At 44.1% G+C, this 199,485-nt stretch carries 180 protein-coding genes, 1 tRNA gene and 5 pseudogenes (1 of these 186 running past the window's edge); 162 read left to right on the top strand and 24 right to left on the bottom strand.

What is annotated here, in order from left to right:
• Positions 1-136 precede the first annotated feature (136 nt).
• Positions 137-595: a DUF3990 domain-containing protein gene (locus ACTQWB_RS06330; RefSeq protein WP_441500637.1), complete on the top strand. Its 459-nt coding sequence runs from the start codon at positions 137-139 to the stop codon at positions 593-595.
• Positions 596-886: 291 nt separating this feature from the next.
• Here the strand turns inward: ACTQWB_RS06330 and tnpC are convergent, their stop codons facing one another.
• On the bottom strand, positions 887-1,627 hold the full coding sequence (gene tnpC / locus ACTQWB_RS06325; RefSeq protein WP_441500638.1) for an IS66 family transposase: 741 nt from the start codon (positions 1,625-1,627) through the stop codon (positions 887-889).
• Between tnpC and ACTQWB_RS06320 the strand changes: the two genes are divergently transcribed.
• The 3 genes from ACTQWB_RS06320 (at position 1,553) to ACTQWB_RS06310 (ending at position 2,969) form a co-directional block, all read left to right on the top strand.
• Positions 1,553-1,882 carry a hypothetical protein gene (locus ACTQWB_RS06320; protein WP_441500904.1) on the top strand — a complete coding sequence of 110 codons (330 nt, stop codon included), beginning with the start codon at positions 1,553-1,555 and terminating at the stop codon, positions 1,880-1,882. The genes tnpC and ACTQWB_RS06320 overlap by 75 nt on opposite strands.
• 357 nt (positions 1,883-2,239) lie before the next feature.
• A complete protein-coding gene (hxsD, locus tag ACTQWB_RS06315; RefSeq protein WP_441500639.1) occupies positions 2,240-2,497 on the top strand; it encodes a His-Xaa-Ser system protein HxsD in 258 nt (85 codons plus the stop codon).
• Between the two features lie 31 nt (positions 2,498-2,528).
• Positions 2,529-2,969, top strand: coding sequence for a His-Xaa-Ser repeat protein HxsA3 (locus ACTQWB_RS06310; protein ID WP_441500640.1), 441 nt, complete (start codon positions 2,529-2,531; stop codon positions 2,967-2,969).
• Between the two features lie 199 nt (positions 2,970-3,168).
• Here the strand turns inward: ACTQWB_RS06310 and ACTQWB_RS06305 are convergent, their stop codons facing one another.
• The 4 genes from ACTQWB_RS06305 to ACTQWB_RS06290 all read right to left on the bottom strand — a co-directional run bounded on the left by ACTQWB_RS06305 (position 3,169) and on the right by ACTQWB_RS06290 (position 6,602).
• Positions 3,169-3,765, bottom strand: coding sequence for a hypothetical protein (locus tag ACTQWB_RS06305; protein WP_441500641.1), 597 nt, complete (start codon positions 3,763-3,765; stop codon positions 3,169-3,171).
• A 123-nt stretch (positions 3,766-3,888) separates the two neighbouring features.
• Positions 3,889-4,692 (bottom strand): CpsD/CapB family tyrosine-protein kinase, encoded by an 804-nt coding sequence (locus tag ACTQWB_RS06300; protein ID WP_441500642.1) that lies wholly within the window; start codon positions 4,690-4,692, stop codon positions 3,889-3,891.
• On the bottom strand, positions 4,689-5,438 hold the full coding sequence (locus ACTQWB_RS06295; RefSeq protein ID WP_441500643.1) for a YveK family protein: 750 nt from the start codon (positions 5,436-5,438) through the stop codon (positions 4,689-4,691). The genes ACTQWB_RS06300 and ACTQWB_RS06295 overlap by 4 nt, the downstream gene beginning before the upstream one ends.
• A 108-nt stretch (positions 5,439-5,546) precedes the next feature.
• Positions 5,547-6,602 carry an LCP family protein gene (locus ACTQWB_RS06290; protein ID WP_441500644.1) on the bottom strand — a complete coding sequence of 352 codons (1,056 nt, stop codon included), beginning with the start codon at positions 6,600-6,602 and terminating at the stop codon, positions 5,547-5,549.
• Positions 6,603-6,883: 281 nt separating this feature from the next.
• Between ACTQWB_RS06290 and ACTQWB_RS06285 the strand changes: the two genes are divergently transcribed.
• The 3 genes from ACTQWB_RS06285 to ACTQWB_RS06275 all read left to right on the top strand — a co-directional run bounded on the left by ACTQWB_RS06285 (position 6,884) and on the right by ACTQWB_RS06275 (position 11,997).
• Positions 6,884-8,266, top strand: a complete 1,383-nt coding sequence (locus ACTQWB_RS06285) for an exopolysaccharide biosynthesis polyprenyl glycosylphosphotransferase (protein ID WP_441500645.1) — start codon at positions 6,884-6,886, stop codon at positions 8,264-8,266.
• 18 nt (positions 8,267-8,284) lie between these two features.
• Positions 8,285-10,123: a glutamine--fructose-6-phosphate transaminase (isomerizing) gene (gene glmS, locus ACTQWB_RS06280; RefSeq protein WP_441500646.1), complete on the top strand. Its 1,839-nt coding sequence runs from the start codon at positions 8,285-8,287 to the stop codon at positions 10,121-10,123.
• 203 nt (positions 10,124-10,326) lie between these two features.
• Positions 10,327-11,997, top strand: a complete 1,671-nt coding sequence (locus ACTQWB_RS06275; protein ID WP_441500647.1) for a selenocysteine-specific translation elongation factor — start codon at positions 10,327-10,329, stop codon at positions 11,995-11,997.
• A gap of 50 nt (positions 11,998-12,047) precedes the next feature.
• On the opposite strand, the gene ACTQWB_RS06270 is transcribed toward ACTQWB_RS06275, so the two are convergent.
• Positions 12,048-12,144, bottom strand: a tRNA-Sec gene (locus tag ACTQWB_RS06270).
• 238 nt (positions 12,145-12,382) lie between these two features.
• On the opposite strand from ACTQWB_RS06270, the gene plsX reads away from it, so the two are divergent.
• The 13 genes from plsX (at position 12,383) to queA (ending at position 25,919) form a co-directional block, all read left to right on the top strand.
• Positions 12,383-13,429, top strand: a complete 1,047-nt coding sequence (plsX, locus tag ACTQWB_RS06265) for a phosphate acyltransferase PlsX (RefSeq protein WP_441500648.1) — start codon at positions 12,383-12,385, stop codon at positions 13,427-13,429.
• A 176-nt stretch (positions 13,430-13,605) separates the two neighbouring features.
• Complete coding sequence (rnc, locus tag ACTQWB_RS06260) at positions 13,606-14,286, top strand: ribonuclease III (protein WP_441500649.1); 681 nt, start codon at positions 13,606-13,608, stop codon at positions 14,284-14,286.
• 20 nt (positions 14,287-14,306) lie between these two features.
• Positions 14,307-17,867 (top strand): chromosome segregation protein SMC, encoded by a 3,561-nt coding sequence (smc, locus tag ACTQWB_RS06255; RefSeq protein WP_441500650.1) that lies wholly within the window; start codon positions 14,307-14,309, stop codon positions 17,865-17,867.
• 12 nt (positions 17,868-17,879) lie between these two features.
• On the top strand, positions 17,880-18,821 hold the full coding sequence (gene ftsY, locus ACTQWB_RS06250) for a signal recognition particle-docking protein FtsY (protein WP_441500651.1): 942 nt from the start codon (positions 17,880-17,882) through the stop codon (positions 18,819-18,821).
• Positions 18,822-18,863: 42 nt separating this feature from the next.
• A complete protein-coding gene (ilvA, locus tag ACTQWB_RS06245; protein ID WP_441500652.1) occupies positions 18,864-20,075 on the top strand; it encodes a threonine ammonia-lyase in 1,212 nt (403 codons plus the stop codon).
• Between the two features lie 43 nt (positions 20,076-20,118).
• Positions 20,119-21,180 carry a tryptophan--tRNA ligase gene (gene trpS / locus ACTQWB_RS06240; protein ID WP_441500653.1) on the top strand — a complete coding sequence of 354 codons (1,062 nt, stop codon included), beginning with the start codon at positions 20,119-20,121 and terminating at the stop codon, positions 21,178-21,180.
• A gap of 74 nt (positions 21,181-21,254) precedes the next feature.
• Entirely contained in the window at positions 21,255-21,578 is a 324-nt protein-coding gene (gene ylxM / locus ACTQWB_RS06235) for a YlxM family DNA-binding protein (protein WP_441500654.1), read from the top strand.
• Between the two features lie 3 nt (positions 21,579-21,581).
• Positions 21,582-22,934 carry a signal recognition particle protein gene (gene ffh, locus ACTQWB_RS06230; protein WP_441500655.1) on the top strand — a complete coding sequence of 451 codons (1,353 nt, stop codon included), beginning with the start codon at positions 21,582-21,584 and terminating at the stop codon, positions 22,932-22,934.
• A gap of 55 nt (positions 22,935-22,989) precedes the next feature.
• Positions 22,990-23,235 (top strand): 30S ribosomal protein S16, encoded by a 246-nt coding sequence (gene rpsP / locus ACTQWB_RS06225; protein ID WP_117852013.1) that lies wholly within the window; start codon positions 22,990-22,992, stop codon positions 23,233-23,235.
• A gap of 32 nt (positions 23,236-23,267) precedes the next feature.
• Positions 23,268-23,498: a KH domain-containing protein gene (locus tag ACTQWB_RS06220; protein WP_441500656.1), complete on the top strand. Its 231-nt coding sequence runs from the start codon at positions 23,268-23,270 to the stop codon at positions 23,496-23,498.
• A gap of 140 nt (positions 23,499-23,638) precedes the next feature.
• Positions 23,639-24,142, top strand: coding sequence for a ribosome maturation factor RimM (gene rimM / locus ACTQWB_RS06215; RefSeq protein WP_441483391.1), 504 nt, complete (start codon positions 23,639-23,641; stop codon positions 24,140-24,142).
• Positions 24,143-24,907 (top strand): tRNA (guanosine(37)-N1)-methyltransferase TrmD, encoded by a 765-nt coding sequence (trmD, locus tag ACTQWB_RS06210; RefSeq protein ID WP_441500657.1) that lies wholly within the window; start codon positions 24,143-24,145, stop codon positions 24,905-24,907. It abuts the gene before it with no gap.
• Entirely contained in the window at positions 24,894-25,919 is a 1,026-nt protein-coding gene (gene queA / locus ACTQWB_RS06205; protein WP_441500658.1) for a tRNA preQ1(34) S-adenosylmethionine ribosyltransferase-isomerase QueA, read from the top strand. The genes trmD and queA overlap by 14 nt, the downstream gene beginning before the upstream one ends.
• A 90-nt stretch (positions 25,920-26,009) precedes the next feature.
• On the opposite strand, the gene ACTQWB_RS06200 is transcribed toward queA, so the two are convergent.
• From ACTQWB_RS06200 to ACTQWB_RS06190, 3 genes are all read right to left on the bottom strand, one after another.
• Positions 26,010-26,999, bottom strand: a complete 990-nt coding sequence (locus ACTQWB_RS06200; protein ID WP_441500659.1) for a 2-hydroxyacid dehydrogenase — start codon at positions 26,997-26,999, stop codon at positions 26,010-26,012.
• Between the two features lie 480 nt (positions 27,000-27,479).
• Positions 27,480-28,754 (bottom strand): 3-phosphoshikimate 1-carboxyvinyltransferase, encoded by a 1,275-nt coding sequence (aroA, locus tag ACTQWB_RS06195; protein ID WP_441500660.1) that lies wholly within the window; start codon positions 28,752-28,754, stop codon positions 27,480-27,482.
• A 92-nt stretch (positions 28,755-28,846) separates the two neighbouring features.
• Positions 28,847-29,956 carry a prephenate dehydrogenase gene (locus ACTQWB_RS06190; RefSeq protein WP_441500661.1) on the bottom strand — a complete coding sequence of 370 codons (1,110 nt, stop codon included), beginning with the start codon at positions 29,954-29,956 and terminating at the stop codon, positions 28,847-28,849.
• A 209-nt stretch (positions 29,957-30,165) separates the two neighbouring features.
• Here ACTQWB_RS06190 and ACTQWB_RS06185 point away from each other — a divergent pair, with 209 nt between their 5' ends.
• Positions 30,166-32,256, top strand: coding sequence for an elongation factor G (locus tag ACTQWB_RS06185; protein ID WP_441500662.1), 2,091 nt, complete (start codon positions 30,166-30,168; stop codon positions 32,254-32,256).
• A gap of 73 nt (positions 32,257-32,329) precedes the next feature.
• The gene (locus ACTQWB_RS06180; RefSeq protein ID WP_441500663.1) at positions 32,330-33,358 is read left to right on the top strand and encodes a hypothetical protein; all 1,029 of its coding nucleotides are present in this window, start codon (positions 32,330-32,332) and stop codon (positions 33,356-33,358) included.
• Between the two features lie 152 nt (positions 33,359-33,510).
• On the opposite strand, the gene ACTQWB_RS06175 is transcribed toward ACTQWB_RS06180, so the two are convergent.
• Together ACTQWB_RS06175 and ACTQWB_RS06170 are read right to left on the bottom strand one after the other, a co-directional pair.
• Positions 33,511-35,067 carry an ABC-F family ATP-binding cassette domain-containing protein gene (locus tag ACTQWB_RS06175; protein WP_441500664.1) on the bottom strand — a complete coding sequence of 519 codons (1,557 nt, stop codon included), beginning with the start codon at positions 35,065-35,067 and terminating at the stop codon, positions 33,511-33,513.
• A gap of 69 nt (positions 35,068-35,136) precedes the next feature.
• Entirely contained in the window at positions 35,137-36,885 is a 1,749-nt protein-coding gene (locus tag ACTQWB_RS06170) for an Rqc2 family fibronectin-binding protein (protein ID WP_441500665.1), read from the bottom strand.
• A 366-nt stretch (positions 36,886-37,251) separates the two neighbouring features.
• On the opposite strand from ACTQWB_RS06170, the gene ACTQWB_RS06165 reads away from it, so the two are divergent.
• From ACTQWB_RS06165 to ACTQWB_RS06135, 7 genes are all read left to right on the top strand, one after another.
• Entirely contained in the window at positions 37,252-38,130 is an 879-nt protein-coding gene (locus ACTQWB_RS06165) for a YicC/YloC family endoribonuclease (protein WP_441500892.1), read from the top strand.
• A gap of 260 nt (positions 38,131-38,390) precedes the next feature.
• Entirely contained in the window at positions 38,391-38,657 is a 267-nt protein-coding gene (locus ACTQWB_RS06160; RefSeq protein WP_441500666.1) for a DUF370 domain-containing protein, read from the top strand.
• Complete coding sequence (gene gmk, locus ACTQWB_RS06155; RefSeq protein WP_441500667.1) at positions 38,650-39,276, top strand: guanylate kinase; 627 nt, start codon at positions 38,650-38,652, stop codon at positions 39,274-39,276. Before ACTQWB_RS06160 ends, gmk begins: the two co-directional genes overlap by 8 nt.
• A gap of 105 nt (positions 39,277-39,381) precedes the next feature.
• Complete coding sequence (rpoZ, locus tag ACTQWB_RS06150) at positions 39,382-39,726, top strand: DNA-directed RNA polymerase subunit omega (protein ID WP_441500668.1); 345 nt, start codon at positions 39,382-39,384, stop codon at positions 39,724-39,726.
• 1 nt (position 39,727) lies between these two features.
• Positions 39,728-41,065, top strand: coding sequence for a 30S ribosomal protein S12 methylthiotransferase RimO (gene rimO / locus ACTQWB_RS06145; RefSeq protein ID WP_441500669.1), 1,338 nt, complete (start codon positions 39,728-39,730; stop codon positions 41,063-41,065).
• The gene (pgsA, locus tag ACTQWB_RS06140) at positions 41,049-41,588 is read left to right on the top strand and encodes a CDP-diacylglycerol--glycerol-3-phosphate 3-phosphatidyltransferase (RefSeq protein WP_441500670.1); all 540 of its coding nucleotides are present in this window, start codon (positions 41,049-41,051) and stop codon (positions 41,586-41,588) included. Before rimO ends, pgsA begins: the two co-directional genes overlap by 17 nt.
• Positions 41,589-41,686: 98 nt before the next feature.
• Positions 41,687-42,985, top strand: coding sequence for a competence/damage-inducible protein A (locus ACTQWB_RS06135; RefSeq protein WP_441500893.1), 1,299 nt, complete (start codon positions 41,687-41,689; stop codon positions 42,983-42,985).
• Positions 42,986-43,050: 65 nt separating this feature from the next.
• Here ACTQWB_RS06135 and ACTQWB_RS06130 read toward each other — a convergent pair whose 3' ends face one another.
• The 3 genes and pseudogenes from ACTQWB_RS06130 to ACTQWB_RS06120 form a co-directional block, all read right to left on the bottom strand.
• Entirely contained in the window at positions 43,051-43,323 is a 273-nt protein-coding gene (locus tag ACTQWB_RS06130) for a hypothetical protein (protein WP_441500671.1), read from the bottom strand.
• A 24-nt stretch (positions 43,324-43,347) separates the two neighbouring features.
• Positions 43,348-43,713: a hypothetical protein gene (locus tag ACTQWB_RS06125; protein ID WP_441500672.1), complete on the bottom strand. Its 366-nt coding sequence runs from the start codon at positions 43,711-43,713 to the stop codon at positions 43,348-43,350.
• 32 nt (positions 43,714-43,745) lie between these two features.
• Positions 43,746-43,919, bottom strand: a pseudogene (locus ACTQWB_RS06120) (DUF6783 domain-containing protein).
• Between ACTQWB_RS06120 and ACTQWB_RS06115 the strand changes: the two are divergent.
• Together ACTQWB_RS06115 and ACTQWB_RS06110 are read left to right on the top strand one after the other, a co-directional pair.
• A pseudogene (locus ACTQWB_RS06115) lies at positions 43,857-43,991 on the top strand (DUF6783 domain-containing protein); the annotation flags it as partial. The pseudogenes ACTQWB_RS06120 and ACTQWB_RS06115 sit on opposite strands and share 63 nt — an antisense overlap.
• A gap of 13 nt (positions 43,992-44,004) precedes the next feature.
• Positions 44,005-44,175: a hypothetical protein gene (locus ACTQWB_RS06110; protein WP_441500673.1), complete on the top strand. Its 171-nt coding sequence runs from the start codon at positions 44,005-44,007 to the stop codon at positions 44,173-44,175.
• 107 nt (positions 44,176-44,282) lie between these two features.
• Here ACTQWB_RS06110 and ACTQWB_RS06105 read toward each other — a convergent pair whose 3' ends face one another.
• On the bottom strand, positions 44,283-44,567 hold the full coding sequence (locus tag ACTQWB_RS06105) for a hypothetical protein (RefSeq protein ID WP_441500674.1): 285 nt from the start codon (positions 44,565-44,567) through the stop codon (positions 44,283-44,285).
• Between the two features lie 238 nt (positions 44,568-44,805).
• Here ACTQWB_RS06105 and ACTQWB_RS06100 point away from each other — a divergent pair, with 238 nt between their 5' ends.
• From ACTQWB_RS06100 to rpsA, 34 genes and pseudogenes are all read left to right on the top strand, one after another.
• Positions 44,806-46,185: a cell wall hydrolase gene (locus tag ACTQWB_RS06100; protein WP_441500675.1), complete on the top strand. Its 1,380-nt coding sequence runs from the start codon at positions 44,806-44,808 to the stop codon at positions 46,183-46,185.
• 578 nt (positions 46,186-46,763) lie between these two features.
• Positions 46,764-47,993, top strand: coding sequence for a tyrosine--tRNA ligase (tyrS, locus tag ACTQWB_RS06095; protein WP_441500676.1), 1,230 nt, complete (start codon positions 46,764-46,766; stop codon positions 47,991-47,993).
• 185 nt (positions 47,994-48,178) lie between these two features.
• Positions 48,179-50,818: an alanine--tRNA ligase gene (alaS, locus tag ACTQWB_RS06090; protein WP_441500677.1), complete on the top strand. Its 2,640-nt coding sequence runs from the start codon at positions 48,179-48,181 to the stop codon at positions 50,816-50,818.
• A gap of 180 nt (positions 50,819-50,998) precedes the next feature.
• Positions 50,999-51,175 (top strand): 30S ribosomal protein S21, encoded by a 177-nt coding sequence (rpsU, locus tag ACTQWB_RS06085; protein ID WP_004222305.1) that lies wholly within the window; start codon positions 50,999-51,001, stop codon positions 51,173-51,175.
• A gap of 109 nt (positions 51,176-51,284) precedes the next feature.
• Positions 51,285-52,835 carry a cardiolipin synthase gene (cls, locus tag ACTQWB_RS06080; RefSeq protein ID WP_441500678.1) on the top strand — a complete coding sequence of 517 codons (1,551 nt, stop codon included), beginning with the start codon at positions 51,285-51,287 and terminating at the stop codon, positions 52,833-52,835.
• Between the two features lie 120 nt (positions 52,836-52,955).
• Positions 52,956-54,128, top strand: a complete 1,173-nt coding sequence (locus ACTQWB_RS06075) for a serine hydrolase domain-containing protein (protein ID WP_441500679.1) — start codon at positions 52,956-52,958, stop codon at positions 54,126-54,128.
• 109 nt (positions 54,129-54,237) lie between these two features.
• Positions 54,238-55,413: a cysteine desulfurase family protein gene (locus tag ACTQWB_RS06070; RefSeq protein ID WP_441500680.1), complete on the top strand. Its 1,176-nt coding sequence runs from the start codon at positions 54,238-54,240 to the stop codon at positions 55,411-55,413.
• A gap of 65 nt (positions 55,414-55,478) precedes the next feature.
• Positions 55,479-56,564 (top strand): tRNA 2-thiouridine(34) synthase MnmA, encoded by a 1,086-nt coding sequence (mnmA, locus tag ACTQWB_RS06065; RefSeq protein ID WP_441500681.1) that lies wholly within the window; start codon positions 55,479-55,481, stop codon positions 56,562-56,564.
• 226 nt (positions 56,565-56,790) lie between these two features.
• Entirely contained in the window at positions 56,791-58,350 is a 1,560-nt protein-coding gene (locus ACTQWB_RS06060) for a DUF1538 domain-containing protein (RefSeq protein ID WP_441500894.1), read from the top strand.
• 105 nt (positions 58,351-58,455) lie between these two features.
• Positions 58,456-59,148: a P-II family nitrogen regulator gene (locus ACTQWB_RS06055; RefSeq protein ID WP_441500682.1), complete on the top strand. Its 693-nt coding sequence runs from the start codon at positions 58,456-58,458 to the stop codon at positions 59,146-59,148.
• Positions 59,149-59,232: 84 nt separating this feature from the next.
• Complete coding sequence (locus ACTQWB_RS06050; RefSeq protein ID WP_441500683.1) at positions 59,233-59,928, top strand: response regulator transcription factor; 696 nt, start codon at positions 59,233-59,235, stop codon at positions 59,926-59,928.
• On the top strand, positions 59,870-61,615 hold the full coding sequence (locus tag ACTQWB_RS06045) for an ATP-binding protein (protein WP_441500684.1): 1,746 nt from the start codon (positions 59,870-59,872) through the stop codon (positions 61,613-61,615). The genes ACTQWB_RS06050 and ACTQWB_RS06045 overlap by 59 nt, the downstream gene beginning before the upstream one ends.
• Before the next feature lie 76 nt (positions 61,616-61,691).
• Positions 61,692-63,059, top strand: a complete 1,368-nt coding sequence (locus ACTQWB_RS06040; RefSeq protein ID WP_441500685.1) for an MATE family efflux transporter — start codon at positions 61,692-61,694, stop codon at positions 63,057-63,059.
• Between the two features lie 57 nt (positions 63,060-63,116).
• Positions 63,117-63,251: pseudogene (locus ACTQWB_RS06035) on the top strand (hypothetical protein); the annotation flags it as partial.
• A 31-nt stretch (positions 63,252-63,282) separates the two neighbouring features.
• Positions 63,283-63,927 (top strand): hypothetical protein, encoded by a 645-nt coding sequence (locus ACTQWB_RS06030; RefSeq protein ID WP_441500686.1) that lies wholly within the window; start codon positions 63,283-63,285, stop codon positions 63,925-63,927.
• Between the two features lie 129 nt (positions 63,928-64,056).
• Positions 64,057-65,304, top strand: coding sequence for a D-alanyl-D-alanine carboxypeptidase family protein (locus tag ACTQWB_RS06025; protein WP_441500687.1), 1,248 nt, complete (start codon positions 64,057-64,059; stop codon positions 65,302-65,304).
• A gap of 254 nt (positions 65,305-65,558) precedes the next feature.
• Positions 65,559-67,307 carry an ABC transporter ATP-binding protein gene (locus tag ACTQWB_RS06020; protein ID WP_441500688.1) on the top strand — a complete coding sequence of 583 codons (1,749 nt, stop codon included), beginning with the start codon at positions 65,559-65,561 and terminating at the stop codon, positions 67,305-67,307.
• An 82-nt stretch (positions 67,308-67,389) separates the two neighbouring features.
• Complete coding sequence (locus ACTQWB_RS06015; RefSeq protein WP_441500689.1) at positions 67,390-68,418, top strand: molybdopterin-binding protein; 1,029 nt, start codon at positions 67,390-67,392, stop codon at positions 68,416-68,418.
• Positions 68,419-68,463: 45 nt separating this feature from the next.
• Positions 68,464-69,252, top strand: a complete 789-nt coding sequence (locus ACTQWB_RS06010; protein ID WP_441500690.1) for a metallophosphoesterase — start codon at positions 68,464-68,466, stop codon at positions 69,250-69,252.
• A gap of 27 nt (positions 69,253-69,279) precedes the next feature.
• Positions 69,280-69,336, top strand: coding sequence for a hypothetical protein (locus ACTQWB_RS06005; RefSeq protein WP_441500895.1), 57 nt, complete (start codon positions 69,280-69,282; stop codon positions 69,334-69,336).
• Positions 69,337-69,353: 17 nt separating this feature from the next.
• On the top strand, positions 69,354-70,145 hold the full coding sequence (locus ACTQWB_RS06000; protein WP_441500691.1) for a segregation and condensation protein A: 792 nt from the start codon (positions 69,354-69,356) through the stop codon (positions 70,143-70,145).
• A gap of 3 nt (positions 70,146-70,148) precedes the next feature.
• Entirely contained in the window at positions 70,149-70,718 is a 570-nt protein-coding gene (gene scpB, locus ACTQWB_RS05995) for an SMC-Scp complex subunit ScpB (protein WP_441483276.1), read from the top strand.
• Between the two features lie 36 nt (positions 70,719-70,754).
• Positions 70,755-70,898, top strand: a complete 144-nt coding sequence (locus tag ACTQWB_RS05990; RefSeq protein WP_441514603.1) for a DUF6783 domain-containing protein — start codon at positions 70,755-70,757, stop codon at positions 70,896-70,898.
• An 84-nt stretch (positions 70,899-70,982) separates the two neighbouring features.
• A complete protein-coding gene (locus ACTQWB_RS05985) occupies positions 70,983-71,780 on the top strand; it encodes a zinc dependent phospholipase C family protein (RefSeq protein ID WP_441500692.1) in 798 nt (265 codons plus the stop codon).
• A 232-nt stretch (positions 71,781-72,012) separates the two neighbouring features.
• Positions 72,013-73,335 carry a D-alanyl-D-alanine carboxypeptidase family protein gene (locus ACTQWB_RS05980; RefSeq protein WP_441500693.1) on the top strand — a complete coding sequence of 441 codons (1,323 nt, stop codon included), beginning with the start codon at positions 72,013-72,015 and terminating at the stop codon, positions 73,333-73,335.
• Between the two features lie 172 nt (positions 73,336-73,507).
• Positions 73,508-74,944 (top strand): acyl-CoA carboxylase subunit beta, encoded by a 1,437-nt coding sequence (locus ACTQWB_RS05975; protein WP_441500694.1) that lies wholly within the window; start codon positions 73,508-73,510, stop codon positions 74,942-74,944.
• A 14-nt stretch (positions 74,945-74,958) separates the two neighbouring features.
• Entirely contained in the window at positions 74,959-75,687 is a 729-nt protein-coding gene (locus tag ACTQWB_RS05970) for an OadG family transporter subunit (RefSeq protein ID WP_441500695.1), read from the top strand.
• Between the two features lie 18 nt (positions 75,688-75,705).
• A complete protein-coding gene (locus ACTQWB_RS05965) occupies positions 75,706-76,074 on the top strand; it encodes a biotin/lipoyl-binding carrier protein (RefSeq protein WP_441500696.1) in 369 nt (122 codons plus the stop codon).
• Between the two features lie 16 nt (positions 76,075-76,090).
• Positions 76,091-77,239 carry a sodium ion-translocating decarboxylase subunit beta gene (locus ACTQWB_RS05960; RefSeq protein ID WP_173717749.1) on the top strand — a complete coding sequence of 383 codons (1,149 nt, stop codon included), beginning with the start codon at positions 76,091-76,093 and terminating at the stop codon, positions 77,237-77,239.
• A gap of 94 nt (positions 77,240-77,333) precedes the next feature.
• Positions 77,334-78,746 (top strand): oxaloacetate decarboxylase subunit alpha, encoded by a 1,413-nt coding sequence (locus ACTQWB_RS05955; protein WP_441500697.1) that lies wholly within the window; start codon positions 77,334-77,336, stop codon positions 78,744-78,746.
• A gap of 168 nt (positions 78,747-78,914) precedes the next feature.
• Positions 78,915-80,192, top strand: a complete 1,278-nt coding sequence (locus ACTQWB_RS05950; RefSeq protein WP_441500698.1) for an NAD(P)/FAD-dependent oxidoreductase — start codon at positions 78,915-78,917, stop codon at positions 80,190-80,192.
• Between the two features lie 151 nt (positions 80,193-80,343).
• Complete coding sequence (cmk, locus tag ACTQWB_RS05945; protein WP_441500699.1) at positions 80,344-81,012, top strand: (d)CMP kinase; 669 nt, start codon at positions 80,344-80,346, stop codon at positions 81,010-81,012.
• A 3-nt stretch (positions 81,013-81,015) separates the two neighbouring features.
• Entirely contained in the window at positions 81,016-81,885 is an 870-nt protein-coding gene (gene ispH, locus ACTQWB_RS05940) for a 4-hydroxy-3-methylbut-2-enyl diphosphate reductase (protein WP_441500700.1), read from the top strand.
• Complete coding sequence (rpsA, locus tag ACTQWB_RS05935) at positions 81,866-82,945, top strand: 30S ribosomal protein S1 (protein WP_441483266.1); 1,080 nt, start codon at positions 81,866-81,868, stop codon at positions 82,943-82,945. Before ispH ends, rpsA begins: the two co-directional genes overlap by 20 nt.
• A 161-nt stretch (positions 82,946-83,106) precedes the next feature.
• Here the strand turns inward: rpsA and ACTQWB_RS05930 are convergent, their stop codons facing one another.
• Entirely contained in the window at positions 83,107-84,141 is a 1,035-nt protein-coding gene (locus ACTQWB_RS05930; protein WP_441500701.1) for a ribonuclease H-like domain-containing protein, read from the bottom strand.
• A 133-nt stretch (positions 84,142-84,274) separates the two neighbouring features.
• On the opposite strand from ACTQWB_RS05930, the gene ACTQWB_RS05925 reads away from it, so the two are divergent.
• From ACTQWB_RS05925 to ACTQWB_RS05825, 21 genes are all read left to right on the top strand, one after another.
• Positions 84,275-85,165, top strand: coding sequence for a putative ABC transporter permease (locus ACTQWB_RS05925; RefSeq protein WP_441500702.1), 891 nt, complete (start codon positions 84,275-84,277; stop codon positions 85,163-85,165).
• Positions 85,166-85,321: 156 nt separating this feature from the next.
• Positions 85,322-86,641 carry an electron transport complex subunit RsxC gene (gene rsxC / locus ACTQWB_RS05920; RefSeq protein ID WP_441500703.1) on the top strand — a complete coding sequence of 440 codons (1,320 nt, stop codon included), beginning with the start codon at positions 85,322-85,324 and terminating at the stop codon, positions 86,639-86,641.
• A gap of 17 nt (positions 86,642-86,658) precedes the next feature.
• On the top strand, positions 86,659-87,639 hold the full coding sequence (locus tag ACTQWB_RS05915) for an RnfABCDGE type electron transport complex subunit D (RefSeq protein ID WP_441500704.1): 981 nt from the start codon (positions 86,659-86,661) through the stop codon (positions 87,637-87,639).
• Entirely contained in the window at positions 87,636-88,250 is a 615-nt protein-coding gene (locus tag ACTQWB_RS05910; RefSeq protein ID WP_441500705.1) for an RnfABCDGE type electron transport complex subunit G, read from the top strand. The genes ACTQWB_RS05915 and ACTQWB_RS05910 overlap by 4 nt, the downstream gene beginning before the upstream one ends.
• Positions 88,247-88,957, top strand: coding sequence for an electron transport complex subunit RsxE (gene rsxE, locus ACTQWB_RS05905; protein WP_441500706.1), 711 nt, complete (start codon positions 88,247-88,249; stop codon positions 88,955-88,957). Before ACTQWB_RS05910 ends, rsxE begins: the two co-directional genes overlap by 4 nt.
• A 6-nt stretch (positions 88,958-88,963) precedes the next feature.
• Positions 88,964-89,539: an electron transport complex subunit RsxA gene (gene rsxA / locus ACTQWB_RS05900; RefSeq protein WP_173715976.1), complete on the top strand. Its 576-nt coding sequence runs from the start codon at positions 88,964-88,966 to the stop codon at positions 89,537-89,539.
• Positions 89,540-89,551: 12 nt separating this feature from the next.
• Positions 89,552-90,349, top strand: coding sequence for an RnfABCDGE type electron transport complex subunit B (locus ACTQWB_RS05895; protein ID WP_441500707.1), 798 nt, complete (start codon positions 89,552-89,554; stop codon positions 90,347-90,349).
• Between the two features lie 295 nt (positions 90,350-90,644).
• On the top strand, positions 90,645-91,958 hold the full coding sequence (locus tag ACTQWB_RS05890; protein WP_441500708.1) for a putative ABC transporter permease: 1,314 nt from the start codon (positions 90,645-90,647) through the stop codon (positions 91,956-91,958).
• A gap of 273 nt (positions 91,959-92,231) precedes the next feature.
• Positions 92,232-93,794 carry a metallophosphoesterase gene (locus tag ACTQWB_RS05885; RefSeq protein WP_441500709.1) on the top strand — a complete coding sequence of 521 codons (1,563 nt, stop codon included), beginning with the start codon at positions 92,232-92,234 and terminating at the stop codon, positions 93,792-93,794.
• 24 nt (positions 93,795-93,818) lie between these two features.
• Positions 93,819-95,000 (top strand): YibE/F family protein, encoded by a 1,182-nt coding sequence (locus tag ACTQWB_RS05880; RefSeq protein ID WP_441500710.1) that lies wholly within the window; start codon positions 93,819-93,821, stop codon positions 94,998-95,000.
• Between the two features lie 309 nt (positions 95,001-95,309).
• Positions 95,310-95,924, top strand: coding sequence for a Holliday junction branch migration protein RuvA (ruvA, locus tag ACTQWB_RS05875; protein ID WP_441500711.1), 615 nt, complete (start codon positions 95,310-95,312; stop codon positions 95,922-95,924).
• A 39-nt stretch (positions 95,925-95,963) separates the two neighbouring features.
• Positions 95,964-96,971: a Holliday junction branch migration DNA helicase RuvB gene (gene ruvB, locus ACTQWB_RS05870; RefSeq protein WP_441500712.1), complete on the top strand. Its 1,008-nt coding sequence runs from the start codon at positions 95,964-95,966 to the stop codon at positions 96,969-96,971.
• Positions 96,972-97,104: 133 nt separating this feature from the next.
• On the top strand, positions 97,105-97,512 hold the full coding sequence (gene zapA, locus ACTQWB_RS05865) for a cell division protein ZapA (RefSeq protein WP_441500713.1): 408 nt from the start codon (positions 97,105-97,107) through the stop codon (positions 97,510-97,512).
• A gap of 126 nt (positions 97,513-97,638) precedes the next feature.
• Positions 97,639-99,843, top strand: coding sequence for a DUF3656 domain-containing U32 family peptidase (locus ACTQWB_RS05860; protein ID WP_441500714.1), 2,205 nt, complete (start codon positions 97,639-97,641; stop codon positions 99,841-99,843).
• A gap of 6 nt (positions 99,844-99,849) precedes the next feature.
• The gene (locus ACTQWB_RS05855) at positions 99,850-101,223 is read left to right on the top strand and encodes an FtsW/RodA/SpoVE family cell cycle protein (protein WP_441500715.1); all 1,374 of its coding nucleotides are present in this window, start codon (positions 99,850-99,852) and stop codon (positions 101,221-101,223) included.
• A complete protein-coding gene (locus ACTQWB_RS05850; protein WP_441500716.1) occupies positions 101,147-102,643 on the top strand; it encodes a peptidoglycan D,D-transpeptidase FtsI family protein in 1,497 nt (498 codons plus the stop codon). The genes ACTQWB_RS05855 and ACTQWB_RS05850 overlap by 77 nt, the downstream gene beginning before the upstream one ends.
• A 100-nt stretch (positions 102,644-102,743) precedes the next feature.
• Complete coding sequence (locus tag ACTQWB_RS05845) at positions 102,744-103,199, top strand: NUDIX hydrolase (protein ID WP_441500717.1); 456 nt, start codon at positions 102,744-102,746, stop codon at positions 103,197-103,199.
• A 128-nt stretch (positions 103,200-103,327) separates the two neighbouring features.
• Positions 103,328-103,639, top strand: a complete 312-nt coding sequence (locus ACTQWB_RS05840) for a hypothetical protein (RefSeq protein WP_441500718.1) — start codon at positions 103,328-103,330, stop codon at positions 103,637-103,639.
• A gap of 4 nt (positions 103,640-103,643) precedes the next feature.
• Entirely contained in the window at positions 103,644-104,780 is a 1,137-nt protein-coding gene (locus ACTQWB_RS05835) for a hypothetical protein (RefSeq protein WP_441500719.1), read from the top strand.
• Between the two features lie 2 nt (positions 104,781-104,782).
• The gene (locus ACTQWB_RS05830; protein ID WP_441500720.1) at positions 104,783-105,157 is read left to right on the top strand and encodes a GerW family sporulation protein; all 375 of its coding nucleotides are present in this window, start codon (positions 104,783-104,785) and stop codon (positions 105,155-105,157) included.
• Positions 105,158-105,293: 136 nt separating this feature from the next.
• Complete coding sequence (locus ACTQWB_RS05825; RefSeq protein WP_441500721.1) at positions 105,294-105,431, top strand: hypothetical protein; 138 nt, start codon at positions 105,294-105,296, stop codon at positions 105,429-105,431.
• A gap of 157 nt (positions 105,432-105,588) precedes the next feature.
• Here ACTQWB_RS05825 and rpmB read toward each other — a convergent pair whose 3' ends face one another.
• Positions 105,589-105,774, bottom strand: coding sequence for a 50S ribosomal protein L28 (gene rpmB / locus ACTQWB_RS05820; RefSeq protein ID WP_118578056.1), 186 nt, complete (start codon positions 105,772-105,774; stop codon positions 105,589-105,591).
• Positions 105,775-105,987: 213 nt separating this feature from the next.
• On the opposite strand from rpmB, the gene ACTQWB_RS05815 reads away from it, so the two are divergent.
• The 6 genes from ACTQWB_RS05815 to ACTQWB_RS05790 all read left to right on the top strand — a co-directional run bounded on the left by ACTQWB_RS05815 (position 105,988) and on the right by ACTQWB_RS05790 (position 114,248).
• On the top strand, positions 105,988-106,347 hold the full coding sequence (locus ACTQWB_RS05815; protein ID WP_117851829.1) for an Asp23/Gls24 family envelope stress response protein: 360 nt from the start codon (positions 105,988-105,990) through the stop codon (positions 106,345-106,347).
• Between the two features lie 60 nt (positions 106,348-106,407).
• Entirely contained in the window at positions 106,408-108,054 is a 1,647-nt protein-coding gene (locus tag ACTQWB_RS05810) for a DAK2 domain-containing protein (RefSeq protein ID WP_441500897.1), read from the top strand.
• 134 nt (positions 108,055-108,188) lie between these two features.
• Positions 108,189-110,243, top strand: coding sequence for an ATP-dependent DNA helicase RecG (recG, locus tag ACTQWB_RS05805; RefSeq protein WP_441500722.1), 2,055 nt, complete (start codon positions 108,189-108,191; stop codon positions 110,241-110,243).
• A gap of 275 nt (positions 110,244-110,518) precedes the next feature.
• Positions 110,519-111,028, top strand: a complete 510-nt coding sequence (locus tag ACTQWB_RS05800; protein ID WP_441500723.1) for a DUF6465 family protein — start codon at positions 110,519-110,521, stop codon at positions 111,026-111,028.
• A gap of 442 nt (positions 111,029-111,470) precedes the next feature.
• Positions 111,471-112,931, top strand: a complete 1,461-nt coding sequence (gene miaB / locus ACTQWB_RS05795; RefSeq protein ID WP_441500724.1) for a tRNA (N6-isopentenyl adenosine(37)-C2)-methylthiotransferase MiaB — start codon at positions 111,471-111,473, stop codon at positions 112,929-112,931.
• A 228-nt stretch (positions 112,932-113,159) separates the two neighbouring features.
• The gene (locus ACTQWB_RS05790; protein ID WP_441500725.1) at positions 113,160-114,248 is read left to right on the top strand and encodes a GGDEF domain-containing protein; all 1,089 of its coding nucleotides are present in this window, start codon (positions 113,160-113,162) and stop codon (positions 114,246-114,248) included.
• On the opposite strand, the gene ACTQWB_RS05785 is transcribed toward ACTQWB_RS05790, so the two are convergent.
• Positions 114,245-114,307: a hypothetical protein gene (locus ACTQWB_RS05785; protein ID WP_441514605.1), complete on the bottom strand. Its 63-nt coding sequence runs from the start codon at positions 114,305-114,307 to the stop codon at positions 114,245-114,247. The two genes, ACTQWB_RS05790 and ACTQWB_RS05785, sit on opposite strands and share 4 nt — an antisense overlap.
• On the opposite strand from ACTQWB_RS05785, the pseudogene ACTQWB_RS05780 reads away from it, so the two are divergent.
• The 6 genes and pseudogenes from ACTQWB_RS05780 to ACTQWB_RS05755 all read left to right on the top strand — a co-directional run.
• Positions 114,281-114,385, top strand: a pseudogene (locus ACTQWB_RS05780) (DUF6783 domain-containing protein); the annotation flags it as partial. The gene ACTQWB_RS05785 and the pseudogene ACTQWB_RS05780 overlap by 27 nt on opposite strands.
• 196 nt (positions 114,386-114,581) lie before the next feature.
• Positions 114,582-116,123, top strand: coding sequence for a GGDEF domain-containing protein (locus tag ACTQWB_RS05775; RefSeq protein ID WP_441500726.1), 1,542 nt, complete (start codon positions 114,582-114,584; stop codon positions 116,121-116,123).
• A complete protein-coding gene (locus tag ACTQWB_RS05770; protein WP_441500727.1) occupies positions 116,120-119,749 on the top strand; it encodes an ATP-binding protein in 3,630 nt (1,209 codons plus the stop codon). The genes ACTQWB_RS05775 and ACTQWB_RS05770 overlap by 4 nt, the downstream gene beginning before the upstream one ends.
• Positions 119,750-119,855: 106 nt before the next feature.
• A complete protein-coding gene (locus ACTQWB_RS05765; RefSeq protein WP_441500898.1) occupies positions 119,856-121,259 on the top strand; it encodes an MATE family efflux transporter in 1,404 nt (467 codons plus the stop codon).
• Between the two features lie 226 nt (positions 121,260-121,485).
• On the top strand, positions 121,486-123,291 hold the full coding sequence (locus ACTQWB_RS05760) for an ABC transporter ATP-binding protein (protein ID WP_441500899.1): 1,806 nt from the start codon (positions 121,486-121,488) through the stop codon (positions 123,289-123,291).
• Positions 123,292-125,223, top strand: coding sequence for an ABC transporter ATP-binding protein (locus ACTQWB_RS05755; RefSeq protein ID WP_441500728.1), 1,932 nt, complete (start codon positions 123,292-123,294; stop codon positions 125,221-125,223). It abuts the gene before it with no gap.
• Positions 125,224-125,402: 179 nt separating this feature from the next.
• Here the strand turns inward: ACTQWB_RS05755 and ACTQWB_RS05750 are convergent, their stop codons facing one another.
• On the bottom strand, positions 125,403-126,662 hold the full coding sequence (locus ACTQWB_RS05750) for a M56 family metallopeptidase (RefSeq protein WP_441500729.1): 1,260 nt from the start codon (positions 126,660-126,662) through the stop codon (positions 125,403-125,405).
• Positions 126,663-126,675: 13 nt separating this feature from the next.
• Positions 126,676-127,077 (bottom strand): hypothetical protein, encoded by a 402-nt coding sequence (locus tag ACTQWB_RS05745; protein WP_441500730.1) that lies wholly within the window; start codon positions 127,075-127,077, stop codon positions 126,676-126,678.
• A 274-nt stretch (positions 127,078-127,351) separates the two neighbouring features.
• On the opposite strand from ACTQWB_RS05745, the gene ACTQWB_RS05740 reads away from it, so the two are divergent.
• Entirely contained in the window at positions 127,352-128,407 is a 1,056-nt protein-coding gene (locus ACTQWB_RS05740) for a 5'-3' exonuclease (protein WP_441500731.1), read from the top strand.
• Between the two features lie 156 nt (positions 128,408-128,563).
• On the opposite strand, the gene nrdG is transcribed toward ACTQWB_RS05740, so the two are convergent.
• Together nrdG and nrdD are read right to left on the bottom strand one after the other, a co-directional pair.
• On the bottom strand, positions 128,564-129,073 hold the full coding sequence (gene nrdG / locus ACTQWB_RS05735; RefSeq protein WP_441500732.1) for an anaerobic ribonucleoside-triphosphate reductase activating protein: 510 nt from the start codon (positions 129,071-129,073) through the stop codon (positions 128,564-128,566).
• Positions 129,074-129,207: 134 nt separating this feature from the next.
• A complete protein-coding gene (gene nrdD / locus ACTQWB_RS05730) occupies positions 129,208-131,397 on the bottom strand; it encodes an anaerobic ribonucleoside-triphosphate reductase (protein ID WP_441500733.1) in 2,190 nt (729 codons plus the stop codon).
• Between the two features lie 511 nt (positions 131,398-131,908).
• Between nrdD and ACTQWB_RS05725 the strand changes: the two genes are divergently transcribed.
• Positions 131,909-132,166, top strand: coding sequence for a hypothetical protein (locus ACTQWB_RS05725; protein WP_441500734.1), 258 nt, complete (start codon positions 131,909-131,911; stop codon positions 132,164-132,166).
• A 27-nt stretch (positions 132,167-132,193) separates the two neighbouring features.
• Positions 132,194-133,123 carry an AEC family transporter gene (locus ACTQWB_RS05720; protein ID WP_441500735.1) on the top strand — a complete coding sequence of 310 codons (930 nt, stop codon included), beginning with the start codon at positions 132,194-132,196 and terminating at the stop codon, positions 133,121-133,123.
• A 31-nt stretch (positions 133,124-133,154) separates the two neighbouring features.
• Here the strand turns inward: ACTQWB_RS05720 and eutJ are convergent, their stop codons facing one another.
• Positions 133,155-133,994, bottom strand: a complete 840-nt coding sequence (gene eutJ / locus ACTQWB_RS05715; RefSeq protein WP_441500736.1) for an ethanolamine utilization protein EutJ — start codon at positions 133,992-133,994, stop codon at positions 133,155-133,157.
• Between the two features lie 217 nt (positions 133,995-134,211).
• On the opposite strand from eutJ, the gene ACTQWB_RS05710 reads away from it, so the two are divergent.
• The 18 genes and pseudogenes from ACTQWB_RS05710 to ACTQWB_RS05625 all read left to right on the top strand — a co-directional run bounded on the left by ACTQWB_RS05710 (position 134,212) and on the right by ACTQWB_RS05625 (position 153,043).
• A complete protein-coding gene (locus ACTQWB_RS05710) occupies positions 134,212-136,386 on the top strand; it encodes a response regulator (protein ID WP_441500737.1) in 2,175 nt (724 codons plus the stop codon).
• A 148-nt stretch (positions 136,387-136,534) separates the two neighbouring features.
• A complete protein-coding gene (locus tag ACTQWB_RS05705; RefSeq protein ID WP_441500738.1) occupies positions 136,535-136,672 on the top strand; it encodes a hypothetical protein in 138 nt (45 codons plus the stop codon).
• Between the two features lie 50 nt (positions 136,673-136,722).
• Positions 136,723-138,093 (top strand): sensor histidine kinase, encoded by a 1,371-nt coding sequence (locus ACTQWB_RS05700; protein WP_441500739.1) that lies wholly within the window; start codon positions 136,723-136,725, stop codon positions 138,091-138,093.
• A 27-nt stretch (positions 138,094-138,120) separates the two neighbouring features.
• On the top strand, positions 138,121-138,804 hold the full coding sequence (locus ACTQWB_RS05695; RefSeq protein WP_441500900.1) for an ATP-binding response regulator: 684 nt from the start codon (positions 138,121-138,123) through the stop codon (positions 138,802-138,804).
• A gap of 187 nt (positions 138,805-138,991) precedes the next feature.
• Positions 138,992-139,656: pseudogene (locus ACTQWB_RS05690) on the top strand (response regulator transcription factor).
• Positions 139,653-141,086: a HAMP domain-containing sensor histidine kinase gene (locus tag ACTQWB_RS05685; protein WP_441500740.1), complete on the top strand. Its 1,434-nt coding sequence runs from the start codon at positions 139,653-139,655 to the stop codon at positions 141,084-141,086. Before ACTQWB_RS05690 ends, ACTQWB_RS05685 begins: the two are co-directional and overlap by 4 nt.
• 91 nt (positions 141,087-141,177) lie before the next feature.
• Positions 141,178-142,734: a DUF6034 family protein gene (locus ACTQWB_RS05680; protein ID WP_441500741.1), complete on the top strand. Its 1,557-nt coding sequence runs from the start codon at positions 141,178-141,180 to the stop codon at positions 142,732-142,734.
• A 1-nt stretch (position 142,735) separates the two neighbouring features.
• Positions 142,736-143,710, top strand: a complete 975-nt coding sequence (locus ACTQWB_RS05675; RefSeq protein WP_441500742.1) for a hypothetical protein — start codon at positions 142,736-142,738, stop codon at positions 143,708-143,710.
• Positions 143,711-143,745: 35 nt separating this feature from the next.
• Positions 143,746-144,474, top strand: coding sequence for an ABC transporter permease (locus tag ACTQWB_RS05670; RefSeq protein ID WP_441500743.1), 729 nt, complete (start codon positions 143,746-143,748; stop codon positions 144,472-144,474).
• A complete protein-coding gene (locus tag ACTQWB_RS05665; RefSeq protein WP_441500744.1) occupies positions 144,452-145,168 on the top strand; it encodes an ABC transporter ATP-binding protein in 717 nt (238 codons plus the stop codon). Before ACTQWB_RS05670 ends, ACTQWB_RS05665 begins: the two co-directional genes overlap by 23 nt.
• On the top strand, positions 145,165-146,457 hold the full coding sequence (locus ACTQWB_RS05660) for a hypothetical protein (protein WP_441500745.1): 1,293 nt from the start codon (positions 145,165-145,167) through the stop codon (positions 146,455-146,457). The genes ACTQWB_RS05665 and ACTQWB_RS05660 overlap by 4 nt, the downstream gene beginning before the upstream one ends.
• Positions 146,454-147,158, top strand: coding sequence for a hypothetical protein (locus ACTQWB_RS05655; RefSeq protein ID WP_441500746.1), 705 nt, complete (start codon positions 146,454-146,456; stop codon positions 147,156-147,158). The genes ACTQWB_RS05660 and ACTQWB_RS05655 overlap by 4 nt, the downstream gene beginning before the upstream one ends.
• 193 nt (positions 147,159-147,351) lie before the next feature.
• Positions 147,352-148,002: a TetR/AcrR family transcriptional regulator gene (locus ACTQWB_RS05650; protein WP_441500747.1), complete on the top strand. Its 651-nt coding sequence runs from the start codon at positions 147,352-147,354 to the stop codon at positions 148,000-148,002.
• Between the two features lie 66 nt (positions 148,003-148,068).
• Positions 148,069-148,839, top strand: a complete 771-nt coding sequence (locus ACTQWB_RS05645; protein ID WP_441500748.1) for a hypothetical protein — start codon at positions 148,069-148,071, stop codon at positions 148,837-148,839.
• 89 nt (positions 148,840-148,928) lie between these two features.
• Positions 148,929-150,650, top strand: a complete 1,722-nt coding sequence (locus ACTQWB_RS05640) for an MATE family efflux transporter (RefSeq protein ID WP_441500749.1) — start codon at positions 148,929-148,931, stop codon at positions 150,648-150,650.
• 46 nt (positions 150,651-150,696) lie between these two features.
• The gene (locus tag ACTQWB_RS05635; protein ID WP_441500750.1) at positions 150,697-151,368 is read left to right on the top strand and encodes a DUF1638 domain-containing protein; all 672 of its coding nucleotides are present in this window, start codon (positions 150,697-150,699) and stop codon (positions 151,366-151,368) included.
• A 71-nt stretch (positions 151,369-151,439) separates the two neighbouring features.
• Positions 151,440-152,114, top strand: coding sequence for a hypothetical protein (locus tag ACTQWB_RS05630; protein ID WP_441500751.1), 675 nt, complete (start codon positions 151,440-151,442; stop codon positions 152,112-152,114).
• Positions 152,111-153,043, top strand: coding sequence for a DUF1848 domain-containing protein (locus ACTQWB_RS05625; protein WP_441500752.1), 933 nt, complete (start codon positions 152,111-152,113; stop codon positions 153,041-153,043). The genes ACTQWB_RS05630 and ACTQWB_RS05625 overlap by 4 nt, the downstream gene beginning before the upstream one ends.
• A gap of 373 nt (positions 153,044-153,416) precedes the next feature.
• Here the strand turns inward: ACTQWB_RS05625 and ACTQWB_RS05620 are convergent, their stop codons facing one another.
• Positions 153,417-155,576 carry an ATP-binding protein gene (locus ACTQWB_RS05620; RefSeq protein WP_441500753.1) on the bottom strand — a complete coding sequence of 720 codons (2,160 nt, stop codon included), beginning with the start codon at positions 155,574-155,576 and terminating at the stop codon, positions 153,417-153,419.
• A gap of 595 nt (positions 155,577-156,171) precedes the next feature.
• On the opposite strand from ACTQWB_RS05620, the gene ACTQWB_RS05615 reads away from it, so the two are divergent.
• The 43 genes from ACTQWB_RS05615 to ACTQWB_RS05405 form a co-directional block, all read left to right on the top strand.
• Positions 156,172-157,509: a TrkH family potassium uptake protein gene (locus ACTQWB_RS05615; protein WP_441500754.1), complete on the top strand. Its 1,338-nt coding sequence runs from the start codon at positions 156,172-156,174 to the stop codon at positions 157,507-157,509.
• Positions 157,510-157,522: 13 nt separating this feature from the next.
• Positions 157,523-158,170: a potassium channel family protein gene (locus tag ACTQWB_RS05610; RefSeq protein ID WP_441500755.1), complete on the top strand. Its 648-nt coding sequence runs from the start codon at positions 157,523-157,525 to the stop codon at positions 158,168-158,170.
• A 45-nt stretch (positions 158,171-158,215) separates the two neighbouring features.
• On the top strand, positions 158,216-158,494 hold the full coding sequence (locus ACTQWB_RS05605) for a hypothetical protein (protein ID WP_441500756.1): 279 nt from the start codon (positions 158,216-158,218) through the stop codon (positions 158,492-158,494).
• A gap of 72 nt (positions 158,495-158,566) precedes the next feature.
• The gene (locus tag ACTQWB_RS05600; RefSeq protein WP_441500757.1) at positions 158,567-160,540 is read left to right on the top strand and encodes an ATP-binding protein; all 1,974 of its coding nucleotides are present in this window, start codon (positions 158,567-158,569) and stop codon (positions 160,538-160,540) included.
• Positions 160,533-161,234 carry a response regulator gene (locus tag ACTQWB_RS05595; RefSeq protein WP_441500758.1) on the top strand — a complete coding sequence of 234 codons (702 nt, stop codon included), beginning with the start codon at positions 160,533-160,535 and terminating at the stop codon, positions 161,232-161,234. Before ACTQWB_RS05600 ends, ACTQWB_RS05595 begins: the two co-directional genes overlap by 8 nt.
• Positions 161,235-161,693: 459 nt before the next feature.
• Positions 161,694-162,038: a hypothetical protein gene (locus ACTQWB_RS05590; RefSeq protein ID WP_441500759.1), complete on the top strand. Its 345-nt coding sequence runs from the start codon at positions 161,694-161,696 to the stop codon at positions 162,036-162,038.
• Between the two features lie 341 nt (positions 162,039-162,379).
• Complete coding sequence (locus ACTQWB_RS05585; RefSeq protein ID WP_441500760.1) at positions 162,380-162,622, top strand: RDAC family protein; 243 nt, start codon at positions 162,380-162,382, stop codon at positions 162,620-162,622.
• A 48-nt stretch (positions 162,623-162,670) separates the two neighbouring features.
• Positions 162,671-163,147, top strand: coding sequence for a nucleoside deaminase (locus ACTQWB_RS05580; protein WP_441500761.1), 477 nt, complete (start codon positions 162,671-162,673; stop codon positions 163,145-163,147).
• Between the two features lie 49 nt (positions 163,148-163,196).
• A complete protein-coding gene (locus ACTQWB_RS05575) occupies positions 163,197-163,835 on the top strand; it encodes a thymidine kinase (protein WP_441500762.1) in 639 nt (212 codons plus the stop codon).
• The gene (locus tag ACTQWB_RS05570) at positions 163,836-164,246 is read left to right on the top strand and encodes a TIGR04076 family protein (RefSeq protein WP_441500763.1); all 411 of its coding nucleotides are present in this window, start codon (positions 163,836-163,838) and stop codon (positions 164,244-164,246) included.
• A 145-nt stretch (positions 164,247-164,391) separates the two neighbouring features.
• On the top strand, positions 164,392-165,231 hold the full coding sequence (locus ACTQWB_RS05565; RefSeq protein WP_441500764.1) for an alpha/beta hydrolase: 840 nt from the start codon (positions 164,392-164,394) through the stop codon (positions 165,229-165,231).
• A 58-nt stretch (positions 165,232-165,289) separates the two neighbouring features.
• Entirely contained in the window at positions 165,290-166,072 is a 783-nt protein-coding gene (locus ACTQWB_RS05560; protein ID WP_441500765.1) for a PhzF family phenazine biosynthesis protein, read from the top strand.
• Between the two features lie 86 nt (positions 166,073-166,158).
• Complete coding sequence (locus ACTQWB_RS05555) at positions 166,159-166,746, top strand: SOS response-associated peptidase (RefSeq protein WP_441500766.1); 588 nt, start codon at positions 166,159-166,161, stop codon at positions 166,744-166,746.
• 186 nt (positions 166,747-166,932) lie between these two features.
• A complete protein-coding gene (gene dinB / locus ACTQWB_RS05550) occupies positions 166,933-168,228 on the top strand; it encodes a DNA polymerase IV (protein WP_441500767.1) in 1,296 nt (431 codons plus the stop codon).
• A 6-nt stretch (positions 168,229-168,234) separates the two neighbouring features.
• Positions 168,235-168,480, top strand: coding sequence for a hypothetical protein (locus ACTQWB_RS05545; RefSeq protein ID WP_441500768.1), 246 nt, complete (start codon positions 168,235-168,237; stop codon positions 168,478-168,480).
• Positions 168,481-168,628: 148 nt separating this feature from the next.
• A complete protein-coding gene (locus ACTQWB_RS05540) occupies positions 168,629-168,853 on the top strand; it encodes a hypothetical protein (RefSeq protein ID WP_441500769.1) in 225 nt (74 codons plus the stop codon).
• An 815-nt stretch (positions 168,854-169,668) separates the two neighbouring features.
• Positions 169,669-170,076, top strand: a complete 408-nt coding sequence (locus tag ACTQWB_RS05535; protein ID WP_441500770.1) for a DUF4313 domain-containing protein — start codon at positions 169,669-169,671, stop codon at positions 170,074-170,076.
• Positions 170,077-170,156: 80 nt separating this feature from the next.
• Positions 170,157-170,408: a hypothetical protein gene (locus ACTQWB_RS05530; RefSeq protein WP_441500771.1), complete on the top strand. Its 252-nt coding sequence runs from the start codon at positions 170,157-170,159 to the stop codon at positions 170,406-170,408.
• A complete protein-coding gene (locus tag ACTQWB_RS05525; protein WP_441500772.1) occupies positions 170,371-170,778 on the top strand; it encodes a hypothetical protein in 408 nt (135 codons plus the stop codon). Before ACTQWB_RS05530 ends, ACTQWB_RS05525 begins: the two co-directional genes overlap by 38 nt.
• Before the next feature lie 16 nt (positions 170,779-170,794).
• Entirely contained in the window at positions 170,795-171,499 is a 705-nt protein-coding gene (locus ACTQWB_RS05520; RefSeq protein ID WP_441500773.1) for a Cas9 inhibitor AcrIIA9 family protein, read from the top strand.
• A gap of 9 nt (positions 171,500-171,508) precedes the next feature.
• Positions 171,509-172,033: a DUF7666 domain-containing protein gene (locus ACTQWB_RS05515; RefSeq protein WP_441500774.1), complete on the top strand. Its 525-nt coding sequence runs from the start codon at positions 171,509-171,511 to the stop codon at positions 172,031-172,033.
• A gap of 19 nt (positions 172,034-172,052) precedes the next feature.
• Positions 172,053-173,042: a DUF5688 family protein gene (locus ACTQWB_RS05510; RefSeq protein ID WP_441500775.1), complete on the top strand. Its 990-nt coding sequence runs from the start codon at positions 172,053-172,055 to the stop codon at positions 173,040-173,042.
• 60 nt (positions 173,043-173,102) lie between these two features.
• Positions 173,103-174,323 (top strand): hypothetical protein, encoded by a 1,221-nt coding sequence (locus ACTQWB_RS05505; RefSeq protein ID WP_441500776.1) that lies wholly within the window; start codon positions 173,103-173,105, stop codon positions 174,321-174,323.
• Positions 174,274-176,439: a PcfJ domain-containing protein gene (locus ACTQWB_RS05500; protein ID WP_441500777.1), complete on the top strand. Its 2,166-nt coding sequence runs from the start codon at positions 174,274-174,276 to the stop codon at positions 176,437-176,439. Before ACTQWB_RS05505 ends, ACTQWB_RS05500 begins: the two co-directional genes overlap by 50 nt.
• Positions 176,440-176,744: 305 nt before the next feature.
• The gene (locus ACTQWB_RS05495) at positions 176,745-177,317 is read left to right on the top strand and encodes a hypothetical protein (protein WP_441500778.1); all 573 of its coding nucleotides are present in this window, start codon (positions 176,745-176,747) and stop codon (positions 177,315-177,317) included.
• Between the two features lie 571 nt (positions 177,318-177,888).
• Positions 177,889-178,431 carry a hypothetical protein gene (locus ACTQWB_RS05490; protein WP_441500779.1) on the top strand — a complete coding sequence of 181 codons (543 nt, stop codon included), beginning with the start codon at positions 177,889-177,891 and terminating at the stop codon, positions 178,429-178,431.
• Between the two features lie 30 nt (positions 178,432-178,461).
• The gene (locus ACTQWB_RS05485) at positions 178,462-178,659 is read left to right on the top strand and encodes a helix-turn-helix domain-containing protein (RefSeq protein ID WP_441500780.1); all 198 of its coding nucleotides are present in this window, start codon (positions 178,462-178,464) and stop codon (positions 178,657-178,659) included.
• 67 nt (positions 178,660-178,726) lie between these two features.
• A complete protein-coding gene (locus tag ACTQWB_RS05480) occupies positions 178,727-180,025 on the top strand; it encodes a tyrosine-type recombinase/integrase (protein WP_441500781.1) in 1,299 nt (432 codons plus the stop codon).
• A gap of 127 nt (positions 180,026-180,152) precedes the next feature.
• The gene (gene mutS / locus ACTQWB_RS05475) at positions 180,153-182,762 is read left to right on the top strand and encodes a DNA mismatch repair protein MutS (protein WP_441500901.1); all 2,610 of its coding nucleotides are present in this window, start codon (positions 180,153-180,155) and stop codon (positions 182,760-182,762) included.
• Between the two features lie 82 nt (positions 182,763-182,844).
• The gene (gene mutL / locus ACTQWB_RS05470) at positions 182,845-185,049 is read left to right on the top strand and encodes a DNA mismatch repair endonuclease MutL (protein ID WP_441500782.1); all 2,205 of its coding nucleotides are present in this window, start codon (positions 182,845-182,847) and stop codon (positions 185,047-185,049) included.
• Between the two features lie 13 nt (positions 185,050-185,062).
• A complete protein-coding gene (miaA, locus tag ACTQWB_RS05465; RefSeq protein WP_441500783.1) occupies positions 185,063-186,019 on the top strand; it encodes a tRNA (adenosine(37)-N6)-dimethylallyltransferase MiaA in 957 nt (318 codons plus the stop codon).
• A gap of 140 nt (positions 186,020-186,159) precedes the next feature.
• A complete protein-coding gene (locus ACTQWB_RS05460) occupies positions 186,160-187,437 on the top strand; it encodes a methionine gamma-lyase family protein (RefSeq protein WP_441500784.1) in 1,278 nt (425 codons plus the stop codon).
• 19 nt (positions 187,438-187,456) lie between these two features.
• Entirely contained in the window at positions 187,457-188,635 is a 1,179-nt protein-coding gene (locus ACTQWB_RS05455; protein ID WP_441500785.1) for an NAD(P)/FAD-dependent oxidoreductase, read from the top strand.
• Positions 188,636-188,659: 24 nt separating this feature from the next.
• Entirely contained in the window at positions 188,660-190,258 is a 1,599-nt protein-coding gene (locus ACTQWB_RS05450) for an NAD(P)/FAD-dependent oxidoreductase (RefSeq protein ID WP_441500786.1), read from the top strand.
• Between the two features lie 125 nt (positions 190,259-190,383).
• Positions 190,384-191,094 carry a RadC family protein gene (gene radC / locus ACTQWB_RS05445; protein ID WP_441500787.1) on the top strand — a complete coding sequence of 237 codons (711 nt, stop codon included), beginning with the start codon at positions 190,384-190,386 and terminating at the stop codon, positions 191,092-191,094.
• 63 nt (positions 191,095-191,157) lie between these two features.
• Positions 191,158-192,171 carry a rod shape-determining protein gene (locus ACTQWB_RS05440; protein WP_441500788.1) on the top strand — a complete coding sequence of 338 codons (1,014 nt, stop codon included), beginning with the start codon at positions 191,158-191,160 and terminating at the stop codon, positions 192,169-192,171.
• A 62-nt stretch (positions 192,172-192,233) separates the two neighbouring features.
• Positions 192,234-193,142: a rod shape-determining protein MreC gene (mreC, locus tag ACTQWB_RS05435; protein ID WP_441500789.1), complete on the top strand. Its 909-nt coding sequence runs from the start codon at positions 192,234-192,236 to the stop codon at positions 193,140-193,142.
• Positions 193,132-193,659 carry a rod shape-determining protein MreD gene (mreD, locus tag ACTQWB_RS05430; protein ID WP_441500790.1) on the top strand — a complete coding sequence of 176 codons (528 nt, stop codon included), beginning with the start codon at positions 193,132-193,134 and terminating at the stop codon, positions 193,657-193,659. The genes mreC and mreD overlap by 11 nt, the downstream gene beginning before the upstream one ends.
• Positions 193,644-196,541 (top strand): penicillin-binding transpeptidase domain-containing protein, encoded by a 2,898-nt coding sequence (locus ACTQWB_RS05425; RefSeq protein ID WP_441500791.1) that lies wholly within the window; start codon positions 193,644-193,646, stop codon positions 196,539-196,541. The genes mreD and ACTQWB_RS05425 overlap by 16 nt, the downstream gene beginning before the upstream one ends.
• A 125-nt stretch (positions 196,542-196,666) precedes the next feature.
• Positions 196,667-197,449 carry a septum site-determining protein MinD gene (gene minD / locus ACTQWB_RS05420; RefSeq protein WP_441500792.1) on the top strand — a complete coding sequence of 261 codons (783 nt, stop codon included), beginning with the start codon at positions 196,667-196,669 and terminating at the stop codon, positions 197,447-197,449.
• Between the two features lie 69 nt (positions 197,450-197,518).
• The gene (minE, locus tag ACTQWB_RS05415; protein ID WP_441500793.1) at positions 197,519-197,761 is read left to right on the top strand and encodes a cell division topological specificity factor MinE; all 243 of its coding nucleotides are present in this window, start codon (positions 197,519-197,521) and stop codon (positions 197,759-197,761) included.
• Between the two features lie 3 nt (positions 197,762-197,764).
• Positions 197,765-198,925: an FtsW/RodA/SpoVE family cell cycle protein gene (locus tag ACTQWB_RS05410; RefSeq protein ID WP_441500794.1), complete on the top strand. Its 1,161-nt coding sequence runs from the start codon at positions 197,765-197,767 to the stop codon at positions 198,923-198,925.
• Positions 198,925-199,485: the 5' portion of a D-alanyl-D-alanine carboxypeptidase family protein gene (locus tag ACTQWB_RS05405; protein ID WP_441500795.1), read on the top strand. 495 nt of this gene lie beyond the right edge of the window; 561 of the gene's 1,056 nt are visible here — the first part of the coding sequence; the start codon lies at positions 198,925-198,927; its stop codon lies off the right edge, out of view. The genes ACTQWB_RS05410 and ACTQWB_RS05405 overlap by 1 nt, the downstream gene beginning before the upstream one ends.

Raw genomic sequence — 199,485 nt, 5'->3', positions numbered from 1 at the left:
CCTATACCTGAATAATCATCCATGCACTGATGACCGGAAAGCGTGCACTGTATCGGCGGAAGCCATGCACTGAAACGCCGTGCAGTGTGCTCTATCTGGTCGGTATATACAATAGCGAAACGAGGTGAAATCAACTATGGAATTATATCATGCAAGCAAAGAAATTGTCCAATACCCAGAAGTCCGAAAAGCGAAATATACGAAAGATTTTTCCTGGGGCTTTTATTGCACCAATAATATGCAGCAGGCAATACGTTGGGCAAATCGTGGAATTGGTGAACCAATAATTAATTTTTATGAATATGAGCCAAATGATAGTTTAAATATACTGAAATTCCCAGAGATATCAGATGAATGGCTTGATTTTATTGCAAAATGCAGAAGTGGTGCAACTCACAATTATGATATTGTAGAAGGTCCTATGGCGAATGATACGGTTTGGAACTATGTAAACGATTTCCTGGCTGAAAGAATTAACAGAAAACAGTTTTGGGCTTTGGCAGAATTCAAGTATCCGACTCATCTGATTAGTTTCCATACGTTATCTGCCCTTAATTGTTTGAAATTTGTAAAAAGTGAGGTAATTTATGACTGAGAAGGAACGAAAGGAAAGCTGCTGGATTAAACGAAGCTGAAAAAGGTATATAGGCAAAAACATGGGGGAACCGCTATGGATAATATACAGATTCTTCGGGAGTGCTATTCCAGAGTCCTTTAATTACTGTTGTTGGCAGTGGACTATCCGTAAATCCTCAAACATGAGTACTGACCAGCAAAAATCCCCGCATTTTCAGCGGGGATTGAGCGGATTTTATGAAAATGATAAATGCATTAAAAATCAAGATTTTCTGTATTTACTTGGACATTCTTTCTGTACTCTGGGCAATCATGGAAGAAGATCATCAATAAAACTGAGGTCTTTATCCTCCATGTGCTGTGGAATCTCGGTGAGCAGCAGGTTGAAATACTCGAAAGTATTTATCATGTTTGCTTTTGCAGTTTCTACCAGGCTATACAGGATCGCACTTGCTTTTGCCCCGTTAGAAGATTCGATCAGTACAAAGTTTTTGCGGCCAATAGTAAAAGGCCGGATCGCCTGTTCGGCATAGTTGTTATCCATTGGGATATGACCATCAGATAAAAAGACACGAAGGTAATCTTCCTGATTTATGCTGTAAGCAAGAGCTTTGCCGATGGTGCTATTATGGGTCACCTGGGAGTATTTCTGCTTTGCCCATGCGAAATAAGCATCCACTTTTTCTGAAAGAACAAGCTGACGCTGTTTTTTTCGGTCTGATACAGGAAGATCATCAAAGGTATTGCCGATGTGCATGATCTCCGTGATCATGCTGTATGCCTCCTGGGAGATCGAGCCTTTGGCGGTGTCCTGGCCGACAGACTTTATAAATTCAGCAAAAGGTCTTCTGGCATGAACCCAACAGCCGGCAACTTTAAGATCGCGGTGTTCTTTTGCAAGCTTGTGATAGACCTGGTATCCGTCTGTGACTACAGTCCAGGAAAAAGTTTTCGGAAATTCACGGGGATATTCCGAATGACGGGAAGGCTGCCAGTCAAAGAGAACAACAGGATGTGTGCTGCGCAGAGGCCGGTTTCGGTAGACCCACATATAGGTCTTCTTACCGTGATTATGGATTATCAAGTACGTGTTGTTCCTCAAAGTTTTCCATTTTATATATTACTTTATAAAAAATATGGTGATCTTTATAGTATGATGGAAAAATGCATTGAAAAAGGTTTTTCCTCTGTAAAAATAGGAAAACATAGAAAAAATGAATTGAAAAAGGGCTTTAATAATTATAAAAAAATGTCAATAGAAAAAAAGAAGAATTTTTTTAAGATATACTTTAATACAAAGATGTAAATTAATTGAAGTTTAAGATTTATTTATTAACTTCTTTACATTAGAGTTATTTGGATGGATTGCGTAATTTGCTCGTTTCTTATCAAATTGTATTGAATATCAAAAAATCAGACTTCTGAGCCAATAACGCTAGAGAAGGAAATCGGTTGGGTTGAACGAAACTAAGACTGGCCTTTTAACATATACAAACAAAGTAATAAACACCAGAAAGGCGTTTATATGCAATAGCCGGCCAGGACGATATGAAAAATAGAGAAAAAACGTGATTTTATAAAGAAAAAGTATGATTTTTGTCGTTTGTTTTCGTATTATTAATAGTAAATAGCTGAATAATAAAGAACCGAGGTTTTGAAACATATGCTCAAATATGAAATGGACGAGGGTGGAACGATTACATTTAGTGTAAATTGTGAATTATATCCGTTGACAGCAATTTACCGGGCTGCTTATTTGTTTACGGACAGATACTATATTGGCCTTGACCGGAAGGATGAAAATTACATCATATCTTTTTCCGGGAAGAGTCAGACCGCAGATTACAAGGATGTGGGCAAATTCCAGAATGAGTTATTGAACCAGAGCATGCGGGCAGCGATAGGAAAAAAGGAAAATTAAAAAAGGTATATAGCAGAAAGAAGGTGAAGTAATGGATAAAGACAATTTATTTCCGCAGATCAAAAAAGGAATTGAGGATTTTATGAAGGAAGAGGAAGGGAATATTTCCAGATCCAAGGTTGCCATGATTGGTTCCATGATGGTAATTCTGGGAGTTATGCTTGCGGATGGCAATATCTATGCTGCCCATAGATCCCATAGTTCCCACTCTTCCCATAGATCTCACAGCAGCCATAGCTCCCATAGCTCCCATACTTCAGGCTCTCACAGTAGTCATGCGTCCCATTCTTCCGGAAGTCACAGCAGTCATGGTTCCCACTCTTCAGGAAGCCATAGCTCCCATTCTTCTGGAAGCTCCAGTTCAGGAGGCTTTTCTTCCGGGGGAAGTTCGTCGTCTGGCGGAAGCAAGTATACGGTAAGCCTGCCCAAAATGCAGGTTCCACAGGCAACACCTGATATGAATGTGCACTAGTGGGAAATACGAATATACGCCAGTGGGAAATACGAATATGCGCTAGTGGGAAATACGAATATACGCCAGTGAGAAATCCGAATATATGCTAGTGGGAAATACGAATATCCATTAGTGAGAAATATGAATCTCTTATAGTGAGAGAAATAGAAAAACAGCTTCCTGCGTGGTCAGGGAGCTGTTTCATTATACATCAAAATTATTTAACAGTAATCTTGACGAATTTGTTAACTGTCTTGTAGTTCTTAGTTCTGACAGTAACTTTGATCTGATAGGTACCTTTCTTGGTTCCCTTAGCAACTGTGATCTTGCCATTCTTGCTGACTTTGATCTTGGAGTTGTTTGTAGTATAAGTAACCTTAGCACCTTTTCTTGTTGTAGCTTTGATAGTACCGATTGATTTAGCTTTCTTCTTAACAGCCTTCTTGGTTGTGGAGAAGGAATCTTTCTTAAGAGTTACTTTCTGAGCTTTGGATTTGATTGTATAAGTGATTGTCTCTTTGTATCCGGCATATTTTCCTTTACCAGTGATGGTAACTTTGTATTTGCCGGCATTCTTGAAGCCCTGTTTGCTGTAAGTAACTTTGTAGTATTTTTTGTTGATTGTTTTGCCATTGGCATCTTTAACAACAACCTTAGGAGTCTGTTTCTTAGCATTGTAAGTTACAGTCTTCTTAGCAAGAGATGCGTTAAAGGATGTTTTTACAGGTGAATCTGCTGCAAAAACAGTTACGCTCATAAGGAGCATCATTACGGTAGCAAGTACAGTTACCGCAATTTTTTTGAATGATTTCATTGGTAACACCCTCTATTTCTTAATTTAATGTATTTGTAACTGCGATGAACAGTTACATGTATTTAATAAACGGCCTCCCCACGCAGACCAGTTTATCCACAAGAATTACATGGAATAGGATGACTAGTGATGCTTTCTTTTTCTGGAAGAGGAAGCATTGCTTCCGGTAGAAGAGTCTGCTTCCACTTGATTTTCCGCATCGGATTCTTTCTTCTTAGGTTCATAACCATAACCGTAGCCATAGCCGTAACCATATCCATATTTTCCATATCCATAACCGTATCCGCGGCCCTTTACATCTGCGCGGTTTAATACGGTCCCCAGAAGCTTACAGCCGGACTGCTGGATCTCGTAAAGAGACTGCTTGATCAGACTTCGGGGAGTAGTGCCGGCACGTACCACCAGAACAGCGCCATCACACAGGGAAGCGATAAGAGCTCCATCGGAAACACTGCCAAGTGGCGGGGAATCTATAATAACGAAACGATAGTTCTGGGAAAGAGTATCCAGCAGCTCTTTGAAGCGGATATCTTCCAGAAGAGCGGAAGGATTCTCCAGAAGCTGTGTACATGGAACCATGTATCCGTTAGGAATATTGGTGCTGTACACCACATCATCGTATTCTGCCATACCGGAAAGGTAGTGATTCAGACCTAATGTGGTATCATCGTCATAATCCATCTGGAAACGGGTTTTCATAACGGATTTACGAAGATCCACATCTACCAGTACTGTGGGAAAACCTGCTTCGGCCAGCATTTTCCAAAGGTAAGAGGAAATGGTACTTTTACCCTCGTTGGGCTGACAGCTGGTAAGAAGGATCTTGCGGGTATTTTTACCACAGAATTTAATATTGATACGAAGTCGGTTCATAGCTTCGGAAACTGCATAAGGAAGCTCCGGAAGCTGTACATTCAGCTGGTTCATTTCTTACGGCCTCTCTTTCTGCCTCGTCTGCGGTGCTGCTCTTCATCCATGTCTACCACCTGATCACTGTCAGGAATTGTGGTAAGAGGCACCAGGCCAAAATATTTCTCCATGTCATCTGCTGTATGAATGGTGTCATCCATCAGATATTTCACGGTAAAGAATGCTGCGCAGAGAAGGAAGCCAAGCAACGCACCGATCAGAGTGAATTTGGTATAGCTTGGGGCAACCTTATTCTCCGGAAGCTTGGCATGCTGTGCCAGGTTCGGGGCAAGAGTACTCATGGTCTCCGGGAGATAGTCAATGGCTTCTTCCGCCATAGTCTCAGCCAGCTGCTGGGCCATCTGTGGGTCAGTAGAAGTGGCTGTGATCTCCAGAATACGGGTATCGCTTGGGTTATTCAGGGAAAAGGACTTGGCCAGTTCCTCTGAAGTGGTGTCCAGACCTAACCGGTCAATGACACGGTTCAGTACCGGATAGCTGAGCATCAGCTGTTCATAGTCTGCAGTCAGGGAAGTACCAAGGTTCAGGTCACTTAAATTGACAACAGAATCATCTGAAGCTGATACAACATAAAGCTTGGAGGTAGACTCATAAGTAGGTGCGATCAAAAAATAGGAATATGCACCGAAGAGTACGGCACCTGCAAGCAGGCAGACCAGAAGATAGCGCCATTTGTCCAGAAGGGCATAGGCCAGATCCACAAGGTCAATCTCTACCTCGTCGTTTGTGAGTTCTTCGTTCATTTTAGGTCTCCTTAATTTAATATATTTTCTAACAGGAAAATTTTATTTCCCTATAAAAAACGAAATGATATATAAAAAATGATATTTTTCTATAAATCGGTAAATAATTTACTTCTTCTCTTTATAAAAAAGCGAAAGGATCACTTCCTGGAGACTGTCTTCATCAGGCGTGAAGGTCTGCCAGCCGTCTTCGTCAAAGCCGTCGGTTCCGTCGATGGTAAGCTTCTCTTCGTCTGTCTCATCGGAAAGCAGGAGAGCAAGACGGGAAAATTTCTTGGCACTGATGTTGGTGGTCATGTAATCCTCCATGGCGTGGTACAGATCCAGGGGGAAAGTCTTGTCTTCGCTGCATTTCGCCTGGAAGACAGGCTTGAAAGCCTGTTCATACTGGGCCTGGCGGTTCATACGGTTATCATTCAGCCCGTCACCAACGGTCTTACGCTCGCGGATGAAACGCTCGGCGTCCTCACCATGCAGGGTAACGGTCTGTCCCTTGATCAAAGTATCGCTGTCTGGAAAATCATCCTCTACAGTGACTGTCACACCACCTACCATGTCATTAACAATAGTGATGGCTCCCATATTTACCATAGCATAGCCGTCTATCTTATGACCGCCAAGAAGGGTGGAAACAGCATCTACTGTATTATCAGCCCTGGTCTGGTGATCCAGGCTCATGGCATGTGCCAGGGAAATCTGGGCGATATCAGTATCAATGTAGGTGCCGTCATCTTCAAGGCTGCGGATCGGTGTCATGGTATTGCGGTCGATGGTGAGAAGCTTACAGGTATCTGTGCTTCTGTCACGGACCAGTACGATAAGTACGTCACACTGGCCGGTACCGTCGTATTCTTTGATGTCCGTTACCTTGTCCGGAGAATCGATTCCTGCGAAAAGGTAGGTTTCAAGATTTCCCTTCGGTACATAGGTGACACCCTTGTATGTAATGGCATCGGGATCCTCCTGGGTGGAAGAAGTGCCCTGTGTGACGGTGTGATTGCCGGCGGAAGTAAGAACACCGGCTGTCAGTCCAATGCCAAGAACGCCTACAGCTAGTCCGACTGTAAGATATTTGAATTTCTTCTTATTATTATGGTCATGCCTGGTTGTATTGTTATGTCTGGAAGTTCTGTAATGACGCATGATTTCCTTTCTATAGATCATAAATCCCGACTGAATGCCAGATGGAATTTACAAAGAATTTACTGTCGATTAAATAGAATTTGTTAATATGTAAATGCTGCCAGGATCAAAAGATCAGAATCTGTGGCATAGCAATTCTCATAAAATATGTACTGATTTTATCACGCTTTATCTGAATTGGCAACCCGGTCATGTCAAATTTTGTCAAATTCAGGTGACGAAAAAAATCATTTTCCTCTGGGGATTTTTGTGCTATACTTATACAACGTATAGATTTCAGAGTAATTTTACTGGAGGAAAAAATGGAAAATCGCGAACGATATAAGAGACTGATTATGTTTTTGGCGTCAGCAGTGATCGTTACCATTGAGACCTTGCTTTTCGCCTATATCTGGTATAAATTTTATGCCCACAGGGACGTGATCGGCAGACGTTTTGCCAGAGGTAATCAGGTAATTATTGGCCTGTATGTGCTGATGGTCTATTTCTTTTATAAGATTTATGGAGGTTTTAAGGTAGGCTATCTGCGGGTATTTGAGGTGATCTATTCCCAGATATTATCGGTCTGCTGCGTGAATTTTATCACGTATCTGCAGTTATGTCTGATCGGACGCTGGCGCCTTGGTGAGCATCTTTCCCCTATGCTGGCTATGACCGGGATTGACCTGATCATTGTGGTATTATGGGTGGTCGGTATGCGTTTTGTGTATACCAGGCTGTATCCGCCCAGACAGATGCTGATGGTCTATGGAGGACGTGATCCTGGTGACCTTCGGAATAAATTTGAGACAAGGGAAGATAAGTATGCGATCAAAGAGATGGTACCTCTTTCCCTTGGACTGGATGAGATCAAGAAGCGGATTGACGGTTACCGGGCAGTGGTGATCGGGGATATTCCGTCCCATGAGCGTAATGTACTGCTGAAATATTGCTTCGAGAAGGATATCCGGTGTTATTCCATTCCGAAGCTTTCAGATATTATGCTGAGAAATGCAGATGATATCCATCTGTTTGATACCACACTTCTTCTTTCCCGTAATCTGCGGCTGACAGCTGAGCAGCTGTTTTTTAAGAGAGTGGTGGATATTGTGTTTTCCCTTCTGGGACTACTTATTGCATCCCCGTTTATGCTGGTGATCGCGCTGGCAATCAAGCTTTATGATGGAGGCCCTGTTTTTTACAAGCAGCCCCGTCTTACCCGGGATAAGAGAGTCTTCATGATCTTGAAATTCCGGAGCATGAAGATGGATTCCGAAGTAAAAGGGGCGCAGCTGGCGAAGAAAGAGGACGACAGGATCACACCGGTTGGCAGAATCATCCGCCAGATCCATTTTGATGAGCTGCCACAGATTTTTAATATTCTGAAGGGTGATATGTCTCTTGTGGGTCCCAGACCGGAGAGACCGGAGATCGCGGCGATTTACAGTGAGCGCATTCCGGAATTTGATTACCGCCTGAAGGTGAAGGCCGGACTTACCGGTTATGCCCAGGTTTATGGTAAATATAACACGACACCTTATGACAAGCTGAAACTGGATCTCACTTATATTGAGACCTATTCCCTGAGACTGGATATCAAGCTTCTCATGCTTACCTTCAAGATCCTTTTCCAGAAGGAGAATACAGAAGGGGTTGAGTCATGGCAGAAGACTGCAGGCCAGGAGAAGAACGAGGAGAATCACTGAGACTTAGGAGGAGATTTTATGTGTGGAATTGTTGGTTATGTAGGAGATGAGCAGGCAGCACCGATTTTGCTGACAGGTCTTTCCAAGCTGGAGTACCGGGGCTATGATTCAGCAGGTATCGCAGTCCGTAACGAGGAGACAGACAAGATTGCCATTGTAAAGGCAAAGGGACGTCTGAAAACCCTGATCGAGAAGACAGATGGCGGTTCAGCGGTACCGGGTACCTGTGGTATCGGCCATACACGCTGGGCGACCCACGGAGAGCCTTCTGAGACGAATGCGCATCCCCATTGTACAGATGACAAATCAGTTGTCCTTGTCCATAATGGAATTATTGAGAACTATCAGGAGCTGAAGACGAAGCTGCTTCGTTCCGGGTATAATTTTTATTCCCAGACAGATACAGAGGTTGCGGTAAAGCTGGTGGATTACTATTATAAGAAGACAGGGACACCTCTGGAGGCGATTTCCAGGGCTATGCTCCGTATTCGCGGTTCTTATGCCTTTGGCGTTATCTTTAAGGATTATCCGGGCAAATTATTTGCAGCCCGTAAGGACAGCCCGCTGATCATTGGCAAGAAGGAGAATGGAAGCCTGATCGCTTCTGATGTTCCGGCAATCCTGGATCAGACCAGAAAGGTTTATTATATTGGAAACCTTGAGATCGCAGAGCTTTCCCGTGATGAGATCCATTTCTACAACATTGACCGTGAGGAAATCCAGAAAGAGGTTGTGGAGATCCAGTGGGATGCGGCAGCTGCTGAGAAGGGTGGATACGAGCATTTCATGCTGAAAGAGATCCATGAACAGCCGAAAGCAGTCCAGGATACCATCGGTGCTTATGTGAAGGATGGCCATATTGATTTTTCAGAGACCGGCCTTACGGATGAGAAGCTGGCTTCCCTTAAGAGAATTTATATTATTGCCTGCGGTTCTGCTTATCATGTAGGTATGGTTGGCAAGTATGTCATTGAATCCATGGCAAAGATCCCGGTTGAGGTGGATGTGGCTTCTGAGTTCCGTTACCGTGACCCGATCCTTGTGGAGGATTCCATGGTGGTGATCATTTCCCAGTCTGGTGAGACTGCGGACAGTCTGGCTGCCCTTCGTCTTGCCAAGGAGAGAAATGTGCCGGTACTTAGCGTGGTCAATGTGGTTGGCTCCAGCATTGCAAGAGAGAGCGATTATACATTATATACTTATGCAGGCCCTGAGATTTCCGTTGCCACCACCAAGGCTTATAGTACCCAGCTGATCGCTATGTATCTGCTGGCAATCCAGAGTGCATTGGTACAGGGCAGATTAGAGGAGAGCCGTGTAGAGAGTCTTCTTGCCGAGATGGAGACCCTTCCGGATAAGATCAGCCGTGTGCTGGATGACAAGGAGCGTATCCAGTGGTTCGCCAGCAAATACGCCAATGCCCATGATATTTTCTTCATCGGACGTGGAATCGATTATGCCATCAGCATGGAGGGCAGCCTGAAGATGAAGGAGATCAGTTATATTCATTCAGAGGCATATGCTGCCGGTGAGCTGAAGCACGGAACCATCAGCCTTGTGGAGGATGGTACTCTGGTGATCGGTGTGATGACCCAGAAGGATCTGTTTGAGAAAACCCTCAGCAATATGGTCGAGGTCAAGAGCCGTGGAGCCTACCTGATGGGGCTGACCAGCTATGGCAATTACAGCATTGAGGATACTGCTGATTTCTCTGTATATGTTCCGAAGACAGAGAAATACTTTACCACCAGCCTTGCGATCGTACCGCTGCAGCTGATGGGATATTATGTCAGTGTTGCCAAGGGACTGGATGTGGATAAGCCGAGGAACCTGGCGAAATCGGTTACGGTGGAGTAGTTCTTTTACAGAAAAAATCAGATTGTTATTAAAAAGGATAAAAATACAAAGAACAATCAGACATATGCTAAAATAGTTATAAACAAAAAAGGCAACGCGGAGAATTTTCTTCTCCGCGTTGTTTCTATAACCAGAGCATGTTTGTCATATAGGATTTTTTGAGATAACACGAATTTCATACAAGAATGGTGAAACAGAAAGATATGGAAATAAAAAAGTATAGCATTATAGGCACCGCCGGGCACATTGACCATGGTAAAACCTGCCTGGTAAAGGCACTGACAGGTACAGACACGGATCGTCTTGCAGAAGAGAAAAAACGTGGAATCACCATTGAGAATGGTTTCGCGTTTCTAAAGCTTCCAGATGGGACGGAAGCGGGAATCATCGATGTGCCGGGGCATGAAAAGTTCATAAAGAATATGCTGGCAGGTGCGGGCGGAATTGATATTGCCATGCTGGTGATCGCTGCTGACGAGGGTGTCATGCCCCAGACCAGGGAGCATCTGGAGGTTCTTTCCCTTCTTGGTATCAGAAAAGGTGTAGTAGTGGTTACAAAAGGTGACCTGGAGTGGAAAGACGGGCTGGAGAGAGAAATCCGGGAGCTTGTGCGGGGGACCTTTCTGGAAAATGCGGATGTAGTGGTGACCAGTGCGGTGGATAGACAGGGTGTGGAAGAGCTTCGGAATGTGCTTTGGAAGCTGTGTGAGATGGCTGAAGGTAGTATGAGCCAGATGGAAACCAGTATGAATCGGCCGGAACCTGGCAGGAATCAGTCGGAAACCTATCTGAACCATCCAGGATTCCGGCTGCCTATTGATCGTGTATTTTCCTTAAAAGGGTTTGGGACAATTGTAACTGGGACTTTATTAGATGGATGTCTGGAAAATGATTCGGATATTATGCTGTATCCCCGTGGTGAGAAAGTTAAAATCCGTAGCATTCAGGTTCATGGACAGGAAATCATTCAGGCATTTCCAGGACAGCGTGTGGCAGTAAACCTGCCTGGAATCGGGAAGGAAGACATTTCCCGGGGAGAAATCCTGGCAGCAGCTGGAAGCATGGAGAGCACCATGATGGCTGATGTGCGGCTGCACTTGCTACAGACGGCACATCGCGCTTTAAAAAGCGGCAGCCGGGTTCATTTTTATCATGGGGCAGCGGAACTGGTGTGCAAAGTGATTTTGTTTGACCGGGAAGTGCTAAAACCTGGGGAAGAAGCGGTGGTTCAGCTTCGGATGGAGCAGGCGGCAGCCATGAAGGCTGGCGATCATTTTGTGATAAGATTTTATTCACCTGTAGAAACCATAGGTGGAGGCATCATTCTGAATCCAAACGCAGTAAAGCGACGGAGAAAGCAGAAAAAAGCGGGGGGCGATATTGCCAGACAGATACAGCAAGGAAAGCCAGAGAGCAACAATGCCAGACAGACGCAGCAGTGCATGACAGGAAGCGGCACTGATAGGCAGATACAGACAACAAAATCAGAAAATATTGCCGGGCACCCTGTATTTACGCACTTACAGGAACTCTATCTGAAATCCGGTTTTGCGCCGCCTGGTACTGCTGATGTGAAAGCTGCCTTTTCCCGGGAAAAAGACTTTTCCCAGGTGTTTTTTGCCATGGTACGGAGTGGTATTCTTGTACGGTTTGATGAAAAACATTATATGCATTGGGAAAACAGGCAAAAGGCGCTGGATATGGTGCAATTATTATATAAGGAAAAAGGAGTGATCCTGACTGGCGAATTCCGTGATCGTCTGGGAATTTCCCGGAAATGTGCGATCACACTGCTGGAAGGATTTGATAAAGAGCGGATCACCGTGATGGAAAATGGGGTGAGAAAGATCACAAAAGGACAGCTTCCCAGGTGAGTCCTGATGATCTGATGAAGAAGGTGTTATTTAAAAAATGTGCTGTTTTCTGGCGGGAACATATGGGAATCGAACCCATCCGGGACGGGATTAGCGCCCCACACTGGTTTTGAAGACCAGGAGGCACACCGGCACCTATCTGCTCCCAGTGAGAGTATAGCGGAGTTTGCCGGAAGCGTCAAGAGAGTTACGGTTTAACCCTGTTCATAGCAACACGCGACCTTTCCAGGATTGCCTATTGACTTAGCAGGGGCAGATAAAGTAGAATAGACTTATTCGAGTATAATCGGATTTTTACATTATTGAATTGCAGTGCTAAAGCGCACCGCCGGATGTTCATAAGTAATTTTATATGAGACCAGGCGTGCTTTAAAAGGAGAAAAATATGGCAGAGACAGTCAGAGTAGTAGTAGATGCCATGGGCGGGGATAACGCCCCGGCAGAGCCTGTGAAAGCAGCTGTGGAGGCTGTTACCGAGCGTGAGGATATTGTTGTGATCCTTACCGGTAAGCAGGATGTGATCGAGAATGAGCTTGGTAAATTTCAGAATTACCCCAAAGAAAGAATCCAGATAGTGAATGCTACAGAGGTGATCGAGACAGCAGAGCCTCCAGTAGTAGCCATCCGTAAGAAGAAGGATTCTTCCATTGTGGTAGGCCTGAATCTTGTGAAGAAGCAGGAAGCAGAGGCATTTGTTTCCTCCGGAAGCTCAGGCGCCATTTTGGTAGGCGGCCAGGTGATCGTTGGAAGAAGTAAAGGGGTACAGCGTCCTCCGCTTGCACCGTTGATTCCTACAGAGAAAGGTGTTTCCCTTCTGATCGACTGTGGCGCCAATGTAGATGCCAGACCGGATCATCTGGTACAGTTTGCGAAGATGGGCTCCATTTATATGGAAGATGTAGTTGGAATCAAGAATCCACGTGTGGCGATCGTGAATAATGGTGCAGAGGAAGAGAAGGGAAATGCACTGGTGAAGGAGACATTTCCACTTCTGAAAGAGTGTCCGGGGATCAATTTCATCGGAAGCATTGAGGCAAGGGACATTCCGGCAGGTTATGCAGATGTGATCGTCTGCGAGGCATTTGTTGGAAATGTGATCCTGAAGCTTTACGAAGGACTTGGAAGTACCTTTATGAAGATGATCAAGGCAGGACTTATGAAGAACACAAGAAGCAAGGTAGGCGCCCTTCTTGTGAAGCCGGCGATCAAAGAGACCATGAAAGCATTTGATGCAAGTGAATATGGCGGAGCACCTCTTCTGGGACTTAAGGGATTGGTTGTGAAGACACACGGCAGCGCCAAGGCTGTGGAGATCCGTCACGCTATTTTCCAGTGTGTCCAGTTCAGACAGCAGAAGATCAATGAGAAGATTGCTGCACATATGGTGGAAGAGACCCATACATCTGAAGAGATGCACACAGAAAAAGCTTAAAAAAGGTTACGTAAATGGCTTTCATTTATGGTGATGTCTGCGTAAGCAGACATGTCCGTTTAGTAAGAGAAAGAGCCAGAAACAGTAACAAAAGAAGTACTGGCAGACAGAAATTTTCCCGGCAAAGAACTGCCGGAGAGATGTTTGTCTGTCAGAGGGAAGGAAGTTTATTTATTATGGAAAAAAAGTTAAAAGCATTGGAAAAACGGATCGGTTATGAGTTCAAGAATAAGAATCTTCTGATCCTTGCACTGACACACAGCTCCTATGCCAATGAGAAGAAGCTTGGCAAGGCAGGCTGTAATGAGCGTCTGGAATTTCTGGGAGATGCAGTGTTAGAGCTGATCAGCAGTGATTTCCTTTACAAGAAATACACGCAGATTCCGGAGGGAGAGCTGACGAAGAAGAGAGCCAGCCTGGTCTGCGAGCCAAGTCTTGCTTATTGTGCAAGGGATTTTGGACTGCCCCAGTATCTGCTCCTTGGCAAAGGTGAGGACATGACTGGCGGAAGAAACCGCGACTCTATCGTTTCCGATGCAACAGAAGCTTTGCTTGGAGCTATTTATCTGGACGGTGGTTTTGCTAGTGCAAAGGAGTTCGTTCTGAAATTTATCCTGAACGATCTTGAGAATAAGCAGCTCTTTTATGATAGCAAGACCATCCTGCAGGAAATCGTACAGGAGAAGGGCACTCACCTTGTAGAGTACCGTCTGATAAAGGAAGAAGGCCCGGATCACAATAAGAGCTTTACGGTGGATGTCCTTGTCAGCGGTCAGGTAATGGGTACCGGTGTGGGACATACCAAGAAGGCAGCAGAGCAGGAAGCTGCTTACCAGGCAATCCGTAAGATGAAATAATTGGACAAGGATTCGGATATATGTATTTAAAAAATATTGAAGTGCACGGGTTTAAGTCCTTTGCGCAGAAAATCAATTTCGAATTTCATAACGGAATTACCGGAATCGTAGGACCAAATGGAAGTGGAAAAAGTAATGTCGGTGATGCGGTGCGCTGGGTTCTTGGTGAGCAGAGTGCCAAGCAGCTTAGAGGCGGAAATATGCAGGATGTTATTTTTTCCGGTACAGAGACCAGGAAGCCGTTAAGCTTCGCATCTGTTGCCATTACCCTGGATAACAGCGACCATAAGCTGCCGGTAGATTTTAATGAGGTTACTGTAACCAGAAGGCTTTACCGCTCCGGTGAGAGTGAGTATCTGATCAATGGAAGCGCCTGCCGTCTGAAGGACATTAACGAGATGTTCTACGATACAGGTATTGGTAAAGAGGGCTATTCTATCATCGGACAGGGTCAGATCGATAAGATCTTAAGTGGTAAGCCGGAGGAGCGCCGTGAGCTTTTTGACGAGGCAGCCGGAATCGTGAAATTTAAACGTAGAAAGGCTACCACCATCAAGAAGCTGCAGGATGAGCAGGCCAATCTGGTGCGTGTTACCGACATCTTAAGTGAGCTTACCAGACAGTTAGGCCCGTTGGAGCGTCAGTCTGAGACTGCCAGGATCTATCTTGCCAAAAGGGATACCTTAAGGGAACTGGATGTGAACAGCTTCCTTCTGGAGAATGAGGAGACCAGCCGGGAATTAAAAGAGCTGGATGCCAAGAATACCCAGGCCACAGAGGAACTGGAAGAGAATCAGAAGGCTTATGAGCAGACCAAGGTGGAATATGACCGCCTGGAGGAAGAACTGGAGCAGCTGAATTCCCAGATGGACCAGCTTCGTGAGGAGACCCAGAATAAGGCAATCCGCAGACAGCAGCTAGACGGTGAGATCAAGGTGTTAAGAGAGCAGATCTCTGCCGGAGTCCAGAATGAAGAACATTATAAGAGCCGTTTACAGACCATAGAATCCGACTTAAAAGAGCGCCAGGAAGCACTGGAGAGCCAGGAAGCAGAGAAATCCCAGCTTCATGCAGCTCTTCTGGAAGCGAAGAAGCGGCAGAAAGACGAAGAGGATCGTCTTTCAAATATCCAGGCACAGATTGAGGAATGCACCCAGGCTGTGGAGAATGGTAAGAATGAGATCATTGAGCTTCTCAATACCCGTGCTACCACAAGAGGAAAAGCCCAGCGCTTTGACACCATGATGGAGCAGATCGATATCCGTAAAGCCGGGATCAGCCAGAGACAGCTTCATTTGAAAACAGAGGAAGCACAGCAGCAGAGCGAGCTGGAGAAGGCAAAGGAGAAATTCCAGGGAATCACAGCGCTGATCCAGGATATGAATGCTGAGTGCCAGCGCCTGGATAATGAAGTACATAAGATCACAGATGAGTTAAAAAAGCAGAACAGCCAGATGGAAGTTGGACAGAGTGCATATCACCGTGAAGCTTCCAGACTGGAATCGTTGAAGAATATTACCGAGCGTTACGACGGCTATGGGAACAGTATCCGCCGTGTGATGGAGCAGAAGGACCGGGTACCGGGAATCCGCGGTGTTGTAGCGGATCTGATCCAGGTAAATAAGGAATATGAGATCGCCATTGAGACCGCTCTTGGCGGCAGTATCCAGAATATTGTCACAGACAATGAGCAGACAGCCAAGCACATGATCGAATTCCTGAAGAAAAACCGGTTCGGCCGTGCCACGTTCCTTCCTCTTAACAGTATCAATACGAAGAGTGGTTTTACCCAGAGAGAGGCATTAAAGGAGCCAGGCGTGATCGGACTTGCCAGTGAGCTGGTAACCACAGGTGCAGAATATTCCGGGCTGGCGACTTACCTTCTTGGAAGGGTGCTGGTGGTAGACCACATTGATCATGCCATTGCCATCGCGCGCAAATACAGACACAGCCTGCGTATGGTAACCGTAGAGGGAGAATCTTTCAGCCCGGGCGGTTCTATGTCAGGTGGTTCTTTTAAGAATAACAGTAATCTTCTGGGACGCCGCCGTGAGATCGAGGAGCTGGAATCCAGTGTGAAGGCGCTGCGCAAGGACATGGACGATATGCAGAAGGCAATCGATGATAACCGGAGCAAGCGCAACGTTATGCGGGATACCATCGCAGATCTGCAGGAGAAGCTGCGCCAGCAGTATGTTGCCCAGAATACTGCGAAAATGAATATTAACCAGGTAGAAGCCAAGACGAAGGAAATCCAGGCTGGCTATGGGGAAATCCAGAGGGAACAGATGGAGATCCGCCGCCAGGTGGAAGAAGCAAAGGCAGATCATAGTAAGATTGCCGAAGAATTAAAGGCTTCTGAACAGGATGAGAAAGAGCTGGAGACATTTATCCAGAATAAGCAGAAGGAATTAGAAGACTGGAAAGCAGATGAGCAGGAGGTTTCCAGGAAACTGGAGGCCCTTCGTCTGGAAGCAAGTACCGCCCAGCAGAAGGAGAGCTTCGCACAGGAGACTCTTGACCGTCTGAATCATGAGATGGAAGCCCTTCATCAGGAGGAGACAGATATTCACCAGACTCTGGAGCTTGGAGGCGAGGAGAATGAGAGGAAGCGTCAGTCTGTAGAGAATCTGGAGGCTGTGATCACGGCCCTTGCAGAGGATGAGACCAAGGCAAAAGCCCAGATGGAGAGCTGGCAGGCTGTGAAGGATGAGAAAAACAGCAGCCATAAGGCATTCTTTGAGAAGAGAGATGAGCTTTCCGGCCGGATTTCCCTTCTGGATAAAGAGTGTTACCGTTTAAAGAGCCAGATCGAGAAGCTGGAAGAGCACAGGGAATCCCAGATTTCCTATATGTGGAATGAATATGAGATCACCCCGAACAATGCCCTTCAATATAAAAAAGAAGAGCTGAACGATCTGAAAGCAATGAAAAAAGAAATTGCCCAGGTGAAGGATGAAATCCGTAAGCTTGGTAATGTTAATGTAAATGCGATTGAGGAATATAAGGAGATTTCAGAACGTCATGCTTTCCTTTCCGGGCAGTACGAGGATCTGAAGACCGCAGAGGCACAGCTTGAGAATATTATCCAGGAGCTGGATGAGGGAATGCGTAAGCAGTTTGCGGAAAAATTCCAGGATATCCAGCGGGAGTTTGATAAGGCGTTTAAGGAGCTGTTCGGCGGCGGTAAAGGTACGCTGGAGCTTGAAGAGGACGTGGATATCCTGGAGGCAGGAATCCGTATCATTTCCCAGCCGCCAGGCAAAAAGCTTCAGAATATGATGCAGCTTTCCGGTGGTGAGAAAGCGCTGACTGCCATTGCCCTGTTGTTTGCCATCCAGAACCTGAAGCCATCTCCGTTCTGTCTTCTTGATGAGATCGAGGCGGCTCTGGATGATTCCAACGTAGGACGTTTCGCAGGTTATCTCCAGAAGTTGACGAAGAACACCCAATTCATTATAATTACACATAGACGTGGTACCATGAATGCTGCAGACCGGCTTTATGGTATTACCATGCAGGAAAAAGGCGTTTCTACACTGGTTTCCGTTGACCTTGTGGAGAATCAGCTTACGCAGTAAGGAGGAGAGGAAATGGCAGAGGAAAAGAAAGGCTTTTTTAAAAGACTTGTCAGTGGACTGACAAAGACCAGAGATAATATCGTGGCAGGATTTGATTCTCTTTTTACCGGCTATTCTTCAATAGATGATGATTTTTATGAGGAACTGGAAGAAATCCTGATCATGGGTGATATTGGTATCAATGCCACCACATCTATTCTGGAGAAGCTGAAAGAGCAGGTAAAGATCCGTAATATCAAGGATCCTAAGGAGTGCAAGGAGCTTCTGATCGATACCATCAAGGATCAGATGACAGTGGACAGCACAGAATATGAGTTTGAGAACCGCAAATCCGTAATTCTTGTAATCGGTGTCAATGGTGTTGGTAAGACAACTTCCGTGGGTAAGCTTGCAGGCAAACTGAAGGACCAGGGCAAAAAGGTTATCCTTGGAGCAGCAGATACATTCCGTGCGGCAGCAGGGGAGCAGCTGACCCAGTGGGCGAACCGTGCCGGTGTGGAAATCATTGGCGGTCAGGATGGGGCAGACCCGGCGTCCGTTGTCTATGATGCAGTGGCAGCAGCCAAGGCACGTAATGCGGATGTGCTGATCTGCGATACCGCGGGAAGACTTCATAATAAGAAGAATCTTATGGAGGAGCTTCGCAAGATTTACCGCATTCTGGAGAAGGAGTACCCGGAGGCTTATCTGGAGACTCTGGTGGTTCTGGATGGAACCACAGGACAGAATGCACTTGTACAGGCGAGACAGTTTGCTGAGGTGGCAAATGTAACCGGTATCATTCTGACGAAGCTGGATGGTACAGCCAAGGGCGGCATTGCAGTTGCCATCCAGTCTGAGCTTGACATTCCGGTGAAATATATCGGTGTCGGTGAGAGCATTGACGACTTACAGAAATTCGACGCGAATTCTTTCGTAGATGCGCTGTTTGATATCCATCCGGAAGAGAATTGACAAAATGACATTTCAAAAAGAGACAGCAGGAGGAAAATAAAAATGCTTACATTAGAGAGTTTTGAAGAAGCGGCAGAAATAGTTAAGCAGGTGACCCAGGAGACCAAGCTGGTGAAGAGCAGCTATTTCTCTGAACTTACTGGAAATAAGGTTTTCTTCAAACCAGAGAACATGCAGAGAACAGGTGCCTATAAGGTACGTGGAGCTTATTATAAGATCAGCACTCTTTCCGATGAAGAAAGAGGAAAAGGCCTGATCACTGCTTCCGCAGGAAATCATGCACAGGGCGTTGCCTATGCAGCACACAAATACGGTGTGAAAGCGGTAATCGTTATGCCCACCACGACACCTCTTATTAAGGTGGAGCGTACCAAAGGTTACGGCGCAGAAGTAATCCTTCACGGGGATGTATATGACGAGGCATGCGCGTATGCCCTGGAGCTGGCAGAGCAGGAGGGATATAGGTTCATTCATCCATTTGATGACCCGGCAGTTGCCACAGGTCAGGGTACCATTGCCATGGAGATCATCCAGGAGCTTCCGCTTGTAGACTACATTCTGGTTCCAATCGGTGGCGGTGGACTTGCTACAGGTGTTTCCACACTTGCCAAGCTTCTTAATCCTCATATTAAAGTAATCGGTGTTGAGCCTGCTGGGGCTGCCTGCATGAAGGCTTCCCTGGAAAAGGGCGAGGTTGTCACACTTCCTCATGTCAATACCATTGCAGATGGTACTGCAGTACAGACTCCTGGTTCTCATATTTTCCCATATATCCAGGAAAATCTGGATGGAATCATCACTATTGAGGACGACGAGCTGATCGTTGCATTCCTTGACATGGTAGAAAATCACAAGATGATCGTTGAGAACTCCGGTCTTTTGACTGTTGCAGCACTTCGCCACCTTGATTTTAAGAACAAGAAGGTTGTTTCTATCTTAAGCGGTGGAAATATGGATGTTATCACAATGTCTTCTGTAGTACAGCATGGTCTGATCCAACGGGACAGAATCTTCACAGTATCTGTACTGATCCCGGATAAGCCAGGTGAGCTGGTACGTGTTGCTTCTATTATTGCGGAAAAACAGGGCAATGTAATCAAGCTGGATCATAACCAGTTTGTAAGCACCAACCGTAACGCGGCAGTAGAGCTGAAGATCACTTTGGAGGCATTTGGTACCGATCATAAGAATCAGATCGTGAAGGCACTTGAGACTGCAGGCTGCAGACCGAAGGTGATCCGTGCAAGTCTTTAATAAAAAATGATACAGTGTAAATATAAGGAGTAGCAAACAAACTATGAAGAAGGTAATTTTAACAGGAGACCGTCCTACCGGACGTCTTCATGTGGGACATTATGTAGGTTCCTTATCGGAGCGTGTGAAGCTTCAGAATTCTGGAGATTATGATGAGATTTACATTATGATCGCAGATGCCCAGGCCCTGACTGACAATGCAGAGCATCCGGAGAAGGTGCGCCAGAATATCATCCAGGTAGCACTTGACTATCTGGCATGTGGGATTGATCCGGAGAAATCCACCATTTTTATTCAGTCCATGGTTCCAGAGCTTACAGAGCTTACGTTCTATTATATGAATCTGGTTACGGTTGCCCGTGTACAGCGTAACCCTACCGTAAAATCCGAGATCCAGCAGCGTAATTTTGAAGCAAGCATTCCGGTTGGTTTCTTCTGTTACCCGATCAGTCAGGCGGCAGATATCACAGCTTTCCGTGCTACCCAGGTTCCGGTTGGAGAGGATCAGCTTCCGATGCTGGAGCAGTGTAAGGAAATCGTACACAAGTTTAATACCGTATATGGAGAGACTCTTACTGAGCCTGAGATCGTGCTTCCATCTAACAAGGCCTGCCTGCGTCTGCCGGGTATTGATGGCAAGGCGAAAATGAGTAAATCCCTTGGAAACTGTATCTATCTTTCTGATGAGGCAGACGAAGTGAAGAAGAAAGTCATGTCCATGTTTACAGACCCGAATCATCTTCGGGTACAGGACCCTGGAAATGTAGATGGCAATCCGGTATTTATTTACCTGGATGCGTTCTGCAAGCCGGAGTATTTCCCGGAATTCCTTCCGGATTACCAGAATCTGGATGAGTTGAAGGATCATTATAAGAGAGGCGGACTTGGGGATGTTAAGGTAAAGAAGTTCCTGAACAATGTTCTCCAGGCTGAACTTGGCCCGATCCGTGAGCGCCGTAAAATGTGGGAGCAGCGTATTCCGGATGTTTACGATATCTTAAGAGAGGGCAGCAAAGTGGCAGAAGCGAAAGCAGCTGAGACTCTTAAAGATGTGAAGGCATCTATGAGAATCAATTATTTTGATGATGACAGCCTGATCCAGTAAGATGTTTTACTTTGTAAAGAAAAAATACTTGACACAGCTTGCAAAATACGTTATGATACCCAAGGTGATAACGAATGGAAAAGTTTGTAGAACGTACTTTACTCTATGATTTTTACGGAGAGCTTCTTACGAAGAGACAGCAGCAGATCTACGAGAGCGTGGTTCTGGAGGATTATTCTTTAAGTGAGGTTGCAGAGGAACTGAATATCAGCCGTCAGGGCGTGCATGATATGATTAGACGCTGTGACAAGGCATTAGAGGGATATGAAGAGAAGCTGCATTTGGTAGAGAAGTTTGTGAATATCCGGGGACAGGTACGGAAGATACATGAGCTTGCATCCGGATATCACGCTGATGATATAGTGGCAATATCCAATGTTATTTTAGAGGAGTTATAATTCATGGCATTTGAAAGCTTGACAGATAAACTTCAGAATGTATTCAAGAAGCTTAGAAGTAAAGGCCGTCTGACAGAAGAGGATGTTAAGATCGCTCTTAAGGAAGTTAAGATGGCACTCCTTGAAGCGGACGTTAACTTCAGAGTTGTGAAGCAGTTCACAAAGTCTGTACAGGAACGTGCAGTTGGACAGGACGTGATGAACGGACTGAACCCAGGCCAGATGGTCATCAAGATTGTTAATGAAGAGCTGGTTAATCTTATGGGAAGCGAGACTACAGAGCTTCCGATTAAGCAGGGAAATGATCTGACTGTTATCATGATGGCAGGTCTCCAGGGTGCTGGTAAGACGACTACCGCAGCCAAGCTTGCAGGTAAGATCAAATCCAAGGGTAAGAGACCTCTTCTGGTAGCCTGTGATGTATACAGACCGGCAGCGATCACACAGCTGCAGGTAAATGGTGAGAAACAGGGCGTGGAAGTCTTTACCATGGGTGACAAGCAGAGCCCGGTGGACATTGCCAAGGCAGCAGTAGCCCATGCCAAGGCGAATCAGCAGAATGTAGTGATTATTGATACAGCAGGACGTCTTCATGTTGACGAGGACATGATGCAGGAGCTTGCTGATATTAAGTCTAATATTGAGGTGGATGCTACAGTTCTTGTAGTAGACGCCATGACAGGACAGGATGCAGTCAATGTAGCCCAGACCTTTTCAGAGAAGGTTGGAATTGACGGTGTGATCCTGACCAAGATGGATGGTGACACAAGAGGTGGTGCAGCCCTTTCCATCAAAGCCGTGACAGGCAAGCCGATCCTGTATGTAGGTATGGGTGAGAAATTATCCGATCTGGAGCAGTTTTATCCAGAGAGAATGGCATCCCGTATCCTTGGTATGGGAGATGTAATGAGCCTGATCGAGAAAGCTGAGGCAGCTGTTGATCAGGAAGCAGCTCAGGAGATGTCCAAGAAGCTGAAGAAGATGGATTTTGATTTCAATGACTATCTTACCAGCCTTGAGCAGATGAATAAAATGGGCGGTATTTCCAGTATCCTGAATATGCTCCCGGGAATGGGAAGCAAGATGAAGGATGTGGAGAGTATGATCGATGAGAAAGCAATGGACAGAACGAAGTCCATTATCCTTTCCATGACTCCACAGGAGCGCTCCAATCCGGGAATCCTGAATATTTCCCGTAAGAACAGAATTGCTAGAGGTGCTGGTGTGGATGTTGCAGAAGTCAATCGCCTTGTGAAGCAGTTTGAGCAGAGCAAGAAGATGATGAAGCAGATGCCGGGCCTGATGGGCGGCGGCAAAATGGGTGGTAAAAGAGGCGGCTTCAAGCTTCCTTTTTAACATATAATAATCAAATTAAACTAATAAAGAGAAAGTAAATTGGAGGAAAATTAAAATGGCAGTTAAGATCAGATTAAGAAGAATGGGACAGAAGAAAGCACCTTACTATAGAATCGTTGTTGCAGATTCCCGCAGCAAACGTGATGGAAGATGTATCGAAGAGATCGGTACTTATGATCCGAACCAGGAGCCAAGCGTATGCAAGGTTGACGAAGAAGCAGCTAAGAAATGGCTTGCAAACGGTGCTCAGCCTACAGAAGTTGTTGCTAAGATCCTGAAACAGGCCGGAATCGAGAAATAATCGAATTATCTTGCAGGCCAGGGAGGTGTGTAATGAAAGAATTAGTAGAAGTAATTGCAAAATCTCTTGTTGAAAATCCGGATGAAGTAGTCGTTACCGAAACAGAGAAGGACGATGCTGTTGTCGTTGAATTGAAGGTGGGAGCATCTGATATGGGTAAGGTAATCGGTCGCCAGGGCAGAATCGCCAAGGCAATCCGTACCGTAGTGAAAGCGGCTTCTTCCAAAAGCAGCAAAAAAGTGATTGTAGATATTCTGCAATAATAAGCAAGATATATGGCAGGAGCTGTGGAGACATGGCTCCTGTTTTTACTATGAAAGTCCTGTGCGGCAGCCATGAATCCAGCATGCTTGCATGATGGATTTATGGATATCGCACAGGCTAGACTGTAAAGGAGTTTTGAATGGAAGATTTATTGAAGGTTGGAGTAATTACCACTACTCACGGTGTAAGAGGCGAAGTGAAGGTTTTTCCTACCACTGACCCAGAACGGTTCCTGGATCTGGAATATGTGCTTCTGGATGCCGGCAGAGAGATGAAAAAGCTGGAAATCCGGAATGTGAAATTTTTTAAGAATCTTGTGATCCTGAAATTTAACGGGATCGATAATATAAATGATATTGAAATGTACAAAGGAAGAGACCTGTGGGTTCCAAGAGAGGAAGCCCAGGAGCTGGATGAAGATGAATATTACATTGGCGATCTGATCGGTATGGAGGTTGTCCTGGAGGACAATACCCATTTTGGAACTTTGAAGGATGTTATGGAGACAGGTGCCAATGATGTTTACGTGGTAGAGCTTCCGGATCACCAGGAGGTGCTTCTTCCTGCAATCAAGGAATGTATCCTTGATGTGGATCTGGAGGAGAATGTGATGACGGTACATTTGATGAAAGGACTTTTATAAATGAATTTCCATGTTTTGACCCTTTTTCCGGAAATGATCCAGAATGGGATGAACACCAGTATCACAGGACGGGCGATCAATGCCGGGATTCTTTCTGTGGAAGCTGTGAATATCCGGGACTATGCATTTAACAAGCATCAGAAGGTGGATGATTATACTTACGGCGGCGGAGCTGGAATGCTGATGCAGGCAGAGCCGGTTTATCTGGCTTATGAAGCAATTGTCCAAAAAGCGGGGAAACGTCCCCGGGTGGTGTATCTGACCCCTCAGGGACAGGTATTTAATCAGCAGATGGCCCGGGATATGGCGAAAGAAGAAGACCTGGTTTTCCTCTGCGGTCATTATGAGGGAATTGATGAGAGAGTCCTGGAAGAAATCGTTACAGATTATGTGTCAATCGGTGATTATGTGCTCACAGGGGGCGAACTTCCGGCGATGGTCATGATGGATTCTATTTCCAGAATGGTTCCGGGAGTGCTTAGTAATCAGGAATCCGGTGAGACAGAGTCTTTTGCAGGAAATCTGCTGGAATATCCCCAGTATAGCCGGCCGGAAGAATGGCATGGCAAAAAGGTCCCGGAGGTTTTGATGTCCGGTCATCATGCGAATATCGAAAAGTGGCGGAGAGAGCAGTCTATCATTCGTACTGCGAAAAGACGCCCGGATCTGCTGAAAAAGGCGGATCTTACCAATAAAGAATGGAATTTTGTGCGGCAGCTGAAAAAGCAGTGGAAAGAGGAGGAATCCAAAGATGAGAACATCTGATTTTTACTATGAGCTCCCTCAGGAGCTGATTGCCCAGGACCCGCTGGAGGACAGAAGCTCTTCCAGACTTATGCATCTTTCTATGGCAGATGGAAGTATTGAACATCGCCATTTCAGGGATATACTGGACTATTTGAACAAGGGTGATACTCTGGTTATCAATGATACCAAGGTTATCCCGGCAAGACTTTATGGACATAAGGAAGAAACAGGGGCAGTGATCGAGATTCTGCTTCTGAAAAGAAGAGAAAATGATATCTGGGAGTGCTTGGTAAAACCGGGGAAGAAGGCCCGCCCCGGCGCGAAGATCACATTTGGAGACGGCATTTTAAAAGGTGAGATCATTGATGTGGTGGACGAGGGCAACCGTCTGATCCAGTTTCATTATGAGGGTATTTTTGAAGAAATCCTGGATCAGCTGGGCGAAATGCCGCTGCCTCCTTATATCACCCATAAATTAAAGGATAAGAACCGATATCAGACCGTTTATGCCAAGAATGAGGGCTCTGCAGCAGCTCCCACAGCGGGACTTCATTTTACCAAAGAGCTTCTGGAGCAGGTGAAGGCAAAGGGGGTAAATATTGCCCATGTGACTCTTCATGTAGGCCTTGGAACTTTCCGCCCGGTTAAGGTGGATGATGTGGAACAGCACCATATGCATTCGGAATTCTATATTGTGGAAGAAGATCAGGCAAAGCTGATCAATGATACGAAGAAAAATGGCGGACGTGTGATCGCAGTAGGAACCACCAGCTGCCGTACCCTGGAATCTGCCACTGGCGAAGATAGAATCCTGAAGGCTGGAAATGGCTGGACAGAGATTTTTATTTATCCGGGCTATAAGTTCAAAATGATCGATGGCCTGATTACCAATTTCCATCTGCCAGAGTCTACCTTAGTGATGCTGGTATCGGCACTTGCTGGAAAAGAGAATATTATGCATGCCTATGAAGTGGCAGTGCAGGAGAGATATCGATTTTTTTCCTTTGGGGATGCTATGCTGATTTTATAAATAAGGTGTAAAAAAATATTGCTCTATGCAAAGAAAAAAGACTGGCTTTCGCGCGTTATAAAAAACATGCGCGAAAGCCAGTTTTTGCTTTTATGACAGAACCTCATTTCTCAGTTCTTCTCCATTCATATATGCCCGTGCATTCTCCATGGTTGTCTCGGCAATGTTCGTGAGGGCTTCTTCTGTAAAGAATCCCTGGTGGGAAGTCATGGTTACGTTCGGGAAGGAGAGAAGACGCTGGATCAGGGAAGTCTGCATGATGCTTTCAGACAGATCCTCGAATACATAGTCGGATTCTTCCTCGTAAACATCCAGGCCAACGGCAAAGAACTTGTGGTCGCGGATACCGGAAATCAGATCCTCTGTTTTGATCAGACCGCCGCGGGAGGTGTTTACCAGAATAACTCCATCCTTCATCTGTGCAATGGTTTTTTCATTAATGATATGTTTCGTCTCGTCAGTGAGCGGGCAGTGCAGACTGATCAGATCGCTGGTGGCAAGCAGTTCGTCGAGAGAAACATATTCCAGGAAATCCAGGCTTTTATTCGGGAAAAGATCATATGCGATAACACGCATGCCGAAGCCCTTGCAGATCCGCGCCATTGCCTGGCCGATTTTACCGGTACCGATGATTCCGGCTGTTTTCTTATAGAGATTCACACCCATAAGACCGTTCAAGGTGAAGTTGTTCTCACGGCATTTGATGTAAGCCTTGTGTGTGTGGCGGTTGGCGGTAAGGGCAAGTGCCATTGCATGTTCAGCAACCGCCTCCGGGGAGTAGCCTGGTACGCGGAGAACTTTGATTCCGTATTTTTGTGCGGTTTTCAGATCTACGTTGTTATAACCTGCGCAGCGCATGAGAATCAACTTCACGCCCTGCTGATGAAGTTCTTCAATAACCTTAGAGCCAAGATCTGCATTTACGAATGCACAGATGGCTTCGTATCCTTTTGCAAGGGAAGCGGTCTCTTCATGAATATTGGCCTCAATAAATTTAATCTCAATACCTGGAAATTCAGGCAGAAGCTTGTCAAAAAACTGTTCGTCATAATTTTTTGTTCCGTAAAATAAAATCTTCATAATTTCTGGCTCCTTTCCTGTATCAGCCGCTCTTTTGTCTGGGCTGATCTCTTTTGCTTTATTCGTATTTATGATTTAGTGTTGCTCAACTTACAGGCAGATTATACGTTATTTCCCAGAAGAAAAAAAGAGGAAAAGGAAAAGTTTTTTAACTTTGGTAAATACGTTAAAAAAATATCAAACTACAACAGAAAAATAAAGCGAATAATAAAATAAAAATGAACAAAAAGAAATATAATGTTAAAAATGCAAAAATAGAGAAACAAGAAACAAGAAAAATAGTGCATAATTAATAAAAACAGAGAAAAGAAATTGACTATTATTTAACATATAGAAGACGAAATAACAAGTGAACCAGAATGGAAAAAATAGAATAAGAAGATAAAACAAAAGAGAAAAAGAAGAAATATAAAACCAAAAAGCCAGGAACTAAACAGAAGCTGTAAATACTTATCTTAATTCCTGGCTTTTTAGTTCCTGTTATTCCCCTAATCTATACAGATCTTCATAAAATTCAGGATAAGAAATCCTCACGCAGTCTCCGTCTTTGATAAAGAGTGGGCCGTCGCAGAGCAGACCTGCAACTGCAAAAGACATAGCGATACGGTGATCCAGATGTGGGTCAATGGTAGCTCCATGAAGCGGCCTGCCGCCATATATGATCATGCCGTCATCAGTAGGGGTGATATCGGCACCCATGCGGGAAAGGTTTTCGGCCATGACCAGAATGCGGTCGGATTCTTTTACTTTCAGCTCTTTTGCATCCTTGATCACAGTGGTGCCCTCTGCAAAAGCAGCCATAATAGCAATCATCGGGATTTCATCAATAAGTGTAGGAACGATTTCACCTCCTACAGTTGTGCCATGGAGAGAACTGGTGCGGATCAGAAGATCGGCAGTAGGTTCTCCATCCATGTTTGTGTTCAGCATGGTAATGTCAGCTCCCATATCCTTGCAGACGCGGAGCAGTCCGTCTCTTGTAGGATTAATGCCTACGTTTTTCAGAAGAATCTCACTTCCTGGAACAAGCAGACCGGCAGCAATGAAATAAGCAGCGGAAGAAATATCCCCAGGTACAGTAATTTCCCTTGCAAAAAGGGAAGGCTCTGGAAGGATGGAAGCGGTGGTTCCCTCAGAGGTTACCTTTGCGCCGAAATAGTTCAGCATGATCTCAGTATGATTCCTGGAAAGAACCGGCTCTGTGACGCTGGTAATATCATCAGCATACATTCCGGCCAGAAGTACGCAGGATTTTACCTGTGCGGAGGCAACCGGGGAATCATAGTGGATGCCCTTCAGCGGATGTCCGGCAATCCGCAAGGGGACGCAGTTGTTCCCCTTTATACTGGTAATATCAGCGCCCATAGAAAGAAGGGGAGTCATGATCCGCTTCATGGGACGGCTCTGGATAGAGTCGTCACCTGTAAGTTCTGATACAAAATCCTGTCCTGCAAGAATTCCGGAAATCAGGCGGGTAGTGGTACCGCTGTTTCCCACATCCAGAATATCTGTGGGAGGCAAAAGCCCGTGAAGTCCTTTTCCATGAACCAGGATTTCTCCTTTATGATTTTCAATTTCGATGCCCATTTTGCGAAAACAGGAGATGGTGGAAAGGCAGTCAGCTCCTTCCAGAAAATGGGTGATCTTAGTGGTTCCCTTGGCAAGGGAACCAAACATGACGGCACGATGGGAGATGGATTTATCCCCCGGTACGGTGACTTCGCCGTGGAGATTGGTAAGTTTTTTAATTTCCATAGTAATTAGTCCTATAATCAATAATTGTTGTTGAATAGCTGTAGCTTCGTTGCATACGTCAGGGTGCATTCTGAAAAATATTCCCGTTAGAATTAACGTTCATATACTATATAATTACGTTTCTTAAGAAGCGCAATGCCCCGCTCCATAGCATCCTGCTCGTAAAATTCAATCTTCAGAACACCCTGTTCGAATTCACGGTTGTGAATGATCCCGATGTTCTTAATACTGATTTTATCCATGGCAAGAATGGTTGCGATAGTGGCAATTCCACCGGCCTCATCGGCAATATCCAGATAAAGTACATATGCTTTACGGATAGGGCCGTTATCAACAACGTCAATGGAGTCACGGTAATCCCTGGAGCTTGCAAACATCTGGTAAATGGCATCTGCCTCCTTGCCGTCAGTAGCGCAGTTGTCTACCGAACAGCGGATCTGGATCAGCATGCGGATATAATCGTCAAGGACATTGGAGATATTCTCATGGTTTTCCATGCAGATCTGCTGCCACATAACAGGGGAAGAAGAGGCGATTCTGGTAATATCGCGGAAACCGCCTGCTGCGATAGTCTTCATGTATTCTGCGTCATTATCCAGTGTTTTTACCAGGTTTACAAGGGCAGAGGCGATAATGTGTGGCAGATGGCTGACCCCTGCTGTGATGAAATCGTGTTCCTCCGCAGTCAGGACCATAGGAATGGCCCCAAGGGAGCTGACCAGCTCTGTGAAATCTGAAATATATTCCAGACCCACTTCTCCGCCTGGCGTAAGAATATAGTAAGCATTTTCCAGGATGCGCTCATTGGAATGGTTAAATCCGGTCTTCTCAGAACCTGCCATAGGGTGACCACCGATAAAGCAGTCTGTCATGCCAAGCTCTTCCACCTTCTGGTGGATGATTCCCTTTACACTTCCTACATCTGTAATGATACAGCCTGGCTGACGGATTTCTTTCAGATAAGAAAGACATTCCAGATTGATCTCTACCGGAGCGCATAAAAATACATAATCGCAGGAGCCGAAACGGGGATCCTTCATTTCCTCACAGACTCCATCTATAATGCCGCTGCTGATCGCAGATGCAAGTGCATCCTTGCTGCGGTTGTAGGCCAGAATATGGTAGTCCGGATGGTATTTCCGGATTGCTTTGGCAATAGAACCACCGATCAGACCGAGACCGATAAAACCGATTGTCTTCATAATATATTGTGTTTCCTTTCCTTCGTTAAAGTGAAAAACTGTCTTCTGCTATTGTACGAGATTCCTTGCAAATTGTCAATTCCTACAGAAATGACAAAATAATCTAAACTTTTTTGAAAAAATACCGTCAAAATCCCAGAAAATACTTGAAATTCTTCTGAATATTTAGTAAAATATGAACATATCAGACAAACAGGGAGGTATTACATATGGACGTTTTTAGAACTGACCGAATCAGAAATGTAGTCCTATTAGGTCACGGTGGGGCTGGAAAGACAACTCTGGCAGAAGCAATGGCATATCTTGCAGGCTTGACCAACCGTTTAGGTCGTGTAGAAGATGGCAACACTGTCAGTGATTATGATAAAGAAGAAATCAAACGACATTTCTCCATCACCACATCTCTGATTCCGGTTCCGTGGCAGAAGAACAAGGTAAACATTCTGGACACTCCCGGATATTTTGACTTCGTAGGAGAAGTTGAGGAAGCTGTCAGCGCTGCAGACGCAGCAATCATCGTAGTATCAGGTAAGGCCGGTGTACAGGTTGGTACACAGAAGGCATGGAATCTCTGCGAGAAGTATAAACTTCCGCGTATGATCTTTGTTACCGATATGGACGTGGACGATGTTAGTTACCGTAAGGTAGTAGACCAGCTTACCGAACTCTATGGCAAGAAGATTGCCCCGCTGCATTTCCCAATCCGTGAAGATGGCAAGTTTGTGGGATATGTAAACGTTGTGAAGCAGGCCGGAAGAAAATATATCGACAAGGGACAGAAGGAAGAGTGCGAGATTCCTTCCTATCTGGATGAATACCTTGAGAAATACCATGATATCCTGATGGAATCTGTAGCAGAGACCAGTGAGGAATTCATGGATCGTTACTTTGAGGGAGATGAGTTCTCCGTAACAGAAGTTTCCGCAGCACTTGCTACCAATGTACAGGATGCAAGTATTGTTCCGGTATGCATGGGATCCCCGATCAATCTTCGCGGCGTATCCAACCTTCTGGATGACATCTGCGGATATTTCCCAAGCCCGGATAAGCGTTCCTGCAACGGTATTTCCCAGAAGACCAATGAGATTTTTGAAGCAAATTATGACTTCGCCAAAGCGAAATCTGCATATGTATGGAAATCCATCGTGGATCCATTCCTTGGCAAATATTCCCTGATCAAGGTTTGCTCCGGTGTTATCAAATCAGACGATACCCTTCTCAATGTTGAGAAAGGCACAGAAGAGCGTCTGAACAAATTATATGTTCTCCAGGGCTCCAAGCCAATCGAGGTTCCAGAGCTTCACGCAGGCGATATCGGCGCCATTGCCAAATTAGCCAGCGTACAGACAGGTGACAGCCTTGCAACTAAGGCAAATCCGGTTCTTTATCCGAAGGCAATCCTTTCCACACCTTATACCTATAAGAGATTTAAGGCTGTGAATAAGGGCGATGAGGATAAAATTTCCCAGGCTCTTGCCAAGATTGCAAGCGAAGATAAGACAATCCGCATTGAGAATGACGGTGCTAACCGCCAAAGCCTTATTTATGGTATGGGCGACCAGCATCTTGATGTGATCGTCAGCATGCTGAAAGAGCGTTATAAAGTGGATGTAGAGCTTTCCAAACCGAAGGTTCCGTTCCGTGAGACCATCCGTAAGAACTCTGATGTGGAAGGGAAACATAAGAAACAGTCCGGTGGACATGGACAGTATGGACATGTTAAGATGCGCTTTGAGCCGTCTGGCGACATGGAGACTCCATATGTATTTGAGCAGGTTGTTGTTGGCGGTGCAGTTCCGAAGAACTACTTCCCGGCAGTTGAGAAGGGACTTCAGGAATGCGTCCAGAAGGGACCTCTTGCCGCATATCCGGTAGTTGGTGTGAAAGCAACTCTCTATGATGGCTCCTACCATCCGGTAGATTCTTCTGAGATGGCATTTAAGATGGCAACGATCCTCGCATTCAAGAAGGGCTTCATGGATGCTTCCCCTGTACTGTTAGAGCCGATCGTTTCCATGAAGGTCACTGTTCCGGATAAATATACCGGTGACGTTATGGGTGATCTGAATAAGCGTCGTGGCCGTGTTCTTGGTATGAATCCGGATCACAACGGCAATACCATCATCGAAGCCGATGTTCCGCAGCTTGAAATCTATGGATATTCCACAGATCTTCGTTCCATGACTGGTGGAAGTGGTGACTTCTCCTATGAATTTGCCCGCTATGAGCAGGCTCCTGGAGATATCCAGCAGAAAGAGATCGAAGCACGCGCAAGTAAGGTTGACGCTGCTGACGAATAAGTAGTATAATAAGGGGCGGAGAATTTCCAGAGAGGAGTTCTCCGCCTGTATTTTATATAAAGGGAGGAGAAAAATGAACAGAAAAAGCATCAAAAAAATCATGCTGTTTTTACTTGCTTTTATGCTGGTATTTCCGGTGTATTCTTTTGGAAAAGCAGAGCAGGTTCAGGCAGCAGCCTTAAAGGCACCGAAGCTTGTAAGCGCTGTACGTGTGAATAAGAGTGTGAAATTCACCTGGAAAAAGAGCAGCGGCGCATCTGGCTATTATGTTTACCGTAAGACTGGCAGCGGCTCCTGGAAGAAGCTTGCCACAGTGAAAGGCGGTTCCAAGACTTCTTATACTGATAAGAAGGTAGTAAGCGGAACGACTTATTCTTACACAGTTAGAGCCTATAAGGGAAAGAAAACAAGCTCTTATAACAAAACAGGAAAGAAGATTCTCTACAAGGTTCCAGCTGCTAAGCCGGCTCCTGCCAAGGCAACTATTGAAAACACCACCTCTGCTTATACCATTGAGACAGATGTGAACCTTTCCGGTTCCGGTACCGGCTATCATGCGAAACTGGTTGCTGTCACACCGACTTCTGCCATCAGTTTTGGTATCCAGTATGATGCCTATGCAAGAGCTCCATACACAGGCAAGACCATGTTTATGATCGAGAATATACGAAGCAACAATCCGGGCGGTCAGGATTACTACTGGGTAAAAGAAGGCGCCAGAAAGAAAACCTATCATCTGATGCTTGCAGTTGAGAAAAATGGAACCTGCAAGTGCTATATTGATGGCAAGCTTGTAAAATCAGTAAAGAATAAAAATCTTGCCAATACTACCCTTGCTCTTCGTGTAGAAGGATCTGCCAGAAAGAAAGGGGATTCTGTAAATGCAGTATTCAGCAACATTAAGCTGAAAGATCACACCTATTCTGCAGATAAGGTATGGGGAACGCATGCATTCCTTACCAATAAGGGAATGAAAGCTGATGTATCTGGCTTCTCTACTGTTGGAAGGATTGCAATCAAGGGTACTGTTAAAGGCATTTCAAGCAGTCAGGACTGGGATAGTGCTTATGATAAAGTATCTGGAATTATCCAGTTTACCTAAAGTTTTTCACATCTAAAGGAAAATAAAAACAGCATTTCGACAGGAAGAAATATAAAATTTCCTGTTGAAATGCTGTTTTTGCATATCCAGATATAGTATCTCACATTTAGCAGATGTTATCTGGAAAAATGCAGAATTCCTTTAGACCAGTATTACAGGATCTTCGTAGTCCACTTACTGCAGTCCCATACCTGTGAAACCACATCCTGGTAAAAGTCCGGTTCATGGCAGATGAGAAGTACGCTGCCCCTGTATTCTTTCAGGGCTTCCTTCAGGGCGTCTTTGGCATCCACATCCAGATGGTTGGTAGGCTCGTCCAAAAGAAGAACATTGGTCTCTTTATTGACAAGCTTACAGAGACGGACCTTTGCCTGTTCGCCACCGCTGAGTACGCGGACCTGGCTCTCGATGTGCTTGGTGGTAAGTCCGCATTTGGCAAGAGCAGAGCGGACTTCATACTGGGTATAGGATGGGAATTCTGCCCAGATCTCGTCAATACAGGTGGTTTTGTTATCCCCTTTTACCTCCTGTTCGAAATATCCGATCTGCAGGTTATCACCCAGTTCACGGGTACCTTTCAGTGCTGGGATCAGGCCGAGAATGCTTTTTAGCAAAGTGGTTTTTCCAATTCCATTGGCACCTACAAGGGCGATTTTCTGGCCTCTTTCCATGGAAAGAGTAAGAGGGCGGGAGAGGGGTTCGTCATAGCCGATCACCAGATCCTTGGTCTCGAAAATATATTTGCCAGGAGTGCGTCCCTGCTTGAAATGAAATTCCGGTTTCGGCTTCTCGGCAGCCAGTTCGATCACATCCATTTTGTCCAGCTTCTTCTGGCGGGACATAGCCATATTTCGGGTGGAAACACGGGCCTTGTTTCTGGCAACGAAATCCTTCAGTTCACTGATTTCCTGCTGCTGGCGGCGGTAAGCGGCTTCCAGCTGTGCCTTTTTTACTTCATAAACCTCCTGGAAATGATCGTAGTTTCCTACATAACGGTTTAATTCCTGGTTTTCCATATGGTAAACAATATTGATCACATCATTGAGAAATGGAATGTCATGGGAAATGAGTATAAAGGCATTCTCGTACTCCGTAAGATAACGCTTCAGCCATGCAATGTGTTCTTCGTCCAGATAGTTGGTAGGCTCGTCCAGAAGAAGAATGTCAGGCTTCTCCAGAAGAAGCTTGGCAAGAAGTACTTTGGTACGCTGACCGCCGCTTAAATCTGTGACATCGCGGTCAAGTCCCAGGTCAAGAAGTCCAAGTGCCCGGGCTACTTCCTCTACCTTGGAATCAATGACATAGAAATCGTGCATGGTCAGAGTATCCTGGATGGTTCCAAGCTCTTCCATGAGGGCTTCCATTTCTTCCGGGGAAGCTTCCCCAAGGGAATCGCAGATGGTGTTCATCCGTTCTTCCAGCTGGAAAAGCCAGGAAAATGCGGATTTCAGTACATCGCGGATGGTCATGCCCTCAGAGAGGACAGAATGCTGGTCCAGATAGCCTACCCGGACATTTTTCGCCCACTGGATCTTGCCCTCATCTGGCATTAATTTGTCAGTTACAATATTGAAGAAGGTGGATTTTCCTTCTCCGTTGGCGCCTACCAGGCCGATGTGTTCTCCTTTTAGAAGGCGGAAGGACACGTCATGGAAAATGGCTCTGTCACCAAAGCCGTGGGTAAGGTGTTCAACGTTTAAAATACTCATAGGTAACTCCTGTTCTTAGTATAAAATGGATTCTGATTATTTCTGTCTTTGGCTGTTGGAAGCGTGGGATTATGATAACTGCTGGATTCCGGCAATATCCGGTGATGCCATCAGGGAGTAGTTGGTGTAATAAACTACAAAACCAGGCTTGGCTCCGGCGGGCTTTTTTACATTCTTTTTCTGGAGATAATCGATCTCAACCTTTGGTGCGGTGCGGCCCTTGGAATAATACGCTGCCAGGCTTCCTGCCTCTTCAAAGGTGCGGTCCGGAAGAGTACCGTCTTTGGTTTTGACTACAACGTGTGAGCCCGGCATTTTCTTCGCGTGGAACCACCAGTCATTACCAGTGGCGAATTTGAAGGTCAGTTCATCGTTCTGGTAATTGTTTTTTCCGACATAAATGTCATAGCCATCGCTGGAAATGTAATGGAAGGGCTTGGATTTCATCTGCATTTTGGCACCTTTTTTGTTCCCATAGTGGCGCTTTATGTAGCCGTATTCCATTAACTCCTCTTTGATCTGGGAAAGGTCACTCTCTTCTGCAGCAATGTCCAGGGCATTGGAAATGGATTCCAGATGCTCGATCTCACTTGTGGTATCTGCGATCTGAACTTCCAGAGCTTCCTGGGTACGCTTCAGCTTGCCGTAACGGTCAAAGTATTTCTTGGAATTTTCCTGTGGGGTGAGAGTCGGGTCAAGTGGAATGGTAATCTCTTCCCCATTATAATAGTTCACGGCTTTGAAAGACTTGCAGCCTTCCTCCAGACCGTAGCCATAAGTATTGATCAGCTCTCCGTAAATCTTATATTTGTCTTTTTTCCCGGTATCCTTCATCTGTTTTTGCTGAAGGCTCAGCTTCTTGCGGTTGCGGTCAAGGGCAGTCTGGACGATCTTACGCAGGTCAGCAGACTTCTGGCGGATCCTGGTGATCACATCACGGGAGGCATAGTAGGTTTCCAGCATTTCGGACACAGAGTCAAAGGTCTGGCTGGTGAAGCCTTCCCCGTACTGGGTAAAAGGAAGAACCCCGTATTCAACCGGTTCATCCCCTTTGAAAATGATCGCAGGGGTAAATTCTTCTTTACGGATCTGTTCCATAATATTGGAAAACTCGGTGTAGAGACGCTCCTGGGATGGCGTATCAAGAGCCTTCGCGTCATCATTTCCATCAATCGCTGCACGGTAGCAGATCTCCTGGGCCATCACAGGGCTAAGACCGGTGAGAGTCTGATAAAGTGCCTTGGAAACAGCGTTGGAACTGCCGCAGACTTTTTCCATAAAAGCTTCTCTGGATATAGTAAGCGGATCCAGTTTATCCTGGGTGTGAGGGATGAAGTAAGGACGTCCGGGGAGAACCTCGCGGACGGAGCTTACGTTACAGGATACGTGCTTGATGCTGTCCAGAATCATACCGGTATCATCACAGAAAATAATATTGCTGTGCTTGCCCATCAGCTCCATGATCAGAACCTTGTGGCATACGTCACCCAGCTCATTCAGATGCTCCAGCTCAAATTCCACTACTCGTTCCAGTCCTGGCTGGCGGATCTCGGTGATCCTGGCGCTTCCGATATGCTTGCGCAGAAGCATACAGAAATTGGGAGCAGTTAAAGGACTGATCCTGTTTTTGCCTGTGAAATAGATAAGAGGAAGGGAAGCACTGGCAGAGAGAAGCAGACGCTTCTGGCCGCCGGCACCCTTTGCCGTGATCAGCAGCTCGTCATTCTCCGGCTGTGCGATCTTGTTGATACGGCCGCCGGTGAGATTTTTATTTAATTCAGAAACCATTGCAGCAATGGTGATTCCGTCAAAAGCCATGAAAAAGACTCCTTTCAATTAGAGGAATTATTATGATACCAGGGTCAAAAGGTCAGAAAGCTGTTCGTGCTTGCACGATAAAGCTTTTGACCTTGGGACCCGCCAAACATGAGGAAGTAGCGATTTACGCAGTAAATCAGCGGATTCCGAATGTTTGAAGGATTGTGGGAGCAGCGTAGCTGCGGAACAATCCGTGGTATCTAATATTATAACAGTAAAAAAAGGATTTGACTAGGGTTTTAGAATGAACTATAATAAATCTGTATGCGTAGATGTACTGTCACAAGGAGCTTTATGCAGATGTGCAATCTGATGAGAGACCAGAGAGTGGCAGTATCCGGAATAAAAATACAGAAAGAGATTACTATGATAAAAAGCATGACCGGCTTTGGAAGAGCCGAAGTGATCACAAAAGAACGGAAGATCACTGTTGAATTAAAATCCGTCAATCACAGATATCTGGATCTGAGCATTAAGATGCCAAGGAAGCTCAGCTTCCTGGAAGGGGCTATCCGGAATCTTATGAAGACATATATGCAGCGCGGTAAGGTGGATGTATTTATCACCTATGAGGACTACACCTTAAGCTGCGGAGCGTTAAAGTATAATAAAGAGCTTGCCGGGGAGTATCTTGCCTATATCCGCCAGATGGCAGAGGAGTTCGGGATTGAGAATGATGTGAAGGCAGGGGCACTTTCCCGTTATCCGGAGGTGCTGACCATGGAAGAGCAGTCTGTGGACGAAGAGGCGTTGTGGGCTGTCCTGGAGGGACCCCTTCGTGAGGCCTGTGAGAAATTTGCCCAGACCCGTGCAAGAGAGGGCGAGCACCTTAAGAATGATCTGATCGCCAAGCTGGATGCCCTTGATGAGAAGGTATGCCAGGTGGAGGCACGTTCCCCGGAGGTTGTGGACGCTTACAGGGAGAAGCTTGAGACAAAGGTGCATGAGCTTCTTGAGGACTCCCAGATCGAGGAATCCCGTATTGCAGCCGAGGTGATCCTGTTTTCTGATAAGATCTGCAATGATGAGGAGACCGTACGCCTTCACAGTCATATCCAGGGAATGAAGAAGATGCTGGAGGAGAAAGAGGAAATTGGCCGCAAGCTTGACTTTATGGCGCAGGAGATGAACCGGGAAGCCAATACGATCCTGTCCAAGTCCAATGACCTGGTGATTTCTAATATTGCAATCGATCTGAAAACCGAGATCGAGAAGATCCGCGAGCAGGTCCAGAACGTGGAGTAATCCAGTGGATTCCAGATGACAGGAGAATTGCAGGAACTGTGAAGCAGTGAAGTAATCTGTTTCTGTTCACTGGTAGTATTCCGCGAGGTGTTTTTTGTGACCAAAGGTCACAGAAAACCCGAGACTTGTGGCGCGAAATCATGCGAAGGCATGATTTCTGTGCATCGCGAAGCGTGTTGCTGTGAACGGAGTGAACAGTAACAGTAATCTGTGGTTACGGTGCGCCTGCGTACTTTCTATATTGACAGAAGGGTGAAAACATGGCAAAATTAATCAATATCGGATTCGGCAATGTGGTGAATTCCCAGAAAATCGTAGCTGTGGTAAACCCGGATGCCGCACCGGTGAAACGAATGGTTCAGAGTGTAAAGGGATCCAATTCCCTTGTGGACGCTACACAGGGAAGGAAGACAAAATCCGTAATCGTCACATCAGACGACATTCTGATCTTATCTGCGATCCAGCCGGACACCATTGCCCGCAGATTTGCAGAAGTTTTGGAAAATAAGGGAGAGGACCATGAGTAGAGGAGTTTTGGTAGTTGTTTCCGGTTTTTCCGGGGCAGGGAAAGGTACCATTATGAAGAGCCTGATGGCGAAGTACGACAATTATGCGTTGTCGGTATCCGCTACCACCAGAGACCCCAGACCAGGGGAAGAGGACGGAAGAGAGTATTTTTTCCGTACGAAAGAAGAGTTTGAGCAGATGATCCGTGAGGATCAGCTGATTGAATATGCCCAGTATGTGGAGAATTACTACGGCACACCGAAGGCATATGTAGAAGAGCAGCTTTCCATGGGACGTGATGTGATCCTGGAGATTGAGATCCAGGGGGCACGTAAGATCAAGAAGAAATTCCCGGAGGCAGTACTTGTGTTTGTAACTGCGCCATCTATGGAGGAGCTGAAAGGGCGTCTTGTAGGAAGAGGCACTGAGACGGCAGAGGTGATCCACCAGCGTCTTGCAAGAGCTGCCAAGGAGGCAGAAGGTGTTGATGAATATGATTACCTTCTGGTGAATGACCAGCTTGATGAGGCGGTAGACAGACTTCACGATATCATCCAGAGCGAGCATTTCGCGATGAAGCGTAATCTTGATTTTATCCATGAGATCCAGACACAGGCAGCAGGCTTTGTACAGGAATAATCTAAGAAATATGGATTTACGGCTATATGTGCAGAAAACACCGAATAACTGTAAATCTTTATAAAAAATATAACAATCATAACAATTTTTGAAAGGAGTATCTATATGATCCATCCATCATATTCAGAGTTAATCGAAGCAATCAATACAAATAATGAGGACGACGATGAGAGCATGGTGCTCAACAGCCGTTATTCCCTGATCCTTGCAACCAGCAAGCGTGCACGCCAGCTGATCGGTGGTGCGAAACCGTTAGCTGATAATGTAAAAGGTAAGAAACCTCTTTCTATCGCCATTGACGAATTATATCATGGCAAGGTAAAAATCCTTCCAGGTAAGCATGAGGAAGAAGATCTGGCAGAGATCGCAGGCCATACAGCAGAGGAAGCTGTTGCAGAAGAGACAGCTGCTGTAACAGAGGGTACTGAATCTGGGGAGAGTGCAGAATAATATGAAATTACTGTTCATTTCCCTTGGATGTGATAAGAATCTGGTAGATTCTGAGGAAATGCTTGGAATGCTTGCCGCAGACGGCCATCAGATCGTTGATGATGAAGATGAGGCTGAAGTGATCATTGTCAATACCTGTTGCTTTATTGGCGATGCCAAAGAGGAAAGTGTGAATACCATCCTCGAGATGGCAGAGAAGAAAAAGGCAGGCACCTGTAAGGTGCTGATCGTTACCGGCTGTATGGCACAGCGTTACAAGAAAGAGATTTCAGAGGAAATACCGGAAGTGGATGCCATTCTTGGTACAACCTCTTACGGCGATATCATTCAGGCTGTTAAGGAGGCAGAGGCCGGCAGACATTTCGAAGAATATAAGAGCATTGATTACCTTCCGGACATTTCCGGCAAGCGTATGCTGACCACAGGTGGACATTTTGCTTATCTGAAAATCGCAGAGGGCTGTGACAAGCACTGCACTTATTGTATTATCCCGAAGCTCCGCGGTAGCTACAGAAGTGTTCCTATGGAACAGCTTGTGAAAGAGGCCAAGTCTCTGGCTGAGCAGGGCGTAAAGGAGCTGATCCTGGTTGCCCAGGAGACGACTCTGTATGGGAAGGATTTATATGGTAAGAAATCTCTCCATGTCCTTCTGAAAGAGCTTTGTAAGATCAAAGGAATCCGCTGGATCCGTATTTTATACTGCTATCCGGAAGAGATTTATGATGAACTGATCCAGACCATGAAGGAAGAGAAGAAGATCTGCCATTACCTGGATCTTCCGATCCAGCATGCAAGTGACCGTGTGCTGAAGCGTATGGGACGCCGTACCACCAAGCAGGAGCTGGTGGATATTATCGGTAAGCTGCGCCGGGAGATTCCGGATATTTTCCTTAGAACCAGTCTGATCAGTGGTTTCCCGGGGGAGACCCAGGAAGACCATGAAGAACTGATGGAGTTTGTGGATGAGATCGAATTTGACCGTCTTGGGGTTTTCCCATATTCTGCTGAGGAGGACACTCCTGCAGCGACTATGGAGAATCAGATCCCTGAGGAAGTCAAAGAAGCCAGAAGAGACGAGATCATGGAGCTCCAGCAGGAGATTTCCCTTGAGAAGGGTGAAAGCCGTGTAGGTCAGGTACTGACCGTTATGATCGAGGGTAAGGTATCCGGTGAAAGTGCGTATATCGGACGTACTTATGGGGATGCACCTAAGGTAGACGGATATATTTTTGTACAGACCGGGGAGCTTCTCATGACCGGAGATTTTGCGAGAGTCCGGGTGACCGGTGCTCTGGAGTACGATTTGATAGGAGAGCTGGAAGATGAATACACCGAATAAACTGACTGTTGCCAGAATGATCATGGTACCGTTTTTTGTATTGTTTAGTCTGACCAGCTGGGGTGGCGATGCCAACCGCTATATCTGCCTTGCGATTTTTGTTGTGGCAAGTCTGACAGATATGCTTGACGGTCATCTGGCCCGTAAGAATAACCTGGTTACCAATTTTGGCAAATTTATGGATCCCCTTGCTGACAAGCTGCTTGTGTGCTCTGCACTGATCTGTATGATCGAGCTTGACCGCCTGCCGGCATGGATTGTTATCATTATCATTGCAAGAGAATTTATTATCAGTGGTTTCAGACTGATCGCTGCCGAGAATGGCGTGGTGATTGCAGCAAACTACTGGGGGAAATTTAAAACAGTATCCCAGATGATCATGATCATTCTTCTGATCCTGAACTTCGGGGGCTTCTTTGAGATCCTGACAGAGGTTTTCGTATGGCTGTCACTGGCTCTGACTGTGATTTCCCTGATCACTTATATTGTTCAGAATAAGAGTGTGATTTCCATGCAGGAATAAATAACAGGATGCGTGGAGCTGATAACATCGGACATGGCTGTTTTAGTCATGTCCGTTTTGCAAAGAGAGAAATTAAAGACCAGAAAAGAGGTATAGAAATGATAGCAGAGCTTGTAGCTGTAGGAACAGAGATCCTTCTTGGCAATATTGTAAATACCAACAGCGCATATCTTTCTGAAAAATGTGCCCAGCTTGGACTTTCTGTTTATTATGAGACTGTAGTAGGGGATAATCATGACAGGATGAAGGCGGTTATTGCTTCCGCACTTGACAGATCGGATGTGGTGATTCTTACAGGAGGTCTTGGACCGACGGAGGACGACCTAACCAAGGAAGTGTGCGCAGAAGTGATGGAACTGCCTCTTTCGGAGGATGCACATTCCAGGAAGCGCATAGAGCGTTACATGAAGGAATACAAGAAAAATCATCCGGACAGACGGGTGACCTCCAATAATTATAAACAGGCACAGGTGCCGGAGGGGGCAATTGTGCTCGACAATCATAACGGGACTGCCCCGGGGCTGATCCTGGAGAAAAATGGTAAGACTGCCATCCTTCTTCCCGGACCGCCAAATGAACTGATTCCCATGTTTGAGGAGTCTGTTTTTCCTTATCTTCGCAAGAAACAGCCGGAGATCATCTGCTCCCAGGTGGTGAAGATCTGTGGAATCGGGGAGAGCCAGGTGGCAGCAGACATTCAGGATATGATCGAAGCACAGACCAATCCTACACTTGCTCCTTATGCAAAAACAGGAGAAGTTCATCTTCGGATCACTGCCAAGGGTGAGACAGAAAAAGAGTGTAAAAAGCTGATAAAGCCTGTAGTAAAGGAACTTCAAAACCGTTTCGGTAAAAATGTGTTTGCCCTGAATGTGGAGAAAACATTGGAAGAATCTGTAGTAGATCTGTTGAAAGAAAAAGAGCTTACACTGGCGCTTGCAGAATCCTGTACAGGTGGTGCCATTGCAGCGCGTATTGTGAATGTTCCAGGAGCTTCCCAGGTGTTTTCCCATGGTTTTGTGACCTATAGCAATCGTGCGAAGAGAGAATGTCTGGGGGTTAAGAAATCTACCTTGAAGACAGAAGGTGCGGTCTCAGCAAAGTGTGCAAAACAGATGGCGAAAGGTGGCTGCGCTGCGGCTGGTGCGGATATCTGTCTTTCCATTACGGGACTTGCAGGACCGGATGGGGGAACGAAGGAGACTCCGGTAGGTACTGTATTTATGGGCTGCTGTTACAATGGCCAGACCATCACAAGAGAGTATCATTTCTCTGGAAACCGTGCCAAGATCCGTCAGCAGGCTGTAGCCAGTGCGCTGGTGCTGCTTCGTGAGTGCATGATGGAAGAGAATATGGAGACTGTTGAAAACGAAAGGGACTTTTGCACAAAAGTGTGAGCCCTTCTAGTATGAATGAATAGGACAGGCCCTGCCAATGGTGGCGGGGCCTGTTTACGCTTGTGCTATCGCATCATTTTCATCAGATTTACCACTTTGTCGAGCTTTGCCCGTTCCTGGGGACTTTTTCCCATTTTCAGAACTTCTATGATGGTATTGATTTCATTGTTATTGAAGTTCAAACCTGCATTTTTGCCCTGGGAAGCTGCATTCATAATAAAAGGAAGCAGGTCTGCAGGAGATTTTCCGGCTCCCTGCTGGGCCATTTGCTGAAGCATGTCGAGTTTGCTGCGGTCCATACCTGCAAGCTTGGGATTATCCTGCCAGTTGTTTTCCATATGAAATCACTCCTTTCTGATTTGTTATTGGCGCTCCTCCTCACAATTATCCGCAGGAGAAGGCTCATTCATTATTTTCATCATTTCTATGACGGTCATCAGATTGGTGATCTGATCCAATTGTTTTCTTGTATTTCCAAAGCAGTAACGGCGCAGGTCATTTAACATATCAAGAGGAGCAGGAGAAACAGCGGCAGCCTGTATCTGCATGGAATTTGTCTGACTCTGGAAAAGGGCGACCGTATTGGAAAGCTCTTTTGCTTTTGCAAACACGGATAGGAATTGCTGCTGCCTCGGTGGAAAATAGGGGATAAGGGCTTTTAACAGCTGCCCCTGGTCAGTTGCCACCATCTGATCCAGGGTAGTCTGGGCAATATATTCTGGTTCCATAAGAATCCCTTTTTAAACTTATGTTTTTATTATTAAAATATGACGGGGTTCTGCTCTTTGACATATTCTATATTAGAGCCTGTTTGAAAAATCATTCCTGCAATCTGTACGCCCCATTTTGCAGTATATTTTGCCCTCTTTCAGTCGACGTAGCCCGCTACGCCTCCCTCAATCGGACAAAATCTCCCACAAATTGTGACGCACATCTTGCAGAAAGCCTTTTCCAAACATGCTCTAGAGCCTGCTTGAAAAAGTATTCCTGTATTGGGATTGTCTAAGTGGAGGGATGTTATGGGTGGAAATAATGAAAAGCTGATCATAGATGGAAATGCAGTTTATGAGTTGGATATGGAATGTGTCAGGAGAAAGAAACGGGAACAGGAAGCGAAAAATGCGAAATGGAAAATAGAAGGTGCAGAAGGAAATATTACAACAGATGGGCAAAAACAGGAGAATACCTGAAAAGAGAATATCTGGTGAAACTAAGAACGGGACAGGGAAATATTCCACTGTCCCGAAACTGTAGGAAAAAGCCTGTTATTGCAGGCTTTTTCCTGTGTGGAGCTACATCAGCATCCGCAGCCGTTTCCCCATCCACCGCAGAGCAGCAGAAGGATGATAATGATCCAGCAGCAGTCCCCGTTTCCATTACCACAGCCGTTATTACAGCCGATGCCGTTGCCGCCGCATGCGCAAAGGAGAATGATGATCCAGAGAATGTTGCATCCGCAGGAGCCGTTTCCAAAGGAAAGCCCGCAGCCATTGTCACATCCACATCCATTGTTGCATCCGCAATTACCGCATCCGGATCTTTCCTCACCGCATCCACAGTTTGTAGCAGCTAAGTCACTCATGCTGTTACCTCCAGAAAATGTTTACAGTTCATCATATGGAGGGGACAGGACTGGTGTTACAAAGCTGTTGACAGAAAAGGGCAATTTCGTTATAATAAATGAAAATGTAATACTTTTGTAATCTTTGAAACCGTTTTGACATATATTTGACGAAATAGGGCTGGATTTAATGACTGGCCGCCAGATAACTGTTTATTGTTAAGGGCAGTGTTTCATTCAGCTAAGAAAGGGAAAAGGTATGAACAGAGAAAAGAGAAGAAGCAGCAGAAGTTTTGCACTTATATTGCTTGTCCTTTTGACGCTATTGCTTGCACCGGCGATGACGAAAGAGGTTCAGGCGGCGAAGGCCGGGTTTAAGACCATAAATGGCAAGACCTATTACATAACCTCCAGCGGAGCTAAGAAAAAGGGCTGGCTGACCTTAAACGGTAAGAAATATTATTTTAATACCAAGACAGGCGTCCAGCTTAAAGGCTGGCAGAAAGACAGTAAGGGGAAAAATATCCGCTATTTTACCAAAGGAAAGGGAGTAATGGTGACCGGCTTTTTGAAAAGCGGCAGTGTCACCAGATATTTCAAGCCCTCCACTGGTAAACTGGTACGCGGCTGGCTGACCCTAAACGGTAAGAAATATTATTTTACCAGTGGCTCAGGAGCTATGGTAAAGGGCTGGCTTAAGAACAGCAAAGGTGAGAAACGCTACTTTAAGAGCAATGGTGTTATGCTGACTGGCTGGTTTACGGACTCCAAGAAGAATACCCGCTACTTTAATCCAAGTACGGGTTATATGTATACGGGACTTAAGACAATTGACGGTAGCATCTATTACTTTTCAAAGAGCAGCGGTGCCCGTTACCAGAAGGGCTTCGGAACAGTTGGAACGAAAAAATACTATTTCAGTCCCACAGATGGTAAAGCCCAGACAGGCTGGCTGAAGCTGGGAGATAAGAGCTATTATTTTAACACCAGTGGTGTTATGTATATGAATACCACAGCGACCATTGGAGGCAAGGTATACACCTTTGATGCCAATGGCGTTGCTACAGAAAAACAGAGTAGTAATACTGGCAGTAATAACAGCAGCAGTACTGTTTTCACCTGGTATGATGCGAAACATGCACGTAATTATACCATTATGAATCAGTTTAAGACCCATCCGGGTATTGCCGATGGAAGCAAATCAGATCTTGATATTCTGGCAGCTATGTGTGAGGCGGAAGCAGGAGACCAGGGAATCCCGGGGATGAAGGCAGTTGCGCTTTGCATTCTGAACCGTACTCTGGACAGCGGTTTCCCGTCCAGTGTCCGTTATGTGGTTTATGAGGGAAATACGAAATTTGCACAGTATTCAGTGGTAACAAATGGTTCTCTTCAGAAGCGCCTCAACGGAGTGTTTGAAGACAGAACAAGTGCATATACCGCTGCACAGCAGGCACTTGACAGCTTTAATGCCTATGTTGCCAATGGAACGCCCCGTACAGTCAGTGGTATGAAAACAAAGGACTTCAAATATAAGTATTTTATGATGACTTCCGCATTCTGGAATCAGTCACTAAACTTTAAAAAGGTTGTGTATGAGACTTATAAAGATCATACGTTCTTTGTGGACTGGGTATGATAAAAGCATGGCCTTGAAGTTTTTATCCTTTTGTGTGAAGGGAATAAATAACGGTACTTTATTACAGTAAGTTGTTAAAGAATAAAGGCAAATTCCTTGACAAAAACAGGATGCCTTTGTATACTTGCAAGTATTAAATGAGAAAGGCTTTGAAGGGAACAAGTAGCCTTGGGAAGAGCGTACAGAGAGTTGCCGGGTGGTGAGAGGCGCATGCAGGAACCAGGTGGATTGCCAGAGCATGCTTGAAAAGGTACTTTTCAGGACATGTGGAAATAGGAATCTATTGTGAATACATCCCGGAGCTTTACACCGAACGATAGTTGGGTTGCACCTTGCGATGCCAGATATTCAGTAGGCTGTAACGGAGTGGCATACGTTATCATGCTGGGGTGATCGTTCTGATCAGAATCTGGAAGCGCCTTCTGGTGTGAAGGAGTTTAACAGAATTGTCACTTACCGAGGCAGGAAGTGCGAGCTTTCTGTGAATTTAGGTGGTATCGCGGGACCCGGTTCTCGTCCTAAAGGGACAGTAGAACCGGGCTTTTTATATTGATAAAATTTACAGGAGGAATTAAAAAATGACAGTTTGGGAAGAACTGAAAGCCAGAGGCCTGATCGCCCAGGTAACAGACGAAGATGAGATCAAAGAGATGGTAAATAATGGAAAGGCTACTTTCTATATTGGATTTGACCCTACTGCAGACAGTCTTCATGTAGGACACTTTATGGCTCTTTGCCTGATGAAGCGTCTCCAGATGGCAGGTAACAGACCGATCGCCCTTCTTGGCGGAGGTACCGGTATGATCGGTGACCCATCCGGAAGAACCGACATGCGTCAGATGCTGACCAAAGAGACCATCCAGCACAATATTGACTGCTTCAAGAAACAGATGGAGCGTTTCATTGACTTTTCCGATGGAAAAGCACTTATGGTAAACAATGCAGAATGGCTGATGAACTTAAATTATGTAGAGCTTTTACGTGAAGTTGGAGCACACTTCTCTGTTAACCGTATGCTTACCGCTGAATGCTACAAGCAGCGTATGGAAAGAGGCTTAAGCTTTCTGGAATTTAACTATATGATCATGCAGAGTTACGATTTCTACATGCTGTACCAGAAATACGGCTGTAACATGCAGTTCGGAGGAGATGACCAGTGGAGCAACATGCTTGGTGGTACGGAGCTGATCCGTCGTAAGCTTGGCAAAGACGCCTACGCTATGACAATCACCCTTCTTCTGAACTCTGAAGGTAAGAAAATGGGTAAAACACAGTCTGGTGCAGTCTGGCTTGATCCGAATAAGACATCTCCATTCGATTTCTATCAGTATTGGAGAAATGTAGATGATGCAGATGTTATCAAATGTATGAAGCTTCTTACTTTCCTTCCGCTTGAGGAAATCCAGGAGATGGAGAAATGGGAAGGAAGCCAGCTGAACAAGGCGAAAGAAATCCTTGCATTCCAGCTTACCGAGCTTGTTCACGGAACAGAGGAAGCTAAGAAAGCAGAAGCCGGCGCAAAGGCACTTTTTGCAGGTGGAGCTGACACAGAGCACATGCCTGCTACAGAGCTTGCAGCAGAAGATTTTGACGAAGAGGGAAATATCGACCTGATCAGCCTTCTTGTAAAATCTGCTCTTGTAACAACCCGTTCCGAGGGAAGAAGAGCTATTGAGCAGGGCGGTGTTTCTGTGGATGGTGAGAAAGTGACAGATATTAAGCATGTACTTTCCAAAGATGCTCTTACAGGTGACGGCGTCGTCCTGAAGAGAGGAAAGAAGAAATTCAATAAGGTATTTGTAAAATAAGACTATAAAAGGGGACCAAGGTTAAAGCAATTCACGATGGAGTGAAAAGGCAGCGGCCTTGGTCTCTGAACCCATAACAGTGAAAAAATATTTTGACCGTAATAAAGATATATGATATCATATAAACCATGCAAGCATTCCAATAAGAGGAATGCACTTCTTTATTGCGTAGGAGGAGAATTGAAATGAAGAAATACGGAGTAAACGAGCTTCGAAAAATGTTTCTGGATTTCATGGAGAGCAAGGGACATCTTGTTCTGAAAAGCTTTCCATTGGTTCCACAGGGCGATAAAAGTGTCCTGCTGATCAATGCAGGAATGACACCACTGAAACCATATTTTACAGGAGCAGAGAAGCCGCCTCGTACAAGAGTCAGCACCTGTCAGAAATGTATCCGTACAGGTGATATTGAGAATGTAGGTAAGACAGCACGTCATGGTACTTTCTTTGAGATGCTTGGAAACTTCTCTTTTGGAGACTATTTCAAGACAGAAGCGATCCACTGGTCCTGGGAATTCCTGACGGAGGTAGTAGGCCTGGATCCGAACCGCCTTTATCCTTCTGTATATCTGGAGGATGATGAGGCTTTTGACATCTGGAACAAAGAAATTGGAATTCCTGCTGAGCGTATTTTTAAATTTGGCAAAGAGGATAACTTCTGGGAGCATGGCGCAGGTCCTTGCGGTCCATGTTCAGAGATTTACTATGACCGTGGGGGAAAATATGGCTGCGGCAAACCAGGCTGTACAGTAGGCTGTGACTGCGACCGCTATATGGAAGTATGGAACAACGTATTTACCCAGTTTGAGAATGACGGTAACGGCAATTACACCACACTGAAACAGAAGAACATTGATACTGGTATGGGACTTGAGCGTCTGGCAGTTGTTGTTCAGGATGTAGATTCTATTTTTGACGTAGATACCATCTGCTCTCTTCGTAACCTGGTAAGTAAGATTTCCGGCAAGGAGTATGGCGTACATCATGAGGATGACGTTTCCATCCGTCTGATCACAGATCATATCCGTTCCGCTACATTTATGATCTCTGACGGTATCATGCCTACCAATGAGGGCCGTGGATATGTTCTACGTCGTCTGATCCGCCGTGCAGCAAGACATGGAAGACTTCTTGGAATCCAGGGCAATTTCCTTGCAACCTTAAGTGCTGAGGTAATTGACGGTTCTAAGGACGGATATCCGGAGCTGGAAGAGAAGAAAGAATTTATCTTTAATGTTCTTACAAATGAGGAGAACCAGTTCGGTAAGACCATCGACCAGGGACTTCGTATCCTTTCCGATATGGAAGAGGCGATGAATGCAGCTGGTGAGAAAACTCTTTCCGGTGAAAATGCATTTAAGTTATATGATACTTACGGATTCCCTCTTGACCTGACCAAGGAGATCCTTGAGGAGAAGGGTTACGAGATCGATGAAGAAGGCTTTAAGGCTGCTATGGATGAGCAGAGAGAAAAAGCACGTTCTTCCCGTGAAGTAACCAACTATATGGGAGCTGACGCTACTGTATATGATCAGATCGATACTTCTGTTACTACAGAATTCGTAGGATATGATCACCTTTCCTTTGAGTCACCGGTTACAGTTCTCACCACAGAGGACGAGCTGGTAGATTCCCTGATGGAAGGCCAGAAGGGTACCATTTTCGTTGAGAAAACTCCATTCTATGCGACCATGGGTGGACAGGTTGGAGATACTGGTGTGATTGAGACTGCAAATGGGAAATTTGTAGTAGAAGATACCATCAAGCTTCGCGGCGGTAAGTTCGGCCATGTAGGACATATGGAGTCCGGTATGATTTCCAAGGGCGAGACTGTTTCCCTGAAGGTAAATACAGCAGCAAGAAAAGATATCGAGAAGAATCACAGTGCTACACATCTTCTTCAGAAAGCCCTGAAGGAAGTTCTTGGATCCCATGTTGAGCAGAAGGGTTCCCTTGTTACAGCAGACAGACTTCGTTTTGACTTTGCCCACTTTACAGCCATGACCGCTGAAGAGATCGAGAAAGCAGAGCAGATCGTAAATGAGCAGATCCAGGCAGCACTTGATGTTCATACCGATATTATGGATGTTGAGGAAGCTAAGAAATCCGGCGCTATGGCACTGTTCGGCGAGAAATATTCCCAGAAGGTACGTGTGGTATCCATGGGCGACTTCTCCAAGGAGCTTTGTGGTGGTACCCATGTTGCAAACACAAGCTCCATCATGTTATTCAAGATCGTTTCTGAGTCTGGTATTGCAGCAGGTGTCCGTCGTATTGAGGCACTGACAGGAAATGGTGTTCTGGAATACTATAAGAAACAGGAAGCACTTCTTCACGAAGCATCCAAGGCTTTGAAGGCAAATCCTTCTGAGATCGTTGAGAAGATCACACACCTTCAGGGTGAGGTGAAGGCTCTTGCAAGCGAGAACGAGTCTCTGAAGAGCAAACTGGCTCAGGGTGCTCTTGGTGATGTTATGAACCAGGTAGTAGAAGTGAAGGGTGTGAAACTCCTTGCTGCCAAGGTGGAAGGTGTTGACATGAACGGACTTCGTGATCTTGGTGACCAGCTGAAGGAGAAGCTTGGCGAGGGCGTTGTTGTCCTTGTTGCAGTAAATGAGGGCAAGGTAAACCTTCTTGCAATGGCTACTGATTCTGCACAGAAAGCAGGAGCACATGCAGGTAACCTGATCAAGGCTGTGGCTGCTATCGTTGGCGGTGGCGGCGGTGGACGCCCGAACATGGCTCAGGCCGGCGGCAAGAATCCGGAAAAGGCTGGCGAAGCAATTGAAGCAGTAGCCGGAATCTTAGAAGGACAGCTTCATTAATTGTGTGAAAAACATATAGAAAGCCCCTCTTAAAATTCGTCAAAATTTTTTGTAAAATTAAACCAAAAGTTGTTGACGAACCCAGAGGGTATGATATATAATAATGTTCGTGCAAGAAAAATACCCAGACAGTTGTATTTTAGCACAATCTACAACTGGAGGGAGGTTAGGTGTGAGTCTATGTCAAACGTTATCGTAAAAGAAAACGAGACTTTAGATAGCGCTCTTCGCAGATTCAAGAGAAGCTGTGCAAAAGCAGGTATCCAGCAGGAAATCCGCAAAAGAGAGCATTACGAGAAACCAAGCGTTCGTCGTAAGAAAAAATCTGAAGCCGCAAGAAAACGTAAATATAATTAATTGTGCGCAAAAATCCCTGGCTGCATTCAGTCAGGGATTTTTAAATCCAGCGAAAATGTTTCGAGTATTTGGTTTGACCGGTGTATGAAGGAGAGGAAAAGAAAAACCTATGATGATTTTGAAAAAAATAGCCAAGCTTCTGTTTAACCGGGTTTTTTATGTGTTATTTGCAATGGCGATTCAGCTTGGCTGGCTGTTGACCATTTTTTTCAGGCTTGCAGGATATTCCAGATATATGTCTATGATCCTGGATGTTATCAGTATCCTGGTTGTTTTGAAAATCGTAAACCGAAAGATAAATCCCTCGTATAAGCTGGCGTGGACAATGCTGATCCTGTGTATGCCAATTTTTGGTCTTGTATTGTACCTGGTGTTCGGACGTTCCAGAATCGCCACTTACATGCAGGAGCGTTTTAATGAAATGCTGGAGAAGTCCAGCAATCTGTTACAGACAGATCCTGAAATACATGAACGGCTGGAGACGGAGGATGAGTCTGCGTGTAACCAGTCGGATTATATATATCGCAATGCTGGTTATCCCATTCATGGAAATACCACAGCAGAATATTTTCAGGTGGGAGATGACATGTTCCCTGTTCTGGTGAGAGAATTGGAGCAGGCACAGCATTATATTTTTATTGAATATTTTATTATCCATGATGGGGTTATGTGGAGAACCATTCTGGATATTCTGGAGAAGAAAGTTAAGGAAGGGGTGGATGTCCGGCTGATTTATGATGATATGGGCTGCCTTACCACACTTCCTCATAAATATTACGAAACAATGAGAGAGAAAGGAATCAAATGCCAGGTGTTTAATCCGTTCCGGCCGATTCTGAACATTATTCAGAATAACCGTGATCACCGGAAATTCTGTATCATCGATGGTTATGTAGGCTTTACTGGTGGTGTAAATCTGGCAGATGAGTATATCAACCAGAAGGAGCGTTTCGGTCACTGGAAGGATACAGCCGTCATGCTGAAAGGTGAGGCTGTCTGGAATATGACGGCCATGTTCCTTCATATGTGGAATGTGATTACCAACAACCGGCAGGATAACAGTCTTGAGGAATATCTTCCCCATGTATGGCATCCGGAGACCTTTGAGGGTGATGGATATATACAGCCCTTCTGCGATTCTCCTCTTGATAATGAGACTGTAGGAGAGAATGTTTATCTGAATATTATCAACCGGGCGAAAAAATATGTATATATTTGTACTCCTTATCTTGTTATTGACAACGAGATGATGACGGCTCTTTGCCTTGCCGCAAAAAGCGGCGTGGATGTGCGTCTGATGACGCCGGGCATTCCGGATAAAAAGCTGGTATTTCTTCTTACCCAGTCCTATTATGAGCAGCTGCTTGAAGCAGGTGTAAAAATATACGAATACCAGCCAGGCTTTTTACACGCCAAGTCTTTTGTATGCGATGATGAGATCGGTGTTGTAGGAACCATTAATCTGGATTACAGAAGCCTGTACCTTCATTTTGAGGATGGAGTATGGATTTACCGGAATAAAGTAATTTATGATATTAAAGAGGATTTCACAGATACTCTGGAATATTGTAATCCGGTATCTCTGGAATTCTGCCGCGGAAGAAATATTGCAGTGCGGGCAATGCAGAGCATTCTCAGGCTGTTTGCCCCCATGTTGTAAATTTGCTCCAAAATGGAAATATGGGCGCTGCATTGACCTACCGATAGTTTTTTATAAAATATTTCTGTCTATACAGATGGAACAATGGGCTTTTTTACAGAATGAATCAGGAGGCCAGACATGAGAGAGGAGACAAAGAAACAGCTTCAGAGGATGATGGACCAGGCAGTAAAGGAGAATCAGATTGCCGGTATGAACATGATGGTGGTAAAGGACGGCCAGGAGGAGATGTATCTCCAGTGCGGTTATGCGGACAAGGCAAATGGGAAAACTATTGAGAGAGATACCATGTTCCGGCTTTTTTCCATGACAAAGCCCATTACAGCAGCGGCAGCCATGATCTTGTTTGAGAGAGGTGTTATTGACCTGGCAGATCCGGTGTCCAGATATATTCCGGGATTTGCAGACCAGGTGGTGTCTGTCCCAGGCGGACTTGCACCGGTATGGCATAATGTGACGGTGTATCATCTGCTGTCTATGACCAGTGGTCTGACATACGGCGGGAACAGCAGTGTTACAGAATATGCCATTGGGAATGTGCTGGAAGAGGTTCACGAACGTCTGGATACGGATCATCCGATGACTACGCTGGAGTTTGCTGACAAGATTGGCAGATGTCCATTAGAATTTCAGCCAGGCGACCGCTGGAAATATGGCGTGTCCGCGGATATTCTGGCAGCTGTGGTTGAGAAAGCCTCCGGGATGAAATATGGTGAATTTCTTAATAAAGAGCTTTTTGAGCCTTTGGGAATGAAAGATACAGGTTTCTATGTCCCAAGCGGGAAACTGGGCAGATTGGCAGTAACTTATGAGCAGACTGCTGGTGAAATGAAAGAATTCCGGGATAACAGTCTGGGAATCCGCTTGTCAATGGATGTTCCACCGGCCTATGAAGCTGGTGGTGCAGGCCTGGTTTCAACGATTGATGATTATTCCAGATTTGCGTCAATGCTTTTAAACAAAGGCAATTTCCAGGGCAGACAGATCCTTAAGCCTGCCACAGTGGAATATATGACTACCCATAAACTGATGCCATGCCAACAGGAATGGTTTGACAAATGGTGGGAGATGAATGGATTTTCCTATGGAAATCTGATGCGTGTGATGACAGATCCATGGAAGGCACCTTTTGCGGCATGTGAGGGAGAGTATGGCTGGGACGGCTGGCTTGGCTGTTATTTTGCCAACCTGCCAGAGCAGAATATGACCATTCTTATGATGCTGCAGAAGAAGGATGCGGGGACATTTGATCTGACAAGGAAACTGAGAAATGTACTGCTTCTTGGGAATTGACAGGAATGCTTTGCAGAAAGTGTTTTATAGTGTTCTGAAAGAGAGATTCCAGTGTGTTGTGCGGGAGTCTTTTGGAAAGCAACAGCAGTGAAAGAGGATTTAGAGCTTTATGACAAGAATATATGCAGACAATGCAGCAACCACGAAAATAAGTCCTGTAGCCATAGAAGCCATGGTTTCGGCCATGGAAAATACCTATGGGAACCCTTCCAGCCTTCACAAGACCGGTATGGAAGCAAATGATGCCATGCAGACCGCAAGGGAACAGATCGCAAGATGTCTTGGCTGTACACCGAAGGAGATATTTTTTACATCCGGTGGAACAGAATCGGATAACCAGGCAATCATATCAGCCGCTATGCTTGGGGCGAAGCAGAATAAGAAGCATATTATTTCTACTGCGTTCGAGCATCATGCGGTGCTTCATACATTAAGAAGGTTAAAAGACCAGGGCTTTGAGGTTCAGCTTCTGGATGTGGGAACAGAGGGGAACATTACTGCATCCCAGGTGGAGGCTGCCATTCGCCCGGACACTTGTCTTGTTACGGCTATGTTTGCCAATAATGAGATTGGTTCCATTCTTCCAATTGCAGAAATCGGCGCGGTATGCCGTGCGCGTGGAGTTCTTTTTCACACGGACGCGGTGCAGGCAGCTGGTCATATCCCGGTAAATGTAAAAAAGCAGAATATTGATCTGTTATCACTTTCTGCCCATAAATTTCACGGCCCCAAGGGAATCGGGGCGTTATATGTAAAAAGAGGAATTGAACTTACTGCCCTTATGGAGGGCGGCGGACAGGAACGCGGAAAACGTCCGGGCACAGAGAATGTTCCTGCAATTATGGGAATGGCAGCTGCGCTGAAAGAAGAGTGCGCTTTAATGGAAGAGAATGCTGCCAGGGTTACCGCCATGCGGGATCGCCTGATACAGGGACTTTCCCGGATTCCTTATAGTATCTTAAATGGCCCTGGGGCAGATCGGCTTCCGGGAAATGTAAATTTCTGCTTTGAAGGCGTATCCGGTGAAAGTCTCCTTCTCCTTCTGGACAGCAGGGGAATTTGCGCCTCCTCCGGTTCCGCCTGTGCCTCTGGCGCACTTGATCCAAGCCATGTTCTTTTAGCTCTCGGTCTCACCCCGGAAATCGCCCAGGGATCCCTCCGGATCAGCCTTGACACCTCCAACACCGAGGAAGAAATTGATTACATGCTGGAAGTAATCCCCCAGGTGGTAGAACATCTCCGTGCAATGTCTGATGATTGGCAGAAACAACATTGCGAAGATTGAAAGAATCGTGTATGATACAAGATATGACTTTTAGAATAGTTTTTCAATTTTTATGAGGTATAGATATGGAATCAGACAACATGAAAAAAGCATTGATCGCCATGAGCGGCGGCGTAGATTCTTCAGTAGCCGCTTACCTGATGAAAGAACATGGATATGACTGCATTGGTGTCACCATGAAGCTTTTCCAGAACGAAGATGCAGGGGTGAGCCGTAAGAAAAGCTGCTGCTCCCTGGATGATGTGGAAGATGCCAGAAGTGTGGCACACAATCTGGGAATTCCTTATTATGTATTTAACTTTACCGCAGATTTTAAGAAACAGGTTATGGACCGCTTTGTAGCCGCCTATGAAAACGGCGCTACCCCCAACCCCTGTATCGACTGCAACCGTTATCTGAAATTTGATAGTCTCTATCACCGCGCAGAAGAGCTAGGCTGTCATTATGTAGTAACTGGCCACTATGCCAGAATCGAACAGCGGGAAGATGGCAGATACCTTCTGAAAAAAGCAGCAGACCCTGCGAAGGATCAGAGTTACGTCCTCTATTCCCTTACTCAGGAACAACTGGCACACACCATGTTCCCACTTGGAGACATGAACAAACATCAGACCCGTATGATTGCCGACCAGCAGAACTTCTATAACGCTGACAAGCCAGACAGCCAGGACATCTGTTTTGTCCCGGATGGAGACTATGCTGGATTTATCCGCCGTTTTACCGGAAAAGACTATCCGGCAGGCGATTTCACAGACAAAGATGGAAATGTACTTGGCCAGCATAAAGGAATCATCGGCTACACCGTAGGTCAGCGAAAAGGCCTGGGCATTGCAGCAGGCAGGCCAGTCTATGTTACCAAGATCTGCCCTGCAGAGAATCGCGTGATCCTTGGAGATAATGAGGATCTGTTCCACCGGGAACTGGATGTGGAAGACTTTAACTTCATCGCTTTCGACACTCCTCCTGCGGAATTCCGCGCCAAAGCAAAAGTCCGCTACCGTCAGAAGGAGCAGTGGGCCACTGTGAAAGTCACCGGAGAACGAAGCGTACACATCACCTTCGACGAGCCCCAGCGCGCCATTACCAAGGGTCAGGCAGCTGTACTTTATGATGGAGATGTAGTTATCGGCGGCGGTGTGATCGTAGGATGAGAATGTAATATAACAGTCAGGAAACCAATATAATGTTCCTGGCTGTTTTTGTGTTTACAAAAAGTTAAGAATATATCTTCATTTTATAGATGACTATCTCCCTGTGAAAATGTTACAATAATCCATATCAGGCAGCGAAGCTAGGGCAACTACAGTGAAATTTTCAGAAACGGAGGTATATGTGGAAAAAAGAAAATTAATCAGAGAACTTCAATCCCACCAGACCATCTTAAAAGAAAAAGCCCAGGAAAAAGCCAGAGAATCCATCAGTGCAGTGCTCCCCATAGTGCTGATCGTACTGATACTAGGTTTTTCCGTGGCAGCCTTATCTCCCGGCATTCTGGTGGAATTCCTGGTAGGATCGGTACTTGTGATCATGGGGATGATTTTCTTCTCCATGGGCGCGGAACTATCCATGACCCCAATGGGAGAACATGTGGGAGGCAGCATGCTTCGCACGAAGAAATTAGGATTTATTGTAATCATCGGCTTTATTCTAGGATTCATTATCACAATATCTGAACCGGATCTGCAAGTTCTTGCAGAACAGGTTTCTTCTGTGCCCAATCTGGTGCTGATCTTATCAGTGGCACTTGGCGTTGGCACATTTCTTGTTGTGGCATTACTGCGCATCCTTTTTGGAATTGCGCTGCCGCCATTATTATTCGGCTTTTACATTTTTGTTTTTATATTGGCTATGCTTGTTCCGGAAAATTTTCTGGCAGTGGCATTTGACTCTGGAGGCGTAACTACAGGCCCAATGACAGTCCCCTTTATTATGGCGTTGGGCTTTGGTATTTCTGCTATCCGTAACGATAAACACGCTGGAGATGACAGCTTCGGTCTTGTTGCCCTGTGTTCCATCGGCCCTATTCTGGCAGTCCTGATCCTGGGACTTTTGTATCACACAGAGGGTAGCTTCACTCTGGAAGTGGTTTCCGAAGTGGAAAACTCCATAGAACTGGGAAAATTATTTGTTGTTGCACTACCGAAATATTTCAAAGAGATCGCAGTGTCCCTTTTCCCGATTGTAGCATTCTTTGGAATATTTCAAATTGTTTCACTAAAACTGAATAAAACTATGCTGATTAAAATCTGCATCGGTTTATTTTATACATATATAGGCCTTGTGTTGTTCCTTACCGGCGCAAATGTAGGATTTATTCCCGCCGGAAATTACCTTGGAATGGTGCTTGGGAATCTTTCCTACAACTGGATCCTGGTGCCCCTTGGAATGATGATCGGTTATTTTATCGTAAAAGCAGAGCCGGCAGTGTACGTGCTGATGAAGCAGGTAGAAGAGCTGACTGACGGAGCCATTTCCGGGAAATCTATTCAGACCAGTCTGTCTGTGGGAGTGGCAGTTTCTGTTGGAATATCCATGCTCCGGGTGCTGACTGGAATCTCTATTTTGTATTTCCTGGTGCCTGGCTATGTCATTGCTTTGATTCTCAGTTTGTTTGTGCCGAAAATCTTTACCGCCATTGCATTTGACTCCGGCGGTGTAGCCTCCGGACCTATGACGGCCACCTTTCTCCTTCCTCTGGCGCAGGGGGCATGTGAAGCTGTGGGCGGAAATATTGTGACAGATGCCTTCGGAGTGGTGGCGATGGTTGCCATGACACCACTTATTACCTTGCAGGTGCTGGGCTTGGTTTATCGGGTAAAAGGCGGCGAACTTGGAGGCAAGGAGAAGAAGTTTTCTGCTGATAAAATGCCAGTGGAAACCATTTCGGTGGTGGAAATGTTTGAAGAACTGGGAGATGCAGAAATTATTGAATTATAAAGAGTAAGGCAGAAATGAAATTGTGATGCACAACTTGCCAAAAGAGCGGTGAAACTCTGGGAGGATTATGAACAGGAACGAACTTTATAAAGAAAGGAATCATCTATGAGCGAATTATACATGATGGTTACCATCACCAACCGAAAATACATGCCTAAATTTGCAGCACTTTACTGGGAAAATCAGATAGAAGTAGGAACGGTTTCCCTTGGTATGGGAACGGCATCAAGCTCCATCCTTGACTATATGGGTCTGGAAGATGACGAGAAAAGCATCTGCTTTCACTTTGTGACAGCATCCACCTGGAAAAAGGTGAAAAAAGGTTTGCAGAACCAGCTGCGGATCGACGTACCCGGAACCGGGATCGTATTTACCATCCCCATGAGCAGCATTGGCGGCAAGCGAGAACTGGGATTTCTCATTCAGGGACAGGAGTTTGTAAGAGAGGAGGAAAGCACATTGAAAGAGACAAAGCATGAACTGATCGTGGCAATTGCCAATTATGGATATAACACCCAGGTGATGAAAGCCGCAGAAGAGGGCGGCGCAACCGGAGGAACCGTTCTTCACGGAAAGGGCGTAGGAATGAAACGCGCCCAGCAGTTTCTTGGGGTATCCCTGGTTTCAGAAAAAGAAGTGATCTTCATCGTGGCGAAAGCAGAGCAGAAAAATGCCATCATGACAGCCATCATGGAAAAAGCCGGTCTCACCTCCAAAGCCGGAACCATCGTATTCTCTCTCCCCGTAACCAGCACCGCTGGACTGCGGATCCTGGAAGATGAGGAAGAAAATTCATAATCTTCATATAAACTCCACATAGACATGTTATACTGCAAGTAAAAATACGGCTTTTATGAAAAACGCCAGATATGGGGAGAAAAAATGGGTTTTATTTTTATAGTAGAAGACGAATTTGATATACAGGAATTGTTGAAAAATTATCTGGAAGAAGCAGGATACCAGGTGCTTTGCGCCTCTGACGGGGTGGATGCCATCAATCTATATGAGAGGAAAAAAGAGAAGATTGATCTGGTTCTTCTGGACGTGATGCTGCCTAAGATCGATGGCTTTGGGGTGTTGGAACTGATCCGGAAATCCTCGTTGGTGCCGGTGATCATGCTTACCGCCTTGGATGATGAGTCCTACCAGATAAAAGGGTACGATTTACAGGTTGATGAGTATGTGACGAAACCTTTTTCCACGCAGGTACTGCTGCGGAAAATAGGGGCAGTGTTGCGGCGCAGTGGGAAATATTCATCAGATAAGAAGAACCCTGAGATATTACAGTATGGAAATTTGAAGCTGGATCCTTCGGGTTATCAGGTGTGGGAGTCGGAGCGAAAAGTGGAGCTTACCCAAAAAGAGTTTGAACTTTTGAGGGAGTTCCTTTTTAATCAGGGACGTGTACTAACCAGAAATCAGCTTCTGGATGCCGTGTGGGGCGCTGACTATTTCGGAGAAGATCGGATTGTGGACACTCACATTAAGAATCTTCGAAAAAAGCTGGCAGGAGATTACATTGATACCATCAGAGGGGTGGGATATCGCATTGATAAAATACATAAAAAGCAGGATTAGTGTAAAAATATTTCTTTTGACCATGGTGATCCTTATGGCTGTCTCCGGGATTTCCTATGGTTTTGTGGTTGCTTTTATGCCACGCAGCTATTCCGATTCACTGAACCGGACACTGGCTGCAAGGACGAAGCAGCTGGCAGAATCTTTGTCCGGATATACTTTGGAAAATGCATTATCTGTTATGGAAGAATTTAGCAGTGCGAATCAGTCCAGAGTGGTTCTTCTTGATGAAAATGGTGGAATCGTCAGAGAGTGGAATGGGCTTGAAGACGCGCCGATGATAACTTCAGTGATGGAAGGAAGCAGTGCATCAGAAAACGATGAAAACTGGACAGGGGAGCAGGAGAATGACTGGAGCAGTTCTACGAAAGCCAACATAGATGAATTGGCAGCAGAGAGTGTGGCAATAGAAGGGACTGTAACTTCTCAGGTTGATAGCAGTGAAGGAACTGTAGAAGAATCTGCCAGTACAATAGAAACTACGGAAGCAGACAATGTCCAGACAGAAGAGGGTGTTTCCATGGTGGAGCAGATGGAACAGCAGGCTATGGGGCATTATGAGGTTGATTTTAAAGGAACAGATCATAAATATACCCTTTTTGTGTTTGGCTCTACCCAGCTTGTGAATCAGGCAGTGGAAGCGTTGGGGCAGATCCTTCCGTGGATGCTGATTACTGTTTTTGTGGTTTCTTTGCTGATTGCTCTTTTTTATTCCAGATATTTGTCGAAGCCGGTGCGGGAGCTGGGTGTGGCTTCTGATAAAATGGCGAATCTGGATTTTTCTGTGCGTACGGATATGAAACGCACAGATGAACTTGGAGTTTTATCAAGAAGCCTTGATACATTGGCGGAAAACCTGGGGCAGGCTTTGTCCGGACTTCGGGAAGCTAATGCCAAATTAAGAGATGAAATGGAACAGGAGCGGGGACTGGAACAGCGGCGTATGGAGTTTTTTTCAGCAGCGTCCCATGAGCTGAAAACTCCTGTGACCATACTAAAAGGGCAGATTGAAGGCATGGAGCAGAATGTGGGAGTCTACAAAGACCGGGATAAATATCTTTCCCGGGCAAGAAAAGTGACGGTCACTTTGCAGAATATGGTTCAGGAAATCCTGATGATTTACAGAATGGAATTTTGCGGTTTTTCATTAAAGAAAAAAGAGATGGACCTGGCAGAACTGGTGAGGCTTCAGCTGGCAGACCTGAACGAGCTTTTTGAGCAGAAAAATATGGAGTTGGAAATCTCCCTGCCAGAGAAGTGTCTTTGCATGGCAGATCCCGGACTGATGGAGATCGTAGTCCGGAATATTCTGGTAAATGCAGTGCGGTATTCACCTGCTGAAGAGAGAATAAGTGTGAAATTATCCAAGGATTATAATGCGGATTTTTCCACATCTAACTCTTTTCTAGAAGAAATTTCAGAGTGCCAAAATTCGAGAGAAACGAAAAGTATGGATGATACAGAGAAGATACTCCTGGAAGTAGAAAACACAGGCGTGCACATAAACGAACAGGACCTTCCCCGTCTGTTTGACGCCTTTTACCGCGTAGATTCCTCCCGAAACCGTAAAAACGGCGGTAGTGGTCTGGGGCTTTATATTGTACGGGAAATTCTGGAACAGCATGGGGCAGGGTATAAAATGGAAAATACGGAGAAGGGAGTCCTTTTTCGGATGAAATTGATATAAGCAGGAAAAAACAATGGAATTATTGGCTGATTGGTGTTATAATTGCGGAAGATTTTTGGGTAGAAGGTGAAAGAAAATGTCAACATCCATGACAAAAGGAAATCCGCTGAAGCTGATGCTCCAGTTTGCATTTCCACTGCTGATTGGGAATCTTCTTCAGCAGACTTATAACATTATTGACGCAGCGATTGTAGGGCAGATCCTTGGGGCGAAGGCGCTTGCAAGTGTAGGGGCAAGCAGCAGTATCCAGTTTCTGGTATTGGGTTTTTGTATGGGAAGCTGTACTGGGTTTGGTGTGCCGGTGGCGAAATACTTTGGCGCTGGCAAGATAGACCAGATGAAAAACTATGTGTTTAACGGTGCGCTTCTCACAGCAGGGATTGCCGTGATCCTGACTACGGCCTGCTCTGTTTTTTGCCCGCAGATTCTGCATATGCTTTCTGTACCGGAAGATATTTATGCCAATGCTTACGCATATCTGCTGATCATTTTCCTGGGTATGCCCTTTACCTTATTGTACAATTATCTGTCCAGTATTTTACGATCCGTTGGAGACAGCCGGACCCCGTTTATGTTTTTGGCGCTGTCTGCGATCCTGAATATTTTCCTGGATCTGTTCTGTATTGTGGTGCTGAAATGGGGCTGCGCAGGTGCTGCTATTGCTACCATCACAGCGCAGGCAGTCAGCGGAATTTTGTGCCTTATTTTTATTGCGAAGAGGATGAACCTTCTTTGGCTTTCCAAGGCTCATCGGGTGGCAAATAAAAATGCAGCCAGCGAGCTTCTTATGATGGGAATTCCTACAGGACTCCAGTTCTCTATTACAGCTATCGGCAGTATGGTAATGCAGTCTGCCAATAACGGGCTTGGAAGTGTGTATGTTTCAGGATTTACAGCGGGAATGAAGATCAAGCAGTTTACTATGTGTCCTTTTGATGCCATCGGCACTGCAGTTTCCGTATTCTGCAGCCAGAATCTTGGGGCAAAACAGCCGGATCGTATCCGCAAGGGCCTGAAACAGGGAATGGCGGTTGCTGTGGCATATGGTGTTTTTGCGGGATCGATCCTGATCTTTGCGGGAAGACCATTATCTATGATTTTCGTAAGCAAGGGCTCCCAAGATGTGCTGGATGCGTCTGCAAAATATCTGCGCTGTATGGGATATTTCTACTGGACGCTTGGTATTTTGAATGTATCCCGTATGGTAACCCAGGGTCTTGGTTTTTCCACAAGAGCCGTATTTTCCGGTGTGACAGAAATGATCGCCCGTACCATTGTCAGCCTGGGATTTGTAGGCACCTTTGGATTTACGGCAATCTGTTTCGCAGATCAGACAGCCTGGGTGACTGCAAGCCTTTATATTGCACCGACTTGCTTCTACTGTATTAAGAAGGCAACCAGAATGATTATGGCGGACGAAAAGATTGTGCAGAATACGGTATAAGAATACTAGAGCAAGTTTCCAACGTGCTCTGGAGCCTGCCCTTAAAATCATTCCTGCAATCTGCACGCCTCACTTTGCGGTGTGTTTCACCCGAATTTGGTTTTCGTGGCCCAGAGTTGTTTAACTATAAACTCCACAAAAATCACAAATAACTTACATATAGAACACAAGAAAATGCTCTATTCTTCTTAATGTAATCAAAAAGAAGAAAGGAGCATTTTTTATGAAAACAATGCAGAAAAACAAAGGGTTGAAAGTAAACGGAAAAGGGCTGGCACTGGGAATCTGTGCAGCAATTCTGGGAACTGTTGGTGTGGCAGGTATACCGCAGGCAGTAGTATGGGCGTATGCAGAGAGTTATACGGATGCAGACGGAAAGAGTGTGACGAAAGTTTTTCAAAATGGGGACACAGATACTGTGACTGATGAGATGGATGAAGTGACAGCAGTTGAAGCAGGAAATGATGCAGAATCTACTAAAGAATCAGCTACAGAGGATTTTTCCGTAACTGTTGTGCAGGATGGACAGAATCCAGATGATAAGGCGGATATAGAGATTGCGCAGGATTCGGCTGCAGACCAGGTTGGTTATATGGCGGACGGGAATAGTTATATTTATAATGCGCTAGGGCTGGAATATGATGAAGAGCAGAAAGCCTGGATGTGGAAAGGAAAACCAGTTTATGCGATCTGGTTTGGAGATGCGGGATTGACTATTTATGGAGATGTAAAGCCGGAAGGTGAGAATTGTCTGCATATTACATGGGAAAGCGGGGATGGAACTGCTACATTTAAGGTGCAGGAGATGACGAAGGAAGAATTGCAGAATGCGTATGATGAAAATGGGGACGGGACTTATTGGAAATAGTGGGAGACTGTGGTTTCCAGGACGCGCTTTCACAATGTATATCCACCGCTTTTTCGTGTAAGATAAGAGGAATAAAATAGGGACACAGGTTTTACAATAGAATAGAACTTATTTTTGAGGAGACATCCTATGCTTGGAAAGGCAATAAGAAAGGTGGTTTTACCCATTTTGCTTGCCGCCCTCATGGTGGGGGCTGGCTGTCGGATTACATATGGGGAAGAACAGGAGAAAAGGACAGAGGATAATACAAGTGGCAATACAGCTGCGCCCGTGGTGGAGCAGGAGCCAGCGGCTACAGATGATACTCTTGTGCAGGCACCTTCTGCTCTTTTAATGGAAGCCAGTACAGGCACTGTAATTTACGAAAAGGATCCGGATACCAGGCGAAGCCCAGCGAGTATTACGAAGATTATGACGTTAATCTTGATTTTTGATGCGTTGGAGAATGGTACACTGAAAATGGATGACATTGTAACCACCAGCGCCTACGCGAAATCTATGGGTGGCTCCCAGGTGTTTTTGGAAGAAGGGGAAACCCAGGACGTGGAGACGATGATCAAGTGCATTGTGATCGCCTCTGGAAATGATGCCAGTGTAGCAATGGCAGAGCATATTGGAGGCAGCGAGCAGGAGTTCGTGCGGCAGATGAATGAACGGGCAGCTGGCCTTGGAATGAAAAATACCCATTTTGTGGACTGCTGCGGACTGACAGACTCCACGGATCACTATACAACAGCCCGTGACATTGCCCTCATGAGCAGGGAACTGCTCACAAAATATCCGAAGATCCTGGAATATTCCTCTATCTGGATGGAAAATATCACCCATGTAACCAGACAAGGTTCCAAAGAGTTTGGATTAACGAACACCAACAAGCTTCTTCGCAGCTACGATGGCTGTGTAGGATTAAAAACAGGAAGTACCAGTCTGGCAAAGTACTGCGTATCTGCTGTGGCGTCTCGAAATAACATTACCTTGATTTCTGTAGTTATGGCAGCACCCGATTACAAAGTCCGCTTCAAGGACGCCGCGGCCATGTTGAATTATGGTTTTTCAAAATGCAGTCTTTACATTGATGAAAGTCCTGAAAAGCTTCCGTCTATAGAAATCCGGAAAGGAACCAAGCCCACCACAGAAGTAAAATATGAAAAGAACTTCCAGTATCTGAGCACCGACGGCAAAATCATAGACGAAGTGGAGCGGAAACTGAATCTGGAAACACAGGTTCAGGCCCCTATAAAAGAGGGCGATATTGCCGGTACCCTGGAGTATTACCAGAATGGTCAGAAGCTTGGCGAGGTCAATATTCTTTTTACAGAGACTATAGAAAAAGCTACCTATAAAAATTGTCTGGAAAAGTTATTAAAGTTATTGTAAAGAACGTAGTGTGGCAGGAGAACCTGATTTTTGTCTTTGCCCCTGAACGGACATGTCTGCTTAGGCAGACATGTCCATGAATGAAAGTCGATTGCGACCCGCCATTTGGTGCTTTCACAATTATAATAAAAATAGTTGTACAAATTGCAGAAGCATTTTGACAAAACAGTCCTCGTCGGTTTATAATAAACTCTGTATGAAAATTTTTGCAGCTGTCATACAAAAATACGGCTGCAAAAGCGGAGGAGAATCACATGAAACAAGAGAAAAAACAGCATGGCAGACTGAAAATGCTGGCAGGCTATTATAAACCATATAAAGGACTGTTCCTGGCAGATCTGTTTTTTGCATTTCTGGGTGCTGCAGTAACACTGGTTATTCCGTTGCTTGTCCGGTATATTATGAATTCAGTAAGTGAGATGCCGGCGCAGGAAGCCAAGGCAGTTATCCTGAAAATCGGTGTGGGAATGCTGGCACTGATCCTGGTACAGCTGGGAAGCCGCTATTTTATCACTTATTACGGACATATGATGGGGGCTTACATTGAACATGACATGCGAAATGAGATCTTCAGCCACTATCAGAAGCTTTCTTTTGCGTTTTATGATAACCAGAAGGTAGGCCATCTGCTTTCACGGATCACAAGCGACCTTTTTGACATTACAGAGCTTCTCCATCACGGACCAGAGGATATTCTGATTTCTGTGATCAAGCTGTTTGGAGCATTGATCATTCTTCTGAGCGTGAAACCCCAGATGGCACTGCTTTGCTTCGCGGTTGTGATCATTATGCTGGTTTATGCACTTGTCTACAATAAGAAAATGAAAAGTGCCTTTAAAGAAAACCGTGTGCGTATGGGTGAGATCAACAGCCAGATCGAAGACAGTCTTTCCGGAATCCGTGTGGTGAAATCATTTGGAAATGAGAAGAGAGAAATTGAGAAATTCCGGAAAGGAAACGAACGCTTTGTAGATGCCAAGCGTGTGACTTACCGCTATATGGCGGGATATCATGCCGGAATGGATGCCTTTACGACCTTGATCACAGTTGTGGCATTGGTTTCCGGCGCCATGTTTCTGGCATCCGGAAGCTTAAGTGCTACAGACCTTGTCACGTTCCTTTTGTATATTAATAATTTTACAGAGCCTGTTACCAAGCTGGTAAACTTCACCGAGCAGTTCCAGAATGGTTACAGCGGCTATGACCGTTTCCTGGAAATGATGTCCATTGCACCGGATATTGAGGATGCACCAGATGCAGTAGGGCTGGATCATGTAGAGGGCGATATCCGTTTTGAAAATGTTTCCTTCCACTATGAGGATAATAACGAGAAAGTCCTTTCCCATGTAAATCTGGAAGTGAAGCCCGGAGATTATGTGGCACTTGTAGGTTCTTCCGGTGCGGGAAAAACCACACTTTGCAGTCTGATCCCCAGATTTTATGACGTGACAGAGGGTGCAATCTATCTGGACGGAAAAGATATCCGTAAGATCAAGCTGAAGGATCTGCGCAGCCAGATTGGAATTGTACAGCAGGATGTTTACCTGTTTGCAGGCAATATTATGGAAAATATCCGTTATGGCCGGCCGGATGCCACAGATGAGGAAGTGATCCGGGCGGCGAAGCTGGCCAATGCCCATGATTTTATCATGGAAATGCCAGACAACTATGGTACCGATATCGGCCAGCGTGGTGTGAAGCTGTCCGGAGGACAGAAACAGCGTCTTTCCATTGCGAGAGCATTCCTTAAGAATCCGCCAATCCTGATTTTTGATGAAGCCACTTCCGCACTGGATAACGAGAGCGAGAAAGTCGTACAGGAATCACTGGAGCGTCTGGCGAAGGACAGGACTACATTTGTGATCGCACACAGACTTTCCACGATCCGCAATGCCAGAAGAATCCTGGTACTGACGGAAGACGGAATTGCAGAAGAAGGCACACACCAGGAATTGATGGAGAAAGACGGTGTTTACGCCAAGCTTTGCAAGGCAGGATTATAAAAGAGCTTCAGAGTCTGCGGCAGATGAAGAATCATTTTTGTGGGAATACGCGCTGAGGCGAAACTAGAAGGGAATCAATACAATGAAAGAAATAAAAACAGAAGACGCAGTAGGTCACATTCTTTGCCATGACATAACCCAGATCATCAAAGATAAGAAAAAAGGAGTTCTGTTTTCCAAAGGACATATTGTAAAAGAAGAGGATATCCCTCTTTTACTTTCCGTTGGAAAAGAGCATCTGTTTGTCTGGGAAAAGGAAGAGGGCATTCTTCATGAAAATGAAGGCGCTGCTATCTTATATAAAATCTGTGCAGGAAATTCCATGCATGGAACGGATGTAAAAGAGGGAAAAATCGAACTGGTGGCGGATGAAGACGGTGTGCTGAAAATACGCAGGGATGCCCTTCTGGCTGTGAATTCCCTGGGAGAGATGATGATCGCCTCCCGCCATGGAGATTTCCCGGTGAAAAAGGGGGATAAGCTGGCGGGCACCAGGATCATTCCTCTTGTGATCGAAAAAGAAAAGATGGACAAAGCTGTGGAAGCAGCTGGCCCGGAACCGGTTTTTTCCATACTTCCTTACCATTTCAAAAAGGTTGGGATTGTAACAACTGGAAGTGAGGTAAAAAAGGGGCTGATCCAGGATACCTTCACTCCTGTACTTCGGGAAAAGCTTGCTGAGTATCCTACAGAGGTGATCGGCCAGACCACTCCGGGAGACGACAAGGCACAGATCACCGCAGATATTATGGAATTCATCCGCCAGGGTGCTGATATGGTAGTCTGCAGTGGTGGCATGAGTGTGGATCCTGACGACCGCACCCCAGGAGGAATCCGTGATACTGGAGCCAGAGTGGTGACATACGGTGCGCCGGTATTGCCGGGAGCCATGCTTCTCATTGCATATTTTGAGAAAGACGGAAAACGGATTCCTATTCTTGGTCTGCCGGGCTGTGTTATGTATGCGAAACGTACGGTATTTGATCTGGTTCTGCCCAGAATCATGGCAGATGACGAGATCTTTGCAGAAGAGGTGGCAGCGTATGGAGAGGGCGGTCTCTGCCTGAATTGCAGCGTCTGTACATTCCCGAACTGCGGATTCGGAAAGTAAACGAACGGTGTGCCACTTGTGGAACCTGAAAATAAAAGGAGATTTATGGAAAAATTCCAAACAGTAACCTATGAAATCCACAACCCCAAAATAAAAAACAGAGTGAGTTTTGCCGTATTGGCAGACCTTCATGGAAATGAATTTGGGAAAGAGAACCAGCAGCTATTGGAAGAAATCGAAAAATATGCGCCGGATGCAATCCTCATCGCAGGAGATATGGTGGTACGGATGGAACCGGCTACCCTTGGAACAGCGGGCAAACTGTTGGGCACGCTGGCTCAAAGATATCCTGTTTTTTATGGTATGGGAAACCATGAAACAAGAATGAAGGCAAAGGAGCATATTTACCGGAATGAGTACCTGGAATATGAAAAGACGCTGCGGCAGCAGGGAATTCAGGTGCTGGCAAATGAGAAAAAACCGGTTTCCCTGGCTGGAAATTCTTTTATGATAAATGGATTGGAGCTGCCTCTGGAATATTACCATAAACCTTTTTCTCCAAAGCTTTCCGGAGAAAAGATGGAAGAACTGATGGGAAAAGCAGCTTCGGATACAATAAATATTCTGTTAGCCCATAATCCGAAATATGGCAAAACCTATTTTAACTGGGGGGCAGACCTGATCTTGTCTGGACATTACCATGGTGGTGTGCTTCGCTTTTCCAGGCATGTAGGTGCCATTAGTTCCCAGTTTATACCATTTCCCAGATACTGCTGCGGTGATTTTTACCAGGGACACCAGTGCATGGTCGTAAGCGCCGGGCTTGGAGAACACACAGTTCCTATTCGGATCCACAATCCGAGAGAACTGGTTTTTATTGATATGAAACCCTGAGCTTGTTTGAAAAATCATTCCTGCAATCTGCACGCCCCGCTTTGCGGTATATTTTGCAGAAAGCCTTTTTCAAACACGCTCTAAGGGAGAGAGGAAAGTTCATGGCAATTCCCGTAAAACTGAATGTTTTTGAAGGACCGCTTGACCTGCTCCTTCACCTTATAGATAAGAATAAAATTGATATTTATGATATACCGATCGTGGAGATCACAGACCAGTACATGGAATACATTCACGCCATGGAAAAAGAAGATCTGGGTGTTATGAGTGAATTTATGGTCATGGCAGCCACACTTCTGGATATCAAATGCCGGATGCTTCTTCCGAAAGAGGTGAACGAGGAAGGCGAAGAGGAAGACCCAAGAGCTGAGCTGGTTCAGAAGCTTTTGGAGTATAAGATGTATAAATATATGTCTTATGAGCTAAAGGACAAAATGGACGATGCCAGCGGCGTATATTTCCGGGAGCCGGATGTGCCCAAAGAGGTGCTCCAATACCGGGAGCCGGTAGACCCTTCTGAGCTTCTGGCCGGGCTTACCCTGGAGAAATTGAACGAGATTTACCAGTCAATCATAAGACGGCAGGATGACAGGCGGGACCCCATCCGAAGCCAGTTTGGCAAGATTGAGAAGGAAGAGGTCAGCCTTTCTGATAAAATGCTTGAGATGAAAGAATTTGCAAAGACTCACAGAAAATTCAGCTTCCGTGAACTGTTGAAAAAGCAGTGTTCCAAGGTACAGGTGATCGTTACCTTCCTTTCAGTGCTGGAGCTGATTAAAATGGGACATATTCACGTGGTCCAGGAGGAGATTTTTGACGACATCCAGATCGATGTTGTGACAGAACCGGAAACCTGGAAGAATCTGACAGAGTTTGCAGAGGAAGAAGGATAATATATGGAAATTAAACGACTAGAAGGTGCCATTGAGGCCATTCTGTTTGCAATGGGGGAATCTGTGGAGCTGGGGCAGATCGCGAAAGCAATCCAGCAGGATAAGCCTACGACAGAGAAGCTGATCCATAATCTGATGGATAAATATGAGGATGAGGGAAGAGGAATCCAGATCATTGAGCTGGAGGATTCTTATCAGCTTTGCACCAAACGGGATTATTATGGTTGCCTGATCCGGATTGCCATGCAGCCCAAGAAGCCTGCCCTTACAGATGTTATGCTGGAGACCTTATCTATCATTGCATATAAACAGCCTGTTACGAAAGCAGAAATCGAGAAAATCCGTGGTGTAAAAAGTGATCATGCAGTAAATAAGCTGGTAGAATATAATCTGGTAAAAGAGCTGGGAAGGCTGGACGCACCGGGAAGACCGATCCTTTTTGGTACCACAGAGGAATTCCTGCGGACTTTCGGAGTGCAGGGGCTGGAAGAGCTTCCAGCTGTGGATCCGGTGAAAATGGCAGACTTTAAAGCTGAGGCGGAAGAAGAAGTACAGTTGAAGCTGGATGTGTAAGAGGTTCCAATATATAAAAGAGATTCTAGAGCCTGTTTGAAAAATCATTCCTGCAATCTGCACGCCCCACTTTGCGGTATATTTTGCCCTCTTTCAGTCAGCGTAGCCCGCTACGCTTCCCTCAATCGGACAAAATCTCCCACAAATTGTGACGCACATCTTCCAGAAAGCCTTTTTTAAACACGCTCTAAGGCTTTTCGCATTATGATACAAAAAAGAGTAAGCCGCAGATAAATTACGGCGTATAAGACAGGAGAGGATAAAATGCCCACAACATATGCACATGATTTGTTTGGTCAGAAGATATACAGACAGATGCCGGATGAGGTGAAAAAGATCATCCGCAGAAACGGGGAACTGTATCGGATCGGTCTTCATGGACCGGATATTTTCTTCTATTATTTTATTTTCCAAAATCATGTAAGCCGTGTAGGATACCGTATGCACAAGGAAAAAGCCTGTGCATTTTTTGTCCAGGGGATGGAACAGGTCAGGGAGACCGGGGATGAGGCCCTTCTTGCCTATCTTCTTGGTTTTGGCTGCCATTACCTTCTGGATTCTTCCTGTCATCCTTTTGTCAATGAGATGAATGACAAAGGCATCATTTCCCACAGTCTCCTTGAAATCGAATTCGACCGGTATCTTATGGAAGAAAATGGGAAAAATCCTTATTCCTATTATCCTTCTGACTGCATTAAAGCGAAGAAGAAAAATGCAGAGGAGATCCACAAGGTATTTCCGCTGGTCAGGAAAGGGGATATTCTCCTTAGCTTAAAGCTGATGAAATTTATGACGAATCAGCTGGTTTGTGATGATGGCGGTGCAAGGCGGGCGCGCCTGTCCAGGATATCCAGTCTTGGAGGAAGAAAAGCCCAGTCCGTACTGATTGACCATTATATGATGGCCCAGCCGGCAGGGGGAAGCAGAGAACCGGTGGAGAAATTGAATGCACTGTTTGAAAAAGCTGTGGAAGAGGCTCCGGCAGAATTGTTGGAACTGTACCAGCTTTCCAAAGAGAATAAGCCGTTGTCAGCGCGGTGGAATCTGACTTACAATGGTTAGTGAAAAAACTGAGGTGAAAAATTGAATACAAAATTTTTACAGGGACAGGTATTTTCAGAAGATATCTGTCCCTGCTGGCATATTACGGACTGGTCCGCGTAAAATTATTAATAGGATGATGCCAGAGCCTTTTTCAAACACGCTCCAGGGACAAAAGTTCAGAATACTGTTCGTGCTTCTACGATAAAAGGTGTAAAGTATAGATGGCTATAAAAGAAGGGAAAGGTGAATCATGAAAGGCAGAGGTAAACATTGGCTTTTCCTACTTGCTGCTTTGCAGATTTTTGCCGCAGCAGTTCCGGCAACTGGAAGCAGCAGAGAAAACAGTACACAGGCTGTCAGTCCGGTAGTGCAGATGATCCCTGCCGCTGTTGATATGAAAGAGACGGATGGACCTGGAAACCTTTATGCTTTATCTGCAGTTCTCATGGATGGGGATTCCGGCAGGGTCTTATATGAGAAAGAAGGCTATACTGCCCGGCCTAATGCAAGTACCACGAAAGTGATGACCTGTATTCTCGCCCTGGAAAATGGCGCTGGCGATGATTATGTTATGGTATCGAAAAATGCTGCTTCCCAGCCAGAGGTAAAGCTGAATCTGAAAGAAGGAGAGCAGTATTATCTGGAAGACCTTCTTTATTCTTTAATGTTAAAAAGCCACAATGACACCGCTGTGGCGATTGCGGAACATATCGGCGGTTCTGTAGAAGGTTTTGCGAAAATGATGAACGCAAAGGCAAAAGAAATCGGCTGCACGAATACCCATTTTGTTACCCCCAATGGTCTGGACAGTGCAGATGCCGGTGGTGTCCATCAGACAACAGCCCGTGATCTGGCCTTGATCATGAGCTACGCGGTAAAAAATAAGACTTTTCTCCATATTACCCAGACCAGGGATTATTCCTTTACAGATCTTTCCGGAAAAAGACAGTTTTCAGTCCATAATGCAAATGCTTTCCTGGATATGACGCCAGACGCAGTTTCCGGAAAAACCGGTTTCACAGGAAATGCAGGCTATTGTTATGTGGCTGCCTGTGAAAATGACGGGAGAAGCTTTATCATTTCCCTCCTTGGCTGTGGCTGGCCCAATAATAAAAGCTATAAATGGAAAGATACCATGAAGCTGCTGGAATATGGAAAGGAAAATTTCCATAAGGAGACATACTGGCAGGAACCAAAGATTCCCAGGATACCGGTTCAAAATGGAGTTGCAGCTCCTGGTCTGGAAAGCACAGATCAGACTGACAGCGGAAATAAGATTATAGAAGTGCAGAAAGAGGAGCCATCGGCGGCCTATATAAATGGGATTGTGGAGGCGTCGGCTTCTGACCGGGAAAAGCAGATTCTTCTAAAAAACGGGGAAAAAGTAACCTGTCATCTGCGCTATGAGGAAAATTTGACAGCACCTGTAAAAAAAGGACAGAAAATCGGACAGGTTACGTTTTGCCTGGGCGAACTGGTGCTGGCCCGCTATAATCTGGTGGCAGACCGCAATATCGTCAAAATTACCTATTTGTGGTGCGTAAATAAAGTGTTTCATGACTTTTTTCACTAAAAACCCAGATGGAATATGTATGGTATACCAAAAAATCCCCCGAAAAACGAGGGATTTTTTTGCATAAAAACACGGAAAACTATTGAAAAATTGTGTGAAAAAATGTACAATTAGAATCGGCAGATTTTTTGGTTATACTTTTAAATTATTATAAAATGGAGGGCAAGAAAGAATGAGTAACGCAACACAAAGCTTAGCAGGCACAAGAATCACTTCTTTGCTTGACGCGAACAGTTTTGTTGAGATCGGCCAAAGTGTAACAGCCAGAAATACAGATTTCAACATGACTGAGAAAAAAGCACCTTCAGACGGTGTTATTACCGGATATGGTGTAATTGATGGAAATCTGGTGTATGTGTACAGCCAGGATGTTTCCGTACTGAACGGAACTGTTGGTGAGATGCATGCCAAGAAGATTACCAGACTTTATGATATGGCTATGAAGACCGGTGCCCCGGTGATCGGCCTGATCGACTGCGCAGGTCTCCGCCTTCAGGAGGCTACTGATGCACTGGAAGCATTCGGTGAGATTTATATGAAGCAGACTCTGGCATCCGGACTGATCCCACAGATCACAGGCATTTTCGGTACCTGTGGCGGTGGTATGGCTCTCGTACCAGCACTGACAGATTTTACCTTTGTTGAAGAGAAGAAAGGCAAACTGTTTGTAAACACCCCGAACGCCCTTGCAGGCAATAATATTTCCAAATGTGATACATCTGCTGCTAAATTCCAGAGTGAAGAGACAGGTCTCGTAGACGGAGTTGGTACTGAGGATGAGATCCTTGGAAAGATCCGTGAGCTTGTAACATATCTGCCATCTAACTGTGAGGACACCGATTCCTACATGGAATGCACAGATGATCTGAACCGTGTATGTGAGGACATTGAGAACTGCACAGGTGATACAGCTATCGCACTTTCCAGAATCGCAGATAACGGACAGTTCTTCGAAGTAAAGGCTGACTACGGCAAGAGCGTTGCTGTTGGATTCATCAGACTGAACGGAGCAACTGTTGGTGCTGTTGCAAACAGAAGCGAGAGCTATGACGCTGAGGGCAATAAGGTATGGGAATCTGACGGAAGTCTTTCCGCAAGAGGCGCAAGAAAAGCTGCAGAGTTCGTGAAATTCTGTGATGCTTTCGAGATCCCGGTACTTACTCTTACTAACGTAAACGGCTTCAAGGCTACTGTATGTGGTGAGAAGATGATGGCAAAATCTGTTGGAGCACTGGTTCATGCATTTGCAGATGCTACTGTTCCGAAGGTTAATGTGATCATTGGCAAAGCATTTGGAACAGCTTACACAGCTATGAACAGCAAAGCAATCGGCGCAGACATGGTATACGCATGGGAGAATGCCCAAATCGGTATGATGGATGCTGATCTTGCAGCTAAGATCATGTATGCAGGCGATAATGCCGCTTCTCTTTCTGAGAAAGCAGCAGAGTATAGAGAGCTTCAGAACTCTGTTTCTTCCGCAGCAGCAAGAGGATATGTTGACACCATTATCAGCCCGGCTGATACAAGAAAATATGTGATCGGAGCATTTGAAATGCTGTTCACAAAAAGGGAAGAACGTCCGTCCAAGAAACATGGCACGGTCTAAGCGAGGTGGAGCATATGAAACAGATTTTTAAGAAAGTATCCTCCCTTTGCACAGTACTTCTCATGATGGCAGTGCTCACTCTTACCGGCGCTTCTTCTGTATGGGCCGAAGAGGTAGACGACACTGTGAAACAGACACTGGTTACCACTGCTGAGGGACTTACCGATACGATCATCGCACTCAGTGATGAGGATATAGACAATTATTCCCAGTCATCTGACGCGTTTACAGTTGGTGCAATGTCTGCATGGGCAGGTTCCAAGTCTGAGCTTGGCGCTCTCAAGGAGAGAACTGGCGAGACAGAGGTGAAAGCTTCTGATGACGGTTATACCGTTACCGTACCGGTTTCCTTTGAGAAAGCAGATGCAAACTTTGTTTATATTTTCGACGCTTCTACAGGAGCACCTACATCCCTTACTGTTGATGTACAGTACTCCATGGCAGAGACCTTAAGAAGAGCCGTTATGAATACCATCATGGGTATTGCAATTGTATTCATTGTTCTTATTTTCCTCAGCTTCCTGATCTATCTGTTCAGATTTATCCCGAATCCGGAAGCGAAGAAAAAAGCACAGGCAGCACCTGCACCTGCTCCGGTGGCAGCACCAGTGGAAGTACAGGAGACTGCAGATGATACAGAACTGATCGCGGTTATCGCAGCAGCAATCGCAGCAGCTGAGGGAACCACTACAGATGGATTTGTTGTTCGTTCCATCCGCAAAATCAATCGTAAAAAAAGATAAGTACAGGAGGATCCTAAAATGAAAAGTTATACAATTACCGTTAACGGAACAGCATATGAAGTAACTGTTGAAGAGACAGGAAGCGTTTCCGCACCAGTAGCTGCAGCTCCTGCAGCAGCACCGAAAGCAGCACCTGCACCGAAGGCAGCTCCTAAGGCAGCAGCTGGAGCAGGTTCAGTTAAAGTTACAGCTTCCGTACCTGGAAAGGTTCTGAAAATCGCTGCAAGCGTTGGACAGGCTGTAAAAGCTGGTGACAGCATTGTAATCCTGGAGTCCATGAAGATGGAGATCCCGGTAGTAGCTCCTCAGGACGGAACCGTTGCAAGCATTGATGTTGCAGAAGGTGCCTCTGTAGAAAATGGAGATACCCTGGCAACAATGAACTAAGTCGGGAGGTAATAGGATGTCTTACGTAGCAGACACTTTGTCCAACCTGATCCATCAGACCGCATTCTTTAACCTGACATGGGGTAACTACCTGATGATCGTGGTTGCTTGTGTATTCTTATATCTTGCCATTGCAAAAGGATTTGAGCCGCTTCTGCTTGTTCCGATTGCATTTGGTATGCTCCTTGTTAATATTTATCCAGACATTATGGCGAATCCGGAAGACATGTCCAATGGTGTTGGCGGTCTCCTCCATTACTTCTATATCCTTGATGAGTGGAGTATTCTTCCTTCCCTTATCTTCATGGGTGTAGGTGCCATGACAGACTTCGGTCCGCTGATCGCGAACCCGAAGAGCTTCCTGATGGGTGCTGCAGCACAGCTTGGTATCTACATGGCTTACTTCCTTGCAATCTTCCTTGGATTCAATGGTAAGGCAGCCGCAGCGATTTCCATCATCGGTGGAGCTGACGGCCCGACCTCCATTTTCCTTGCTGGTAAGCTGGGACAGACAGCTCTTATGGGACCGATCGCCGTGGCGGCATATTCCTATATGTCACTGGTTCCGATCATCCAGCCTCCGATCATGAAACTGTTCACAACTGAGAAAGAGCGTAAGATCAAGATGGAGCAGCTTCGTCCTGTATCCAAGCTTGAGAAGATTCTTTTCCCGATTGTGATCACCATCGTTGTCTGCATGATCCTTCCTACAACAGCTCCTCTTGTTGGTATGCTTATGCTTGGTAACCTGTTCAGAGAGTGCGGTGTTGTAAAACAGCTTACAGAGACAGCTTCCAATGCACTTATGTACATCGTAGTTATCCTTCTTGGTACATCTGTTGGTGCTTCCACAAGTGCAGAGGCATTCCTTAATGTTGATACTCTGAAAATCGTTGTATTAGGTCTTGTGGCATTTGCGTGTGGTACTTTTGGCGGTGTTATGCTTGGAAAGCTTATGTGCAAGCTCACAGGCGGCAAGATCAATCCGCTTATCGGTTCCGCTGGTGTATCTGCGGTACCTATGGCAGCCCGTGTTTCCCAGAAGGTTGGTGCTGAGGCTGATCCGACCAACTTCCTTCTGATGCACGCAATGGGACCAAACGTTGCCGGTGTTATCGGTACAGCTGTTGCTGCCGGTGCATTCATGGCTATTTACGGAATCTAATAATGCCAGGGTTTCAAAGTCGAAAAGCCGTTCGTGCCTGCACGATAAGACGATTGACCTTGAAACCCGTATAAAATAAATAAGGAGAACAATTATGGCAGAAATTGAAAAAAAACCTGTTAAAATTGTGGAAACCATTCTGCGTGATGCACATCAGTCCCTGATTGCAACCCGTATGACAACAGAGCAGATGCTTCCAATCGTTGATAAACTTGATAAAGTAGGCTACCATGCAGTTGAGTGCTGGGGCGGTGCTACTTTCGATGCAAGCCTTCGTTTCCTTCATGAGGATCCGTGGGAAAGACTTCGTAAATTACGTGATGGATTCAAGAACACTAAGCTGCAGATGCTTTTCCGTGGCCAGAACATTCTTGGATACCGTCCATACGCAGATGATGTTGTTGAATACTTTGTTCAGAAATCCCTGGCAAATGGTATCGATATCATCCGTATCTTTGACTGTATGAACGATCTTCGTAACCTTCAGACTGCTGTACATGCTGCAAATAAGGAGCATGGTCATGCACAGGTTGCTCTTTCCTATACACTGGGTGATGCTTATACTCTTGAGTACTGGACAAGCATTGCAAAGCGTATCGAGGAAATGGGTGCAGATTCCATCTGTATCAAGGATATGGCAGGACTTCTTCTTCCATATAAAGCAACTGAGCTTGTTACAGCTTTAAAAGAGACTGTTAAGATCCCGATCGATCTTCATACACATTACACATCAGGTGTGGCTTCCATGACTTACTTAAAGGCTGTTGAAGCTGGTGTTGATATCATTGATACTGCAATGTCTCCATTTGCACTGGGTACTTCCCAGCCTGCAACTGAGGTTATGGTTGAGACCTTCAAGGGTACTCCATATGATACAGGATTTGACCAGCAGCTTCTTGCTGAGATCGCTGACTACTTCCGCCCAATGCGTGACGAGGCTCTTGAGAGCGGTCTTCTGAATCCGAAGAACCTTGGTGTTAATATCAAGACTCTTCTGTATCAGGTACCAGGTGGTATGTTATCCAACCTTACTTCCCAGCTGAAAGAGCAGCACGCAGAAGATAAATTCTACGATGTTCTTGAGGAAGTTCCGCGTGTACGTAAAGACCTTGGTGAGCCGCCGCTTGTTACTCCGTCTTCCCAGATCGTTGGTACACAGGCTGTATTTAACGTTCTTATGGGCGAGAGATACAAGATGGTTACCAAAGAGACCAAAGATGTTCTCAGCGGAAAATATGGTGCAACAGCCAAACCATTCAATCCGGAAGTACAGAAGAAATGTATCGGCGACACCGTGCCGATCACCTGCCGTCCGGCAGACCTTCTTGATAACGAGCTGGATAAACTTGAGGGCGAAATGGCTCAGTACAAAGAGCAGGATGAGGATGTTCTGTCCTATGCACTGTTCCCACAGGTTGCTACTGACTTCTTCAAGTATCGTCAGGCTCAGCAGACAAAGGTTGATGAGACTGCTGCTGATACAAAGAACGGAGCATATCCGGTTTAATCAGTAATGAATATATTTCTGTGGGCCTGGAAACTGTGCCGATAGAAACATGATGAAAGACACGTGCAGAAAAGATTATTTGCACGTGTCTTTTTAAAAAATATACGTGAAATCTGTTTGAATTTCTAAGTGGAATTGCAGTCAGACAGAGTTATGAAAGGTATGTAAATGAGTAAAGTACTGATCATTGGCGGCGGAGCTGCCGGAATGATGGCTGGTGTATTTCTTGGAAGAGCAGGACATGAGGTCCATATCCTGGAAAAGAATGAAAAGCTGGGAAAGAAAGTATATATTACAGGAAAAGGCAGATGTAATGTTACAAATAACTGTGACACAGAGGAGCTGTTCAGGGCAGTTATGAGTAATCCCAAGTTTCTGTACAGTGCCTTTTATTCTTTTACACCACAGGATGTAATGGAATTCTTTGAAGAAGCGGGAGTTCCGTTGAAGACAGAAAGAGGAAACCGTGTCTTTCCAGTGTCAGACCATTCTTCTGATATTATCCGGGGACTGGAGCGGGAGCTTAAGAAGGCTGGCGTGCATGTTCATCTCCGGACAGAAGTGAAAGCTGTAAATATAGTACCCTTTGAAGAACCAGGTGTAGAGGAGAAGAAAGCACATCATAATAAAGTGAACGGGGTGACCTTATCCGACGGAAGCTTTATGGAAGGTGACCAGGTGCTGGTTGCCACTGGAGGACTTTCTTATCAGGCGACAGGTTCTACCGGGGATGGATATCGGTTTGCGAAGGAGACGGGGCATAAAGTGACGGAGCTTTCCCCATCTCTTGTTCCTCTTCGGACGAAAGAGGAATATATTCCCAGGCTTCAGGGACTTTCCCTTAAGAATACAGAACTTACCATTAAATCTGGTAAGAAAGTGCTTTTCCAGGATTTTGGGGAAATGATGTTCACTCACTTTGGGGTAACAGGACCTATGATCCTGTCTGCCAGTGCCCATATTGGCAGACAGCTGGAGAAATCAGGAGAGCTTCAGGCATATCTTGATCTGAAACCTGCTCTTACCATGGAACAGCTGGATGGGAGAATCTTAAGGGAGTTTGAAGCTGGCCAGAATAAACAGTTCAAAAATGTGATCGGGGTACTTTTCCCATCTTCCCTGACTCCCGTTATGCTGGAGCTTGGAGGTATTTCCCCGGAGAAAAAGATTCATGATATTTCCAGAGAAGAAAGAATCCATTTTGAAGAACTGATAAAAGCCTTCCCATTTACCGTTAATGGAATGGGGGAATATAAGGAGGCTGTTATTACAAGAGGCGGTGTATCTGTAAAAGAGATCCAGCCGGGCACCATGGAATCAAAAAAAGTAAAGGATCTTTATTTTGCCGGAGAGGTTCTGGATCTGGATGCGGTGACTGGTGGATATAATCTTCAGATTGCATGGTCCACTGCATATCTGGCAGCTATGGCGTTGAAAAATGCCTGAAAATCTGTTATAAAATATAAAAAAGGTAACGGTTCAGGTCCAACTTCTCACACAAAGCGGGGCGTACAGATCGCAGAAATGATTTGAGGAGGCTGGCTCTAGGCTCTGAACAGTTGCAAAAGATGAATTGTACCAGGAGGTAACAGGGAAAATGGGATGTAATATTGCCATTGACGGACCGGCAGGAGCCGGCAAAAGCACCATTGCAAAAAGAGTGGCAAAGGAGCTTTCTTTTATTTATGTTGATACAGGTGCCATGTATCGTGCAGTTGCATTGTATCTGCTTAAGAAAGGGATTGACGGAAATGATTCCAGGGCGATTGCGGACAATTGCCAGATGGCAGAGGTTTCTATCCGTTATGAGAACGGGGAACAGATCGTAATCTTAAATGGAGAAAATGTAAATCCATATCTTCGTACAGAAGAGGTTGGAAATATGGCGTCCAAAAGCTCTGCCAACCCGGCAGTACGTGCACACCTTCTGAATCTGCAGAGAGAACTGGCGGCCAGAAATGATGTGGTTATGGATGGACGTGACATCGGTACGACAGTTCTTCCAGACGCACAGGTGAAGATTTATCTGACTGCCAGCGTAGAGACAAGAGCGAAAAGACGCTATGACGAATATCTGGCAAAGGGAGAGAAGGCGGATCTGGAGGAAATCAAGAAAGATATTGAAATCCGTGACCACCAGGATATGACGAGGGAGATTTCCCCACTTCGCCAGGCTGATGATGCAGTTCTTGTGGACTCTTCCCTTATGAATATTGATGAAGTTGTAGCTGCAATTCTTGCAATTTACAAGGAGAAAGTGAAATAAATCATGAAAGTAAAGGTCGCAAAAACAGCAGGCTTCTGCTTTGGCGTGCAGCGCGCAGTAGACAAGGTTTATGAGCTGATCGACAGCTGTCCGGACAAGCTTTTTACTCTTGGTCCCATTATTCACAATGAAGAAGTGGTAAATGACCTGGAGAAAAAAGGTGTCCGTGTGGCAGGAGAGGAAGACCTGGAGAAACTTCCCAAAGGAAGCACTGTGGTGATCCGTTCCCATGGCGTAGGCAGGATGGTTTATGACCAGCTGGAAGAATATGGACTTTCTTACGTGGATGTGACTTGTCCGTTTGTTCTGAAAATCCACAGGATCGTGGAGAAGGAGAGTAAGGCTGGTTCTCATATTGTGATCATCGGAGATCCGGATCATCCGGAGGTTGTAGGAATCTGCGGCTGGTGCATGGGCCCGTATACGGTGATCCGTACCGAACAGGATGCACTGGATTTTGTGCCTCCCCAGGGGAAAAATGTGTGTATTGTGTCGCAGACAACATTTAATTATAATAAATTTAAAGATTTAGTTGAAATTCTCCGCAAAAAGAGGTATGATAATACTGTTTTAAATATTCTTAATATTTTAAACACTATTTGTAATGCTACCGAAGAACGGCAGAGAGAAGCAAAGAGCATAGCCGGAGAGGTAGACACTATGTTAGTCGTAGGTGGCCGGCATAGTTCCAATACTCAAAAGCTGTTTGAAATATGTAAAAAGGAATGTGAAAATACTTACTATATACAAACACCTGTAGACTTGGATTCAGATATGTTCCAATGCAGTAGTTATGTAGGTATTACAGCAGGGGCTTCAACCCCAAAGAAAATTATTGAGGAGGTTCAAGAACATGTCAGAATTAAGTTTTGAACAGATGCTGGAAGATTCCGTAAAAACAATCAGAAATGGAGAAATCGTACAGGGAAAGGTCATCGATGTGAAAGAAGATGAAATTATCCTGAATATTGGCTATAAGGCTGATGGTATCATCACTAAGAGCGAATATAGCAATGATCCTTCCGTAGTACTCACAGACGCTGTACATGTAGGTGACTCCATGGAAGCCAAAGTGCTTAAGGTAAACGATGGCGAAGGCCAGGTTATCTTAACCTACAAGAGACTTGCTGCAGAGAAAGGCAACAAACGCCTTGAGGAAGCATTCGAGAATCAGGAAGTATTAAAAGCTCCTGTAACTCAGGTACTTGATGGTGGATTATGTGTTAACGTCGAGGAGACACGTGTATTCATTCCTGCAAGCCTTGTTTCCGACACATATGAGAAAGATCTCAGCAAATATGCTGATCAGGAGATTGAGTTCGTTATCACAGAGTTCAATCCAAGAAGACGTCGTATCATTGGTAACCGCAAACAGCTTCTTGTTGCTGAGAAAGCTAAGAAACAGCAGGAGCTTATGGAGCGTATCAATGTTGGCGATACAGTAGAAGGTGTTGTTAAGAACGTTACAGATTTCGGTGCATTCATCGATCTTGGCGGCGCTGACGGTCTGCTTCACATCTCTGAGATGTCCTGGGGCAGAGTAGAGAACCCGAAGAAAGTCTTCACAGTTGGTGAGACTGTTAAGGTTATGATCAAAGATATCAAGGGCGAGAAGATTGCTCTTACAATGAAATTCCCGGAGGAGAATCCATGGCTTACAGCTGCTGAGGATTTCGCTGTTGGTAATGTAGTAACTGGTAAAGTTGCTCGTATGACAGACTTCGGTGCATTTGTAGAGCTTGCACCTGGAGTAGATGCACTTCTTCACGTATCCCAGATTTCCAGAGAGCACGTTGCAAAACCATCTGATGTACTTACTATCGGACAGGAGATTCAGGCAAAAGTTGTTGACTTCAATGGCGAAGACAAGAAGATCAGCCTGAGCATGAAAGCTCTTGAGGCTCCGGCAGAGGAAGCACCTGTAGAGGAATAATTGAACAAATAACCGCCATTCACAGATTGTGTGAGTGGCGGTTGATTTTGGTATCGTGAATATGGTATTAGAGCCTTTTTCAAACACGCTCTAGCCAAAAGGCATTGTCTGATATGGATGATGCCTTTTTTGCGTAAAAGGAAAATTCTGATGCACCTGGGTCAGCTTCTGTGTTGGTTCAGCTTCCAGAATAAATATTCTATGGTATGTACCAGATATTGCTTTTGTTTTTCTGTATTTTCCAGAAATTCTTCGGAACAGGGAAACCAGGTATAGCAGGTGTCCCTTGTGGAAGATTTTTTTAATCCCTTTTCCATAAATTTACTGATGGATTTCGGCACTGCCATATCTTCTCCGGGAAGATAGTCATAATCTTTATAATTGCTGTAATACTGACGGATACGGCCATTTACAGGCTTTACAAGAAGACTGACAAGATGATCCTGGCCGATAATGTAGAACTCCTGGATGTTGTTTGAAAAGGGGGCGGGAAGAGGATAATGCAGTTTCATCTGCAGAATCAGATTTTCCCCGTCAGAATCTGTTCCGTTCACATCGAAATCCCCATCTCTAAGCCTTAGATATCCCATCATTCTGAAAACATCTCCAAGTCCTAAAAGATCTTCCATATTATGTCCCACAATGGTGTCCAGATCGGTCTGGTTTCTATGTGCCACGTACTTCTTGTATATTTTGATGCATTCGCCACCGTTACAATATACGCGCTTGTGCTCCCCGAGAAAAGTTTCCATCTGTTCCTGCTTAAGGCCTGGAAGCTTCAGGAACCCTTTTAGAGGACGAAGAACTTTATAAAGATCAAAAGAAGGAATTCCCTGGAAGGGATCCGAAAGCTCATGAAACTGACAGCGGGCCTGTAAATAGGACTGGTCGAACGAATCTCCATTGTACTGGATGGTGCAGGTAAAATTTTTTATAAATTCTGAAAAAACCTCCAATAGTGCTTTTTCATCCCGGAAATCAGGGGAAAGCCATTGATACAGCTGCCAGGAATCGTCTTCATAGCAAATTGCACCAATTAAATACAAAAAAGAGGAATTTCGTCCCAGTCCGGTTGTCTCGATATCATAAAAAAGTGGCGAAAAATTGACATCACAAGTGTTGTTTCCAGATAAATTTTTAACAGTCTCAAAGTCTGGAAACCCTTGTAAAATCGGCATTTTTTTAACAATCAGCATGCTTATACTCCTTTCATGGATTGTATTCAATTATACACATTTTTTTTCTTTTTAGGTAGTGAATTTTTTTACAAAATGATGTATAGTAAAATATATAGAATAGTCAGAATATATAAAAGAAAAGGAGAAACATATGTGGGATTTGATGATTAATGGTGTGGATTTCTATCACATTGCCAATTGGTTTTACATATACAGTTTTCTTGGCTGGCTGTGGGAAACCTGTTTTGTATCGGTGAGAAAGGGAAAGCTGGTAAACCGTGGATTTATTAACGGTCCTTTGTGCACCATTTATGGATGCGGAGCACTGGCAGTATATCTGATCCTTCTCCCGGTAAGCGACAATCTGTTGCTCTTGTTTGTGGGAGGAGTCGTAGTTGCCACCGCATTGGAATATGTGACAGCTGCATTGATGGAGAGCATCTTCCATACGTCCTGGTGGGATTACAGTGATAAGAAGTTTAATTTCCAGGGACGTATCTGCCTGGGCTGTTCCCTTGGCTGGGGATTATTTACAGTAGGACTTTTCCGTATCCTTCACCCGGTAGTGGAGGATTTCACGGAGTTGTATACAAGAAGAACCGGGGAAATCGCAGTCTGTGTGATCACAGTTGTCTATATAGTAGATTTTGCATTTTCCGCTGCAGCAGCGTTCCATATCCACGAGCGTATCCCTGCATGGGAGCAGGCACTGGATCAGATGCGTGCAGAACTGCTTTTGCAGACCCGTGAGAAGATGGAGAAACTGGAAGAGAACAGCGGACTTTCCAGAGACCGTTTGAAAAAACAGCTGGAGAGCAAGCTGGAACGGCTTGATGAAGTTGCTCTGATCAAGGAACTGGATGAGAAGCGAAGCGCTATGATGGCGGAGATCTCAGAAGAGCTGCAGAAGCGTAAAGAGGCAATGGCTGGAAAGACCAGCTATAACATGCAGCGTTTCGTAAAGGCATACCCGAACCTGAACCGTGGCTATAAGCTCCATAAGAGATACGGTTTTGGACGGAAAAACAAAGATGCCAAATAATAAAAGGCGTTAAAAAGTATTGAAACAGGATGCATAAGCATCTGAGACTGTATAGGTCAGACAAAAAGAAAATGAATATAAATCAAAAAGACAAGAAATCAGGTTGCTGCAGACAAAAGAGTCAGTGATCAAATAATATAAAGGCGGTGAAGATAAGTGCGGTTAACTTTTAAAGGCGGTGTACACCCATTCGAGGGAAAAGAAATGTCAAAGGACTGTCCGGTGGAGAAATATTTCCCCAAGGCAGATCTTGCGTATCCATTGTCCCAGCACATTGGTGCTCCGGCCAAACCAGTGGTAGCAAAAGGCGACCATGTGCTGGCTGGACAGATGATCGCGGAAGCAGGAGGATTTGTATCGGCTCCTATTCATGCTTCTGTATCCGGTACGGTGAAAGGCATTGAGAAGCGTCTGACAGCTACCGGAGGTATGGCAGATGTCATTATCGTGGAAAATGACGGACTGTATGAAGAGGTGGAGTTCCATCCGGCAGATCCGGCAGGACTTACCAGAGAGGAGATCATTGGCAGAATCCGTGACGGAGGAGTGGTAGGTCTTGGAGGAGCGGGATTCCCTACACATGTGAAGCTTTCCCCTAAGGAACCAGACAAGATCGAGTACATACTGGTAAATGGTGCAGAATGTGAGCCTTATCTGACAAGTGATTACAGGCGCATGATGGATCAGCCGGAAAAAGTGGTAGAGGGCCTGAAAATCGTTGTAGGGCTTTTCAAAAATGCAAAAGGCTGTATCTGCATTGAGGATAACAAACCTGACTGTATTGCAAAAATGAAAGCACTGACGGAAGGTATCCCGAAAATTGAAGTAAAGGAAATGGTGACCAAATACCCCCAGGGTGGTGAGCGTACCCTGATCTATGCGGTTACCGGAAGAGAAATCAATTCTTCCATGCTTCCTGCAGATGCTGGCTGTATTGTAGATAATGTTGAAACAATTTGCAGTATTTATGATGCGGTGGCACTTGGAAGACCGATCATGAAACGTATTTTCACTGTAACGGGCAAAGGAATCAACAAGCCATCCCATTTTGAAGTCTGTACAGGAACGGATATGGCCGAGCTGATCGAAGCAGCAGGAGGACTGAAAGAGAATGCCGGAAAAGTAATCTCTGGCGGTCCGATGATGGGATTTGCAATGTACGATTTACACGTACCGTGTGTGAAGACGTCTTCTTCCCTTTTGTGTATGCAAAGTGATCCAGTCTCCGATGCAAAGGCAGAAGAGACTGCCTGCATCAATTGTGGACGATGTGTAAGTGTCTGTCCGGGACATGTGATCCCAGCCAGACTTGCTACTTTTGCACAGCGGGGAGATATGGAGAACTTCCAGAAGTTTGACGGAATGGAATGCTGTGAATGCGGATGCTGCAGCTACATCTGTCCGGCCAAACGACCGCTGACCCAGAGTATCAAGTCCATGCGTAAAATGGTGCTGGCAAGCAGGAAGAAGAAATAATAAGGGGGAAGAAACGAATGGAACAAATGTTTAACGTATCATCTAATCCCCATGTCCGGGCAAGGATGACCACTGCAAAGATCATGCAGCTGGTTACTATCGCACTTTTGCCTGCTGCCATTGTGGGAATTTACAATTTTGGATTAAAGGCACTGGCTGTTATGGTGGTATCAACCGGTACAGCTGTGCTTTCTGAGTGGTTATACGATCACTTTATGCACAAAAAGAATACAATAAAGGATTTCAGCGCGGTTGTGACAGGACTTCTGATCGGCATGAATATGCCGGCTGGCATTCCCCTTTGGATTCCGGCGCTTGGAAGTATTTTTGCAATCATTGTGGTAAAACAGCTTTTCGGAGGCCTTGGCCAGAACTTTATGAACCCGGCGCTGGCTGCCCGTTGTTTTCTTATGATTTCCTTTGCCGGAAAGATGACGGATTTTTCTGTATCCGATAAGTTTAAAGGTGCTGTTGACGGAGTGACAGGTGCGACAGCGCTGGCTTCTCTTCGTGACCATGGCTATATGGCTGGTGCATCTGTGCCGGTGAAAAACCTGATCATCGGTAACGTTCAGGGAACCATTGGTGAGACCTCAGTGATCGCAATCCTGATCGGTGCAGCAATCTTACTTTGCTACAAGGTGATCAGTGCAAGGATTCCGCTTACCTATATTGGCAGCTTTGCAGTTTTCGTGATCATCTATATGCTTGCGTCAGGCAAAGGCTTTGATGTGAATTACCTGTTTACCCATATCTGTGGTGGTGGACTGATGCTTGGAGCATGGTTTATGGCAACGGATTACGTTACAAGCCCGATCACACCGAAAGGACAGTATGTATATGGTGTCTGTCTTGGTGTGCTTACCGGAATCTTCCGTATTTTCGGAGCTTCTGCAGAGGGCGTATCCTATGCGATCATTTTCTGTAACCTTCTGGTACCGCAGATCGACCGCTTTACCCGTCCGGTTGCTTTTGGAAAAGGAGGCGCGAAGAAATGAAAAATAAGATCGTGAAAGATACTCTTGCGCTGACGGTGATCACATTGATCTCAGGTCTGCTCCTTGGTGTGGTAAATGATATTACGGCAGGCCCGATCGCAAACCAGCAAGCAAAAGAGAAGGAAGAGGCATATAAAGCTGTATTTGCAGATGCTGCATCTTTTGAAGTGGTTACAAGCGGGGAAGATGCTGATCTGGAAAGTTACCTGGATGAAAACGGCTATACAGCCCAGAATATTGATGAAGTGATGCTGGCAAAGGACGACCAGGGAAATGAACTGGGCTATGCATTTACCGTAACCACAGCAGAAGGCTATGGCGGGGATATCCAGTTCGCAATGGGAATTCAGGATGACGGTACTTTGAATGGAATCTCTATTTTGTCTATCAGTGAGACAGCAGGTCTTGGAATGCGTGCGACAACAGATGATTTCAAGAATCAGTTCAAGGATAAAAATGTAGAAAAATTTACTTATACGAAAACCGGTGCCACCAGTGATGATGAGATTGACGCTTTAAGCGGTGCGACGATTACCACAAACGCTATGACAAATGGTGTCAATGCAGGACTTGCCGCATTTCGTTATGAGAAAGGGGGCAGTCAGCAATGAAAAAAAATACACCTTCTGAACGGCTGATCAATGGTATTATCAAAGAAAATCCTACCTTTGTGCTGATGCTTGGTATGTGTCCTACACTGGCGATTACCACATCTGCCATCAACGGTATTGGAATGGGACTTACTACAACGGTGATTCTTGCAGCGTCCAACCTGATGATTTCCCTGCTCCGTAATTTTATTCCGGACAGTGTGCGTATGCCTGCTTATATTGTTGTCGTAGCATCCTTTGTAACAATTGTGCAGATGCTTCTTCAGGGATTTATTCCGTTCCTGTATTCTTCCCTTGGAATCTATATTCCGCTGATCGTTGTAAACTGTATCATCCTGGGAAGAGCAGAGGCCTATGCATCCAAGAATAAACCGATTCCTTCTCTGTTTGATGGTATCGGCATGGGACTTGGATTTACTTTAAGTATCACCTGCATCGGTGCGGTACGTGAACTGATCGGCGCCGGAAGTATTTTCGGCAAACAGATTCTTCCTCTTGCAGACGCTGCAGCAGGAAAAATGGGCTATGAGCCTGTAACCATTTTTATTCTTGCACCTGGCGCATTCTTTGTCCTTGCGTTTTTATCTGCGATCCAGAACAGATTTAAACTTGGCGCTGCCAAACGTGGCATTGATCCAAGTAACCCGGATTGCAAGGGTGGCTGCGCTTCCTGCGGAAACACCATGTGCTCAGGAAAAAGGGGGTAAGGGAAGATGAAAGAATTATTGCTGATCATTGTAAGCTCTGCGCTTGTAAATAACGTAGTCCTCAGCCAGTTTATGGGACTTTGCCCATTCCTTGGCGTATCTAAGACTACTGACACAGCTGCTGGTATGGGCGGTGCGGTTATTTTCGTAATCACTTTATCCTCCTTTGTAACCAGTGTGATCTATAAGCTGATTCTTCAGCCGTTAGATCTGACTTATCTTCAGACGATCGTGTTTATTCTGATCATTGCAGCGCTGGTGCAGTTTGTGGAAATGTTCCTGAAAAAGAGCATGCCCTCTCTTTACAAAGCGCTGGGCGTGTATCTGCCATTGATCACCACCAACTGTGCAGTTCTTGGTGTGGCACTGACAAATGTGCAGAAGGATTATAACATTCTGGAAGGTACTGTAAACGGTTTTGCAACTGCATTTGGTTTCTCCATCTCTATTGTGCTGATGGCAGGAATCCGTGAGAAAATTGCCTACAATGATATTCCGGAGTCATTCCAGGGATTTCCAACTGTTCTTCTGACAGCTGGTCTGATGGCAATTGCATTCTTTGGATTTTCAGGATTAATTTAAGGAGGCGTCAGGATGAATATTAGTGCGATTATAGCAGCAACAATTCTGGTTGCGGCAGTAGGCCTCTTCATCGGTGTTTTCCTTGGAGTAGCCGGAAAAAAGTTTGCGGTAGAAGTTGATGAGAAGGAAGTTGCCATAAGGGAAGCACTTCCTGGCAATAACTGTGGTGGCTGCGGTTATCCGGGCTGTGATGGTCTGGCAGCGGCAATCGCAAAGGGAGAAGCGCCTGTGAACCGCTGCCCGGTAGGCGGTGAGCCTGTTGGAAAAATTATTGCAGGAATCATGGGACAGGAGGTAGTGGAGACTGCCCGCCAGGTAGCTCATGTGAAATGTTCTGGTACCTGTGAAAAGGCGAAAGAAGAATATGTATATACAGGCGTGGAAGATTGTGAGATGCTCCCATTCGTTCCAAATGGTGGTGCGAAAGCCTGTACATATGGTTGTTGCGGGTTTGGAAGCTGTGTGAAGGTCTGTCCGTTTAATGCGATTCATATTGTGGATGGAATTGCAGTGGTGGACAAAGAAGCGTGCAAAGCCTGTGGCAAATGTGTTGCCAAATGTCCGCGACATCTGATCGAGCTGATTCCGTATGATCAGAAGGTAGTCGTAGACTGCAGTTCCCATGACAAAGGCAAACAGGTGATGACAGCTTGTGAGATCGGCTGTATCGGCTGCAAGAAATGTGAGAAGACCTGTCCGAACGGGGCAGTTACAGTAGAAGATTTCTGTGCACATATCGATTATGAGAAATGCACAGGATGTGGGGCTTGTAAGGAAGCCTGTCCGAGAGGGGTTATCCGGGAAGCGTGAAGTATTCGCCAAGTTTTAAAATAGCCAGGAAAAAATATCCGTAACATAAAGGTTTTTAACCTGATTATTTGATTAAATAAAAATTAATGGGAAGAGATAAGAAGTCTGTATTCTGACATAATTTGTATTTAAGTCAGAATGCAGGCTTTTTTTCCTTTGAATGGTATGATATGATAATACTATTATTTTGCAGCAACGTAACTATTCAGCCGGCAGTATTTTGCAAGGTGCTTTCGCTTGTAACTGTGAAGGGACTGAACATTACGAAATAACACACAAAAGAGGAGACTAGCGCATGATCTGGAAATTACTTTGGCTGTTTCTGATCTATTCCTTTGCAGGATGGGTTTTAGAGACAGTTCTGGCATCCCTGAAACAAAAGAAATTTGCGAACCGCGGAATTATTAACGGACCATTTTGTTTGATATACGGCTTTGGCGGAATTTTTATCACCGCATTTACAGGAGAACTGACAGGTATCTGGCTGTTTATGGGCTGTGCCATTGTGGCATCTGTAGTAGAGTGGATTGCCGGTCATCTGATAGAAATGTGGTATCACGAGAGATGGTGGGATTACCGGAAATTCAAATGGAACCTGGATGGTTATATCAGTGTTCCTACATCCTGTATCTGGGGTCTTCTGGGCGTATTTATAATCAGAATCGGGAATGGACTTTGTATCAATCTATATAATCTTCTTCCAGGTCTGATAAGCCGGATCATTGTCCTGGCTGTGCTCGGTCTTCTTGCAGTGGATGCCATTGCTACATTGACGATCCTTTTCGGACATAGCAAAAATCCGGAGAAGTGGATTGCCACAGAGAAGAACATAGATTCTGTAACCTGGAAGCTTGGGGCGAAGATCGATGATGTGGTAAACCGTCGAATAACCAAGGCCTATCCGCAGAAGCAGCACACAGAGAAAGAAGAATCCCATCCGGAGATTTTTGCCTATGGCTGTAGTTTTTACAAAATTGTGCTTCTGTTTTTTATTGGTGCTTTCCTTGGAGATATTACGGAGACGATTTTCTGCAGGATCACAGCAGGCGTGTGGATGAGCCGCAGCAGTGTGGTGTGGGGAGATTTCAGCATTGTATGGGGACTTGCCATTGCAGCAGTTACTGCTCTTCTTTACAGGTACCGGAATCGTTCGGAACAGTTCCTTTTCTGGATGGGAACCTTCCTTGGCGGTGCTTATGAATATATCTGTAGTGTGTTTACGGAAATTGTGTTTGGAACCGTATTCTGGGATTACAGTGATATTCCTTTTAACCTTGGAGGAAGAATCAATCTTTTGTATTGCTTTTTCTGGGGCTTTGCTGCAGTGGCCTGGTTTAAGATACTTTATCCCAGGGTTTCGAAGCTGATCGAGAAGCTTCCCATAAAATTTGGAAAGGTTATCACCTGGCTTCTGCTGATCTTCATGCTTGCTGACGGAATCGTCTCTAGTGCTGCACTTGCCCGTTATAATGCCAGAAGTAATGGCGTAGAGGCGTCAAACAGCTTTGAGAGCTGGGTGGATGAGAACTTTGATGATGCCAGGATGGCGAAGGTTTACCCGAAGGCGAAGAAAGTGGATACTTCACGAATTGTGACGGAGGCGAAATAGCGGAAAATATTTTGGCAAAGATTCTTAGAAGTAAGAGAGACGGAAATTTTATTTATCGTCGGAAATGAGCAGCTGGAATTGTTAAAATAACGTAAACTGTGTAAAGAACTGAAAAAAGAGCCATTTGCATATGTATCACAAATGTTAAATGTGCGTCAAAAGACAGGAAACACTATTGTTTTCTGAAAATTAGAATGTTATACTCCTTTCGGACATGGAAATAAGGGCCCACAAGTTTCCTTCCCCCACATCTGAAAGGAGTATTTTATTATTATGAAAAGAAAATATATCGCCGCAATTTTAACCGTTTTTGCAATGACAAGCGTTTGTTCCACAGCTTTTGCTTCTACCGATCATTATACAGACAGCAGTATTGTTGGTGCTGAAACCGGATGGGATGAATGGGTAGCAAACTGGGAGGAGACAGCTTCTGATTTTACAAAGGTATCCCTTACACCTGGAAAAGATGACACAGAACTGAATTTTGCATGGTATAGCGAGAAAACAGATTTTGACGCAACACCGGTTGTCCATTTCGGAACAGACAAAGAGAATCTGGATACATTTGAAGGGGAAGCAGGAGATGTAGACCAGGAGCTCACCGGTGATAAAGCTTATGAATATAACCATGTAACTGTAACAGGACTTGAGCCAAACACCACATATTACTATACAGTTGAGAAAAATGGTGAGCAGACAGAGCCTGTTGAATATACAACCAAAAGCACAGATACTGTAAAAATGATCTATGTTGGTGACCCGCAGGTAGGTGCTTCCAAAGGCCAGACACAGGATGGCGCAGAGCTGGTACCAGATGACGGAGCAGCAAATACAGCAGCAAGAAACGACGGTTTTTCCTGGAACCGTACTTTAAATACAGCACTTGCCCAAAATCCGGATGTAAACTTTGTGATTTCCGCAGGTGACCAGGTAAACAAAACTGGCGCAGCAAAGGAAGAAGAGTATGCTTCTTATTTAAGCGCAGATGCTCTTGCAAGTCTTCCGGTAGCAACTACAATTGGAAACCACGATTCCCTGAACCCGGATTATGCATATCATTTTAATAACCCGAACAATACTGAAAATGGTAAAACAGTAGCTGGCGGTGATTACTATTACAGCTATGGCGAGGGACTTTTCATTGTTCTGAATACCAATAACTATAATGTAGCTGAGCATCAGAATACCATTGAGGAAGCAGTAAAAGCTTACCCGGATGCAAAATGGCGTGTTGTAACCATTCACCAGGATATTTACGGTTCCGGTCTTGACCACTCCGATACAGATGGAATGATCCTTCGTACACAGCTGACTCCGATTTTTGATGCAAATGACATTGACGTAGTACTTCAGGGACATGATCATACCTACAGCCGTTCCAAAATGCTTTATGGTGATGGACAGACACATGAAGGATATGAGTTCAGTCTGAATGCAGATGGAACAGACTACGACTGGGATCATGCTACCAATATTGCAACCGGTGAGCAGATTACTTTAAATCCAGAAGATGGGGATGAAGAGGCAAAGGCAGCACTTGATGCATTCCAGGAAGATAACCAGTGCTATACTATTGAGGATGTGGATGGAAATACAGTTACAGATCCCCAGGGAACTCTTTATATGACAGCAAACTCAGCTTCCGGTTCCAAGTACTATGAGCTTATTTCCACACAGCAGGATTACATTGCAGTCCGCAGCCAGAACTGGCTTCCAAGTTATTCTATCATTACAATGGATGCAGATAAATTTTCAATTGATACCTACCAGATCACAGATGATGGCAGCGTAGAGGCAATTGACGATACCTTTACCATTGAGAAGACTGCGAAATAAAACGATTGGAAATGAGTAATAAAAATGAATCAGATACAAAATAAAAACAACGCCGGACTTCGCTTTTCCAGGAAAGCAGTCTGGCGCTGTATTTTAGGATTATTAATTGTTATATTTGGGATTTTCGTTTACCGCCTGAACCAGGTGGACAAAACAGAACTGGTAGTCCGCACAGGACAGACTTTTGAAAAGGCAGAAGTGACCCAGATCCTTCAGGATAATCTGGATGCTAATGGAACACGTGTGGGAGAGCAGAAAGTGCGTGTGAGAATGCTCACCGGTGTCCGGAAGGGAGAAGAACTTGAAATAACCAGCAGTTCCGGTTATCTGTTCGGTGCTGCCTGTAAAGTGGGAATGAAAGTAATCGTCATGCAAAGTGTGGCTGGTGACACGACGATCGCCAGTGTCTATACCCAGGACAGGGAATGGGTGATCTACATTTTTGCAGGACTTTATCTGCTGGCACTGTGCGCTATAGGCGGACGCCAGGGTATAAAAGGGTGTATCGGTCTTGTGTTTACCTTTTTCTGTGTGATCTTTGTATATCTGCCATTGATCTACCGGAATGTATCTCCATTTGGAGCCGCTGTTTTTGTTTGCTTTATCACAACACTGGTGACCATGTATATGATCGGCGGTGCTACGAGAAAAACAATCGCAGCAACTATCGGAACAGTAGCCGGTGTAGTAATCGCAGGAATTTCAGCCCAGCTGTTCAGTATGGCTTCCGGAATTACCGGATACAATGTTTCGGATATTGAGACCTTAATGACACTCTGGAATACAAATGGAATTCAGGTAGGCGGACTTCTTTTTTCAGGACTTCTGATATCCTGTCTGGGAGCTGTAATGGATGTAGCAATGTCGGTGTGCAGTTCCATGTATGAGATTTATCAGCAGAATCTGTCCATGAGCCGCGGGGAGCTTTTCAAAGCCGGCATGCATGTGGCCCGTGATATGATGGGAACGGACAGCAACACCCTGATTCTTGCCTTTGCGGGCAGCAGTGTGAGCATGCTGCTTTTGGATTATGCGTATGACCTTCCTTATCAGCAGATCATCAATTCCAACAATATCGGAATCGCCATTATGCAGGGGCTTGCAGGAAGCTTTGGAATTGTTCTTTCGGTGCCGCTTACGGTTCTGATCTGTACTTTTTTATACCATGGGAAAATAGAAAATGGAAAAATAAAGATAGAAAAATAAAAATGGAAAAGTGCAGGAGCTTTGTAATATCCTTTCGTTATATACCTGGCGGAGGGATATTTTTTGCTTTATTGCATTGTTTACCCGCTGATGTAATCTATAAAATAACCATAATCTGTAAAATGAGCATATAAATTTACTTGTAAATTACCCGAATGAATGTTTGCTTTTTTTAAATGAATATGATATGATGACAAAGAATTTGTAACTGTTCATAGCCAGATGTTTTGGAGTCTGATTTTGAACAGGTACAAGGATTTTAAGCTTTCGGAGAAAATATATTTGATATAGATAAGCAGGAGGCAGCCCATGATCTCATTTGTCAAAGGAACTGTAGCAGATCTTACCGAAAATTCGGTGATCATAGAATCGGGGTACATCGGATTTGAAATAAATATGACAGGAAATGCCCTGGCCCAGCTCCACATCGGCCAGGAAGTGAAGATTCACACTTATTTCCAGGTAAGGGAAGATGCCATGGTTCTCTATGGTTTTTTCAATAAGGATGATTTACAGGTGTTTAAGCTCCTTCTGGGGGTAAATGGAGTGGGACCGAAGGCTGCACTGGGAGTTCTTGCCGGGATCACAGCAGATGAACTTCGGTTTGCAGTTCTTTCAGATGATGTAAAAACGCTGTCCAAGGCTCCTGGAATCGGTAAAAAGACAGCACAGAAGCTGATCCTGGAGTTGAAGGATAAGCTGAGCCTTGAGGAGGCCTTCGAACAGAAACTGGCGAATGAGCAGGCGCAGGCTGCTGCAGCAGAAGGCGCAGCTGGAATGACAGACGCGAAGCAGGAAGCTGTGGAAGCCTTGGTGGCTCTTGGATACAGCAGTACAGATGCACTTCGCGCTGTGCGTAAAGTGACGGATGTGGATCCGGCAGATGTAGAGGCAATCCTGAAAGCGGCGCTGAAGAATTTCTGAGAAAAATAAGGTAAGACATTCATAATTAAGAGGTATAGAATGGATAATCGTATTATAACTACTGAGGTTATGGAGGAAGATTTTTCCCTGGAGGGAAATCTCCGTCCCCAGACCCTGGACGAGTATATTGGTCAGGAAAAAACCAAGAATACATTAAAAATATATATAGAAGCAGCGAAGCAGCGCCACGATTCCCTGGACCATGTGCTTTTTTACGGCCCTCCGGGACTTGGTAAAACCACACTTTCCGGTATTATTGCCAATGAGATGGGAGTGCATATGAAGGTTACTTCCGGTCCGGCCATTGAGAAGCCGGGGGAGATGGCTGCCATTCTGAATAATCTTCAGGAAGGGGATATTCTTTTTGTAGATGAGATTCACCGTCTGAACCGTCAGGTGGAAGAGGTGCTTTATCCTGCCATGGAAGATTTTGCCATTGATATTATGATCGGGAAGGGTGCTTCTGCCAGATCCATCCGTCTTGACCTGCCGAGATTTACTCTGGTGGGAGCGACTACAAGGGCAGGACTTCTTTCTGCTCCTTTGCGTGACCGCTTCGGTGTCATTCATCATCTGGAATTTTACAGTAAAAAAGAGCTGACTACCATTATTATGCGTTCTGCCCAGGTGTTGGGAGTGGAGATCGATGCCAAAGGTGCCGGGGAAATCGCTATGCGTTCCCGAGGAACACCCAGGCTGGCCAACCGTCTGCTGAAGCGGGTACGTGATTTTGCCCAGGTGAAGTATGATGGCAGGATTACCTATGACGTGGCATGTTTTGCCTTGAATCTTCTGGAAGTAGATCAGTATGGACTGGATAAGCTGGACCGCCAGATCCTTACCACCCTGATCGTGAACTTTAAGGGAGGCCCTGTGGGACTTGATACCCTGGCTGCTGCTATTGGAGAAGATTCCGGTACGCTGGAGGATGTATATGAGCCATATCTGTTGAAAAATGGTTTTCTGAACCGTACTCCACGGGGAAGAATGGCTTCTGCACTGGCCTACGAACACCTTGGTTTTCCTGTTCCGGATACAGGCAAATAAAGTTTTATAAAAAAACCTATACTTTTCAACAATTTTCGATTATAATAAGGTTGTTTACATATAAAAGAGAAAACAGACCGGGCCCTGGAACGTCCGGAGTTTAAGAGTATAAAGACACAGGAGGCTTGAACGGATGGCGGTCAAGAATACAGCACAGGTGATCATCGGGGGGAAGATCATTACCCTTGGAGGATATGAATCAGAGGAATATTTCCAGCAGGTAGCATCATATATGAATAAGAAGATAGGAGAGCTGGAGACTGTGCCAGGATACGGCAGACAGCCAATGGAGACCAAGCATATGCTTCTCAGCCTGAATATTACAGACGATTATTTTAAGGCGAAGAAGCAGGTAGAGACTTATGAGCTTGATCTGCAGCAGAAGGATCAGGAGATGTATGATCTGAAGCATGAGCTGATCTCCCTTCGTATGCAGATCGAAGAAGCCCAGAAGAGTGAGCAGGAAGCTCTTGATGAGAAGAATCTTCTGGAAGGGAAAGTAAAGGAGCTTGAGAAAGAACTGGATGAAATGCTGAAATAAAAGCAGGAGGGATTGCCTAGGTGATTCCTCTTTTCATTTATAAGATTGTAAATAACAGACTTTCATTCATGTTGATGGCTGTGTAAGCAGATATGTCTGTTTAGAATAAAAATTGGAGGAACTATTTTGGAGCGGAATATAGAATTGCTGGCGCCTGCCGGCTACTATGAGGGGTTTGAAGCGGCGCTGGGGGCAGGCGCAGATGCTGTGTATGTAGGCGGGGCTATGTTTGGCGCCAGGGCATATGCCCGGAATTTTGATGAGGACGAGCTTCTTCGTGCTATTGATGTAGCCCATATTCATGGAAAGAAGCTGTACCTTACAGTTAATACCCTTCTAAAGAACAGAGAACTAAAAGAAGAACTGGTTTCCTATCTGAAACCTTATTACAACGCAGGACTGGATGCTGTGATCGTGCAGGATATGGGCGTATTTTCCCTTATAAGAGAGAAATTTCCTAAGCTTCATATTCATGCCAGCACCCAGATGACGGTGACAGGGCCAGAAGGAATGAAGTTCCTGGCAGAGCAGGGGGCTACCCGTGTGGTACCTGCGAGAGAGCTTTCCCTGCAAGAACTTTCGGCAATGCACAAGGCCTGTCCCATTGAGATAGAAGCTTTTGTACACGGTGCTCTTTGCTACAGTTATTCCGGCCAGTGCCTGATGAGCAGTCTGCTTGGTGGAAGAAGCGGAAACAGAGGCAGGTGTGCCCAGCCATGCCGTCTGCCTTACCAGGTGAAGAATTTTAAGAACCGGGAGCACAAAAAGGGAGAATTTTGTCCATTAAGTCTGAAAGATATCTGTACCATAGAGATCTTACCTGAGATCATTGCGGCTGGAGTTGTTTCCCTGAAAATCGAAGGAAGAATGAAGCAGCCAGCTTATACGGCAGGTGTGACTGGAATGTACAGGAAATATCTGGATCTTCTTTATGAATATGGTCCGAAGGATTACCATGTAGAGGAAAAAGATAAAAAATATCTGCTGGATCTGTTTAACAGAGGTGGTTCCTGTACAGGCTATTATAAGATGGGAAATGGTCCCCGGATGATGGCTTTTACCAATGAGAAGAAAACTGGCGAGGTGTCATTTGTACCCATCCAGCCAAAGGAAAAAATAACAGGAGAACTTCATCTTACCCCTGGGATGCCGGCCTTTTTAAAGGTATCGTGCCAGGGGGAAGAGGCAATCGCCTATACAGGTGAAGTACAACATGCGAAGAACCAGCCGGTAACCAGGGAACGGGTTTATTCACAGATGGATAAGCTTGGAAATACTCCTTTTGTGTGGGAGAAGCTGGATGTCCGGATGCCAGATGATCTGTTTGTTCCTATGAAGACGCTAAACGAAGTCCGTCACCTTGCACTGGAGAGATTAGAAGAAAATATTTTGCAGAAATACAGGCGGGATGCCGGAACTGAATGGATCGAAAAGATTGCCAAAGAGCCTGCGCCAAAGATTAGTGACGTTGTAATCTGTGAGAATGTTCCTCTTACAAAGACACAGTATATTCCGGTTTATGCGTCCTGTGAAAGTGAGGAAGCGGCAGAAATCCTTTGCCAGCAGGAAGAAATCAAAGGTATTTATCTGCCATATGCCCTTATGGAGAAATATTTGCAGACGGGCTTGGAAAAAGGAAAAGAAATGTACCTTTCCCTTCCTCATATTACAAGGGGAAATCCGCCAGAGGGTTATATACAGCAGGCACAGAAATGGCTGCAGGCAGGTATGACCGGATTTCTGGTGCGGAATCTGGAAACATACAGTATGCTGGCCAGAATGGGACTTTCAGATAAATGTGTGTTGGATCATTCCATGTATACGTGGAATGATGAAGCCATCCATTTCTGGAAGTACCAGAAGATCCTGAGAAATACAGTTCCTTTGGAATTAAATGAGAAAGAACTGCGGCACAGAGAGAATACAGGAAGTGAGATGGTGGTATATGGAAGACTTCCTCTTATGCACAGTGCCCAGTGTGTCCGCAAAAACACAACCGGCTGTAATGGACAGGAGGAGCAGCTTACATTAAAGGACCGGTATGACAAGGAATTTCCGGTAAAATGCTATTGTGATCCCTGGAAAATGGGAAATACAAAGAAGACAGGCCCCTGTTATAATATCATCTACAACAGTCTCCCTTACGGTCTGCTTCAGGAAGCGGGCAGAGTGAAGGCGCTTGGAGTATCTGCAGTCCGGCTGGCATTTACCATAGAAAGTGCTAAGGAGACGAAGCAGATCACAGAAGATTTTGTGGAGGCATATCAGGGCAGCCCTGTATCTTGTGAATATGAATTTACCAAAGGTCATTTTAAAAGAGGAGCCGAGTAAAGGCGTATGATTAATATTGTTGTTGAATTATCCAAATATGTGATCCTGACACTGATGATCGTTTACACGGTTTTGTGTTACTATCTGGTAGTGGGGAAGCATGCTTCAGACAGGAAAGGACTTTTACGAAGTCAGATCACGTTAACTTTTTTTCTTGATTTTACCGCATTTCTGGTAATATTTCTGAAAACCTTTGACTATAAGGTGGTTATATTTTATGCAGAGATGATGGTGTATTTTGCGATGATCCTGATCTTATACCGCAGGATCTACAGAAATGCATCCATGCTGCTGTTAAATAACATGTGTATGCTCTTAAGCGTGGGATTTATTATGCTGTGCAGGCTGGATATTTCTTCTGCAAATAAGCAGCTTCTGATCGTAGCATGTGGAAGTGCAGTGGCACTGGTGATCCCGGTTATGATCCGGAAGATGAAATTTCTCAAGGATCTTACCTGGCTGTATGCAGGGCTTGGAGTTGCCCTTCTTGGGGCGGTTCTTGTTCTGGCACAGACAAGTTATGGAGCGAAGCTTTCCCTTATGGGAATCCAGCCCTCAGAGGTGATCAAGCTTACCTTTGTATTCTTCATGGCATCACTTCTTGCAAGAGAGGTAACCTTTAAGAAGGTTGTACTGGCGACGATCGTGGCAGGCCTGCATGTGGGAATCCTGGTGCTTTCCAGGGATCTTGGAAGTGCAGTGGTGTTCTTTGTGGCGTATCTGGTACTGATCTATGTATCCACAAGGAAGCCAGCATATCTTTGCATCGGGCTTGCCGGCGGTGCTGCAGGTTCTGTGCTGGCATACCATCTGTTTGGACATGTGAGACAGCGTGTCAGTGCGTGGAAGGATCCGATGGCTGTTTATCAGAATGAAGGCTATCAGATCGTGCAGTCCCTGTTTGCTATTGGTACAGGAGGCTGGTTTGGAATGGGCCTTTGCCAGGGATCTCCGGAGAAGATTCCGGTTGTTAAGAATGACTTTATTTTCAGTGCGATCTGCGAGGAGCTTGGAGGGATTTTTGCAATCTGCCTGATTCTTGTATGCATGAGCTTTTTCCTGACAATTGTGGAAATCGCACTGCAGATCAAGAATCCGTTTTATAAACTGATAGCCATTGGCCTTGGCACAGAATATGCATTCCAGGTATTTCTTACCGTAGGCGGAGCCACCAAGTTCATTCCTATGACTGGTGTAACCCTTCCTCTTGTAAGCTATGGAGGAAGCTCCATTATGTGTATGATCCTGATGATTGCCATTATACAGGGCTTGTATATCTATAGAGAGGACGAGGACGAAGAAATTGAGAGACATCGACGAGAGGCGGCAAAGAGAGCGAGACAGAGAGCTGTTGAGGCTGCGGCAGAAAGAGATTACTAAAAAGCGCAAAGCCAGAAATAAAGAATATACCTTTGTTTCCATCTTCTTTGGAATCATCTTTATCAGCATGATCGGGTATCTGATTTATTTTGACGGCTTTAAAAGTGATGATTTTATTAACAGTCCCTATAACACCAGACAGGATTCCTTCTCAGACCGGGTGGTGAGGGGAAAGATCATGTCTTCTGACGGCCAGGTGCTGGCACAGACAGATGTAAGTGAAGATGGAACCGAGACCCGTAATTATCCTTATTCGAATATGTTTTCCCATGTGGTGGGATACGATTCCAATGGAAAAAGTGGTCTGGAATCCGAGGCGAATTTTACACTTCTGACCTCCCATTCCTTTTTCCTGACACAGATGAAGAACCAGTTCCTGAATGAGAAGAATACAGGAGATACAGTAATCTCTACTTTGAATGCCAACCTGCAGAGTGTTGCATATAACGCACTTGGTGACAGGAGAGGCGCAGTTGTGGTAATCGAGCCATCTACGGGCAAGCGGCTTGTGGAGGTAAGCAAACCGGATTTTGACCCGAATACCATAGAAGAGAACTGGCAGTATCTGGTAAATGACGAGAATGACAGCAGTCTTCTGAACCGTGCTACCAATGGCGCGTATCCGCCTGGTTCTACCTTTAAGGTGGTGACAGCACTGGATTATTTCCGTAAAAAAGGAACTTTCGAAGGATATAATTATCTGTGCGAGGGAAGCATTACACTGGAAGATCATACCATTCACTGTTACCACAATACCGTTCACGGACAGGAGAATTTCTATTCTGCATTTGCAAATTCCTGTAACTGTGCATTTGCAGATATCGGGGTGAAACTGGGCGGAGCATCCTTGCGTGAGACTGCAGAAGACCTTTTGTTTAATAAGAACCTTCCACTTACTTCATACAGGACCAGTAGCTTTTCCCTGGATAAAAACTCTGTCACACCTCTGATCATGCAGACTGCCATTGGACAGGGAAATACCCTTGTATCACCTATGCATATGGCACTGATCACCTGTGCCATTGCCAATGACGGTGTTCTGATGAAGCCATATCTTGTTGATGAGGTGGTTAATGACAATGGTGATTCTGTGAAGAAAACAGAGCCAGCGGAATATAAGAGACTGATGAGTTCAAATGAGGCAAATCTTCTTGGAAAGCTTATGAAGCAGGTAGTAGACTCTGGTACAGCGTCAGCTCTTTCCGGCAGAAGCTACACAGTAGCAGGAAAAACCGGTTCTGCAGAGTTCGACGAAGAAGGACACAGCCATTCCTGGTTTATCGGTTATTCGAATGTAGATGATCCGGACCTGGTGGTTGCGGTGATCGTGGAGAATGGCGGTTCTGGAAGCGAGGCTGCAGTGCCAATCGCGGGACAGATCTTTGACGCATATTATGCGAACCAGAATCAGTACGAATGATTCGAAGTGAAATCCATTCATATTCCTGTTGCCAGTTTTCTGAAAAAGAGGTATACTATATACAGTTTAGAAAACACACGCATTACAGGAGGATTGCAGCATGATAGAAGCAACTAGCTGTGGCGGTGTGGTAATTCATCGAGGTAAGATTCTTGCATTATATAAATCTTACAAAAACCGTTACGAAGGCTGGGTTTTACCGAAAGGAACCGTAGAGCCTGGAGAGACCCATGAGCAGACCGCATTGCGGGAAGTGAAGGAGGAAGCTGATGTGAGAGCCTCCATTGTGAAATATGTGGGTAAGAGCCAGTATAATTTCACAGTGCCGGAGGACATGGTCAATAAAGAGGTACACTGGTATCTTATGACGGTGGATAATTATCATAGCAAGCCTCAAAGAGAGGAATTTTTCGTGGATTCCGGATATTATAAATTCCACGAAATTTATCATCTGCTCCGTTTCGCAAATGAGAAGCAGATCGTTGAGAAAGCGTACCAGGAATATCTGGAACTGCGAAGTGCCGGATTGTGGGACAGGCAGCAGAAATATTTCTGATCCATGCACAGAGAATAAGGGCTGCGTAGCTGATTTACGCAGCCTTTATTGTATAATAGGCACCAATAATGTTTAAAATTTCCGGGAAAGGGAAATCATTATGATAACAAAGGAGTGTTGTTCCGAATATGCTGAAATGGCGGGAAAATTATTATGTGGGGGATGGAATCAAGGATGCACCAAAAGCACAGAAGCGGATTGATGCCGGGAAGATGGCACTGGGGGTTTATCTGGTTACATTATCTGAGAATCCGGGAAACCTTCTGGAAATCGTGCCTTCTTATATGCTGATCCAGAAAAGCTATTACGCACGATGTCCTGAGATCATTGGCATGGCGAAAGGGAAAGATGAAGCCATTGATATGGCAGTGGATATTGTGAAGAATATTTATGGCGAGACAGGTGCATTTCAGGTAAAAGAATATTTTAAGAACAGGTGAGCGCATGTTACATATACTGTGGATCCTCATAAAGTTTATATTGATCATACTGGGAATCCTGCTTGGACTTGCGCTTTTGGCAGTAGCCCTTATCCTTTTCTGCCCGGTACGGTATCAGGCAAGGGCTGTTAAGGAAGGGGTAAGCTTCAAAGAAGCAGAAGTGGAAGCTAAGGTGACATGGCTTTTTCATGCGGTGGGAGCAGGTTTCTCTTTTTGTAATGGGGAACGGAAGCTGGTGTTCACGCTTTTTGGAATCTCGCTGGAAACTATAAAGGGCTGGCTGGAGAGACTAAAAGGCAGCCGGAAGAAAGGCAAGCATAAGAAGGACAAGAACCGAAAAGATAAAGAGCAGAAAGGCAGGAACCAAAAAATTTCGTCAACTGTGGCAAAGAAGCAGGAGAAAACTGTAAAACAGGAAAAAGTTGAGAAGATTCCTGTTAAAAAGGAGGCTTCGACGGATATGCCGCAGGAGCGAAAAAAACTTCTGGTTCAGGAAAAAAAAGTCGAAACAGAAAGAGCACCGAAAGAAAAGCCTTATAATGAGATACTATCAATAGAGCAGCCGCAAAGTGAGACTGTTGAAAGTGAAACATTCCAGGAATCATCAGACCAGGAAAAATTAACCGGCAAGCAAAGTTTATTTTCCCGTATGATGGAAATACTAAATAAAATCATCAGGCTTCCTGGAAAACTGTGGAATCGGATCCTTTCGTTTTTGAAAAATATCGTTCAGAAGCTAAAGGACATTAAGCGAACTGTATCTGGATTAACAGATAAGCTTGGCTGGTGGAGAAATTTCCTTTCTGATGAAAGAACGAAGGCAGCTGTTTCCCTCGTGTGGAAAGATGCTAAGGAGCTGGTTCGCCATGTACTTCCTACGAAGGTAGAGGGGCAGGTGACGTTCGGCTGTGAAGATCCATCTATCACAGGAGCAGCACTGGCAGTACTTGGAATGACGTTTCCTTTTCACAAAAGCTGCGTTCAGGTAACTCCGCTCTTTGACGGGGAGAACCGGCTGACTGGAAACATATCCCTGAAAGGCCGTGTTTACGGTATTATGTTTGTGAAAGCAGCAATTGAGATTTATATCAATAAAAATATAAAATACGTTATCAACCGATGGAAGCATAAGGAGGACTAAAAATGGAAAATGAAAACAACTTTAAAGAAACCGTAAGCTCTCTGTTCAAGGGAATGGATGGCTTTGTATCTGCCAAGACAGTAGTGGGGGATGCAATTCATGTAGGTGATACCATTATACTTCCGCTGGTGGATGTATCCTTTGGTGTAGGCGCCGGTGCATTTGCAGGCGAGAAGAAGAACAATGGCGGTGGAGGTCTTGCTGGTAAAATGACTCCATGTGCAGTGCTTGTTATTCAGAATGGCACCACCAAGCTGGTAAATGTAAAGAACCAGGATGGACTTACGAAGGTACTGGACATGGTGCCGGATTTCGTAAACCGCTTTGCACCTGGCGGAAATGACAGTACAGAAGAAACTGTAGATCCTGAGGAATAAAAAATTGTAAAGAGGAATAAAGAAGCTGTAAAGGCAGAGAAATACTTTAGAGAGTTTTTGCTTTGTTTCAGAAGTGTTCAGACAGGAATATCCAGCATAAACTATATTAAACCAAAGAAGCGAAGTGGTATGAAATATGGGAAAAGCTCTTGGTTTTATGCTGTTTTTTATCGGACTTGGGATGGTAATCGGGATTCTGGTCTCGGAGACAGTTGCACTGTTGATCGCAGCGGCCCTGTGTCTGATGTGCGGATATCATTTGTTTTGCAAATAAGATGGGCGTGAGAAGAGGAGATCTTTTCACGCTCTGTTTTTTTGTAATAGGAAATTCCGTTGGAATCTCCCCGTCACAGCATAAGAATCCTGCAAAGCAGGATTCCTATGTTTTGGCAAAAAAACAGCCCCCACATAACTGTGAGGGCAGGTGTTTCTTAGGCTCTTTCAACGTTTCCGGATCTTAAGCAGGAAGTACATACGTACATTTTCTTAGCTCCGCCTTCAGTTTTAACTTTAACGGATTTCACGTTTGATTTCCACATCTTATTGGATCTTCTATGGGAATGACTCACATTATTTCCGAAATGAGCACCTTTTTCACAAATTGCGCATTTAGCCATGATAGCACCTCCTTGACGCTTTTTTTCAACAGTTCATATTCTAACAGATGAAAATACATTTTGCAAGCAAAAAAAGGAAAAAATTAAAACAATTTGAAAATAAATTTGCTATTTCGCGAAAGTCGTGATAAAATTGGTCGTTGTGTTATGGTAAGAAAAAGGGTATAATATGGTATATACATTTTGAAAATCAAATTAATGGAGGTAAACCATATGAAGGGACGTATAGATTCCGGTCTTGGCCAGATCATTATTGATACGGATGTAATAGCTACTTATGCGGGAAGCGTTGCAGTAGAATGTTTCGGTATTATCGGCATGGCCGCTGTCAGCATGAAGGACGGCCTTGTAAAATTGCTCAGAAGAGATTCTCTGCAGCATGGTATAAATGTTAAGATCACAGAGGATAATAAGATCCGTCTTGATTTTCATGTGATCGTGGCGTATGGTGTGAATATCAGTACTATTGCAGATAATCTTGTAAATAACGTGAAATATAAAGTCGAGGCTTTTACAGGAATGGAGATTGAAAAGATCAACATTTATGTAGAAGGCGTTCGTGCAATAGATTAGGATTAGAGGAGGAAACTTGTGGTGGATAGACAGACCATAGATGCCAAGATACTTTCCAGAATGTTTCTGGCAGGAGCCAAGAACCTGGAAGCGAAGAAAGAATGGATCAACGAGCTGAATGTATTTCCGGTTCCGGATGGAGATACCGGTACCAATATGACGATGACGATCATGTCAGCTGCATCAGAGGTAAGCAGTCTTGTAGATCCTGATATGGAGACACTGGCTAAGGCTATTTCTTCCGGTTCCCTGCGTGGTGCCAGAGGTAATTCCGGTGTTATCCTTTCCCAGCTTCTTCGAGGCTTTACCAAGGGAACCAAGGGATACGATGAGATGGATGCAGTAGTGATCGCAGCCGCTATGGAGAAGGCTGTGGAGACTGCATACAAGGCAGTTATGAAGCCGAAGGAAGGTACGATCCTTACGGTAGCCCGGGAGGCTGCTGTCAAGGCGGCTGAGATCGCAGAGGAGTCCGCGAATCTGGAGCTTTTCTTCCGTGCTGTTTTTGAGCATGCAGAGAAGACACTTGCCCGTACTCCGGAGATGCTTCCGGTTCTGAAGGAAGCAGGTGTAGTTGACTCTGGCGGACAGGGACTACTGGAGGTTTTCCGCGGAGCGTTTGACGGCTATCTTGGTAAAGAAATCGATTATTCTGCATTTGAGAAGGCTTCTTCCGGGCCTGCAGTGACGAAGATTTCCGCACAGGCAGAGGCTGATATTAAATTCGGATATTGTACAGAGTTTATCATTCTTCTGGAGAAACCACTTCCAGATGACGAGCTTCACAGCTTTAAGGAATTTCTGATGTCTATAGGTGATTCCATTGTTCTGGTAGCTGATGATGAGATCGTTAAAGTGCATGTACACACCAATCATCCGGGCCAGGCATTCGAGAAAGCTCTTACCTATGGTGCGCTTTCCCGTATGAAGATCGATAACATGCGTGAAGAGCATCAGGAGAAGCTGATCAAGGATGCCGAGAAGCTTGCGAAGGAGCAGGAAGAGCAGGAGAAGAAAGAGGCTGCTGCGAAGGCTGCAAAAGAGCGTAAGAAATACGGCTTCATCAGCGTTTCCGTTGGAGAGGGTCTTTCCAGCCTGTTTAAAGAGCTGAATGTAGATTATATCATTGAGGGCGGACAGACCATGAACCCCAGCACAGAGGACATGCTGAATGCCATTGCTAAGGTAAATGCAGATACGATTTATATTTTCCCGAATAATAAGAATATTGTCCTTGCGGCAAATCAGGCAAGAGACCTGACTGAGGATAAAGAAATCGTGGTTGTTCCTACCAAGACAATTCCACAGGGAATCACAGCCTTGATCAGCTTCCAGACGGAGATGACCGGAGAAGAGAATCTGGAGGGCATGATGGAGGCTGTATCCATGGTAAAGACCGGCCAGGTTACTTATGCAGTCCGCGACACCAGACTGGATGAGAAAGAGATCCACGAAGGTGACATTATGGGAATCGGAGATCACGGAATCCTTGCAGTAGGTAAGGGACGCGAGAGCGTTGCCAAAGAGATGGTGGCAGCTATGGTAGATGAGGACTCTGAAGTGATCAGTATTTACTATGGTGCGGATACCAAAGAAGAGGATGCACAGCAGCTTGCAGCAGATCTTGAGGAAGCATATCCAGACTGCGAGGTTGAGGTGAACATGGGCGGACAGCCAATCTACTATTATATTATTTCTGTTGAGTAATAAAGCAGTATTATACTGGAAATCCGTAATATAAGGATGTCATAGCCACAATTTTGTGGTGGCAGATGAAAGATAAAAATACTAAGAGGGCGGGAATGTTCCGCCCTTTTGTTTTATGAAAAGAGGGAAAAACAGTGACGAAACTTCTTCGGGAGCTGAAGGGCGTAGGAGAAAAAACAGAAAAATTATTTGGAAAGCTTGGAATCACCACAACCGATGATCTGCTTCATTATTATCCAAGAAATTATGACGCATATGAAGCGCCAGAAGAGATCGGTTCCCTGAAGGAGAATTCGGTTGCAGCTATCCGGGGGACCGTTACCACAGGAGTTTATGCGAACAAAATCCGTAATCTCCAGGTTATCTCCATTACTGTGGCGGATACTACCGGCAGGCTTCCGGTGGTGTGGTTCAATGCCCCCTATGTGAAAAATATTCTGAAAAAAGGCAGCTGCTTCATTCTCCGTGGTAAGGTTTCAAGGAAAAAAGGACGGCTGGAAATGGAACATCCGGAGATTTTTACCCCGGCAGCATATGAGGAGATCCTTCACAGTATGCAGCCTGTGTATGGGCTTACAGCCGGACTTTCCAATAAACTGATCATCAAACTGGTGCACCAGATCCTTGAAGAACAGAATCTGCAGGCGGAGTTTCTGCCAGATGAAATAAAAGAATTCTACCATCTGGCAGACGATAATTATGCTATTTCCACGATCCATTTTCCGGCGAATATGCAGGAACTGCTGGTAGCAAGAAAACGTCTGGTATTTGATGAATTTCTGCTATTCATACTGGCAGTCCAGATCCTGAAAGGGAAAACAGAGGAGGCGCCGAATGCATTTCCCATGAAGCCTGTCTGGACTACGGAACAGATTATGGAGGGACTTCCCTACCGTCTGACTGGGGCCCAGCTAAATGCCTGGCATGAGATAGAAAGGGATCTTTGCAGTCACAGCCTTATGTCCAGGCTGGTGCAGGGGGACGTTGGAAGCGGAAAGACGATCCTGGCATTTCTGGCTATGATCCTGACTGTGGAAAATGGCTACCAGGCAGCGCTGATGGTGCCCACAGAGGTACTGGCAAACCAGCACTTTGAAGCATTTACGAAGCTTATGGAAGAGCAGGAAATCACATCCTGTCATCCGGTCCTTCTTACTGGTTCCACAACCCAGAAGGAGAAAAGAAGAATCTATGGAGAGATTGCATCTGGGGAGGCGAATGTGATCATTGGTACCCATGCACTGATCCAGGAAAAAGTAGTATATGAAAATCTTGGCCTTGTGATTACAGATGAGCAGCACCGGTTTGGGGTTAAGCAAAGGGAAGCGTTGACTACCCGTGGGAATGCCCCGCATGTGCTGGTTATGAGTGCGACACCGATTCCGAGGACACTTGCTATCATTGTATATGGAGATCTTGACATTTCCATTATTGATGAGCTTCCCGCTATGCGTCTGCCGATCAAGAATTGTGTGGTTGGTACATCTTACCGGCCTAAGGCATATTCGTTTATTGAGAGACAGATCCGGGAGGGCCGTCAGGCTTATATCATCTGTCCGATGGTGGAGGAAAGCGAAGGCGCAGACGGGGAAAACGTTACAGACTATACAGCACGCATCCGTGAGATCTTCCCATCTGATATTTCCATTGGAATGCTCCATGGAAAAATGAAAGCAAAAGAAAAAAATCAGATTATGGAGCAGTTTGCTGCAGGAGAAATTCAGATTCTGGTTTCGACCACCGTAGTGGAGGTTGGCGTAAATGTGCCAAATGCCACTGTGATGATGGTAGAAAATGCGGAACGTTTTGGCCTGGCACAGCTTCATCAGCTAAGAGGGCGTGTAGGACGTGGGGAATATCAGTCTTATTGTATTTTTATGCAGGGAAATGAAGAGGAGGAGACTTCCAAACGGCTGGAGATCCTAAACAAATCTAACGATGGATTTTTTATTGCCGGAGAGGATTTAAAACTTCGTGGCCCTGGGGATCTGTTTGGAATCCGCCAGAGCGGACAGCTGGAATTCCGGATCGGTGACATATATCAGGATTCAGATGTGCTGAAAGCTGCCAGTGATGCAGCAGGCGGAATCCTGGATCTGGACCGGGAGCTGGAACTGCCCCAGCATGAAAAACTAAAGGAAAGATTAAATTCTTATATGAAATATGACCTTGAAAACCTTGGATTGTAGTGTTTTATAGGGAAATAGACGACGAAAAAAACAGTGAAAATCCGTCTTTTTTTGGTAATAACTGTGTGGGAAAACCAAAATTATCAGGATTTTAGGATTTGGACCCAGGGATTTCTTGAAATTGGCAGGCGTTGTTTGTGAATTTTTACCTATGAAGCTGTGAAAAAAGCTTGTCAAGGGGGAAATTACCAAAACTTGCAAAAAAATCTGATTCGTAGTATTCTAACCTAGAAACGAAATCGAAGAATATTTTCACCGTCAAGGAGGCTATTATAATGGCTACAAAGAGAACTACAAAAAAAGCAGAGACAATGGCAGCCAAGAAGGCAGCAAAGGCAGCTGAGGTTAAGACGACAGCTGCAGCTGAAGTAAAGGCAGAGCCATCTAAAGCAGAGGCTGTTAAGACTGCTGTTGTTGAGACTGTTAAAGCAGCTACAGAAACTGTTAAGGCAGCTACTGAGACAGTTAAAGAGACAGCTAAGGAAGCTGTTAAGGAGACTGCAAAGGCTCCGGCTAAGACTACTGCTGCAAAGACAGAGGTTAAGAAGCCTGTAAGAAGAACTACCAAGAAGGCAGCTGTTGCAGCTGAGGAAGTTTTCATTCAGTATGCAGGTAAGGAATTCACTACCAAGGATCTGGTGTCTGATGTGAAGAAGGCTTGGACAGAGATGACCGGAAAGAAAGAAGAAGACATCCAGGATATTAAAGTTTACGTTAAGACAGAAGAGAATAAGGCTTATTATGTAGTAAACGGTGAGGCTGAGGGACATTACATCGAGCTGTAATGGGAATCCTTGTAAAAGGGGCTCCGGGATCTGTAAAAGCAGATTTCCGGGGCTTTTTTGGTTCAGGGAGGGGACGTGAGAGGAAGTGTGTGCGCTTTGGGGCTGTGTCAAAATGAGCCGTCTGGCTGCGCCGCCTAGTGACATGAAAAATTGCAAACTCGCCCTTGCAGGGCTCAGACAGTGCAATTTTTCATGTCGCTATGCTCGCCAGACGGCTCATTTTGCCAATGCCCCAAAGCGCACACACTTCCTCTCACTGGTTGCTGGCTGGCGGAAAAAAGGGACGGCGGCTGCGGAGCAGCGCCTGGGAGTTGGGAGGTGGGGGCGAAAGAAATAGCTGGACAAAAGGGGACAAATAGGATAAAATATTTAGTGCGAATGACCCCGTGGTTCCGGGGTTCTTTTTTTGAAATGGAAGCTTTGAGATAGATTGTTGCGATAGATGATAGAAAGGGAAATTATGTTTAACGAAATTGATTTCAGTAAGATAGATACCAGTGGAAATCCGCCCCAGGATGATACGGAGCGCCAGTATTATTATATGGCCAAGCTTGCAGATATGGTTAAGGAGAGGGCACTGGAGCTGGGACGGCCGGTGACTTATTGTCTTCAGACTTTTGGATGTCAGATGAATGAGAAGCAGTCTGAGGTTGTGGCAGGGATTATGGACGAGATCGGATTTCAGAGACAGGAGTCTGAGGATGCGGATATTGTGATCTATAATACCTGTACTGTCCGTGAGAATGCGAATCTGAAGGTTTATGGACGCCTTGGTAAGCTTCACAGTCTGAAGAAATCTAACCCGGATATGAAGATTGCCCTGTTTGGCTGCATGATGCAGGAGAAGCAGGTTGTGGACAAGATCCAGAAGGATTATCCATTTGTAAATCTGGTATTTGGAACCCATAATATTTTTAAATTTGCGGAGCTTTTTTATGAGATGGAGAACCGGGAAGGCCAGCTGATCGATATCTGGGATGGCACAGATAAGATTGTGGAGGAGCTTCCTACAGAGCGTAATTATTCCTTTAAATCTGGTGTAAACATTATGTTTGGCTGTAATAATTTCTGCAGCTATTGTATTGTACCGTATGTAAGAGGACGTGAGAGAAGCCGTGAGCCGGAGGCAATCGTGAAAGAGATTAAGGCGCTGGTTGCAGATGGCGTCACAGAGGTTATGCTCCTTGGACAGAATGTAAATTCCTATGGAAAGACACTGAAGAATCCGGTGACTTTTGCCCAGCTTCTTGAAATGGTAGAAGGAATAGAGGGACTGAAGCGAATCCGTTTTATGACTTCCCATCCGAAGGATCTTTCCGATGAACTGATCGAGTACATGGGCAAGAGTAAGAAGGTCTGCCATCATCTGCATCTTCCTATGCAGTCAGGCAGCAGCCGTATCCTGAAGGTGATGAACCGTCATTATGACAAGGAGAAATATCTTGACCTGGTAGCGAAGATCCGTAAGGCAGTGCCGGATATTTCCCTGACTACAGATATCATCGTAGGCTTCCCTGGTGAGACAGAGGAGGATTTCCAGGAGACACTGGATGTGGTTGCGAAATCTGATTTTGACACAGCATTTACCTTTATCTATTCCAAGAGAAGCGGGACTCCTGCTGCGAAGATGGAGGATCAGATTCCGGAGGATGTGGTAAAAGACCGTTTTGACCGTCTTCTGAAGCTGGTTCAGGAGAAGGGCAGAGAAGTGTCTTCCAGATTCCAGGGGGAAGTGCAGGAGGTTCTGGTAGAGACAGAGAGCAAGGAGAAGGGAATTTTCACAGGAAGAACCCAGTATAATCTGCTGGTTCATTTTCCGGGAACTCCGGATCTGCTCGGTAAATATGTGAATGTTCGTCTGGATACCTGTAAAGGCTTCTATTATATGGGGACACGGGTGTAAGAGGAAATTTTTTCTGCGACGAAATGTCTTAGAAAAAACGGAGCCTGTGATGCGAAATTATGAGAAAACATGAAATCTATGAATCGCGGAGCGCATTGCGGTAAAGATCGTGAATAGTAACATATAATTTGCGAAAAAGCACATAAAATATGCAAAAAAGGTTGCATTTTTGTGTAAAATAGTGCACAATTATGGTATTAACCACTCGTGAGAAAGGCGGCACCTGAAATGGTGAAAGGTCTGTTGAAGAAGTTTTATGCATTACTAAAAAAGGAAGCAGTTCATGAGAATGAACCCCAGCGTATTCTGTTCCTTTTGCGGAATATGCTGCTGTTTCTGACTCTTTATTTCTTGATTTTTCCGGCGGTTATGTGTCTGGTGGGACCAAGGACAGAGGTATGGGTAGCGCTTGTATTTGCAGTGTTGAGCCTGGGAGCTTTTTACGGGACATACCGTGTCAGGGTACAGACCAGTGTGCTGATATGTGTAACCCTGCAGCTGGCATGGGTGATCGCTTTTGTTCTGATGTATGGATGGGACTGTGGCATCCAGCATCTGATGTTCGAGATGATCGTGCTTTTGTATTTTTCCATTTATAATGCCTTGATCTATAAGATTGGATATACGGTTTTTCTGTTTATCGTGCGCTTTTGTCTGTTTATGTACTGCAGAAGCCATGTGCCGTATTTCCCTCTTTCAGAAACGGCAACAGTTGTGATACAGGTTGTGAATATGGTTCTGGCATTCCTGCTTATCGGAATCGCATGCGGAGCGTTCAGTTCCAATGTGGAATCCGCTGAGAAGAAGCTGGTATTGTATAATGAGCAGCTGAAGAAACAGGCAGGAACGGATCCCCTTACAGGTCTGTGGAATCGCCGCCAGATGATGCAGTATATTACAGAGAAGCATAAGAAGGATCCGAAAATGGCTTTTACCCTTGGAATGGGAGATATTGATTTCTTTAAGCGTATCAATGACCATTGGGGACACGACTGCGGTGATGCGGTTCTTGTATGGATCACGAAGCACATGAGCCGTGAATTATCAGAGCATGCCAAGCTGTGCCGCTGGGGTGGAGAAGAGTTTATTTTCTTTTTCCCGGACATGAATGGAGACGAGGTCTGCACGATTCTGAATGTGCTGCGTATGAAGCTGGATAATGATCCATTTGACTGGAAGGGAGAATGGATTCCGGTCACCATGACTTTTGGTGTGGAGGAGAATGATTTCCAGTCCAACATTGATACCCTTCTGAAGAATGTAGACGATAAACTTTATATAGGAAAAAAACAGGGAAGAGACCGGGTGATCTATTAAGATCGACCTGGTTTTTTCATCCTAGAGCGTGTTTGAAAAATCATTCCTGCAATCTGCACGCCCCACTTTGCGGTATATTTTGTCCTCTTTCAGTCGGTGTAGCCCGCTACGCCGCCCTCAATCGGACAAAATCTCCCACAAATTGTGACGCACATCTTGCAGAAAGCCTTTTTCAAACACGCTCTAGGAAAATGAAGGTTGCATTTATTCCTGGAATCCTTTAAACTCTTTATTATGAATAAGAAGATAACTGTACTGTGCTGGCTGTAAAAGAAATCACAGGCAGATGGCGATAAACAGTTATAAAGTATATGGCAGGAGAATCGGACTGGTATGTTTAAGGTGGAAGAAATAAAAAATAAGATCGCAACAGGAGGCTGGACAAGAGAGGACACGCAAAAAGCGATAGATGAGCTGAAAATATTATCAGACCTTACCGTCTGTACAGAAGAAATTTATGCGGTCAGCTATGGAATCTTTTCCTATAACTTCCGGGAATATGCTTATCCTATGATCGAGATTTGCAGGGAGACCGGAATACATCTGGATGCGTCACAGGCTAAGGCAAGGATCTATCTGGCTCTTGTAAGGCTCTATTTTTGTCTTGGATTTCCACCGAAGATCGTGGAATATGGGTTGAAATACGCCAATTCCGGCTACACTATGAGATCTCCCCTGAAATCTGTTTATAATACGATCGTAGCGGCATTTACAGATTGCGGTCTGTTTTCAGAAGCAGATATCTACCTGGAGAAAATGATGGATATTTCCAGAAAGACTCCTTGCAGCCAGGATGTGGATTTCTGGGATTCGGATATCTTGAACGAACTGGTTTACTATGACAGCAAAGTATATGTAAAAATCGGACTGGGGGATATTGAAGGTGCCAGACAGGCGACGCAGAAAACAGAGGAAATTTTATCTACCAGGGATATTCCGGAGGACGGAAGAAACTTTTTCCTTTTACAGAAAGAATTTACAGATATGTATCTCCGCCTGTACCAGCAGGAAGATAAATCGTTGATCGCCGGGGAATTTAACGATTACATGAAGAAGATGGAAGCCGGGGAGGGTGCCAGGGATACTTTAAGCTTTTGTGTCCGCTATTTTGGTGAATTTCTGCAGGTTATGGCAGAGGAAGAAAGATGGGAGGATATTGTGCGCATTGGAACTTATATCCAGAGTGCCAAGAATTTCAGCGGAAGCTTCTGCCCTGTTTATAAGGTTATGCGTACTGCAGCAGGTAAGAGCAGCCGGGATGAGATCCGGAAGCAGGCACCTGAATTTGAAAAAATGTACATAAATGCCCTGGAGCATGAGATGGAGAATTACGATCAGATGGTCCGTATGCTAGCGAAGGAAGAACTGCGGATTGTCCAGCTCAGGGAATCCCTAAAGAAAGACACTCTGACAGGCTGTCTGAACCGCAATGCTTTTGAAAAAAACAGCGCACGTTTTATTCACAATCATCAGGATGGCTGTCTTGTGTTTATTGATCTGGATTATCTGAAACTGATCAATGACAGCTATGGACATGAGAATGGAGACCGGTATCTGATTCATTTCGTAAACCATTTGTCAGGCTTTATGGATGAGCGGGACCGGCTGTATCGGTATGCAGGAGATGAGTTCCTGATTCTTTCCGCGGCTGGTACAGAAGAGACTGAGAAAAGATTGAAGAACGCGTTGGAAACGAATCCGATCTATTTTCCGGTAAACGGAGGAAAGCATCACATCAGTTTTTCCTATGGAATTGTAGCGTTTCGGGAAGAGGCCAGAGAGATTGAGGAGCTGGTAAAGGAAGCGGACAGAAGAATGTACCAGTGTAAGAAAGAAAATCACAGACGGATTTTTGAAAGAGGCGAAACCAAATGATCACACAGGATAATATTATTCATTTTTATACAAAATATAAAGAGAATCTGAAAACAGAGGATCAGATCCAGGAAGGGCTTTTGAAGGCAGAAGACCAGGAAGTCTGGATCGAGAATCTGAAGAACAAATCCAGGGTTATGCGTAGACTCTATATAGAGAATGAGGCACTTCTGAACCTGTACATCCGTCCTTTCCTGGAGGGGGAAGCGAAGCTGAATGACGATCTGGCGAGGGAATTTCTGCATCAGGTCCGAATGGCCAATGATGAGGGATATGAGGACAATCTTGCCATGCTGGAGATTCTGGAGCTTCTGGATGAATATTTTCAGAATAGTGATGATCTGGACTCTTATATCTGGACATTGAACCTTCTGGGAAATCTGCACAACCGCCCTTTCAGCGATGAAGATGGAAAGAAAGGGGCTGCTTATTTTGACAGGATCCGTGCACTTACACCCCGTTATTTTGAAATTAAGGATTTCGATGTAAGGAAACGAATCATTTATTCTTATTATAATTTCCCGGTTATCAATATGAATTTTAATCTTGGTACAGGAAAGGATATTTTAAAATATATAGACGAAGCCCTGGCTTTCTATAATGATGAAAGAGTACGGGCGCTGGATGGGGAGCGTTTTGACTTTGACGGACTGATCGAGGAGCTGAATTACGATCTTCTTGGCAATTCTGTATTACGGTATTCGAAACACGAGATTGACCAGACACTTCTTGCCCGTGCGTCCAGGGTGTTGGGAGAGTATTATCAGCGCCAGCTTGAAGAGAACCCCAATCCCTATGAAATGCTGGATGAGATTTATTGTAATTACAAGCTAAGCCAGTTTTACAGTGGGAAAATAACCTGTACAGAGTTACTGACAGATTACAGGAAATTCTGTGAGTACAGCATGGAAAATGACAGTCTGGATAGTCAGGAAGGGGTTGAATTTTCGGACAGCCGGTATTTCCAGGTGGTGGTGAATCATCTGCCTACCATTATGGAGCTGGTAGAAAAATATAAGGATGAATATCATGGACCGGCTGATATCCGGGAATTCTGTGTATCAAATTATGTGCGGGTGGTCCGCAACCTGTCCAGAACGGAGAATGATACCTTTGTAAATGATGTGGTCTGGCGGTCCCTTGGGGAAATCCTGAAATATGCTTCCGAAGATGAAGTGAATACCCTTGTCCTGATGCAGATCATGGTCAGCCGTGATGAAAGTACAGCTCTTCACAGTGCAATGGTAGAGCAGCTTGCAAGACGTATCCTGAATGCAGTGATCAAGAAAAGACCGGAACTGCTGGTGGGAACTTTCGGATATGAGAATGTGGTGGAGGTGCTGGAAAATCAGGAGAACATACTGGATTTTGTGTCCCAGGCGGCACAGCTGCTTGACATCGGAATGATCCAGCTGGCTTCTATTGTGAACAAACAGTCCAGACAGCTGACGGTCAGGGAGAAGAAGAATATTCTGCATCATGCGGCAGATGGTGCGAAGTTTCTGGAGGAGATTCCTTCTCTTTGCAAATATAGGGAAGCCGTTCTTGGGCACCACAAGTCCTGGGACGGAAAAATGGGATATCCGGCAGAGTTTGATAATACGAAATCAAAAATCCGCCTGCTCATAGAAATCTTACATATCAGTGACTGCCTGGATGCAGGAACTGATTTTGTAGGACGAAGCTATAAACAAAGTAAAAAGCTGCCACAGATCCTGGAGGAGTTTTCCAGGGGGAAAGGCTCTATTTACTGTCCGGAGCTGGTAGAGCTGATGGAAGAAGATGAGGAATTACAGGCAGATCTTTCCTATCTGATCGGCGCGGGCAGGATCCGTACCTGTTATTCTGTGTATGGAAGGGCTGTAGACCAAAATGAGGCGGAAGGAATGCGGCTTTCCATTGATATTGAGAATTGGGAGGAAAGTAGTGACCAGCAGGGTGATGATGGGGACACGATCCTTGATTTCCTGCATAAAAGTGGCAGTGAGAACCGCCAGCTTCTGAAGGCACTTGCCAGGAATTCCCTGGTGATTCTGTATGTGGATATGCTGTCGGGGGAATATAAGGTTTCTTACCGTGGAAGTCAGAAGCTTCTGGATAAAAAAATCCCGGATGGCTTTTATGCAGATTTTCTCAAGCAGTATCTGGCCCCTGATTTTGAGCCGTCTGACTGGGAAAAGATCAGGTTGAAGATAAAGCTTTCCGAGCTTTCCCATACATTTCTGGAGCAGGATGGCAGCTTCGAATGCGAAGGCAGGGTAAAGCAGAAGGATACTTATCGCTGGGTGCGTTTCCAGTTTATCCGCCTGGATGACGAAAATGCCATGCCAAGAATGATGACTATGATCGCAACGGATGTGCAGGAGACTCACAGCAGGAATGAACAGCTGATGAACAGCCTGAAGGATGCGTACAAAGCGGCAGAAGAGGCCAATAAAGCAAAGAGCGTGTTCCTGAGCAGTATGTCCCATGATATCCGTACCCCGATGAATGGAATCATCGGTATGACGCAGATCGCCATGAAACATCTGAATGAACCGGAACGTATCCTGGATTGCTTGCAGAAGATCGATGATTCTTCCCGGCATCTTCTTGGGCTGATCAATGAAGTGCTGGATATGTCAAAAATCGAAAGCGGCAGCACGACCCTTCAGGAAGAACCATTATATCTGCGCAAGACCATGGAGATGGTGGATGGGGTATGCCGGCCTGCGGCTGCGGAGAAGCGGCAGACGCTGGAAATGGATATTGAAGGAATCCGGGATGATCATGTAATGGCGGATCCGGTGAGACTGCGTCAGATCCTGATCAATCTGATTTCCAATGCAGTGAAATATACGCCTGAAAATGGACGGATCCAGGTGAAGGTGACCCAGGGCAACAGCCCGATGCCGGGCAAAGCGGGATATTCCTTTGTGGTAAAGGATAATGGAATCGGTATGTCGGAAGAATTCCAGAAGCGGTTATTTGAGCCGTTTTCCCGTGAGGATAATAGCATGACAAATGTGACCCAGGGAACAGGTCTTGGCCTTTCCATTGCCAAATCCATTATTAACCAGATGGGCGGAAATATTGAGGTGGTAAGCCATCAGGGAGAGGGTACTACCTTTTCAGTACGCCTGGATCTGACTCTGGCAGCTGAGGAAAATGTGTCACAGGAAGGCGAGAGTACAAAGAGTGAGGGTGAGACAGGACGAAATGGAGAGGATGAGAGAAATCTTGATTTCCTGAAAGGCCGCAGGATCATGCTGGTTGAGGACAATGCACTGAACCGTGAGATCGCTTATGAGCTTTTGTCAGAGGCAGGGCTTCTGGTGGATGCTGTGGAGAATGGCCGTGAGGCGATTGAGCTTCTGGAAAAACAGCCGGAATACTATTATGAGCTGATCTTTATGGATATCCAGATGCCGGTTATGAATGGCTATGAGGCGACGAAGAGCATTCGTGCAAAAGAGAGTGATTACTGGAAAGGGCTTCCGGTGATTGCCATGACGGCGAATGTATTTCAGGAGGATGAAAGCCGGGCAGCAGAATGCGGTATGAGTGGTTATATTACCAAACCGATCGATATGAACGTGATCTATTCCGTGCTTGAAAAATGGCTTCCAAAGAACTATAATCGCTGATGCACGCTTGGAACCGGTTTGAACTATAATCGCTGATGCAGGGTTAGGAACTGTATGACTATAGATTAGGGTTTAGAGTGTGGGAAGAGTTATCTGGCTGGAAGTTATGGGATGGAAGGCTGGAAGCAGTAAGGGAGCGACAGAGTTGAGTAAGAATAAATACGAAATTGATATGTGTAACGGAACCATTATGGATAAGCTGATTTCATTCGCCCTTCCACTCATGGTTTCCGGAATCTTGCAGCTGATGTTTAATGCTGTGGATATTATTGTGGTGGGAAGATTTTCCGGCAGTCAGGCACTGGCTGCAGTTGGTTCTACCACAGCGCTCATCAATGTGTTCACCAATCTTTTTATTGGTGTATCACTTGGGGCAAATGTGCTGGCAGCCAGGTTTTATGCGGCTGGGAAGCATAAGGAGATGTCAGAGACTGTACATACGGCAATTACGCTGGCATTGATAAGTGGTGTGGTCATGGCGGTGATCGGTCTGCTTTTTTCCAGATGGGCACTGGAGCTTATGGGAACCCCGTCGGATGTTATCGACCAGTCTGCTTTATATATGCGGATCTATTTTCTGGGGATGCCTTTCTTTATGCTGTATAACTATGGCGCGGCAATTCTGCGTGCAGTGGGGGATACCAAGCGTCCGTTGATGTTCCTGATCGTAGCAGGTATTATCAATGCGGTACTGAATATGTTCCTGGTGATCGCATTTCATATGGGTGTGGCTGGTGTTGCCATTGCGACTGTGATTTCCCAGCTGATCTCCTGTATTCTGGTTCTTCGGTGTCTGTATAAGACAGAGGGAAGCTATCAGCTTCGTTTTTCAAAGCTTTGTATGAAGAAATTTTATCTGGTACAGATTTTTCAGGTGGGAATCCCGGCAGGTGTGCAGAGTACGGTGATCAATTTTTCCAATGCGCTGTTGCAGTCTTCGGTAAATTCTTTTGGATCTACGGCTATGGCAGGCTATACCGCAGCCAATAATATACTGGGATTTCTGTATGCGTCTGTGAATGCAGTTACCCAGGCATGTATGAGTTTTACCAGCCAGAATTACGGTGTGGGGAAATACAAACGTATGGACAGAGTGTTGCTGGATTGCGGAATCCTGTCCTTTGTGATCGCTTTTGTACTGGGATGCGGATCTTACATTTTCGGTGGAGAGATTCTGAAGATTTATACAGAGGATCCGGAGGTTATCCGCTGCGGTGTTGAGATCCTTTCTATCACTACAGTGCCGTATTTCCTTTGCGGGATCATGGATCTTTTCCCGGGAGCCCTCCGTGGAATGGGACATTCCGGTGTACCTATGATCCTTTCCATTATCGGTACAGTAGGTACCAGAATCGTGTGGATCTTTGGTGTTTTCCCAGAGCACAAATCCTTATATACATTGTTCATTTCCTATCCGGCATCCTGGATCATAACTATTGTGATGCAGGTGGCGTGCTTTGTGTTTGTGAGACGGAAGGTGCATGGGCAGCTGAAGGGAAATCATATATAATGTGAAATGAAAAGACGGTCTATAATACGGCCGTCTTTTTCATTCCTTTATATATGCAAATCTGGGGAGAAGAAATAACAGGAAACGGCTTATGGGGCTGATTCTTTTGACGGATTATTTTTGGCTGACTTTTGGCAAATTCACGATTGACGGAGTTTTTTTATGTGGCTTATAATAACCAGGACAATGAAATAACATATGAGGAGTGTGACGGAAAATGAACGACATGAAACGGCTGCTTAAATATGCCGGCCCATATAAAAAAGATATGATCCTGGGAGCCTTGCTGGTTCTCATAGAGACCTGTTTTGAATTGTTTATCCCGATTATGATCGCAGACCTGATCGATGTAGGTGTGGCGAATCATGATCTTCCTTATATTTACGGGAAAGGGCTGCAGATGATATTCTGTGCCCTGATGGCGCTGTTCACAGGACTTTTGTACGCCCATTTTGCAGCTAAGGCTTCTTATGGCTGGGGCGCTGAAATCCGGAAGGCAGAGTATGGGAAGGTGCAGCAGTATGCCTTTTCCAATCTGGATCATTTCCAGACCTCTTCTCTGATCACCAGAATGACCACGGATGTAACGGTGCTTCAGAATATGGTAAATGCCGGGTTCCGTCCTGTGACAAGAGGACCGTCCCTTCTAGTGATGGGAATCCTTCTTTCCTTCTGGATGAATCCGAAGCTGGCAGTGGTATTTCTGGTATGCATTCCGGTCCTTGGCTGTATTCTGTTCTGGATCGTGACGAAGGTGGCACCTATGTATACCAGGCTTCAGAGCATTATGGACCGCCTGAACCGTGTAGTACAGGAAGGATTAACTGCTATCCGGGCGGTAAAGGCTTTCGTAAGGGGTGAGTATGAAGAGGAGAAATTTGCAGAGGTAAATAAAGACCTGACCAGCTCTTCTGAGACTACGTTTCATTATGCAGTTCTGAACCTTCCTGCTTTTCAGGCGGTCATGTACAGTGCCATTGTGCTGATCATGTGGTTCGGGGGAAATATGATCCTGAAATCAGATCTGGCAGTTGGTGACCTGACCGGCTTTTTAAGCTATGTCATGCAGGTTATGAATTCCCTGATGATGATCGCAAATGTATTTCTCCTTCTCACCCGGTCCCTTGCCAGTGCCCACCGGATCGCGCAGGTGCTGGATGAAGAGGTGGAGCTTATTTCCCCTGAAAATGGAATCCAGGAAGTGACAGATGGAAGGATTGATTTTCAGGAGGTTTCCTTTAAATACCATAAGGCAGCCAAAGAGTATGCCCTGTCCGGGGTAAACCTTCACATTTCTTCTGGTGAGACTGTGGGAATCCTGGGCGGTACAGGTGCATCAAAGACAACCCTGGTGCAGCTGATTCCAAGACTTTATGACGCTTCTAAGGGCTCTGTCAGGGTGGCAGGACACGACGTGAGAGAATACGACGTTCATGTGCTTCGTGACGCTGTGGGGATTATTTTACAAAAAAATGTGCTGTTTTCCGGCACAGTGCGGGATAATCTGAAGTGGGGCAATCCAGATGCCACAGACGAAGAAATCTGGGAGGCGTGCAGGGATGCCTGTGCTGATGAGTTCCTGAACCGTATGCCAGAGGGTCTTGATACCATGCTGGAGCAGGGCGCAGCCAACCTCTCCGGAGGACAGAAGCAGAGGCTTTGCATTGCCCGTGCACTGGTTGGAAAGGCGAAAATACTGATTTTTGACGATTCTACAAGTGCTGTGGATACAGCAACAGAGAAGAAAATCCGGGAGGCTCTTGCCCGGCGCAGGGATGTGACGAAGATTATCATTGCCCAGAGGATTACTTCGGTAATGAATACAGACCAGATCGTGATCCTGGAGGATGGCAGGGTGCATTGTACCGGAACCCACAGTGAGCTGCTGGCACATGACCCGATTTATCAGGAGATTTACAGGTCGCAGATGAATGGCGCACTGGAGACAGAGAGTGCTGCAGACAGAAAAGAGCAGGCTTCTGTTATAGATTTGGTTATAAATCCGGGCTCTAGAGGAAAGGAGGGAAGATAAATGGCAGCGAGAACCTATAGTGGCAAAAAGCCGGAAAACATGAAAAAGACTGTAGGCTATTTTCTTTCCTATATGGGACGGCATAAGCGGATGCTGTTTGTGGTGGCAGTTCTGGTATCAGCCAGTGCTCTGTGTAACCTTCTTGGTACTTATATGATCCGTCCGGTTGTCAATGGCCTGGCAGATGGAAATGTTGGAACGCTTCTTCGGGGCGTGCTTCTGGCTGCCGGGATATTTGCCATAGGTGCACTGTCAGCCTGGGGCTATTCCCAGACTATGGTAAAGGCTTCCCAGAAGATTCTGTTTGATATCAGACGGGATCTGTTTTCCCATATCCAGACCCTGCCATTGAAGTTTTTTGACAGCAACGGGCATGGGGATATTATGAGCCTTTTTACCAATGATATTGATACTATATCAGATGCTTTGAATAACAGCTTTGCCATGGTGATCCAGAGCTTTATCCAGATGGTGGGAACCCTGACCATTCTTTATGTGCTGAACTGGCGGCTTTCCATTATCGTGACGGTGTGCTATGGAATTATGCTGTGGTACATTAAGTTCAGCGGCAGCAGGAGCAAGGCTTACTATGCAAAGCAGCAGGGAAGTCTTGGCGCCTTGAACAGCTATATTGAAGAAATGATCAGCGGCCAGAAGGTAGTAAAGGTGTTTAACCATGAAGATGCCAGCTTCCGGGAGTTCTGTGAGAAGAACGAGGCACTCCGCCAGGCGGGAACCGGGGCACAGGGGTATGCGGCTACCATGGTTCCAGTGGTGGTGAGTATTTCCTATATCAACTGCGCTATCGTGGCAGTACTTGGCGGGCTTCTGGCCCTTCAGGGAAAAGCAGATCTGGGAAGCCTTGCCAGCTATCTGGTGTTTGTGCGCCAGGCGGCTCTTCCCATTAACCAGTTTACCCAGCAGAGTAACTTCCTGCTGGCGGCGCTGGCTGGTGCAGAGCGTGTGTTTAAAGTAATGGATCTGGATCCGGAGGTAGACGAAGGAAAAGTAGAGCTGGTCCGGGCGAAGAAGAAAGATGGCAGGCTGGAACAGATTCTGGCAAATGAGAGGGAGAGCAGACGGGAAAAGTTTCTGGCAAATGGAAAAGCTGGAAAAGTGGAAGCATTTCAGGAAGCGGAGAAAAATAAGGAAAATTTCTCCTGGGCCTGGAAAAAGCCAGATGGGGAGCTGGTTCCTTTAAAAGGAGATGTGCGGTTTGAGCATGTGGACTTTGGCTATGATCCGGACCGGATGATTTTAAAGGATATCAGTCTTTATGCAAAGCCAGGACAGAAGATTGCTTTTGTGGGCTCTACAGGAGCTGGAAAGACCACCATTACCAATCTGATCAACCGTTTTTATGAGGTACAGGGCGGCTCTGTAATCTACGATGGAATCGATGTGCGGGAAATCAGCAAAGAGTCCCTTCGCCATTCCCTTGGAATCGTACTTCAGGATACCCATCTGTTTACTGGAACTGTGGCAGATAATATCCGCTTTGGCAAGCTGGACGCCACAATGGAGGAAGTGGTAAAGGCGGCGAAAATTGCCAATGCAGATTCCTTTATCCGTCGTCTGCCGCAGGGCTACGATACCATGGTGACTTCAGATGGTGCCCATCTGTCCCAGGGACAGCGTCAGCTTCTTGCCATTGCCAGGGCAGCCGTCGCAGATCCGCCTGTGCTGATCCTGGACGAGGCTACCTCCTCAGTTGACACCCGTACAGAGGCTTTGATCGAGAAAGGCATGGATCAGCTGATGGAGGGACGTACTGTGTTCGTAATCGCCCACAGGCTGAGTACGGTACGCAATTCCAATGCTATCATGGTGCTGGAGCAGGGCAAGATTGTGGAACGTGGGGACCATGAGGAACTGCTGGAACAGAAGGGGAAGTATTATCAGTTGTATCATGGGATGTTTGAACTGAGTTGAGACTTAATAGTTGCAATGAGAGATAATATATTCTTATAACGGCAAGGAGCCAGGGAAAGCGAAACGCTTCCCTGGCTCCTTTTAACTTTCGGTCCCTCTGAGCTCTGCGAAAGATAATGATATAATTGAGTTGTTTTTTTATTAACCCAGCCGTCCTCCTCCCATCAAGGCGGTGTGGGTTATTTGTGGATGCACTTGGCGTAAGTTACCGTGTTGAGCAATTCTCCAAAAACGATGTCATTACACTTTAAACAGCGCTTTGCTTTATAGGTACGGACAACACAGCCACCATTGCTTTTGGAGGTATGTGTATCAGCGTAACCACTTTCATATACGTGGGTACATATAATGGCTCTGGTCTCCAAATTATTAGCATCTATAAGTGTAGTAGAATCATTAGAGTCAGTAAAAATAATACGAGAATCAGTCCATAAATTACTACTTTCCTGATTACTGCTAAAGTTTACAGATTCAAATGTTGTCATTGAAGTATTTGATTCTGTTCTTGTTGTCTGTGCCGGTGCATACGCAAAAGCAGTACTTCCGCTTAAAATCACAGATCCCAAAATCGCTGCTGCAGTACCAATTTTAGATGCTTTTTTATGTTTCATCATAATGAAATCCACTCTCCTTCTAATTGAAAATTTCCCTCCCAAGAGATTGCTTCTCCAGACTACAGGAACCTGTCTGGTTTTGCCGGATTGAGCGACGAGAGCGGAGGCATAGACTTTACATTCTTCCCTGGTAAAGCCTTTGGTAGCTGCTTCATCTGCAATGTACTCGGAAAATCTGGTGTAAAGGTAAAGTGTCAGCCAGGCGAATGGATTAAAAAAATGAAGGCAAATGATTAATAGGCTGAGCAGCTTTACAGCTGAGTCATGATGGCGCAGGTGCGAGTATTCGTGCCGCAGTATCATTTCAGACAGTCTGGATTCTTCAAGGCTCTCTGGTACTACAATAAAGGGGCTGGCAAACCCAATGGTGTAGGGAGAACCTATCTGAGGGGAAATGCGGTATTCCACGTTTCCGATTCCAGATAAGAAACAGTGTTTCCTGTCGGTAATCCTTTTCAGCTTTCGCGTGAGCTGCTGGTACTTTATGATCTGATAAATACTAAAGCCAGTGATAAGGAATAACCAGCAAAGGATGATCATAAGTACCTGGTCAGACATCCAGACAGAGATTCCAGAGTAGGAAATCGCTTCCTTGTTGTCCAAATTAACAAAATCTACGATGGCGTTCAGAGAATTGGTTTCCTCCAGCACATCCAATGGCATCAAGTACTTCACCACCTGAAAGGGTATCAGATACCCCGCCAGACTGAGAAACACCAGTTTCCGGCCAAGCCGGTAGTTAAATCTTTTCCGCGTGATCAACATCAGCAGGACACAGAGCAGTAATGGCATGGTGCCTGCTATACTCATACAGATTAAAAGCATGCAAGTCCCTCTCTTAAAGTTTGTCAATATAATCTAGCAGGTCTTTCTGCTCATTTTCGCTGAGCTTTCCATCCTCAGCAAATGCGCAAAACAGACAGGTAAGAGAATTTCTGAACTCTTCGGAAGCTTCCGTAGAGTCCCCGCAGCTGGATTCCTGGTATGCCATAAGGCTTTCCTTGAATTTCCGGATCATCTGGCTTCGCATCTCCATTTTGTGTCTCAGATACAGGTCATGTGCAAAGAAGCCAAAGGCGATCAATGGAAAACCAAAGGATAAAACGATGGCTTTTACCAGATAAAAGGTCGCAGCTGGCTGATCAAAAGTTGGAATTCCACTAATCATACAGATCAGCAGCGAACATCCGGTAATCAGTACAAACAGGATACCGAATATTGCTAAAATAATTTTTTTCATTATGGACCTCCTCATTCTACGTAGAAACGGGATTGTGAAATAATTTTATTTCCTGCTCCCTTCACTATATATACGAATCTGGAAAGAAGAAATAACACGAAATTTGAAAATTTTTTCTATTTTTTTTCGGAACGGGTAATTTTATGGTATACTAAAGCATGTTTGAAAAAGTTTTAGCCGAAAGTCAGAAACAAAGGTTGTTTCTGGCGCCCATGAAAAATAAAAAGCGAGCAAAAGAAACATTTGCCTGCTACAAGAATAAAGGAGACTTACCATGCCGAAATTTTTGATCATTGACGGCTCCTCCATGCTGTCCACGTCCTATTATGGAAATCTGCCGAAATCCATTCTTTTTGCAAAGACAGACGAGGAGAAGGAGAGACATTACCCGGAGATCTTGCATACCTCCGATGGGAAATATACCAATGCCATGTTCACCATGCTCCGCACCCTTCTGGCAGTTTATAAGAAGGTGAAGCCGGAATATGTGGCGTTTACCTTTGATATGACAAGGGATACTTTCCGCCGCACCCAGCTGGGAGCGGATTTCTATAAGGCGAACCGAAAGGAGACCGCCCAGCCTTTGAAGGAGCAGTTCGTTCAGATGGAAGCGTTTCTGAAGGTGATCGGCTGCCCTGTATTTATGAGTCCGGACTATGAGGCAGATGACTATGCAGCTTCCCTTGTAGAGAAATTCCAGGGGCCAGAGCTTCAGACCTTTGTGCTTACCAAGGACCACGACTATTTCCAGCTGGTAAGCCCTTACACCCGTATGTGGCGTGTGGTTACCAAGGATAAGCTGGAAGCCTTGAAGGATGCCTATGGCCTTTATGGAAAAGACGGCTACGAAGCACTTCCCCCTAACGTATTTGAATATACTCCCGAGATCGTCTATTCCGAAGAGGGCGTTTACCCGGAGCAGATTCCGGTGCTTCTTGCCATTACCGGAGATCCGGGAGATGGAATCCCTGGATGTAAAGGCGTTTCCTCTGCGGCAGCCCCTCTGGTAGAAGAGTATAAGACCTTGGACGGGATTTACGGAGTTATTGAAGACTGTGAGGGAGTTGCGAAAAAGGAGAAAGAATTAAATACATTCTGGAAGGAAAGCCTTGGAATCGGCAGAAGCCCCTTAAAAGCACTGAAAACAAACAAAGAAATGGTTTATTTAAGTGAACAGCTTGCCACCATGAAGCGTGATATCCCGATCCAGGAAAGCCTGGAAGATATGCGGTTGAATATTAACATGGAAGAACTGGTAAAGCAGTTGAAGGCATATGAGATGAATAGCATTCTGACAGAAGTAGAGAAGCTCCAAGGGGAAAAATTCTAAAGAAAAGTGAAAATTAAGGGGAAAAGAATTCTAGTGAGAAATGAAACTTTAGAAAAAAGAAATTCTAGTAAGAAATGAAACTATAGAGGAAAAAACTCCAGGAAGAAAGGTAATCAGCATAATGCTGTAATTAGTGAAAAAAGGGCTGCATGAAAATCACAGCCCTTCCTTCACCAGTTTCCCATTCTCCAGATGGAGAATCCTCTGATTGCTGCTTCCCCGGAACTGAAGAGAAATGTCCTTTAATTCCTGGATAAATTCCCCATCCACCAGAACATCGATGCAGGAGAGCATCCGGTCTGTAAAGGGGGTGTAAACCCTGCCGCCGGGAACCAGATCCTTGTCAAAAAGATAACCGGTGTAGCACCAGATGGATTTTCCTGGATAGGTGCGCCTGATCTCTTCCAGAAGATTTACAAGCACTTCCTGGTTTTCCGGCTCAAAGGGTTCTCCACCAAGGAGGGAGAAGCCCTCGATATAGTCCGGAGAGAGGAGGTTTAATATTTTATCCTGGGTTTCCTTTGTATAAGGCTCCCCATAATCAAAATCCCAGGTAGGGGCATTGAAACAGCCTTTGCAGTGGTGTCTGCAGCCGGACACGAACAGGCTTACACGTACACCTGTACCATCGGCAATGTCATAAGATTTAATATTTCCGTAGTTCATACCAATCACCCTCATTATATAAAAGAAAATCCGGACAGAAATATAAGAACTGTCCGGATTATTTGTTATTAGCTGTAGATAAAATGTTCCCAGAATATTTCTTATAGGTCAGGTTCTGTTAAAGAAGAAACGAATTATAAATGTAATACACGGTCCTTAATTTCCTGGGTACGTCCCTGGTTCCAGAACTGGGTACCGATGTATCCGCAGGTTCTTCTGGCAACGCTCATCTTATCCTGGTTGCGGTTACCGCAATTCGGGCATTCCCAGATCAGCTTGCCGTTCTCGTCCTCTTTGATCTGAATCTCCCCGTCATATCCGCAGACATCACAGAAATCACTTTTGGTGTTCAGCTCTGCATACATGATGTTATCATAGATGAATTTCATAACAGAGAGAACTGCCGGGATATTGTGCTTCATATTCGGAACTTCCACGTAGCTGATGGCTCCTCCTGGGGAAAGCTTCTGAAATTCGGACTCGAATTTCAGCTTGGAGAAAGCATCGATCTCTTCTGTAACATGAACGTGGTAGCTGTTTGTAATATAGTTCTTATCGGTAACTCCAGGAATGATGCCGAAACGCTTCTGGAGACATTTGGCAAATTTATATGTGGTAGATTCCATTGGAGTGCCATATACGGAATAGCTGATGTTCTCAGCAGCTTTCCACTGGGCGCATTTGTCATTAAGACGCTGCATAACCTTCAGGGCGAATGGGCGGACCTCAGGGTCTGTATGAGGTTTGCCGTACATTCTCATGCACATTTCATGGAGTCCTGCATATCCAAGGGAGATGGTGGAGTAGCCGTCATAAAGGAGTTTGTCAATGGTCTCACCCTTCTTAAGACGTGCAAGAGCACCATACTGCCACAGAATCGGGGCAACATCGGAAACTGTGCCAAGGAGACGCTCATGTCTGCAGCGCAGTGCTCTGTGGCAAAGCTCCAGACGTTCCTCAAGGATCTCCCAGAATTTATCGAAATCACCTTCTGAGGAGCATGCTACGTCCACAAGGTTGATGGTAACAACGCCCTGGTTGAAACGGCCGTAGAATTTATAAGAGCCATCCGGGTTCTTCTGTTTCTCCTCAACGGTAAGGAAAGAACGGCATCCCATGCAGGTGTAAACATTGCCATTCTTTAACTGGCGCATGATCTTGGCTGAGATGTAGTCCGGAACCATACGCTTGGCGGTACATTTAGCAGCAAGCTCGGTCAGGTACCAGTACTTGGAATCCTCATGGATGTTATCCTCATCCAGAACATAGATCAGCTTCGGGAAAGCAGGTGTGATCCATGCACCGCGCTCATTCTTCACACCCTGCATACGCTGCTTCATCACTTCTTCAATAATGAGTGCAAGGTCATCACGGGTACGTCCCTCCGGAACTTCATCCAGATACATGAAAATAGTTACGAAAGGTGCCTGTCCGTTACAGGTCATAAGAGTGATCAGCTGGTACTGGATGGTCTGGATACCGCTCTGGATCTCGTCCTTTAATCTGCGCTCGGATACTTTCTGGATGATCTCATCATCCAGTGGCTCGCCGCAGGCCTTACGCTCCTCGATCACTTTGTTACGGATCTTCTGGCGGCTGATATCTACAAATGGAGCCAGGTGGGCAAGAGAGAAGGACTGTCCGCCATACTGGTTGCTGGCTACCTGTGCAACGATCTGTGTGGTAACGTTACATGCGGTAAAGAAGCTGTGTGGCTTCTCGATCAGTGTCTGGCTGATAACCGTACCATTCTGAAGCATATCCTGCAGGTTGATAAGGTCGCAGTTATGCTCACGCTGTGCGTAATAATCAGAATCGTGGAAATGGATGATTCCCTCGTCGTGGGCCTTTACGATCTCTTCTGGGAGAAGGACACGCATAGTCAGGTCTTTGCTGACCTCGCCTGCCATATAATCACGCTGTGTGGAATTGATGGTAGGGTTCTTGTTGGAATTCTCCTGCTTGGCATTCTCATTGATCTGGTCCAGAAGGGCGAGGATACTGTCATCTGTGGTATTAGACTTACGGGTAAGCTCTCTCTTATAACGGTAACGCACGTACTTCTGCGCAACCTCATAGCCACGCATCTCCATGATGCCGGTCTCTACCATATCCTGAATATCTTCTACATTTACTGCGTGGGAGGATTCAAGGGCACGGGTGGCAATCATGTCAGCAAGTGCCGTAATCTGGTAATGACTCAGCCGGTGGAGCTTGGGAACCTCCTCATTCGCTTTTTCTACGGCGTTGATGATCTTCGCCTTATCAAAAATAACTTCCACGCCATTTCGTTTAATGACGTTTGCCTTGACCTCTGTGCTCATATCTAAAAATCCCTCCATATATTGTGTTCGTAAATCAAATAACATACTAGATGTTGTGCACTATCAATATTACAGGATTCTACAGAAAAGTCAAGGTCAAAACCTGTGATTTTATAAATCTGTGAAATGTGCTGAAATTTTATGGGCAGGACCTGGAAAAAAACCAGTTCCACCATATATAAAATTCCTGTAATGCGTGAAATAATCAGCATTATTCCGTATGTGAAATTTTACTGTGCGCAACAAAATATCCTGCAGTCGTGCAGGATTTCCAGTAGTGGCATGAACAAAGGGCTGCCAAGGGCAACCCTTTCTCGCGTCCGCATCTTTTTCTATTATACTTGGAAAAAAATAAAAATCAACCCTTGACAATCGCTATAATAGGCAAAATCTGATTTGACATTCTACACCTTATTATTATACAATTACATGTTGAAAAGGGGGAACAGAGTTTTCTCCTAAAATAACAAAAGGAAGGGAGTATGCAGCTGTCATGCTGCAGATCATAAAAATGGAAGAATTATACGCTGCAATTGAAAAGAAGATTAAAGATTCCGGTTATCCACGCCGGATCTCCGGGGCAGATGTGTATGATGATATCTGTGACCAGATTGAAGGAAAAGAGAATGGAAGCTATATTCTGCTTTCCAAGTTTGAGGATGATGTGGTTTTTGAGTACCATATTACCGTAATGGATGACGATTTTAACCTGGGAGTGCTTACCATGCGGACGCCGGAGGGTGTGTTTGAGACAGATTTTGATGAATAAAATCATATACAGAAAGAGTGCATTAAAATGAAAGTATTGGAAATTGTTTTGCCGGTATTGGTAATGATCCTTCTGGGAATGGCCTGTAAGAAGTTCAGGCTTCTGAACCAGAACGGAATTGATAACATGAAGGTCCTGGTAACCCAGATCATGCTTCCTGTAGCTATTTTCCATGCGCTGGCCACAGCAGAGTATAATAAAGAGACTGGTATCCTGGTTGGCATCATGTTTGTAATGCTTGTGATCTCCTTTAGCATTGGATTTGCCCTTAAGCCATTTATGGATGAGCGTTACCGGAAATATCTGCCATTTATGGTCAGTGTGTACGAAGGCGGGCTGATGGCGTATCCTCTTTACACAAGCCTTTGTGGAACAGAAAATCTTTCCCAGATCGCAGTACTGGATATTGCGGGACTGTTGTTTGGATTCAGCGTGTATATGGGAATGTTAGGACAGGTAGAAAACGGAGATAAGATCGATGCCCGGAAGCTGTTTGCAAGTGCGCTTCGGACACCGGCATTTATTGCCAGTGTCCTTGGCATTATTGCTGGTCTTACAGGCGTGGTACAGAAGCTTCTGGCAGGTCCTTTTGCAGGTACCTATACAAGCGTGGAGAATATTCTCACCACTTCCGTAACTGCGATTATCCTGATCGTGGTAGGCTTTAGTATCGAGCTGGATAAGAAGCTGTTTGCCCCATGTATTAAGACCATCGTACTGCGCGTGCTTTTACAGGCTGTGATGATCGCGGGTGTGCTGCTGGCTGTTCATTACATAGTAGGAGACAATCTGATCCTGAATCTTGCCATAATCAGCTATATGTCTTCACCAGCTACATTCAGTATGCAGACATTCCTGAAAAGTGAGGATGGAAGCGCATATGTTTCCACCACGAATTCATTGTATTGCCTGGTATCCATACTTGTTTATGTGGTGATGGCATTTGTTGTTTACTGATTGCATTTGTCTGTGAAGTTTTTTAAAATAGTTATTTCTTTTTGGGCAGGCTGGGAGGAAGCTCACAGTTGTATGCGATTCCAAGGGGTGTTACAAGAAGAGGATGGACAGGCCGGTAAACGGGAAGTCCCAGCTTCTTCTCAAATACGGTTGTGAATTCTTTGAAGCTTGCAGAGCCGCCTACCACATAAACAGCCGGTACCTGGTATCCTGTAAGAAACTTCTCGGTGATGGAGGCCATTTTCTCGATGGTGGCTTTGATCACAGGGAAGATTTCTTCCTCTTTTTCGGGAGTGGTCTTTAAGAGCTCAGCTTCTTCGTATGGAATGTGGTAATGTCCTGCGACTGTCATAGTCATATGACTTCCGCCGGTGGCTTCATCATCAGTATATATAACTTTCCCATCTTTCAGGATGCTGATGCCGGTAGTGCCGCCACCTACATCCACTACAGCACCATCGGTGATCTTAAGTACGGCAGCAGCGGCAGTAGGCTCATCAATGATATTGGTTACCTCAAAGCCGGCGCCCTCCAGGACATAGCCGATACTCTTTACACTGCCTTCGGAAACTCCCGGGGGAATGGCAGCAGCGGCATAGGGGAGTTCTGTATCCAGCTTCTCCTCCAGCTGGGCTTTTAACCTGGTAACAAGCTGGACGGATTCAAAATAGTTTACGATAACGCCGTCACGTATGGCGTGGGAAGGGGCAGAGACACCTGCGATAGGCCGGTTGGTGCTATCTACAACAGCCAGAACAGTATTGGCAGTACCAAGATCCACGCCTACCTTCAACCAGCCTTTGAATTTCTTGCATTCACCGGTGCGCACCAGCTCTGCAAAATTTGATAAAGTCCTGTTTTTTATTTCCATATCCGGACACTCCATTTCTGCGAAAACCGCGAAATTTCAATATGACATTCATATCAATAATATATCTATTATATATGAAAGAACGGAAAAAAACAATGTTGTTTTATCGTGTAGAATAAATTGACACGGATGTGCCAGGCACAGTATAATAAAGAAAAAAATTCCATAAGCTACCAGAGCCTGTTAGGGAAAGGGTTTCGGGAAGAAATGTGATTTTATGTTCTGTTTGAGAAAGGATATTGGATATAATATGAAGATTCCAGAGAACCGAAAAAAATCCATGCATCAGATTTATGTGAGACTTGTGGCTTTTCTGACTTTGGCTGGCATTCTTGTTCCGGTTATTTTTACAGCGTTCCAGATGGGCTTTTTTGCAAAAGAGCCGGTGCTGGAGACAAAAGTCATGACTACTGACCCGACAGCCTCTGTTCTTCGGGTAGCTACAGATTACGATTTTTGCCCGAACTCTTATATCAATCAAAATGGAGATCTGTCCGGGCTATATATTGAAATAATGACAGAGGTGGCCAACCGGCTTGGCATGCGGTTAGAGTTTAAAACGGGTGAATGGCTGGAATGCCGTGCTATGCTTGAAAACAAAACCGCCGATGTTCTTTTGGGACTTGAAATCTTCTCAAATATGGAGGGAACTTTACGCACCATCCCCATGTGCTCTGACCAGCTTTGCGTTTATGGAAAGAAAACACTTAACAGTGCTGCTGGTCTTGCCGGGAAAAGGGTTGCCCTGATGGCGCGTTCTGTTATTGAATCTACTTATGATCTGCAATGCGAATATGTGGAATATTACACCAATACCGAAATCCTGCAGGCCGTAGAAAACGGGGACGTGGACTATGGCATCTGTCATGCCGCCGTTGCATCCAAAATTATCGACCGTAATGATTTTGACCTGAAAATGGGCGTTGCGATCGCGAATAGTTTTCCGGCTATGGCAGTAGATGATTCCCGGCCAGAGCTGAAGGAAAAAGTAAACACGGCTTTGCAGGAGATGTCGATCGATGGAACGATCGGACAGCTGAAAACGAAATGGCTGACGAATTTTACCAAAGACCGTTCTTTTTCCTATGTTTTACAGCACTATCAGCTGTTTTATGTCACTTTCTTCCTTGGCCTTGCCGTTGCCTATTCCTTATGTATTGCAGCGGAGATCATGGATCGCCGTCAGGCTGCCTACATTCAGTCCCTGCTTTCTTATCAGAAGCAGTTAAAAGAATCCAATGAAGAAGCACAGCGCGCCAACCAGGCTAAGAGCAGATTTCTGTCCCATATGAGCCACGATATCCGTACGCCGATCAATGGCATAATGGGTATGGCAGAACGGATCCGGAAAAATGAGCAAGATCCAGAGCTGATCGACAGTTGTCTGCAAAAAATCGACAGTGCCTCTGCCCATCTGCTTTCTCTTTTAAACGATGTGCTTGACATGAGCGAGCTGGAATATGGGGAAGTCCGTCTGGAACATAAGCCTTTTGATCTGAACGCAGAGCTTTTGCGTACACGCCAGATCATAGAAGATCAGCCCAATGAAAAAAATACTGTTTTTTCATTGAATACTTCGGTTTCTCATCCGAAGTTGCTTGGCAGTCCCATGCATCTGCGCCGGATTCTTCTGAATCTGATCAGCAATGCCCAGAAGTACAATAAGCCAAATGGCCAGATAAATCTTACAGTTAAAGAAATCTCCAGCAATGGAACACAGGCAGAAATTCAATTCCTTGTCAGTGATACCGGTATCGGTATGAGCCGGGAATTTGTCCAGAAGCAGCTCTATCAGCCATTTGTGCAGGAAAATGATAATGTGCGCACTGTCTACCAGGGCACCGGGCTTGGCATGGCAATCGTACATAATCTGATAAAAATGATGAATGGCACCATCGAAGTAGAAAGTACTATTGGAGTGGGTACCACCTTTACCATTCACCTGACATTTGATATTGATCCATCTCCGGAAGCAACAGAACCTCCGAAGGAAGAACCTCTGGCGGATATCAGCGGCATGCGGGTACTTGTTGTGGAAGATAACGAACTGAATCTGGAGATCGCGCAGGCAATTCTGGAAGACGATGGTGTTCTGGTTACATCTGCCGGGGATGGAAAGGCTGCCGTAGAGCTTTTTGAAAAATCTGCGCCTGGTACGTTTGATGCGATTTTAATGGACATCATGATGCCTGTCATGGATGGCATCGAAGCTACAAAAGCTATCCGCCAGCTTTCACGGGAAGACGCCAGGACGATTCCAATCATTGCTATGACAGCAAATGCTTTTAAGGAAGACCGGAAAAAAGTGTTTGAAGCAGGGATGAACGAACACTTTACGAAACCGGTTGATGCAGGAAAGCTTCACTGTACTCTGGCGAAATATAAAAAATGAGTGTTTCTCATTTTCAATCTTTCCTCCCATCTCGAGCTGCTGGTCATTCAATCTGTTACTTTTCACGGTCTGACCAGTAGTAAGTTTTTTTAATTTTATCATATTTCTTACTATATTTGTCATTTTTCTTTTAGAAAAGTTCTATAGCGTGCAGATTGCAGGAATGATTTTTCAAACACGCTCTAGCTGCTGTTCAGAGCCAATTCTAATCCTAAAAGGAACTTTCACGCATTCAATCATTGAAAAAGAAAGGCACAAGGCGTATAATCAGAGCAATGTGAAATGAGATAGTGCGAAACAATATGTGTTCTTATAAGACAGAGAAAGGGGGATAGTATGCCTTTGGACAAAACAGAAAATAAAGCAGTGAAAGAAGTGGTTTTGGATAAAGAAAAGTATGTTTTAAATAAACTGCTGCCGGAATATGTTTCCCTTTACCGTATAGAACTTAATTCTGGAAAATATGAAATCTTACGGCTGGTCGCAAATACAAATGCCAGACAGATTGCGGAAAAGAATCCTCATCCGTTTGTAAACTTTGATGAATACACGAAAAAGTATGCCGATTCTTTTATTTTGAAAGAGGATAAAGAGGAATTTTTAAAATGGCATTCCTGTCGGAACCTGAAGGCTGCGCTTAATGATACGGAGAAAATCACTTATTACTATCATAGTGTTTCCAGAACTGGGAAACACAGTTATTATGAAGCTTATGCGGTGAAAGGAAAGGTGGATGAGGAGCAGTTTAGCATCTTTCTGGGATATCGGAATATTGACAGCATTCTTTACAAAGAAAGAGAAACCCAGGAAAAATTGCGAAAGGCGTTGGAGGAAGCAAGGCTTGGAAATGAAATCATCGCAGCCATTGCAAAAACGTATCAGTATATTTCCAGAATTGATATTAAAGCGGATTACTTTGAGGAGATTGCAAACCGGGATACCGATCACCTGAAGTTTGTCAATTCCGGTGTTTTATCCTCCAATAATAAAAAGGTGTGCCGGGAGCTGGTAGCGGAAGAATATCAGGAAGCATTTTTCAGATTTTCCGATATTTTTACTTTGCCGGAGAGAATGCGAAATGAAGAATCCATTGCAATGGAATACAAGATGAAAGACGGAAGCTGGCATAAGCTCCGTTTTATTGAGAAAAAGCGGGACGAAAATGGAAATCTGACCCATGTTCTTTGTGTGATCCGAAGTATCAGTGATTCCAAAAGAAAGGAGCAGATTCTGATCGATCAGGTAGCAGAGGCAAAGCAGGATGCAGCCATGAAAACCAGATTCCTGTCGAACATGAGCCACGACATCCGGACGCCCATGAATGGTATCATTGGTATGCTTGATCTGGCAAACCATTATCCGGATGATCTTCAGATGCAGCAAAAATGCAGGGATAAGATTATGGAATCATCCAGATATCTGGTTTCTCTGGTGAATGATATTCTGGATATCACGAAACTGGATACAGGAGAGCTGATAGAGCAGGAGCTTTCCTTTGATCTTACAGAGGTGCTGAATAAAATTAATACGAATAGCCAGAGAAAGACTTTAGATAAGGGAGTTTCTTATGTTGTAGATTGGAACCGGGCCCAGTTAAGTGAAATCTATCTGACTGGGAATCCCATCTTTCTGGAGCGATTACTAAATATAGTGGCAGATAATGCGGTTAAATTTACGGATTCCGGTGGAAGTGTGCAGGTCTGGTGAGGCCAGAAGTTTGCAGACGAGAAAAAAATCGTATATGAATTTGGCTGTCCTGATAACGGACAAGGTATGAGTGAAGAGTTTGTAGAGCATGCGTTTGAACTTTTTTCCCAGGAAAATAAAACAAGCCGGTCAACTTATGAAGGAAGCGGGCTGGGGCTTGCGCTTGCAAAGAAACTTGCTGACAGAATGGGCGGAACCATTGAAATAAAGAGCCGAAAAGGAGTGGGGACAACCGTTATTACAACGGTTCCATTTAAAATCGGAGAAGAAAAGAAAACGATAATAGCGCCAAGTTATGACGAAATTAAAGTAGTAGGCTTGCATGCCCTGGTAGCAGAAGACAATGAATTAAATATGGAGATTGTCAGTTTTATGCTGGAAAATAATGGTATCCATGTGGATGAGGCAGCAAATGGACTGGAAGCAGTAACGAAATTCAAGGAATCTGCACCTGGATATTACGATGTAGTTTTGATGGACATTATGATGCCTGAGTTAAATGGCTGGGATGCCACACGTGAAATACGCTCCATGAAAAGAGCAGATGCAGACAGTATCCCGATTATCGCCATGAGTGCCAATGCATTTGCGGAAGATATCATCAACAGCCGGTTTTCCGGGATGAATACGCATCTTTCCAAACCTCTTGAAGAAAAAAAGCTTTTGAAGGTTTTACGGGAAAGCGTGGGAAAACGAAGAGAAAAATTATAAAATCTAAAAAATCAAAATAAAAAATCCTTCTTGTTCGTTGAGAAATCATATTTCTCAAGGAGAAGAAGGATTTTTTGTTACAAATCGGTTACATTTAATGGGCAAAAAATAATGTATAATCTAAATGAACCACGCTAGATTATTTGCAGAGTAATTATCTGCATAAAGTAAAGGAAAGGATACCCTTATGAAAGCCAGAATACTTGTAATAGAAGACGAAATCACTATCAATGACCTGATCTGTATGAATCTGGAAGTTTCCGGCTATGATGCTGTAAGCTATCTGGATGGAGAGGAAGCAAGCACTGGAATCATACGTGACCATGATTTCCAGTGTGCCTGGTAGATATCATGCTTCCCGGAAAGGATGGCTATACACTTTTGCCGGAACTAAAATCTTATAATATTCCGGTAATTTTTCTTACCGCAAAAGCAGATATAGCCAGCAAAGTAAAAGGATTAAAAGACGGGGCAGAAGACTATATTGTAAAACCATTTGAAATGCTGGAAGTGATGGTGCGGCTGGAAAAAGTGTTAGAGCGCCATGGCAGTGTCCGGAACCAGATCCAGATAGAAGATATCACGATTGATACAAAAAGCCGTACGGTTACCCGTAATGGAGAAGAAATCTATTTAAAACCAATGGAATACAATTGTCTTATGGCTTTTGTGAAAAATCCCAACAAAGCCCTGACAAGAGCCCAGATTTTGCAGGAACTCTGGAACGAGGATTTTGCTGGGGAAACCCGGACGGTGGATGCTCATGTAGGACGGATCCGGAAGAAACTGGACTGGCAGGATAGAATTAAGACCATTCCAAGAATTGGTTACCGATTGGAGGTGGATTTTTGAAGCTTTTCACAAAGATTTTTTTGCAGGTAGCCTGTATCATATTCGTGTTGTCATCCATTATCTTTTTTTATACCAGTTACCGCTGGAAAAATCAAAGTATTCAGGACATAAATAGTTATGAAGAAAGCAAATTTCAGAACAATCTTTTGCAGTTTGAGAATAAATTAAGACTTTGGGAGAATCAGCCGGTCAGTTTGGATAACAGTATCCAAAAAGAATTGATGGTATATGCTTTCCGACAGGTATTTCGTGATACTGCGGCTTTGTATCAGGAGGGAAAAGAGCTATATAATGGAACCTCTTATGAGTTTGAAATTCAGGATATTTGTAAACTTCTGAAAAATCAGGAAAATGAAAATTCCATGGATGAGCAGCTCTATGGAGGCACTCCCCTGACCGCAAAAATAAATGGCAAAACTCTTTTGCTTTTTTATTCCGCTACTAATTATGATAGGACAGATACGAAATACCAGATTGTAACTTATAAAGATATTACAGAAGTACAAAAACGAAATCAATTACTGTTCTGGCGGGCAGGAGGACTGACCCTTTTTCTGCTGTTGTTCACAGCACTTCTTCTTTTCCTAAGTTTACGAAAGATTATGAGACCGTTGGCCGGTTTAAGTGAAGCGGCTATTTGTGTGGCAAATGGAAATTATGAAAGGAAGGTTCCGGTAGAAGGAAATACAGAACTGGCACAGGTAGGGAAAAGCTTTAATTTAATGACAGACAAAGTAAAAGAGCAGATTGAGGAGCTTTCTTCTGTAAACCAGGCGCAACGCCAGCTCCTTGGAAGTCTTGCCCATGAATTGAAAACTCCGATGACCGCTATCATCGGATATGCGGATACCCTTCTTACCATGCGCCTGTCACCAGCGCGGCAGGAGAAAGCACTTTCTTACATTGGAAATGAATGCCACAGGCTTTCCAGACTTTCTGTGAAAATGCTGGAGCTTACCGGACTATATGAAACCGGAGAAGCGCGTTTTTCCCCGGAAGAGATTCAGGCAGCTTCCTTTCTGGAAAATGTCAGGCAGCTTGTCGCATATCGTTTGAAGGAAAAAAACATAAGTCTTGAAATCATCTGCCAGCCACCTGAACTTATGAAAATCTTTGATCCGGATCTTATGACAAGTGTAGTGACGAATTTTATTGATAATGCAGTCAAAGCATCTGAGGAAGATTCCAGAATCGTTATAACAGCAACGAAAGAGAAGCTTGTTGTTCAGGATTTTGGAAAAGGAATTCCAAAAGAAGATCTGGGGAAAGTAACAGAAGCCTTTTATATGGTTGATAAATCCCGTTCCCGGGCAAAAGGAAGCGTAGGGCTTGGGCTTTCCCTTTGTGAAAAAATAGTAGAAATTCATGGATTTCAATTGGAAATTACCAGTAAAGTGGGAGAGGGAACCATCGTTTCGGTTCTATGGTAACAGTTACAAATCCGTTACAATTTGCGGAATACTTGGTGTCATGGGAAAGGTTATAATCAAGGCAGAATCAAGGAAGGAGAACTTACCAAGAATGAAAAAAATGATAAAAACACTGGTTGGATTTACTCTTTGCATGGGAATGCTGACAGGATGTGCTAAGACACCGGAAACTTCCCTGGTAAAGCAAAAGGGCAGTAATGCATTAGCTGCTTATAAAGAAGCAGATGATACAAAAAGCACTGATATGATAGAAAAAGATTCCACCCAAAATACGGATGATTCTGAGGAGAACACAAAAAAGGGAGCTTCGACAGCAGTTACGATCAGGGATTTGTTGAATGCTCCTCAAACTTACAAAAGCCAGGTAACAGACGACAGCGCCAAACTTGTGGTTAATACAGATGCGACGGTAGAAGTTCCAGAGGTGGAAAAAATATCTGCCATTTCTGTGACTCCGGCAGAGGTAACCCAGGAGCTTCTGGATCATATTACAGATGCTTTTTTCCAGGATGCCAAGCTGTACACTTCCGACAGCTATTATATTCAGACAAAGAATGAAATCAAACAGACACTGGATGAGTTAAAAGAAGATGTGGCAGAAGGAAATTTGGATCCATATGGTTATGGGACAGATGAGAATGGAAATTATACCGATGATATTTATTCTGATATCGAATACTGGGAGGAAGAATACGACAAAGCTCCGGAGACCAAAACACTGGTAGAGGCAAGACCAACTGCAGGAAGCCAGAAAACAGACAGTGATGGAAACGTAATCGGAGATGGGAACAACGAATTTTCCGGTGTGGCACAGATGACAGATGGCTCTGAATATTATTACCAGACGACTTCCAGTGGCTCAGACACTTTCGCTGCTAAGATCCGGAGAACAGTAAATGTAGGAGGGGGAAAACTGCCTGCAGATGCCGCCTGGTTTGAGTGGGCCAGTTCTGAGGATGGGGAACAACCTACAGAAGACTCTATTGGGATTTCCCTGGATGAGGCAAAACAGATGGTACAGGAAAAAGTAGAGGAACTGGGGATTACGGACCTGCAGTTTGCAGACTGGAATTATGCAGTATGTAAAAATCTGGAAAATGATGACAGCATGAATGTCCTGGAAAATGGCTACCTGATTTCTTACACACGTACAGTGAATGGGGTTCCAATCACCGTTACCATAGATGATGGAGGGGCTTTGGAAGATATGGACAGTACCATGGAGACCTGGTCTTATGAACGCCTTTATTTCTATGTGGATAAAGATGGAATCGCAAGCATGTACTATTCCAATCCTTATATGATTGGTGAAACCAAAACAGACAAACTAAGTCTGCTGCCGTTTTCTGAAATCATGAAAACTTATGAAAAAATGATGATCGTAACCAACGCCGACAATATGGAATATGAAAAATCCAGAGTTTACGATATTGACAGGATCGTGCTGGGCTATGCCAGAATTTATGAACCTTCTAACGATGCTCATACCGGGCTGTTGGTGCCGGTCTGGGATTTCTTTGGAACAAGAAAAACAGAAAGTGAATATGATGGCCAGAATTATTCCGATACTACTGATAATCCCACCTGGAGTTTCCTTACCATCAACGCAGTAGATGGAAGTATTATTGACCGCAGCCTGGGATACTGATATGAACTTTTCAAAATTGAAAACAGAAGACAGCACACATACAGGAAAATTTACCCGGATTGGATTAGCAGGGAAGTCAAACGGTATCAGGCAGATATGCGGAATCGTACATTACAATTTCGCTGGCTTTTTCCAGACACCAAAAGTAATTTTTACCTTCCTTTTGGAATTTGTCTTAAGCTTTCTGCTCACTGGCAGGATTATGGCGGTTATGGAAAATTATAATACCCCGGTGCAGGCTATCGAGCCTTTCTTATGGACCTTTGGGGATGGAACAGCAGTGCTTTTAAGTTCTCTGCTTTTGCTATTGCTGTTTTCAGATCTTCCGAAACTCACACCCCTGACGCCTTATCAGCTTGTCCGTACGACAAAGAGAAAATGGCTGTTTGGACAATTTGTTTATGTGATTCTGGTGACGGTTCTATATACGGTTTTTATGCTCCTTTTTACCACTGTACTGTGTATGAAGAACAGCTATCCGGGCAATCTTTGGAGCGAAACGGCTGCCATGCTGGGCTATTCAGAGCTTGGAAAAAATCTGCAGGTGCCCTCTACGGTAAGGGTTATGGAAAGTATTTCTCCATACGGCTGCATGGTTCAGGTCTTCCTTTTGCTTTTTTGTTACTCCCTGACCTTAAGTTTTGTTATACTGGTTGGAAACCTTTATAAGGGAAAAACCAAAGGCATGGTACTGGGCCTGCTATACAGTATCTTTGGATTCTTACTGGATCCCAATGTGCTGGCAGCCCTTCTTCATAAAGAAAAGTACGAAATGTATCAGATAAACGTGCTGATCTGCTGGATCAGTCCTTTGAACCAGGCAGTATATGGAAAACATGATCTTGGCTATGATCTTTTACTCCCCAAAATCTGGCAGTCCTGTATCTTTTTCGGGGTAGTCCTGCTTGTACTTGCAGTTCTTGCCCTTCGCCGGATGAAACGGTATCCATTTGAATTTCTGGGGGAAAAGGCATAAGCCAAAAGTTGACTAATTATAAAAGAGGATGACCCATGTATGAAGAAACCAAACGTATGCTGACTGGTAAAAATTTCCTGGCAGCCTGGTTGACTGCCTGTATTTCCCTGGCTATAGGAGCGACTTATCCCAGCCTGAAAAAAGCACTGGAATGTGGAACTTTTCTTACTTTACTGGAAAGCGCATTGAAAAGCCAGGCAGTTACCTTTGCCCTTCCATTTGCCTCTGTGCTGCCCTGGAGTGATTCTTTTTTACAGGAATATAAAAGCGGATTTTTAAAAGCCACTCTTCCAAGAACGGACCGCAGGCATTATGTGGAAGGAAAAGTCTTTTCTGTTATGGTATCAGGCTTTATGGTATGGATATTTGCAATTTTTACCATGCTATTTGTTAATTTTGTTATATTTTATCCTATGGAAAAAACAGGGGCGTTTCCAAAAGAGAAGCTTCTGGAACTGTTTCAAAAAGCCTTGCGAACAGGACTGATTGGAAGCGGGCTAAGTACTTTTGGCGGAATCTGTGGGATCTTATGGAATTCAGCCTACATGGCTTATGGGATTCCCTTTATAAGTTTTTATTTTGGAATCATTCTTCACGACCGGTATTTTAAAGACCAGATCTGGTTTTATCCGGTGGAGTGGATTCAGGCAGAGGGAAACTGGGGTATGAACCAGGCTGGTCTGTGGTTGTTCCTTATCCTTTTTTTACTGACATTAATGGGTATTCTGGGAGGTGTTATGTATGGAAAAGTGGAGGAAGTATAGAACTGATGCAAAACGCATTTCCAAAACTGATACTTATCCTGGAAATGCTGCCTGTGTAAGGATTGAGCACGTTACCAAGTGCTTTGGGGAAGACCTTGTTTTAAAGGAAGTGAATCTTACCTTAGATTATGGACAAGTTTATGGAATTGTAGGAAACAATGGTTCCGGAAAAACAGTGCTGATGAAATGTATCTGTGGGTTTCTTCCGGCTACTACCGGAACCATCCGGGTATTTGGAAAGGAAATTGGCCGGGAGGTGGATTTTCCGGAAAGCCTTGGGGTGATCATTGAAACTCCTGGATTCCTTACCGGGCATACCGGCATTAGGAATCTGGAAATCCTGGCAGATATGAATGGCAGGATCTCCAAAGCCGATATCCGGCTGGTTCTGAAAAAGGTGGGATTGGATCCGGATATGAAAAAGCCTGTTGGAAAATATTCCCTTGGAATGCGCCAGCGCCTTGGGATTGCGCAGGCCATTATGGAGGATCCAAGGTTCCTCATTTTGGACGAGCCTTTTAACGGACTGGATAAACATGGAGTGGAAGAAATACGCCAGCTTCTTCTGGAATTAAAAAGTATGGGAAAAACCATTCTTCTGGCCAGTCACAATGAGGAAGATATCCGGATCCTGTGTGACCACGTATATGAGATGGATGGCGGAGTGTTAAGAGAAAGGACGGTGAGCCCATGAAAAGGAAAATGGTAAAAATAATATTCCCGGTTCTGCTTCTGACTTTTTCTCTGCCATTCTCTGTTGCGGCCCAAAATATAGAAGATACAGAAACGCCCTTTGTAAGCGCCCAGGATATAGAAGAAGGACCGACAGATTCTGAGAAGCCAAATACGGAACAAAATCCTTCCGATTCTGATCTGGATGGCTTTATATCGGGGGATGATTCTTTGGAAGAGGGAAACGATAAACCGCTTCATGTGATCATAGAAAATGGAACTACAGGAGAAAATCAAGATAGCTCTGTGAATGAGCCGGTTGTAGACAGTGGAGAGGCTTTTGGTGGCGGATATAGTGGTGTAGATTCCAGTTCCGGTTCTTCTGCTGAAAAAATCTATCACAAACCCCAGGTGCTGCTGGAAGATTATAATCTTTTGGGACAGTCTGTAAAAGCAGGCTCTGCAATGGAACTGTCTGTGACCTTTCGGAACAAAAGCCGCAGCCAGAATGTATTCGGACTGAAAATCTCCCTGTCCACCGAAACGAAAGGAATTGAATTTGAAAGAAATTCCTTTTATGTGCAGAGACTGACACCAGGAGAAGCCATCACATTGAAGCAGAAGATGACTCTCACAGAAGATTGTGAGCCAGGAACGGCGCAGATCGTATTTGCACTGGATTATGAAGATTCCAGGGCAACCAGTGCCACTGGCAGTGAAAGCCTGACCTTTCAGATCACCCAGCCTGCCCATGCAAAGCTGGAAGCCTCTGAAATTCCCTCCGTTTTCTATACCATGGATACTGTAGAGATTTCGGTAAAGGCGCTGAATCTTGGAAGAGATAAGATTTATAATGCAAGTGTGAAAATGGAAGCAGATGGATTAACATCAAAAGAAACTGCATTTTTCGGTACCGTGGATTCCGGAACTGCTGCACAGGGAAGTCTGCGCGTATATGTGAAAGGAAAAACAGGTAATCAGACGCAGGAAAGCCAGGAGGAAACAGAAGAAAGTGCAAAATCAACAGAGAAAGAGACGACTCCCGGTAAAATTCATGGAAAACTGATTCTCACCTATGAAGACGCAGAAGGAAACTCTTATGAAGAGGCGGCAGATTTTGATTCTGAAATAAAGGAAGCCCAGATTCAGTCTTTAAAAGTGGAAGAGGATCAGGAAGAAACCAATAGCTGGTGGTATTCCATTTTTGCCGTAGCAGCAGTCCTGCTTCTGTCTGTTATCCTGTTTCTTCTGGCAAAACTTCATAAAAAAAGTGTTCTCCTGGAAGAGGCCAGAAAGGCGGCTTCCAATTGAAAAAGAAAAAAATGGATGGCTTTCTCTTTTTTGTGCTTGTTCTTTTTGCAATGGCTGTTTTCTTTTTTATCCAGTTACTGGCAGGTATGCAGGAAGAAAAAAAGCAGTATACAGCTCTGGTTTCACTTGGAGCCCTCAGGTATGACGAGGATTTCCTGAAAAAAGCAGCAAAGATAAAGGGAATCAAAGAAATCTGGCCGGTTGTGGAAATTCCGGTGAACATTAAGATTGAAGACTATACGGAAGAAACCACTTTTTTAGGAATTGACTTTAACGCCTTTGGAAGTAATCCAGATCAGGAAAACCTTGGGAATACGCCCATGCTGTTACTTGGAACATCGGCTCTTCAGAATATGAAAGATTCCAATGGACATTCCATTTCTCAAAAACAGCAGGAAAAATATATGAAACAGGGGGAATGCCTAAATATTTCTTATCAGATGACAGAAGGGAACGAGGAAGGCAGTGCCAGTTCCAATTCGTCTTTCTCTTATACAGACAGCCACATCCAAAAGAATGCCTATCTCCCCTGCAAAGTTGTGTCTGTTTCAGAAAAAGAAAAGGATACCATTTATATTCCATTTTCCCAGGCACAAAAGCTTTGCCAGGAAAACGATGTACAACTGGATATTACAAAAGTGTTTCTGAAAATAAATGGAAAAAGAAATCTGGAAAGGGCAAAGCAGCTGTTTGAATCGTAAAAGAAAAGCAAAAAAAGTTAAAAAACTGGAGAAGTAGTCATACTTATAAATGTAAATAATCATTGATAAAACCATCAAAGCAATATATAATTGAGCATAGTTAATAATAAATACAAAAATATAATTGCAAGGATGGGTTGAAGTAAAAATGCCAAAAGGATTACAACATAAAGGAATTGTTAGAAGAAACAAAATGATCTATGCTGCCGTAAAACTATTTCTTGAAAATGGATACGAGAAGACTACCACTGCCTCTATTGCAAAGGCAGCTGGAATGTCCCCTTCCTCCTTTTTTGCAGCATTTGATAATAAAGAAGCTTTGCTGCTTACCCTGGTCAAAACAATGTTTGGAAGCCAGTTTGATAATACAGAGAAATTATTAGGGGAAAATCCTGATCCGCTGCTTATCTATGGAGTAGAAACTTCAATACAGATGTACATAGCGGAGCTGTCAGAACCGTTGAGGGAACTGTATGTGGTAGGATATTCCCTTCCAACTACCTCAGAATATATTTATATGAGCACAGCACAGAAGCTTCAGCATATTTTTTCAAAATATATGGAAAATGCTGAATTGAAAGATTTTTACGAAATGGACATTGCTTCTGCCGGAATCACCAGAGGATTTATGGCAAAAAAATGTGACCTCTATTTTACTATGGAAGATAAATTAAGAAGATTCCTGAAATGCTGCTTTACCTTATATAAAGTACCAGAAACAAAACAGGAGGAAGTAATCGGACAGATCTTAAAAATAAATCTGAAACCGATTGCTGAAAAAATCATAGAAGACACTGTAAAAAAAGCAGAAGAAGGATTTGAAGCAGTTCTGGCAGAAAAGTAAATATTTGGAAAATTACATAAGTATAAAAGAAATGCAACTGCGATTTTTTTATCCACAGTTATGCTAATGCCGACACAACCTGTAATTACATTTGCTGCTAATGAGTCAGTCTGTGAGAAATCAGATGACAAAGTACACCATTTTGGGGCGGGGGAGATTGACCAGGAAGCAACCTGCCAGGCTCCTGGAAAAATGTATTATCACTGTGAGAATTGTGGCTATACAAAAGAAGAGATTCCGCAAAAGAAACATGTAGGATATGTGGCTGAGGACGGTAAAGCGGAAACCTGTACAGAACCAGGATGGACAGCTTTTATTCGATGTGAGTTGTGTGATGAAGTCCTTCAGACCCAGGAAGAAATTCCGGCACCAGGTCACAAAGTAGTAGTAGATAAAGCAGTAGAAGCAACCTGTTCGACAGCCGGAAAAACAGAGGGCAAATACTGTGAAACCTGCGGAGAAATCCTGGAAGCCCAACTTCCTACTCCCAAAGCAAGACATCATGCTGCGGTAAAAGAAGCGATTCCTCCAACCTGCACGAAAGAAGGAAAGAAAATTTACAGGAATAAAGGGGCTGGAAACAGTCCTTTTTCAATTATTTTTGGAAAGTTACAGGGAAAACAGTATGTATTGTACCATTCGGAAAAGGTAGAGAATGAGACGTTTTCTTTTCTGGTAAAGAGAGAGGACGTCTTTTTGAATGATATAAAGGTTATTTATGAAAATGGTATTGTTTTAAGTGAGAATGAAAGATATAATTTCCTTATATGGTTTGACGATTATTTAAAGGATACCGAAAGATTTGTCCTTAAAACAGTACGAAATAAATTATCTTGATATGAACTGTAAAACAGATTGAAAAAGCGAGGGACACATCTTACAGAAAGCCTTTTTCAAACACGCTCTAGTGCAGGAGGAATATGATTATGGAAAACAATTACGCAAAAAGTGCATACCGAACCTTTCTATTCTGGGGAGTATGTTCTTCTCTGGGAGTTACCGTATCTACCCTTGTGGATGCAACCCTGGTGGGAAATTTTATAGGCAGTACCGGACTGGCTGTGGCGAACATTGCCACACCGGTATTTCTGCTTTATTTACTTATGGGAATCACCTTAGGCGGCGGTGCAGGAGTCTTAATTGGGAAAAAACTTGGAGAAGCGGATCTGAAAGGTGCAAATCGGATTTTCGGCTCTGTATTAAGTGCAGGACTGGTAACAGGTGTACTTTTCGCAGCAGTATCTCTCGTATTTCGTAGCGCATTATGCAGTCTGCTTGGCGCCACAACGGAGCTTCTGCCCCAGGCCTTGCAGTATCTGACCGTGGTGTTTGCCTTTGCCCCGATCTATGTGTTATATAATATTCTCTCTATTGCAGTACGGACAGACGGTGCGCCAAAGCTGGCTGCCATTTCTTCAGCTGGCGTTATTGTCACAAATTTAAGCCTGGATCTGCTGTTTATGAAAGTGCTGAATTGGGGACTTGTTGGGGCTTCGGCGTCTTTATGTATTGCAGAAACAGTAGGAACTCTGGTGCTGCTTACTCATTTTTGGAACAAGCAGGCGCTTTTAAGCTTTCATTTTCACATTCCCACCTGGAATGAAATCAAAGAATATGTGGAAAATGGATTTGGCGTAGGTTCTGCTTTTATTTTTCAGGCGGTGGTTATGCTGGTGTTTAATACCATGCTGTTAAAGGGCTCTTCAGAAGACGGTACTTTTTCCGTAGCAGTATTTGGCGTTATCTATACCATGAGCACCATTCCAAGCGCCATGTTTGATGGAGCCGGAGCAGCTGCTTCTACGGTTATCTCCATTTTAGGAGGGGAAAAGGCCTGGAAAGGAATGGTGGCCGTGTACCATGACGGATTGCGGATCGTTGCAACCGCAGGGCTTATCATTGCCTTGCTTTTTGTGTTGGGAGCAAAGCAGATACTGTTTTTCTTTGGCTTAAATGACGGCCCGGCATTGGAAACAGCAGCCGCAGCCTTTCGCGTTTACGCAGTCAGTGTGGCTCTGGCAGGAATCAATGTGGTAACTACTTCCTTCTGGCAGACAATTGGAAAGACCAGGTATGCTTCCGGTTTATCCCTTTTGCGCAACTTTATCCTTATGCTGGCGGCTGGATTCCTGCTGATCAGCAGAATGGGAATCGTGGGGCTGGCTCTGGTGTATGTAATAAGCGAAGCCGTATGTCTGCTGCTTGTTTTGGCAATCCAGATATTTGGAAAAATAAAAGACTACATAAAAGAAAAATACAGCTTTACTAACCGTGTTTTCGAAGAATATTATCCAATCGAAGAAGGCAGCATGGAAAAAATGTCCGAGAATCTGGAAGGATTGTGCGACGAATGGGAGCTTGATTTTAAACAGTCCTTCTTTATCCATCTGATCGTGGAAGAACTGCTTTTGAACATTATGAAATTCGGTATCGGCGAAACAGATAAGAAATATTATGTATCCGTAAAAGTAATGGACAACGACGGCGAATATATCCTGCGGATCCGCGACAACGTCAATTCCTACAACCCCTTCGACCTCCGAGGCGATGAAGTTGACCAGGCTGTAATGGAGATGATAAAGAAAAAGGCGAAGTATTATGAATATCAGAGAAAGCTGGTATTTAATTATCTTTATGTGACGATTTAAGTAACTATCTTATTAGTCAGCTGATTGAAATAATGGAGTAATAGGCATGAAAACGAAAACTGTGATTCTTACCTGCAGTTCATTAGAGTCTTATGTGAAAATGGCGCAGGAAAAGATGCATACCAATCATCCTGTTATGGTGATTGACCGGATTTACCATGTAGAGCCGGAAAAAATGAAAACCGTGATCAGGGAAGAATTTGATAGAAAAAACATTGAGCCAGAAACTATTCTGGTTGCCATGGGATTTTGTGGAGGAGTATGGGATCAGGTCCAAGCACAGGTGAAAACCATAATTCCAAGAGTAGATGATTGTGTTTCATTGCTTCTGGCTACGGATGATCAGTATATTCCGAACCGAAAAGAAACCGGGCACCTGTATCTTTATGAGGATGATCCTGAAAAATTTTCAGCATTGTCACTTTTGAAAGATTATTGTAAAGCAGCTGGAGAATTTCAGAAAATGGATGAAGAGACATTATTTCATATGTGGTTTGACCAATATGGTTTCCTGGATATTATTGATACGGGATATAATGATTGTTACGAGGAAACATACGCAGAACAGGCACAGAAAAATGCCGATATGATCCACGCCGTGTTGGATTATGTGCAGGGAAGTAATCGGATTCTGGAAAAACTGGTTTCTGGAAACTGGGATGAGCAGTTTCTGATAGCAGAGCCAGGTCATTTGATACAACATAGGGATTTCTTTTAATGGAGCTTTGAATTAAAGAAAAATAAATCGTGATGATTTGTGAAACGATATTTTTGAAAGGAACAGATAAAATGAAACATAAAAACAGATTAATCGGTGCTTTGTGCGTTAATATTCTTATTGTGATTTTTGAAGTAATTGCACTTATTTTAAGCGTGGCGGATCAAGGCGTTGGAAACTTCATGTTTTACACACAGGATAGTAATTATCTGGCAATGATCGTAAGTCTGTTGTTTTGTGTATATGTAGTCGGAGAATTGCGTGGAAAAGGCAGGTGCCCAGTCTGGATTCATACCCTGCGTTACATAGCCGTTAGTTGCCTGATGCTGACTTTTTTTGTAGTTATATTCATCCTAATGCCTGCAATGGGAGAACATGCGCTTTCTATGCTTTATAGAGGTTCCATGCTTTATCAGCACACGCTTTGCCCGATTCTGGCAGTTTTTTCCTTTTTTGCATTTGAGATAGAAAACAAACTGCCGGGAACAGCTATTGCAAAGGCTATGATTCCTACACTGATCTATGCGGTGGTTACGATAATCCTTAATTTATGCAGGATCATAGAAGGTCCTTATTTCTTTTTGCTGGTTTATTCCCAGCCCTGGTATATGTCTGTACTGTGGTGTGTGATCGTTTTGGGAATCAATGGATTCCTTGCATTTATGGTATGGCGTCTGCATCAATTCTTTTATAAAAGAAATAAGATGGATGCAATCCAAAAATGTAATAAAGTGAGTTTGTTATGATTATTCAGACCGGTATGCGGACGGATATCCCGGCATTTTATTCCGAATGGCTGTGTAACCGGATAAAAGAGGGCTACGTGATGGTTCGGAATCCATATCAACCGCAGCAGGTAACAAGATATACCCTTTCGCCTTCTGTGGTAGATCTGATTGCGTTTTGCTCGAAAAATCCAGCGCCTATGCTTTCACACATGGATTTACTGAAACCATATGGAATGTACTGGTTCGTTACAATTACCCCTTATGGAAGAGAAATAGAGCCTCTGGTTCCAGACGTAGAAGCGGTAATAGATACATTTCGGCAACTGGCTGAGATTACAGGACCGGATTCAATGGGATGGCGTTATGACCCTATATTCCTGAATGAGACTTATACGCCAGAGGTCCATATCCAAAAGTTTACACAGATCGCACAGGCCCTTGAGGGCTATACCCATACCTGCGTGATCAGTTTCATCGACCTGTATCAGAAAGTGAGAAGAAATTTTCCAGAAGCACAAGCTGTACCAAAAGAAAAACGTCTGTCACTTGGGAAAAACATGATACAGATAGCCGCGGCACATGGAATGAAAGTATATCCCTGTGGGGAAGGAACCGAATTAGCCTGTTATGGGGCAGATTGCAATGGCTGTATGACACAGGAAACATATGAAAAAGCCCTCCATACCACGCTGGATATACCGAAAAAGCAGCCACTACGGAAAGAATGTGCCTGTTTTATGGGAAATGATATTGGAGCATATAATACGTGTCTTCATGGATGCAAATATTGTTATGCTAATTATGATACCAAAACGGTTCGTCAGAATTATGCTTTGCATGATTCGAAATCCCCGTTTTTGATTGGAAATTTAAAACCAGATGATAAAATACATCAGGCAGATCAGAAAAGCTGGATCGACGGACAACTGGTTCTGAAATTTGATTGATAGAAGGAAAAGCTATATGGAAATGAATATGATATTCCAATGGAAGAGCTCAGATTGCTGATGTAGCGGGAATGGAAGAAAAACGGATTGAAGAAATTATTAAAAATGAGGAATTGCTGCCTGCATAAATAACGAAGTTATTGCCATCTGGTTGAAAATATCTGACTGGATGGCAATTTTATTATAGAGATTCAACTTGCGGCGCATTCTGGAAATAATTATGAAAACCGATGCAATGAAAATGGTACAGTAGAAAAATAGTTTGCTGAATAGAAAGAAGGCAGAAGATTCCAAAAAGAATTTTCTGCCTTTATAGACATATGGATTGATATTGTGATGTTAGGTTAGGGTTAAAAGTTTTTTGCCCTTTTTATTAATGGCAGTATTTTGCAATAGTGCTGATCAGCTCCTCACGGAACAAAGGTTTCGTCAAGTGCGCATTCATTCCAGCGGCCAAACTCTCAGAAACATCTTCTGCAAATGCCTTGGCACTCATGGCTATGATTGGAATTGTTTTGGAGTCTGGTTTTCCCAAGGCACGTATCTTTTTGGTTGCTTCGTAGCCATCCATAACCGGCATCATCAGATCCATGAGAATGGCGTTAAACGTACCAGCAGGAGCAGCTTCAAAAAGTTCTACCGCTTCCTGACCGTTTATCGCTTTTTCAATCAGAGCCCCGTCTTCTTTTAAAAGAAACTCTGCAATTTCCATATTCAGTTCGTTATCTTCGACAAGCAGAAAACGCATACCTTGAAGGTTTGCTTCCGTCGGAGCCATATCCTCTGGTATTTCCGGATTCTGATCGATTTCAAAAGGAAGGATTACAGTAAAATGGGAACCTTCCCCCAGTTTGCTTTTTACGTCCATGGTACCGCCAAGCTTCTTTACGATCTGTTCCACAATCGCCATTCCAAGTCCTGTTCCGGTATAAGTGGAGCGTGCGGAATCTTTTGCCTGCACAAAAGGCTGAAAGAGTTTATTTTTTATAAAATCCTCCGACATTCCGATCCCGGTATCCTGAATCTGGAATTTCAGGGTAATTACATCCTCTGTGCGCTCTATAATATGTAGACTGGTATAAATGTGGCCGCCTGGTTTATTATATTTGATACTGTTGCTGAAAAGATTAAGAAGGATCTTTTTCAGATACAGCGGGCTTCCAAGAAGATGGATGCCTCTGACGTCATCGTGTTCTTCATGGACGTGCAATCCTGCTTCCTGGGCCTGGAAGGTGATCAGATGCATTGCATCTGCACAGACCTGATCCAGCTCAAAGGGCTCATTTTCTATGGTAATGGAATCTGTTTCCAGCTTTGTCATTTCCAGGACATCGTTAACAAGGGAGAGCAGGTGATCGGCTGATAAGGCGATTTTATCCAGACAGTCATCTACCCGGGCAGCATCGTCCCGGTTCTTCTGGATGATGCTGAGCATTCCTATAATCCCATTGAAGGGAGTTCGCATATCATGGGACATGTTGGACAAAAACTGTGTTTTTACCTGACTGGCTTTTTCTTTACTTTCGATGGCTTTTCGCAGATCATTATTAATAGCAAGGAACTGATCATAAGTTCTTGTACGCTGTTGTTCTGAAATTTTGATGATCTGATGCTTGTATCTGGTTTTCTCTTCTACAGCAAGAAGCATGGCCTGAGAATTATTTTGTTTTTCAGCCAGTCTGAATTTTAATTCTTCCACTTTCACACCAACACGCAGTTCTCGTGGATATTTTTGCAGATACTGTTCCATAGAATCAATGACTTCTTGTACCAGTGCAAAGTCTTCGGAATCCAACCCGCAGTCAAACAAAACCCGGCAGGCATCCATAAATTCCGCTGCATACATTTGTTTAAGGTTCTTCCGCACAGTATTTTTTGCGGTTTCATACTTTTCTTTATTTCCCAGTTTGTAAAAAAGTGAAGTGCTGCAAAGCAGTACATCATCCGGAAGAAGTTCCTCTCCATGATACTGTTTCAGACAAAGTGTATAAGCCTGGAGGGATTCTTCCAAAAGATTTAGATTGTGATAGATAATAGCTTTGTTCAAGTACACATAGGCGCCCATTTCTTTATCACTGTCCGGAAGAAATTTTTCTGCCAGTAAAATAGATGCAAGTGCTTCATTAAAGTTCTCTTCTGCGATGTAAGTAAGTGCAATGTTGTTATGTTCATAAGAATAGTAGGTTCTGTCATTATGAGCTTCTGCTATTTCCAGGGCTTTTTTATAAAAATAGCGGGTCAGCTCATATTCTGCTTCACAATGACAGGATACCCCCATCAGATTGAAGCAGGAGATGATCTTTGGCTCATATGCATAACACTGATAATTGAGCAGAAGAGGTTCTAATATTTCCCTGGATTTTCTGAAATCTCCTGCTTGATAAAAAATTCTGGCATAATAAAAATAGGCATGCAGACGGATTTTGGAACCAATCGGTTCATTTTTAATCAGCCGTTTGTAGAAGCCTATTTGTTCTTCTAGCGGACTTTTTTCGATTTTTTCGTTTTCTTTTAGAAAGGTATCTATTTTCATAACCCATTATCCTTTGATCTGGTATTGCGATAAGAAATAAGTTGCAAAAGTGTGCTGAATAGATGTTTTCTTTCGCTTTTTTAATTATACTCTTTTTATCTATGAGAATCAATTATACCTACTTATTTGAAAGAAAAAACAAGAAATAAAAAGTATTGTTTGAAAATGCAAAAAACAAGAAATAGGTTTCCTCAATTAGAAAAATAATCTTGTATCCCCTATATACAGTTTGGCTAATCTGAGATATAATAAATACTGCTTTTCAGACAATATCTTTTTGGCAATTCGATAAACAATATTTGTGGAAGAACTAGATGGATTTCTTGCATTTATAGTATGGCGTCTGCATCAGTTTTTTATAAAAGAAATGAATTGCAAAAATAAAAAAGCAAAAATAGGAAAGCGATATGCATGCTTTTTAACAGGTAGAAAAGAAATTGTGATTTCACAGTTTCTTTTCTGCCTGTTTTATTTCTTTATACAATCTTAATACAAAATCAGATACTCTTATACCATCTTATTAAGCAGACAGATATAATAAAAAGCAACGTTAAGGAAATGCTAGGAAAGTGATTAATAGGGAGTTGAAGTTCGTATGCCTGAAAATAAACGCAGGAAAAAACATTTGACATCATTTCAAGTGATTATTCTAGGATTTGCAGGAGTCATACTTATAGGAACACTTTTGTTAATGCTGCCGGTTTCTTCGGCAGAAGGTCTGTTTACACCTTTTGATGAGGCGCTTTTTACGGCAACCTCGGCAGTCTGCGTAACGGGACTGGTTCTAAAGGATACTGGCAGTTATTGGTCAGCAGCAGGGCAGACGATTATTTTGCTTTTAATACAAATTGGAGGACTTGGTGTGGTGACGGTTGCAGCATCTGTTTCTTTGCTTTCTGGGAAAAAGATATCTCTGATGCAGCGAAGTACACTCCAGGATGCCATTTCAGCCCCAAAGGTTGGTGGTATCGTCAGGTTGACCCGATTTATCCTTAAAGGCACTTTTCTGATTGAAGCAATCGGCGCAGTCATGCTTTTGCCAGTTTTTTTTCATGACTATGGCCGAAAAGGGATATGGATGGCCGTTTTTCATTCAATATCAGCCTTTTGCAATGCCGGATTTGACCTTTTAGGAACAGCCAGCCATAAATTTTCCTCACTTGTAAATTATACCTGGAATCCAGTAGTAAATCTTGTGATCATGCTTTTAATTGTCATTGGTGGAATTGGATTTCTGACCTGGGATGATATTTATACGAATAAATGGAACTTTAGGCGATACCGGCTGCAAAGCAAGCTGATTCTTATGACCACAGCAGGTCTGATTCTGTTGCCGGCTATTTTTTTCTTTTTCTGTGATTTTAAAAACCTAACCATAGGAAAAAGATTACTGGCTTCTTTCTTCCAGTCTGTGACTACCAGAACCGCAGGGTTTAATACCGTTGCGATATCGGACATGACAGAAGCTTCCAAAGCGGTTATGATCCTGCTTATGCTGGTTGGCGGTTCCCCAGGCTCCACAGCCGGGGGAATGAAAACAACTACTTTCACAGTGTTGCTTTTAAATGCAGTGGCAACTTTTCGTAGTCAGGAGAGTGCAGGGGCTTTTGGCAGAAGACTGGAGTATCATGTGATTAAAAATGCAGCAACGATAGCCATGCTTTACTTCATGCTTTTTTTCTGCGGAGGAATCGCAATCAGTGTCAGGGAAGGACTTCCGCTTCTGGATTGCCTTTTTGAAGCAGCCTCTGCAGCAGGAACGGTAGGACTGACACTTGGAATTACACCAGGTCTTCATTTGTTTTCAAGGATGATCCTGGTTTTGCTTATGTATCTTGGACGTGTAGGCGGACTGACGTTAATTTATGCCGTATATCAGGGCCGGAATAAAGGAAACGCAAAACTGCCTCTGGAAAAAATTACAGTTGGATAGGAGAAAATGAATTATGAAAAATGTATTGTTAATTGGTCTTGGCAGATTTGGAAGACACATTGCCATGCAGCTTAGCCAGATGGGACATGAAATTATGGCTGTTGACTGGAATGAGGAACGTGTGGATAAGGCTCTTCCCTTTGTAACCAATGCCCAGATCGGGGACAGCACGAATGCAGAATTTTTAAGATCCCTTGGAATTGGAAATTACGATATCTGCTTTGTAACTATTGGCGGAAGCTTCCAAAATTCCCTGGAAACGACTTCTTTATTAAAAGAGTTGGGTGCAAAGCTTGTCATATCCAGGGCAGAGCGTGACGTTCAGGAAAAATTCCTGCTGCGCAATGGTGCAGATAAAGTTGTATATCCGGAAAAACAGGTGGCAAAATGGGCATCCATCCGTTATACGGATGATCATATCCTGGATTATATGGAAGTGGATGCTTCCCATGCCATTTTTGAAGTGGAGGTTCCGGAAGAATGGACAGGAAAAACGGTGGGAGGGCTGGATATCAGAAAGAGGTATAACATTAATATCCTTGCGGTAAAAAACGAAGAAGATTTCAGTATTGCCATTTCTCCGGACACTTATCTTTCAGAAAATATGAAGCTGCTGGTACTGGGGGAATATAAAGAACTGCAAAAATGCTTCCGTGTTTGAGCTTACTGTAGATATGAAGTTGACATAAGAATCGGGGTGTTTGATGTGGCAGATAGAATACTTGTGCTTACGGTACTGGCCCTGTTTTGTTTTGGTGGTTATCTTGTAAATCTTGCAGACCGCTTTTTGGCTGAAATAGCAGATGCGTCCCAGATAGAAAAAGAAGAGCCCAAAATGGCAAAGGTCTTGGTTTTAAATACGGTGACTGATGAAGAAATATTAAAAGAAATCCATCAATACCAAAAGGAGTATCAGGATGCAGAAATCTTTCTGTACCGCAGAAAAGATAAAAAACAAATTTTTGACCATGACTCGGTTGCGTGATACAATAAACAATGTAACTTTGGGAGAAATCTACGGTTCAGACAAAAGACAGAAAAAGGATAGCAGATAAAAATGAGATTGCAGCCAGAACATATGGAGCCAAAAGCAGAGGAACACATACTTGTCTGCCTATCAGCGGCTCCGTCCAATGAAAAAATTGTCAGTACAGCAGCCAAAATGGCAAGCGCCTTACAGGCACGTTTTACCGCATTATATGTACAGACCGGGAAAAATATAGACGAGACAGATAAAGAAAAACTGGACGAACACATCCGGTATGCGGAAGAACTGGGTGCAGAAATTGTGATGACACATGGGGAAAGTGTGCCGGTACAGATCGCTGAATATGCCAGGTTATCTAATGTGACCAAAATTGTCATTGGACAAAGCAATGCACGCCGCAGCCATTTTTTTAGTAAATCGTCCTTAACAGAAAAACTGATTGAAATTGTTCCAGAAATTGATATTCACATCATTCCAGATGCGGTCAAAACTGGAAAATACCATAAAAAGCCTTTTACCTGGTATGCACAGAGGCCGTCTGCCAGGGATTATCTTCTGACAGTACTTATCTTTGCAGTGTGTACTCTGATCGGTCTTGGATTTCAAAAACTAAATTTCACAGACACGAATATTGTTACCATATATATTCTGGGCGTACTGCTTACTTCTATTGTAACAGATGGGTACCTTTGCAGCGTTGCAGGATCTTTTTTGAGTGTGTTTCTGTTTTGCTTTTTCCTTACAGAACCAAGGATGTCCTTTCAGACCTATGCCGTCGGATATCCAGTGACTTTTTTGATTATGCTGATTTCCTCTGTGCTGACAGGAGCACTTGCTGCAAAGTTAAAGGCGCATGCAAAGATTTCTGCCCAGCTTGCTTTTCGAACGCAGATTTTGTTTGATACAGACCGACAACTGCAAAAAGCAAAAGGAAAAAAAGAAATCCTGGATGTTACCTGTACCCAGCTGGTTCGCCTTCTGAACCGGAACTTTACTGCATATGTGGTTGAAAATGGAACTTTGTCAGAAGGACAGTTTTTTACAGGAGAAACACAGGATACAGAAGATTTATTAACTGCAAAAGAGCAGGAAATTGCCAGATGGGTATACGAAAACCGTCAGCGTGCAGGAGCAACCACCCATCAATTTCCAAACGCCAAATGCTTATACCTGGCAATCCGAAGCGGGGATCATGTCTACGGTGTAATCGGAATTCCGGTGCAAAAGGAATCTCTTGATTCGTTTGAATACAGCATTTTGATTTCTGTGATCAATGAGTGCGCATTGGCGATGGAGAATTCACAAAATGCCATGGAAAAAGAACAAAATGCGGTTCTTGCAAAAAATGAACAGCTCCGGGCAGATCTTCTTAGGGCAATTTCCCATGATCTTCGTACTCCGCTTTGTTCCATTTCTGGCAATGCTGACATGCTGCTAAATAGTGGTGACCGTCTGGATGAGACGACCAGGCAGCAGATTTATACCGATATTTATGATGATTCGGAATGGCTGATCGGGGTGGTAGAAAATCTTCTTTCTATTACCAGGTTAAATGATGGCAGACTGAAGTTTAAATTTTCAGATCAATTGCTGGATGAAGTGATTACAGAGTCCCTGCGCCACATCAACCGGAAGCATGATGCATACAAAATAACGGTAGAGTGTGAGGAACTTATTCTTGCACGAATGGATGTCCGGTTAATTATACAGGTACTGGTGAACTTAATTGATAATGCCATTAAATACACTCCGCCTGGTTCGGTGATCTGCATCCGGGGTTCCAAACAGGAGGACATGGCGCAGATCCGGGTAGAGGATAATGGTGCTGGAATTGCAGATGAAATGAAACCTCATATTTTTGAAATGTTCTATACTGGTAAGAACACTGTTGCAGACAGCCATCGAAGCCTTGGTCTTGGACTGGCACTTTGCCGTTCCATTATAGAAGCACATGAGGGAACTTTGCAGCTTACGGATAACAATCCCCATGGCTGTATTTTTACATTTACTTTACCGTTAAGTGAGGTGACTTTAAATGAATAAAGCTTTAATTCTGGTGGTAGAGGATGACCGCCCGATCAGAAATTTAATTGTAACCACATTAAAAACCCACGATTATAAATATCTGGCTGCGGAGAATGGGACATCTGCCATTTTGGAGGCTTCTTCTCATAATCCGGATATTGTGCTGCTTGATCTTGGACTTCCAGATATGGAGGGCGTGGATGTGATAAGAAAGATTCGTTCCTGGTCCAATATGCCAATCATTGTGATCAGTGCCAGAAGTGAAGATACAGATAAAATAGAAGCGCTTGATGCGGGGGCAGATGATTACATTACCAAACCATTTTCTGTGGAGGAACTGCTTGCCCGTATTCGGGTTACGCAGCGAAGACTTTCCATTAGCCAGGCTGGGGTGCAGCAGGAAACTTCTGTTTTTACAAATGGGAATCTGAAAATAGATTATACTGCTGGCTGTACTTATCTTGGAGAAAATGAACTGCATCTGACGCCCATTGAATATAAACTGTTATGTCTTTTATCCCGCAATGTAGGAAAAGTACTGACGCACACTTATATCACGCAGCAGATCTGGGGAAGATGTTCGGAAAACGACGTTGCGTCCCTTCGGGTTTTCATGGCAACTTTGCGAAAAAAACTGGAGCCGGAAAAGAATGGGGTGCAATATATTCAGACCCATATTGGAATCGGGTATCGGATGCTTAGGATTGAATAATGCGGCAAGTATTTCGATTAAAAAAACGGAAGTGTGTGTCCAACATAAAGATATAAGAATCCTTGTGGTTATAATGTGCTTACAGCTATATCTAATGCTATGCAGCACTTATATGAGTACCCCATTTAAAATCATAACACTCATTTTAGGTTTGATTTTATTTATTTCAGCGGTACGGATTGTAATGTGCAATGAAAAATAGAAAATTTTTTTAAAAAAGAGGACAAGTAGAAAATGTCTTCTTTTTTTCTTGACATTAAACCTTTTCTAAGGTGTATGCATAAGGCGACAGATGGTTTATTTATTCCTATATCAGAAAATCAAATTGTGAAACAGTTCACAGTAATACCCATTATAATTATTTGTTGCGAAGGAATAATAACGGGGCTTATTGTAAACAGCAGTATCATTCAAATACTGTTGGGCTGTGTAATGCTTGCATCCCTGAAGGAAGAACTGATGCTGACAGAAGACTTTCAAAAGGAGAATCAGGAACGAATCCAGGAATTTCTCTTTGAAGGCGGTGCGGAAATTATGGCTGCTTATTTAAAAAGCCGTCCCGGCAAACAGGAAGAGATTCGAAGACTGGTGGTGGCGGAGCTTCTGGGAAAATTCCAGGAACTAAAATACCCAGATGGGGACTTGGAGCGTGAAATTGCATATCCAATAACCCCGGAAACAGAAAAAAATGGAAGACAGATCTGTGCCGGACTTCTGGACGCTTCCTTGCAAGAGAAGAAACTGGCCTTCTGCCAGTCATGCAGATCGGAGAAATTCCTGTTTATTCCTGTCTATCGTATATAGATGGAACAACTAATGAATGTCTACTTTCCTGTTTTGATTCCAACAAAAAACTTCTTTTTATTGAAAAAAACGGGGAAACGGTATTCCGGGCAATTCTTCGTCTTACCAAAGGTTCCTATGAAGGAGAGGCAAAGAGGAAAAAAATAGAATTTGCCGATATGTTAGATACTGCCGCTTCAATTGCATACATAGTGAAGAATTCTTCATTTACAAAAAGAATACTACTTGCACTATTTTCCTGGGATTGTTATCCTTATAGAAGTGATTTTGCAAGAGAAAGAAGCGTTCGGCCAGTGCCCTGATGTATCAGATGACCGATTTGCAGAGAACGGGAGAGGACTATGGAAAAAATAAGTTTTAATGATGTGATTCTTTTAAACGAAGCGTTATCCGATAACCAGTTGAATTTCCGGGTACATTTACGAAATGTTTCCGAGAGACAGGCAATCTGGATTGAACCGCTTGGTATTTGTGCCTGCGAAGGGCGTTATGATAAGCTGTATGAGGTAATCGAAAAATATTTTCAGGAGAAAGGGCGAAAGGTAGTCTATACGGATGGGAAAATGGAGTTTACCTTAAGCTAAATATTTAGATGAGAAGTTAAGAAAGATTGAAAGAAAGGTTATGTAAAAATGAAAGACAGATTAAACGATGAAGCATTTATGAAAAAAGCAATTGAACTTTCCCGCCTGGCAGTTGCACATGGCAATGAACCATTTGGTGCAGTGCTTGTCAAAGATGGCGAGATTGTATTTACAAATGAAAATCAGATTTATACGAAACATGATCCCACTTTTCATGGCGAAGCGGGGTTGATCCGGGAATTTTGCGCACAGACTTCTATCACAGATCTGCATGAGTATACGCTCTATTCAAGCTGTGAACCGTGCTTCATGTGCAGTGGTGCAATGGTCTGGGTAAAACTTGGAAGGCTGGTCTATGGTGCAAGTAATATGGAACTTGAAGGTGTCCTTGGAAACGAAGGATGCGATTGTTCGAAGATCGTGTTTGAGCATTCATTTTGGAAACCACAGGTTACTGCCGGGATTTTGCGGGAAGAAAGTCTGGAAGTACTAAAAGCGTATTTTAAGGATCATACAAAAGGGTGATAAATTTTTACGCTTCCAAAAGCACACAGATCATGAGGAGAATTTGAAAATGGCAAAATTATATTTCCGGTACGGAGCAATGGGAAGCTCGAAATCAGCAAACATACTAATGGTCCGTTATAACTACGAAGAGCGCGGCCAGTATGCAGTATTATTAAAGCCAAGAACAGACAACCGGGACGGAGAACTTAAGATCCAGTCCCGTATGGGATTATCTGCTTCAGCAGAATACGTGGACGAATTTTTAAAAGAGATTTCCCAAACCTGGAAAGAAGAAAATAAAGAATACAGGTATCAGGGAAAGAAAGTGGATGCAGTTCTGGTAGATGAAGCACAGTTCCTTTCGGAAGAGGAAATAGACATTTTGTCTGATATTGTGGATTTTTATAATATCCCAGTGATCTGCTACGGCCTCCGTACTGATTTCCGCAATCATTTATTTCCTGGCTCCAGACGTTTGATGGAGATTGCAGATGTCATAGAAGAGGTGCCGACTGTCTGCTGGTGTGGAAAGCGTGCACAGTGTAATACCCGATATGCAAATGGAAAAATTGTACGGGAGGGTGTGCAGATCATGCTTGGTTCCAATGAAAGTTATGTGGCACTTTGCCGGAAACACTACAAAGAAGGTAAATTGTGGAAAGAAGCTGGTGAAGAAAAGAAAACCAGCACCAGGAGGAATGTATAGATGCAGCATGAATGTAAGATAACGGTTTTAGAAACAAAGGTATTTCCGGAACTTCAGGAAAAATATCTGGCAGATCCAAAGTCCGGGCCATGTCCCTGCTTTAAAGCGGGTGATACTTTTCTTCTGAAAAGAACCCCCAAACAGGATGATTTTTATCATCTTATGAATGGAAAATTTTGTGGAGAAGCCTGGGATGCAATCAGCCGGTATGTCTATACTGCATTGCAGGGCGGTTCTATTATGCATGGGTGGACAAATGACGAGAGAATGATGATTACCTGCTGTAATGATGGGACAAGACCTGTGATTTTTAAGATTGAAAGAATTGACATTCCGGAAAATGAAGAAGAAAAGAACTGGCTTGAAAAACAGAATTTTAAGAATACTGCTGAGAATGCATATACAGGATGAAATATAAGCTGCAAATTGTTTTGGGAATTGATGGATTCCTTGCGTTTATGGTATGGCGTCTGCATCAATTCTTTTATAAAAAATTGAATTGCGGAAATAAAAAAGCAAAAAAATAGTTTTGAAAGATGATTCATAGGAGCAGCATATGTACAACTTATTCCCTGATAAAGAAGTAAACTGCAATAGAATTCAGATACCAAGAAGAGATGGAAAAAACATGCCGGCGTTGCTTGTTTCCCCCAAAAAGAAAACCTTAAACGCACCTGGAATCTTATGGATACATGGTGGCGGTTATGTGACCGGTATGAAAGAAATGGTACATATGTCCCGGGCAGTTGATCTGGTAAAAAAGTATGGTGCAACGGTTCTTTCACCAGGCTACCGGTTATCTTTTGTAAAGCCATATCCGGCAGCAGTCGAGGATTGTTACGATGCACTTTTGTACCTCAAAAATCATGCAGGGAAATTTGACATAAATAAGAATCAACTTATGGTAGGCGGCGAAAGCGCCGGAGGCGGATTATGTGCTGCCCTTTGTATGATTGCAAGGGATAAGGGGGAAGTTCAGGTTGCATATCAGATGCCCCTGTATCCAATGCTTGACAATCTGGATACCAAGACGTCCGCCAATAATCATGGAAAGGTGTGGAATACCAGAAGAAACCATATCGCATGGAGGCTATATTTACGGAAAAATGCAAAAAAAGTGGTATCTCCCTATGCGGCTCCGGCCAGACAGATGGATTATACCAATCTTCCCCCAGCATATACCTTTGTTGGGAATGGAGAGCCGTTTTATTCAGAGACATGCACTTACATAGAGAACCTGCAAAAAGCAGGAATCGATGCACAGATGGATGTATATGAAAGCGATATGCATGCTTTTGATATGCTAAAGCCAGAATTACAGGTAAGCAAAGAAGCGGCAGCAAAGTTCAACCTTCATTTTGAACATGCGCTGAAACATTACTTTGCAGAAAATTAAAATAGATTTTGATAGTTCAAATGAAAATTGTACGTTAGGATTGGAGAAAAGTAAAGAAATGAAACAATATATCGTGGATGCTTTTACAAATGAACCGTTTTCCGGAAACCCGGCAGCGGTTTGTGTGATGGATCATTGGCCGCCTGAGAAATCTATGATGAAGCTTGCCATGGAAAACAATCTTTCCGAAACAGCATTTATTGTAAAAGAAGAAAAAGGCTACCATTTAAGATGGTTCACACCGGGAATGGAAGTGGAATTATGCGGGCATGCAACACTGGCTTCTGCTTTTGTGATCCTGAATTATTATGAACCCAAAAGCGATACGGTTGTGTTCTATACTCTTAGTGGTGTACTGACGGTCAGGAGAAAAGAAAATCGGTATGAAATGGATTTTCCAACCTATGAGCTCAGAGAAATCCCAGTTACGGATGCAATGGAAAGGGCATTCGGGGTACGGCCACTAAAAGCAGTTCTGGGGCTTGATCTGATCTGTGTCTTTGAAAAGGAAGAACAGGTACGGAAGATGCAGCCCGACCAGACACTTTTAAAGGAAATCGAGGGCAGAATCCAGAATGCTACAGCGGCAGGAATAAATGTGGATTGTGTTTCGCGGAGCTTCTGTCCGAAACTATCCATTGCAGAAGACCCTGTATGCGGGTCTGCGCATTGCCAGATCGCTGCGTACTGGTCCAAGGTTATGGACAAGCCTGCGATTAAAGCGTATCAGGCATCCAGACGTGGGGGATATCTTTACCTTGAACTTCTGGATAATGGAAGGATAAAGATCAGCGGAGAAGCCGTATTGGTTGCGGTTGCAGACATTAGGGCAAAACTATAAATGGAGCTATCGAAGTTTCCTTTTAATAAAAGAAATACTAAGAGAAGTAAAGAAACTTTATCGTATGGATGAAAGAGGGATAGAACATGTGCGGAAGGTATTATATTTCGGAAGAAACCTATCAGGATATACAACGTATTGTCTCCCAAGTTGAGCAGAACATAAAGAAAAAAAGCCAGACCATGGACGTTCATCCTACGGAAAGAGCACCCGTTCTTGTATGGAAGGAGCCAGGAAAGCTTTGTCTGACCGAGAAAACCTGGGGATATCCGGGGTGGCAGAAAAAAGGCGTGATCTTTAATGCCAGGGCAGAGTCTGTAAAAGAGAAACGCATTTTTCAAAATGGGATTTCCTATCACCGGGCAGTGATTCCAGTAAGCGGCTTTTATGAATGGAACCATCAGAAAGAAAAGAATACCTTTTACCGAAAAGATAAAAATACCATGTATCTGGCAGGATTTTATGACCGGTTTGGTATGGAAGACCGTTTTATCATTCTTACGACACAGGCCAATGATTCCATGAAACTGGTACATGACCGGATGCCGCTGGTTCTGGAAAGCAGCCAGGTTGTTCCCTGGCTTAGTGAAAAGGAAAGTGCAGGAAAACTCTTGCAGCAAGAGCCGGTTTCATTAGAACGCTATACGCCCTATGAGCAGCAGTCTTTGTTTTGAAAATAGAATCCCGAAAAAAGCTGGTATGTGAATCATTCACAGAACCAGCCTTTTTATTTTCGCACAAAATGGAAAATAGGATCGGTATTAAAACCAAGGGTTTATTCCGATAAATTGGACACAACGAAAAAAAGGAGGAAAAAGAAACATTTACCACTTTACATCCGATAAGTGAGGCTATATAATATGCAAAATAGAACATATGTTCTTGACACAAGAGAGGTGAATCCTGTGGAACGAAAAATCTTACACAGTGACGCAAATTCATTTTATGCCAGTGTGGAAATGCTCTATCATCCTGAACATGCCGGAAAGCCACTGGCGGTTGGGGGAGATCCTGAAGCCAGACATGGAATCATACTGACGGCAAATTATATTGCCAAGCAAAAAGGGGTAAAGACAGGGCAGGCTATATGGCAGGCAAAAAGTGCTTGTCCAGATCTGGTTGTTGTTCCGCCCAGGATGGATCTTTATCTACAGTTTTCTTATATGCTGCGGGAGATTTATGGAGAATATACGGATCTGGGGGAGCCTTATGGATGTGATGAAGCGTGGCTTGATGTGACTGGAAGTACCTCCTTAAAAGGGGATGCAAAAAAGATTGCAGAAGAAATCCGCAGGCGTGTAAAAAAGGAATTGGGGATCACAGTCAGTATTGGAATCTCCTGGAATAAGATTTTTGCTAAGCTTGGAAGTGATTATAAAAAACCAGATGCGGTTACGGAATTTCATAAAGAAAATTACCAGAGTATCGTCTGGAATCTGCCTGCAGCTGACCTTTTGTATGTCGGAAGATCTACCAGAACGATGTTAAATCGTTATGGGATCAAAACCATTGGGGAAATTGCAAGGTCTGATCCGGATTTTCTGGAGCGGCTGTTCGGGAAGATGGGACTGGTATTATATTCCTTTGCAAATGGCTGGGATGATTCTCCTGTTGCACCGGAAGGATATGCGGCTCCCATTAAATCCATTGGAAACAGTACCACCACACCAAGGGACTTAGAAACGAATTTAGATGCAAAGATCATATTTATGGCACTTGCGGAAAGTGTTTCTGCAAGGCTTCGGAAACATGGCTTTAAGTGTAACGTGGTATCTATATCCATTCGTGATAATGGCTTATATTCGTTTACAAGACAGCAGAAATTGAAACAGTCGACAGACATTACAAATGAGATTTTTAACGCTGCCTATCAGCTGTTTCTAAAGAACTATGACTGGAGTCATCCGGTTCGGAGCCTTGGAGTTCGGGCAGAGGAACTGGTTCTTGGGGATGTGCCGGTACAGCTTGATCTGTTTACCAGCGTGGAGCAGAGAGAAAAACAGGAAAAAATGGATCGCGCGGTGGATGAGATCCGCAGACGGTTTGGCTATTTCAGTGTACAGAAAGCATTTATGTATCAGGATAAAGCCCTGGCAAGTCTGGATGCGCAGGGAACCCATACAGTTCATCCAGTAGGGTATTTTAATGGGAGGTAGAAGCAGATGGAAAATTTAAAAGTTTATGTGGATGTATTAGTAAAGATGGATAAAGATGGGGATATGACACCTGTGGAGTTTGTTTGGGAGGATGGCACCACCTACCAGATCGACCGGATAAAAAACAAAGAGCGCTGTGCCAGCCGGAAGGCCGGAGGAACCGGAATCCGGTATACCGCTATGGTAGGAGGAAAAGAATGCCATTTATACTATGAATTTGATAAATGGTTTATGGAGCGGAGGGTTTCTTAAGAAGCGAAAAAGTATTTATAATTACTAGAATGTGCACTACATGTAATGTAAACAATGAATTTTATGTCTGGGAAAGGAAGATTCAATGACATAATGATAAAAAAATGTTATACTAAAAATATTAAGAAATATAAAGGAGCGTGCTAATATGAAAATAGGAAAAATAGTGATTGACATTTGTCCATATTGTGGTGGAACAAATTTTAGGTATGGATATCAAAGTGGCGATTGTAGATTATATGGTGCAAACAGTTTTTTAAATAATCAAGAACCAATACATCATTTAGTGTGCGAAGAATGCGGCGCAATAATATTGTCATGGGTGAAAAATCCAAGAAAATATCCTAAAGATATACCAGATAACGCTTTTTAATATTGTTATTAACCATAGACGAGGTACTAATGAGTAAAAAAATAAAAGATATTCTGGATTTTTTAATGAATCAGGGAAAAGAACTAACAAGATAAGTACTAGAGGAAAAATTAGAAGAAGCATATAACCAAGGTAGGCTAGATTACGCTAATGAATGGATTGGGAAGACTGTAGATGCCATTTATGGCACCACTGTTATGGAAATTGATAAAAGAAAAAATAAGCTTGCAAAAGAAAATTTTTATAACGAACCATCAATGGAGGCTCAAATAGAAATGAGGTCATATGATATGACATTTGAACTTGTTACTCAAATTACAAAAAATTTTAGTAAAAGTAATATAGAACGGGAGATATTGAATAATATTTAAGTATTATTAATGTTTTATCTGAAAGTTCCATTGTATGTTTTTATCACTTTGTGTTGTAAGGGATTTTGTGAAAAACTATATAATGGAATGGTGAAGATTAATGCTATGTTGAATAATGGAAAATGATTTACAGTTATACAGCAATAACACAATATATATGCGAAATAAGTTGACACATACTATATATTGTGCTATTCTACAATTGAATTATCGTTTATACATAGCAGACTCTATGTAATCAAATTTTATTCCGGTACCTTGCCGGGATTATATCTTTTAGAAGACTCTGGAAAATAACAGGAAGACATCAAAAATCAAAAGAATGGTTTTTGGTGTCTTTTTTTGTTGTTTGAAAATAGCCAGAAAAGAATTAGAGCTGCAAATACCAAAGAAAGGAGCAACCGATAATTCACAGCAAAGAACACCAAAAAAAGGAGGACAAGAATGGAAAAACCAACATTAGAGTATGACGGAAATCTGGGAAAGGAACAGGTACAGCTTCTGGTGAAAGCGTATTTCCACGAAAAACGGCTTTATATCGGGCTTATAAAGGGAAAGGGTGGAGAAACAGAGCTGTTTGACGATCTGACAGTAAACCTGCCAAATGAAAATCTGAAGGAGGGCGAAGCATTCATTTCAGATTTCGACTGTAAACACAAGCTTCAGTTTATCCGTAAGAACCAGCTTGGAAAAGTGCTTCAGGAGGTAGGACATTCTGGCTTTTGTGATTACCGGAAGGTGCAGTTTGATCTGAAACGTCTGGAAGAACTGGACCCGGAGGGAACCAGGGAATACATCCTTGAAAATGAAAAATTAAAAGGCATTGCGAACGAAAGGGTGATGCAGGATTAAAGACGATGAATACGCAGGCTATGTCTGCCTTGTGATCGCGATTGTGTGTGGCCTGAACGCCACAGAAGCCTGGAAGCTGTATGAATATGGTCCGGAGCATCCATTATGTAAAAAAAATGCTTGCCCGGAAGATACGGGACTCCTCTTTAAAGAAAATGGAGCGAAAATCACGTGGAAAGGTCATGCAGCAGCTTTTTAAGCAAGGCTACAGTAAGAATGCAATTGCAGAAGCATTTGAGTGTTTTCCGGCTACGGTCAGTGAACGGATCAAAAATGAAGAAAGGGAGGAAACGAATGACAGACCAAAAAGAGATTGCAGGAATTTTCAATGATTTTCTTGGCTTATATAACGGCAAGAACCCAGTCGGACTCCAGGAACTTCTCCAAAAATACAAGTGCCATCCGGTACTGCTCGGTCTATTGTCCAATATGGACTCTGCCGCAAAGATACCGGTGAGCAGGGCAATGAAAGAAATTTATGATTTCTATAAACTTTATAGAAACCGTGACCTGGAGGAAACGGACTGGAAGAATGTAACCGCCCTGGTAGCAAAGTTGGACGAAAAATGGAAAGAGAATCCGTGGGTCAGACAGGTGCTTCTGGATATGGTAGGGCTTCTGGACTCTGACGATCAGGAACGCCGCAAAATTGAAAAGGAAGTAGCTGCGGAAATGGAAAAAGCACAGCAGGCAGCAGCTTAAAAAGGAGGAACCACGGATGATCGAGAAACTTGTAAAGACGGCTGTCGAGATTAATAGCCTTGCAAACCATTACCGGCAAGGGAAGAATACGGCGGCACTTCGGAAACTGGCAATGGAGCATGGCGTTTCAAAGGAAGATACGGATGCATTCATTGCGGGAACGCGATACTGCTTCAAGCAGATACCGGTAAGCCAGAAGAACTATCAGACTTCCACAGAAAAGTTAAGTGAAGAGATGCTGGTCTTAAAGGACCCAGAGTTTGCTTCGGTGATCGGTACTTATCTTTTAAACCAGGCGAAAGAAGATCAAGAACTGGACCAGCTGATCCTGCAGCCACATAAGTCATTACAAAGATGTATGGATTATATTCTGGAAAAAGCTTATCAGGCTGCATTGGAACGGGCAAAAAAGAAGGGACGTGACAAAATCCCGGAGCGTTCCGGAATCGGGATTGCACATACAGAAGTATTTGCCTGGGCGAATCAGTATTTTTATGTGGATGACCTGAAAAAAGTCCAGGAAAAAGAGAAAAAAGAAAAGGAAGAAAACCGGAAATCGTGGGAAAAGACACGCGCGGAAACGGCCCGGTCTGGTGTCTCCCATAATAAGAATGCGACTAAAAAGAAAGAGGTTTCGGAAAAAAAGGATGGAAGTGGATGCAGTATTATAAAGCCAAAGAAATCAGCAGAACCGGAACAGCTTTCTTTATTTTCATTGTAGGAGGAACGGATGATCGCATACAAAGGATTTGAAAAAGACCTGGTGTGCAGGGGCTATCAGTTTACAAGGGATAAGGTGCATGAGACGGACCAGGCAAACTGCCGGGAAAATGGATTTCATTGTGCAGAAAATCCATTGGATTGTCTTTGCTATTACCGGGACTGGAAAAACTCCGTTTATTACCTGGTGGAAGCCTCGGGGGATCTGGATGAAGACGGTGCGGACACCAAGATTTCCTGTACCAGGATGCGCCTTTTAAAAGAACTGGATTTTAAAAGGCTTCTGCTTCACGGTGTCGCATATATGGAAAAACACCCGGAACGTCCCTGGAACCAGTATGTACAAAAAGAAACCGGGACCAGTTACAACGGTTTTGCCATTGTACGGGGAAAGGCTCCGTCTGCCAAAGGAAAAAAGCAGGATCTTCTGTTGCTTTTAAGAGAAGAACCAGACAACTGCCAGATTGTAGAAATCAAGCTGATCGAGGTGGATGGCGTAGAGTATCAGGAAAATAAATGGTATGGAATGGGCTAAAGAAAGGAAAAGAAGGCTTATGGAAAAGTATACCTATGAGGAATTTGTGGAAGAATTAAGGCGCTTTTTGCTAAGGGAATTGAATCTGCGGGAGAAACAGATCTATTTTGAAGCAAAGGATGAAAACGGAATGACACCAACCGGTGACCGCTTATTTATAGAATGCTATGCAAGTGCAGCAGGAAAGGAAGTATGCGGTGTACACATTGAAGAAATGTATGCGGACTATCAGGATGGTATTACTGTGGAAAAAATTGGATCTCAGGTGAAAGAGGATATTATGAAAATGAAAGCGTCCGGGCTTTTGGAAAAAACAAAAGCGCTTAACAGTTACCAGACTGTCAAGAAGGATTTATTTATCCGGCTTTTAAATAAAGAACAGCATCAGAAGGAACTAAAGACAGCGGTGTACAAAGAAATCGGAGATATAGCAGCTGTACTGTATATGAAGCTTGGCGACCGAGATAACCATACCACTAGTATGAAGATCCGAAAAGGACATTTGGAAGAATGGAATATCACACAACAGGATGCCTGGGAAGATGCAGTAAAAAACACGTTTTGCATGGCGCCGCCAAGAATCTATATATGGGAAAAGCTTCTTTTTAATCCATATTACAAAGGCGAAGATTTTATGGGCGATGAAATATACTGGTTAAATCAAAAAAGAGCTATTATCGGTTTGTGTCTTTCAACTACTGTTCGCACAAATGGTGCGGTGGCTGTATTTTTGCCGGGGGTGGCCGAACGGCTGGCAGATCTTTTGAATGACAGTTTCTACATTGTGTTTACAAGTATTCACGAAGCAATGGTACATCCGGTTAAATGTATGGATCCAGAAGTCCTGCTTCAGAAGGTGCGGGAAACAATTGAAGAAGCAACACCCAAAGAATATTTTCTAACAGAGAATCTGTATATTTACAACAGAGATCAGAGAAAATTTGCGCAATATACACCCAAAACACCGGTTATAGATTCGTGTATCCATGAAGATCCCGATGAAAAATAAGTTAAGAATGAATTTGATACGGCGGGGATTCCTGCCGTATCTGTCGTTAAAGGAGTCAAAATGGAGGAAGAAAAATACAATCTCATTACGCAGGAACTTCTGTTGGCAGGTTATTGTGCGGAACATCATCCAGATTATGTCGTCATTCCTGCTGGAAGATGTGGAGCCTCACCACTTGATAATACAGATGGAGGATTTGTCTACAGTAGAAAGTATCTGGAAAATGCGGTATTTGTAACAGGATGTGGTCTGTCTGTACGTTATCGTGAATGCATTGGAAGACTTGACTATATGGACCGGATGTTTTGTGCTGAAAATGATAACGTGATCGTGAAATGTCCAAAATATAAGAAAGTCTGTGCAGATAACGATCCACTTCTTAGCAGTGAAAGCAATTATCTGTGTTTTTGCGTCTGCCATATGGCTTCGGATTACACCTATGAAAAAAACATACAGCACCTTACAGAAGAAGCTGACCAGTTAAAGGAAGAACGATTCGAGAAATTTAAAGCCAGGTATAAGAACCGGATCTGTCTGCATCATATGCAGTACGATTATAAAAAACAGGAATGGAGTATGAACTACAATCCTTTGGTTTGTGTCAGCACATGTGGTCCCGGTCATTACTGTAGTCTGCGAGGAAAACAGCTTTCTGCACAAAAGGGTAATGTCTTTTATGATGTAAAGGTTTCTACATTACGAAAAGACGGGACTTTATTTGATGGGGAACCCATTACCAGTATCATCAAAGGAAAGAAATTTCTTAAAAAGCAGACTTCTCTGGATATCTGCAAGGCAGTGATCAAAATGAACGCCAGAGCTATCTTTCAAAAAGAATGGGAGAATGGGTATTCCAGACTGGTACTTACTGATCCGGATCTGAAACTGGAAATTTTAAATGTAAGAAGTGCAGCACGTGTACATCGTGACAAAGAACAGGATCTTTTGGAGCAAAAAGAAGGAATTCAGATCTGTTATGAATCCGATATGCAAAAGGCAGTCCGAAGGGAGAAACAAAAGCAAAAAGAAAAACGCCTCCAGCGGGTTCAAAGAAAAGTCCAGATAAAAGGGCTTGAAGCTTTAACGGATGCGGAAAAACGGTTTGTTGGGAAAAGACTGACAAAGGAGCAGATTGCACAGCTAGAACGGAAAAGGTGCCAGAATCAAAAGGCTATTAAAGAGGAACAGCAACTTTCTCTGTTTGAATACGAAAAAGAAAGGAACGAACCCTATGAAAAAACAAAAGCTCTGGAAACTGAAACAGTTAGAAGCAACGGATGAAATGCTGGAACTGGCCGGTAAGGATATTCCGGTGATTACAAATGTTCCCTATGAGAAAATGGAATATCCAACTGGTTTATATGTACGGACGGAACTGGAAGATAATATTTTAAAAGTAGGGATTTTCTTTGCCGAGATTCTTGCAGCTGGTGGAAGGCGTCCTTCCTATACGTTATTTATCGATCCGAAAAAAGAGTGTTTTACCAGTTACGATTATCGGCTGAAAAAGTGGACAGATAGAATGCTGGATAAGCTGGATTTTCCAAAAGGAGTGAACTGGAAGCATACATGGTGTGCGTCCGACTGCCAGGAGAGAATCTGGAAAGCAATCGGCAACGGATATAAGGACGAGAATGTGTATCTTGGAATCCTGGAATACCAGGAGCATTTACGGAGAAAAAAGTGTCTGGAAAAGCACCGGAAACGAACAGATGCCTGGGATCGGGTTATGAAACAGGTACATGAAACGCCAAAAGACTGGAACAGGTGGGTAAGAAAAGTCGGTATCACACAAAACTTTATCTTTTACCAGTATTCCAGAAAGAAAGAGACTACAGGATACTGTACCTGGTGTGAAACAGAAGTTTCCATAAAGAAACCAAAACACAATCAAAAAGGAACCTGTCCGCACTGCCGACATCAGATTCAGTATAAGGCAGTCGGCAGACAGCGCAGGGTAAGAACCGAAGAGGAGACCGCCTATCTTTTACAGACATGTGGAGATGGGCTGGTTGTCCGCGAGTTTATAACCTCGGCACAGTACGATATGCTTGCTTATAAAAAACCAATGTACCATTGCTGGGAACAAAGAAGATTTGTTTATGACGAACATACGCCTACTGGAACGGAATATTATATGGGGTATTACCAGGGAACCGATGAACACAGGTGGATCTGCGGCGTACTGGAAAAATATAGTTCCTATTCTTGGGGCAGGAAGGAAGAGGCATCTTGTTACGAGGGGAAAATTTATAAAAAATCACTTCATGGAATGAAGAATAAAATTTTTAAAAGAAGTGGGTTTTATGAATACCTAGGAAAAAAGGAAACTGCAAAGCCAGTCTCATATTTTTACGTGTTAAGTCGGTCTCCTTATTTGGAACAGCTTGTAAAAGCAGGACTGGGAAGCCTTGTAAAACAGCTTATGGAAAAGAAAATTACAATTGATTATAAGAAATCGGGTTCATTGGGACATGCCCTTGGAATTGATAAATTCCGTTTGGACAGACTGAGAAAGAATAATGGTGATCACTTATTCCTGCAATGGCTGCGCTTCGAAAAAAAGCATGAACAGGTAATAAAAGATGATGTCATTACCTGGCTGGCGCAAGCAGAAATCAGTCCGGAACAGGTGACCTTTATTCTGGACAGGATGCGGCCTGAGCAGATTAAAAATTATCTGAAAAAGCAGTCTGCAAATAGCAGGAAAACTCCCAAAGAGCTTGTTGATACCTGGAAAGACTATCTGGGAATGGCATTAAGACTTGGAATGGATGTAAACGATGCCATTGTATTCCGCGTAAATAAGTTGGAAAAGCGCCATAATGAGGTTGTCCAGATGATTAAAGACAAAGGTTTGGCACTAAAAGCCTGTGAAATCGTACAGAAGTTCCCGGATATTGATTCCATCTGTCAAAGCCTGAAAAAGTATGAATACAAGTACCAAAATTTTCAGATTATAGCCCCACAAAGGGTGGAAGACATTCTGGAAGAAGGAAGTGAACTGAAACACTGCATCATAGGAAAAGATACTTATTATGAGCGGATTGCAAAAAGGGAATCCTATCTTTTGTTTTTACGGAAAACAGAGGCTCCTGAAAAGCCCTATTATACCCTCGAAGTAGAGCCGAATGGTACAGTGAGGCAAAAGAGAACTTATTACGACCGCCAGAATGCGGACATTGAGCAGGCGAAAGTGTTTCTTTTACGCTGGCAGAAACAGCTTACCAAGAAGCTAAACAAGGAGGATAAGATTCTGGCATTTAAGAGCCGGGATCTCAGGAAAAAAGAAATTGAGGAACTGCGCAAGAATAAGGTAAAAGTGAACGGTTTTGGATATCAGGGGAAACTGCTTGCGGATATCTTAGAAGAAGATCTAATGGAAGTTGCTGCCTAAGCAGCAAAGAAACAACGAAAATGGAACTTATTAAAGACAGGAATGAAATTGACACAAATTTTTATGGATGGTATCATAAAAATGGCATTTGGCAGCAGACACTGCATAAACTCTTATTCCAGTTTGGACTGGAATGTATGTGATAAATAACCGTAGAGTGTGTATCTTTGCACCTGGAAATCATGGAAGAGATGATTTTCAGGTGCTTTTTGTTTTCTGTCAAATGTCATAATATATTACCTGGAAAGGGGGAATCAGACTCCTGCTTTGTGTCAAATTCCTGTTTTGGAAAGGATGTAGAGGTTATGCATAAACCCAGACGAAGAACAAATTATTATGAACGCTTTTATTTTGAATATGACGGTATGTTATATAAAAGTAAAAAAAATTGCTGTGAACAATTAGGACTTGAATATGGTTCTGTATTAGGTTATCGGCGTGTAAATAATTGCTCATTTACAGAGGCAATTGATCATTTTAAAGGCTTACAAGAGGAACAGCAGTTTATTTTTCGCAACCGAAAATGGCTGAGCCTTCAAACGTGCTGTGATTATTATGGATTAAATAAGTATAGTGTACTCCATTATAAATATGATTATGGGTTCACAATACAAGAATCACTGGAAAAAGCAATTAAGCATGCAGAACAATTAAAATTCAAATATAAGGGAAAAACCTATCCTTCTTTTCCACAGTGTTGTAAACAAATGGGGATACCAACAAATACAGTAAGAAAATGCATGAAAGAAACAGGAAGGTCTAAAGCGGTTGCATTAACTTATTGTATAAAAAAAGCGGAAGAAAGAAAGTACGGAAATCCGTCTCCATTTATTTACAGAAATAAAGAATATCCAAATGTTGCTGTGAATACAATATAGAGCCGGAAAAAGTCAGACAAAAAAGCAAGGCTTTGGGTGTTCCTTTGCAAAGGGCGCTTGATTATTTCCTGTTAGAACATCCTGTGCGAAAAAAAAAGAGTTTGATAAAAATCTTTCGGAATCCACATCGGAACTGTGTAGAACATATGGGATTAAACGATCAGATATATATAATTATTTGCGCAGGAACAATTCTTCGAAGGAAGAAGCCATTAAACACTATATTGAACTTAATGCAACAGTTGGTTCTGAACCGATTGTTTTTCAAGGTGTTGAATATGTGGATCTTCGTGAATGTTGCCGTATGTTGGATATTTCTTATAGGTGGGTGTGCGAAAAGATTTTGAATCAAGAATTAAGTGTAGAAGAAGTCCTGCTTTATTATAAAGGAAAAAAAGAAGCTCTTCGCAAGATGGAAAAAGAGCCGATCCGCCTGGAAAACGGAGTTCTTTATAATAATCTTGCTGAATTTTGCACAGCATTAAAAATACGGAAAAAGGATATTTATGGGTATATATATGCAAATGACTGTTCAGTATCTGAAGCGGCAACCTACTATGCGGACAGACAAATGGTGTCTGAAAAAGAAATTCCTCAAATAGGAGATCACATCTATAAAGACCTCCGTGAGTGCTGCAAGGATCAGAAGGTTCCATATCGCTGGGTATGCAATAAGATGCTGCAGGAAGATGTTTCTGTCCAAGACGCTGTCCAATATTATAAAAGGAAACAAGAAAAGAGGCAGCAAAAGGCTCAAAGGCAAGTTCCTGTCAAAGGCAAAATGCCTGAACCACAGCATGTTAATGTTCTGGGAAAGAAATATGAATCAAAGGAACGCTGTTATAAAGGTTTGGGGATAACCAAAAAGTCGGTTCAAAATCATATGAAGAAAACCTCCTGTACGTTTGAAGAAGCTGTCGTATATTGCTATGAGAAAAAGCTGGAAAAACAATTTGAATTTCGTGGGGAAATCTATAAAAGCTATAATGCCTGCTGCACTGCGTACAATCTTGCGCAGGAATATGTTGCGATAAAAGCAAAGCGGGAAAAAATAACAAGACAGGAAGCTATGGAAAAACTATTAGCACAACGAGAATCTGAAAAAACTATCTAAACAGAACACAATTTCGAAAGGAGAACAGTTATGTTGAAAAGTAGAGGCGGACGAGAAGAAAATGAGAAACTTCTTCTTTCAGTAAAAGAAACTTGCGGACTTACCGGATTATCTGAAAAGACAGTGCGAACTTTAATGGCAGAAAATGATTTTACAGTTCGGATTGGACGAAGAACCCTTGTTCATAAGAAAAAATTTGAGAAATGGCTGGAAAAACAGGAGGCTTGAATATTTTTCGGGAACGTGTTAATATTCTGATGTACTTGTGATCTGGTCTGGAAAGGATGAATACCATATGGGTAAATCTTTAAAAGGCAAGGAATTAGGACGTGGTCTTTATCAAAGATCAGATGGGCTGTACGTAGCTAGAATTTATTTAAAAGGTTCCCCGAAACCTATTTATATATATGATAGCAACCTGGCCAAACTTAAAAAGAAACGCGACCATGAAAAGGCAAGATATATTATTGGACTAAGTGTAGATTCAAAAAAATATACAGTTGCAGAGTGGTTTGAAGAATGGATGAGACTCTACAATGTAGGGCGTTTGAAAAACACGACTGTAAATGGGTATGTGGACGGATTTGAAAGAGTAACAGACATTATAGGATCGGTGAGACTGAATAGTCTCACCCCTACCCATATCTATAATATGATAGAGTTTTTGCAAAAAGATGGATATGCAGAAACCTCTGTGATCCACTCTTTAGCGATCGTGAACTTACTCTTAAATAGTGCTGTGGAGAACAGAATGATTCCTATGAATCCCTGTAAGGGTCTTACTATTAAAAAGCCGGAAGAGGCAGTAATTGATCCACTTTATGAAGATGAGGGAAAAATTCTTACAAAGGAAGAAATCGAAACCTTTCTGTCTGCTGCCAAAAAAAACAGATATTATGAGGTGTTTTATATTATTTTAAACACTGGGATGCGTATTGGAGAACTGGCAGCTCTTATGTGGGAAGACATTGATTTTCATGCACACCGAATCCGCATTTACAAAACACTTAATAAAACTACGATATTTTATGATGATAGTAAGAGAAGAATCGAAAATCCATATAATATCAAACAAATAACAACACCCAAAAAGAAGGCAAGTTATCGTTGGATTCCTATGTCTAAGAGTGTTGAAAATGCCTTTTTATCCTGGAAAGCAAAACAGGATGCGGATAAGGTGAAATATGGAACAAAATGGGGAAAAGATAATGCCCTGCTTGAACAATATCCAAACCTGGTGTTTACAACACAGCCAGGGAATCCTTTTCTTCCACAGTATGGTTCCCGGGAATGTTCGCGTATATTGAAGATTATTGACAAAAAGGAAATAAAACGTGCGGAACTTGAAAATCGCGAGCCACATCTTTATAGTGTGTATCCGCATAAGTTTCGGCATACCTTCGTCACCCGAATGAACCAGTCAAACATGTCGCCATTTACAGTGCGTAAGATTGCTGGTCATTCAAATGTAAATATGACGAACTATTATACACATCTGGAAAAGGAGTATATTTCAGAAGAGTTTAATAAATTTATAGCCCGTTATGAAGAGGAAACATGTGCTCCTGTTTTAGATGATACAGCAAAGGAATAAGATGAATACAAATACAAATGAAACGAAAAATGAAAAAACCGTGCAGAAACCGTGCAGTAACACTTCTGAAAATGGCGTAAACCCGCATAAAACAAGGACTTCCGCGAAGAGTGTGAACATGTCACCGATGATGGTGGAGTATTGCAAAAAAAAGGAAGAATACAAAGATTGTATTCTTTTTTATCGTCTCGGTGATTTCTACGAAATGTTTTTTGACGATGCCCTTCTGGTATCCAAAGAACTGGAATTAACATTAACAGGTAAGGACTGTGGCCTTGAAGAACGTGCGCCTATGTGTGGAATCCCATTCCATGCTGCAGATACTTACATTAACCGGTTGATCGAGCGTGGCCATAAGGTTGCAATCTGTGAGCAGGTAGAAGATCCAAAGAAGGCAAAAGGTCTGGTTAAGCGGGAGGTTATCCGTGTTGTTACACCGGGAACTACCCTGGATGCCACATCACTGGATGAATCGAAAAACAATTATCTGATGTCCATTGTTTCCATAGCAGACCGCTTCGGATGTGCCATAGCAGATATTACCACAGGTGACTGCTTCCTTACAGAAATACCAAACAGTCAGAAATTAATTGATGAGATTAACAAATTTGGGCCGGCAGAGATTATCTGCAATGACTCTTTCTTTATGAGTGGGGTTGATACAGATGACCTGAGAGAACGGCTTGGAATCTGTATTTTTTCTCTGGATGCCTGGTATTTCGATGACGACACCTGTAGAAAAGAATTAAAAGAACACTTTCATGTAAGCAATCTGGATGGGCTTGGAATCAGTGATTATGACAGCGGAATTATTGCAGCAGGAGCTCTTTTCCTGTATCTGAAAGAGACACAGAAAACGGCTCTTTCCCAGATGACGACTATCCGGCCATATACAGCAGAACGCTATATGCTGATCGACAGTTCCAGCCGCCGCAATCTGGAATTAGTCGAGACTCTCCGTGAAAAACAAAAAAGAGGTTCTCTTCTCTGGGTACTGGATAAAACGAAAACCGCCATGGGCGCCCGTACCCTTCGCTCCTTTGTAGAGCAGCCCTTGATCGATGCAGAAGAAATCAATCGCAGACTTACTGCACTGGAAGAACTGAATAAAAAACCGATGCTCCGGGATGAGATCCGGGAATATCTGAATCCTGTTTATGATCTGGAACGTCTTGTGAGCCGTATCAGTTTCAAATCTGCAAATCCGAGAGATATGGTAGCATTCGCCTCTTCCCTGGAAATGATTCCCTACATCAAACAGGTTCTGAAGGACTTTGAAGCTCCGGTTCTGAAAGAAATCTATGAGGATATGGACAGTCTTGAGGATATTACCAGTCTGATCAAGAGCGCAATTGTAGATGAGCCACCTCTTGCACAGAAGGATGGAGGTATTATCCGGGAAGGCTTTAACGAAGATGTAGATAAATTCCGTACTGCCCGCACAGATGGTAAAAAATGGCTTACAGAGCTGGAAGCAAAAGAGCGTGAACGGACGGGAATCAAATCCTTGAAAATCAAATATAACCGTGTATTTGGTTATGCACTTGAGGTTACCAATACCTTTAAAGACCTGGTGCCGGAGAATTATATCCGTAAGCAGACTCTGGCAAATGCAGAGCGTTACATTACGGAAGAACTGAAAAATCTGGAAGATATGATCCTTGGAGCAGAGGATAAGCTTTATGCACTGGAATATGAACTGTTTTCTGAGGTGCGTGATAAAGTCGGACAGGAAGTCATCAGAATCCAGCGTACCGCTAAGGCAATCGCCGGGCTTGATGTTTTCGCATCCCTTGCTCTTGTGGCAGAACGGAATCATTATGTGCGCCCGAAGGTAAATGAGGGCGGAGTCATCGATATCAAAGGCGGCCGTCACCCGGTAGTGGAGCAGATGATCGATAATGATATGTTCATTGCAAATGACACCTATCTTGACAGTAACAAAAAGCGTATTTCCATTATCACCGGACCGAACATGGCAGGTAAATCTACCTATATGCGCCAGACTGCACTCATTGTTCTGATGGCGCAGATTGGTAGTTTTGTTCCGGCAGACAAAGCAACCATTGGAATTGTGGACAGAATCTTTACCCGTGTAGGGGCTTCTGATGATCTTGCCAGCGGACAGAGTACTTTCATGGTGGAGATGACGGAGGTCGCCAATATTCTTAGAAACGCTACGGCAAAGAGTCTTCTGATCCTGGATGAAATTGGCCGTGGAACCAGTACTTTTGACGGGCTTGCTATCGCCTGGGCGGTGATCGAGCATATCAGCAATACAAAGCTTTGCGGAGCGAAGACCTTGTTTGCTACCCATTATCATGAGCTGACAGAGCTGGAGGGAAAGCTATCCGGTGTTACCAATTACTGCATTGCGGTCAAGGAAAAAGGAGATGACATTGTTTTTCTCCGTAAGATCGTGCAGGGTGGTGCAGATAAGAGCTATGGAATCCAGGTGGCCAAGCTGGCAGGAGTCCCGGATTCTGTGATCAACAGGGCGAAGGAACTGGTGGAGGAATTAAGCGATGCGGACATTACTGCTGCTGTAAAAGATCTTACCTCCCAGAAAAAGAAACCGAAGGTCGAGATGGATATGGCACAGATGTCCTTGTTTGACACGGTTCAGGATAATGATATCATTGAAGAACTGAAAAATATCGACATCGGAAACCTGACACCGATGGAAGCGTTAAATACTTTATATAATCTTCAGAATAAGATAAAAAACCGATGGTAAAAACCAAAGGAAAGATGGTACACTATAAACTGAAAAGAGAACAGTCACCTATATTTATATATGGAAAATATGGAGAAAAACTTTGAGAAAAATTGCAGTTTTAGATAAACATACCATTGATAAGATTGCAGCAGGGGAAGTGGTTGAGCGGCCTTCTTCTGTTGTAAAAGAGCTTGTAGAAAACTCTATTGATGCCGGTGCTACCGCTGTAACTGTGGAGATTACAGATGGTGGGAAAAAGCTGATCCGTATTACGGATAATGGTGGTGGGATTGAAGCTTCCCAGGTGCCAACAGCCTTTTTAAGCCATGCTACCAGCAAAATAGAAAAAGTGGAAGATCTGGAGAACATAGCCTCACTGGGATTTCGTGGTGAGGCTTTGTCCAGTATTGCCGCGGTTTCCCAGGTGGAGCTGATCACCAAAACACCTTCTGCTATCAGTGGAGTGCGGTATGTGATCGAAGGTGGGGTAGAACAAAGCCTGGAAGAGATGGGAGCGCCCGATGGAACCACTTTCCTGGTGCGAAATCTGTTCTATAATACGCCAGCCAGAAGCAAATTCCTGAAATCCGATTCCTCAGAGGCCAATTATATCGGAATAATGATGGAGCAGCTGGCACTTTCCCATCCAGAGATTTCGTTTAAATATATCCAGAACAAGCAGGTGAAGCTGCATACCTCCGGGAATTATAATGTAAAAGATGTTATTTATAATGTGTATGGCCGTGGTATGGCAAAAGCCCTTCTGGAGGTCTCTTATGAAAATGATTTCATGAAAATTGAGGGCTTTGCCGGGAAGCCGGAAGTTTCCAGAGGAAACCGGAGCTTTGAAAATTACTATGTGAATGGCAGATTTGTGAAAAATAATATTATCACCAAGGCAATCGAGGATGCATACAAGGGTTTTGTGATGCAGCATAAGTTCCCCTTTGTATCCCTTCAGATTCAGATGACAGGAAATGATCTGGATGTAAATGTACACCCGCGGAAACTGGAAGTCCGTTTCGCGCGAGGTGCTGAGGTGTATGATGCAATTTACGAGGCTGTTCACAATGCATTGATTCACCGGGAGCTGATTCCGGTGGTCCCGGTTGGAAAGGAAGAACGTAGTCTGAAAGTGGCACCAGTGAGCCGTGGTGCAGTTCCAGAGCCTTTTGAAAAAAGCCGCAGGACAGAGGCTGATTCTTCCAGCCAGGATAGAAATCAAAATCATAGTAGTGTTTCCGGAAACTATCAAAATCGTAACAGTGTTTCCGGAAGCTATCTGCAGAGCAGTGCACTCCGGGAGCGGGCAATCTATCAGACGAAGCCGTTCACACGGGAAGAAGAAGCTCTTTTTGCCGGAACGTTGAAAGCGGCAGCGGATGAACAGGCTGTCCAGGAGAAAACTTTAACCGGACAGAATGATCCAAAACAAAATGAAGTAAAACAAGATGATCCAAATCAAAACGAAGTAAAACAAGATGAAGCAAAACAGAATGAATTAAAACAGAATAAAACTGCGCAGGACGAAGCCTGGAAGATAAAACCAGAACAAAGCGAATCAGAGCAGGTCAGTCCGGAGCGAAATGTAGCAGAAACTGTGCAACCTGTTTTTCAAAAGAAAAATACAGATGTTCAGCCGTTACAGGAACAACCAGAACCGAAATCACAGGAACCTCCCCAGCAGCTCGAACTTTTCCAGGAGAAACTTCTTGCGCCAGAATCAAGAAGCCGGCACAAACTGATCGGTCAGCTTTTTGACACTTACTGGCTGGTGGAATTTGAAAACCAGTTTTATATTATTGATCAGCATGCGGCTCACGAGAAGGTGAACTACGAGCGTTTTGTGAAACATTTTAAAGAGCAGACCATTGAATCCCAGTATCTGAATCCGCCTCTTGTGGTAACCTTAAATATGGATGAGCAGGCCAAGCTCAAAGCCAATGAAGAATATTTTACCAAATATGGGTTTGAGATTGAACCTTTCGGCGGACGGGAATACTGTATCAGTGCAGTTCCAACGAATCTGTACGGGTTTCATGAAGAAGAGCTGTTTCTGGAAATGCTGGACAATCTGGGAGGGGAAGGTACGAAAGATGCTTTTGACCTTTTCACTGCAAGACTTGCCACAATGGCCTGTAAATCAGCAGTCAAAGGAAATCACCAGATGTCAGCTCTTGAGGCAGATAAACTGATTGACGAACTTCTTGCCCTGGACAACCCTTATAATTGTCCGCATGGTCGTCCTACGATCATTGCTATGACAAAAACAGAAATTGAAAAGAAATTTAAACGAATTGTGTAACAGAGGAGAGATTATGAAAAAGCCTCTTATTGTCCTCACCGGTCCGACTGCAGTTGGAAAAACAAAGTTGTCTATTTCTCTTGCAAAAGCAGTTGATGGTGAGATCATATCAGCAGATTCCATGCAGGTTTACAAATATATGGACATTGGATCTGCAAAGATCATGCCAGATGAGATGCAGGGAGTTCCCCATTATCTTGTGGATGAACTGATGCCAGATGAGGAGTTCCATATTGTACGGTTCCAGCAGATGGCAAAAGCTGCCATGGAAAAAATTTACGCCAAAGGCCATATTCCCATTCTGGTGGGCGGAACCGGCTTTTATATCCAGGCTGTGACCAGAGATATTGATTTTACCCAGGCAGAGCAGGACGATGGCTACCGTGCCAGTCTGGAGGCTCTGGCGGAAAAAAATGGAGCCGCTTATCTTCACCAGATGCTTGCAGAAGTGGATCCCAAAAGCGCGGAAGATATTCACGAAAATAATATAAAACGGGTGATCCGGGCCCTGGAATTTTATCATCAGAACCATAGCCCTATTTCTGCCCACAATGAAGAACAGCATGAGCGGACAAGTCCGTATAATCTGGCTTATTTTGTATTAAATGCGCCCCGTGAGCTTCTGTATGAACGGATTGACAAACGTGTGGATGAAATGATGGCAAATGGACTCGTGGAGGAAGTACAGCGTCTGAAAGAGATGGGATATCACAGAGGCATGGTTTCCATGCAGGGCCTTGGCTATAAAGAAATCCTGGCTTATCTGGATGGCGGAATGCCATTGGAGGAAGCTGTGCGGATCCTGAAGCGGGATACCAGGCATTTTGCGAAACGGCAGCTGACCTGGTTTCGGAGAGAACCGGAAACTGTATGGGTAAATAAAGACCAGTTTGAGTATGAGGATGAAAAAATGCTTGAGTATATGCTGGATACCTGCAGAGAAAAGAAACTAATCGAACATGTCTGCTAACACAGAGATTACCATGAATGAACGTGTAACTTTAAAATTACAAATTTAATAAACGATAGATATGGAGGAACGTTGCCCAAAAGTGTGCAGGTTGCCAGAAGGCTATTTGACATATACTTAAGTGGCAACAGAAATGAATTATGAAAGAATTATATGAGCAGCTGGGAATTTCTTCCCAGGTTTACGATTTTTGCCATGAAATAGAGGAATCTTTAAAAGACCGTTTCCAGCAGTTTGATAAAACTGCGGAATATAACCAGATGAAGGTGCTTCTGGCTATGCAGAAAAATCGCGTAAGTGAAGAGTGCTTTGGTTCTTCTTCCGGTTACGGATATAATGATTATGGCCGGGATACCCTGGAGAAGGTTTATGCAGATACCTTCCACACTGAGGCATGCCTGGTGCGTCCACAGATTGCATGTGGTACCCATGCGCTGGCCATTGCACTTTTTGGAAATCTCCGTCCAGGAGATGAAATGCTGGCTCCTGCCGGAAAACCTTACGATACCCTTGAAGAGGTGATTGGTATCCGTCCGTCTAAAGGGTCTCTTGCAGAATATGACGTTACTTACCGCCAGGTAGACCTTCTGGAGGATGGCACTTTTGATTATGAAAATATCCGTAAAGCCATTAATGAGAAGACAAAGCTGGTTGAAATCCAACGTTCCAAAGGCTATATGACTCGTCCTTCTTTCTCTGTAAAGCAGATTGGAGAACTGATCGCTTTCGTTAAGAGCATTAAGCCGGATGTGATCTGTATGGTAGATAACTGCTATGGCGAGTTTGTGGATACCATAGAGCCAAGTGATGTTGGTGCAGATATGGTAGTTGGTTCCCTGATCAAAAACCCAGGCGGCGGTCTTGCACCTATTGGCGGATACATTGCTGGTACAAAGGAATGCGTGGAAAATGCTTCTTATCGTATGACCTGTCCTGGACTGGGAGCTGAGGTCGGTGCTTCCCTTGGCGTAAACCGTTCCTTCTATCAGGGCTTTTTCCTGGCCCCGATGGTTACCAAGGGGGCTTTAAAGGGAGCTGTGTTCGCAGCAAATATTTATGAAAAGCTTGGATTTGACGTAGTTCCAAATTCTACAGAGCCGAGGCAGGATATTATCCAGGCGGTTACCCTGAACAGTCCTGAAAGACTGATCGCATTTTGCAAAGGAATCCAGGCTGCCGCACCAGTTGACAGCTATGTAGATCCGGAACCTTGGGATATGCCAGGCTATGACAGCCAGGTTATTATGGCGGCAGGCGCATTTGTACAGGGATCTTCTATTGAGCTTTCCGCAGATGGCCCGGTTAAAGAACCATATGCCGTTTATTTCCAGGGAGGACTTACCTGGGAGCATGCAAAGCTCGGGGTTATGATGTCTTTGCAGAAGCTTGTGGAGCAGAATCTGGTAAAATTACCGTAAGTGTAACATAGGAGTTTGTATGGGCAAAAAGCGTGTTATTGTAGTTGGCGGCGGTGCCTCCGGGCTTATGGCTGCTATTACAGCTGCCAGAAATGGTGCTACTGTGACGATATTGGAGCAGAACGAGAAAACAGGTAAAAAAATATGTGCAACTGGAAATGGAAAATGTAATTTCACAAACATCCGGGTGCCACAGGATGCTTACCGAAGCGAGAACCCTGGATTTGAGCAGAATGTTTTGGAACAGTTTTCTGTGGAAGATACAGTGAAGTTTTTTACCTGTCTTGGCATCTATCCTGTAAATAAAAATAATGGATATCTTTATCCTCACAGCGGACAGGCTTCAAGTGTTGCAGAGGTATTAAACCTGGAGGCCTTAAGTCTTGGTGTGAAAATTAAAACAAACGAGCATGTGCAGGATATTTCCAGGGAAAATAATATCTGGAAGGTTCATACATCCAGCTGGGCTTATGAGGGGGAGGCGGTTATTCTGGCAAATGGATCCAGGGCTTCTGCCATTTCCGGTTCGGATGGAAGTGGCTACCAGCTGGCTGCATCGCTTGGTCATCAGATCATTGAACCCCTTCCGGCTCTCACAGCATTAAAATGTAAGAATACAGGTTTTGCCGGATGGGCAGGCGTCCGTACAGAAGGAAAGGTTACGTTACTGGCAGAAGGCGAAAAAGTGACAGAGGAAACAGGTGAACTGCAGCTTACAGATTACGGAGTATCTGGAATTCCAGTATTTCAGATCAGCCGTTATGCTATCCGGGCATTAAAACAGGGGAAAAAAGTGAAACTGTATCTGAATTTTTTGCCGGAATTTTCAGAAGAGCAGCTAATGGCATTTCTTGAAAAACGTAAAGAGAATTGTCCCTATAAAGGGAAAAAGACATTTCTGACCGGACTTTTTCCAGACAAATTATCCAAGGTACTTCTCCAGGCACAGGATCTTGCAGAAGCAATCCGCTGCTATCCTCTTAATGTGACGGGGTATCTGCCTTTTGAGCAGGCACAGGTGTGCTCCGGAGGTGTGGATACCCGGGAAGTGGATGCAATGACTCTTGAATCCAGATATAAATCTGATATTTTTTTTGCGGGAGAACTTCTTGACATTGATGGAAAATGTGGTGGTTACAATTTGCAATGGGCCTGGTCCAGCGGCTATGTTGCAGGATTAAATGCCAGTATTATATAAGATATTAATCAGAAGGAGTACCATATGATCCGAATTACCCAGCTGAAGCTTTCTATCGATCATTCAGAGGAAGAGCTTGAACATAAGATCCGGAAAGCCCTGCGTTTGAAAAAAGAAGAATTTTCTTATGAGATAGTGAAACAGTCACTTGACTGCCGCCATAAAGAGGACAAAAAATTTGTTTATACGGTAGATATTTTTTTGAAAGAGAGAAATCTGGAGGGCAAAATCGTCCGAAAGGTTCGCGATAATAATATTACGTTAACTGACCGAAGGGAATATGTATTTCCAATGCCTGGTGAAACAGAACTGGAACATCCGCCGGTTATTGTGGGGAGCGGTCCTGCCGGAATTTTCTGCGCCTGGTATCTGGCAAAGGCTGGTTACAGGCCACTTGTTCTGGAACGTGGGGAAGAAGCCCATGTCCGACAGAAAACAGTGGAAAATTTCTGGAAAAATGGGGTATTGGATCCGGATTCCAATGTCCAGTTTGGAGAAGGCGGTGCCGGTACTTTTTCCGATGGCAAATTGAATACCCTTGTGAAAGATCCTTCCGGACGAAACCATGAGGTTTTAAAGCGATTTGTGCAGGCAGGAGCTCCTGCGGAGATCATTTACCAGCAGAAACCTCATCTTGGCACAGATGTACTGGTTGACGTTGTTGAAACCCTGCGCCATGAAATAGAAGAAATGGGTGGCAGCTTCCAGTTTAAGGCCAAGGTTACAGATCTGGTTTTTGAAAATGGCAGTTTAAAAGAAATTGAAGTGAATGGGGAAAGCCGGATTCCGGCGCAGGTCTGTGTTCTGGCTGTGGGTCATAGTGCCAGGGATTCCTTTTCCATGTTTGAGAAAAAAGGAATCTATATGGAACCGAAATCGTTTGCAGTAGGTGTCCGTATGGAGCATCCCCAATCTATGATCAATCTTGCCCTTTATGGAGAAGAAGAGAATGAAAAGCTTGGAGCTGCAGCATATAAGGTTACCCATACCTGTGGAAATGGCCGTGGCGTTTATTCCTTCTGTATGTGTCCAGGGGGATATGTGGTAAACGCTTCCTCAGAAGAGCAGATGCTTGCTGTAAATGGAATGAGTTATCAGGCCAGGGACAGCAAAAATGCAAACAGTGCACTGATCGTCTCTGTAACACCAGCGGATTTTCCAGAAGAAGGGCCTCTTGGCGGAGTTGCATTCCAGCGTGACCTGGAGCGTGCAGCCTGGAAGGCAGGAAATGGAAAAGTTCCGGTACAGATGTTTGAAGATTATAGAAACCATAAGGCAAGTACTGCAATCGGAAGTGTAGAACCGTGTATCAAAGGTGCTTATGTTCCAGGAGATGTCCGCAGTATTTTTCCAAAAGAAATTGGAGATTCCATAGAAGAGGGAGTCCTTGCTTTTGGAAAGAAAATTAAAGGATTTGACCGGCCTGATGCGGTGATTTCCGGTGTAGAAAGCAGAACGTCATCCCCGGTGCGGATCGTTCGCGATAAGGATTCACTGGAAGCAAACTATGAAGGCATTTATCCATGCGGAGAAGGTGCTGGCTACGCTGGGGGAATTACATCTGCTGCCATGGATGGCATAAAAGTGGCGGAAGCTATTTCTAAAAAGTTTAGAAATTTTTAGGAGAGAGTGTACATCTCTCCTTTTTTATGCTAAAATAATTCTGCATTGCAGGAATTTACATAATTATATTGGTTCCTGTAATGAGATCAGACCTGTCAGCCCCTGGAGAACTGCAGGTAAAATATATGAATGAACTGAAAATGACTATCAGAGAATTGCCGGAGGAATCGCGCCCCTATGAGAAATGTCTGCAATGGGGGCCATCAGTCCTAAGCGATAGTGAGCTTCTGGCTGTGATTCTAAGAAGCGGTGTACCAGGAATGAATTCCCTGGCACTGGCAAATCAAATCTTGAGTCTTACGAAAGATACCTCATATCCGGGCCTTCTGGGACTTTTACATATGTCCCTGCCGGATCTGATGAAGGTGAACGGAATCGGGAAAGTCAAGGCCGTCCAGCTGAAATGTATCGGGGAACTTTCCAAGCGGATGGCATCTGCTGCTGCCAGACCAAGACTTTCTTTCAACGATCCCATTACCATAGCAAAATACTATATGGAGCATCTCAGACATGAAGAACAGGAGATGTTGATCGTAATGCTGCTGGATGGAAGAAATCATCTCCTTGGAGAACAGACGATCTCCAAGGGAACCGTAGGAGCTACACTTGTTACACCCAGAGAGGTTTTTGTGGAAGCGCTTAAGTTCCATGCAGTAAGCCTGATCCTTGTTCACAACCATCCAAGTGGTGATCCGACGCCCAGCGACTGTGACCGGGAGATTACGGAGCGGATCTACCGATCCGGAGAGCTTCTTGGGGTGAAGCTTCTGGATCATATCGTGATCGGTGACCAGAGATATGTAAGTTTCAGAGAACAGGGCTTACTTACTTATTGAAATTGCATATTTTGAAACATTAGGCAGTACTTTTTGAGGGGAGAACGATGAAGGGACAGATATATGCTGTTTGAAAAAACATATGGGATAGACCTTGGAAGCAGTTCCGTCAAGGTCTATTCCATGATTCGAAATAAAAGCTACATTGAGAAGAATATGATTGCAGCGAAAGGCCGCAAAATCATAGCCGTGGGCAACGAAGCGTATGAAATGTTTGAAAAAGCACCATCCGACATTTCCGTAAGTTCGCCGATGGCTTTTGGTATGATAGCTAATCTGGAACTGCAGGAAATCGTACTTTACAGTATGATGAGAAAAATTGATAAAATTTTAGGAATAGGCTCTGTTATGTATTTTGCAGTGCCTCTTGATATGACCGCCATTGAGAAAAGAGCCTACTACCAGGTGGCAAACGGCCACTGGCTCCGTAAAAACCGTGTTTATATGGTAGAAGCCCCCATAGCAGATGCTATCGCCATGGGAGTTGATCTGGAAAATAATGCAGGAAGCATGGTGGTAAACATCGGTGCCCAGAGCACCAATTTTTCCATTATCACAGGTGGACGTATTATTATCAGTAAAAAGATTCCCATTGGCGGACGGCAGATGAATGAAGCCGTGTGCAGCGAGGTGCGTAAGCGTTACAATCTCCAGATCGGAACCCGTACAGGGAAGCGTCTGAAGCTGGTAATGGGCCGGCTTGCAGACCAGCATAAGCAGGCACGTAAAGTAGTCGGGATCGACAGTGTATCCGGGCTTCCGCGGGAAGAAGTTATTTCAGCTTACGTGGTAAATGCCGGGATCATGAACTGTGTCAACGAGATCGGAGCGCAGATGAAAATTTTTCTGGAGCGTATTCCCCCTCAGATTTCCTATCATATAGCGAAAGAGGGAATTTATCTGACTGGAGGAAGTACCCGGATTTCCCATATAGATACATATCTGGCAAGCTATACAGGTTATTCCTTCAATCTGTCAGATCTATACGAGACTTCTGCTGTCAAGGGTCTTGAGAAAATCATCCATGACAAGGAGCTTCGCAAATGGGCACAGCCCATCACACAAAGAAAATTATAGTATTCGCGGTTTTTGCCGTTCGTTTTTATAATAAATAATTCGTTTTTTAGGGGTGCCATTTTATGAAAAACCTTAAGAAAAAATTCCGGTTTCGTATTAATCTGAAAAGTAAACACTTGTTGGCAATTATGTCCCTTTTCTGCCTGAGCTGCATTGTAGCTACATTTGCGTCTGGTATTTCCACAGCTCCTTTACAGGAAGCCGCAGGAATTGTCATAGTTCCATTTGAAAAGAGCATTGAAAAAATTGGTGCTATGGTCCGTTCTGTAAGTGATAGCTTTCAGGACAAGCAGGACCTGATCTTTGAAAATGAAGAGCTGAAAGCAGAAATTGACAGTCTGACCACCCAGAATAACAAGCTGATCCAGGATCAGGGAGAATACCAGCGCCTGAAAGAGTTGTATAATCTGGATCAGACCTATGAGGAGTATCCGAAGGTGGCTGCCACTATCATTTCCAAGGATCCTGGCAACTGGTATGATACTTTTATGATCAATAAAGGATCTGATGACGGAATCCGCGTTGATAACAATGTAATTGCAGGAAAGGGACTTGTAGGGATCGTGACAGAGGTAGGTTCTTCCTGGGCCACAGTCCGCTCGATTATCGATGATAGCAGCAGTGTCAGTGCCATGACAGTCAGTACATCTGATAACTGCATCGTAACGGGAGACCTGGAGCTGATCGATGAGGGAAAACTGCGTTTTGAGCAGCTTTATGATCAGGAGGATAAAGTCACAGTAGGAGAGCGCATTGTTACTTCCAATATCAGTGAGAAATTCGTTGAGGGTCTTTTTATCGGATATGTAAGTGAAGTACAGGTGGACAGCAACAATCTGACCAAGACCGGTACCATTGTCACGCCGGTAGATTTTCTTCATCTGAAGGATGTGTTTGTTATTACAGTCAATAAACAGGATATGATAGATGAAACTGCCACAGATGGACAGGAGGGTGCAGATGAAGAGTAAGATTGTGTTTTTTCTTACCATTATAATATGTTTTCTTCTGCAGTGTACGGTTATGGATCTGATTTCTATTGGATCTGTAACACCTAATCTTATGCTGGTTCTGTGTGTTTCCATGGGATTGATGCGCGGACGTAAAAGCGGCTTATGGGCGGGCTTTTTCTCGGGACTGCTTGTGGATCTGTTTTTTGGTTCTATATTTGGATTTTATGCATTAATATACATGTATATTGGCTATTTAAGTGGATATGCACATAGAATTTATTATGATGATGATGTGAAGGTTCCTATGTTTCTGACAGCAATTGCAGACCTTTTATATAATTTATCCATCTACGGCCTGCAATTCCTTCTGAGGGGAAGACTGGGGCTCAGGACGTATCTTTACAGGATCATCATACCGGAAATTTTTTATACGGTATTTATTACCTTGATTGTATACCGGATTTTCCGCTACATTAACTATCGCTATATGAACATAACCAGGAAAGAAAGTGAGTCTATTTGGGTACTAAAATAAAGAGAATTTTTAAGAAAATCAGTTTAAAACGAACGACAGTACTGATTCTGGCGTTTGTCCTCATGTCAGTAGTTCTGGTCCGGAGGTTATTTGACCTGCAGATCATTCAGGGCGAAGATTACATCAGCAAGTTCCAGGCAAGGACGACCAAGGAACGAGTGATCAAAAGCACCCGTGGAAATATCCTGGACAGGAACGGGGATATACTGGCCTCCAACGTGCTGTCTTATTCCCTGACGCTTGAGGATAACGGAACATATACCTCTACAAGGGAGAAGAACCTGACCTTAAATGGCGTCGCCTATCAGGTTCTGCAGATTCTTCACAGCAATGGGGATGATATCACCCATTCTTTTCACATTATCGTTGATGATAATGGGGAATATGCTTTTGATGTGACAGAGGGATTCACATTGAATCGTTTTCGTGCAGATATTTACGGGGAAGCTTTAATTGATAATCTGACAGAAGAGCAGAAAAACGCAACTGCTGCACAGATGATGGATTTTCTCACTGGTTCTGAGAAATTTTCCATTGTTCTTGACGGGGAACGTGCGTACACAGACGATGAACTGACGTCCCACGGTCTGCCTCTTTCGCTGACAAAGCAGGAAATGCTGGATATAGCCACTATCCGTTATGAACTGAATACTAACAGTTTTAAGAAATATATGCAGGTGACCATAGCCACAAATGTCAGTGAGAAGTCTGTTGCTGCGATCATGGAAAACAAAACAGGTCTTCAGGGAATTGATGTTGTGGAAGATTCTATCCGCCAATATATTGATGATGAAAGTATGGCACCTATCCTTGGTTATACAGGAAAAGCTTCTTCGGAAGAACTGACAGAGCTACGCAAACAGAATCCGGATTATTCCAATGATGCAATTGTAGGAAAAGCCGGAATTGAGCAGTATATGGAACTTACCCTGCAGGGAACCGATGGAAAGGAAACCGTTTCGGTTGATAACCTTGGAAAAGTTTTGAAAATCGATGAAGATACGAAGGTGGAGCCTGTTGCCGGTAATGATGTGCAGCTTACCATTGATACAGACTGGCAGTCTGCTATTTACCAGATCCTGAAGCAAAGGGTAGCAGGTGTTCTTCTGACGAAGATTGATGCGGTAAAGACATTTGATTATTCCAGTGTTACAGATGCCAGCCAGATCCGTATCCCTATTTATGATGTATATAATGCACTGATTTCCAACAGTGTGATTGATATCAATAAATTCAGTAATGAAGATACCTCTGATGTAGAAAAAAATTTATATGCCAAATTTCAACAAAAGCAGCAGAGCGTTTTTGATACAATAAGCTCGAAGCTTAATGGCAGTAATCCGCCGGCATATAAAGATGAAGATGAGGAAACCCAGGAATATCTTTCTTATATCTGTAATGATCTTCTTAGGGATACATTGGGAATTATTTCCAGGGATGCCGTTGATACTTCTGATGCCACCTATAAAGCATGGACAACAGATGAGAGTATCAGTCTGAAAGAATATCTGACTTATGCTACAAGCCAGGGCTGGATTGATATCAGCAGTTTTTCACCAGAGGGAGAATATCTGGACTCAGAGGAAATTTACCAGGCTCTGACAGCTTACATCGTTGACTATCTTAGCACAGATACTGGATTTTCCAAGCTCTTATATAAGTATATGCTTCTGGAAGATACCATTTCCGGGCAGGAAATCTGTCTGGTGCTTTACGAACAGGGAGTACTGGATAAAAATGATGGTACTTACGAAAGCCTGGCTTCCGGCGCTATGGGTGCCTATGATTTTATGATCAATAAGATTTATAATCTGGAGATTGAGCCTGCACAGCTGGCCTTAATGCCATGTTCTGCTTCTGCGGTAGTTGTGGATGTAAAGACTGGAGATGTGGTGTCATTGGTATCGTATCCAGGATATGATAATAACCGTCTTACAAATGATATGGACACAGAATATTATGCAAAGCTGGCACTTGACCAGTCCAGTCCGTTTTTTAACAAGGCGACGCAGCAGACCACTGCACCTGGTTCTACTTTAAAGCTTCTTTCCACCATTGCTGGTATGGAAGAAGGGGTAATCAGTGAAGATACTTATATCGAATGTACAGGAACTTTTGATTATGTGGATCCGCCGATCAACTGCTGGGATAAGAACGGTCACGGAAGCCTTGATATCAGAACGGCTATTGAACAGTCCTGTAACTATTTCTTTAATATGATCGGTTTCCAGCTTGGAAAAGTGGGAGACAATGAATTTTCTGAAGTACAGAGTTTAAGTAAGCTTCAGGAATATGCATCTCTGATCGGTCTGGACAAAAAAACGGGAATCGAGCTGTCTGAGGCTTCACCGAAGGTTTCAGATGCAAAGGCAGTTCCTTCTTATATGGGACAGGGTAATAACCTGTTTACCACTACAGAGTTGGCACGCTATGCTACGGTTATGGCAACTTCCGGAAACGTATTCAAGCTGACCCTTCTGGACAAGGTAAGTGATCCTAAGGGAGAGGTTATCCAGGAATATGAACCGGAAATCCAGGATGTGGTAAATATTTCTTCCAACATCTGGGATGTGATCCATGATGGTATGCGCCGCGTAATCCAGACCCATACACAGTTTGACGGGCTGGGAGTTGAAGTTGCCGGAAAGACAGGTACCGCAGAGCTTGATCTCCGCCATCCGAACCATGGTCTTTTTATCGGTTATGCGCCAGTATCTGATCCGGAGTACGCTGTAGCGATCCGTATTGCTAATGGTTACAGCTCCGGTAATGCATGTCTGATCGCTAATGATATATTTAAATATATGTACAATCTTGCTGATAAAGATTCTATTCTCACAGGCGTTGCGTCTACAGATACCAGTGAGACATCGAATGACTAAGAACTGTTTATGCCTGCCAGGAGTGCCTTGGCAGGCATATCCGTAAGAAAAAATATCAGAATTTTGGAACACCGTAAGAAAACACCAGAATTTTGGAACATTTTGTTTAGGAGGAATCAGAGAAAATGGGTGAAGTCATTGTCATTACATCCGGAAAAGGCGGTGTTGGAAAAACCACTACCGTGGCGAATATTGGAACCGGACTGGCTATGATGGGCAAAAAAACAGTTGTTGTGGATACGGATATCGGCCTTCGTAATCTGGATGTTGTGCTTGGGCTGGAGAACCGGATCGTATACAATCTGGTAGACGTGATAAATGGCAGCTGCCGTTTGAAACAGGCACTGATCAAGGACAAGCGTCATCCTGAACTGTACCTTCTGCCCTCAGCACAGACAAAGGATAAAACTGCTGTATCACCAGAGCAGATGATCAAGCTGACAGATGATCTGAGAGAGGAATTTGATTATATTTTGCTGGATTGTCCGGCGGGAATCGAGCAGGGCTTTAAAAATGCGATTGCTGGTGCTGATAAAGCGCTTGTCGTAACGACGCCGGAAGTATCGGCTATCCGTGACGCAGATCGTATCATAGGGCTTCTGGAAGCAAATGACCTGCGTGATATTCACCTGATCATCAACAGACTCCGACCAGATATGATTGCCCGGGGTGATATGATGTCTGTTGATGATGTGACTGAAATTCTGGCGGTAGATCTGATCGGGACACTTCTGGATGACGAACAGATCGTGGTAGCAACCAATCAAGGGGAGCCTCTTTCCGGTAAAAATTCCCAGGCGGAGGAAGAATACCGCAATATATGCCGCAGACTTATGGGAGAGGAAGTTCCTTTTGTGGAAATCAAGCAGAAAAAGAGTGTGCTTTCCCGATTGTTTAAAAGACATTAAGCATCAGGTTGCCAGTAATTATATTATGTAAATCATATACTCGCAGACTCAGAAATGGAGGGACTTCCAATGAAAACCTTTTGGCATAATAAAAGGCGTTCTGCTGGTTTCGCCCGTGACCGGATGAAATTGCTTCTGATCTCAGAACGCATAGAGTGCTCTCCACAGATGATGAAAATGTTAAAAAGTGATCTGGTACATACGGTAAAGAAGTATGTAACCATAGAGGAGAATAAAGTGAAAATACAAATATCCCAGGAACCGCCTGTATTGATGGCGTACATTCCTGTGATAACGAAAAAGGATAGATAATTTATGATTAAACAGTATAAGCTACGTTTTTACAATTTCAAACTGGTAATTCTCCTGACTGCGATCAGTCTGTTTGGAGTGCAGCTGGTAGCCAGTGCATCACCGGATCTTAGAAACAAGCAACTTCTTGGCGTTGTGATGGGGCTGGTGATCCTGGTGATCCTGTCATTGATGGACTATTCCTGGATCCTGAATTTCCAGTGGATCATGTATGGATTTAATCTGCTTATGCTTATTGGTGTGCGATTATTTGGAAGTGAGGCTGGTGGTGCCTCCAGATGGCTGGATATTGGAGGCTTCCGTTTTCAGCCTACCGAGCTTTCCAAAATTATTATTATTTTGTTTTTTGCCAAGTTTTTTATGGATCATGAGGATGACATTAATACATTCAGGGTATTGGCAGAGTCGGCTCTTCTTCTTGCAGTACCGCTTGCCCTGATCTATGCGCAGCCAGATATGAAAAATACCATAACGGTAACAATTATTTTTTGCATTTTGCTGTATGTTGCAGGACTTAGCTATAAGATCATCGGAGGTGCTATCCTGATCGCGGTTCCGTTGCTTATCATATTCTTGTCCATTGTTGTACAACCGGATCAGACCTTGATCAAGGATTACCAGAGACAGCGTATTATGTCTTTCCTTTATCCGGAAAATGAGGAATATCAGGATGATATTGAACAGCAGAACAACTCCAAGACGGCAATTGCCTCTGGAGAACTGGTAGGGAAGAAGCTGTCTGGGGAAGACCAGGTATCTTCTGTAAATGCAGGTAACTTTGTGGCAGAAAACCAGACAGACTTTATTTTTGCTGTTGCAGGAGAGGAATATGGATTTATAGGATGTACCACATTGGTTATTTTGCTTCTCCTGATTTCTGTGGAATGCATCAGGATGAGCCTGAGGGCAAAAGATCTTGCCGGGAAAATAGTCTGCTGTGGAGTTGGCAGCATTGTGGCGATACAGAGCTTTCTGAATATCTGCGTTGCCACAGGACTTGCTCCCAATACAGGTACGCCTCTTCCTTTTGTAAGTTATGGTCTGACTTCCCTGGTCAGTCTGTTTATCGGTATGGGACTGGTAATGAATGTAGGACTGCAGAGCAGCGCTTATAATAAAGAACTTAAGAAAAAAGAAATCGATAAGAAAGAGGAATACCTATAATGGATGCAAAAAGAAATAAGAACTCCAGGCATAAATCGGCAAGGTTTCGTAAAGCCAGAAAAAAAAGGATAAAAAATACTCTATTGTTGTTACTGGTTCTGGTCTTGGTTGGAGGTGCGGGAATTGGCGCAATTTATCTGCTTCGCAATGGAGGATTTTCTAATGCTCTGGATGAGTCCTATGTAGCCTCAAGAGAATTTTCCGGAGGGATTACGGGGACAGATAATCTGCGGGCTGATGGATTTGCCAAGAATCTGTGTGTTGTGGTGTCTGACGTTCCTATGGATGGGGTGTCCCTTGGAGAAAATCAAAAGGGACTTCTTCTTGATCTGGATGACAGAAAAGTGCTTTACTCCAAACAGGCACTTCAGAAGGTATATCCGGCAAGTATTACCAAGATTATGACAGCTATGCTGGCTTTGAAATACGGCAATATGGATGATGTTGTGACCATCACCCAGGAGAATCTGAATCTGGAAGAAGGCTCACAGGTCTGTGGCTTCTGGGCAGGTGACCAGGTTACGATGGATCAGCTTCTTCATTGCCTTCTGGTTTATTCA

It is taken from the genome of Blautia sp. HCP3S3_H10_2 (genome assembly GCF_052122375.1).
Taxonomy (GTDB): Bacteria; Bacillota; Clostridia; order Lachnospirales; family Lachnospiraceae; genus Blautia_A.
Note: the sequence above shows the minus strand (reverse complement) of the source record. Positions and strands in the feature narration are given on the sequence as shown.

Excerpts from the sequence above, each read along its gene's own strand:
- ACTQWB_RS05670 (WP_441500743.1), top strand. The coding sequence starts at position 143,746 with ATGTATGAAGAAACCAAACGTATGCTGACTGGTAAAAATTTCCTGGCA.
- rimO (WP_441500669.1), top strand. The coding sequence starts at position 39,728 with ATGAAATTACTGTTCATTTCCCTTGGATGTGATAAGAATCTGGTAGAT.
- rpsU (WP_004222305.1), top strand. The coding sequence starts at position 50,999 with ATGTCAAACGTTATCGTAAAAGAAAACGAGACTTTAGATAGCGCTCTT.
- ACTQWB_RS05440 (WP_441500788.1), top strand. The coding sequence starts at position 191,158 with ATGCTGTTTGAAAAAACATATGGGATAGACCTTGGAAGCAGTTCCGTC.
- cmk (WP_441500699.1), top strand. The coding sequence starts at position 80,344 with ATGGGATGTAATATTGCCATTGACGGACCGGCAGGAGCCGGCAAAAGC.
- ACTQWB_RS05645 (WP_441500748.1), top strand. The coding sequence starts at position 148,069 with ATGCCGACACAACCTGTAATTACATTTGCTGCTAATGAGTCAGTCTGT.
- plsX (WP_441500648.1), top strand. The coding sequence starts at position 12,383 with ATGGCAGAGACAGTCAGAGTAGTAGTAGATGCCATGGGCGGGGATAAC.
- ACTQWB_RS06185 (WP_441500662.1), top strand. The coding sequence starts at position 30,166 with ATGGACGTTTTTAGAACTGACCGAATCAGAAATGTAGTCCTATTAGGT.
- ACTQWB_RS06295 (WP_441500643.1), bottom strand. The coding sequence starts at position 5,438 with ATGAACGAAGAACTCACAAACGACGAGGTAGAGATTGACCTTGTGGAT.
- ispH (WP_441500700.1), top strand. The coding sequence starts at position 81,016 with ATGAAAGTAAAGGTCGCAAAAACAGCAGGCTTCTGCTTTGGCGTGCAG.
- ACTQWB_RS05770 (WP_441500727.1), top strand. The coding sequence starts at position 116,120 with ATGATCACACAGGATAATATTATTCATTTTTATACAAAATATAAAGAG.
- ACTQWB_RS06105 (WP_441500674.1), bottom strand. The coding sequence starts at position 44,567 with ATGAGTGACTTAGCTGCTACAAACTGTGGATGCGGTGAGGAAAGATCC.
- ACTQWB_RS05950 (WP_441500698.1), top strand. The coding sequence starts at position 78,915 with ATGAGTAAAGTACTGATCATTGGCGGCGGAGCTGCCGGAATGATGGCT.
- cls (WP_441500678.1), top strand. The coding sequence starts at position 51,285 with ATGATGATTTTGAAAAAAATAGCCAAGCTTCTGTTTAACCGGGTTTTT.
- ACTQWB_RS05710 (WP_441500737.1), top strand. The coding sequence starts at position 134,212 with ATGTTCTGTTTGAGAAAGGATATTGGATATAATATGAAGATTCCAGAG.
- mreD (WP_441500790.1), top strand. The coding sequence starts at position 193,132 with ATGAAGAGTAAGATTGTGTTTTTTCTTACCATTATAATATGTTTTCTT.
- ACTQWB_RS05485 (WP_441500780.1), top strand. The coding sequence starts at position 178,462 with ATGTTGAAAAGTAGAGGCGGACGAGAAGAAAATGAGAAACTTCTTCTT.
- ACTQWB_RS05675 (WP_441500742.1), top strand. The coding sequence starts at position 142,736 with ATGAACTTTTCAAAATTGAAAACAGAAGACAGCACACATACAGGAAAA.
- ACTQWB_RS05515 (WP_441500774.1), top strand. The coding sequence starts at position 171,509 with ATGATCGCATACAAAGGATTTGAAAAAGACCTGGTGTGCAGGGGCTAT.
- smc (WP_441500650.1), top strand. The coding sequence starts at position 14,307 with ATGTATTTAAAAAATATTGAAGTGCACGGGTTTAAGTCCTTTGCGCAG.
- miaA (WP_441500783.1), top strand. The coding sequence starts at position 185,063 with ATGAAAAAGCCTCTTATTGTCCTCACCGGTCCGACTGCAGTTGGAAAA.
- ACTQWB_RS05640 (WP_441500749.1), top strand. The coding sequence starts at position 148,929 with ATGGAAAACAATTACGCAAAAAGTGCATACCGAACCTTTCTATTCTGG.
- ACTQWB_RS05680 (WP_441500741.1), top strand. The coding sequence starts at position 141,178 with ATGAAAAAAATGATAAAAACACTGGTTGGATTTACTCTTTGCATGGGA.
- ACTQWB_RS05495 (WP_441500778.1), top strand. The coding sequence starts at position 176,745 with ATGCATAAACCCAGACGAAGAACAAATTATTATGAACGCTTTTATTTT.
- ACTQWB_RS06070 (WP_441500680.1), top strand. The coding sequence starts at position 54,238 with ATGACAAGAATATATGCAGACAATGCAGCAACCACGAAAATAAGTCCT.
- ACTQWB_RS05535 (WP_441500770.1), top strand. The coding sequence starts at position 169,669 with ATGGAAAAACCAACATTAGAGTATGACGGAAATCTGGGAAAGGAACAG.
- ACTQWB_RS06320 (WP_441500904.1), top strand. The coding sequence starts at position 1,553 with ATGACGGGAAGGCTGCCAGTCAAAGAGAACAACAGGATGTGTGCTGCG.
- ruvB (WP_441500712.1), top strand. The coding sequence starts at position 95,964 with ATGGATAATCGTATTATAACTACTGAGGTTATGGAGGAAGATTTTTCC.
- ACTQWB_RS05545 (WP_441500768.1), top strand. The coding sequence starts at position 168,235 with ATGGAAAATTTAAAAGTTTATGTGGATGTATTAGTAAAGATGGATAAA.
- ACTQWB_RS06190 (WP_441500661.1), bottom strand. The coding sequence starts at position 29,956 with ATGAAGACAATCGGTTTTATCGGTCTCGGTCTGATCGGTGGTTCTATT.
- ACTQWB_RS05890 (WP_441500708.1), top strand. The coding sequence starts at position 90,645 with ATGATCTGGAAATTACTTTGGCTGTTTCTGATCTATTCCTTTGCAGGA.
- tnpC (WP_441500638.1), bottom strand. The coding sequence starts at position 1,627 with ATGTGGGTCTACCGAAACCGGCCTCTGCGCAGCACACATCCTGTTGTT.
- rsxE (WP_441500706.1), top strand. The coding sequence starts at position 88,247 with ATGAAAAAAAATACACCTTCTGAACGGCTGATCAATGGTATTATCAAA.
- ACTQWB_RS05630 (WP_441500751.1), top strand. The coding sequence starts at position 151,440 with ATGAAACATAAAAACAGATTAATCGGTGCTTTGTGCGTTAATATTCTT.
- ACTQWB_RS05975 (WP_441500694.1), top strand. The coding sequence starts at position 73,508 with ATGAGTAACGCAACACAAAGCTTAGCAGGCACAAGAATCACTTCTTTG.
- ACTQWB_RS05590 (WP_441500759.1), top strand. The coding sequence starts at position 161,694 with ATGCTGACAGAAGACTTTCAAAAGGAGAATCAGGAACGAATCCAGGAA.
- ACTQWB_RS06025 (WP_441500687.1), top strand. The coding sequence starts at position 64,057 with ATGCTTGGAAAGGCAATAAGAAAGGTGGTTTTACCCATTTTGCTTGCC.
- ACTQWB_RS05530 (WP_441500771.1), top strand. The coding sequence starts at position 170,157 with ATGAATATGGTCCGGAGCATCCATTATGTAAAAAAAATGCTTGCCCGG.
- ACTQWB_RS06175 (WP_441500664.1), bottom strand. The coding sequence starts at position 35,067 with ATGAGTATTTTAAACGTTGAACACCTTACCCACGGCTTTGGTGACAGA.
- ACTQWB_RS05775 (WP_441500726.1), top strand. The coding sequence starts at position 114,582 with ATGTTTAAGGTGGAAGAAATAAAAAATAAGATCGCAACAGGAGGCTGG.
- nrdD (WP_441500733.1), bottom strand. The coding sequence starts at position 131,397 with ATGAGCACAGAGGTCAAGGCAAACGTCATTAAACGAAATGGCGTGGAA.
- ACTQWB_RS05480 (WP_441500781.1), top strand. The coding sequence starts at position 178,727 with ATGGGTAAATCTTTAAAAGGCAAGGAATTAGGACGTGGTCTTTATCAA.
- ACTQWB_RS05970 (WP_441500695.1), top strand. The coding sequence starts at position 74,959 with ATGAAACAGATTTTTAAGAAAGTATCCTCCCTTTGCACAGTACTTCTC.
- ACTQWB_RS06200 (WP_441500659.1), bottom strand. The coding sequence starts at position 26,999 with ATGAAGATTTTATTTTACGGAACAAAAAATTATGACGAACAGTTTTTT.
- ACTQWB_RS05855 (WP_441500715.1), top strand. The coding sequence starts at position 99,850 with ATGATTAATATTGTTGTTGAATTATCCAAATATGTGATCCTGACACTG.
- rpsP (WP_117852013.1), top strand. The coding sequence starts at position 22,990 with ATGGCAGTTAAGATCAGATTAAGAAGAATGGGACAGAAGAAAGCACCT.
- ACTQWB_RS05665 (WP_441500744.1), top strand. The coding sequence starts at position 144,452 with ATGGAAAAGTGGAGGAAGTATAGAACTGATGCAAAACGCATTTCCAAA.
- ACTQWB_RS06165 (WP_441500892.1), top strand. The coding sequence starts at position 37,252 with ATGATAAAAAGCATGACCGGCTTTGGAAGAGCCGAAGTGATCACAAAA.
- ACTQWB_RS05595 (WP_441500758.1), top strand. The coding sequence starts at position 160,533 with ATGAATAAAGCTTTAATTCTGGTGGTAGAGGATGACCGCCCGATCAGA.
- ACTQWB_RS05880 (WP_441500710.1), top strand. The coding sequence starts at position 93,819 with ATGAATCAGATACAAAATAAAAACAACGCCGGACTTCGCTTTTCCAGG.
- ACTQWB_RS05930 (WP_441500701.1), bottom strand. The coding sequence starts at position 84,141 with ATGCTGATTGTTAAAAAAATGCCGATTTTACAAGGGTTTCCAGACTTT.
- ACTQWB_RS06100 (WP_441500675.1), top strand. The coding sequence starts at position 44,806 with ATGAACAGAGAAAAGAGAAGAAGCAGCAGAAGTTTTGCACTTATATTG.
- ACTQWB_RS05510 (WP_441500775.1), top strand. The coding sequence starts at position 172,053 with ATGGAAAAGTATACCTATGAGGAATTTGTGGAAGAATTAAGGCGCTTT.
- ilvA (WP_441500652.1), top strand. The coding sequence starts at position 18,864 with ATGCTTACATTAGAGAGTTTTGAAGAAGCGGCAGAAATAGTTAAGCAG.
- ACTQWB_RS06040 (WP_441500685.1), top strand. The coding sequence starts at position 61,692 with ATGTCAACATCCATGACAAAAGGAAATCCGCTGAAGCTGATGCTCCAG.
- gmk (WP_441500667.1), top strand. The coding sequence starts at position 38,650 with ATGAGTAGAGGAGTTTTGGTAGTTGTTTCCGGTTTTTCCGGGGCAGGG.
- ACTQWB_RS05555 (WP_441500766.1), top strand. The coding sequence starts at position 166,159 with ATGTGCGGAAGGTATTATATTTCGGAAGAAACCTATCAGGATATACAA.
- rnc (WP_441500649.1), top strand. The coding sequence starts at position 13,606 with ATGGAAAAAAAGTTAAAAGCATTGGAAAAACGGATCGGTTATGAGTTC.
- ACTQWB_RS05790 (WP_441500725.1), top strand. The coding sequence starts at position 113,160 with ATGGTGAAAGGTCTGTTGAAGAAGTTTTATGCATTACTAAAAAAGGAA.
- rpsA (WP_441483266.1), top strand. The coding sequence starts at position 81,866 with ATGTCAGAATTAAGTTTTGAACAGATGCTGGAAGATTCCGTAAAAACA.
- glmS (WP_441500646.1), top strand. The coding sequence starts at position 8,285 with ATGTGTGGAATTGTTGGTTATGTAGGAGATGAGCAGGCAGCACCGATT.
- ACTQWB_RS06220 (WP_441500656.1), top strand. The coding sequence starts at position 23,268 with ATGAAAGAATTAGTAGAAGTAATTGCAAAATCTCTTGTTGAAAATCCG.
- miaB (WP_441500724.1), top strand. The coding sequence starts at position 111,471 with ATGATAGAAAGGGAAATTATGTTTAACGAAATTGATTTCAGTAAGATA.
- ACTQWB_RS05755 (WP_441500728.1), top strand. The coding sequence starts at position 123,292 with ATGGCAGCGAGAACCTATAGTGGCAAAAAGCCGGAAAACATGAAAAAG.
- ACTQWB_RS05600 (WP_441500757.1), top strand. The coding sequence starts at position 158,567 with ATGAGATTGCAGCCAGAACATATGGAGCCAAAAGCAGAGGAACACATA.
- ACTQWB_RS05750 (WP_441500729.1), bottom strand. The coding sequence starts at position 126,662 with ATGCTTTTAATCTGTATGAGTATAGCAGGCACCATGCCATTACTGCTC.
- ylxM (WP_441500654.1), top strand. The coding sequence starts at position 21,255 with ATGGAAAAGTTTGTAGAACGTACTTTACTCTATGATTTTTACGGAGAG.
- trmD (WP_441500657.1), top strand. The coding sequence starts at position 24,143 with ATGAATTTCCATGTTTTGACCCTTTTTCCGGAAATGATCCAGAATGGG.
- ACTQWB_RS06020 (WP_441500688.1), top strand. The coding sequence starts at position 65,559 with ATGAAACAAGAGAAAAAACAGCATGGCAGACTGAAAATGCTGGCAGGC.
- ACTQWB_RS05765 (WP_441500898.1), top strand. The coding sequence starts at position 119,856 with ATGGGATGGAAGGCTGGAAGCAGTAAGGGAGCGACAGAGTTGAGTAAG.
- ACTQWB_RS06015 (WP_441500689.1), top strand. The coding sequence starts at position 67,390 with ATGAAAGAAATAAAAACAGAAGACGCAGTAGGTCACATTCTTTGCCAT.
- ACTQWB_RS05660 (WP_441500745.1), top strand. The coding sequence starts at position 145,165 with ATGAAAAGGAAAATGGTAAAAATAATATTCCCGGTTCTGCTTCTGACT.
- ACTQWB_RS06310 (WP_441500640.1), top strand. The coding sequence starts at position 2,529 with ATGGATAAAGACAATTTATTTCCGCAGATCAAAAAAGGAATTGAGGAT.
- trpS (WP_441500653.1), top strand. The coding sequence starts at position 20,119 with ATGAAGAAGGTAATTTTAACAGGAGACCGTCCTACCGGACGTCTTCAT.
- ACTQWB_RS05575 (WP_441500762.1), top strand. The coding sequence starts at position 163,197 with ATGGCAAAATTATATTTCCGGTACGGAGCAATGGGAAGCTCGAAATCA.
- ACTQWB_RS06075 (WP_441500679.1), top strand. The coding sequence starts at position 52,956 with ATGAGAGAGGAGACAAAGAAACAGCTTCAGAGGATGATGGACCAGGCA.
- ACTQWB_RS05810 (WP_441500897.1), top strand. The coding sequence starts at position 106,408 with ATGTTTCTGGCAGGAGCCAAGAACCTGGAAGCGAAGAAAGAATGGATC.
- tyrS (WP_441500676.1), top strand. The coding sequence starts at position 46,764 with ATGACAGTTTGGGAAGAACTGAAAGCCAGAGGCCTGATCGCCCAGGTA.
- ACTQWB_RS06285 (WP_441500645.1), top strand. The coding sequence starts at position 6,884 with ATGGAAAATCGCGAACGATATAAGAGACTGATTATGTTTTTGGCGTCA.
- rimM (WP_441483391.1), top strand. The coding sequence starts at position 23,639 with ATGGAAGATTTATTGAAGGTTGGAGTAATTACCACTACTCACGGTGTA.
- ACTQWB_RS05800 (WP_441500723.1), top strand. The coding sequence starts at position 110,519 with ATGGCTACAAAGAGAACTACAAAAAAAGCAGAGACAATGGCAGCCAAG.
- ACTQWB_RS06125 (WP_441500672.1), bottom strand. The coding sequence starts at position 43,713 with ATGGAACCAGAATATATTGCCCAGACTACCCTGGATCAGATGGTGGCA.
- ACTQWB_RS06330 (WP_441500637.1), top strand. The coding sequence starts at position 137 with ATGGAATTATATCATGCAAGCAAAGAAATTGTCCAATACCCAGAAGTC.
- ACTQWB_RS05895 (WP_441500707.1), top strand. The coding sequence starts at position 89,552 with ATGAATATTAGTGCGATTATAGCAGCAACAATTCTGGTTGCGGCAGTA.
- ACTQWB_RS05500 (WP_441500777.1), top strand. The coding sequence starts at position 174,274 with ATGAAAAAACAAAAGCTCTGGAAACTGAAACAGTTAGAAGCAACGGAT.
- ACTQWB_RS05740 (WP_441500731.1), top strand. The coding sequence starts at position 127,352 with ATGCCGAAATTTTTGATCATTGACGGCTCCTCCATGCTGTCCACGTCC.
- ACTQWB_RS05760 (WP_441500899.1), top strand. The coding sequence starts at position 121,486 with ATGAAACGGCTGCTTAAATATGCCGGCCCATATAAAAAAGATATGATC.
- ACTQWB_RS05615 (WP_441500754.1), top strand. The coding sequence starts at position 156,172 with ATGCCTGAAAATAAACGCAGGAAAAAACATTTGACATCATTTCAAGTG.
- ACTQWB_RS05565 (WP_441500764.1), top strand. The coding sequence starts at position 164,392 with ATGTACAACTTATTCCCTGATAAAGAAGTAAACTGCAATAGAATTCAG.
- ffh (WP_441500655.1), top strand. The coding sequence starts at position 21,582 with ATGGCATTTGAAAGCTTGACAGATAAACTTCAGAATGTATTCAAGAAG.
- ACTQWB_RS06290 (WP_441500644.1), bottom strand. The coding sequence starts at position 6,602 with ATGATCTATAGAAAGGAAATCATGCGTCATTACAGAACTTCCAGACAT.
- ACTQWB_RS05745 (WP_441500730.1), bottom strand. The coding sequence starts at position 127,077 with ATGAAAAAAATTATTTTAGCAATATTCGGTATCCTGTTTGTACTGATT.
- minE (WP_441500793.1), top strand. The coding sequence starts at position 197,519 with ATGAAAACCTTTTGGCATAATAAAAGGCGTTCTGCTGGTTTCGCCCGT.
- ACTQWB_RS06170 (WP_441500665.1), bottom strand. The coding sequence starts at position 36,885 with ATGGCTTTTGACGGAATCACCATTGCTGCAATGGTTTCTGAATTAAAT.
- ACTQWB_RS06010 (WP_441500690.1), top strand. The coding sequence starts at position 68,464 with ATGGAAAAATTCCAAACAGTAACCTATGAAATCCACAACCCCAAAATA.
- ACTQWB_RS06110 (WP_441500673.1), top strand. The coding sequence starts at position 44,005 with ATGGGTGGAAATAATGAAAAGCTGATCATAGATGGAAATGCAGTTTAT.
- rsxA (WP_173715976.1), top strand. The coding sequence starts at position 88,964 with ATGAAAGAATTATTGCTGATCATTGTAAGCTCTGCGCTTGTAAATAAC.
- ACTQWB_RS05570 (WP_441500763.1), top strand. The coding sequence starts at position 163,836 with ATGCAGCATGAATGTAAGATAACGGTTTTAGAAACAAAGGTATTTCCG.
- ACTQWB_RS05830 (WP_441500720.1), top strand. The coding sequence starts at position 104,783 with ATGGAAAATGAAAACAACTTTAAAGAAACCGTAAGCTCTCTGTTCAAG.
- ACTQWB_RS05560 (WP_441500765.1), top strand. The coding sequence starts at position 165,290 with ATGAAACAATATATCGTGGATGCTTTTACAAATGAACCGTTTTCCGGA.
- ACTQWB_RS05965 (WP_441500696.1), top strand. The coding sequence starts at position 75,706 with ATGAAAAGTTATACAATTACCGTTAACGGAACAGCATATGAAGTAACT.
- ACTQWB_RS05980 (WP_441500693.1), top strand. The coding sequence starts at position 72,013 with ATGAAAGGCAGAGGTAAACATTGGCTTTTCCTACTTGCTGCTTTGCAG.
- ruvA (WP_441500711.1), top strand. The coding sequence starts at position 95,310 with ATGATCTCATTTGTCAAAGGAACTGTAGCAGATCTTACCGAAAATTCG.
- pgsA (WP_441500670.1), top strand. The coding sequence starts at position 41,049 with ATGAATACACCGAATAAACTGACTGTTGCCAGAATGATCATGGTACCG.
- ACTQWB_RS06130 (WP_441500671.1), bottom strand. The coding sequence starts at position 43,323 with ATGGAAAACAACTGGCAGGATAATCCCAAGCTTGCAGGTATGGACCGC.
- ACTQWB_RS06050 (WP_441500683.1), top strand. The coding sequence starts at position 59,233 with ATGGGTTTTATTTTTATAGTAGAAGACGAATTTGATATACAGGAATTG.
- hxsD (WP_441500639.1), top strand. The coding sequence starts at position 2,240 with ATGCTCAAATATGAAATGGACGAGGGTGGAACGATTACATTTAGTGTA.
- ACTQWB_RS05700 (WP_441500739.1), top strand. The coding sequence starts at position 136,723 with ATGCCTTTGGACAAAACAGAAAATAAAGCAGTGAAAGAAGTGGTTTTG.
- scpB (WP_441483276.1), top strand. The coding sequence starts at position 70,149 with ATGGAAATTAAACGACTAGAAGGTGCCATTGAGGCCATTCTGTTTGCA.
- ACTQWB_RS05985 (WP_441500692.1), top strand. The coding sequence starts at position 70,983 with ATGCCCACAACATATGCACATGATTTGTTTGGTCAGAAGATATACAGA.
- mnmA (WP_441500681.1), top strand. The coding sequence starts at position 55,479 with ATGGAATCAGACAACATGAAAAAAGCATTGATCGCCATGAGCGGCGGC.
- ACTQWB_RS05650 (WP_441500747.1), top strand. The coding sequence starts at position 147,352 with ATGATCTATGCTGCCGTAAAACTATTTCTTGAAAATGGATACGAGAAG.
- ACTQWB_RS06180 (WP_441500663.1), top strand. The coding sequence starts at position 32,330 with ATGAACAGAAAAAGCATCAAAAAAATCATGCTGTTTTTACTTGCTTTT.
- ACTQWB_RS05620 (WP_441500753.1), bottom strand. The coding sequence starts at position 155,576 with ATGAAAATAGATACCTTTCTAAAAGAAAACGAAAAAATCGAAAAAAGT.
- ACTQWB_RS06300 (WP_441500642.1), bottom strand. The coding sequence starts at position 4,692 with ATGAACCAGCTGAATGTACAGCTTCCGGAGCTTCCTTATGCAGTTTCC.
- mreC (WP_441500789.1), top strand. The coding sequence starts at position 192,234 with ATGAAAAACCTTAAGAAAAAATTCCGGTTTCGTATTAATCTGAAAAGT.
- ACTQWB_RS05450 (WP_441500786.1), top strand. The coding sequence starts at position 188,660 with ATGATCCGAATTACCCAGCTGAAGCTTTCTATCGATCATTCAGAGGAA.
- ACTQWB_RS05525 (WP_441500772.1), top strand. The coding sequence starts at position 170,371 with ATGACAGACCAAAAAGAGATTGCAGGAATTTTCAATGATTTTCTTGGC.
- ACTQWB_RS05540 (WP_441500769.1), top strand. The coding sequence starts at position 168,629 with ATGAAAATAGGAAAAATAGTGATTGACATTTGTCCATATTGTGGTGGA.
- ACTQWB_RS05915 (WP_441500704.1), top strand. The coding sequence starts at position 86,659 with ATGGAACAAATGTTTAACGTATCATCTAATCCCCATGTCCGGGCAAGG.
- ACTQWB_RS05815 (WP_117851829.1), top strand. The coding sequence starts at position 105,988 with ATGAAGGGACGTATAGATTCCGGTCTTGGCCAGATCATTATTGATACG.
- ACTQWB_RS05635 (WP_441500750.1), top strand. The coding sequence starts at position 150,697 with ATGAAAACGAAAACTGTGATTCTTACCTGCAGTTCATTAGAGTCTTAT.
- ACTQWB_RS05455 (WP_441500785.1), top strand. The coding sequence starts at position 187,457 with ATGGGCAAAAAGCGTGTTATTGTAGTTGGCGGCGGTGCCTCCGGGCTT.
- ACTQWB_RS06135 (WP_441500893.1), top strand. The coding sequence starts at position 41,687 with ATGATAGCAGAGCTTGTAGCTGTAGGAACAGAGATCCTTCTTGGCAAT.
- ACTQWB_RS06160 (WP_441500666.1), top strand. The coding sequence starts at position 38,391 with ATGGCAAAATTAATCAATATCGGATTCGGCAATGTGGTGAATTCCCAG.
- aroA (WP_441500660.1), bottom strand. The coding sequence starts at position 28,754 with ATGGAAATTAAAAAACTTACCAATCTCCACGGCGAAGTCACCGTACCG.
- ACTQWB_RS05625 (WP_441500752.1), top strand. The coding sequence starts at position 152,111 with ATGATTATTCAGACCGGTATGCGGACGGATATCCCGGCATTTTATTCC.
- minD (WP_441500792.1), top strand. The coding sequence starts at position 196,667 with ATGGGTGAAGTCATTGTCATTACATCCGGAAAAGGCGGTGTTGGAAAA.
- rpmB (WP_118578056.1), bottom strand. The coding sequence starts at position 105,774 with ATGGCTAAATGCGCAATTTGTGAAAAAGGTGCTCATTTCGGAAATAAT.
- ACTQWB_RS06030 (WP_441500686.1), top strand. The coding sequence starts at position 63,283 with ATGAAAACAATGCAGAAAAACAAAGGGTTGAAAGTAAACGGAAAAGGG.
- radC (WP_441500787.1), top strand. The coding sequence starts at position 190,384 with ATGAATGAACTGAAAATGACTATCAGAGAATTGCCGGAGGAATCGCGC.
- ACTQWB_RS06055 (WP_441500682.1), top strand. The coding sequence starts at position 58,456 with ATGAGCGAATTATACATGATGGTTACCATCACCAACCGAAAATACATG.
- zapA (WP_441500713.1), top strand. The coding sequence starts at position 97,105 with ATGGCGGTCAAGAATACAGCACAGGTGATCATCGGGGGGAAGATCATT.
- ACTQWB_RS06000 (WP_441500691.1), top strand. The coding sequence starts at position 69,354 with ATGGCAATTCCCGTAAAACTGAATGTTTTTGAAGGACCGCTTGACCTG.
- ACTQWB_RS06305 (WP_441500641.1), bottom strand. The coding sequence starts at position 3,765 with ATGAAATCATTCAAAAAAATTGCGGTAACTGTACTTGCTACCGTAATG.
- ACTQWB_RS05580 (WP_441500761.1), top strand. The coding sequence starts at position 162,671 with ATGAAAGACAGATTAAACGATGAAGCATTTATGAAAAAAGCAATTGAA.
- ACTQWB_RS05925 (WP_441500702.1), top strand. The coding sequence starts at position 84,275 with ATGTGGGATTTGATGATTAATGGTGTGGATTTCTATCACATTGCCAAT.
- ACTQWB_RS05460 (WP_441500784.1), top strand. The coding sequence starts at position 186,160 with ATGAAAGAATTATATGAGCAGCTGGGAATTTCTTCCCAGGTTTACGAT.
- ACTQWB_RS05960 (WP_173717749.1), top strand. The coding sequence starts at position 76,091 with ATGTCTTACGTAGCAGACACTTTGTCCAACCTGATCCATCAGACCGCA.
- ACTQWB_RS05825 (WP_441500721.1), top strand. The coding sequence starts at position 105,294 with ATGGGAAAAGCTCTTGGTTTTATGCTGTTTTTTATCGGACTTGGGATG.
- queA (WP_441500658.1), top strand. The coding sequence starts at position 24,894 with ATGAGAACATCTGATTTTTACTATGAGCTCCCTCAGGAGCTGATTGCC.
- ACTQWB_RS05610 (WP_441500755.1), top strand. The coding sequence starts at position 157,523 with ATGAAAAATGTATTGTTAATTGGTCTTGGCAGATTTGGAAGACACATT.
- nrdG (WP_441500732.1), bottom strand. The coding sequence starts at position 129,073 with ATGAACTACGGAAATATTAAATCTTATGACATTGCCGATGGTACAGGT.
- ACTQWB_RS05410 (WP_441500794.1), top strand. The coding sequence starts at position 197,765 with ATGATTAAACAGTATAAGCTACGTTTTTACAATTTCAAACTGGTAATT.
- ACTQWB_RS05505 (WP_441500776.1), top strand. The coding sequence starts at position 173,103 with ATGGAGGAAGAAAAATACAATCTCATTACGCAGGAACTTCTGTTGGCA.
- alaS (WP_441500677.1), top strand. The coding sequence starts at position 48,179 with ATGAAGAAATACGGAGTAAACGAGCTTCGAAAAATGTTTCTGGATTTC.
- ACTQWB_RS05520 (WP_441500773.1), top strand. The coding sequence starts at position 170,795 with ATGATCGAGAAACTTGTAAAGACGGCTGTCGAGATTAATAGCCTTGCA.
- ACTQWB_RS05720 (WP_441500735.1), top strand. The coding sequence starts at position 132,194 with ATGAAAGTATTGGAAATTGTTTTGCCGGTATTGGTAATGATCCTTCTG.
- ACTQWB_RS06275 (WP_441500647.1), top strand. The coding sequence starts at position 10,327 with ATGGAAATAAAAAAGTATAGCATTATAGGCACCGCCGGGCACATTGAC.
- eutJ (WP_441500736.1), bottom strand. The coding sequence starts at position 133,994 with ATGGAAATAAAAAACAGGACTTTATCAAATTTTGCAGAGCTGGTGCGC.
- rpoZ (WP_441500668.1), top strand. The coding sequence starts at position 39,382 with ATGATCCATCCATCATATTCAGAGTTAATCGAAGCAATCAATACAAAT.
- ACTQWB_RS05840 (WP_441500718.1), top strand. The coding sequence starts at position 103,328 with ATGCTGAAATGGCGGGAAAATTATTATGTGGGGGATGGAATCAAGGAT.
- ACTQWB_RS05955 (WP_441500697.1), top strand. The coding sequence starts at position 77,334 with ATGGCAGAAATTGAAAAAAAACCTGTTAAAATTGTGGAAACCATTCTG.
- mutS (WP_441500901.1), top strand. The coding sequence starts at position 180,153 with ATGATGGTGGAGTATTGCAAAAAAAAGGAAGAATACAAAGATTGTATT.
- ACTQWB_RS05885 (WP_441500709.1), top strand. The coding sequence starts at position 92,232 with ATGAAAAGAAAATATATCGCCGCAATTTTAACCGTTTTTGCAATGACA.
- ACTQWB_RS05585 (WP_441500760.1), top strand. The coding sequence starts at position 162,380 with ATGGAAAAAATAAGTTTTAATGATGTGATTCTTTTAAACGAAGCGTTA.
- ACTQWB_RS05725 (WP_441500734.1), top strand. The coding sequence starts at position 131,909 with ATGGAAGAATTATACGCTGCAATTGAAAAGAAGATTAAAGATTCCGGT.
- ftsY (WP_441500651.1), top strand. The coding sequence starts at position 17,880 with ATGGCAGAGGAAAAGAAAGGCTTTTTTAAAAGACTTGTCAGTGGACTG.
- ACTQWB_RS05845 (WP_441500717.1), top strand. The coding sequence starts at position 102,744 with ATGATAGAAGCAACTAGCTGTGGCGGTGTGGTAATTCATCGAGGTAAG.
- ACTQWB_RS05490 (WP_441500779.1), top strand. The coding sequence starts at position 177,889 with ATGGTGTCTGAAAAAGAAATTCCTCAAATAGGAGATCACATCTATAAA.
- dinB (WP_441500767.1), top strand. The coding sequence starts at position 166,933 with ATGCAAAATAGAACATATGTTCTTGACACAAGAGAGGTGAATCCTGTG.
- ACTQWB_RS05910 (WP_441500705.1), top strand. The coding sequence starts at position 87,636 with ATGAAAAATAAGATCGTGAAAGATACTCTTGCGCTGACGGTGATCACA.
- ACTQWB_RS05835 (WP_441500719.1), top strand. The coding sequence starts at position 103,644 with ATGTTACATATACTGTGGATCCTCATAAAGTTTATATTGATCATACTG.